The organism is Maribacter arenosus (genome assembly GCF_014610845.1).
Classification (GTDB): Bacteria; Bacteroidota; Bacteroidia; order Flavobacteriales; family Flavobacteriaceae; genus Maribacter_A; species Maribacter_A arenosus.
The window spans coordinates 403,701-633,749 of sequence record NZ_JABTCG010000004.1 but is presented as its reverse complement, the minus strand read 5'-3'; the positions used below and the strand labels follow the sequence as shown (position 1 = coordinate 633,749).

The following is a 230,049-nucleotide window of genomic DNA, read 5'->3' as shown; positions in this document are numbered from 1 at the left end:
AAAAAGTTGAAAACGAAGCAGGCTAAAAAACATAGCTTGCTTTTGTTTTTTTGAATGTGAAGTTTTCTTTTGTTGATTTTCAGCACGGAGTGCCAAGGAAAACCGAAGGTACTCCTGTCGCGATCACGAATAAATCAACAAAAAGTTGAAAACGAAGCAGGCTAAAAAACATAGCTTGCTTTTGTTTTTTTGAATGTGAAGTTTTCTTTTGTTGATTTTCAGCACGGAGTGCCAAGGAAAACCGAAGGTACTCCTGTCGCAATTACTTAACAAGGCAGGAAGTCACATGGTTTCGATTCTAGGCATTAACCATGTACCATTTAGAAGTAATCAAACAAGGCAACAACCCCATTGTAAGACATAAGGCATGAAAAAAAGAATGCCGCCAACAAACCAATATTTATCAGTATGTTGGTCTTATGCCCCTTCATGATTCCTTTGTTATTGATAAGTAACATGATGCCAATAATAACAATTGGTAGTACAAAAACGTTGAATACTTGTGACACGATCTGCATTTCAATAGGGTTAGCGCCAAATACCGGAACTATTAACGCGAAGAGGCAAGCTATTGCGGTAATGATCCTGAACTGTCGGGAATTCGTGTCCAACTCCCCGGATTGATAGTCAGCCAAAAGAATAGGCGCGATCAAAAGACAGGGGAAAATCGATGAAAGTCCCGCGCTCAATGTGCCGAAGAAGAATAACGTCAATGCGAATTTACCTGCTATGGGCTCTAAGGTATTCACCATATCCAACACTTCGGTAACGGGTAGTCCTTGGTGGAAAAGTGCTCCGCTGGCAACGGCCATTACCGAACCACTAATGATAAACACCAGGATTGCCGCTGTTATCGCATCTCTTTTTTGTTGCCCTCGGTTTTTTATCGTCCACCCCTTTCCTTGCACGAATAGTGGTCTCGATAAAAATGTAGCAGCTGCCATGGTAGTACCCACAAAAGCCGCTACCATCATTTGCCCACCTTCAACCTTGGGAATCGAAGGTACCAACCCTTGAACGACCTCCATTGGCAATGGATATACCATGAATAAGGAAACAATAAAGGAAAGTCCCATGATGGTTACAAAAATCACCAATATCTTTTCGAAAAAAGTATACTTACCTACCATTAAAAACGCATACATAGTTGCTATGACAACAATGGCAACGATGAGTACGGTCTCATATTTATATCCAACCACATTGGGAAAATAAATGGCAAAAATCTCGTAAATGATATTCGCAGATATACCAAGGATTCCCATTAAGGAATTCCATTGTCCAAAAGAAATCCCGATTATGATCAAAATAGCCAAGATATGTCCCCCCTTAATATGCCTTTTAAAGGCATATAGGGCCGTTTCACCAGTTATCAAGGCATAATTACCATATACATACATCAAGAGTCCCGAAAAAAGACAACTGATCAACAGCACCCACAATAACTGCATACCATAGGTACTCCCTGCCACGATCATTGAGGTAACACTACCTGTGCCAATTGTGTACCCTATGGCAAAAATTCCAGGACCAAAAGCCAAAATAATTGCTAGGAATTTTTTAAAGATTGATTTATTCTTTATTGATTTGTCCATAGCACTTATTTTAATTGGATTAGAGTTCCTGAAGTATCATTTGATATAATAATAAATTTGTAAAAAGCGAATCTTTGGTTAGGAATTGGTCAAGGTTGAAATAAGCTTCAAGGTTTCTTTTACCTTTTTTTCCAATCCTTTATAATCCTCATTAGCCAGTATTTCCTTACTTATGAGTTTAGAGCCCATACCTACACAGGTTACCCCTGCACTGAACCATCCTCTAAGATTCGATTCTTCGGTACTAACACCCCCCGTTGGCATTACGCTCGTCCAAGGTTGTGGCCCTTTGATCGCCTTTACGAAACCAGGGCCGTATAAATCCCCTGGAAACAATTTCACGATCTCACAGCCTAGTTCCTCTGCCCTATTGATTTCGGTTAGTGACCCGCAGCCCGGTGACCACAAAACTTTTCTTCGATTGCAGACCATGGCAATATCTTCCCTTAACGAGGGGGTCACGATAAAGTTGGCACCCATTTGCATGAACATGCTTGCGGCTCCAGCATCTGTAATGGATCCAACGCCCATGATCATTCCCGGCAATTCTTTTATGGCATATTTGTTCAATTCCAAGAATACCTCAAAGGCAAAATCACCACGTGCGGTGAACTCCATAAGCCTTGCCCCACCATCGTAACAGGCTTTTAATACTTTTTTTCCCAATGCAACATTGGGGTGATAAAATAGAGGAACCATTCCTGTTTCCTTCATGACCTGCGCTACTTCAATTCTTGAATATTGTGCCATAATTAGTTAAATTTAATTCCAATTTAATATTTTTTTAAAATCGTATTCTTCGGGCTTTTTCACATACTTTTTTGCCTCGATATAGTCAGGCTCTTTTAAATAAATCAGGTGATTGATGAATAGTTGTGCCATATCCGATTCTATATCGACCAGTCTTGGTTGCACTTTACCATTTTCATCTTCAAAATCTTTTAAGAATAAAGGAGTAATATCCCCCTTGGAATTTGCGCTAACAATACAACCTGTTATGCCTTCATCAAATAATTTTTTAACGCCTATACCTAACAAAGTGCACAGCGTTAAATCGAAAGCTATGGGATTGCAACATCTTAATTCATATCCAATTTCTACAGGTCTTGATTTAATATCCAATCCTAATTCTTTCAGTTTTACCTGTAAAAGATAGTTGAAAATATGTGATTTACTTACATTGCCCAGTTCAGGATGACCATGATCGTCATATGTAAAATTAATTCCTGAATTTTTGATTTCGTCTTCATCCATAAAATGAAAAACCCCTTCACTTACCAACGCCACGCCATATTCGATGCCGCGAATTTTACTTTTTATAATTGACGAAATGATCAATTTGATCAATTTATCAAACGTAATGTTTGTTTTATTGAACATTTCCGGGATGATCATCATAGGAAAATGACATGCCGATGCTATACCAAACGCCAAATGACCCGCAGATCGTCCCATCGCCGACATCACAAACCAATTGTGACTTGTTCTTGCATCTTCATACACCGTATTTCCAATACGCACCCCTTCATCTTTTGCGGTATGAAACCCGAACGTCGGATTTCTATCTGGCAAAGGCAAATCGTTATCTATGGTTTTGGGAACGTGTATGTGCGCAACATCCAGTTTTTGTTGGGTAAGATATTTTGTTAACCTACTTGCTGTTGAAGCTGTATCGTCACCACCTATGGTGACCAACAATTTTACGTTGTTATTTTTGAAAAAATCTGCCCTAAAATCGCTGTCTTTAGGTTTAAATCGACTCATTGTCAAAGTAGACCCACCACGACTGAAAATTCTGTCCGCTTTGTTGAAATTAAAGGATTTAACATCAGGATTATCTGAAAACAACCCTTTATATCCGTTATGAACGCCTAAAATTTTATACCCATCTTTAAGGAAGGTTTTTGCCAGCGTACTAATTACCGTATTGATCCCTGGAGCTGGTCCTCCACCACAAATAATCGCTATTGATTTTTTCATTTAAGTTTACGACAATGAACACCAGTCAATACCAACTGGTTTTGCTAATTTCCTGTACCAATTTAAATATAAGTGGTCTCCCTATCTTCACTATCAACTAAATGTGGTTAGTGATAGATATAAACTTTAGTCAACCTAGGGAGGCCATAGCATTCGCTTATATAATCCACATAACCGACCTAAATCCATATGAAGGAAAACTACCTTGCCACCCTTCCTGAGGCATCACCGCCCATTAGTTTTTCCACTTCGGGTACGGTAACCAAATTGGCATCCCCTTTTATCGTATGTTTCAGACAGGAGGCCGCAACGGCAAAATCCAAGGCATTTTGATCATCCTTGGGATACTTTAACAATCCGTAAATCAAGCCACCCATGAACGAATCACCCCCGCCTACGCGATCTACTATATCCGTGATCTGGTACTGACGGGTCTCGTACATTTTTTTACCATCGTACAAGACCCCTGCCCACGTATTGTGTGATGCCGATATCGACCCGCGAAGCGTGGTAATCACTTTTTTGGCCCTAGGGAATTTTTCCATCATCTGCTTACAAACCGATAAAAAGGCCTCTGCTTTTACATCATGTCCTTGGGTCTGCACACTAATGCCTTCTGGCTTTATCCCAAAGTGCATTTCAGCGTCTTCCTCATTGCCCAGGATAATATCGCAATACGAGGTGAGTTCGGTCATTATCGCCTCACGGTCACCTCCGTATTTCCATAGCTTGGCCCGATAATTCAAATCTGTGGATATGGTAATCCCTTTTTCACTTGCGGCCTTGACCGCCTCAAGGCATACGTCTGCCGCCCCTTGGGAAATAGCTGGGGTAATACCTGTCCAATGGAACCATTCGACCCCTTTGAACACTGCATCCCAATCGATCATCCCCGATTCTATTTCACTCATAGCGGAATGCGCCCTGTCATATACGACCTTACTACCTCTACTTACGGCTCCGGTCTCCAAAAAATAAATCCCTAAGCGGTCGCCACCATAAATGATCTTGTCGACCCCAACGCCACGTTTACGCATTTCCATCAAGGCACATTCCCCGATGTCATTTTTCGGCAAACGCGTTACGAAGTCTACAGGAACGCCATAGTTGGCCAAAGAAACGGCCACGTTGGATTCACCGCCACCATAGACTACATCAAAATTATTGGCTTGTGAAAATCTTAAAAATCCAGGAGGTGCCAATCTTAGCATTATCTCTCCGAAAGTCACTACTTTTTTCATCATATTCTTATTGAAAAATTTGTAAATTAACTGAAGGCCAGTCCTCCATTGATATCAACATTGTTTCCTGTGATGAAGGAAGACTCATCAGAAGCCAAATAAGATACTAGGTCAGCAACCTCTTCAGCCTTACCTTCTCTTCTTAATGGGGTTCCAGCAGCAACTTTGGACCGCACCTCATCCTTGGTGAAATCGTCATGGAATTTAGTAGCGATCATCCCTGGACATACGGCATTGATCCTAATTCCCTGCGGACCTAATTCTTTGGCCCAATTTCTTGTCAATGTCATAACTGCCCCTTTTGATGAAGCATAAATAACAGATCCAGGACCCCCACCATCGCGACCAGCTTGTGAAGCAAAGTTTACGATTGAAGCTCCTTTACCCATTAATGGTTTAAATGCTTGGGTCACGAACACTGTCCCTTTAAAGTTTACATCCATAACCAAGTTATAGAATTTTTCATCGATTTCTTCAATGGTTTTTCTTGCAAATAGACCTCCTGCACAGTTTACCAAAATATGGACTTTTTCTCCAAAAGCTGCTTTGGTCTTGGCTACCATATTGTCTATGTCCTTTTGTTTAGTTACGTCTCCGTAAACCGCTATGGCCTCACCTCCAACAGCTTTAATAGCTGCCATAGTTTGATCTTTGTCCGTATCACTATCAAAATAGTTCACAACGACTTTTGCTCCTTCTTTAGCTAATTTCACACAAACGGCACGCCCAATGTCGCGTCCGCCACCAGTGACGACAGCTATTTTACCTTTTAGCTTCATTTCTTACTATTTTAAAAAATTGTCTATTATATTCCTAAACCTTGACCGCCTGTAACCTGGATGGTCTCTGCTGTAATGAAAGAGGCATCTTTACTTGCCAAGAATGAAACAACCGATGCTACTTCTTCTGGTTGCCCTAATTTTCCAAGCAAAATATTGTTTTTCCATGAAGCAAAAACCTCTGGTTTTGTTGATTTGATTTGCTTATGGAAATCCGTATCGATAGTTCCAGGAGAAACAGCATTTACTCGAATCCCATATTCGGCAAGGTCTTTTGCCAATGCCCTGGTTATTGCATGTACCGCAGCTTTCGAAGTTCCGTAAACTCCTGCTCCGGGACCACCTGCATTCCAGCCAGCAATTGATGTGTAGTTGATTATAGAGGCGTTCTCTCCTTTTTTAAGAAATGGTATGGCGGCTCTTGAGGCAAAGAATACAGAATCTAGATTCAGTGCCATTACAAATCGATAAAAATCCGTTGTCATTTCTTCAAACCTAGACCTTCCGCCCAGGCCACCTGCATTATTAACAAGAACATCAATTTTTCCATACTTCTTTCCTATTTTCTGAATATTTGAAGTTACTTCTTCTTCCTTTGTAACGTCAAAACCATAATATTCGGCGGTAATACCTTTAGCGGCAAGTTCTTTTACCCTATTCGCTCCAGCCTCATCTTCAATACCATTTAAAACTACGGTGTACCCGTCTTTACCCAATCTTTTTGCTACTTGAAAACCAATACCACCAGTTGCTCCTGTTACAACTGCTACTTTACCTTTATTACTCATTTTATTTGATTTATTATTTTATTATTCCTTTATTTTTCTACGGATTCAATTTTTCTTGCGAAGTAATAAATGGCCCCAACCCCTAGTGGGACAAATATTCCAATTATAACAAAAATAGGTGTGTAAGAGTAATTGTCTACAATTACCGGAACCAAGAAGTTCATGATTATAACCGAGAATACACCTATCATTCCTCCTAAACCAGCTAATGACCCTACAGATTTTCCACTGAAAAAATCACTTGGCAGCGTTTGTACATTACTAATTGCAAATTGGAACCCGAACAATACAAAAAATACAATCGCCACAAATTTTTCGGCAGTATCTCCAATAAGTACAGTCGCAATTAATCCGGCAAGCATAATTACACCACCAATAAGAATAGTTGTTTTTCTACCTTTATCTATTGAATTTGTTTTAGCAATAATTTTACCTGAAACATACCCTCCGATGATACTTCCTAATGCCGCACCTACATAAGGTACCCATAAGAACATACCTACTTCTTTTACATTAAATCCATAAATATCAAATAGATATATGGGCATCCAAGTAACAAAAATCCACCAAATGGGTTCTAAGAAGAATCTACCGATTACAACCGCCCAAGACTCTTTAAATGAAAGAATTGCTTTTAAGCTTTTTCCTTTAGTATCTTCAGTTGCATTTTGATCGGCTAAACTTTGGCCTTCAAGAATATAATCTTGCTCTTCTTTTGTAATCCAAGGGTGTTTTTTTGGTCCCGCTTTGTTAATCAATAACCAAGGAATAATCCAAAGTATTCCAAAAGAACCTACGACCATAAATGTAATTCTCCACCCAAAGGCAACAAATAATGTTGCAATAAATGGTGGGGCAATTACGGATCCAATAGAAGCCCCTGCATTGAACAGCCCTTGAGCAATGGCGCGTTCTTTTATTGGAAACCATTCGGCATTACTTTTTACACCTCCTGGCCAGTTTCCAGCTTCAGATAAACCTAAAGTAGTTCTGAAAAAAGCAAGCGATAAAAATCCTCGAACTGTGGAGTGTAAAAAAGAGGATATACCCCAAACTCCGATACTGATGACATATCCAATTCTGGTTCCTACTTTGTCAAATAATTTTCCTGAAAATAATTGTCCTAGCGCATAGGCAACCATAAAAACATTGGATATTAACCCATAATGATACTTTGTTAACCCAAGCGATTGAGCTATTGAACCTTCAATATCTTCACCACCCCACATAATGGAAAGTGCACTCCTATCTATATAATTGATTACGGTGGCCAAAAATATCAGCCCAATAATCGCCCATCTTAATCCCTTGAATTTCATTTTATATTGTTTTGGCTAAAGAGGTTTTACTGAACAGTATTTATCAGGAACACTAATTCGATGAATAGCGGAAATAATATGTAAAGCTCTGACGACCCAATTAAAGAATACTAAAAAGTCCATGTTGGAAATCCTATGAAGTTTGGATACCAAGAAATTCTAAACAGTAATGATCTAAGTAATTGGTCTTCCCTCTTTTGTTTATAATTAATTAATGAAGATAAAAGCGTGCAATTTTATCCTCCGTGCACTATTGATTTACTATTCTATTCCATATTATAACAGTATTGATATAGCATTTTAAAATGAACCTTCATTCTTTCCTTAGCCAATTTAGGGTCTTGACTTTTAATGGCCTCATAAATAGCATTATGTTCTTGGATTCCCTTAAAAGCCCTATCCTCATCACATACATGGTATTTCTCAAAATTCGTGATAATTCCAGGGGTTATGATCAACATAAACGTATGTAAGCTACTATTTCCACCGGCTTTGGCTATGGATAAGTGAAATAACAAGTCTTCCTGGACCGCATCCTCACCTTTCATAACCTTGGCACTATAGGCATCTAGGGCATTTTTCATTTGAGCCAGATCCTCTTCCGTTCTTCGCAATGCAGCCAATCGGGCGGTTTTCAATTCCAATAATATCCTGGTCTCTACAAGGCACTTAAAATCAGGGGCTTCCAATTCGAGTATATCATTGAGCATCCCCTTCATGGCAACGGGCCCAATATCTGCGATGAACGTACCACTTTGTGGTTTGGACTTTAACAACCCATAGAATTCCAATCTTTGAATAGCTTCCCTTAGATTACTTCTACTTACCCCGAACTTTTCAGATAACATACGTTCGGAAGGCAGTTTATCGCCAGGTTCCAAATTTTTGTAATTAATAAGGTCCCTTATTTTTGATATAATCTCTTTCTGAAGTGTTTTGTTTTCTACTTTAGTGAGGGTTTCGAATTTCATAGTAACATTTAATCTAAATTGGTTAACCAGATTGGTTTGTTAAAAATAATGAATTAATTTAACTAAATCCTCGATTCATAACCTTCAATTATTCATACATGGTTAAATATTGTCTGGAGTTGTGCATTTTCACCAGCCCGTTTCCGGGCTGGTGAAATGCTATTCAAACTAACTCAAACAACTAACTTTTATAATTCTTGCCACCATTAATTAAATTCAATTATAATAATATTGTCCTAGTATCCAGGATTTTGGGTAATCACACCATCAGTTGCTAGTATTTCCGAGATGGGAATAGGAAACACATAATAATTACTATTCACCGTTTCTCCCATTTCCGCATCAACGGTTCCTGTCCTAATCAAATCGAACCATCTATGTCCTTCAAAGGCCAACTCCAATCTTCTCTCGTCTAGAATAGCCTGTCTAACCTCAGCTTGTGTGCTAATAGTTCCAGTTAAACTATTTAAACCTGCTCTCGTTCTTATAGGGTTTAATAATGGAAGTACCGTTGAAGCAGGGGCACCATTTTCATTCAATGTTTCTGCATATAACAGAATAATATCCGCCAATCTCATTTCTATCCAGTCGTGTTCAGCACCTAGACCTCCCTCTTTAGGAAATTTAATAGCTGTTGTTCCCTCATCAGTAAGTGTTACCGCTCTTCTTAAATCGGTGCCTCCACCATTGGCCTCACTAGCATCAAAAGCAGCAACTAAATCCGGATCTACTGGAAAATCGGATTTTGGATCATCTCCAACAAACCAATTCCAAAAATCAGTAGCGGGTGAATATTCATCCACTATAGAACTTGAGATTTGGGTTGAGAATATGATTTCAGAATTCTCAATCTCATTTGCCGCACCAAAGACCTCATCAAAGTTCTCTTTTAGTTCAACGCCTGCAGTGGCAGCCCCGTTGACAACAGCAGCTAAATAAGGTTGAGCACTGCTATAATCGCCCCTAGAAGCATATGCTTTCCCCAACAAGGCTTGGGCAGCAAGTTTAGATGCCCGTCCCCTTAGTATTTCAGAATTATCCAAAGCCGCTATTGCATCCTGCAAATCAGGAATTATTACGTCATTGTAAACATCAGCAACCGGTTGCCTTACTAAAATAGAAGTATCCGTTAAGCTCGGACTAGCCTCTAAATTAACAGTAACATCACCAAAAACCTGTACCAGTTTAAAATAAGACAAAGCCCTTAAAAATTTTGCCTCACCTACTTCAGTAGCATTAGTAGAATTTTCAATTACACTATTCGCACTTAGTATGGACTTGTACAAAGCTGAGTAGAAAGGGCCGAAAAATTGATCTTCCATGGCTGTTAAACCATTATCATATTCATCAAATTCAGTATATGGTGGTTCGAACATAAAAGCATTGTCAGCCCTAAATTCGCCCATTACTGCCATTGGTGTTACAGTGCCGAGCTGATAGAAATATGCTGCATTCAAAACCCCATCAAAATCTGTCAAAGAATCTGAATTGGCGATATTAGGTGGGAATTGATCCAAATCATTATCACATGCTGTTAGCAACAACATGGACACTACCACTAGATATATAGTTTTCATTTTTTTCATTATTTCTTAATTAAAAATTAACATTTAAACCAAGCGTAAAACTTCTAACGATCGGACTTGCTCCTAGTTGCGCCCCATACGTCGTAGGTCCTAAATAATCACTACCTGATGTCACTACACCTTCAGGGTTATAAGAGGTGTAATTATCCGCCATGATATACAATAGGTTAGTGGCTGCGGCATATAACCTAACAGAATTTATCCCCACTTTACTTGTCAATTCTGGATTAAGCGTATAACCAACTGTTAGGTTTCTTAACGCTATAAAAGAAGCATCTTGTACATAAGCGTCTGTTTGAAATCTATTGCCGATATAATACTCGCCATTATTATCGGCAATACCATCGTTATCGGCATCAAAACTATCCACCAATCTGCCACCAAATTCTGATCCAAAGTAATGAGGATCAATATTGTAAACCTCGGCTCCATGGGATCCTTGGAATTGGAAAGACAAATCAAAATCTTTATAACCGAAGTTATGTGACATACCCCAATAAAAATCAGGATTATTTGACCCTACTTTGACCAAATCGCCACCATCCTCAACACTTCTCGTATTGTCAATCACCCCATCGCCATTTTGGTCCACAACATAGGACTCACCTGTCCGGTTATTTGGATTTCTCGTCCCATCTTCCAAATAGATCATTTCAACATCCCCTATGGTTTCCAAAGCCCACATTTCACCAATTTCCCCTCCTACATAATTTCTAAACACAGGGCCTCTACCCGACGTGCCGTATATTGCTTGAGGTAATTCGCTAAGGCCCCCTAGTTCTTTGATCTCTGTATCCACTGTAGAAAAGTTAGCATTGAAACTCCAAGAGAAATCTTCGGTATATATTACCTTTGCATCTAATTGAAACTCCAAACCAGAACTTCGCACATCACCGGAATTAAGTACAATGGAAGTAGTGCCCAATACTTCAGAAACACTTTGATTAATCAAGATGTCTTGAATATCGGAGGTATAGTAATCAACACCCAATCTAAAACGATTGTTTACAAAACCTAAATCAATACCATAGTTGGTCTCTGTATTGGTTTGCCAAGTTAAATCTGGGTTTGCTACATTATTCGGGATAAGAAATCCTGTCCCGTATATTGTTGCTTGAGGCTCCAAAAGACTCAATGCATCATAAGACCCTAAAAAAGAAGTAGTTCCTAAAGACCCGGTACTAAACCTTAGTTTTAATTGGCTCAATGCCTTACTATCTGCTAAAAAAGATTCATTGTGCACATTCCATCCTAAAGAAAGCGCTGGGAATGTTTCATATCTTTTATTGGCCCCAAATCGGGAATCCCCGTCCCTTCTCGCTGAGACTGATACCAAAAAACGATCGTCGTAGGCATAGTTGATTCTTCCAAAAATACTCTCTCTGTTCCTAGTCTCGTCCCTTTCCGTTACTGTGATATCCGCAGGATTGAACAGGTTATAATTTTGAATAGCAGTATCCGGTACATTGGCACCATCTAAGGCCGTCCCTTTCAATGAGGTAGTTTGAAATTCAATTCCAGCTACCGCAGCGATATCATGCTTACCAATCACTTTTGCATAATTTAAAGTAGTTTCACTTACCACTGAAAATATTTTTAAATCTTCTTGATCCATGTAAGTTTGGGAAGTTCGTGCCCTTGAATCAAACCCAAGTAATCTATGTTCATAGAATCGGGTATCTTTAAGGTCACCTCCTAGAACAGTTTTTATATTTAACCCATCCAAGATGCTATATTGTAGATAGGAATTGACGTTTCCGAAAAACGTTCTTTCCCAACGCTCTGTGTTATCAAGCTTTGTCGCAGGGCCTGCATCACCAGATCCACCAATACCATTATTTGCCCTCCCGTAATGCCAGTCTTGTGCCGTCATACCTGGCTCTAATTCATAAATGCTATTTGCTTCAAAAGTCGAACCTCTATAGCCATCGTCAAACCCCGAAAGGCCCAAAGCCTGAGCTTCAGCATCCAATGCTTGCACGAATGCAATAGACTCATTTGTATGGTAAATAGGATGAACGCCATACGCTCTTAAAAGATCCCTCATGTCATGACCTAAGATATCCCTATGGGACGTAAATCCATTGAAACTTACTCCTGCCTTGAACTTTTCCCCCAATTTAGCATCGACATTCAAACGTGCGTTCAGTCTTTCAAAACCTTCAGTACGGATAACACCCTCCGCGTTTTGATACCCAATTGAAGCAAAGTAATTTACATCGTCAGTGCCTCCGCTCATACTAAAGTCGTGACTTGTCATATTACCACTTTTAAAAAGCCAATCTTCTGAACCAATGGCACCAGGTGAATTTTCATAAGCATTCAACCTATACTCTACAAAAGCCGGATCAATTTGGGAAAGGTCCCAATTACCAGCAGCAATCTCCTTTCTTGAAATAGCGGCCCATTCTGGCCCTGATTTAAGGATATTGTCACGGTACTTACTGGAAAAACTAGTGTAGGCATTATAACTAAAACTAGCTTTACCTGTCTTACCTTTTTTGGTGGTGACCAAAATAACACCATTGGCTCCCCTAGAACCATAAATAGCAGCCGAAGCAGCATCTTTCAAAACCTCTAAACTTTGGATATCATTTGGGTTCACCGTTGCCAAACTTCCTGAAATCGGAAATCCATCCACAACAATGAGTGGACTTGAATCCCCAGAAATGGAGGATGCTGCCCTAATTTGGATTTTTGGATCTGCACCAGGCGACCCATCTTGATTTTGAATCAAAACACCTGGCAACTTACCAGCCAATGCATCATCGACCCTTGCAGTCTGTACTGCTGCAACATCTTCACCACCTACTTGGGAAACAGCACCGGTTAAGTGCGATTTTTTACGCGTACCGTACCCAACAACCACAACTTCTTCAAGTTGTGCGGCATCTTCTGCCAAAACAACATTCAATTGCTCTTGGCCAGTAATCTCAATTATTTGGGTAACATAGCCCAAATAAGAAAATTGAAGCTCTTCGCCATTGGCAACTTCTAATTGAAACAACCCATCAAAGTCCGTTGCCGTACCTCGTGTTGTATTTAAAATAATAACGTTTACCCCAGGAATGGGAACATTCGCTTCATCAGTTACCGTACCGGACAACTGATATGCGTCTTGCGCAAACAAAGTAATATTGAATAACAATACTACGAATAGTGTTAATCTAGTTTTAAAATTCATTTGTGATTTAATTATGTTCATACTATTTAACTAATTAATACTCTTATCAAGTATTAATAAATGAGATGTTAAAATCTCGAATCCCCTTACCTTACTAGAGAACAATGTTTCTGAAGATGTCAATGAATTTTACTATTTTAGCAGAAAGCATGTTTATTGTAAAGTAGTACATGTTTTAAGTATTACTTCCCTCTGAAAAGAAGTGATCTTTTTTTAAAAGGATAGGCGTGCACCTGTCCTTTTTTTCGTTTTATAACTTTATTTTCATTGAATGTGGATTTTAGTTCGAGTTAGAGATTTTGGTTTTGTTAATACTGGTTTTCCAAACTGGTTAACCAAATTGGTTTTCCAAATATATGTTATTTTTTCGTTAAAAAAAGGATTTTTAAAATTTTAACATATTGCTCCATAAAATCTTCCCGGATAGGACTCGTAGATTTTTTTCCTATGACTGTTTATCTCCAAAATAAGATACCCCTCCGCCACCTAAGAAATCTTCTCTTACAGGACTAAATGTGTCAATTAGAATCCCTTCTTCCAAACAAACTGCACTATGTAATAGATTAGGTTCAATATAGACCCCGTCCCCTGCTTCTACTATTTGCTTTACTCCATCAATTTCAAACTCAAATTTACCTGAAACACAATAGGTAGCTTGCGTGTGAAAATGTTGATGTGGTGCTCCTAAAGCCCCTTTCTCAAATTTCACTTTTACCATCATGATTTGGTTATCGTAACCTAAGAACTTTCTTGATACTCCCCCACCAAGCTCTTCCCATTCCATTTCTTTTGTGATGATGTACTTTTCACTAAATCGTTTCATAATTTATAGTTTTTTGTTTTCTATTAATACATAAGAACCTTTCCAGGAATGCTCTTTGTCTTTTATTTTTAATTTATGTTCAGCTTCGTTATCATTATTTTCGTTTGAAATGATAAAGACATTTGATTTATCGTTTTTTGTATCAATCTGAATTGCCGTGTACTCTTTAGAATCGTGTACAACTTCAATATTCTTTATATTGCTATATGCATTCACAGCTACCTCGGAAACCGGACTATATGTTCCATGGGATTCTATTGTGGAAACAAACAAAGCGTCCTTTGCATTCTTTTTCCTTAAGATTAATGTTTGCTCATTACGCAGATTAAAGTCAGGGTCATTTGCTCCTATTCTACCAAAAATAACGTCATCCTTATTAGATGTAACAGCAGTATAGGTGTAAAACTTATTGTTTCGCAACCAGTTTAACTTAATATTTCCATCTTTAACAGTAGCTGAAGCCTCTTTATACAAATGCTGATACCCGTCAGATTTTCCCAAAATTTCCGGTACCTTCAATTTTAAATATTCAAAATTGGTTTGCATAATTTGCCCTAAGAAGTAAAATGGTAGATCATATTGATTTGAACCTTCAGATGCTACTCGCAAAATATCCAACACATAAGGATTATCATAATCTTCTTCTTTAATAGTCACCATCGTTCTATGAAGCTTCGTAACAGGATACGCATTTTCTTCTTTAGCACTGGCAACTTGTAGATTTTCATCATCTACACTAAAGACATATTTATTCGAATGATACTTGCTTCCAATATCATACTTTCCTTTAAAATGAGAGGTTTCATTTTGTACTAAAGCATTGTGGGCAATACTCTGTTTCGCCCAAGTCGTATTTTCTTTTAGATAATTTCCGCCTCCTTTTTGTTCAATATTCACGAAACGACCCATGCCGTAATCTTGAACCACCTCATTGCCATCTTCAAACAATGCAAAAGATAATTTATCATAATGTCCATGACTCAATCCGTGGGCTGTGTATTTAAAAACCAACTCCAAACCATCACTACGTATAATTCCAACGCCGCCTTCATCCCCATTAGCACCATCGGATAATTCAATCGAATTTTTAACGAAAGGCTTTTCCTTTCCTTCTTTGATACCGAGAGCTACTGCTAATCCTGCATCATCAAGAGTAACTTCATCTTGCTTCTTGGCTATACTTAATAATTCCGGATCATTACCTCCAAAATGGTAGCCTATATCAACAGTGGCTATTAAAGATGTATTGAAATACGACATTCCTTTTTGGGCATCGTTCAACAAAAAGAACTCGCCATCAGCATCCGATAAGTTCAATAATGCAGTAACACTTTTTATAAGCACACTATCTTTATATTCGAACACTTTTAGTTCGGGTTTTTTATTTTGAAGTGCTTGTGCAAAAATTAAAAACGGGTATGAAGCATACCGTTGATAATAAGGGCCTTCCGTAAAATACCCGTCAGGAGAAAAAGGCTCATTTACATTGGCGAAAAAACCAATTTCCTGACCATCTTTTCGAATATAACCACCGTCATTATCTTTTATATTTGGATCAAAATTGTCATCTTTAACACCATTTAAAGCCCTATCTAAAAGTTGATCATCATCCATAGCCAAAGCAATCATTCCAACAGCCACATTACCCCAAGTGGCATGGTTATGAACCCGGTTGAAAAATTGTGGGTTGTCTATTGAAATGTGATCCGCAAAAGGTCTAAATAAATCGGTCTCTAAAGTATTCCGCTCCTCTTCTGATAAATAATCATAAATACAGTCATAAGCTTGACTTGTATACACCAACCAATTTGAATCATTCAAACATTGCCAAAATAATTTACCCCTAGCGTATGACCGCGGTTTTGGATGTATCGGTAGTGAAGGATATTGTTTTGCATACTCAAAAAGCATGTCTTTTACAAATTTGGCATATTTCCCATCTTCGAGAATTTGATATAACACACCTGCTTTTTGCATTAAGGTATAATTCTTTTTGTGTGTCTCGTGAGAATATCCGCCTGAATAATCCTTGGGAACAGGAACATCAAAACCATTTTCAATCGCAGCATCAATCTCTTTCTGAGTGGCTGCCAAGGTTTTATCAAAAATTGGAATACTTCCTAAATTAGCCCTTATATCCTTAACGCCTTGTTTTGTCAAGATTAAACTTGGATGTGCACTTTTTATTTCGGATAGATCACCTGAATCATCTACTTTATCCTGGCATGAAAAAGTAATTGACAATACAAATACAATAAGAAATATCGATTTTATTTTATTCATCCCTACTAATTAGAAATTGCACCCAAATCCGATCCATCTGTTCCTTTTCCTTTTAATGGGGAATCGGCATTTAGTTCATACGTATCCGTATTCATAAAATTTGGATTCAAAGACCACTGGTTTTCCACGGTATATTTTTGGTCTCCGGTAACTGTAAGACCTTGGGAATTGTAAAAATTATTGTTTGAAATTTGCACGATCGGTTCCCCAACAACCAAGTGCATATTCAACGCTTTACTATCCTTGAATATATTATTCTTAATGCCGATTTCTTGTACGCCGTATAATGAAACCGAGGCATCGTACTTATTCCTTTTTCCTTGGCCCACATTATCTGCCACATTATGATCCATTTCTAAAAATGGCCCAAAGGTGCTTTCATCGGTACCTCCTCTATATAGCCTTAAAGCAGCACCTTGAATATCTGAAAACGTATTGTTTTTCATGATTAGATATTCAACATTATAAGCTCCAATATCATCTGTCTCTTTATCTAAGGCCGCTATATGTCCTGTAATGTTTTTGAATCTTGAATTTTGAATACTTATGGTATCGGCAAATGTGCCCTTGGCAACCCTTAACACATCAAAGGAATGGTTTACGATCAAGTCCTTAAACTCGCAGTTATCGATGAACAGTTTATAGTTTTCGATCATGGAGTTCTTACTCGTGCTGATTACGGAATTGCCTGCATAATCCGGCGATTTTGCTCCGTCGAATATTATATTATCCAAAGACAGGCTCCCCCCATTTTGAATTTCGAAAGCCATCATTCTTTCAAATAAAATAGTTGCTTTTTCACTTCCTGATGTTTTAAACGTAAGGGGATGGATAATTTTTGCAGTCTTGGTCAATAGATATTCCCCACCAGATTCAAGCTCCAAAATGTCCCCGGGTTTTGAATTCTTGGTAACATCGAATAGTGTATTAATTCCAGGTTCGACTTTCAAAGTTTCGCCAGAATTTAATGCGACCGTTTCATCATTTTTTGAATACCAATCAACGCCCGTGTTTTCTTTGGTTGCAATATTCGGACTTATTTCCACCTTAAATTTATCTGACACGGGAACCAAAAAGCCTTGTTCATTTTTAACTAATTCAAATTCAGACTTCACAAAGCCTTTTGTAATTCCTGTCTCAATATTTTTGCTTGTTATATTGTTTTCAAATTTAATTCCACTGATATCATCATAAACCGTAAACAAATTGCTTTTAGTTTCATGATAGAAGATGTTTTCCGATATCTCTGAAGTTGCAGGTGGCTGACTTCTTTCCGCATCGGCACCTGCACATAATTGAATATGGTCGCAATTGATAAACGTATTGTTGTTTACCTTGGAATCGATTACGGGCACATAACGGTTAGGTGGTGAATTAGGTACACCGTTCATCATTACAAAGGCACCTCTAAATCGATACCCCGTTAAACCAAAGTGGTAATTATTGATTACTGTTTGTTTTTCGTTGATGACACGTACACCTCCCGTACTAGGTTTACCGTTGCCAATAAACACATTACCATCTACCATAGTTTCGTTGCCATGACGCATGGTCAACGTTCCTGTACATTCAAAAAAGGTGTTGTATTTAAACGTGTTTTGACAAGATTTGTTTGATATTATTTCATGCTCGCCATTACATCTATCAAAGTAATTGGATGCTACCAAGGTGTTGGAATTTTCCAACGCATGGTGACTGGTGCCTATTCTTAAGGTTTCGCCTCCATTATTTCCATAGGTTGGCCGTAGCCCAAAATAGTTGTGTTCGATTATATGGTTATTCTCTCTACTGTCTTTGGTATCCAAACCAACAATCATGGTCACCCCTAAATTCTTTTTTCCGGAAATATGGTTATGGTCTATTCGATTGTTTTTTCCATAAATGGTTATCCAATAATCTTGCACTTGACGTTCAGGATTGTTATAATTATCGATAACACATTCGGTTAAACGACAATTATTGGCCATTTCATCTTTATTTTTTCTAAGAGAAATAACGGCATTGGTTGGTGTAAATCCGTTTTTGAAAACGAGGCCTTCCACAATTAAATGGTCCCCGGCAATTTGAAGGTTTGATGCCCCTTCTAAAGTTACCTTCCCTTTTTCCTCAACAGTTAATTTTATAGGGTTTTCTTCTGTTCCTTTTCCTTCAAAAACCAATTCGGCATCTTTCCAGACACCATTTGCCAGTTTAATGATATCTCCAGGTTCAGCGTTAGAAACTGCATCATTATATTCTGCAACACTCTTTACAAGTATTCCGTTTTTGGATTGTTCATTGCATGAAAAAAAATAAATTGAAAGAATACAAAATCCTATAAGAATTTTAAGTTTATTTTTCATATTAAAATTGGTTAACCAAATTGGTTTACCAAATATATGAATATTTGTAACACTAACAAATATTTATTTTAAAGTTAGACTTGAAAATCGTTCTTTACTTGGCATTTTGCCAGCTCCTACCGTTGCTTCTTTAAACCACACTTCTGCATAACACCCATTTGCATATTGTTTGGCAATATCCCCATCATAAGTTTCTGACCCAGTACTCCATACTATATTTTCTTCTGGGGATTTGCCATTGGTTTGATTGTAAGCACCTTGTTTGAAATACTGAATTTCACCTGCATAAGCATTTTCACGTTCAACACCATCACGGCCTATTGCTGCGTATAATGTCAATATTTGCTGAGGAATATCCTCTTTCTTCGAAAAATCGGATTTCAATAAATTCTTTGTGAATGTTTTGGTCTCATGACCTTCACTTTTAAAAGTGAGATACATGATGCCTTTATACACATTTATTTCATAACTGAATTCCTCCCCCAATGCAATACCGTCTTTTGGTTCCTCAGGGTAGGAAGTTGAATCCGATCCTACAACAGACATGTCATGACCCCAAACTGCTGTTGAATAATCCCATCTTTTTGAATTATCGCCTTCGGTATTGATTTCATAGTTCCAAAAGACAGACCCTTTTGTGTGTCCGGGAAATTTCTTGTAAAAGATTTTTATAGGTTCGTTTTCGTGCCCTTCGTCACTATGAATTTGCCCAACTACGACCGAGTAAGAAGCAGCAACCCTTGCATCACCAGAAGTTGAAACATGCATTACTTTTAATGTGCCGGTTAATTTACCCCCTGTTTCAGGAATCCAATGTTCTTTTTGACCTAATTCTGTTCGTGTGTTGCTTGACGTTCTAGAAGTAATTCCAGAATTAGGTGTTTTGTAAACCACCCAATTCGTTTTGCCGTCATTTTCAACATAAAAGAAATCCTTCTTTTCATAATTTACCAGGTCATCAGAACGCGTTCCATCTCCCAAAAGTATGTTCCATTCATCCATAAATGGAAGTACATCGCTCGGATACATCGTGGCTTTTGAATCTTCATTAGCGGGTTTCTTAGCTTTATCAAAGCAACTATTTATGACTAATGCAAGGCCAATCAGTAAAAGAGATCGGACCACTGATTTAAGAGTTTTATTACTCATTTTATTAGGGTTTTGTTTAATTCTTTTTGAAATGGAACATTCGGTAGCGTTCATTAAAAAACTACCTTCTTATTGCTCCCGAAGTATCCCCTTCCATTAAACTTAATACATTTTCCAATGACACTAAATTTACATCTCCGGGAACCGTATGTTTTAAGGCACAGGCAGCCGATGCAAAATCCAAGGCCTTTTCATCATCATAATGTAATAGCCCATATATGAGGCCAGCGGCAAAGGCATCTCCGGTACCCACACGGTCTATAATGTGGGTAATGTTCAGCATTTCAGCTTTGATATACGCTTCCCCGTTCCACATTTTACCTTGTATTTGGTGGTGGGAAGCACTTATGGGCCTTCTGGTTTTCTTGACTACTTTCTTGATATTTGGAAAAAGATTTATCAATTGTTTGGCCAAAGACTGGAATTTATCTTCTGGTTGTCCCAAACCGAACATTTCGCGAATACCTCGACTGCTGGTAATCACAACATCGCAATTTTGTACCAAATCGGGTATAACTTCCTGCATGGTTTTACCATATTTCCACATGTTGCTTCGCGAATTTATGTCGCCTGAAACCGTTATCCCCAATTTGTTCGCTGTTTTAATAGCATCTAGGCAACACATGGCGGCCCCTTCCGAAATGGCCGGGGTAATCCCTGTCCAATGGAACCAATCGGCGTCTTTGAGCACATCTTCCCAATTCACCATTGAAGGTTCGATTAAGGAGAAAGATGAGCCTTCCCTTTCGTAAACCACCTCACTTGGTCTATGCACCGCACCTTTTTCAAGAAAGTACTTACCCATCATGTCATCGCCATAAATAACGTGTTCGGTGCTTAACCAATGTTTACGTAAGAATTGTGTGGCCGCCTTGCCAAGGGCATTATCGGGAAAACGGGTCACGTGGGCGGCTTTCATACCCAAATAAGCGCATGAAATGGCTACATTCGCTTCGCCCCCACCATATACGAGTTCGAAGGAAGAAGCCTGTGCAAATTTCTCATAGCCCGGTGGGGACAAACGCATCATTACTTCACCAAAGGTTATCACTTTTTTTGCCATAATTTCTAATACATTAACTTAAGAGGAAGGTTTTCTTCAACTAGCAACTCCCCTGAGTTTTTTATGACATTACCGGAATGTGAATTATTTTTCGCTCCCCATAGTCGCGCCACAAGTTCCACTTGATTATCAATAAATTTGTTTCCTGAAAGGTCTACATTGATGATGCCGTAAGTGTTGAGTAAAATCCCATCCTCTTCCTTAGTGCCACACTCTGTGAAGGTACTGTTGGTCACTACCAAATTGCCTCCCACAGTAGATTCATCATACCCTCCTCTATAGTAATCAATTACATTTTTTTCAATGTTTTCGAACCAGCAGTTATCAACAAATATGTTTTCTGCATTGTATTCGCCACGACCATCGGTCTCTTCGGACAACTCTAATCCATTTGTGCAATTCTTAATAAGGGTTGATCGGAATTTAATATACTCGGAAAATGAATATTTATAAGCCTTCAACACATAATCGAAATCCGATATCTCACAATCCCTAACACTCATATTATATAGACTTGACATGTTGTTTTGTAAACTTGCAAAGGCATATTGGCTATTTGTCCCTTTCAGGTCAACGCCAATAAGGGTAAGCTGCCCCTTGGGATTCATTTCAAAGGCCGGGGTTTTTGCAGCACCAGTATAATTAATGATAACCTTCTTATTGGCATCAGCAGACTTTATGGTTAGCATCTTATCGATCTTCAATGGGGTATTCATCTCATATTTGTCAGCTGTCAGGAGAACCGTGTCGCCCCGATTTGCCCTTTGAACCGCCGTTTCCAATTCGGCCATGGAACCGACGGAATGGATTTTAGAACTAATTTCTTTAGTGGATTTCAGGGGATACCAATCCGGACCATATTGTGAGAGATCCATAAGGTTTGGCTTCTCTTCCGGTGCGTCAGAGATAGCACCAACCCTATTATTGTTCGCCCGGGGATTGCCGAACAAATCTTTTGTAATCTGGTCAAACTCGAAACCATGGTATAGTTCAAAATCCGGAAGGTCATTTGCTGGGATAAAAATATTTTCCTCTAGCTCTGAAAGTGAAAAATCTTCTTGCTTAAATGCTGAATCGTGTTCGAATGAGGCGCCTTGATTATTTATCACATTACTCTTAAAATCGATACCATCCAATAAATCGTGAGCGACTATGGGGCGCTTATCAGCTTCAGTATTGTAGATAAGGTTATTCGCTACAATAGTACGAATGGGTCTTTCCGATCTGATCTCAGAAGCAGGAAGAATATCTTTTTGATCTACATTAGAACCCACGCCAAATTGCCATGGCGAAGTACAATTGACCCAAGAGTTGTAGGCCACGACAACATCCGTAACCTGAATATACCTATTCAATGGTGATTTTGGAATACCGTTCATGAGGGCAAGAGGACTTCTGAACGTCTTTCCTTTTAGGTTATAAAAATAGTTGTTGGTTACCCAATGACCCGTACCGATCAATCTCACTCCCCCAATTTGTTCAGAACTCGTGTCTCCGATAAAATAATTGCCCTCTATGATGCAATAGTTTCCGTGTCTTGTTACCAATGAACCTTCACTCTTGTAAAAGACATTGTTCCTAAATTCATTGAAATTGGTTTTACTTGAAATAACTTCTACTTCCCCATTACAGCGATCAAAAAAATTGTTTGCTACTAGGGTATAGCTCGGCGCCATGGAGGTAAAACTATTACCGAGTTGAATGGTCTCAGCACTAGGCCCGCCTTTGGGAGGTCTTGGTCCAAAGTAGTTATTAGTGATCTTATGGTAGTTTTTTATGCTTTTATTTCCTGCCAGATCAACCCTCACGGTAGGCCCTCTATTGGACTTGCCCGCGATGTAGCAATGATCCAGCTCATTATGTCGCCCCTTAAACAGTACCCAGAGATCCGTCTGGTTTCTTTGGGCTTTATTGTAATCTACAATCACACAATTGGTAATCCGAGAATGGTTAGCGACGGTATCTTGGTTGATTGCAAATTCAATAACCGATTCGGAAGGAGACGAACCATTTGTGAAGTACAAACCATTGACTTGTAAATATTCACCTCCAAGTTTCAAATCAGATTTCCCTCCTATAATCACATTTCCAGCAGTTTCTGCCTTTAGGGTAATGGGTTGCTTCTCAGTACCGTAACCTACAAATCTAATTTGAACGTCTTTCCAAACTCCATTCGCTAACACAATGTCGTCACCAGCCTCTAGACTTTTCAAAGCTTCGTCCAATTCTTCGGGCGTGCTTACCATTCTAGTATTTCGATTGGTTTTATCTCCGCAGGCACTCAAAATAAATAACAAACAAAGTATGGTCACCATTCTCGTCATAATCGATTATATTTTTAAGGTGGAACCAAGAATTATAAATTGGTTTACCAGTTTGGTTTACCAAATATATGTATATTTGTTGGATTGCCAATAGTTTTACTAATATTCCGTCAATTAGGACAAATAAAAATGGTAAAAACATATATCTTGAATGTACTGAACTTTTTTCTACCTTTTTTGTTCGTAATGGTTCAGTACTCCTATGCACAAGGTTTTGACAAAATTGAGTTTAAAAACACCTACCCTTGGTGTATTGTCGCGTATGATTCTTTAGAGCGTTCCCCTAAAGAAAGAATCGCATTGTTAAAAGAAATTGGATTTAACAAATACGCCTATGATTGGCGAGACAAACATTTGGACGATACCTATGTAGAGCTTAAGCTGGCCACTGAAAATAATATAGAAATAGTTTCGGTTTGGCTGTGGCTCAATGCTAAAAGGGATTCCCTTAATTCCCTAAGCGATGCAAACCAACGAATTTTGGGTATTTTAGATAGCCTCAACCTCAAAACTACATTGTGGGTAAGTCTTAGTGAAAATTTCTTCGAGGACCTCGCCTACGAACAATCGCTATCAAAGGCTATTAAAATAGTTGATTTCATAGCTATAAAAGCGGCCGAACTTGATTGCAAGGTCGCATTATATAACCATAGTGGATGGTTTGGAAATCCATTCAACCAATTAGAGGTAATAAAAGCCCTGCCACAGCATGAATTGGGCATGGTCTATAATTTTCATCATGCGCATGGGAGTATTGAAGATATTCCTCAAATAGCGAATGCCATTACACCTTATTTAATAGCTGTAAATCTTAATGGTATGAAAAAGGATGGAGACAAAATCTTACCCATAGGTAAGGGAGATTATGAAAAAGAAATGATCAGGACATTTATAAAATCAGGATTTATGGGACCTTGGGGAATTTTGGGACATGTAGAAAACAAAGATGTAAAAAAGGTTTTGCTTGAAAATATTGATGGCCTAATTTCCTTGCAAGTCCAATGAAATGGCATTAATCATCAAAAAACTATAAAAAAAAGTAAAGTATATACTCAAATGAAAAAAACGGCACTTCGAACAAGACGAAATTTTATTAAGCAATCGACTATGGCCGGTTCGGCTCTTATTTTTCCAATAAAAAGTATTCCTAAAGGTTTATTTGGATTTGAAAATTCCATAAACAATGGGTTAAAAGTGCATTTGTTTTCCAAACATCTTCAATTTCTAGATTATAATGGGATGTCGGAAGCTACCTCAGAAATGGGTTTTGATGGTCTGGATCTTACAGTAAGACCTGAAGGCCATGTTTTACCCGAAAGGGTTGCAGAAGATTTGCCGAAAGCTGTTGAAGCGATGAAGAAATTCGGACTGCACCCACAAATGATGACTACCAATGTTGCCGATGCCAATGATCAAGCAAGTCGCACTGTTTTGGAAACGGCCAGTCAACAAGGATTGAAATATTACCGAACGGGATGGCTTACTTATCCTGAAGACAGGTCGATTGCAGAAAGTCAGTCTATATACGCCGAACAATTCAAAGACTTGGAAATGCTCAATAAAAACCATGGATTGATAGGATGCTATCAAAACCATGCGGGCAACCATGTTGGCGCCCCTATTTGGGATCTACTTCCCATCTTAAAGGCTACTAGAAATGAACATATGGGTTGTCAATATGACATTAGGCATGCCGTGGTAGAAGGTGGTAGTAGTTGGGAATTGGGTTTACGACAAATTCAACCTTTTATAAAAACCATCGTGATAAAAGACTTTAAATGGGGGACCATCAATGGTAAATGGAAGCCTATCAACACGCCCTTAGGAAAGGGCATGGTAGATTTTGATCGCTATTTTAGCTTACTAAAAAAATATAAGATCAATGTTCCTATTTCCCTTCATTTCGAGTATGAACTCGGTGGCGCTGAACATGGTGCCTCAAAAATTACCATGGATAAAAAAGCGGTTTTCGACCAAATGAAAACTGATTTAAAATTTCTCAAAGAAGCTTGGCAAAAAGCCCAGTAACCCATTAAAACTCGTTAATCAAGATGGCATCTACAACAACAAAAGACAAACTTAAAAGAGTAAGTACTGCAACAATTGCCACATGCCTATTTAAAAGAGGATTGAGGCATCAATTCATACAGGATGTAAAGCCCTTGAAATTGAATAAGCCTACCATGATCGGTGAAGCGTATACCCTAAGATATATTCCCGCTAGGGAAGACTTAAACCCGATAGAAGTATTTAAGGACCCCAAACATCTTCAAAGGATCGCCGTAGAAGAATGCCCCAAAGGGGCCGTCATGGTCATAGATAGCAGAAAAGATGCCCGGGCAGCATCGGCCGGTTCAATTTTAGCCACGCGTTTAATGGTAAAGGGCGCAGCCGGTATAATCACCGATGGTGGTTTTCGAGATTCTGCCGAAATTGCGGAATTAGCTCTACCATCCTACCATAATCGCCCTTCTGCACCTACCAATTTAACCCTCCATCAAGCGATTTCAATCAACGAACCCATTGGGTGCGGAGATGTGGCCGTTTTCCCTGGGGACATTATAGTGGGTGATGATGATGGTGTCATAGTTATACCAGCACACATAGCGGATGAAGTGGCCGACGAATGCTTACAAATGACCTTGTTTGAAGATTTCGTCATGCATAAAGTTAAAGATGGACAATCGATAATCGGACTTTATCCATTGGTCGATGAAAAAATGAGCGTGGAGTTCGAAGAATGGAAAAAAACGAAACAAGAAAGGCAATAAAATACTGAAGATAGTACTGAAATTGTTATAAAGGCTATGCGCATATAATTTCACCCTTTTTTATAAATGGATTCAAGGAATAAAAGTCGGCAAATTGGTTCGGATGTGTTCTAGACAAGTGGGTCCAAATCCAAATCCTGACATAAGTCATAAAATACCTTAACTGATAATCTTAATTTTATCGCTTCAATTAAAGTGATACAAAACCATTTCAATGGATTCGAAGTTGGCAAGCGAAGAGGCATACATACATTCCGGTGTCGTTTCAAAAAAGAGCGGTAGTTCTCTTATTGTCTCTTTGGATGAGAATGTGCATTGTGAGTCCTGTCGTGCCAAAGGTACTTGTGGCATCTCCGATTCAGGTTCAAAAGAAGTGGTAATATCCAATCCAACCGATTCCTTTGCCTTGAACGAACATGTTAATGTGATTTTAAAGAAAGGTCTTGGTTTAAAAGCTGTATTCTGGGCTTATATTTTTCCTTTTCTACTCGTGGTCTTGACTTTAATAATCGCTTCGGCATTTTTGGTAGAATGGATGGCAGGGGTATTATCCCTTTTGATATTGATCCCGTATTACCTTTTGCTGTATATGCTGAGGAATGACTTTAAAAAAACCTTTAAAATTTCCATTGTAAAAATTTAACTTATAATGAATGAATCCATATTAAATAGTGTTCTCTTACTAGTTTCCTTAGGGGCCGTAACAGCCTTGGTGCTGTATGTGGTCTCTAAAAAATTCTATGTTTATGAGGATCCTTTGATCGCCGAAGTGGAAGGACTATTGCCTGCGGCGAATTGTGCCGGATGCGGTTCCCCCGGTTGTAAATCCTTTGCAGAAAAATTGGTGACTACCGATGATATATCGAACTTATTTTGCCCGGTAGGAGGCAATGAGGTTATGAAAATGGTTGCAGAGGTCTTAGGAAAGGAAGTGGCAGAAAAAGACCCAACAGTCGCGGTGGTACGATGTCAGGGATCTTGTGAGGTACGGCCGAAAACGACCGAGTACCAAGGACCAAAATCCTGTGCGATCTCTTCCATGATCTATAGCGGGGAAACCGATTGCCAATATGGCTGTTTGGGCGATGGGGATTGTGTTACAGCATGTAAGTTCGATGCCATGTTTATGGATGAGACCACGGGCCTACCCGTGGTCATAACGGACAAATGTACATCGTGCGGCATGTGCGTCGAAGCATGTCCCCGTGATATTATTGAAATGCGGCCAAAGAACAAGAGGGACCTGAAGGTTTTTGTCGGTTGTTTGAACGAGGAAAAAGGAGGTATTGCAAAAAAAGCATGTGCCGTTGCATGTATAGGATGCTCAAAATGTGAGGAGGTTTGTCCAAAAGACGCTATCACCATGGTCAATAACTTGGCCTATATCGATCCAGAGTACTGCACCTTATGTAGAAAATGTGTTCCTGTTTGCCCCACCCATTCTATCATCGAAACCAATTTTCCCCCTCCAAAAGTCAAGAAAGTAGAAGCTGATAAAGTAGGTGAAGTTACATCGGTAAATCTTGTGAAAGATGCTTAAAACATTCCCAAAAGGAGGTATACATCCCCCAGAAAATAAACTGACCTCATCAAAAAAGATCAAACGGTTACCGGTGCCCAAGGTCGTTTATGTGCCCATTGCACAGCATATCGGTATTCCCGCCGAAATTATTGTAGATAGAAAAGATAAGGTTGAAATAGGACAGGTAATCGCCAAATCAGGTGGATTTGTCTCTTCCAATATCCACTCCCCGGTAGCAGGTACCGTCACGAAATTGGATATGGTCATCGATAGCAGTGGTTATAAAAAACAATGTATCGTTATTCGTACCGATGTAAAAAATGAGTCGAATTTTCAGGATATCGAATATCCCCTTAAAAAAGAGATAAGCCTTGAACCCATCGAAATCTTAAAACGCATTTCAGACTTCGGAATCGTTGGATTGGGAGGGGCTACATTTCCTTCCCATGTTAAACTGAATGTCAAAGAGGGAATTAAAATCGATTGTCTTATCATTAACGGGGTTGAATGTGAACCATATTTAACAGCGGACCACAGATTGATGCTCGAAAAGGCTGAAGAAATCATAGTAGGAATAAAAATCCTGATGAGCGCCCTTCATGTGAACAAAGCCGTTATCGGAATTGAAAATAACAAGAGGGATGCCGTTGAACTCTTTAAGCACTTAACGGCCAATGAAAAGGAAATCCAAGTTGCAGCCCTACAGGTAAAATATCCACAAGGTGGGGAAAAGCAATTGATAAGGGCTATTTTGAAACGGGAGGTCCCAAAAAATGGTCTACCCTTGGATGTTGGGGTGATCGTACATAACGTCGGTACTATTTTCGCCATTTATCAAGCCATACAGCATAACCAACCATTGATCGAACGAGTAGTTACGGTAACCGGTAAAAAACTTGGAGACCCTTCTAATTTTTGGGTAAAAATAGGGACTCCTATCAATGACTTGATCGAGGAGGTGGGCGGTATGCCAGAAGGCACACGGAAAATAGTGAACGGCGGCCCAATGATGGGTAAGGCGATAAAAAATACAGATGTTCCGGTCACCAAAGGCACATCGGGTATTCTAATCATAAATGAGGATGAAGCCAGCAGGGGTGAAGCTAAGAATTGTATACGCTGTGGCGAATGTGTCGACGTTTGTCCCATGGGATTGGAGCCCCACTTGTTAATGAATCTAACTGAAAAAGGAATGTATGAAAAAGCAGGACAAGAGGATATCATGACCTGTATCGAATGTGGTTCCTGCAGTTACGTCTGCCCTTCCCACAGGCCATTATTGGATTATATCCGATTTGGAAAAAATATCACCAAAAAACTAGCATCTTCTAAAAATTAAGTATGGATAGCCCCCAAATTGTTATCTCCGCCTCCCCCCACGTACATTCCGATAGAACTTCCAAGAGAATAATGTATGATGTGGTCATTGCACTGATACCTGCATTTTTGGTGTCTTTGTATGTATTTGGCTATAATGCTTTGATAGCGACGTCGGTCGCCATTTTTTCATGTTTGTTGTTTGAGTATCTGATCCAAAAATATCTCATGAAGACCGAGGTGACCATTACGGATGGGTCCGCCCTTTTAACCGGAATCCTACTGGCATTCAACATCCCTGCCGGTCTCCCAATTTGGATGATCATCGTTGGTAGTTTGGTCGCAATAGGAATCGCAAAGCTCTCTTTCGGTGGTCTCGGATTCAACGTGTTCAACCCAGCGTTGGTAGGACGGGTGTTCTTATTGGTTTGTTTTCCCGTACAAATGACCCTCTGGCCAACCGCGGTAGAAAACAACACATCTTTAGCAGACGCCGTATCCGGGGCAACTACGTTGGGGATTATCAAGGATGGTTTACAATTTGGCGAAACAATGACCGAAATAAGCGCCAAGATTCCTTCGAGTGTCAATATGCTATTGGGGATTACAGGGGGTTCTATTGGCGAAATGTCCGCCCTCGCCCTTATTCTTGGCGGGCTCTACCTCATTATCCGAAAGGTTATTTCCTGGCATATACCTGTAATGATATTGGTCACTATAGGCTTAATGACAGGCATTTTCTGGTTTATCGACCCGGAACACTATGCGAATCCGATAATTCATCTTTTATCTGGGGGTGCCATTTTGGGTGCATTTTATATGGCGACCGATCTGGTCACTAGTCCTATGACAAAAAAGGGAATGGTGATTTTTGCCATTGGTATCGGAGCTATAACGGTTGTAATCCGGTTGTTCGGGGCCTATCCTGAAGGAATCTCATTTGCCATATTAATTATGAATGCCTTTGTTCCTTTGATAAACAACTACTTTAAACCACGCAGGTTCGGTTCAAAAATAAAAGCCAAAATAACATAGGAATGAGCCAGAAGAAATCAACATTTTTGAACATGGCCCTAGCCCTCATTGTAATAACCATAGTGGCCGGATTCTCATTGGGATTTGTGAACGACCTTACCTTGGAACCCAAGGCAAAGGCCAAATTGGCCAAAAAAGTCAACGCCCTTAAGATGGTTTTACCGGTTTTTGATAACGACCTGGTCTCGGAAATGGTCCGAATTAAATCTGAAGTTGTAAAAGACAGTATAGAGATTTACCCTGCCTATCTTAACGGGAAATTCGTAGGAGCGGCGGTCATCGGAGCCTCTGAAAAAGGATTCAGCGGATTAGTAAAAATCATGGTCGGTTTTAAACCTGATGGAAATATTCAGGATATTGTTGTCTTGGAGCAAAAAGAGACCCCTGGTCTAGGCACCAAAATGAAAGAGGAAAAGTTCTTGGGACAATTCAGGGATAAAAACCCTTCCAGTTTCGATTTAAAAGTGACCAAGGATGGTGGTGAAGTGGATGCATTGACAGGCGCCACGATAAGCACCCGGGCCTTTACCGAAGCTGCCCAAAGCGCCTATAATGAATATGTAGAAATAAAGGAATCTCTAACCAAAGCCAATAAGTAGGAAAAATGTCCAAAACCATAAATCAAAAGGAAAATTTCTTAAAAGGCATTGTTAAGGAAAACCCGGTCTTTGTAATGCTCTTGGGTATGTGCCCCACTTTAGGGGTTACCTCATCCGCGTTCAACGGATTGGGCATGGGCATTGCCACCTTGTTTGTTTTATTGATGTCGAACACCGTTGTATCCTTAGTTAAATCACAAATACCGAGCAAGGTGAGGATCCCGGCCTTTATTATCATCATCGCTTCCTTTGTGACCATTGTGGAAATGGTGTTAGAGGCCTTTATCCCATTTCTTTATGAGCAACTCGGAATCTTCATACCATTGATCGTGGTCAACTGTTTGATCTTGGGAAGGGCCGAAGCCTTTGCCTCAAAAAACAATTTGAAATCCTCGGTTTTGGATGCCTTAGGCATGGGCATTGGTTTTGTAATTGCATTGACCGTATTGGGCGCTGCACGTGAAATCCTTGGTAATGGAAGTATCTTCGATTTTAAGTTCATTCCCGAGGACGCCAATACCTTTATTCTTTTCATTTTACCTCCAGGCGCATTCATAGCCTTGGCCTATCTCGCGATTCTGTTTAATAAACTAACCGTTAAAACAGCTTAAAATGGACTATATCGTAATACTCATTGCCGCTGTATTCGTCAATAATATTGTACTTGCACAATTCTTGGGAATCTGTCCCTTTTTGGGCGTTTCGAACAAAATATCGACCTCGATCGGTATGTCAGGGGCCGTAATGTTCGTGATGACCATTGCTACTACGGCGACTTATTTATTGCATAACTATATTTTATTGCCTGCCGGATTGGATTACTTACGTACCATTACCTTCATTTTGGTCATTGCGGCATTGGTGCAAATGGTTGAAATCATCCTCAAAAAAGTAAGTCCCCCCTTATACCAAGCCCTAGGGGTCTTCCTCCCTTTGATTACCACGAATTGTGCCGTTCTTGGTGTAGCCATTTTGGCTTTGGGACTTGAAGACAGCAGTCTTTTAAAGGCCGTTTTCTTTGCCTTCTCCCATTCACTTGGTTTTGGTTTGGCGCTAATAGTTTTCGCCAGTATCCGTGAATATTTAGAGCTCGCCAATATACCCGAGGGCATGAAAGGAGTTCCAATCAATCTATTGGTCGCCGGTCTATTGTCATTGGCCTTTCTAGGGTTTACCGGTTTGGTCTAATTTCTTATGTGAAATACATTTTGTCGCATAAAAAATTGGAATTTTCAATCGTCGATTTTAGTTGTCTCCCTTGGTCTAAAATTGCCATTCGAATAATTAGAAAACCATCTTGAATTTGAACAGGTCCAAAGTATATTTTCACCTTTAATTACCCTATATTTATCTCTTATTGCGTGTTCGTGCAATCGATAACGCAATCGACATTTAATTTGGCCCGAATATATTTTTTCATTGAAAAGAAATAAATGAGTAAAAAAACCACCATTTATGATATCGCGAAGGCATTGAACATCACCGCCGCTACAGTGTCAAGGGCGCTTAATGACAATCCAAGAATTAGTTCGGATACAAAAAAATTGGTGCTTGAGACCGCGAAGAAATTAAACTATAAACAGAATAGACTGGCCTTGGCCTTAAAGAGTGGCAAAAGTAAAAACGTCGGCGTGGTATTGCCCATTATCAACAGAAATTTTTTCTCGAATGTTATCCGTGGCGTCGAAGAGGAGTTGAATCCCATGGGGTATAATGTTATTATTTGTCAAACCCATGATGATGAAAAGAAAGAAGCGGATGTTATACAAAACCTATTGAATGCCCAAGTGGATGGTATCATAATGTCCATTGCCAGGCATACCAAGAACACGGGACATTTCGAACAGGTTCTTAAGAAAAATGTACCCTTAATATTCTTTGACCGTAAAGTGGATATCAAAGGGGCCAGTTCCGTAACCTTGGATGATTATCGTGGGGCATATGAAGCTACCCAACATCTGATCGATCAAGGGTGTGCCAAAATAGCCCATTTTACTGTAGATCGTTCTTTGGAGATATACAAAAATAGATTTGAGGGGTACAAGCAAGCCTTGTTGGATAGCGACATTGGTTTTAACGAAAAGTATCTATTAGGGCTTGAAAGTAAAATAGAGGCAGGTAAGGAAGCAGCCAAAAAATTAATGGAACTTGCCGATCCACCAAATGCCCTGTTCTCGGCAAGTGACCTTGCAGCATTGGGGGCCATACAATATCTTAAGGAAATTGGCTTATGTATACCCGAAGATTTTTGTGTGGTAGGCTTCAGCAATGAACCCTTTACCCAGTTTATGGAATTACCGATTAGTTCGGTAGATCAATCACCCATGTTAATGGGAAGAACTGCAGCAAAAGTTTTTTTGGAACAAATTGATTCTGATACCGTTAAGACTAAAAAGCGAATCGTGCTTGCACCTAGTCTTAAAATACGCAAATCCTCATCCAGATCCAATCCTACCTTATAATGAAACCCCTCGTTTCCAAGGAATAAAATCATCTTGTCCCAATTGGTCTGCTTTGGACATAACCTCACCACTTGCCACCTTGATTACATAGTCCATAATCTCTTCGCCCATTTCCAGTATGGACTTTTCACCGCGTATCACAGCACCGGTATCAATATCGATAATATCCGGCATACGTTCTGCCAAAATCGTATTGCTCGAAACTTTTAATACAGGAGCTATCGGGTTTCCGGTAGGTGTGCCCAAACCTGTTGTAAATAACACAATATTAGCTCCAGAACCCACCAAACCCGTGGTACTTTCAACATCATTGCCAGGGGTGCATAACAAATTAAGACCAGGTTTTGTAACATATTCGGCATAGTCCAATACAGCTTCAACGGGCGAAGTACCTCCCTTTTTAGCTGCCCCGGCAGATTTCATCGCATCGGTAATCAAGCCATCTTTAATATTCCCTGGAGACGGATTCATATCAAAACCAGAACCGACATTTTCTGCGGATTTTTCATAATCCTTCATTAACTGCATAAATCGTTGACCATCGACATCATTCACACATCTATTCACCAGCTCTTGTTCAACACCACACAGCTCGGGAAACTCTGAGAGAATTGGAGAACCGCCTATGGCAGCCAATATATCGGATGCATAGCCCAGGGCTGGGTTGGCCGATATGCCCGAAAATCCATCCGAACCGCCACACTCCAATCCCATTTTCAATTTTGAGAGCGGTGCTGGTTTGCGTTCTATTTCATTCGCCTTCTTAATGGCCTCAAACGATTCTTTAATGATGGTGTTCAACATATGGTCTACCGTACCCAATTGTTGTTGTTCATAGATGAGTACCGGTTTCTCCAAATTATCATCAATATTCGATAATGCCTTTTTAAAGATATCGACCTGTAAGTTTTGACACCCTAAGCTCAAGACCGTTGCCCCTGCGACATTGGGGTTTTTCACGTATCCTGCCAATAATTTTGCCAAGGTCTCCGAATCTTGACGAATTCCGCCACAACCCCCTTGATGGGTGATGAATTTAACCTCGATATTCTCCAAACTTCGGGAGGAATGGTTCTCATTTTCTATATCAACCTGGCTTGTATTCCCACTGATGAGATTTCGGAGTAGTTGTTGTTGTTTGCTTACTTTACCTATGGAAAGCTCTTTTTCGAAAATATCCTTAAGTACCTCTATATTTCTATTTTCACAAAACACCAACGGGAAGAACAACCATACATTTGCCGTACCTACTTGACCATCGGGTCGATGATACCCCATAAAAGTCCTGTCTTTCCATTTTTCAATGGAAGGAGGGGTCCATGAAACATTCGCAGTTTTTTCACTTACAGGATTTATCTGATGTTTTACATTTTCCGTGGTCAATAATCCCCCTCTGTGAATTGTTGTAACGGCCTTTCCTACCAGTACGCCATACATATAGATTTTGTCATCTGGTTGTAAATCGACGAGTGCTATTTTGTGTTTTGCCTTGGTATGTGACAATACAACAAGTTCCTCCCCTTCGAATTGCAATTTATCCCCTTGTGCTAAATCAACAAGGGCCACAACAACGTTGTCTTCCTTTTGAATTCTTATCAACTTTTGCATAAAATGGCTATTTATTCTTAAATGTAGTAAAACCTTCTTTTATTCCTTTTTCATCTATACTCCGCAATGCCTTGGAAATTTCATCTTTAAGACCCGTAATTTGTGTAAGGTCTTCTCCCCAATATTCCACTTTCGATAAAACAGCCCCGCTTATTTGGGCATAATTCTTTAACTGCCAGATGCTAGCCATATCGTTAACGATTTCAGCATCATCGTTAACGGGCAATGCCTGTTCATTATAACTACCCTTATAAAAACGGATTAAACAGGCAAAGGCAAAAACCATGTGCATAGGTAAACAGTTCTTTCTTTTTACAAACTCCAAAAGGCTTGGTAAAACCCGGACTTTGAACTTTGAAATAGAGTTTAAGGCAATACTAGATAATTGATGTATTATAAAAGGATTTCTAAATCGGTCGAACACGGCTTCAGCGAATGCTTCCAATTCAGCCCTGTCCATATCCAAGGTCGGGATTATTTCATCATATACCAAAGTGCGGATAAACGGTCCGGTAAAAACTTCATCAACACTTTCCTTTACGGTTTTGTTACCATACAAGATGGAAAAGGGTACCATGGCCGTGTGCGCCCCATTCAATATACGAACCTTCCTAGTCCGGAACGGTTGCATATCTTTCACAATTTTGACATCAAGATCCGTTTTATGAAAGGGCAACTTTTCCTTCAGTCTTTCATCTCCTTCAATAACCCACAAAAAAAAGGTTTCGGCACTTACGATCAAATTGTCCTTATACTCCAATTGGGCATTGTAAGTTTCTATTTGATCACTGGGATAACCAGGGACAATTCTGTCAACCAAGGTATTATGGAATGTGCAAGCAATCAAAAGCCAGTCTTTAAACCCGTCCTCCAACTTCCATTGGGCTATGTAATCGAGTATAATCTTTCGTAAGGTATCTGAATTGTAATTGATCAATTCACAAGGAATTATGGTAAGACCCTTGTCGCCAGCACCCTTGAAATGGGTATAACGCTTATATAGTAATACCGTAAGTTTAGCAGGAAACGAACTCGGAGGTTGCATATCAGGGGTGTCGGTTTCGACATATGCAATGCCGGCTTCCGTGGTATTCGATATGATAAATTGTAATTGCCCCTCCTTTGCCAATTCAAGATATTGGTAAAAATCCGTATAGGGATTTATGCCCTTCACAATATTGGTATTAAGTTCTTTACTTTCTACTTCCTTACCGTCCTTTATTCCTTTGGTAAATAGGGTATAAAGCCCATCTTGATCATTTAACATGGAGACCATCCCTTTGTCGATAGGCTGTACAACAGCTATACCCCCATTGAAATCCACTTCTTGGTTCAACTTTTGAATTGCGGGTTCTATAAAGGCCCGTAAAAAATTACCTTCACCAAACTGAATTATTTTTATGGGTCGGGTTTTCGATAAATTGGTGACTTTTCTATTTAGTAGTTGCACGGATTATATTTTTATAAAATAAATATTATAGATCAAATAAACTTGGCAACCACAAACTCAGTTGTGGAAAATAAGTCACCAAGAAGAGGGCAATCATCATTGCAATGAACAATGGTAAAAGAGGTTTGAATACTTTCTCTATGGTCGTTTTGGCAATACCGACACCCACAAAAAGCACGGAACCTACGGGAGGTGTACACAGCCCAATACAAAGATTAAGCACCATAATGATTCCAAAATGAACGGGGTCTAAACCCAATTTTGTGACTACCGGTAAAAATATCGGTGTAAAAATCAATACGGCGGGAGTCATATCCATAAAAATACCTACGAATAATAGCAATAAATTGATAATCAATAAAATAACAATCTTATTGTCGCTCAAGCTCAACAATCCCGTGCTTATATCTTGTGGAATATTCTCATAGGAGAGTGCCCAGGACATACACATCGACGCTCCGATTAATAGCATTACTATAGCTGTGGTCGATGCTGAATCCAATAAAATCTGGGGTAGTTTTTCAAAGGTAATCTCCTTATATACGAAGCCCAAGATCAAGCTATACAAAACAGCTATTGCAGAGGCTTCGGTTGCCGTAAATATACCGGTAACAATACCGCCGATAACCACCACTAGCATAAGCAAACTTGGCAAGGCATCGACGAACGTTTTGAACATCTCTTTTAAACTACTTCGTTTTCCTATTTTATACTTTTTCTTTTTGGCCCAAACCGAAGCTACGATCATCAAGAACAAACCGGTTAAAATACCAGGAATATAACCCGCCAAAAACAAGGCTGCGATAGATGCACCCCCACTTGCCAAGGAGTATACTATTAAAACGTTGCTTGGGGGTATGACCAAGCCTGTAGTGGCAGAGGTAATATTTACCGCAGCACCAAACTCGCGGGAATACCCTTCTTTTTCCATTTCCGGACCGAGAATACTCCCCATTGCGGAAGCCGAAGCCATGGCCGATCCCGCAATTGCGCCCATCAGCATGGCAGCGATCACATTGATCAATGCAAGCCCCCCAGGGAGGGATCCTACCAAGGTTTTCGCATAGGCTATAAGTCGATGTGCAATGCCTCCCTTGTTCATTAATTCACCAGAAAGTATAAAGAATGGTATGGCCAGCAACGCAAAACTATCGAGACCGGTCGCCATACGTTGTGATACTGTAGTAAAAGCCGGTATTGCAGGAATACTTACCAACATCGTCAATAGGGAAGAAATAGCAATGCTCCAAGCAACCGGGGTTCCCATCGCCAATAGGCATATGAAACTTATGATCAATACTAAAATAGGTATATTTTCCATCATGATCTAAGGTTTAAAAGATCCGATACTTTATAGTAAATGATCAAAAGACCACTTATTGGGATAATCAAGTACACCACTGCCAAAGGTATTTGCAGCGCCGGGGATTGTTGCCCCAAAATATGGGAGATATAAACCAATCGAGAACCCCCTACGATGAATGCGAAAAACACGAAAAGTATTATAATTACCGTTACTATGGTCTTTAACTTTTTTTGTGTTCTGACAGGGGCTCGTGAAGGCAGAATATCAATGGCTACATGCATATTCTTACCAGAGACGAAGGCGGCTCCCAAAATCCCTATCCATATCATGAGATACCGGGCCAATTCATCGGTAAACGAACTTGGGTTACCTGTAACATATCTTGTAAAAACCTGCCAGAGTACATTTATGACCATAATAGACATGATGACCACCAAAGTTCTTCCTAGAATTTTATCGATCCGTTTTCGTAATGCCATTTTAATTGGTTTCTTTTATTTGTTGGATTAAGGGGTAGATTTCCTTATCATCCTTATAATCCTCATAAATACCTGAGACTTTTGATGCAAAAAGCGTCTTGTCGGGCCGTATGATCGTGACCCCAGCCTTTTCAACTTCGCGTAAGGCCTCAGCTTCAGCCTCTGCCCAAAGTCTCCTTTGATATTTCACCGATTCTTTGACCGATTCTGAAAGCCATTCCTTTTCTTGATTTGAAAGTTTATTCCAAATATAGGTGCCCATGAGTAAAACATCAGGTAAAACGGTATGTTCATCAAGTGAATAATATTTACAAACCTCATAATGCCTAGAAAGATAAAAACTAGGTGGGTTGTTTTCGGCCCCATCTACCACCCCTTGTTGTAAGGAGGTATAAAGTTCGCCCCATGAAATGGGGGTTGGTGAACCACCCAATTCCTGCACCATTCTTACGGCAGTAACACTTTCCATGACCCTTATTTTTTGTCCATAAAGGTCTTCCGGAGTATTAATGGGTTTATTCATGGTATAAAAACTACGGCTTCCAGCATCATAATAGCCAAGTCCCTTAAGCCAATATTTTTCACCTTCATTTAATAGGGATTGTCCTATAGGGCCATCCAATACATTAAAGGAATGTTCCCTATCCCGAAAGAGGAATGGCAGCCCCAAAACCTTCATTTTTGGAGCGAAATTCTCCAGGACACCTACAGATACCTTGGTCATATCCAAACTACCTATTTGAAGAAGTTCTAAACATTCACGCTCGGTACCCAATTGTTGACTGGGATAAATCTCCAATTTCAACTTACCACCCGATCTTTGCGACAAATCTTCCCCCATTTTCAACATGGCCTTGTGTACAGAGTGGCTAACATCCAAGCCATGCCCCAATCGTAAGGTCCTTATCGTATTTTCCGAGCCACATGCTTGGATGAGAAGAAAAAGAGATAAAGTGATAAGTTTCCCAAAGGTTTTCATATCCTAATTATTTCTGATTTTTTCATTTGAGTTTAATGGGTTGATTTGTGGTCTTAAAAATGAAAATAATCTTTGGCATTTTGATAGGAGATATCCTGTACCAGTTTTCCTATCCAGGGTAGATCATTAGGTAATTCCCCACGTTGTATTTCGTCCCCAAAAAGATTACATAACACCCGCCTGAAATATTCATGCCGTGGAAAAGACAAAAAACTCCTTGAATCTGTGAGCATACCAATAAAACAGCTAATGAGTCCCATGTTTGAAAGCGCATTCAATTGTTTGGTCATCCCATCTTTTTGATCCAAAAACCACCAACCTGAACCAAATTGCACCTTTCCCTTTATACTGCCATCATTGAAATTACCAATCATGCTGGCAAAAACTTCATTATCCGACGGATTCAAATTGTAAATGATGGTCTTCACCAATTTATCCTTACGCTCCAATGCATTTAAAAAGGCGGATAATTGTTGGGCTTGCGGATAATCCCCTATCGAATCCCACCCTGTATCAGGGCCAAGTAGGCTATGCATACGGGCATTGTTGTTTCTTAATGCCCCTAAATGGAATTGTTGTACCCAGCGATATTCGTGATACGTCTCTGACAAGAAAAGCAACAGCGCACTTTGAAATTTTGAAGCTTCGCTATTTGTGAGCTCCTGTCCAGCTCTTTTCTTTAAAAAAATGGACTGTACTTCTGCCTCTGTATAGAGTTCATAATACATCCGATCCAAACCGTGGTCACAAAGTTTGCAGCCATTTTGGTCAAAAAAGGAAATTCTACTTTTTAGGGCATCACATAGCTCATGGAACGTATTGATCTCGATGTCTGCTGCTTTCCCTAAGGTATCGATATAGGCATTATAGCCCTTATTTGAGATGAGAATGGCCTTATCTGGTCTAAAGGCGGTACTTACCTTGATATTAAAGCCACTATTTGCCAAAGTCTGGTGGTATTCCAAACTATCTATTGGATCTTCCGTCGTACAAACAACCTCGGCATTGACTTTACGAAGTAAATTTTGGCAACTATATTCTGGAGAACTCAATTTTTCCGATGTTTCCCAATATATCCTTTCTGCCGATCTTTCATTCAATAAATCATATATATCAAAATACCGTGCTAATTCCAAATGTGTCCAGTGGTACAATGGATTTCGCATGGTAAAAGGCACCGTCTTCGCCCAATACATGAATTTTTCCTTATCGGACCCATCACCAGTGATGAATTTTTCATCGACACCCATAGTACGCATGGCCCGCCATTTGTAATGATCACCATTGATCCATATCCTGGTCATATTACCGTAAATCCTGTCCTCAGCAATCTCTTGTGGAGGCAAGTGATTATGGTAATCGATTATAGGTTGGTCTTTTGCATAATTATGATATAATTCCCTTGCATATTTGTTTTCCAACAAAAAATCATCATGTATAAATATTCCGGTTGTAGTCATATTGATTTCCTTATTATTCATTAGCCGGTTTTCCAATTGTGGCCAGTATTCCGCCATCAACGTAAATGATTTGACCATTTACGAAATCACTGGCTTTGGAGGATAAGAAAACTGCAGCACCCGCAAGATCCTCTGGATTTCCCCAACGTGCCGCTGGCGTACGTTGAATAATGAATTCATTGAACGGATGGCCATCGACCCTAATGGGAGCTGTTTGCGAGGTTGCAAAGTATCCCGGCCCTATGCCGTTTACCTGTATATTGTATTTGGCCCATTCAGTTGCCAAATTTTTAGTCAACATTTTCAATCCTCCTTTCGCAGCTGCGTACGCAGAAACTGTATTCCTACCTAATTCGCTCATCATGGAACATATATTGATAATTTTACCTCCACCCCTTTTGATCATACGGTTCCCGATCAATTGGGACATGATAAACGCCCCTACCAAATCAACTTCAATGACCCTTCTGAAATCATCAATGGGCATGGTCGACGCTGGTTCCCGTTTGATAATACCGGCATTATTCACCAAGATATCTATTTCGCCACATTCGTCAACGATTTTTTTCACGATTTCTGCAGCCAATTTTTCGTCGGTGATATCGAATAAGTATCCGGAAACCTCGAATCCCTTGTTATTATAATAAGCTAGGGCGTCCTCCATTTTGTTTTTAGTGGTCCCGGTAATTACGATGGCTGCACCTGCATGGGCCAACCCCTCTGCCATAGCCATTCCCAAACCATGAGTACCCCCTGTTATCATGGCTCTTTTTCCTTTTAAGTCAAATAAATTTTCCATAATATAACGATTATCTTAACTCGTGGTTTACCATTGTTTTCAAAATATATGTAATCGATTACATAAATATAATGGATTTAATACGACTGCCAAGATATTCAGGACTAAATCTTTCTGGATTTTTCATTAATTCAAGAAACTAGATAAGTGTTATTCACGGTTGGAATTCTGAGTATGCACAACAATATCTACCATTTATTTTATTTGCTTGCTATTTCTTCTACCAAAATTAAGGAAATCAAATATTCAGCCATTGATTAAAGCTGCCTTAGTTTTGTCAAGGCCTCTGATTTAGAATTCACGTTTAGTTTTAAATATATATTCTGAATATGGAAGTTTATGGTACTTGTCGTCACAAATAACTTTTCTGCGATGATTTTGTAGGTTGCCCCACGACACAAATAGTCAATGATTTGATTCTCTCTTTCAGAGAAATATTCGTAGGACTTTCCTTGAAAATTTGAAACAACCTTTTTGATGATATCGTTACTCATGGCCGCCCCCTCGTATTTAATCGAATTCAAGGCATTATTCAGACGTTTGTTGCTCAATGGTTTGGTTAGAAAGCCATTGGCCCCATTTTTAAACGCCTTTTTAACAAGTTCAAAGTCCGATTGATTACTGATCATAATGATTTTTACATTCGGGTCCTTTTTACGATATACGCGTATGGCACCTATACCATCACGATCCGGTAAGGTGATTTCCGAAACAACAATGTCGGGTAGGGTATTATCATAGTCCAATAAGGCTTCCTTTACCGATTCATAGAGTCCGCATAAGCAATAATCCCTATAGGTTTCAAAATAAAAACGGTATCCATCGTGAAGTTGTCGATTGCTATCCACAATGATAATCTTTAATATATTTGAATTCATAACGTGGGGTATTTTCATTACATATATTTCAGTTTTCTAGATTCAGATTACTATTGAATTATTCATGCACTGGGAATTGCTATGCTTTGAAAAATCATACAACTAGGGTTAGAGCTTATTCCTAATGATTATAAATCATCAAGGAAAAACACCACTATGGAAAGTTGTTAGTACGACTTAAGAGGGAAACCTAGACGAATCCCTAAAAGCAATTCGAACTAATATGTTTCCTAACAGTAAATTTTGCGGTTACCGTGCTCCCTTTTATTCAGAAAGCTTGGATATTGAGAAGAAGTTACATCACTGTCTTTTAAACGAAAATCTTTAAATGATGTGTGATGTTGAAGAATTCTTGTACGTAACACAAATATGTGTTTGATACTTTTTGGGGAGTGTAGGTTTGTTTCCATTTCGTGGGGGGATTTGGAGGTTAATACTGGTCGATTTGTTATACAATGATAGAGAAAATTGAAATACACCCCTACTATTTGTGCGTATTTTCGTTCAAATGCACACGCATTGAATCCCCATTTACCCTAAAGCCCTTATACCATAGTAATTAAAAAGTACAGTATTTTGTGTATTGGACGACTAGTGTGCGAATGTCCGCCATTAAATAAGGAAAAGGAGGGGGTAAAAAACTATCCCCCCGGATACCCCTCCTTTTAGTAACCCAATCAGAAAAATTTATTAATTAAGAATCTCTTTACTTTAGGTGTTGTTTGATTATAGATGTGGCTACTTTAAATCGACACTAATCAGAATACAAATTGGCGGCCGTTGCTGACGGATTGTCTACCTGCATGATCCATTTCTCGTCTCGATACTCCCCTTTAAGGTTAGAAACTACGGCTGTTTCAGCATCCTTCTTAAAATCGAAATCAGCCAAATAAACGTAATGAAGCCCATTCGCCTTATTATAGAATTGTTTTGCATTCAATCCTTGATGCTTCAGATTATCCATAAAGGCATTCAAATATCTTTTGTTCTTATATACATTGACAATAACATAGTAACCCGTTTTTACACCGATTATATCGGACTGGTTCAACACCTTGATGGGCAATTTCACATACTTTTTATGTTCCAAATCATTCAATGGCTCTTGTGCCTCAAATTCATCGTCGTTGGCAACCAAGATAGTTCGACTCTCATTTCTAAACTCCTTGATATTTTCCTTGATATTATTCTTCAGATCATTTCGCAATACACGCACTATGGTTTCAAAACGTTGTTCAAATTCTTTTGTACGTACCTGCTCTACGGAATCTTGCCTTAAAATAAGTTCATCTAAAATAAGCCGGTTTTGGTATGCAAGATCATTATTAGGTTCGATATTCCCATTAATCTCAGGTTGGACCTGGACTTTATTCTTTTTCCCCTTTTTTTCTTCCCTGAGCGCAAGAATCTGTTCTTCATAATTTCGAACAATACGATCGATCTTTTCATCCTCAGAAGTACCATACCCTCCATTGGAATCATTAGTATCCTTAAAGGTGTATGCCAATGATAGTTCATGGTTAAATCCAAGATCGGCATCTTGTTGCTTAATATCCTTTTCCATTAAATACCCTATAGACATCTTTTTACTAAGATTGAAACCAAGACCCATCGATAGGCCATAGGTGTCGTCTAAGGTGGTCTGCAACCAACCATAGTTTGGTAAATCTAGGAGCACGGAGCCTAGATAGGATAAAGAATTATCACTATTCCTTCCTACCTGTAGCAACGGCATTAATCTGGCATTTTTGAACAACCCCATATTCGCCCCGAAAGAATGGGTATATTGCAACGAAGCCTTTATACTCTTATCATCTAATTGCGTCAAAAACTCATTGGTGGTTTGGTTAAACTTGAACAATTCCTCTGCATACAACCCAAAATCAAAACTTCCTACTGATAGGGTAACACCTGGTTGTATGGCAATTTTGCTCTCTTTGTTCGCTTCAAGAACTTCTGGATCATTCTCATTGGTTATAACACGGTTTTTATCAAGTCCCTCATTATAATAAGAAACATTTGTTCCAAAAGTCAATTTGCTCTTGGCGCCCAACTTTACGGCGGTGGCATAGTTGGCATTAAAACCAAACTCTTGAACAACCCCTTCCCATTGGCTATATATACCAATACCCAAGGCTGTATTTTCATTAAGGCGATTGCTAAATCCTAAGAAATAGTTCTGACTGTTATCTTCGAAAGTGGCATACTGATTCCTATGCAAGATATTTAGATACGACTTGTTTTCCCTTACCAATGAAAATGTTGGATTGATTAGAAATCTGTTGAAAAACAGTTGATTATGATAGGCGCTTCTGGAACTTAGGCCCGAACTTTCGTTTTGTGCAAATGAGGTAAAAACAGAAAAAAACATGTAAAATACCATCAGTAAGCTTAATTTATTTGTTATTGTAGTATTGTAGCTCATTTTAGTACGGTTTATTGTTAGACTATCGTGCAATCCTTTGTAAGTGTTATTGCCATCTTTACATTCATAAAATCATTACGGCAGATTGCTAGATAAAAACTATGATACTGATCTATAACTATTTCAAGATCTTATGGGTTCACGCTCCTGTTCAAAATTAATAGCATGGTTTATTCCGGATAATCTTTACTGTAAGTTTATTCATCTTCAAAGGCTGATGAGGAATAATCAATTTTTGAATCCTTATTCAGCAACTCTAAAACGTTGTACGCCGTTTTTTCTTCTGAGATATCAGCTTTTAAGTGATTATATGAAAATGCCACTTGCTGTAGATCGGCAGGATCCTTTCCTCGATTCGAAATGACATAGGCCATTCCCATTTGGGGCATAAAACGAATTGAAAAATCATCTTCCTCGCTATTCAGGGTGTCCCCTAAATTAATTGCCAAGCCGACCCGCTTATCATTTACTTGCACCATATAAACGTCAAGACCACCTAAGCCCTTTCTTCCATCGGATGCAAAAAATAGGGTATTGGTTCCTACGATATTGGGATACAGATCGTTTTTCTTGGAATTTACCTTTTCACCTAGATTCTGGGCCCTACCAATAGTGCCATCGCTTTGAATATTGGAGACATAAATATCGTATTTGCCATAGGTGCCTGGCATGTCCGAGGCAAAAAATAAACGCTTGCCATCAAAGGATATCGCTGGATGACGTGCAGAGTAATATTTAGGGCACAAAGCCAACTCTTTAATGCTTTGCCATTTACCATCTTTTTTTTCTGCCCGGTAGATTTTATATACCAGCTCTTTTTTTGAGAATATCCCTATGGGGGGTTTTGCATAAAAAGGCTTACTAAAAAATGCTGTTTTTCCATCTGCAGTCACAGTGATTGGAACCTTATATGCCTTTTGATCATTTAATATTTCGGTATCCAAAATATTATGATTACCTGTAAGCAATTGTTGCTCTAAAATTGATTGGGGCTGCAAATGGGCGTCCAGTGGTCGGTATTTTACTGGTGAGGGACTTTTTCCTTGGGTAATTCCATAATCCGACTTAATAGTCTCGAGCCAATCTACCTCTTCCACTGAAGCCACAGTTCCATTTTCGGATATCATCAGCACAGCATATTCGTATCGCTTATTGAAACCTGGACTTAAGGCGTCACTTTCACTTACCTCCTTTAATTTATCATACCAGAATAGGGCAGTGTCATACTTCTTCTGTAGAAAATTCGCATTTCCTAAATCTTCGAAAATCTCCTTCTCCCCGTATCCTAATTTCTTAAGCTCCAGGTAATCCCCGACCCGATTATCTTTTTCGTGCGTATCGGTCGACTTGTAAAAAGATGTCTTATTCTGTTGTGCGGTTAAAGAATAACAAAAAAATGTAATAATTAGGCCAAAGGCCACGTTGTGGGGTATAGCATTTTTCATAAGTATAAGATATTGGGTTCTAATGGCATCAAAGTTCAATAATAGTTCTGAACTTTGTACTAGCAAAAATTCATAGGTTTTGAATTAATTTGCTCTAAAAGGCATCAGTTGACGTATTTTTTACCTGTTATAGCCATTATTTTTGGATATCACAAAAGTTCTTTTCCCTGATTCCCGCCTTGCCATAATCTACAATAACTTACTTTTCAACAATCATTTTAGGTTGACTTCACCTGCTAAATCACCTCAACCATCCTATTGAATCAGATAAGATCGACTTTTTATAACACCCTTAAAATTCCCTCGCCACTTGCCTCGATGTTCCCAAACCATCAATACCCAATTCTACCACATCTCCCGGTTTGAGATAGCGTGGGGGATTAAACCCCAACCCTACACCGAAAGGCGTGCCCGTTGAAATGATATCCCCGGGCAATAAAGTCATAAATTGACTTATATAACTTATAGATTCAGGAATATTGAAGACAAAATCAGAGGTATTACTATTCTGTAGCATTTTGTCATTGACCTTTAGCCAAAGATTCAGGTTATGAGGATTTTTTACCTCATCCTTTGTGGCAATAAATGGTCCCAAAGGGGCGAATGTATCGCAGCTTTTTCCCTTGACCCATTGGCCTTCCCGTTCCAGTTGGAATTCCCTTTCGCTATAATCGTTATGCAAGACATATCCAGCCACATGATCCATTGCTTCGTCCTTTGTCACATAAGCGGCTTTTTTGCCGATGACCACAGCCAATTCTACTTCCCAATCGGTTTTTGTACTGCCTTTAGGAATAATCAAATCGTCGTCCGGCCCTACAATTGCAGATGTAGCCTTAAAGAACAACACAGGTTCTTTTGGCAATTGCATACCACTTTCAGCGGCATGCTTGGCATAATTCAAGCCGATACAAATAATTTTGGAAGGTCTGCATAAGGGGGGTCCCAAACGGGTCGCATTGGGAACTATTGGACAGTCAGCTTCATTAGAAACCAACCATTTCCGTAAATCAGCAATACCCGCTCCTCCAAAAAAATGTTCATCATAGTCTTGTCCGAAAGCAGAGACGTCCAGCCTTGTACCATTATCCAGTTGTATCCCCGGTTTCTCTTTTCCTACCGCTCCAAATCGTATTAATTTCATACGTGTCTTCCCAATAATTTAATTACCATTCAATTTAACAAACCCACCATCAATGGGGAATTCTGTACCTGTAATGAAAGAAGCCTCATCGGAACATAAATATAGGGCCAAATTAGCCACCTCTTCGGGCTTGCCCATTCGCCCAATAGGTTGGGTCGCAGATAGTTTCCTATACATTTCATCCTCTCTCCCAGGATAGTTGGCTTTTAAATATCCAGCTACTAAAGGGGTATGTATCCTTGCTGGGGAGATGCTATTGCAGCGCACCCCATAGGTGATATAATCCTTGGCCACCGAATACATCATGGTGAGTGCGGCCCCTTTTGACATAGAATAGGCAAATCGATCATTAATTCCTACTGAGGAGGCTATGGATGTCATATTAAGAATAACCCCACCCTTTTTTTTCATGTGGGGAATTACCGCATAGATACAATTGTAAATGCCCTTTACATTTACTTCATAGACCTTGTCCAAATCCACTTCAGTAGTATTCTCCACATTCCCAATATGGGCAATCCCAGCATTATTCACAAGTATGTTTAACTCAAAATCCTTTGCAATGCCGTTCACCACATGAAGTACTTCTGAATGTTTGGCAACATTGCATTTATGGGCAAAAGCCTTTCCCCCGACTTCAATGATTTCATTTGAACATTCTTGAGCCGTATCGACATTCAGCTCTAAAATATGTACGGTTGCCCCCTGCGTTGCAAGAGTTTGTGAGATGGCTTTACCGATACCACTGCCCCCGCCTGTAATTATCGCCGTTTTTCCAGAAAGATCAAATTTCATTGTATTGATTCATTTTTATTGTTCAAGAAATTTTACAAAACCAGGGCTGCTCCATTGCTGATGGCCATCTTTCGAATACCCAACCATAAATAACTTGAAGTTAGTTAATTCTTGTGTAATCGCCTTAGCTCCTTCAAAACCCAAAACACTGAAGGCTGATGCATAGGCATCGGCCATGGCCCCATTCTCAGCAATTGTGGTTACTTGAATACTGTTGGTTAAAGCCATACCTGTCTTAGGGTTTATAATATGTGAATGTCTAATCCCATCAATTTCAATAGACTGGAATAAATCTCCCGAAGTGGCAACAGATTGATTCTTAAGTTTTATCTTTTGCCTAATTTCTTTTCCTTTTTTATTGTAATAGGAAAAAGCCAAAATCCAATATTCCCTATTCGGCGGGGGATTGCTAACGCTAATATCACCACCCATATCGACCAATGCTGAAAAGATTCCATTCTTTTCCATAACTTCCAAAACTTCATCTGCCGTATAACCTTTGCCAATGCCACCTAAATCCAATTGCATTCCATGTTTTGAAAGACGCACAGTGTTCTTTTTTGGGAATTTGATATACTGATAGCCTACACTTTGTTTTACACTATCCAATTCGGCCTTATCCGGGAGCTCATTTCTCTTTCTTGCTTCTCGCCAAAGTCGGATCAAAGGACCCACAGTAACATCAAAAGCACCTTTGGTTTTTTTTGATATCCTATTGGCTTCCATCAGGATACTGTAGAGATCCTCGCTAACTACCACGTCCTGTCCGACTTGTTTACACAAATTATTAAGCTCGCTATTCTCAAGGTAATCGCTGAGTTTAGAATTTAAAACATCGATTCTTTTAAAAGCCAAATGTGCAACAGAATCTGCCTTTTGTTTATCCGAAGCATAGAAAACCAATCGAATTTGAGTTCCCATTTGCTGGTAGTCATACTCAAATCTTGTTTGCGAATACGTAGTTAAAAAAGAGAATAAAAAAATGAGGGGGAGAGTGATTTTTCCCAATCCATACGTATAACAAAAGATATGATGACCACGGGCTATCACTTTATTTCGTAAAAATCAAATCGAAATTAACAACAACATCGTCACCTACCACAATAGAACCGAACATAGCCGTCGGAGGTTCCATGTTATAATCTTGTAACGTGATTTTATGATCGCCTGCTATTTGGATCTTACCTTCGAATATCTTTATGGTTGCATCAATAACAACATCTTTCCCTACACCAGCGATAGTCAATTTTCCTTGAATACTTTGATTGTCACCTTCTGAAAAAGCAACATCCTTGGCTATGAAAATGATTTTGGGGTGTTCATCCTTTTTTAAGGCATTGTGGGTTTTCTTATCCATGGTCGCTCCCCTAGTACTGACAATACTAGCTACATCAACCTCAAATGAAATCGTTGTAAAAACATGATCATCCAAAATCAATGAACCTTGATAGGTATTGGCGGTAACCGTCCAATCGTGCAAAGTGGAAGTACCATCGACCGATAATGTACTTTCATTGGTTAACGTGAAGTTTTCTTGGGCAACTACCGAGATGGAAGCAAACATTGCCAACAGTAAAAACATTGTATCTTTCATGCTATTGAATTTTTTGATTATCCTTCATCAAGGACCATTTGCCAGAATTTTTTCTGATCCTCCGGGTTTGGTTGCTCCTTGGGACTCACTAATCGCATACCCACAAAATTAGAATCGGTAAACCACCAAAAACTTTTCGGTATCTGTGGGTCTCGTTTTTGTAAATTACTACTAGATGCCCTTCGGGCGGCAGACCTCAAATCCTTTGCATTATCATCCCAGGAACCTCCCCGGATAACCCGCGGGTGGATTACTCGAGGCACAACCCATGGATTGTCTTCTTCCATGGTAACATAGGCATCAGGTTTATATTGATCCAAGGTCCATTCGGCAACATTACCATGCATATCATACAATCCCCATTTATTTGGGGATTTTGTCCCAACTTTAGCATACTTGCCATTCGAATTTTTGTAAAAAACGGCATATTGCTCCAATTGTTCAATTGAATCACCGAACTCGTATGAAGTCTTGGATCCTGCCCTGGCCGCATATTCCCATTCGGCCTCTGTGGGCAATCTGTAGAAACGTCCGGTTATTTCGCTAAGCCATTTACAAAAAACCAAAGCCGAGTAGGTCGACATACTCACCGCGGGAAAATCTTCCTTACCCATACCATAGGAAGGATCTTCATAAGGTGGACTAGGCCTTGTTATGGCATCTATGGCATTGCGTTTATCCATTTCCAAATCTTCGAAAAGTTCTTGGTTCTGCTTAAAGAAAAGTTCAAAAGTGTTCCAAGTTACTTCATATTTGCCCATCCAAAAGGCATCAATGGCAACCTTCTTTTGAGGCCCCTCATTATCTTTTCTGTTCGTCTCATTTGCCGGACTTCCCATAATGAATTCACCTTCAGGAACTAAAACCATTTCAAATGATTCATCCGTCATCGGTATGGTTTCGGTATATACCTCGCTTATTTTTTTGGTAACGGGCACTTCTGTGGTAGCGACCGAGGATTTACAAGAGATAATAAAAAAGGGAATACTTAAAATTGCAAAGGGTAAGTAACGATATTTGGGAAGTTTGCTGTGTTCGAAGGTCATTGATTAAATTTTAATAAAATTATTAAAATTTAATTTCTAAACGTAATAAACACGGTATCAATTTCTAATCATTTTGTTGAAAATGCCCAATGGTACAATCGACTTGATCATTATTAAAATAAATGCAACTAATTGAGAAAATTAGTGCATTTCTAGGACTTCCTTATTTACTGTTCCAAGCCGTTTGCTTCAAATGCCATGAGTACATTCTTCTCGAATGTGGGGGTGATTTCTATAGGGTTGCAACAAACCTCACAATCCTCGACATAGGTTTGTACTGGTATGGAAGTGTCCAGTAACATGGATATTTCTTCCCAGCAGTATGGACATTGGAAAAAATGTTCGTACATGGTTTAAAGTTCCACATTCAATAACTGACCTGTAAGTTGCAACAATTGCAGTTCTGCCAATTTGGCCTCATATTTGGCCAAATTCTTATTGGTCTGGGCATTCAATAAATTTATCTGGGCCTGTCTAAACTCTATAGATGTTATTCTACCCAATTGAAACTGCTCCTTTGAGCGTTCAAAATTGTTTTGGTTGGTGATAACGTTTTGTTCTTGAATGGTATAAATGACCAGTTTATTTTCATAGATGGCCATAGCATTCTGAATATCGCGATCAACTTCAAGTTCTATTTGTTTTTTTAACAACTCTTGATTCTCAAAGGCTATTTTAGCGTTCTTTACCCTAACCGTGGTTCCTCCTCCATCAAATAAATTCCAGGTAAGGCTGGCTCCTAAACCTAAATTATAGTTATTGTTGTTGGTTCCCGGGAAAAACGCCGAAGCGGCGCTTTGGTTCAAATTCCAACCATAAGATCCATTTAAACCGACTTTGGGCAAATAACCTGACTTCTGTACCTTGATATCATAGGCATTTATTGCAAGACCTTTTTCGGTTTGCAATAGGGCGACGTTATTTAGTTTTGCTTGTTCAACAAATTCCTCCAATTTAATTTTTGGAATAAAGCTAACCAAGGTATCAACGGTGTATAAGGCATCTAAACTCTGGTTCAACAATACATTAAGATCGCGCTTTGTATTCGAGAGTTGTTGTCTGGCATTCAAAGTACTGATACTGTCATTAGTAATGTCTACTTGGGCATTTAATATATCGAGTTTGGTGCTTTGCCCGTATTCAAAGGCGTATTGTGCACGTCGATACCGATCTCTTGAAATGTCAAGGGCTTGTTTAAGTACATTTTCATTTTCAGTAAGTCTGGCTATTTCATAGTAAACACTGAATAATTGCAATAAGGTGTTTTCTATGGTTTCCCTTGCCTGTAATTCAGACAACTGATATTGCTCTTTTAACCTTTTATAGTTGTACAAGCGACCTAAACCATCAAATAAGGTATAATTCGCGCTTAGTACCGAGGAATACCGTTGTGCCTCTGCCTGATTAATTTCCAAATCCCCTCTTGGGCTACCGTCTTCGTTGAACTGTCCAGGAAATTCAATAACGGAATCGTCCCTACTGTAATTGGCGTTCGCACTACCTGTGAGAGTGGGCAAATAACCCGAATTCAATACATTTTTATTGTTTTTGGCAACCTCAACATCATTTTTAGCCACATTTATGCCATAATTATGTTCCAAGGCAAGTGCAATTGCATCCTCTTTGGTCAACACCTTATCTTGGGCCCGCACACCTATTCCGAACAGCCCAATTACACCTATTATAACAACTAACTTAGCCCTTATAATGGACCATTGTTCTTCTCGAGGGTTCCTGTTAATGTGTTCTAATTCCATACACCTCATAAAACACTTATTGATTATCAGTATTTAATATTTCGTGACCTTGCGAAAGATCTCCGCTTAAATAGGCTTCTTCCTTCTGTTCTTTAATGGCCCTCTCAACCTCTTCCTTGGTTACTTTATGACCAGTCTTAAGCCATTTTGTACGCACTTTGATCTTGTTGCTAAATGAGAGGAACAAAGGCAGCATCAATAAGGTCAGTATTGTCGCAAAAGCAATCCCATACGCAATGGAAATCGCCATAGGTTTCAAAAATTGGGCTTGTCTACTCTTTTCCAATAGCAAAGGTGCAAGACCAGCAATGGTTGTAATAGACGTTAAGAAAATAGCTCTAAATCTTGATTTTCCCGCTTCAATGAGGGCATCATCGAACTTCATGCCCTGTCTCAGATTACCGTTGAATTTACCTATGAGCACCAAACCATCATTGACCATGATCCCTATCAAAGCAATCACTCCCAACATCGATAGAATATTGATGGGGAAACCGTGGATATAATGCCCCCAACCCACTGCTGTAATGCTGAAAGGAACCAGCAGAATCAACATTAAAGGTTGACTGAAACTACGAAAGGTAAATGCAATGGTTATATAAATTAAGAGTAAAACAGTGATGCCTACACTTTTCAATGACTTCAACATTTTGCCTGCTTCCCTATTCTGACCCTCATAAGACGGGGTTACAGACGGATATTTGGATTGTATTTCTGGCATTATATCATTTTGTATTTCGGCCATGATATCCGTTGCACTTGTGGTATTCTCATCTTTGAGGTCTGCTGAAATCTGGATTTCACGCCTACCCTCTAACCTATTTATGGCCACATCGCCCCTCTCTATCGTATAATTGGCGATTTCCTTTAACGGAACCCGATTACCCGATGGGGTCTGGATCCGCATTTCATCCAAATCGGAAATTGAGGATCGGTTTTCACGGTCATAACGTACCCAAACCCGAATTTCATCCTGACCGCGTTGAAAACGCTGCGCTTGGGTACCAAAGAAACCAGCCCTAACCTGATTCATAACTGCACTAAGATCCAATCCCAATAAATAAGCATTATCCTTAAGTTCCAGACGTATTTCCTTGATCCCGGCCGGATCATTGTCCGCCACATCCTTTAAGGCTGAATTTTCAACCATAGCGGCCTTTAGTTCATCTTTGGCGGCCTTCAAATCCTCAATATTATTTCCCAAAAGCGATACTGATACCGGACTACCCCCGAAATTACCGCCTGAACCATAAATTAAACTTTCAACACCTATCACTGGTCCTACCAATTCCCTAAGACGACTGGTTACCATATCCGATCTAATCGCATCAGGACGTTCTTCACCTGGCAATAAGTTTAAAGTTAATGTGGCCGCGGATGAACCTGGACCTAAATTTCTAATAACATTCTCAAAAAGTTCTTTATCGGTACCTTTCAAATATTTTTCGGTTAATTCTTTATTTACAATTTCCGCCTTTTCCTCAATTAATGATATTATGGAATCTGTTACTTTCTCATTGGTGCCGTTGGGCATCAATAATTCAACCTGTACCCTATCACTTGCAATTCTAGGAAAGAAGGTGGTTTGAATAATTCCACCGCCTATTGACCCTAAAGTCAAAATCAAAAGCATCGCGAATATTCCAAACGAAAGCATCTTATATTGCATGGCAAACTTGAGGGTAGGGCTATACATTTTATCCCTCATCCATTTCATAAATCGATCTCCCGATTGGTTGATTATGCGCAGTTTTGCAAAGGCTTTTGCAATTCCGGTTTTTTCCTTTTTATCTATGGGCTGAAGGGCTTTTGAATGTGCCAAATGAGCAGGCAGTATAATCAGCGCTTCTATTAAAGAAACCGCAAGGGTCAATATTACGATAACAGAAACCTCCCCAAAAAACTCCCCTATTCTACCGTCTAAAAACAGGAATATAGAGAATGCCAAAATCGTGGTAATAATTGCTGAAACAATAGGCGGAATCACTTCCATAGTACCATCTATTGCCGCTTGTATAGGTGACTTTCCTTTTTCGTAGTGCTGGTATATATTCTCGGCTATCACGATACCGTCATCGACCAGAATACCTATAACAATGATCATTCCGAACAGGGACAGTACATTTATAGTTACATTAAAAAAGCCGGCAAAGACGAACATTCCCAAAAAGGAAATCGGTAATCCAAAAGCCACCCAAAACGCTAATCTTGTGTTCAAAAAGAGGGAAAGGAAAAGTAAAACCAAAATCATACCCAAAATGGCATTCTCAGTCAATAGTTCTGTTCTTTGGGTCAAGGTTTTGGATTGGTCACTAACCACATTTAATTGAACATTATTGTATTTTTGATTAAAATCCGCTACATAATCCTTAACCTTTTGGGCAGAGTCAATCAAATCCTCTGTATTGGTACTGGTAATCGTGGTACTGACCGACATGTTCCCATTAAAGTAGGAAGCATTTGGTGTTTCGGAAAACCGGTCACGTATTATGGCCACATCCTTAAGACGTACCGTTTGCCCATTTGGGTCTGCTTTTACAATAATATTTGAGAGTTCTTTTCCATAATATGATCTATTATTGGCCCTAATCAAATATTCCTCCGCATCCGTTTTAATATTGCCACCGGTCACGAGTATATTGGCATTACCTACAGCTTGGGAAACCTCATTGAAGGTTAAATCGTATGCCAAAAGGCTGTTTTCGTTTACCGCGATTTCTATTTCTTCCTGGGGGTATCCCGACATCGTAATCTGCGAAATTCCATCTATCGCCCTAATATCATTCTCTATTTGTCTACCTATCTGCTTCAAAGTGGCCAGCGGTATTTGCTCACCGCTGATGGCGAAGCTAATGGTTTGCCGTATCGCTTCTAACTTTGATACAATCAACGGTTCCATCCCAGTTGGGAACGTGGGTACCCTGTCAACGGCATTTTTTACCTGTAACAGCATAAAATCGATATCGCGGCCTTTTTCGATTTCTACATTGATATTACCACTGTTTTCCCTTGAGGTTGAAGTAACCCTATCAACGCCTTCCAATCCTTTAAGATTATCCTCGATTTTTAACACAATACCTTCTTCGACCTCTTGTGGTGAGGCGCCAGGATAAGTAATGCTAATAAAAATATTCTTGGAATCGGTAAGTGGAAAAAATGAAGACTTTAATGAAAGTGCTCCTAAAATACCAAAAATAAAAAATGCGAAAATGAATACATTTACTGCAACATGATACTTTATGAAATATGAGATAACATTCCTCATTCGTTGGTTGATTTAAGTGAATCATCCATCCCATCCCCTTTATATTGCTTAATAAGCATCCCCGCATAAGCTCCCATTACAGGTTTACTTAAGATCGTTACCCCATTGGGAACTTCTTTTAATACCACTGTTTTATTAGAAAAATAAACCGGATCAACATCGATTAAATCTAAAAGAGAGTCGCGAACAACAAATATTTGATTATTTTCCATCAGTAAATTTCTATCAATTTCAATGGCATTGGTTTCTTCCTTGGCATTGAGATTGGCTTCCAAATACATTCCCTCCCTTAGGGCACTGTCCTTTACCTCTATATAGGCTTTTATGGTTTGGGTAGCCTGATCCACACTCCCATTGATCCGTATGACTTTACCCATATAATTCTTGGTTTTATCTAGATTGGAAAGTGCAACCTGCTCCCCTACTACCAGCAAATCGCTGAATTCTTTACTAATTGAGACTTCCAATTCGTAGCTATCGGTATTGATGAATTCCCCTAATTTTTGACCTGATCGGATCAACGTGCCCTCGGTGACCAAAGCCTCGGTCAGTACCCCGTTGAATGGGGCTGAAATTCTATATTTCGAAAGTCGCTGCTCCATATTCTTTACATTGTAATAGGTAGTCAGGATTCCCCTCCCAGTGATAAAGAATTTTTCTTGTTCAGAGGTCATTTCCGGGAATTCCGGGGTGGTTTCACCCATATCAAAACCGTTAAGATAGGTTTGCCATTTCGGGAATATATCAGGATAATCCAATCGCAGATCTGGCATTATCGAAGTAAGTTGATTGTAAAGATTACTTTTTGCCGATTGCACATTTGCGGCATATTCCGAGGCATCAATGCGTATGATAGTCTCACCCTTTCCATACTTTTGCCCTGGTCGAAAAAGTTTGGTGCCGCTACGAAAAACCCCTTGTACTTCGGCATAAAGCTCTAGGCGGTTTTTTGCCTTTAAATTACCATTTGCCGGAACCACAATGGAAACATTGCCATTTTGTGCTTTTTGCGTAAATACGGTCTTAACCACTTTTTCGGCCTTGGGTCGTGCATTGTTCTTACTATTAATAATCATTCTTGCAACAAAAACAGATGCCACAATAATCAGAACACCCAAAATACTTAATATTGTTTTTCTCATGCGGTTTGGCTATAGTCCTACTTTTTCCTGTTGTAAATTAAATTGTACTTTTTTCAATATTCCGATCAATTGTTTTTTTTCTGCTTCGCTGATATTTTTTTCCATCGTACACATAAGCTTTTTCAAAACAATTTTTGATTGTTTGAAAACCGCCCTACCCTCATCGGTCAAAAAAACTTGATTGATCCGTTTGTCTACTTTATCCTGTTTTCTAAGGATATATTTCTTTTTTTCCATTTTTGAAAGTAATCGTGCCAAAGATGATTTATCCCTAGAAGTTAAAAAGGCCAGGTCATTTTGATTAAGGCCATCACCTTCATTCTCATGCAACATTTTAAGGGTAATCACTTGTTCTTTGGACATGTCCAAACCAAATTGGTTTAGTAGGTCATGCAAATAATAATCAACAATTTTTGAAGTCTTACCCACCCATGGGGCTATAGAGTTCTCAAAATCAATATGAACCTCCTCTGATTTCATTCGGCGAATCTAGCGAAATCCACATTAGTTGCATATGCAACTAATGTTAAAATTATCACAATATTAACTATTGAAAACTAGTGCTGTGACCTATTTGTTAAATAAAAAGGGATGCTTTTGCATCCCTTTTAACCAAACTAACTAAAACTATGAATCACTAACTAATCCTCAACATCTTCGAACTTTGTGTCTGCCATCCTAGTTTTGCTAAAGTTAATATCTTTGAATTCCATTTGGGTATCATCCTTATCATAATCAAATACCAACATACCTTTTGTTTCCATCATCCCTAAATTCTCAAAGGAATTGAAGTTGTTATTCTGTATTTGGAATATTTCTAAGCTGGCCAACTGTGAAAATTCCTTAGGGATTTCACCTCTTAATTGATTATTGGCCAAGACCAGTTCCTTCAATTCTGTTAAGTTGCCCATTTCATTTGGTATTCTACCATCCAATCCGTTCTCGAAAAGCCCAAGACTTTCCAATTTAGTCAAATCGCCCAATGATTTGGGAATGGTCCCTTTTAAATTATTGCTCGAGAGGTTCAGGATCTTCAGATTTTTAAGCCCGCCCAATGCTTCAGGAATACTTCCTGATATGAAATTATTGAAAATGGATAGTTCTTCCAGTTTGGCCATCATGCCAATGGTATTGGGCAAAGGACCTTTAAATCGGTTCATTTCAAGTTTTAAAACCTTGAGTTCCTTCAATAGACCCAAACCCGTAGGCAGCTTTCCAGAAATTGCATTAAATGCCAAATTCAATTTTCGAAGGTGTACAAGTTTACCGATACTCATGGGCAATGTCCCGGTCAAATTGTTATGGAATAAATTAATCTCCACAACCTGATTATTGACTACCTTGACCCCATGCCAGGTATCAGAAGGAGCATTCATATCCCAAGTGACTTTCCAAGCTGCTCCGTTCGTACTATAATAGAAGTCTAGCAAGGCTTGCTTTTCATCCTTGGAGACTTCTGCAGTGACCGCATTACTACTAAACAAAACACTTATTATAACCAAACAAAGAATCCTTTTCATAATGCAAATAATTAGGGGTTAACAAAATTCACTTCTTTTAACCTAAGAATTACCCTACAAAAATAAGACAAGCAAAGGTCTAAAAGCAATTTTTATCGTTAAACGACTGCATTATGTTGTGAAGGTTCATTTATTTGTGGTGTAGGAAATATCTGTAGACGAATTTTAACGGTTTTTAGGCATGTTTTTCGAGATCGATCGTAATTTGAGTCCATTTTTCCATTAAATCTTCCAGGTTCTTTTTCTTCCTTTGGTAGGAATCGAAAAAATTGGGTTTCGCTATGGTGGCATCATAGTTCATCAATAAATCATGGTCTATTTCCTTTATTTCCTTTTCCAGAGAGGAAATCTTACTTTCCAGAGCACTTAATCTATTCTTCATCGATTTTAGTTTCTTTTGATCTTGAAATGAATTCGATGCCTTTTCGGTCTTGCTTTTCTTGGTAGTACTGTTTTTACTTTTTTCTATGGCCCTAAAATCGTCCACTTTTCGTTGATCCAGATAAAAGTCTATATCGCCCAAATACTCTTTGATCTTTCGGTCTCTAAAATCATAGACCTTATTGGTTAATCCCTGTAGGAAATCCCTATCGTGTGAAACAAGTATCAAAGTACCCTCGAAACTCTGTAAAGCCTTTTTCAATACGTTCTTTGATTGAATATCAAGGTGATTGGTAGGCTCGTCCATAACCAATACATTAAAGGGCTGTAAAAGCATTTTTGCCAATGCAAGCCTATTGCGTTCGCCTCCGGAAAGTACTTTTACGTACTTGTCTACCTCTTCACCCCGAAATAGAAAAGAACCAAGAATATCGCGTACCTTACTTCTATTGGTCTCATTGGCAGCATCGATCATGGTATCCAAAACTGTTTTTCTACCGTCGAGATATTCTGCCTGATTTTGTGCAAAGTAGCCTATCTGTACATTATGGCCCAACTTACACTGACCGTCATATTCCAACTCCCCAACAATTATCTTGGCCAAGGTAGACTTGCCCTGTCCATTTTGACCTACAAATGCAGTCTTACTATCCCTTTCGATGAGTAAATCAATATTCTGAAGTACGAGATTATCACCATACTTTTTGGATACGTTATCTATCTCAGCGACCACTTTACCCGGGGTGATTGAAATAGGAAATCGTAAATTCATTACGGTGTTATCATCTTGATCGACCTCGATCCTTTCCATCTTGTCCAACTTCTTGATAAGGGATTGTGCCATAGACGCCTTGGTCGACTTTGCTCGGAATTTCTCGATTAAGCGTTCCGCCTGTTGTATTTCCTTATCTTGGTTTTTCTGGGCATTGAGCTGTTGTTCCTTTATCTCTTCCCTTAGTTTCAGAAATTCGGAATAGGGTTTGTTGTAATCGTATATCCTTCCTAGGGATATCTCAATAGTCCTGTTGGTTACATTGTCTAAAAACATCTTATCATGGGATACGATTACCACGGCTCCGGCGTAGTTGGTCAAAAACTGTTCTAACCATATGATCGATTCGATGTCCAAGTGATTCGTAGGTTCATCGAGCAATAAGACATCATTGTTTTGAAGTAATAATTTTGCCAATTCGATTCGCATGCGCCACCCTCCGGAAAAGGTCTCGGTTTTCATATCAAAATCATCTCGCTTAAAACCAAGTCCCTGTAATATTTTTTCTGTCTCCCCTTGGTAGTTATACCCGCCAATAATCTCGTAATGATGGGTAAAATCATTAAGGTCAACCATTAATTGATGATATGTGTCACTCTCATAATCCGTACGTTCGGCGAGCTGCTGGTTGACATCATCGAGTTTTAGCTCCAAAGCCTTTATCTCCTCAAAAGCATGGTAGGCTTCCTCCAAAACCGTTCTCCCTTGTTTAAAATCTATATCCTGCCTTAGAAAGCCAATGTTCAAGTTTTTTTCGGTTGCAATGGTTCCCGAATCTACGGGCATGTCTCTCGACAATAGTTTTAAAAGTGTGGACTTGCCTGCACCATTTTTACCAATAAGGCCAACCCGGTCACCTGCATTTAGTCTAAATGAGATTTCCTCGAACAAATATTCGCCCCCAAATGAGACTGAAAGATTATGGATGTTTAGCATAAATTGTGACCTAGGTTACTTTGGAAAATCGCGTAAAACCGTATTTTCGCGAAAACTTTTGCAAATGTTAAAAAAAGGAAACAAACTCTACAGCATTTTAACAGGAACTTGCCCTAAATGCCATAGTGAAAGTATGTATTTGGATAAAAACCCGTATAAATTGGGGAAATTGTTCAAAATGCATGATCGTTGTACCACTTGCAATACAAAATACAAGATCGAACCTTCTTTTTTTTATGGTGCCATGTACGTCAGTTATGGCGTGGGTATAGCTTTTGCCGTTGCTGCTTTTGTAATCTCTTATTTGTTCGTAGGAACTTCCTTGGTCAACACTTTTGTTTCCATTGTAACAACCTTAATCGTTTTTTTGCCCGTAATCATACGATTATCCAGAAATATTTGGATCAACTTTTTCATTCATTACGATCCCAATGTGGTCAAGATAAACTAGCAATGTATCTTTTTAAAAACCTGTTGACATGTGTTTCCTGTGGAATTGGCTCTCCATGTTCAATAAAATTGTAGAGTTGTCTTGATACAGTTGGCGCTATCAAAACCCCTCGCGATCCAAAACCGTTTAGCACATACATATGTCCGTATTTTGGATGGGGTCCGACCAATGGCCTCCTATCGGCCACTGTAGGCCGAATTCCCGCTACATGATCCACGATTTCATAATCACATTTTAAAAACGTCCGCAACTTTTTCAATAAATCCTTTTTGGCCTTTTCTGTGGGACTATTGGACTTATCTGTTCTTTCATAAGTAGCCCCGACCCGATAAAGGTCATCTCCCATAGGAATTATGAACACCGATGATTTTATGACCATATCGGCTTTTATATCAGGGGCTTTTATCGTTAAGAGTTCACCCTTGGTGCCGTTTAAAGGAAGATAGTTGAAGTACGGATTCGATTTTAACCCATAACCCGTGGCAAAAACAATTCTCCTAGCTTTTATGGATTTATATTCAATATGTTCTTTATGGACATCCAATAGGTTAAAATCAAAAGTTTCCTTCAATAGAATTCCTTTTTCCAATAGGGTCGATTGGTATACCCCAATCATAGCATTTACATCTATTCTTCCCGCATGCAATACTTGTCCAAAACCAAAAGGTGCATCAATGGCGTTATTTTTATTTTCAATAATAGTGGTGTCTATAAATTGATCGAGTCTCTTATTGTCCGCAGCTTCAAACCAGAGATTTTGCTCTTCTATAGAGGCAAATCTTCTTAAGATCGGAATCTTATAATGCAACTGCATTCCCAATTTTGTTTCTAGATTCGTATAAAAGGGAATCGCAGTTTCAAGTTGAACATCGGCATTCCAAGCTAAGGTAAAACGTTTGAGTACAACGGGATTATATAAGCCTCCTGCGACCAATGACGAAGTTTGGGATTCATCCGAAATAACCTTGAAATCCTTCTTATGAACCTGTAACTGTTCGGAAAATGAAATACCTGCCAATCCTAGGCCAACTACAATATAATCTATCATTTCGTAAAATTATGCAATCTATTAAGGTTCGCAATCTTAATACAAACAAAAAACCCTGACGAAATCGTCAGGGTTTTCATTTTAAATATTGAATTGGAATAAACTAGTGTTAATAGGCCCACATATCTTGCTCCCTATCCCGGATGTCTTCTTTGATCCGATTTGCCTCCAGCAGCTGGAAAAGGGCGTTGTCCGCAATATAATCGTTGACCTTGCGGTCGCCATGAACATTATCCTCACGATAGATAACCCCATTGAACCTTCGGGCATTCAACAACATATCAAAAGATATGGGTTGTGCCGAGTTGCGTTGGTTAAAAACTTTGGCATCATGCAATATCTGCCTGGCACCCGGGTACCACACCCAGAAAAGTTCAACCTTTGCATCTGCAGGATCCATAGATTCATCATCGATAAAGTTAACATCGGGAGCAACGGGGGCTATACCCAACAAACGGTATTTTAATTCCCCTTGACGCTTGTCAAAATACCAAATACCCTTAATGCGATACTCTTCTATATCTGCGGCAGTCAAATCCCGCTGGTTGACAAATTCAAGGGATAATTGTTCCCCAGCGTTTATCTGTTCGTATCCCATATCGGTAGTATCAACTTTTCGTAATGTAGCGGTCAAATCACTGAACTTTCGTTTCTCGGTGAAATAGGAATCTACATACACATCCTCTAATTTCCCATTTTTGATGTTCTTAATAAGAACATCGTACAAGGATCTTCTATCGGCACCAATATCCACGGTATCAATAGGGTAATATAGAGGGAAGTTGACGCGCTCGTCCAGATCAATGGTCTCCCATACGGTTTTGGACCATAGGATATCCCTATCATCTACATAACCATACTCTAAAGGAGCATCATTGTCCAAGGCTTTTTGAGCTTCTGTCCTAACACCAATCTCTTGTGGCTTCTTAGCATTTAAAATATTTGCTTGGGCCATGATTGATGCGGGCAGTAGACTAACAGCTCCGATTAATAAAACATTCTTCCAATTCATGTTTATTTCAATTTTAAAAATTACCAGGTCACATTAATGCAACCTGGCATTCAATTGTTATTAGTTCGTGATCTCCACAACAACCGGAGACACCTTTTTAAGTTTATAACTCTTGTTATTTGTAATGTATGCGTTCACATCAAATATCTGAACTGCATCACCACGTTTGGCTCTGTTTAAAGCTGAAATAGCCCTTGAGTCAAGCTTGCTACCATTAACACTTACGGTAGGTTGACCAGGTACTTTGAATTTGAATCCACTTACCTTAAGATTCAAATCAAAATCAAAGTCTTCCAATAAAGCTCCAACCGTAGCAATCTCCAAGTTCTTTCTTGGCATTTTTGTGCTACCGGTTTCACCTCTAATAGAACCTGCAGGTCTTGGTATATCCTTAATCCTGAATTCGGATCTGGAAGATACGGTCTGGCCATCAGGCAACTTCCCTGACGCGGTAATCGTAACTGTTCTTCCTTTACCTGGATTCATTATATACTTACTACCTTCTCTCTTGGAAAGACCAGGAGCGGAAGCACTAACTTTGTTGTTGGGTATACCTGGTATCGATATTGACATTGGGTTGGCAACACCACGATAAACCACATTCATCTTATCAGCTGCGATCAAAGCGGCATTAGGTTTCGAGATTGTTGCGAATGTAGATGATACAGGAACTTCTGTTCGTTCACCATCTTGCATAAATACCAAGTTACCTTCAATTTTATGATCACCAGGAGCACCAGCGCTTACCAATAATTTTACTTGGCCTTCTTTGATCTCATAATCCGAACCTTCATTCAATTTTCTACCGTCTAAAGTCAAATTAACCTCGTTTGGTCTAGTAGTGGCATCTTTACGACCCAGTACAACAGCTCCTGAAAACTTTTCGCCGGCATAGAAAGCAGACTTTTCCTGTTCCAACAATGTAGTATAATTGGTCATCGATACCTCAGTACTCAACTGACCCTGTAACATAGCTTTTAAAGCATCTTGTTCAGTTGCCTTGACATCGGCTTGTAATTGGGTTATCTTGGTCAAGGAAGCCACTAAAGGAAATCCTTCAAAATGATAGTTTAACCAGTCCAATTTATTGCCATCCCTATTCTCGACCTTACCATTGGCATCACCGGTCTCAAACCTGGTATTCAAAGAAGCTTTGACTTCCTCTAAATCTTTCGGCAAAACTGCGGCAACCTGTGTACGATAATCATTGATTCTTTTCATGAACTCCTTTCCCTCAGCACTAAGATTGTCACCTTGAAAAAATCGTTGATCAAGAAAATCCGTTTTGTCCATAACCTGATAGTCTTTTGGATCATCAACATCTTCGGTCATTTCCTTTTTGAGATTTTCTAAGTAATCATAATAGTCTTGGGACATTTGTTTTATTTTCCGGGCATCTTCCAACAATGGTCCAAATTTTTCATTGTTTTCTGATGCTTTGGTTTCCAAACCGTTTAAGAACGCTAAATTGTTCTCCGTGGTTTTTACGTTAGAAGCCTCTAACTTTTCGTTCAATAGACCGAAAGCGGATAGAACTTCTTTACTCATATTTAACGCCAGCATTGCGATGAAGATCAAATACATAAGATTGATCATCTTCTGACGTGGTGATAGCTTTCCTCCTGCCATGTTTTCTAATTAGATATTATTGATTAATTGATTTGGGTTTATACTAATGTTCTAATTAGTTTCTATTCATTGCACTCAACATGCCACCATAAACACCGTTTAGGGAAGAAAGGTTTGTAGCCAAAGATTCCATTTGATCTTTAAGTGCACTTGCATTTTGAACTACTTCTTCATTAACCGAAGCTTGTCTGCTTGCACTTTCTAACTGAACTTTATATAAACTGTTCAAAGATTCCATTTGAGCGGCTGCCTGTACCATTTCATCAGAATATTTCTTGGTAGATTGCATGGCATCCACTGTAGGGGCGATACCTTTTGCTGCACCTTCGAAATTTTTAATACTGGAACCAAGGCTTTCCATAAGACTTGCATCAATACCTGCCTCTTCCAATAGGTTATCCAATTTTTTGGACAACGAAGTTTCTGTCTCTTTGATCTCAGCAGCTTCATTTTTTCTGTTACCGCCCATACCGCCGGCTAATTCTGGGTAAACCAAAGACCAGTCGTACTCATCATCTACTGGTTCAAATGCACTAATGGCAAAAATAAGAGCTTCGGTAATAAGACCAACTGCCAGTAATAGTCCACCTGTTAAAGGACCAAATTCCCAGTGAAGGATCTTGAACAATGCACCGATAATAACGACCGATGCCCCAAGCCCGTAGGCCATGTTGAATAATTTTTTTGTTGATTTTGACTGTGCCATAATTTTAAATTTAATTTTAGTTATGTTAATAATAAGTATTTGGTTAAAGTTTGATTTTTTTTCCCGATAACCTTCGGGATGTATTTATGATTAATCGTATTATAAAATTTATTGTGTTGAATCTTCTTCACCCATATAATCCTGTACGGTTCTAAACCCAACATAACTTCGGGCGGAATCTGCATATTCATAGTCCCTTGTACTCACCTGTAGGAAATAAGCAACATCTTTCCATGAACCTCCTCTAATCACTTTTCTTTCATTGCTACCATCACCACCGTTGGGGTTCATGGTAGATACGTATTCATAAGAACTTGGGTCGTAGCTCGAGTTTGTCCATTCAGAGACATTCCCCGCCATGTTATATAAATTGAAATCGTTGGGCTCGTAAGACTTGGCTTCTACAGTATACAAGGCCTGGTCTGCCGCATAGTCACCACGTTGTGGTTTAAAATTGGCCATAAAACAACCTGTGTCACTGATGACATAAGGGCCACCCCAAGGATATGTACCCCCTTCGATGCCACCTCTTGCGGCATACTCCCATTCTGCTTCGGTAGGCAATCTGAATTTATTCACAAATTGTTTGCCTCTGCTTTTTTGATCATCGTTCTTGTACTTGGTTCTCCAATTACAGAAGGCTTGTGCCTGTTTCCATGAGATACCAACTACAGGATAATCGCTATAAGCATCATGCCAGAAATAATCGTTATGCATAGGCTCATTGTAAGAATATTCAAAATCCCTGATCCAAACGGTTGTATCTGGATAGATCTCTAATTCCTCGTGTTTGATGAAATCTTTTCTACTACCGGTTCTTGATCGAGCGGCCGCTTCAATATCCATCCAACTATATTTATATTTTAATGAAGTAACTTCGAAAGTTCTTTGACCATTATAAGATTCCTCCTCTGGAATATATAAAGAGTCCATTACTTCTGTATAATACTCGTCGGGATACTCGGAAGTATCCCAAATCAAATCTTGGTCTTTGTTCAAGGCTCGACCCTCGTATCCTGTTTCGCCCATGCCCGCATAGTTGTCTAACATATACTTGTCGTAAACCGAGGCTCTTGTAGTATCTGCGTCTTTAAACGCAAATTCACCTATACCACCATCTTCGGGCCCTAATCCTAATTCATCTGCCAATATGGCCAACTTTGTTCTTGTGATCGAATCTTTTACCCATTCAACGAATTGACGGTATTCACTATTCGTGATCTCGGTGTCATCCATATAAAAGGATCGTACGGTAACGGTCTTGGTTGGTGCATTGAGAACTTTGGCCTGGTCTTCCTCGCTCTTACCCATGATAAAAGATCCACGTGGGATTAATTCCATACCATAAGGTTTTTCCGGGTACCATTTTTTGCCTTGAACGCCGGTTAGCTCTCCTTTTGTTTTGGACCCACAACTGGTGAGTAAAAAAACAAATGCTATAGATGATAACAATAGCTTCTTCATACTTTAGGTTAAATTTCGATTAAGGTTATAAATGCAAACACAATTATTATTCTACTCTCTAAAACTACGTTTTGAGTAAATTATTGTATGCAGTACGATTATCGACTATTTTTTTTCAATCAGTTAAAGCCTTTTCGATAAGCCTTAAACCACCTTTCGGGAATATTCTGATTACAAGCATCCAAATAGTCCTTTTCGGTGCAAGGTAATAACGCCGCAGTGTCGGCTTTAGTATGTGAAGTCAAAATTGAAGGTACCTCTACCCACCATCTTTCGGTAAGATGGCTCTTATAATAGACCAAATGCTCGGTATCGGTTGGCACGGTATACTTTGTGAAATCATCTGTTTTTGAATAGGGGGATTCTTTTATCCTAAAATTGACCCCTTCAATGAAGTACCAGATAATATGTGCCAAGAGTTGAGCCGATTGGTCAATATTCTCCATTTCATAGATTCCAAAAACACTCACCTTATCACTAAGGCCAGCGTATCTCGAAATGGCACAGATTTCCCGTCCATCAAAACCGTTGGGGGAAAAGTTTGGAGAAATCCCAATTTCACTGGCTTTTATGGCTCGAGCGTCTAAGCTTACCATATGCGCATTTCGCAAAACAGGTTCTGCCAATGAAATATCATTTATTAATTCACCCAACCTATAGGCATCGAAAAACAGACGCTCCATAAGATCAATTTCTTCCTGTGCAATAAAATAACTCTGATAGCCCAGGTTCGAGAAATTATAAAGATTATTGGGTTTATCGGTGATGATCTTACTCATATAGGAGTGGGATGATATGAGCTCATCTTCCATCCCAAAATCAAAGCGACTATCTATTGTGACTAAATTGACCATATCCCGTATACCGTCAAAAGCGCGGTAAGCTGGATAGGTGATGTCCTGGGTCGCTCCTAATATAATCGGAATGATGTTTTCTTCTAGTAATCCTGCCACTATTTCCTTGACCACGAAATAGGTGTCATCAACTGTTTCCCCTTCTTCGATATCACCCATATCAACAATGGTGGAATTCCAATTGCCAAGCAATAACTTGTACAGTTGTATTCGAATTGAGGAAACATCCAATTTTTCAGGTTTCTTTTCAAATGCATTTCTAGATTCCCTGACCCCTAGAAGGGCAATGGTCGCATTGGCCAAAACCGGCAGACCATCGTTTTTGGTGTGGGCATATATATGTTTACCGAGGGCCTGAGGGGGTAATAATTCGGAATGGGCCAAAACCCTATCTTCTACAGGAACCAAAAAATCGTACGCCATTCTTATTTTTTAGCTTTAGGTTTAGCTTTTGCCTTTGGTTTTTTCTTTGGGGATTTCTTCTCTATTAATGCCTTTGCTTCTTCCAAGGTCATTTTTCCGGCATCAACGGTTTTAGCCAACTCTACTTTAGTTCTCCCTTTTATAATTGTATGTCGTCCCCATCTGGCCTTTTCAATACGGATTCCTTCTTCTGGCCATACTTGGACAATCTTATCGATTTCCTTCTGTTTTTTGGCCTCTATCAACTCCTCGATAGCTGCTTGGTCCAGGTTGTCGTAATCATATTTCTTGTTCACGTTTATGAATATACCGTCCCATTTGATAAAGGGTCCAAATCGTCCAACTCCTTTTATCACATCCTTACCTTCATACTTCGCAATAGGCGCATCGGCTTTCTGTTTTTCCTTTATCAATTCTATGGCCCGCTCCAAAGAAACATCCATAGCGCTTTCCCCTTTGGACAACGAAACGAACTTTTTGCCAAATTTTACATAAGGCCCAAATCTACCTACGTTAGCCTCGATTTCCTCACCTTCAAATTGCCCTAATTTCCTAGGGAGTTTAAAAAGGTCCATGGCCTCTTCAAAGGTTATCGTATTCAAGGATTGGTCGGGCGATAAACTAGCAAACTGTGGCTTTTCCTCATCGTCAACAGTACCTATCTGTACCATTGGACCAAATCTGCCCAATCGTACCGCAACCTGTTTGCCGGTCTTTGGATCCTTGCCCAATATCCTTTCACCACTTGCGCGATCGGCATTTTCCTCAACATGCAAGACCATAGGATGAAAGTCCGCATAAAAATCTTTCATCACTTTTTGCCAATCCTCATCGCCTTCTGCAATCTCATCAAAATCTTCTTCAACCTTGGCCGTGAAGTTATAGTCCAAAATATTTGAAAAATGATCGACCAGAAAATCGGTGACGATCATTCCAATATCTGTGGGCACCATCTTGCCTTTATCCGAACCTACGGTTTCTTTTAAGTGTTTTTCCTTGACATTCCCAGCCTGTAGTATAAATTGGGTATATTTTCTATCGACTCCCTCAACCGTACCTTTTTCCACATAACCTCTATTCTGAATCGTTGAGATAGTCGGCGCATATGTAGAGGGTCTGCCTATGCCCAGCTCCTCCAATTTTTTAACCAAGGAGGCTTCCGTAAATCGATATGGTGGTCTTGAGAAACGCTCAGTAGCCGTTATGAAATTGTTATGGAGTACATCTCCCACCTTCATTGGAGGCAACATGCCTTCTTGTTCTTCGGACATATCCTCATCATCAAGCCCTTCCATATAAACCTTTAGAAAGCCATCGAATTTGATTACCTCACCATTAGCCAAGAATTCATACGTATGGGAACTGGCTTTGATCTTGACATTGGTCCGTTCCAATTGGGCATCGCTCATCTGTGAGGCAATGGTTCTTTTCCAGATCAAATCGTAGAGTTTGGACTGGTCTCGCTCCAAGGAAGGGGATTGCATTGTCATATCCGTTGGGCGAATCGCCTCATGGGCTTCTTGCGCCCCTTTGGATTTTCCCTTGAAATTACGAACGGTACTATATTTTTTGCCATAATTATCTATAATGGCATCTTTTGTGGCATTAATGGCTTCACTTGAAAGGTTAACACTATCCGTTCTCATATAGGTAATGAGTCCGGCCTCATATAACCGCTGTGCCACTTGCATGGTCCTGGCTACCGAAAAATACAATTTGCGGGAAGCTTCTTGCTGTAACGTCGAGGTGGTAAATGGTGCTGATGGGGATTTTTTCGCGGGTTTCTTATCCAAGTTCCCGATTGAAAACCCAGCACCTATATTTTTCCTTAAAAAAGCTTCAGCTTCCTCCTTGGTCGTAAAGCTCGTATCTAACTTTGCCGTGAACACACCACCACTTTCCGTTTTAAATTCGGCCGAAACCCTAAACGAGGCTATTGGGGTAAATGCATCGATTTCACGTTCTCGCTCCACGATCAATCGTACCGCAACGGACTGTACCCTACCGGCAGAGAGTCCTGGTTTGATTTTTTTCCAAAGTACTGGCGACAACTCATACCCTACCAAACGATCTAACACCCTTCTTGCCTGTTGGGCATTAACCAAATCGTAGTTTATTTCACGGGGATTTTCTATGGCCTTCTGAATAGCCGATTTAGTAATCGAATTAAAGACGATTCTTTTTGTCTTTGTCTTATCCAATCCTAGGGTCTCGGAAAGATGCCATGAAATTGCTTCCCCTTCCCGATCCTCATCACTGGCCAACCAAATGGTCTCCGCTTTATTTGCCAGGTCCTTAAGCTTTTTTACAAGTGCTTTTTTCTCTTTATCGACAATATATTTGGGTTTGAAACCATTGTCTACATCAACACCTAGTTCTTTTGAAGGTAAATCGGCAATATGGCCAAAACTGGATTCTACCTTGAAATCCTTACCTAAAAATTTCTCTATGGTTTTTGCCTTAGCGGGTGACTCAACAATTACTAAATTCTTTGCCATTCATCAGTTTTTCAAGTCACAAAAGTAGTTGATTTTTTTAATTACCGATTATACCATAATATATATGTATAAAAAACACCTTTTAAAATAAGGTGCTTTTTGTGGCCGTAACCAGTAACGATTTATTAAGTTTATTATGGATACCCTATTGATATCGTTGGTATTACCAAAGCCTTTATTGACTCAGACAATCCATACAATCCTCAATAGTTTCAAAGGGAACTACGCCCCCACATCCTCCCCATATGAATTCCTTGCATCTTTGTTCTTCCTTGTCGTAGAAATATCTTAGAATGGCCGCTTCGCAATCACCTGGATCCGGTTCTAAAGCACATCTCCCACTTAGGGAATCATCATTATCCGTGCATGAGTAAAAATTCATGGCAAGCAAACAAATAATCAAATGGTTTCGATTGCACATTACCACCTAATCCAATTCCAAAGTGCTCAACAGCTTGATTTCATTGTCCAAGTACTCATATTGATATAGGACATCCTCGCCTACCATAAGCAATGAATTTTCCAAAGGAATAACATCAAAAGTATTGATGTTCTTAAAATGATTCAGGGCTACTAACTCCTCAACATTGGTTTTATCATATACCTTTAAACCGGAATCACCATCACAAACGAACAGTTTTTCGTCTTTTACCCCGAGGCCATAAGGGCCATCCATCGGATAACTTATGGTCAATTCCGGATTCGCGATATCCGAGATATCCACTATGAACAAACCACTCTCGGTCGCACCACACCAATTACCACCTCTCAGTGTCACGAAGGCATAGTCCCCATCGACCACGACGGGGTCACAGGCAGTACCATGTTGAAATTCGGATACGAATGTCGGTGTAGCTGGAGATGAGATGTCATAAATATACATGCCCCGCATACTTCCTAAAAAAAGGTATTGGTCCTTACTGAAAATAGTCTCGATGTCAAAACCTGCGTAAACATCTTCCAGATCTTTAGGATCCTCCAAATTCTGAATATTGAAAATATTTATATTATGACTATCAACGGCATATAAATATTCCCCGACAATCTTAAAGCGGGCCAAAGACCCTCCTTGGCCAACAGATGCATCATTGGCGGCTTCAGCCAAGGCAAAGATTTCACCGTCCCTTGTAAATCTTTCCTCATATTCCGATATAAGCCTGCGTTCGGTGACCGTCTCCCAACCCAGTAATATTTCATTGTCATAATCAACGCCTTCATATTCATAAAAATCAGCATTGGCCGGCCAGACGATATTGTCCCTCAACACATTATCCAAACGGTTTACGATTTTAATATTGGTAACATCGGAAATATCGAGAACTACCAAATCCATTAGGCTATCGGCATATAAATAATCATCCTTTATTGAGATATCCACATTGCCCGCAATCTTAATAAACGAAATCTTAATTGGGGCATTCGGATTACTATTATCGATTACGTGGACACCCCTGTATTTGTCATTTACAAAAATGTAATCTTGGTACGCATAGATTTTACCAGACTCTTTAATAGGTAATGGGGCGATGATATCCACGCCATTCTTAAACTCGGCCTTACTTATGGTCAAAGGCCTGGCCACCAAATAATCGGCATATTTACCATCGTCTGATTTTTCACAGGAAACCAAGCCCAATGATGCTACGAACAGAAGTAATAACAAATTCTTTTTCATAATTTTTTTTTATGGGGTTATACCATTAAGATGCACGCACCTCATTAGCGTTGCGTTAAAAAAATCAGGGATGAATCTAATCACGGTTCAGAAGAAAATCCAACTGCATCCTTGTACATAAAATAAACCGGTATTTTAGCCAACATAGCCGTGAAAAATACCCCAATAAAGCAAAGCAATATGCCCAATTCCGTCACCAATCCCATGATAACTATAAGGCCAAAAATCACCAACCAATTTTTATTGCCCAATGAAAAACTGGATTTCACTATCTCCTTAGCCGATAATTCCTGATCAAAGGCCAAAAAAGCCGGTATCAAGGAAATGGGCACTACCAAGTAAAAAATCCCTAATCCACATGCCAATAACCCTAGCACCATTAATCCCAAAATCATTAACGAAAGTAAAAACGCTTTCGATGCATATTTCTTATTGAAATAATGAAAATAATCGTCTGACTTGGATAGGTTCAAATCTTTGTTCCTACAAATTCGTAAGAATGCCGCATTGAGTAGAAGACTTACGGTCATAACCCCTAAAAACACCAAGGGTATCAAAATCACCATAGGTATCACAATCTCTGGAGGAACCTCTTCGCTTTTCAACATTTTAGGGTCGGTCACCCCAGCAATAAGTAGGGGTATGTAAATTAGAACATAAAAAGGAATAATGGTCAAAAAGGTCAAAATGACAATAATAAAGCCTTGTAACCATACTTGTTTGAATAAATCTATGGATTTACTGAAAATTGATCCAAAATCTAATGGATTACTGTTTTCTATACGATTCGATAATGCTTTGAAGTTCATTGTTCCCTTGATTTTATGGCCGTAAAATTAACGTCCTATTCCCTAAAATAGTACTAAAATATACTGTCAACTTGTCATTAAATTGGAATAAGCACTATCTTTGCTGCCCCCTTTCCCAAGTTAGGGGTCTATATATGGAGAAAATCATTGATGAATCGATCCAGGGCAAAACTCTTTCCCTGGAAAAAGACAATAAAAATAAACGCAACCTCTACATAGAGAGTTATGGATGCGCCATGAATTTTTCCGATAGTGAAATCGTAGCATCTATATTGGCCACTGAAGGCTTTAATACCACACATGAATTAGAGGATGCCGATCTGGTTTTGGTAAACACCTGTTCTATTCGTGAAAAGGCTGAGACGACGGTACGTAAACGCCTCGAAAAATACAACGCCATAAAAAAGAAAAGGCCACATATGAAAGTCGGGGTCCTTGGCTGTATGGCAGAACGCTTAAAAAGCAAACTACTCGAAGAAGAAAAAATTGTGGATATGGTCGTCGGCCCTGATGCCTACAAGGACTTGCCCAATCTTATCCAAGAGGTAGATGAAGGTCGTGAAGCCGTTAATGTTGTATTGTCGAAAGAAGAAACCTATGGTGACATATCACCTGTGCGTTTAAATAGTAATGGGGTAAGTGCATTCGTGTCAATAACAAGGGGTTGTGACAATATGTGCACGTTTTGTGTGGTACCTTTTACAAGAGGGCGAGAACGAAGTCGGGATCCTCAATCGATTATAGATGAGGTAAACGACCTATGGGATAAGGGATTTAAGGAGGTTACGCTGCTCGGACAGAATGTCGATAGTTATCTGTGGTATGGTGGAGGGCTAAAAAAAGATTTTGACAAGGCCACCAAAATGCAAATTGCCACAGCGATCGATTTTGCGGACCTTTTGGATATGGTAGCCCGGGCAGAACCTAAAATGCGAATTCGATTTTCAACTTCGAACCCTCAGGATATGAGTTTGGAGGTGATCAAAACGATGGCAAAACACGATAATATCTGTAAACATATCCATTTGCCGGTCCAGAGTGGAAGCAATCGCATCTTAAAAGCCATGAATCGGCTGCATACCATTGAGGAGTATTTTATACTCATAGACAATATCAAAAAAATAATTCCTGATTGTGCCTTTTCACATGATATGATCTCCGGCTTTCCGACAGAGACCGAAGAAGACCATAGGGCTACTTTGGCTGTGCTCGATTATGTCAAGTATGATTATGGGTATATGTTCGCTTATTCAGAGCGTCCAGGAACCATGGCTGCTCGGAAAATGAAAGACGATGTGCCCATCGAGGTAAAACAGCGTCGGCTAACGGAAATTATTGCCTTACAACGCGAGCATTGTATGTTGCGAACAAGGGAACATGTGGGTAAGGTTGAAGAAATCTTGATCGAAGGCAGCTCAAAAAAGGATGATTCCATGTGGATGGGTCGTAATTCCCAAAATGTAGTCGCGGTTTTCCCAAAAGCATCCTATAAGTTGGGCGATTTTGTCAATGTAAGGATACATGACTGCACCTCTGCCACTTTGATTGGCGAGGGGGTAGGATTAAGCCACACAAATTAAATTATACTTGAAGTCACAAAATAACATGGAAGGTGTACAAGCAATAAAACAGCGTTTTGAAATCATTGGGAATGACCCTAAGCTCAACCGGGCTTTGGAGAAGGCAGTTCAAGTTGCCCCAACCGATATTTCTGTCCTGGTCACAGGGGAAAGTGGAGTCGGTAAAGAATCAATACCTAAGATAATCCATTCGCTTTCCCATCGAAAACATGCTAAATATATTGCCGTAAACTGCGGAGCAATCCCAGAGGGTACCATTGATAGTGAGCTTTTTGGGCACGAAAAAGGATCGTTTACAGGGGCAACCTCAACCCGTAGTGGTTATTTTGAAGTTGCGGATGGTGGTACGATTTTTTTGGATGAAGTCGGGGAACTGCCCTTGACAACACAGGTACGTCTTTTAAGGGTGCTCGAAAATGGTGAGTTTTTGAAAGTGGGTTCCTCCCAGGTTCAAAAGACCGACGTTCGTATTGTCGCGGCCACCAACATGAATATGATCGAAGCCATAAAAAAGGAAAAATTCAGGGAAGACCTTTATTATAGGCTTAGTACTGTCGAAATCAACATACCACCACTTCGTGAACGCAAGGAAGATATCCATTTATTGTTCAGGAAATTCGCCTCTGATTTCGGACAGAAGTATAAAATGCCCACAATACGTCTACAGGACAATGCCGTTCAATTGCTACTTAAATACCGATGGCCGGGCAATATTAGACAATTAAGGAATATAGCTGAACAGATATCGGTATTGGAAGAGGAGCGAAACATCTCTGCCACCACTTTGAACAGCTACCTGCCCGCTACTGGAGGCACGAATTTGCCTGCTGTAATCGGACAAAGTAAAAGGGATAGCGATTTTAGCAACGAACGTGAAATTCTCTATAAGGTGCTGTTCGATATGAAAAGTGACCTTACCGACTTGAAAAAATTGACCTTGGAATTATTGAAGAATAAAGATACCCGAAAAGTGCAGGAAGAGAATGAAGGGCTTATCCAAAAAATCTATGGCACCAATGAGGAAGAATACGAAGAGGAAGAAAACGAAACCATGGAGGTATTGCAACTTCCCGAACCCCCGATAGAACAAAATGGCTATGAACCGACACAAGGGGATAAGTACCATTTTGCAGAGGAAATAGAAGAGGAAGAAACCCTATCTTTACAGGAAAAGGAAGTGGAGTTGATTAAAAAATCATTGGAAAGGAACCGAGGCAAAAGAAAAGCCGCCGCCGCTGAACTTGGTATTTCGGAACGTACACTTTACCGTAAAATAAAACAATACGATCTTTGAACATGAAGCGCTTAAGTAAAGCATTGTTGGTTGTGGCCATTTTTTCCACTTTTGTGGGTTGTGGTATCTATAATTTTACCGGTGGTGATGTTGGTACCGCCACCACATTTCAGGTGAATTACTTTCAGAACTATGCGACCCAAAGTCCGGGTTCTACCTTTGAACCTGGAATGGACCGTGACTTCACCTTAGCACTTCAGGATAGGATCTTGAACCAAACAAGTTTGGATCTCGTTAATACTAACAATGCCGATTTATTGTATGAAGGGGAAATTGTGGAATATCGCATCTCCCCAATGAGTGCCACAGCACAGCAAACTGCCGCACAGAATCGATTGTCTATAGGGGTTAATGTTCGCTTCTATAACAAAACAAAAGAAGATGCCGATTTTGAAAAACGATTTTCTTTTTTTTATGATTACGATGGTGATGCACAATTATCATCTGTTAAATCGGAAGCCCATGAGGTGATCTTTGAACGAATTACCCAGGATATTTTCAATGAATCACTAGCAGATTGGTAAAAAAGCTAAGAAAAAAGAGTACAATGATCAGTAATCTTATATTTGAACTTTTAGTTGATCTTTGAATTTCAACTGTAATAATTGGAAGTTACGATTTAAAAGATTCCAACCTTTAACAATATATGAACGTACAGGATTTTACCTATTTATTACAAAACCCTGACAAGGTCGTTAACCCAATACAGACCAAACAATTGGAGGATGTATTAGAGGAATACCCCTATTTTCAAACTGCTAGGGCACTTCATTTAAAAGGCCTTAGAAATCTTAATAGTTTTAAATACAATAACGCACTCAAGAAAACAGCTGCCTATACCACAGATCGTGATGTTCTGTTCGACTTTATTACTTCCAAGGATTTCTTACAGAATACGATTGCCGATACCATTTCGGGAAAGACCCTACGCTCTAATAAAGTGGAAAAAGCCCAGGAAGAAAAAATATCAGATACGGAAGAACCCGTTGTTATGATAGATGATTCACAGGACAGACCCCTTCCGCAAGACCTTTCTGATGCCGATCATATTCTTGATCCACAACTTTTTATATCAAAAGATCCCGAAATTGACAAAGCCCTAAAGGCTGAAAGAAAAAAAGCGGAAAAAGAGCTTGAAATCGGCCAACCACTCCCTTTTACGAAGCAAGAGAAACATTCTTTTAGTGAATGGCTGCAATTGGCTTCTTCAAAAAAAATTGAGCGCAATCAAGGGCAAGCTGTAAAAAATGAATCTCAGGAGGAGGAAGTTGATTTCCCGCTGGAAAAAGAAGTCATTAAGAAGAAAAAGTTTGAACTAATCGATCGGTTCATTGAAAACAACCCGAAAATTGCCCCTGCCTCTTCGACCACCAAAAGAATCAATATTAAAGAGTCCATAAAATTGGACAAAAATGAATTGATGACCGAGACGCTGGCAAAGGTATATCTGGAACAGAAAAAGTATAAAAAAGCCATCCAGGCATACAAAATTTTAAGTTTGAAATATCCAGAAAAAAGTGGTTTCTTTGCAGACCGAATTAAAGCGGTAGAAAAAATTCAACAAGAAAATACATAGTACGAATGAGCACATTTACAATATTCTTGGTTCTTATCATCGCAGTTTGCTTCCTATTGGTGTTGGTGATCATGGTTCAAAACCCTAAAGGGGGCGGATTGTCGTCTTCTTTCGGTGGTGGGGGCAGCCAGGTTGTTGGTGGTGTTAAAAAAACCGGTGATTTTTTAGATAAAAGTACTTGGACACTGGCCACATTGTTGATAGTGTTGATCTTAGCATCCAATATTGCCCTTAAGGGAAATTTCGGTGATGCGGATTCAAAGTTGCTACAAGGCGATGATATTGAAGAAACCGTTCCAGAAACGGTTCCTGAAGAGGTGCCTGCACCTATATCAAATACCAATAGCGCCACAGATAGTCTATAATTTATTTTTCTGCTATATAAAAGCACAAATGCCAGCCTGAATGACAAGCTGGCATTTTTGCTTTACATTATGTCAGGTTTTAAGAAATGGCATAATTTCTGCCCAATACAACCAGTAATATAAAAATCAATTTAAAATTATAAATATGGCTAAAGTTAAGATTAAACCATTGGCAGACCGAGTTCTAATTGAACCAATGGCAGCAGAAACCAAAACCGCATCTGGTATTTACATTCCTGATACCGCTAAAGAAAAACCTCAAAAAGGAAAAGTAATTGCTGTAGGCCCAGGAACAAAGGATGAGCAGATTACCGTAAAGATTGGTGATACCGTTCTTTATGGAAAATATGCTGGTACCGAGTTGAAATTGGAAGGCAAGGATTACTTGATGATGAGGGAAAGTGACATTTTAGCAATAATCTAAACTAATAGTACCATTCCTGTGCAAATGGGAATCCAAAAAATTATTAATTAAACAATTAATCAGATTCCTGCGCAAGCGGGAATGACAAAATTAAATAGTATGGCAAAAGATATAAAATTTGATATTGAAGCACGTGATGGGCTTCGAAGAGGTGTTGATGCCTTGGCCAATGCGGTGAAGGTAACCTTAGGACCCAAAGGTAGAAATGTGATTATCAGCAAATCTTTCGGTGCTCCCATTGTAACCAAGGATGGGGTTACCGTGGCTAAAGAAATTGAATTGGAAGATGCATTGGAAAACATGGGTGCACAAATGGTCAAAGAAGTAGCTTCCAAGACCAATGACCTTGCAGGTGACGGTACCACCACGGCAACAGTTCTTGCCCAGGCCATTGTTAAAGAAGGATTGAAGAATGTTGCTGCCGGTGCAAATCCAATGGATTTGAAACGGGGAATCGATAAAGCGGTAGAAGCCATAATCGCCGACTTAACGAAACAATCTAAAAAAGTAGGTGATTCATCAGAAAAAATAAAACAAGTTGCCTCAATTTCATCGAATAACGATGAGTCTATAGGTGAATTGATTGCCCAGGCCTTCGGAAAGGTCGGCAAAGAAGGTGTCATCACTGTTGAAGAATCAAAGGGTACGGATACCTATGTAGATATCGTAGAAGGTATGCAATTTGATAGGGGATATCTTTCTCCCTATTTTGTTACCGATTCAGAAAAAATGATCGCGGATTTAGAAAACCCATACATTCTTTTATTCGACAAGAAAATCTCCTCAATGAAGGATCTTCTTCCTGTATTGGAGCCGGTTGCACAATCAGGAAAACCGCTTTTGATCATTGCAGAAGATGTTGATGGCGAAGCCTTGGCCACCTTGGTTGTAAACAAACTTAGAGGTTCCTTAAAAATTGCCGCGGTAAAAGCCCCAGGGTTTGGCGATAGAAGAAAAGCTATGTTAGAGGATATTGCTATCTTGACTAAAGGCACGGTAATTTCTGAAGAAAGAGGTTTCTCCTTGGATAATACCACCTTGGATATGTTAGGTACCTGTGAGAAAGTTACCATAGATAAAGACAACACTACTATTGTCAATGGAGGTGGGGTTGCTAAAGACATAAAAACAAGGGTAAATCAAATAAAATCTCAAATTGAGACTACAACTTCGGACTATGACAAGGAAAAATTGCAAGAACGCCTGGCCAAATTGGCAGGTGGGGTAGCAGTTCTTTATGTTGGTGCTGCCTCTGAGGTTGAAATGAAAGAGAAAAAAGATAGGGTTGATGATGCATTACATGCAACTAGAGCTGCCGTAGAAGAAGGTATCGTAGCTGGTGGAGGTGTTGCTTTAGTTCGTGCCAAAGCTACCCTATCAAAAATTAAAGCTGAAAATGCCGATGAGGAAACCGGTCTACAGATAGTAGCCAGAGCTATTGAATCCCCACTGAGGACCATTGTTGAAAATGCAGGTGGAGAGGGTTCTGTTGTGGTAGCAAAAGTACACGACGGCAAAGGTGACTTCGGTTACGATGCAAAATCAGAGAAATATGTTGAAATGTTCAAGGCAGGAATCATAGACCCTACTAAAGTAACAAGGATTGCATTGGAAAATGCTGCTTCTGTTGCGGGTATGATCTTGACTACCGAATGTGCCTTGACCGATATTAAGGAAGATGCCCCAGCCATGCCACCAATGGGAGGCGGTGGAATGCCTGGAATGATGTAGTGCGTTTGACATAATTTCGGGATATCATATGAAAAGCCTCACTTCAAGAAACCAAGTGAGGCTTTTCCTTTACCTTTTTTATAAATAAAAAACCATCTTTTTAAAAAGATGGTTTCATTGTTCGATGTACTAGGCTTATCCTATAAACCCAGAATCATTTACTTCTTTTTTGGAGCGGCTTTTATTGCAACCTTTTTCACAGCTTTGGCTGATGGTTTTGCAACAGGTTTCCCTACCGGTTTCTTTTGTGCCATTTATTTAAAATTTAAATCATAGGCTAATTTATCCTGTATTTTGATCGATAGTATATCCGTTGGGAAAAAATTAACCAAAATCCAAATTAACATGAATTACATGGTTGACTATCCTTAGTTTCAACCTTGCAAATCAATGCTCATCACTATCATCAGCGTCATCATCCCGGTACTTACAACAAGGATGTATAGCCTCATAGGCCTCATGCGTGGCTTTGAGTTCTTTCGTATCATGACCAACAGCTACCAAAGCTGATTTTATTTTCATGGGGTCTGTTTTTCGCTCATCAATAATCAATGAAAGTTCGTGAGAGGGAATATCCCATAAGGCATATTTGACACCTTTAACACCCAATGCCGCCTTTTCAATACGGGCTTTGCACATCTCACATTTACCATCGACCTCAAAAGAAATCTTTTTGTTCTTTTCTTGGGCGAAGACCATTGTCGTAATAAGCAAAAGGGCTACTCCTAAAATCGTTCTTTTCATTTCTTTTCTATTTAGTTGTTATAAATTAATTCTAAATCCGCCATAAAACATTCTTCCCATAATCGGTGCATACACGATACTGGTATCAAAATGTACGCCAAAAGGATCATCAGCGGCCAAAACAGGATTTTCCTGTGTAATATCACTTAAATTCTCTCCCCCTACATAAACCTCAAAATTTTTATTGAAAACTTTGGTGATTTGGGCATTCATTAAACTATAAGGATTAACATAGGCATCCAATTGATAATCCATTGGATTTATTGAGGTGTTTGGCAATCGTTGTTCCCCTAAGGTATGCAGGGTATAATCAAAACGCCATTGGGAGCCATCTTCCTTAGCCGTTGTTTCATAACCCAAGTTTACGAAAAAACGGTGTTTGGCCTGCAAGGGCTTCTGCAAACGACCGGCTTTATAATCGGTCTGCACAGCGTAATATTTGTACGCGGTTCGCAAATCCAAATTTTTTAAGACCTCGTAATTCACTTCCAATTGAAAACTATTCGCCTCACTTTTTCCTACTAAATTATAAAATGAAATTTCTCTAGGGTTTTCCCAATCTACTACGATCTGGTTTTTGAAATCCGTCCGATAATAATCCACCGACACATTACCCTTACGTTCGAACAAATTGAAACCTTGTAAAAAACTGACCCCATAATTCCACGCATCTTCAGGATCCAATCCATATACAGTACCTCCTTCATCCTCTAAACGTATCTGCCTGGAAGAACCGAATAATTGCTGGTTTTCCGCATAGATATTTGCAGCCCGTTTGCCTCGACCGAACGAACCCCTTAAACTTGCTTTTTCCCAAGGGGTATACCGCAAGTGAAATCTTGGCGTAATAAAGGTTCCCAATCGATTATGAGTATCTATACGTAGACCAGCCGTAAGATTCAATTTCTCCAAATTATCAAAACTATATTCAAAAAAGGCCCCTACGGAATTGTCGTCCCTATCAAAATTCTGGGAATTGACCAATTCATCATAAACGTCATAGGCCAATGTTGCCCCGGTTTTAAATTTGTTCTGGGTATCCCCTATTATGGAATTGAAAATTATGTTGGAATACATGCTTTTATGGGTGATGTCATAGCGGTTGAATCCAAAATATGAATCCTGTTTGTGATGGCTGTAGGAGGCCTGAAACCCAAAGCTCTGAAAAGGCAATTCAGGAAAAACATAGCCTAATTTTAAGGAAGAATCAAAACGGCGCGTATTGATTTCGCTACCCCATACCTGCGTTGTAAACTTATGTATGGAAGGATCAAAATCAGTCTGTCCTACTTGTTTTTCATCATTTAGAAACCTTATATTGATAAAACTGACCCATCCGGTTCGGGGGTTCTGGTATTGCCATCGGTTCATAATATTAATCTGATTCGCCAGTGGTGCATCCAAGAATCCATCTTTATTTTTATCTTCCTTACGATCCCTGCGGTTGGCATGTACATACAAACCTGAACTCCAGGTGTCGGACAACTTTCGATTCAAGTGGGTATTGAGTTCCAATCTACCATTTAAATTCGCGTAGCCATTTATAAAAATAGGCTTATCTGTAAAGGGCTTTACAAGTTCGGTGTTAATCTGTCCTGATATACTTTCGTACCCATTGACCACACTACCCGCCCCCTTTGTTATCTGGATACTCTCTACCCATGTACCAGGAGTGAATGTAAGCCCAAAGGCCTGGGAGGCACCACGAACCATAGGGATATTTTCTTGGGTAATCATAAGATACGGACTCGTTAGCCCCAGCATTTGTATCTGCTTGGTCCCGGTTAGGGCATCCGAAAAATTCACGTCAATTGCCGGATTTGTTTCAAAACTTTCTGATAGATTACAACAAGCCGCTTTTAACAATTCAGCGCTATTGACCACAACCACGTTCTGTGCACTGAAATACGTTTTCTGCATCGCATCACGTTCTTGGGAAACCACAACCTCATCCAAAGTGTTTGAGGGCTGCAACCTATGTAAGACCTTTTGCGGAGCCCTAATGGTCAATGTATCCGATTCGAAACCTACATAACTGATAATCAATTGGTCATATTTCTCAGAAAATGGAATGGTAAAAGTCCCATCCTCCTTGGTAATAGTTCCTAATTGGGAATCCATCCAATAGACACTTGCGCCTGCAAGACCTTGCCGTTCGTCTGTGGAATCAGCTTGCATTACCATGCCCTCGACCTTTTCCTGGGAAATCGATATCAATGGAAGCAAGCTTATATAAAGCAGTATTTTATATTTTATCATGATTTTATTTGATTTAATTCAAATTTTCGATTTAACCGAAAACATTATTCATTTCCCAAAAAACATGTTTCGGGAAATACAATCAAAAAACTAAATCAAATTAAGAAAACCTGGTCAAGCACATAAATATCCTTGACCAATAGAGGAGGTGGATACTGCTCATTTGGAACCACTTGTTCCTTTAATCCAATGAACAAATCAATATAGGAACTCGTGAAGGTAACAAGGAACAATTGCTGCTCAAGATCCAAATCATTAATTGCTAATTTCAGGTCATCCTGACCATCGATAACTATAATTTCATTGCTACAACATGAATTCTCCGATTCATTTGATCTATTTGAATCCATATTCATGGCCATACCACAATCCTGAGCAGATGAAAAGAAGGCTATATCTATTAAGTGCCCCATGCAAAAATGTTTTTCAACTTTCCATGAGGTCGTCGATGCCAAAAGCAACAATACCATTGAAATAGATGCTATTTTGTGGGCCAGTTCTTTCACAATTGTAAAAATACAATTATTTGCATTGGGCCGATTTCCCAGGTCCATAATTAACGAAATTTAAGTCTTAAAATTGCTACATGAATTCATTGTAAGAATTAAAATCGTAATTTAATATCTTAGCCAAAAAAACGATGTTAAGCGACCTACAGCCAAAAATCAACGCACTACTTTCGGATCAGACAAAAAAAAAAGAGGAGCTATTACAAGGCATATGTGAATTATTGAAAGAAAATGTCCGCTATTATGATTGGGTAGGATTTTATTTTCATAATGGCGATAAGGATGAATTGATACTTGGCCCCTATGCGGGTGCGCCCACTGACCATACAATAATTCCCTTTGGTAAAGGTATTTGCGGCCAAGTGGCATTGAGCAATCAAAACTTCGTTGTGCCCGATGTACAAGCACAAGATAATTACATTGCGTGCAGCCTTAATGTAAAAGCGGAAATCGTTGTGCCTATATTTATCAATGGTAAAAACATTGGTCAAATCGATATCGATTCCAATACGGCGGACCCTTTTACGAAAGAGGATGAAAAACTACTGGAATATGTCACTGCCCAGGTGGCTAAATTCATTTGAATACACAGAAACCATATCACCGAATGATTAAGAGGCCATATTCAGGTAAACCATGACCGGGACTATGTCAGAAAGTAATCCATGAAACACATACGTAAGGTGTTTTAAAGTCCTCGAATTGACCAGAGGTGCAACGGTTGAACAATTTTGGTTAAAACTTTAGTTCTTTTGTTGATAACCTGCGTCGTTTATTAATCCCAAAAAAATTACTTTTGTTTGCTACTAAACATAATTCCAGCAACCTATAATGAGCACCAAAAAAGCCACCTCAGCACTAATTTCCGTATTTCATAAAGATGGTCTTGAACCTATCGTTAAAAAATTCAATGAACTTGGTATTACTATCTATTCTACAGGTGGTACTGAAAAATTCATTAAGGATTTGGGCATTGATGTTGTGCCCGTTGAAGAGGTGACCAGTTATCCTTCTATCCTAGGAGGAAGGGTAAAAACCCTACATCCCAAAGTTTTTGGAGGAATTCTGAACCGTCAGGACCATGAGGGTGATGTGGCCCAGCTGGAAGAATTTGAAATTCCCCAACTGGATATTGTCATTGTAGACCTCTATCCTTTTGAAAAAACCGTCGCAAGTGGAGCTTCCGAGCAGGATATCATTGAAAAAATAGATATAGGTGGCATTTCCTTGATCCGTGCCGCTGCAAAGAATTATAAAGATGTGCTTTGTGTTTCTTCCATGGAAGATTATCGTGAGGTATTAGACATCATTTCTTCGGGGAATGGAAGCACCACATTGCAAGAGCGTAGAAAATTTGCTACCAAAGCCTTTAATGTTTCCTCCCATTACGATTCGGCAATTTTCAACTATTTCAATCAAAAACACAAAGAACCGGTATTAAAAATCAGTGAGACCAAAGGGCAGATTTTACGTTACGGCGAAAACCCGCATCAAAAAGGGTTCTTCTTTGGCGATTTTGATGCCATGTTCACAAAACTACATGGCAAAGAGCTTTCATACAACAACCTACTCGATGTTGATGCAGCAGTTAACTTGATGAACGAATTCCGCAAAGAGGACCCTACCTTCGCTATTTTAAAACATAACAATGCCTGTGGACTGGCCACGCGAAAGACCATTCACCAGGCCTATGTAGACGCCCTTGCCGGCGACCCCGTATCTGCCTTTGGAGGAATATTGATCAGCAATGTTGAAATTGACAAACCCACAGCGAAAGAAATCCATACACTTTTCTGTGAAGTGGTCATTGCTCCAAGCTATTCTGATGAGGCCTTGGAAATTCTAAAAGGAAAGAAAAACAGAATCATATTGATTCAAAAGGAAGTTGATTTACCTGAAACCATTGTAAGAACATGTTTGAATGGTATTTTGGTCCAAGACAAAGACCATAAAACCGATACGGTGGCCGATTTGAACTATGTGACCGGAAAAGAACCTTCTTCCAAGGAACTGGAAGATCTGATTTTTGCTTCTAAATTGTGTAAACACACAAAAAGTAACACCATTGTATTGGCCAAAAACAAGCAATTATGTGCAAGCGGCACAGGACAGACCTCACGCGTAGATGCCCTGAACCAAGCAATTCACAAAGCAAAATCATTCCAATTCGACCTTAATGGGGCTGTTATGGCAAGTGATGCGTTTTTCCCTTTCCCTGATTGTGTGGAAATTGCGCATAAAAGTGGCATTACATGCGTTATACAGCCAGGAGGTTCTATAAAGGACCAACTGAGTATCGATTATTGTAATGAAAATAATATTGCGATGGTAATGACGGGCACACGTCATTTTAAGCATTAATTTTACTACTTTTGTCGACGAAATGCACCTTTTGATTTACAACCTAATAACATAAAATGGGATTTTTTGATTTCTTGACCGAGGAAATTGCTATTGACTTAGGTACGGCAAATACCCTCATCATTCACGATGGCAAGGTCGTTGTTGACAGTCCGTCTATTGTTGCCAGAGATCGTATTTCTGGTAAAATCATTGCAGTTGGTAAGGAAGCCAGCATGATGCAAGGAAAAACACATGAAAACATAAAAACCATTAGACCCTTGAAAGATGGGGTTATTGCGGATTTTGATGCATCAGAAAAGATGATCAATATGTTCATCAAGAACATTCCCGCCCTAAAGAAAAAATGGTTTCCACCAGCATTACGAATGGTTATATGCATTCCTTCAGGAATTACCGAAGTTGAGATGCGAGCTGTTAAGGAATCGGCCGAACGTGTAAATGGCAAGGAGGTTTATTTGATCCATGAGCCTATGGCCGCTGCAATTGGTATTGGCCTTGATATTATGCAGCCCAAAGGGAACATGATCGTTGATATTGGGGGTGGTACCACTGAAATCGCTGTTATAGCCCTTGGTGGAATCGTTTGCGACAAGTCAGTAAAAATTGCAGGGGATGTATTCACCAACGACATTATCTATTACATGCGGACCCAGCACAACCTTTATGTGGGGGAAACGACGGCAGAAGCTATAAAAATTGAAATAGGTTCGGCGACTGAAGACCTTCAAACACCTCCGGATGATAAATCCGTACAAGGACGTGACCTTCTTACAGGTAAACCTAAGCAGGTACAGATATCGTACAGGGAAATTGCCAAAGCATTGGACAAATCAATCCTAAGGGTCGAGGATGCCGTTATGGAAACCTTATCGCAAACCCCTCCGGAATTGGCTGCCGACATATATAATACGGGTATCTACCTTGCTGGGGGAGGCTCTATGTTGCGAGGGTTGGATCGTAGGCTTTCACAAAAAACGGATTTACCAGTGTACATCGCAGAAGATCCATTGCGAGCGGTTGTTAGGGGAACCGGTATCGCGTTGAAGAATTTAGAACGCTACAAGAACATTTTAATCAAATAAAGTCCTCATAAGAACAAAATAGTTTCCGTAGGTACGTTGGAGGTTTTTTAAAATATAAAAAATACCTTTATCGGCTTCACAAAATAAAAAGTGAATGCAGCAGATAATAAACTTTATAATTCGATATAAGAATTTTTTGCTTTATATCTTATTGTTGATTATCTCTTTGGCGTTCACCGTTCAATCCCATTCATTCCATCAATCACGGTTCTTTAATTCTTCGAATTGGATAACGGGGAATATCTTTGGCATATCCCAAGGCATAACTACGTATTTCGACCTAGATGACGAAAATGAAAGATTGCTCAAGGAAAACGAAAGACTACACAATAGATTACTTAATATTGAAGCCGATTCCCTCATAAAAATGGATACGACCAATATAGGTTATACGGTTGTTTCAGGACAGGTAATAAAGAATAGCTATGCCAATAATAGAAATTACATTACCATAAATCGTGGCAAAAAAGATAGTGTAAGTCAGGATATGGGTGTCATTACAGATTTAGGCATATTGGGAATCGTTGAAAATACATCCAACAAATTTGCCACAGTACAAAGCATCCTTAACACAAAATCGAATATCAATGCAAAACTTAAAAATACGAATCATTTCGGTTCCTTGATTTGGGATGCCAAAGCCTATAATGTGGTCCAATTGATAGACATTCCCCGTTTGGTACCTTTAAATGTGGGAGATACCATTGTAACAGGAGCCATGAGCAGTATCTTTCCTGAGAATATTCCTATAGGAACCATTAGAAAGTTCGATTTGGACATTGCTAAGAGTTTTTATCGCATAGATGTAGATCTATTCAACGATATGACCAATATTAAGAATGTATATATCATTAATAATTTAAATCGGGAGGAAATCTTAGAGTTGGAAAAAACCACAGCTAATGAATAAGGGTCTTTTCATAAATATAATCCGCTTTGTATTGCTGGTGCTTGTTCAAGTATTGGTTTTCAATAGGTTGAATTTCTTTGGATATATCAACCCTATGGTCTATATTTTGTTTCTGTACTGGTACCCTATCAAAGAAAATAGGCCCGCGTTTTTAGGATTAAGCTTCCTACTTGGGCTTTCAATCGACTTTTTTTCAGATACCATGGCCCTGCATGCTGCCGCTACCGTAACAATCGCCTATTTGAGACCGGCCATAATGCGATTTGTATTTGGTATTAATTATGAATTTCAAAGTTTTAAGTTAAGTAATAGTACTAAGGCACAACAATTTACATTTTTGGCGTTATTAATATTGGTACACCATTCGGTCTACTTTTCACTGGAGTTTTTCAGTGTTGCCAATTTGTTGTTAATTGTGAAAAAAGTATTGGCCATTGGCCTTGCCTCGCTAATTTTGTGTTTATTGTTCGGATCGTTGTTTAGTGTTAACAAAGAATAACGTGTATATTGGTATTTAGATCACCTTGTAAGAACATTAAGCGAAGGTGGGTGAACAATTAACTATTGAATATTTAATGAATCAAGGATTGATTTCCTAAAGTCAAAAATCATCTTCAATGAAGAAGGTTCTTTTATCATCGATTATCCTGATTATAGGAATAACGTTTATCGGCAGGCTCTCTTACTTGCAGATATTCAGTTTTTCCCCCGACCAGGTATTGGAAGATCCAGCGATAAAAGCTATTTATGACTACCCTGAAAGAGGTTATATTTATGATCGTAATGGCAAATTATTGGTGGGTAATGATCCGGCTTATGATGTAATGGTCATCCCTAGGGAGGTTAAGCCATTAGATACTTTGGAGTTCTGCAACCTAATAGGTATGGATAAGGAAGTTTTTATCTATAAACTTAAAAAAGCGAAGGTATATTCTCCACGATTACCCTCTGTATTAGTGCCCCAACTTTCAAAAGAAGACTACGCAAAGCTTCAAGAAAAAATGCGCCATTTTGAAGGTTTTTATATCCAAAAAAGATCATTACGTTATTACGATACTAAAAGTGCGGCAAACGTCCTTGGCTATATCAGTGAGGTCAATGAGCGGGATTTGGCCGAAAATCCGTATTATGTTCAAGGAGAGCTTAAGGGTAGAACAGGAGTTGAAAAAACCTATGAGGACACCTTAAGGGGAAAAAAAGGAGTGCAGTACATTCAAAAAGACAGATTCAATAGGGACATTGGTCCTTATAAAGACGGTGCCTTGGACACACCACCTGAACAAGGAAAGGAAATCAGTATTACCATAGACAAGGATCTTCAGGAGTACGGTGAATTGCTCATGCATGGCAAACGTGGTGGCATCGTCGCCATTGAACCTTCCACTGGTGAATTATTGTCCATGATTTCTGGGCCAACTTATGACCCTTCTCTGCTCGTAGGTCGAAAACGATCCAAGAACTATACTGTACTTTATAATGATTCCATCGCAAATCCGACATGGGATCGTTCTCTTTTAGCCGAGCCATCCCCAGGCTCCCCATTTAAGACACTTAATGCATTGATTGCCTTACAAGAGGGCGTTATCACACCCGAAACCAAAATGAAATGCTATAATGGTTTTTATGTAGGTAGAACCAAACGCGGATGTCACTGCGGAGGAGGAGTCCGTGATTTGAATGTGGGCATTTACAAGTCGTGTAATGCCTATTTTGCAGGAACTTTCAGAAAAATATACGATAAATTCGAAACTATGGATGAGGCCATGGATGTTTGGGAAAAACACATGCGAAGTTTTGGCCTCGGGGGTTACTTGGGATCTGACTTACATACGGGAAGACCTGGTCGCATACCTTCCAAGGAATATTATGACAAATGGTATGGAGACAACCGATGGAGTTCCTCATTCATTATTTCAAATTCAATCGGGCAAGGGGAAGTCGCGGTAACTCCAATACAATTGGCCAATATGACGGCGGCCATTGCAAATCGTGGTCATTATTTTACACCGCATATTCTTAAGAAGGTCAATGGCAAGGAAATTACGATTCCAGAATTCACAGAATTGAAACAAACGACCATAGATCGCAAGCATTTTGAACCCGTAATACAAGGTATGGCCGAAGTATATCGTCGTGGCACTGCAAGATGGGTGCAGATTCCCGGCATTGAAATCGCTGGTAAAACCGGGACTGTGGAAAATTTCACTGTAATAGACAGTGTTAAAACCCAATTGACCGACCATTCTATTTTTGTGGCGTTCGCTCCTGTGAACAAACCTAAAATAGCGATAGCCGTCTATATTGAAAACGGGTATTATGGATCACGCTATGCCGGACATATTGCGTCTTTAATGATTGAAAAATATATCAAAGGTAAAATTACACGGAAAGATCTGGAAAAAAGGATGTTAGAGAAAACCTTGGATCATGAATACGCAAAACCCTATAGCGGTGAGGAATTCAAGATAAACGAGTATGTCTGGTAAAAGTCTCTTTAAACGCATAGATTGGCTTACCATTTTCATTTACATCGCTTTAGTGGTCATAGGCTGGGTAAACATTTATTCAAGTACCTTTACCGATACCGACCCATCCATCTTCAATTTTTCTTCCTTGCATGGAAAACAATTGTTCTTTTTTGGAGTAAGTATTCTCGCCATTATCCTAATTATGGCTCTTGAGGCCAACTTCTATGAACGGTTCTCAAGCTTATTGTATGTGATTGCCATAGTCTTGTTATTGGGCTTATTTGTCTTTGGTAAGACTATCGCCGGTGCAACCTCATGGTATAATTTAGGATTTTTTAACCTACAGCCTTCCGAATTTGCGAAAGTCGCTACTGCCCTGGCCTTAGCAAAATTCCTAAGCGATATTCAAACAGACATCAAAAGACGAAAGGACCAACTCTTTGCCCTGGGTATCATATTATTGCCGGCAATTTTGATCGTTCCCCAACCCGATCCGGGTAGTGCCCTGGTTTTTTTCGCGCTCTTGTTTGTGATATTCCGTGAAGGTCTTCCGCTATCTTATTTGGTCATTGGGATATTGACCATAGTCGTATTTATTGCAACTTTGATGTTTGGCACTATATGGGTCGCGATTATTTTAGGCCTGCTTATCGTCATTTTCTTTCTGCTAAAGAAAAAGACTTTTAAGGTCCCTGTTTTTCCTGTGATATCGATTGTAGTGGCAACCATATTGTTTTCACTATCCGTTGATTTAGTCTTTAACAATGTTTTTGAACAAAGGCACAGAGATCGTTTTAGTCTATGGTTACGTCTTGAAAAAGATCCGCAAAAACTAGAACAAATACGAAAGACCATTGGGTACAATACCTATCAATCTGAAAAGGCGATAGAATCTGGTGGTTTTTTTGGAAAAGGGTTTCTGGAAGGCACACGGACCAAAGGTGATTTTGTACCTGAACAACACACAGATTATATTTTTAGTACCGTCGGTGAAGAATGGGGATTCGTAGGTACAGCAACCGTAATTCTTCTTTTCACCTTTTTGTTTTTAAGATTGGTTTTCTTGGCCGAAAGGCAAAAGAATCCATTTTCGCGTATGTATGGATACGGTGTAATTTCTATCCTTTTCATCCATTACTTTATCAACATAGGCATGGTAATCGGTGTTTTACCTACCATTGGTATACCTCTACCATTTTTTAGTTATGGGGGCTCAGGTCTGCTCTTTTTTACCATCTTACTATTTGTTTTTCTCAAGCTAGATTCGAACAGATTGAAAGAAGGGTTCTAAAACTTCCATCCGGCCAAGGTAGATACACTCTCCAATTTGGCTTCTTCCAAATCCGGTAATTCATTAAAAAAATCCAGACCAGTTACCTGCTCAACTCGGTCTACAGGCACAACGAAATTTTGTAAAGGCTCTGCACTTTCTTCATTACGCATTAAAAAAGCGATGACCTCGAGGTTTTTTTGGTTCCCCTTCGCAATAATTTTATAAAAATAATTGGGCACATCAACATCTTCTTCACCAATTTCTTCAAGGTCATTGTCCAAAACGCCCCCAGTAACCACATAGAGGTCCCCATAACGTTTTGCCCATCGCCTAACTTGGATTTCCAACCGATTCCAAATCCCGGCATTGAATTCCCGATTTTGTGGGCTAATATTGCTGGTATAGAAAGTTTCATTATATGCATATTCAGAGAAACGGCGATCCCCTGCAGGGCATAAGTGTCCTCGGTCAAAACCAGACCCTTTATAATTGCGCCAATCCGCAGATTTGGTTTTCACCTTAGGGTCCTCAATAAAATATGGTCGTTTTCGATCATCAAAGGTCAAATGGCTCTTTTTTAGCCTATACGCCACCCATTCAGCCTGTTCAAAGGGCTCGTTATAGGATAGCATAAAATGATCATGGATTACAATGTCACCTGTAGATGAACTGGGCAATAGATAAGAGGGTATGGTGGATTCAAATCCATCGTCACTCTTCGAAGTATAGGTATCAGGAGTATAAAAGTTTTCGAACCACCAAAAGCCAATAATACACAGTACTAATAAAACAGTATATAGGATTCTATTTTTTTTCCTTTTGTCCACTGGCCAAAAATAGTTTAATTTAGGTTTAAATCATATTGTGGGGTTTGTAAGTTCTTTACTCTTAGAAGGTCTAAAAAGGGATTTTTAGATTTAATGCATTACGATAGTTTACCGAGCTTAAATCAATTCAATAAAAAGGAAAGAAAACAAACATGCTAACTTGGAAAGATGTCATTAATTATACGGTAAAAGGCAACCTAAAGCCCTCTCGAAGGGTTGAAAAAACCGATGCGCAATGGCGCGATTTGTTAAGTCCTGAACAATTTAGGATTACTCGGGAAAAAGGCACCGAGGCACCGCATTCAGGTGCACTTTGTAGTGTTCACGAAGCAGGCCAATATAACTGCATATGTTGTGACACCTCGCTTTTTGATTCTACAATAAAATTTGAATCCGGTTCTGGCTGGCCTAGCTTTACACAGCCGGTTACAGCAAATGCGATCAAATACAAAAAAGACGGTAGCTATGGTATGATTCGGGTCGAGGTTTTATGCAACACCTGTGATGCCCATTTGGGACACGTCTTTCCTGATGGACCGGAACCAAGTGGATTACGGTATTGTATTAATTCAGAATCATTGAAATTGGAAACTTCGAAGGAAATAGGAAAATAGAATACATTATGGTGATAACCATCTATAATTCACCTCTTAGGGTTTTGGTTTTTTTTGATATATTGAAGCTGTTATTATTGAGACCAAGGTTTTAATAGGCGGCTCCTTGCGATTACCTTCGATAAGCAAATTGTTCATTATCGAAATCTAGTGCTTATCATTATGATTATTCCCGAATATTGTCCTCAGAATTATGGCATAAAATTTTAAGGGAATCCCGAGGTCTGTTCCAGAACAAAAAAGTATCTTTGGAAGATTATTTTTTTTTACTGAATAGTAATAGTGAAATATTACCTTATTCCAAGCAAATAACCTAGTTTGGTAGGATGCGCATGTGTAAGGGCCTAGGCAGATCTAAACGACCTGCCTTTATTATGCCTGCAAATGCGCTTTCGTTTGATGACAGGCATTGCTGATTAACAAAATAACTTAAACCAATTAAACCATGGGTAAAACATCAACAACAAAAATCAATATTTATTTTATAACCATAGTGATCACCCTTGGGGGATTGTTGTTTGGTTATGATACAGGCGTAATCAATGGTACGCAATTCTACTTTTCAAAATATTTTGAACTTACTGGAGCCCTAAAAGGTTTTATTGTAAGTAGCGCCCTATTGGGAGCCTTGGCTGGTGCAGCCTCAGCAGGTATTATAAGTAAGGCCATAGGTCGAAAAAATTCCTTGATCATTGCCGCCATCCTTTTTACAATTTCAGCATGGGGGTCAGGTTTACCTAGTATGTTGCCAGAATCAACCACTTTATTGGTCATTTTTAGGCTTATTGGTGGGGTTGCCATTGGTATTGCATCAATGAACGCTCCGATGTATATCGCTGAGATTGCACCTGCAAAAAATAGGGGAATACTAGTAACGTTTTATCAATTGGCCGTGGTAATCGGCTTCTTCGTAGTTTTCTTGGTCACCTATTTTATAGGGTCAGATCTAAGTGAGAGTGAGAATATCGCTTTTGGATGGCGAAATATGTTCTGGTCAGAATTGGTGCCAGCCGGTCTTTTCTTGGTCTTGTTGTTCTTTGTACCCAAGAGTCCACGTTGGCTTATGATCAAGGGAAGAGAAGATGAAGCTGCAAATATATTGATTAGAATACATGGTGAGGAAATTGCAGCTAAGGAAATTAAGGAAATAAGGGACAATATTAAAGCGGAAAGCACGAAGAAAAAAGCCTCGATATTCAACAAAACCATGCTTCCGATTGTAATTATAGGTACGGTATTATCTGTATTGCAACAATTTACGGGAATAAATGCGGTACTATATTACGGTGCCGATATTTTTGAGCAAGCCCTTGGTTTTGGACAAGATGATGTTCTCTTGCAACAAATCTTGCTGGCAACGGTAAACTTGTTATTCACGTTTATAGCGATGTTCACGGTTGACAAATTGGGTAGAAAACCTCTATTGATCATTGGTGGTTTTGGAATGCTAGTTGGATTTTTACTGATGGGCTTTACACTGTATTTTAGCGATTATGCAGGTGTAAATTCAGCCGGATTACCAACCATTTCAACTACTGAAGGTATCATTAGTCTCATCGGAATCCTCATTTTCATCGGTTCGTTTGCCATGTCAATGGGTCCTATTGTATGGGTACTTTTATCTGAAATATTCCCTAATAAGATAAGAAGTGCGGCGATGGCAGTCGCAGTTGCCGCTCAGTGGCTGGCAAATTATTTTGTCTCTCAAACCTTTCCAATGGTGGTTGAGAGTGATGCCAATAGATTGATTATGGATGGAGGTACTTGGAACAATGCCCTACCCTATTTTCTATTCTCGGTCTTTATTGTGATTATCATCTTATTTGTGTACAAATATATCCCTGAAACCAAAGGGAAGACCTTGGAGGAAATGGAAGCCTTGTTCGAAAGGAAATAAAGATCCTTAGAACGAATACTTTCCGATGCTTGGATAATGAACGATGAAGTGCCCCGCATTTTGCAATGCGGGGCACTTTTCTTTTTAGGCCGATTGGGTACTTATAGTCTATTTTACATGGGGCTGTCAAATGCACGACCGTATTTTCATATACTATTTAGCCACCAAACGGGTCTAAAAATTACCTTGATGTCCGCTTTCCCGAAGTTTTGATATTATACAGATACAATTAATAAACCCTGCCTTTAAGGGGCAGGGTTCATTCATGTTTTATGTACAAAGGTGCTATCCCTTTAAACTAGCTAATTTAGCTTGCTTTAGATTGTTGATTTTAAGGTCCTGCAACACATTGACAGCCTCTTCAATATAGACATCCTTGGCCAGATTTTTATGCCATCGATCTCTTTTTTCCCTTAAATCCATATCTTGTGTAAACAATTCCTCCTCATACTTCAACGACTTGAAAGTCAATTTGGAATCATATTCCGTCATTGATTTGAAATAATCTGATTTGGTCTTGTCTTTCTTCTCTTCCGATTTATAAATGTTATAATTTAGAGAAATAACATTCTCGTCCTGCTCTTCTTTGATCCATTTGGCATTTTCTTCGATTAATTTTATTTGATTGTTCTCTGCCATTCGTTTTTTACTATTTGCGATGGTTTGCTCGTAATCGATATAACCATCCCAAATCTTATACTCTGCTGGGGAAATCTTATCCCATTTCAATGGGTTCGACTGATCTCGTTCCCCCAAATCGATATAACTGTATTTATCGGGAACCACAACATCACTTTTAACCCCTTCCAATTGAGTAGAGCCACCATTGATCCTATAAAACTTCTGGGTGGTCAGTTTAATGGCTCCCAAATCACCATGTTCATTACTCCGAACAATATTGTCTAATGGGATTACATTTTGTACGGTTCCCTTACCAAAGGTTTGTTTACTTCCGATTACAATAGCGCGTTTATAATCTTGCATAGCGGCAGCCAAAATTTCCGAAGCCGAGGCTGAAAGCTCATTGACCAGAATTACAAGTGGACCATCCCACTGAATACGCTCATCCTTATCATCATAAACATCTTTTCCTTTTCCATTAGATCGTACTTGTACAATTGGACCATCTTTTATGAACAGTCCGGCCATTTCAACCACTGTTTTTAATGATCCTCCACCGTTATCACGAAGATCTAGAATTAAACCTTCGGCACCTTCCTGTTTTAATCGTTCAACCTCCTTGGCAACATCGGTTGCCGCATTTCGTTCTGAATAATCATTAAAATCGACATAGAATTTAGGTAGGTTAATCAGTCCGAATTTTTGGTCCCCTTTAATGATATTAGCCGATTTGGCATATGATTCCTCCAGTTCTACAACGTCCCTGGTCAAAGAGATAACCTCGATTGAGCCATCGACTTTTCTGACCGTTAAATCGACTACGGTACCTTCTGGCCCTTTGATCAATTTAATAGCGTCATCCAATCGCATACCAACAATATCTATAGGGTCTTCCCCATCTTGGCCAACTCTGATAATCTCATCCCCAACTTCCAATCGTTGGTCCCTCCAAACCGGTCCCCCGGAAATAATCTCAACAATCTTGGCCCCTTCGGGTTTCTTTTGTAAGCGTGCACCAATGCCCTCGAACTTACCAGACATACTTACATCGAACTTCTCCTTGTCATCAGGTGCAAAATAAAATGTATGTGGGTCAAATTCGTCTACAATGGTATTGATATACTGTACAAACCAATCCTTTCGTTCCAAATCGTCAATGAAATCGAAAAATTCGTCTAAGGTTTTCTTGGTGCTTTCCCTAGCCGCCTTTTCAGCTTCTTCTGGTGTTAATGCCTTAATGACTTCTTCATCTACAGTTTCGGGAACTTCTATGTTCGTAATAACTTGGTCATTCTTCATTTCCCTTTTAACCTTAGGCGACTTAACAGATTGTGTCAGCTTGGAGTCATAGGTGCCCAAGGTAGCGTACTTCAATTGTTTTCTCCATCGTTCTTTAAGTTCGGTTTTTGATCTCGCAAATGGTTCCTCCTCATATTTAATGCTTATGCTTTCATCCAAAGAATAATCAAATGGGTCCTCCAATACCTCCTTATATATATTCTTCGCATCGTTCATTCGTTCCATGAGGCGATCGTAGACCACATTGAAAAAGGTGATATCGGTATTATTGATTTGGTCATCGATTTGAAATTTATATTTTTCAAACTCCATGATATCACTCTCTAAGAAATATCTTTTGGTGGGATCGAGAACATCTATAAAATCCTCAAATACTTGCACTGAAAAATCATCATCGATAGACTTGGGTTCGTAGTGGCCTCTTTCCAAAACATAAGTAATCAGGTCTAACAATAATTTATCCTTGTCATCATTCTCAAAAGACTGTTTGGTAAAACTGCAAGATGCGACCGCAACAAGCATTACAATTAGGGCATAGGCTAGATTCCTTTTCATATAATATTCTTTGCTATTTAATACTAATCCTTTCTAATTAATAATCCTGGATTCCCTATTGTCTTGACAAAGGGTATATCCAATTCCCTAATATACAGAAAAAACCGTGCCAGCACTCAAGCCTCGGGCATTAAATTTTTGTTAAACGCCATTGGGGAACATCTGTTTTTTTAAACGTATTTTTGCCCAATAAAGTATATTTTATGGAAAAACCACTGATCTTGGTTACCAATGATGACGGAATTACAGCTCCAGGACTTAGGGCCTTGATTCGTTTTATGTCCGAAATTGGGAAGGTCGTAGTGGTGGCACCTGACAGTCCGCAATCCGGGATGGGCCATGCAATTACCGTTGACAATACTTTATATTCTTCGAAAGTCGATATAGATCTTACCGATGGTGCTTTTGAGGAATACAGTTGTAGTGGTACTCCTGCAGATTGTGTTAAACTGGCGCTTCAAGAAATATTGGATCGAAGGCCGGATATTTGTATTAGTGGTATCAATCATGGGTCCAACGCATCGATAAATGTCATCTATTCTGGGACTATGAGCGCTGCCATAGAAGCTGGTATTGAAGGCGTGCCTGCGATTGGTTTCTCGTTATGCGACTATGCCTGGGATGCTAATTTCGAAATAGCCGGTGAGGCCATTGAAAGTATCGTAAGTGAAGCACTAAAAAACAAGCTGCCCAAAGGGGTGGTGCTTAACGTGAACATCCCTAAAATAGAAAATGGATTGCCTAAAGGGATAAAAATATGTAGGCAAGCCCGAGCGAATTGGAAGGAGAAATTCGATAAACGTACAAATCCCAGAGGAAAGGAGTACTATTGGCTGACCGGTGAATTTGAGCTTTTGGACAAAGGAGAGGATACAGATGAATGGGCCCTCGCCAATGGCTATGTTTCCGTCGTACCCACCCAATTTGATCTAACGGCACACCATGCCATACAAGAACTTAATACTTGGGATTTGTAATGGTAACAAATCATTGAAAAACATCTTGAAAATTGAACTTAGAAATTGAAACTCGACCCATGAATACAAAAAAAGAACTTATCATTGGATTTATTGTTGGCGTTATCGCAAATACCATCGGCACTTTGGCCTATATCTTATTATTCTCGGATTTTGGCATTGCAGATACCTTTGAAGCTGCCATACAGCATGGACATGTGGGAAGTTTGCTTGCACTTGGGGCAATTTTGAATTTAGTGGTCTTTTTTGGATTTTTGAAAATACGAAGAGATCAACGGGCAAAAGGGGTTTTAATCGCCACGCTTCTTACTGCACTGGTGATTCTATATTATAAGGTGTTTTGAAATGAAATACTACATTATCGCAGGGGAAGCATCCGGGGACCTTCATGGGGCCAACTTGATCAAAGCGTTGAAACAAAATGATTCGGATGCCCAGATCAGATGCTGGGGTGGTGATCTTATGCAGGCAGCAGGAGGTACATTGGCGAAACACTATAAAGAAATGGCCTTTATGGGTTTTCTTGAAGTGATCATGAACCTAGGAAGTATTTTTAAAAATATTAAATTCTGCAAGAAAGATATTAGCGCTTATCATCCGGATGTTATCATATTTATTGATTTTTCCGGCTTTAACCTAAGAATCGCCGAATGGGCCAAAGCGAGAAACTACAAGACCAATTATTATATATCTCCGCAAATTTGGGCTTCCCGGGAAAGCCGTATCCATAGGATAAAGAAGAATATCGATGCTATGTACGTCATTCTTCCTTTTGAAAAGTCATTCTACGAAAAAAAACATGGCTTTCCTGTACATTTTGTGGGCCATCCGTTAATCGACGCCATCGAGAATCGGGGTGATTTCGACGAGAAGATTTTTAGGATAGAAAACAATTTGGATAACGGAAAACCGATTATTGCCCTCTTACCAGGTAGCCGTAAACAAGAAGTGAAAAAAATGCTAAAGATTATGTTATCCGTAACGGGGTACTTTCCCGAATACCATTTTGTCATTGGCGGGGCCCCGAGTATGGATTATGGGTTTTATGCCCCATTTTTAAAGGATTCCAATGTTGGTTTTTTAGCGAATAGAACCTATGGGCTTTTGAGCATCGCCCACGCAGCGTTGGTCACTAGTGGCACAGCCACTCTGGAAACCGCACTTTTCAAAGTTCCCCAAGTGGTTTGTTACAAGGCCAGTTGGTTGTCTTATCAAATCGCAAAACGCATTATTACTTTGGAGTATATTTCTTTAGTGAACCTTGTCATGGAAAAGGAAGTGGTCAAAGAATTGATCCAGAACGACCTGAACAGCAAAAACTTAAGAAACGAGCTCGCTAAAATATTAAAAGGCACTAGTCGTGAAAATCAACTAAAAGCCTATGAACTACTTGAAAAAAAGCTGGGAGGCAAAGGTGCGAGCGCCAAAACTGCAGAGCTAATTGTAGAAAATGTTTAAATTTGATATCCAAAGGCCATTTGCGAACTTTGGATGAAAAGAACATACCCATTTATTATTCTCCTTATTTTTTTAGGCGGTTGTATTGCCAAAAAGAAAACTACATATGCCAAAGAGCGTAAAATTACCGTTGAAGCCTCACCGGAGAATCAAAGCTCTGAAGAAAGTTATGAGGGGACCGATGGCCTGGATGCCCATTCATCGCCATCGAAAGTCAATGACATTATCAATACAGCCCTAACATACTCTGGAGTACGATATAAATATGGAGGCACGACAAAAAAAGGTATGGACTGCTCCGGGCTTTTGTATGTTGCTTTTAAAGAAAATGACGTTGCATTTCCAAGGGTTTCGTCCGCAATGGCCAACCAAGGAAAGCGCATACATGTGAACCAGGTTGAAAAAGGTGACCTCCTATTTTTTAAAACCTCACGTAGAGGCAAAAAAATAAATCATGTCGGCTTAGTGGTCGCAGTCGAAAATGACGAAATAAAATTCATACATGCTTCAACTTCGAGGGGGGTCATCGTTTCGTCACTGAGGGAGGGTTATTGGAATTATTCTTTTGTTAAAGCAACCCGCGTTCTATAAATGAAGCTGCTGGAATTCATTCCTATAAAGCTAACACTACTTTTGGTATTGGGAATCCTTACAGGGTACTTTATAAATACCGGGATTCGACTTCCTTTTATGCTTACTTTAGTTTCGTTATCGATTCTTGGTATTCTCCTTTTTAAACAAAAAAAAGCCATTGGCGTGACTTTCGGAATCATCGCCGCATGCACGACAATATTCCTTGGCATACTGATTTTTACCTTGGCCCAACCTAAAAATGCAACGGACCATTATTCCCATATCACATCAAAAGGGTCAGAGACCTGGAAATTGAAAATCACTGAAGTTTTAAAACCTACGTCATTCTCGCATCGCTTTATCGCGGAAGTAATGCATTATCAAACCAAAAAAGCCTCTGGAAGAATCATATTGAATCTGGCCATTGACCCGATCTATGGAAAATTTAATGTTGATGACGAACTGATTGTACTTGCGGATAAAGTAGACATCAAACCTCCATTAAATCCTCACCAATTTGACTACAAAAATTATTTGGAACAACAAGGAGTCTACCATCAAATATATTTGAATAGGCATAATTTCCTTAGATATGACCATCCGGTAAGAACCCTCAATGGTTATACCGCCCATTTAAGGGATAAAATCAGTGCCCAATTAGCGCAAGCTAATTTCGGGGAGGACGAGTTCGGAATAATCCAGGCCTTGTTTCTGGGCCAAAGGGATGACATAACAGAAGAAACATATACCGCTTTTAAAAAAGCTGGGGCTGTTCATATCCTCGCGATATCTGGCCTACATATCGGTATTATCCTCTTATTTTTGGAATTTCTTTTGCGTCCGATGGAACTACTACCCAAAGGAAAGGTCCTAAAACTTATTGCAATTGTATTCTTACTATGGGGGTTTGCCGTTTTGGCCGGATTATCGGCTTCAGTAGTTCGGGCCGTAACCATGTTCAGTTTTGTGGCTTATGCCCTATACTTAAATAGGCCTAGTAATACGTTCAATATCCTGGCTTTATCCATGTTCTTCATCTTGCTTGTAATCGATCCTATGCTTTTGTTCAACGTTGGGTTCCAAATGAGTTACGCTGCTGTTTTTGCCATTGTTTGGATTTATCCCCTTTTGCAGAAATTCTATAATCCAAAACCATGGGTGGTTAAAAAAGTATGGCAATTGCTTTCAGTAAGTATTGCCGCACAAGTCGGGGTCCTACCGATTAGTTTATACTATTTTCATCAATTTCCCGGACTGTTCTTTGTGTCGAATTTATTGATTGTCCCCTTTTTAGGGCTAATACTCGGAATGGGTATCATCGTTATCGTACTAGTGTTAATGAATCTGGCTCCTGATAGTCTGATTGGTCTTTACAATTCAGTAATCGGTCTTATGAATACGCTCATCGATTGGGTAGCACAACAAGAAATCTTTATTTTTCAAAATATTCCTTTCGATTCCATTCAAATGGTTTTGACCTATACCTTTATGATTGCATTGATTTGGATGATTCATACCTTCACTTTCAAAAGATTGGTTTCGGTACTGCTCTGTATTATTTGTCTTCAAATTTGGTCGTTGTACAAACAAGACAGCACCCAAAACAAAGAACAACTATGGATTGCCCATCAAACCAAGAATTCAATTTTAATGCACCAATCCGGAGCACATCTTACGATATACACTCCTGATAGTGCTTCATCAACAAGGATTATTTCTGATTATAGTATAAAGGAGAATATTCATACCACAACGTACCAACCCCTTGCAAATGCTTTTAGCTTGAACCATAGTAGATTGATCATTATTGATAGTTCGAGCGTGTTTCTTGAATCGGATGAGTATCCTGATTTTGTGTTATTGACCCAATCCCCAAAACTTAATCTTGAACGACTCATAGACTCATTACACCCAGGGGTATTGATCGCTGATGGCAGTAATTATCGTAGTTATATAAAACGCTGGGCAGTGACCTGCGACCACAAAAAGATTCCCTTTCACTATACGGGCGAACAGGGAGCCTTTGTCCTGAAACTCGAATAAGATGTTTAGGCTAGCGCACCCCGTGCATTAATTTTTTTAACACAGGATTTAGCAATAACGCGATTATTCCGATAATTATTGGAACGAAGGTGAAAATTAAGAAAAATGTAGAAATATCATATTTTGCTGTAATATCATCGATCATAGCACCCATTTTTCCAGATGTTTTATTCCCAATTGCCAATGCCAAATACCAAACACCGAACATAAAAGCGATCATTCTTGGAGGTACCAATTTACTAACATAAGATAGACCTACAGGAGAAACACAAAGCTCTCCTAAGGTATGGAATAAATATGCGAAAATTAACCAAACCATACTTATAGAGGCTGTCTTTGCTCCTTGTGGTATTCCAGCAGATCCGAATGCCAAAAATGCAAAACCGATACCCAAGAAAAATAAACCAATGGCATATTTATGTGCTGGTTTAGGATTGTATTTGCTTTCCCACCATTTTGAGAATAAAGGTGCAAATGCAATTATGAATAATGAGTTTAAAATAAGAAACCATGTTGCTGGTATTTGAATTTCATTATCCTTTTTCTGTACGATAGTTGCATTAATTTTATTAGTCACAGATTTAGATTGTTCATCTGTTAAATATTTATAATTGACACCTTTTTTATCTATATCAATAATTGAAATTTTATCATTAGCAACAAAATCTGTTGAAGATCTGATAACAGTTGTATTTGTTCCGAGAACCGCTCCTTGAGGTAATTCTACATTAGCAATTAATGCAATCTTTTTAGCTCCTTCCTCTTCCGATAATTGATACACGGGGTAGTTTATCTCATAAGAATAGGTGTTAAAGTTGTTATTTATTTTCCAAATAACTATGGCCCAAATCAGAACAAAACTGATTCCAAGTATCATATTCGAAACTAAATACTTTTTGAAAGTTTGTTTGAAAAATAAAAATAACACCCAAGTTATAATTGCTATAGGAACTACAGTAATTACGACATCTACAATATTGAAGATCAAGGCTGAATCTCCAGATAATATTCTATTGGTATAATCCTTAGCAAAAATACTCATGGAACCTCCAGCCTGTTCAAATGAAGCCCAAAAAAAGATGATAAAAAATGCAAAAACAACCACAGCAAACATTTTGTCCCTGGTTATTTTGCTATATCTAACTATTCGTGACCCTAATAAATAAACGAATAAAATAAGGGTAATTAATATGGAATGTCCTGAATAATCAGTATCACCAAACTTTAAAACATTATAATTAATGATCTTTGATAGCGGATCATTAATTATCCATATCAATCCGGAAACCGCAACAAAGAAAATTAATATTTTATCTACTTGAGTAAAGGGATTTAACTTATCTTCAATTTTAGTATGATCATCGGTTTCAATGGTTTTATCTTCCTTATTTGGCTTGTTACCTTTATCTCCAAATATGCCCTGAGCTAAAGTAAACTGTAATAAACCCAACAGCATAAAAATTCCGGCCAATCCAAAGCCCCAACTCCATCCAAGAATCTCTCCCAGATAGCCACAAAGCATAATACCTAAAAAAGCCCCAGCATTAACGCCCATGTAAAAAATGGTATAAGCACCATCTTTTTTTTCTGGAAATTCTTCATAAAGAATTGATATGAATGAGCTCATGTTAGGTTTAAAAAAACCTGTTCCAACTACCAATAAAAATAATCCTAAATATAGAAAGAAAGGAATATTCTCTATCGCCATACTTGCATGACCAAAGGTCATTATTAAAGCACCAATGATGATCGCTTTTCTATTCCCTAAATATTTATCGGCAAGGGTCCCACCTATAATTGGTGTTAAATAAAGTAAAGCAAGATAGGTTCCATATAGGGCCAAAGCATTTTCACGAGGCCAATCCCACCCACCAATTCCAAATGAACTTACCAAAAACAGAACCAATAAGGCACGCATTCCGTAAAAAGAAAAACGTTCCCACATTTCTGTAAAGAAAAGCACAAAAAGTCCGGCAGGATGACCTAGAACCTGGGTTTTAAAGAATTCATTGGAAGATCCTTTCATGGCCGATCAATTTCCATTTGCCTTGGCCTCTCTTGGTCGAATGACCATTTTGTCATATACGGCCAAAGCTAAAATCGTAACTACACCAATACCCACAATGACATACCAAATTTTATTTGGATTATAATTATCCCATAACATTCTGGTCATTTCCCACTTTTCCATATTCAATTTTTGAGCAGCTAAATCATAATACTGGTTTTTACTAAAATCAGTAGTAACTTCAGGCATTTTAATTCCTCTAGATGTCATTTCATTTTGTAAAAGACTTAATTTATCAGACCAAGCCTCGTAAAGATTCCCTGAAACAAAGGCAGTAAAAAAGTTACCTGCTGCAACAGGAAGAAAATAGGTGCCTTGGTATAGTGCCTCTTTACCCCTTGGAGAAATTAGCGCAATAAAGGATGAAAATGTTGGATTAGTTGCCATTTCACCAATTGCAAAGATGACTGTACCTATTACCGTAAACCAAACATTTTGAGTATAGAATGTAATACCAATACCAATAGTTGCAATTATAAACCCCCGTATCATAGCACTTACATGTCTAATTTTTAACACGAAGTATGATACAAATATTTGCAGGAACACAATCATAAGTGCATCGATTTGAGTAAACCACTCAGGTTTTACTTGCCCCCCATCACTAATTAAATTACCTAACCATGGCCAAAAATCTGTAACTGCATTACTAACTTTAGAAGAATCTACCCAATCTTCAATAAAATTTGGTAACGTATTGAATAATTGATTGAATAATGTCCAAAAACCAACCATAATAATAAGTAATACGGTTAGTTTGACGTCTTTTACTGCTTCCCATATCTTTTTTAAGGAATTTAAAATAGCCTCACTTACGGATTCTTTAGAGATTTGTCTGTAAGGTTCTTTAAAGAAAAATATTACAATCAATAAGTTGATAAAGATAACGACAGCTGCTTGAATAAAAATAAGCTTCCATCCATAAGTACTTCGCAAACCAGAAGACATGGCAGGACCAATAAATCCACCAATATTAACCATCATGTAAAATATTCCGAAACCAAGGGTTCCATTGGATTTATCAGTCGATTTAGTGATAATGGCTGAAGCCACTGGTTTAAACATGGCAGCACCAAGAGCGACAAAAAGGAAAACAAAAAATACACTCCAATAACTTGAAACTGTGCCCATCAAATAATAACCGACAATAAGCATTGAATACGCTATAATTAGCGAAAGTTTGTAGCCTATTTTATCTGCTATTACACCTGTAAACAAAGGCAATAAATATAAAATAGCAGGAATAAATCCCATTAGTTGCCCTTTTTCAGTATGTGAAAACCCCAATCCACCCGTGTCTGTAGATCCTACCAAATAGATTGCCAATAACGTAAAAATCCCATACCATGCCCATCGTTCCATAAGTTCCATAACACTGGCAACCCAAAACGTTTTATTGAAGGATCCTAAAGTTTTTACGAATGATCTTTTTTCTGTACCCATTATTTAAGTTTATTAATGAAAAAGCCCAAGTCATGCAACTTGAGCTTTTTTTATTTATTATGTATTTACCATATTACCATGAGGTATTGTACTAATGTGCTTGGTTATTCAACACCATGCATAAGTTTTTTAAGTGGCTTGTTAAAAATAGCAATCAATAATGCAATTCCCAGAAGTACTATACCGATAGTAGCAAAAATTGAAGTGTATTTATCTAAGCCTTCAGATACTGTTAAAGCAACTTCACCATCATGCCCTCCGGTTAATGCTGCAATTTTACCCCCAAGATAATTGGCTATTGCAAAACTTAAAAACCATGCTCCCATAGCGGTACCGGCAATGTTCTTTGGAGCTAATTTTGTTACCATGGACAAGCCAATTGGTGATAAAAACAACTCACCTGTCGTATGTAATAGATATAAGAAAAGTAACGTTAAAAGCGGTACTTGAAATGACTCGTTGACAAACTGTAACCCAACTTGGGTAACTAAAAATCCTAAGCCCAATTGAAAGATCCCTAAAGCAAATTTCATTGGAAGACTCGGGTTCTTACCTATAGCCGATAATTTCACCCACATGACTGAAAAGATTGACCCGAAAACAATGATGAAGAACGGATTAAAGAACTGCGTCATAGAAGCAGGCATTTCCCAGCCTAAAATACTTCGATCCACATTCCTGTCGGCAAACAATGTCAAAGATGTTCCTGCCTGTTCAAAACAAGCCCAGAAGGTAATGTTGATTATCATGAAAATCAATAAGGCTATCATTCGGTCTCTCCAGATAGATACTTTTTCTAAGTTATCTGCATCTTTTCCTGCTTTAATCAGGGAAAAAGAAATGAATATAAACAACCCTAATAGAAGATAATCCAACCAACTGTTGTTGGTAATAAGCCAATAACTAATTGGAATAATCAGCAGTGAGAGTATCCCAACAATTTGAGCTTTATTTAAACCGGCAAATCCTTTTTTCCTTCCTTCTTCTGTTATTCCCAAACCAGGTGCAAGAGCATAATTTTTTCTTCCCGTCCAGAAAATTATCAATCCCATTAGCATCCCAAATCCAGCGAGACCAAATCCATATTTAAAACCATAGGTTTCTCCAACATAGGCCACAACTGTAGTAGCCAATAAGGCTCCGATATTAATACCGATATAAAAAATGGTGAATCCGGAATCCCGCCTTGGATCATTGTCATCATATAATTTCCCTACAATAGTAGAGATATTCGCTTTAAAATAACCATTACCAACAATCAATGCCCCCATCCCAATCATTAAAAATTGTTCTGTACCGCCAAGAATCAAAAACTCACCAAGAGACATTAGGATTGCACCAAGAAGTACTGCATTTCTATAACCAAGGTATTTATCGGCTAATTTACCACCTATTATTGGTGCTGCATAAATTAGTCCTGTATAGGCCCCATAAATCAGTGCTGCATCGGCATCTCCTTTCATTAAGGACTTTACCAGATATAATGTCAAAAGGACTCGCATTCCGTAGTAACAAAATCGTTCCCACATTTCTGAAAAAAACAGGGTCATCAGACCCTTTGGATGCCCTTGTATTGATGTTTTTTTATCGCTCATAATGAAAAAATAAGTTAGTTAATTGTTAGTTGTTTTTGCTAATTCCAATTGCTATTTTTTTAACCCCTTGGCTTGTTCTATATTATTACGTTTTAATCCTTTTCTGTACGTTTTTTTGGACTCTCCTTTTTTGCTCCAATTTGCTTTGTAATCGCTTCCTTCTGAAAGTTACTTACGTCAGTATCAGTTTTCGAATTTGAAGTTGAAATTTTTGTCGATTCCTTAACTAAACTAGATTTATTCGCAGTAACAGTGCTATTAAATTTAGTTGACGAAGATGTATTGGCATACATACTTTTATTTTTATCACCTAAATGTTGATGAATGAAATTCGTCATTTTATTAAATAAATGAATGCGGGTATTTCCCCCACTTATCCCATGATTCTTATCAGGATATATGGCCCAATCGAACTGTTTGTTGGCTTGTATCAGTGCCTCTATCATTCGCATGGTGTTTTGTACATGAACGTTGTCATCGCCTGAACCATGAGCCAACAGGTAGTTTCCTTTTAGCATTCCAGCATAGTTGAAAGGGGAATTATCATCATAACCGCTTGCGTTCTCCTGAGGTGTCTGCATATAACGTTCAGTATAAATAGTATCATAAAACCGCCATGAAGTTACTGGAGCCACGGCGATCGCAGTCTCAAAGACATCATTACCCTTTAAGATACAATTGGTCGACATGAAACCCCCATAGCTCCAACCCCAAATACCGGTTCGGTGTGCATCGATATAAGGCAGTTCGCTTAATTTTTTGGCGGCCGAAATTTGATCTTCTACCTCATATTTCCCCAATTCCTTATGAGTGATTTTTTTAAAGTCCCTTCCTTTAAAACCGGTTCCCCTACCATCAATACAAGCAATGATATACCCTTCGGAAGCTAACATAAAATGCCAATAATCATTTGTGCCTGCCCAACTATTGGCAACCGATTGGGAACCCGGGCCACTGTATTGAAACAACAGTAAAGGATATTGTTTTGAGCTATCGAAGTCAGATGGTTTGATCATGTACATGTTCAGTTCATTACCATTGACGGCCATTGTAGAAAATTCTTTAGGCGATATATCATATTCCTTCAGCTTTTCAACAAGTGCCCTATTGTCCTTTATGTCCTTTAATTTCATTCCTGTTAGTGCTTGGTGCAAGGTATACCGATAGGGTGCTGTGGCGCTGGAATAGGAATTTATAAAATAGGTGAAATTTGCACTGAAATCAGCGGTATTGGTGCCATTTTCGTTGGCCAACCCCTTTTTCCGTTTTCCATTACTTTCTATGCTATAAACCCCTCTATTAATTGAACCATTTTCCGTGGATTGGTAATAGATCCTATCCTCGTTTTGGTCATATCCATAGTAATCGGTCACCTCCCAATTTCCTTTGGTGATTTGGTTCATCAACTTGCCATTGGAGCTGTAAAGGTATAAATGATTATACCCGTCCCTTTCACTAGTCCATATAAAACTATCATCAGCCAAAAAGGTAAGATGATCATGGATAGCGACATACGCCTTATCACTCTCTTCCAATAGCAGTTTTGCAGTATTATTATCTGCGTTGACGGCATATAATTTCAGATGATCCTGATGTCGATTCAGGGTTGTTGCACTTAAATAATCTGGATGGTTCATCCATTTAATCCGAGGAATATAGTCGGGGTCATCCAAAGCTATTTTAGAGGTATTCCCAGAATCCATATCATACAGATGTAGTTCAACCAAGGCATTGTTTTCCCCTGCTTTAGGGTATTTGAAAACTTGTTGTTTTTGATAAAGGTCGGTGCCGTAGACATCCATAGAAAATTCGGGAACGTCGGTCTCATCAAAACGCAAAAAGGCAATTTTAGTGCCGTTAGAGTTCCATTCAAATGCCCTTACAAATGCAAATTCCTCTTCGTAGACCCAATCGGTGATCCCATTGATCACTTTATTCTTCTCACCATCCTTGGTAAGTTGTGTCGTAATGCCGCTATCGATGTTAAAAATATATAGGTTATTGTCCAAAGCATAGGCAACTTGACTCCCATTTGGGGAAAATAACGGTTCTTGGATCTTCTTTTCCGAAACCTTTATGATCGATTTGGAGGCGATATCATAGACATAAAAAATACCCATTGTGGAATGTCTATAGATAGATTCCAATTCAGTGGCCAAAAGAACCTTGTTCTCATCCCCACTAAAGGTATATGAGCTGAAAGAAGGTATTTTATCGCTATCGGCAGAATTAACGACCGATCCTACCATTTCCAAGGTCTTATAATCATATATGTCAATACTTGCCGACTTCTTATATCTGTCAACGTTCAACAAGGTATACTGTTCCCCGTTTTTCATGGACCGAAGCTCGTCCATACCACTTGTCCTGAAGCCTCCCCTATAGATCTCTTCAACGGTGATTTTCTTCCCTTGCCCAAATGTGAAGGCCAAAAAACCAAATGAAAGGAGGAGGAACAAACGGCTTTTTATCATGTTTTTTGTTAAATCTGTTTAAATTCAGTCAAGTTTAGTGATTATTTTACAATTAATTAAACTTTAACGACAAAAAGCAACGGGGCCTTGAGGGATCTTTGCCTACCTGCGAATATCGGCGTAATCACTATCTTTGCTGCCACAAACCAAATATGTCATGATCGATCCTATTTTGGGCTTCTCCAAATTATCAAAACAAGAAAAAATAGACTGGGTGGCCGAGCAATATACCCAGAACCCTGCCCAAACCAAGAAATTATTGAAGCGGTACTGGAATATAGAAAGTAAGGTGCAAAAATTACACGATGAATTCATAGAAAATACGATAACGAATTACTATTTACCTTTGGGAATAGCCCCAAATTATCTGATCAATGGCAAATTGTATGCCATCCCCATGGCCATTGAAGAGAGCTCGGTGGTTGCCGCAGCCAGCAAGGCAGCAAAGTTCTGGTTTGATCGTGGTGGATTCAAAGCTGAAGTCATTGGGACCGAAAAAATTGGTCAGGTACATTTTATGTACGATGGAGACCCCGATCATCTGGAAAATTTCTTTCGAGAAGTGAAACCTAAACTTTTTGAAGATGCCAAACCATTGACTACGAACATGGAAAAAAGGGGAGGTGGCGTAACCCAGATAGAACTTCGCAATAAAACATCACAACTCGAGGGCTATTACCAATTACATTGCACATTTGAGACCTTGGATGCCATGGGTGCCAATTTTATCAATTCCTGTTTAGAGCAATTTGCCGATACCTTTAAAAGAGAGGCACAAGAACATATTCTTTTTACTAAAAAGGAAAAACAGATTGAGGTCGTCATGAGCATTCTGTCCAATTACGTCCCAAATTGTTTGGTCAGGGCAGAAGTTTCGTGCCCTATAGAGGAATTAAAATTAAACGAGCAAATAACTCCAGAAGAATGTGCCAAGAAAATGATAAGGGCAATACATATAGCCGATGTTGAACCTCATAGGGCGGTTACCCATAACAAAGGTATAATGAACGGTATAGATGCCGTAGTCCTGGCCACCGGAAATGACTTTAGGGCTGTTGAAGCCGGAGTGCATGCCTTTGCCGCCAAGGACGGGCATTATAAAAGTCTCACCCATGCCAGTATTGATAATGGGGTATTTAAGTTTTGGATAGAAATACCCTTGGCCCTGGGCACTGTAGGTGGTTTAACAACCTTACATCCCTTGGTAGGATTAGCCTTGGAAATACTTCATAAACCTACGGCTGAAGAACTCATGAAGATTGTGGCCGTCGCCGGATTGGCACAAAACTTCGCAGCCGTAAGTTCGCTCGTCACTACCGGTATACAGGAGGGCCATATGAAAATGCATTTATTGAATATACTCAACCAACTAGGGGCTACAGATCAAGAAAAAACCGTAATAGTGGACCATTTTAAGAGCCACACCGTTACCCATAGCGCCGTGGTAGCAATATTCAACAAATTAAGGGGTAAGTGATGAAACAAGAATTCTATAGTAATGGGAAATTATTGCTTACGGGTGAATATGCCGTCCTTGATGGGGCAAAAGCCTTGGCCTTACCTACGACATTCGGTCAAGTTTTAACCGTGGAGCCTACCAAGACCAATACCCTTACTTGGAAAAGTTTGGATAGGGAAGGAAATATCTGGTTTGAGATGGCTATAGATTTAGGGTCCATGAACCTAGATGCTTTGATCAATACCGAAATCGCAAGAACGGCACTTAAAATACTCATTGAGGCCCAACGATTAAATGCTGATTTTTTAAAGAATGGAAGAGGCTGCAATATAACTGCCCAATTGACATTTCCCAAAGATTGGGGACTAGGTTCATCATCGACACTAATCAGCAATATTGCACAATGGGCTAAAATAGATCCTTATAAATTATTGCAAAACACTTTTGGGGGAAGTGGTTACGACATTGCCTGCGCAATACACAACACCCCGATAACCTATCAACTTAACAACGGCATTCCTATGGTGGAAGCCGTAGTATTCGACCCCACATTCAAGAACGAACTGTTTTTTGTTCATCTCAATAAAAAACAAAACAGTAGGGATGGTATTATGCAATACAGAAAACAGACGTTCAATAAAAAAGAGTTAGTCAGTGTTATCGGGAATATAACCACTAAAATAATGTCATGTTCCGATCTCGGCACTTTCGAAAGCCTATTAAATCTTCACGAATCGGTTATTTCTAATACTTTGGGTGTACCAACAATAAAAGAGCAACTTTTTTCCGATTACCCAAGGGCCATCAAAAGCCTGGGCGCATGGGGAGGTGATTTCATTTTGGCCATTGGGGATGAATCATCGATGGCCTATTTTCGACAAGGGGGCTACGAAACGATTATCCCTTACACCGAGATGATTTTAAAAAAAAAGTCCTAACAAAAATGTTAGGACTTTTTTAAACCATTACTTTTTTAGTAAAATAAGGATCTATTATCCTCTATTTTCGATGCTTTCTTTAAGGCATTGTATACTGTATTGTTTACGTTGCCAGCATTCGATGTTTTAATCGAATTTGCGAATGTGCTGTAGTTATCCAATTTTGGAGCCTCCTGTTTATTGGTCACAGTAATAAGGTAAACGCCGGTTTCGCCTATAAGAAAATCGGAGGTATCCCCGACATTCATTGCAAAAGCAGTTCCTACGACCTTAGGCTCCCTTCCTGCACCAGGAATGGTCGGAGCTTTAACACTCAAAGCAGAGGCATTGGAAACGGAAACACTATTGTCTTTTGCAACCTCTTCCATCGACTTACCCTTGTTGGCAGTGATCAATTTTTCCGCTTTTCTTTCTTTCCTTAAAATCGGAAGTACGGTTGTAGATGCATCCTCAACGGTTTTCAACCCTTCTTCATATTTGCCGGTCATCTGGGCAATAACATAACCATTGTTCACATTGAACCTTTTTATCTCACCCACCTTCGTTTCTTCATTAAAGGCCCATTGCACGATTCCCCTCTGTGAACCTAAACCTGGTAAATTTTCATCCATAGCCATGATCTTATTCACAGGGCGTACTTCATAATCACTTTCCTTGGCCAAGTCTGGAAATGCCTTTTCCCCTGAAATAGCATCCATCTCAAACTTGGTCGCATCTTGGAACAAGTTATTTACAGTCGTTTCAGAGGGTTCAATTTCCCGGGCCAAAGTGGCTATGCGATATATCTCTTGCTTGTCATCGATCTTAATCACATGAAAACCGAATTCGGTTTCTACTAGTCCAATTGTTCCTACATTATTACCAAAGACAAAATCATTAAAATCGGCAACCATGGCACCTTCCTGAAAATATCCCAAATCCCCACCGTTCGGTGCAGAAGGACCATCTGAATTATCACGGGCCAATTGCACAAATACAGCGTCCTCTTTTCTAGCCTCTGCCAAAAGCTCTTTGGCCTTAGCCTCGGCCTCCTCTTTAGTTCTGGTAATGTTTTCTCCTGCCCTCTCGGCCCCTTTCCATGAAATCAAAATATGGCTGGCCTTCGCAGTTCCGTTTATCTTTTTATCGACCATTTTAGAAACCTTAAAATAATTTCCGTCGCGGTAGGGTCCAAAGAGTTCCCCCACTTTAAGCGTTACCAAGGTGTCGGCAAAACTAGAAGGCAAATCTTTCTTCGCCTTGTAAATGGTATCATATTTCATGTCTGATCTGCGATCAAGAAAATCAGCTAGGTCTGTGGCATTCCTAAATCCTGGAATGGTATCCATTCGATCGGTTTGTTCCCTATATTCAATGGTATCGTCCAATAATTTAAGGGTTTCTTCCTTTATGGCATTCTCATCGGCAGCAGACGCTTTTTCCTCAAAATAGACATATTGGATGTCACGGGCTTTCTCTTGTTTAAACTCGTCTTTATGCTTATTGATATATGACTGTATTTCACTTTTGCTAATGCTAATAGTGCTATCGGGTATTGCAGTATAAGGTACCCGTACATATTTGATATCTATCTTATCATTAGCCAATTTATAATCCAATTCCCCTTCTTTCAACGTTGCACCGACTCCGGCCTTAACCAAATTAAAGTACGTCTGTTGCTTTGCATTTTGAATAATGGATTGCTCATCTTGCAACCATAGATTATATTGAGAAGGACTGTTGACTTTTAAGTCTGCAATAAAATCACGAAACTTGTTTTCATCAAAAATCCCATCTTCATTCATAAATTGTGGATTTTGATTATAAGCAGGAATAGTTTTGATATAGTTCATGATCTGATCTCTTTCTATATCGATTCCCAAATCCTCAAATTGCTGTCCTAAAATCGAATTTCTGACTTCTTGGTCCCATACTTGGTTTACCACCATCATAGATGAAGCGGAAGGACCAAATCTGTTCGAGGCAACTTCAACTTTTCGTCGAAACTCGTCTATTGGGATTTCATTGCCGTTGACTTCAGCGACTGAAGAACCAACCTTACCTCCGGCAAAGCTACTATTTGTAAATACGCCTGATATGACAAACGCAAAAAGTGCTAAACCTATGATTAAAATCAATATGGTCGTTCTCTTTCTTATATTCTCTAAAATCGCCATTATATGGTATGTTTAAAATCAGTTTGCGAAATTACCATTTTCTTTTGAATTATTAAAAAGTAAATCGGTCCTAAAATAAGGTTATAAAGGGTTTATTCGTCTTCTAATACAACAAGTTTTACCAAATCGATTTTTGTGCTTGAAACTTCCAAAATCGTGAAAAGGTAATTCCCGATTCTTATTTCGGATTCCTTTTCGGGTATTTCGCCCATTTCATTAACGAGTAGTCCTCCCAAAGTTTCATATTCATCCGTTTCAGGTAGTTGTATTTTGTAGGTTTCATTAATATAATCCACTTCCAAGCGGGCCGAAAATTTGTAATTTTTTTCATCTATTTGCTCTTCGATCAAATCGGTAGAGTCATGCTCATCCTCAATTTCCCCAAACAATTCCTCAACGATATCCTCCACGGTCATTAAACCTGACGTACCACCATATTCATCCAATACGACTGCGATACTTTTCCGTTTTTTGGTCAATACATTCAAAATATCATGAATGAGCATGGTCTCTGGAACGAATTCTACAGGCCTTAGGATGCTTTTAATGGTTTTAGGTTTTTTAAACAATTCGTATGAATGTACATAACCAATTACATTATCGATAGTATCCTTATAGACCAATATTTTGGAATAGCCAGTATCGGAAAACAATTTTGTGAGGTTCTTTGTATTCTCGTGCAGTTCAACAGCGGTAATTTCGGTCCTTGGCACCATTACCTCACGCGCCTTTACCAATGTAAACTCTAGGGCATTTTGAAAAATCTGTATTTCGGAGTCGACCGTATCCTCTTCCTCAACAGACCCCATTTGCTCGGAAATGTAATCGCCAAGCTCTACCTTGCTAAAGGCAAGTTGTGTTTCATCACCATCGGTCCTGAAAAAGGTCCTAAGGATGAAGTCGGAAACCTTGATAATAAACTCGGAAATAATTGAAAAAACCAGGTAGAAGAAATAAGCGGGCAAAGCCAAGATCTTTAGAAGACTATTGGCATATATCTGGAATAAGACCTTTGGAAGGAATTCTGCAGTGATCAAAATAACCAATGTAGATATCATCGTTTGGGTCAACAAACTAAAATCGGTCAAAATAAGGTCCAGAAAACCACTATTTACGGGTAACATTCCCGTAAACCAATTCATCAAAAGTTCACCCATGAACAATCCATAGATGACCAAAGCAATATTGTTGCCAATAAGCATAGTCGCGATGAATTTTGATGGCCTTTTAGTTAGGCGCGTCAACACCTTCGCTAAAAAGTCATTTTGCTTTTTTTCTATTTCGATATGGATTTTATTCGCCGAAATAAAAGCTATCTCCATACCTGAAAAAAAGGCTGAAAATACCAAGGAGAATATGATTATGATTATGGATGTATCCACGATTACTTTTGGTTATCCTTTTTTCTTTGTTCGAATTTTTTCCTATAGTTTCTTCTAAAAGCGAACATTGCTATAGAAACCACGGCAAAGAATATAAAAATATAGGTGCCTTCACGGTTTACATTCCAATCTGTAAATATCCTGTAAAGCGAAAAAATGGCAACTGCCAGGTAAAGATACTCTGTATATCTTAAAATCTTAATCATTGATTTTTTCTTTAATGGTCATTAGACCAAAGGTTTTATGTGCATATAAATAACTAAAGTCCTTATTAAAATCCATACCCTCCCCGTCCATAATAGTGCCTTCCTCGGGATTGGTATATTTAAATTTGTTTTCGGTAAAGGCCCATTCATTTGTCTGATCATAGTACAATTGAGGAGTCTCCAGTTTTTTGCCATCGTGTGTCTCCAAAATTACATTCCCTTGCAAATCTATGAGTCCTGTCGATGAATACCGAATACAATAATCCGCGGTAATTGTATTTTTATTATTATTCTCATCATAGATATCTACAACAATCCCTTCAGGAAAGGTGCGATAAGGAAATTCGAGATTCTCGTAATCCTTCATAGCAGGCCCAGACAATACCGATATTACCCTTGTCGTATCCACGGCCTCGTTGGCCATTTGATTTTTAGTTTCTGTATACGTAAATGTAAAATTTCCGGCGACACCTTGGGGAAAAACCAATGGTAAGGCTTCCTCACCCACCCTTTTATAATTATCCGCACATGAAAAAAAAAGCATTGCCCCGGAAAACACCAGGGCAATGCCATATAGATAATTTCGAAAAGGTCGTTTCATTCTACAAATTAGGTACCTTAACACTACCACCGACCCAGCAATTGAATGATACGGTTTTACCGGCCATTCCAGAATTGAAGATATCTGTTTTTGATGGTGCCTTGGCAGAGTAACTTGCAGCTGATTGATTGGCCCTACCACTCAATGAGGGGTCGACCCTACCAGCCTTTCTTGCCATTTCCGCAGCTTTCCAGTAAATTGCCCTTTTCTCAAAAGGTGTTTCCCCACAATCATTAGCACTTGTTGCATACAAATTGGCAATTAACAAATATGCCTTACCATTTGATGGGTTGGCATCAATTGCTTTTTGGGCATAGTTTCTTGCAGTTGACTTACTACCTCTTCTAAAAACCGTAGCAACTTTATAGGCGATATTCGATTTTTTCCTGGCATTGGTTTCCAATTCCAAGGCTTTGTTGAAATCCGCTACCGCACCATTACTATCACCAGCTTTTAATTTTAAATTGCCTCCATAAACATAAGCATCGGCGGATGGATCCAAGGCCATCTGTGCTTCGAATAATTTTTTGAACATGGGGTCATCGGTACATTCTTTGTCGAACATTCTACCAACCGCTCTTTTCACCCAATTGATGTCACCCTTTTTAGCGTCGAAACTTTTTTGATATAATGGCACCAAATTAGCACAGTCTGCCAAATCACCTAATTTAGAATCTATACTACCTGCAATCTTTCCAAAGGATTCTGAATTAGTCGTTGCTGCCTTCAATTGTTTTTTCTCTTTTGAAGTCAATGTCCCATCTTCTTCCTTGGGTAAAAGTTTTGAAATCCTATCCGTTAAAAGAACATTCTCATCTTCGATTTTTTCCGTAACATCATCATATACATCAAAAACCTCTTGCAGGTCCTTGCTGCCATCTTTGTGCAAATCGACCAAACTTGAGAAATAAAGGTATAGCGCCTTTGGGTTCTTAAAGTTGGATTTATCTTCGTGAAAAGCTTTGCTCAATTCACTGAAAATATCATCATTGGAAATCATTTTATTGTCATACTTCAGCAAAACCTTATCTATGATCACAGGGGCCAAAGATGCCTTTTTGGGGAAATACTTACGGCTATTATCATACAATGCCAATAAATCCTGAATATTGCCATCTTTCTCAGCCCCCGAGGATTTTTCAACTCGATCTTTTAAAATCCGCTCGCCATAGGCGAAATTGGCCCAGTTGATATCAGGACAATTGTCGTAAACCATTTTCCATGGGGTATATGCAGCTTCATAATTCTTAACTTTGGCATGTTCAACGTAAATAGAAAGATTAGTCATGCACTCTTGATTTTGAGCCTGCGCATTACTTACTCCAATGCACCCTAAAAGCATTATCGCTGTGAAGTAAAGTTTCGTTTTCATAATATTTATTTTAGATGTGGTTAATGTACAAATTTTTCTTAATTAATTCGTCGCTTACGGAACCAAATATCGTTAAAGGAAAGACCCACGTTGACTTTAAAGTAGTTCTCCTCTATCAAATTATCATATTTTGTGCCTTTTCTACCCACCTCAAAACCAAGGTTAAGGTTAGAAAAACTTCCGCGCATTGGCAAACCAAATCCAAAAGTTATGCCAAAGTTATTTATCTCACGATTATTTAGGAGCATCCCTGTTTTATCCAAACGTAATCCAGCCCTGTAGGTCACCCTTTTGTGATATCCCGAAAATGCGGAATAATCAGGTATAAAAAATCCCCCAAATGCAAATGAGCTTGCGTCTTTATACTCCAAATTAACAGCCTCGATAAAATCATTCGAAAAAGAGCCCATTTCTTGAAAACTGTACTCCGCCCCTAAAAACCATTTCCTTTCTTCCCCAAAACCGATCCCTAATGTTGTTGTGGTCGGAATTTTCAATTCGGTGTTCCTCAAGTTCAAGGCATCTAAATTTACATCTATGATTTCTATATTCTGACCTGTACTTGCTGAAAAAGAACCGATTTCTTTAGTATTTTTAGATACGAGGTTTGCCTGGGTATTAACCCGTAATGAAGCAAACAATCGATATTTATCATTGATCGTAGGGGTATAGTCCAGGGCATAATTAAAATCCATTCCGTTTACTTTCGAAATTCTATTGTCCAATGTACCGAACTGTACATTCTCGACACTCTGAATTCGATTGTTCTCCAAAGTTCCAAAATTAAAACCCGCGGTCACGCCTAAACTTAAGTCCTTTATTAATTCATACCCAGCAGAAAAATACACTTTGTTTAATCCGCCCTCTCCATAAAATCGATTGGTTACCGTAGCACCATTATCATTAACGCTTTCAGAAAGCATATTATAGCCCACGGAAGAATAAGGCATGATTCCAAATCCTATTCCCAACCCTTTTTTTAGAGCCATACCTACTGAAATATACTCGAGGTTAGTAATATGGTTACTTTGACTCTCGATATTATTCTTAAAACTTAACCTTTTGTGCGATATTCCTGCTGTATAGGTGGTATTTCCGAAATCTTCACCGTATTGGATACCCATTTTGCTGTATGCTGCAGGATTTTTAAGGTTAACATGTATGCTATCGCCATACATCCCAATGCCACCCATCATTTGGTTTTCCATTGTTCCCTTTGATTGTAATTCGCCGATACCAAAATAAGAGTATGGGGAAACAGAACCATTTTGAGCATATAGTCCCGTTGACGCAATGCATACTAATGCAATTACAATTTTTTTGATCATTTAAAGCTTATTGTAGTCCAGCAAATAATTTAATCCTTCAAGTAGAAAATTGGAAAGCGCAAATATGGTATTTTTTAATCGTTTAGACAAAAATAGGGTATCACCGCCTGTTAAAATAACTGTTAAATCTTTGAATTCAGACCTATATTGATCGATTATACCATCCAATTCTGCACAAACCCCATTGACAACGCCACTATGGATACTGGATTCCGTCGTATTTCCGATTAACTTATCCGGGGCCTGTAGGGACAAAAGCGGCAGTTTTGAAGTAAATTGTTTAAGGGCGTTGTATCGCATTTGAAGCCCAGGGGATATGGCCCCTCCCAAATATTCCCCTTTCTCTGTAATCAGATCATAGGTAATACAGGTTCCCGCATCGATGACCAGGGTGTTTTTATGTGCGGTATAATAATATGCCGCAGTAGCAAGCGCTATGCGATCTACCCCCAATGTTTTGGGCGTGGCATAGCGGTTTATAAATGGTGTTTTGGTATGCTGATTTAGAACATGCACTTTGAAAAAAACGGTCAAGGCATCAATATCATTCTCGTCAAGGGAAACAACTGAAGATACTATGGCCCAATCGATTTGGGGATATTTATGATATATTTCTTTTGCCTTTTCAATCAAATCAACAACCGCTGAACTACTATTATAAACTATGGACCCATTTTTGAAAACGGCAAGCTTCACATGTGTATTACCAGCATCAATGATAAGATTCATGACGCAAAGATCTACAATTGAAAAAAAACAATCACCTTTTTTTTTGATTTTGTTTGTATATCCTAAATTTGAAATTATATTTGCACCCTCCTAAGCCATACCTGTTACAGGGCTTTGATGGGCAAGTAAGATACTATTGTAAAGCTTGTTTATTTTGAAATATTGGTGCCTTAGCTCAGTTGGTAGAGCAATGGACTGAAAATCCATGTGTCCCTGGTTCGATTCCTGGAGGCACCACTTAGAAAACCGCAACAGGATTTGTTGTGGTTTTTTTTGTTTAAGTACACTTTTTCATTCTTTCTAAATCATCAACTGTAATCTGGTAAATCGATTTTATTTCGGGAAATCGACCGGAGATATATTGAAATGCACATAGGCCCCACCCTTAAAATCATACAAACCATTTCGTTAGAGTCCATGATCAATTTACCCCGAGTTGAGAAAAGGTATCCGATCTTCGTAAGTTTCCCGATACCTGACCGACCAAAAACCGGTTACCCAAAGATCCTTTTTATTTCGTTGCCTTGAAGGAATCCGATGCTATGCTATTCATAAAAAGCGAATTACCGATAGCAGGTAAACGTCATTTATTTGCCATGTTAAATAAACAAAACATCGATATTATAGTATCTTTACGATTAGCATTTTTTTGAACATGAAAACCATTTTCCCATTCTGCATGCTACTTTTTCTAACCTTTTCCGGGCAAGCCCAAAAGAAAATAGACAGGACTCTAAGACTGTTGAATAACGAATCGGTACCATATATCCAAGTGTCCGAAGCTAGTTCCAAAGACAACCTTCTTTACTTGGATGCCCGTAAAAAGGCAGAGTATGAGGTAAGCCACTTAAAAGATGCCATTTGGGTAGGTTACGACGAATTTGACCCCCAACGACTAATGGAATTTGTAAGGGATACTTCTACCACGATCGTCGTTTATTGCTCCGTTGGGGTTCGTTCCGAGGATATAGGTGAAAAACTTCAGGCTTTGGGATACACGAATGTTTATAACTTATATGGTGGTATTTTCAAATGGAAGAATTCAGGTTTAGCCGTTTTTGATACTGTAGGCAAGGAAACCAATAGAGTACATGCCTATAATAGGCTTTGGGGTAAATTGTTGACCAAAGGTGAAAAGGTTTACAACTAAGCAAGTCCGAGTCTATGAGCATAATTTTATCTAACTCTCAAAAAAAAGACGCTAAGGCCATTCACTTCCATTTGGTCAATTCAAAAGAGCTCTTGATCATATTTACTAGAAATCCAGTTCTGGGAAAGTGCAAAACACGGTTGGCGGCCAAGGTGGGGAACCAAGTAGCCTTGGATATCTATAAATTTTTGCTGAATCACACTGCCAGCATTACGAAAGAGCTCAAGGTGCACAAACAAGTATATTATTCAGATGGGATTTGGGAGGATGATATTTGGGATAACCTTATTTTTGACAAACATTTGCAACAAGGTGCAGATTTAGGTGAACGAATGTCAAATGCCTTTCTACATGGTTTTGAACAGGGATTCGAGAAAATCATTATCATCGGAAGTGATATGTTTGATTTGAGCAAAAATGACTTGGAGGATGCCTTTAGTGCCCTAGACCATCATGATTATGTTATAGGTCCGGCTCATGATGGCGGCTATTATCTTTTAGGCATGAAGTCCCACACTGTTACTGTATTCCAAAATAAAGATTGGGGAAAAGACAGTGTGTTTAAAGAAACCATGCTAAATCTCAAAAATAAAAAAGTGTTCCAGTTGGAAACCAGGAATGATATAGACCGTTTCGAAGATCTAAAAAATAACAAAGCTTTTCAACCCTATTTAAAGAATATATGAGATTATCTGAACAACAGTTAGAAGAATCGACAGCTTATCTAAAGGAAAAAGGGTTCGATAATCCTGAAATCGGTATTGTTCTTGGCACTGGCTTGGGGCAGTTAGTAAAAGCCATCGAAGACCCCATTACAGCACATTACAACCACATTCCTTATTTTCCACTGGCAACCGTAGAATTCCATTCAGGGAAGCTTATTTATGGCACCATTGAAGGCAAGAAAACCGTTATCATGGAAGGTCGTTTTCATTTGTATGAAGGTTATGATTTTGTCGATGTCACTTATCCCATTAGGATTATGCACAGACTAGGGGTAGGGAAGCTTTTTGTTTCAAATGCCGCCGGGGCGATTAATCTAGACTATAAAAAAGGGGATATCATGTTGATTGAAGACCATATCAACCTTCAAGGCGGATCACCATTGGCATTTGGCAATGTAGCTGAATTCGGTAATCGATTTGTGGATATGAGTGAGCCTTACGACCTAGCGATGCGTCTGAAATTGATCAACATTGCAGAGCGTGAGAACATAAATCTACAAAAAGGGGTTTATGCAGCCGTGGTCGGGCCTCAATTGGAAACCAAGGCAGAATATAGAATGTTGAAAATAATTGGTGCCGATGCCGTGGGTATGAGTACCGTTCCCGAAGCAATTGTTGCCAACCACCTACAACTACCTATTGTCGCAGTTTCTGTATTGACTGATGAATGTGACCCCGATAACCTAGAACCTGTAGACATTCAGGAGATTATAAAAATCGCCAATGAAACAGAGCCCAAGATGATAAAACTATTTACAGAATTAATAAAAGAACTATGAGCTATTTAGAAGCTACTAATGATTTGTATAAAGAAGCTGCGTTAACCCCTGAGGTTGGTCTGTGTTGCACTACCAATCCCATTTGGCAATTCCCGGGACTGTCCATCCCCAAGATCATGCAAGAAATGAACTATGGGTGCGGGAGTACGGTCTCGGCCCAGGATCTGGTGAACAACCCCAAAGTGCTCTACGTAGGTGTGGGTGGCGGCATGGAACTATTGCAGTTTTCCTATTTCTCCAGACAAGAAGGAGGTGTTACGGGTGTAGATGTGGTAGACGAAATGTTGGAAGCGTCAAGACAGAATTTCAAGATAGCTGAAGTAGAAAACGATTGGTTTCGAAGTGAGTATGTAAATCTTATCAAAGGCGATGCCCTAAACTTGCCCATCGAGGATGAGAGTATTGACGTGGCGGCCCAAAACTGCCTTTTTAATATATTCAAGGCCGAGGACCTAAAGAAGGCGATCAGCGAAATGTACCGTGTCTTAAAACCTTATGGACGTTTAGTGATGAGCGACCCTATCTGCGAGCAGCCAATGAACGATGAATTGCGCAATGATGATAGACTGAGAGCCCTTTGTCTAAGTGGTAGCATCCCCATGAAAGACTATATAAAAGCATTGACCGATGCAGGTTTTGGGACCATTGAGATTAGGGCGCGTAAGTCATACCGTGTTCTGTCGCCCAATCATTACCCCACCGATGAATTGATTCATATCGAATCTATTGAAATCGCTGCCATCAAAGACCCTATGCCAGTAGATGGCCCCTGTATTTTTACAGGTAAAACAGCAATTTACTACGGAGATGCTGACTATTTTGATGACAATGAAGGACATGTTTTAATGCAAAACCAACCTTTGGCCATATGTGATAAAACTGCCGCTGTATTGGCAAAAAAAGGGGAATCCATCCATATTAGCGAAAGTACCTGGCATTATAATGGTGGAGGTTGTTGTTGATTTTTGTAAGGTATGATAGCATCCTTTTACTAAAGAAACATACTTGTTGCTAATATAAGACCATGCTTAAACTTAAATCTATCTTTTGTATAGCTATGCCTTTTTTCTTATTATCGAATTGTTTTGGCCAAAAACCAACCCATGATAATATCGAAAAAGGGGTTGAAACCATTGACCATACGTCATGGGACCATTTGCTAAAAAAGTATGTCGACAACCATGGCAATGTCGATTACAAAGAATTTAAACAAGATCGTCAACGTCTTGACGACTACCTTGTTTATCTGGCCGAAAATCCCATTGCGGACACTGCTTCAGCGGAAGAACAATTAGCGTTCTATATCAATCTGTATAATGCAGGGACCGTGCAATTGATTTTGGATCACTACCCGTTGAAGAGTATAAAGGATATTTTCAGGCCCTGGGGCAAAGATCGGATTAAGATTGGAAGTGAAACTTATTCCCTTGGTGAAATAGAGCATGATATACTTCGGAATATGGATGAGCCTCGTATTCATTTTGCCATCAATTGCGCATCCTATTCTTGCCCTAGACTATTGAATGAAGCCTTTTCGGCCTCGAAAATTGAGAAACAATTGGAAAAGGCCACTTCCCAATTCATAAATGATCCGTCAAAAAATAATATTAAGCGTAATGCCGTTGCATTATCTAAAATATTCAAATGGTACAATGACGATTTTACCAATAAAAATTCATTGATCGATTTTGTGAACAAATATGCCGATATTGAAATTTTACAGGATGTGGATATCGATTATTTAACCTATGATTGGGGATTGAATGAAAAAAGATAATGCGACAATCAGTATTATAATTCCGACTCTCAATGAGGAAAATCAAATTGGGACACTTATAGACTACCTTAGAAAAAATAGTTCTGAGAGGAATATTTCCGAGATTTTGGTTATTGATGGGGGCAGTCAAGACCTTACCGTTTCAATTGCCGAAAATGTCGGGGCAACAGTACTTCAAACCAGGAAAGGAAGGGCCCGACAAATGAACTTTGGGGCCCATTTGGCCATTGGGGATATTCTCTATTTTCTTCATGCCGATACTTTTCCTCCCAAAGACTTTGACAACCATATCATCACGGCGATCTCAGACAACCATGAATCGGGGTGCTTTCAAATGCGCTTTGATAGTGATAATTGGATACTTCGTTTCTTTGCTTGGTTCACTAAATACAATCATAAAATTTGCAGGGGAGGTGACCAATCCCTTTTTATCACTAAAGAACTATTTACCAAAACCAAAGGCTTCAATGAGGATTATATGATATTTGAAGACAATGAGTTTATTGGTCGTTTATACCGAAAAACCGATTTTAAGATACTTCCGCACCATGTTAAAACCTCAGCCCGAAAGTATAGGGAGCATGGCGTTATACGGCTACAATATCATTTTGGGATCATTCACCTAAAAAGCTATTTGGGTGCAGGACCGGAACAACTCTACGATTATTATAAAAGAAAAATTGTCCTTTAACGAATAGGTCCGATTTCACCTTCCTCAAAATCCGATATAACGCCCTCGCTTATCCATTTGGCCAAAGCTTGACGGTTATCGGGCTCCAATATTCTTTTTTGGTCTTTTTTGTTTTTGATATTCCCTATCTCGATAAAGGTCATTGCCGGATGGGTTTTTTTTACGAGATAAAGTGAGGTCCTATCTACGAAAGTACCCGAATAGGTACGGTTAGGTTGGTACTTCCTGTACTTTTTGGCAAACGTTGAGTGGATGTTCTCTGCCAGTTTTTTTCCGTTCTTACTTTCTGCATGATGGTAGAAAAAAACATCGATATTCTGACCCTTACTACGACTATCAACATGGGTTACAATGAGTCGTTGGAATTGGCCGCTATGTTTTTTGTGAAGTTCGTTTACAATATCTACCCGTTGTTTTAACCGGGCAACCTGATTTAACGGAATCGTCTTGTCTGGAAAGGCAACCTCATCCTTATCCATTTCCAAAATGCGATCATCGCGAATGCCATCATCCTCATCCCGAATTATGACATATACCAAAGCACCATGGGCGATGAGTTCCCTAGCTAATCGTAACGTAATATCATAGGCATATTCATCTTCAGAAATATAGACATTTCCGAATTTGGTCATCGCTCCGGGATCCGGTCCCCCATGTCCAGAGATCAAATAATAGACAGTACCCTTTAATTTTGAGCTTTTTGTCGTGACTTCGGCATATTTATTCCCAAAAATGGGATATGATATTGCATTTTCCGATTTGGGTTTTGCTTCTTTTAAATCCTCAACCACAGGAATTGAGTCGGTACTTGGCATAAAATAGGTACGCCCCTCATAGAGATGAATACTGTCACGAAGATTTTCATGGTTCAAGGCAATAAAATCATCAAAAGTCTCATAAGGGTCTACTCCTTGTTTTCGCAAAAGGGAGTACACGCCATCACCTTTCTCCGCGGTGACGGAAATATATGGACTTTGCCCGCTGGCAATAACCGCCATGAAAAGCATTGCCCAGATAACACTATTTTTAATTTTCATTTCACCTTTTTTACTAATTATCTCCAAACTCGGTATTGGAATAATCCGACAGAATTCCGTTGGTAATTAGGTTGGCTATATTATTTTTATTTCCGTTGACCTTTAAGGTTTTATCGTCACTAACAGAATTTGAACCCATAACAATAAAAGTAATAGGAGGTAAACTATTTTTGGCAAACGCAATGTCCTCGAAATCTGTGAACATCTTGGAATAATCGTTCAAAGCTTCACGTTTGACAGTATTCTTACTAAAAACCCTTAACATGTTGTCTGCGAATCTTTTGCTTTCCCTGCTTTCCGCATAATGATACACCGCAATATCGGTCCTAGTGTTTGAAGTTATTCCACCATTATCGATGACCACGAACCTCTGATAATCACCATTATGTCTTAAATATTTTTTATTCACTATGCCTACATAATCTATTAAATCCAGGGAATCTTTCAGACTGCTGTCTAACAGATATACCCTTGCACCGCTTTGAAGCAATTTTCTTGCCATTGATACAGTTATACCATTATCTACATTATTCGAAATCACTTTCTTATTTCCACTAGTATGCTCCATCAAATAATATACCGTATTGGCCAAGGAGCTGTCCTTTAGCTTCAAGGATGCCAATTCCCTTTCAAAGATCGGTCGTTCTCCTCCATCGCTTACGCTAATGATTAATCCCCTATTTTTGAATGAGTCAGGAGCATTTGGAATACGATAGGTTTCCCCAACCACCAAATCGCTACCATTCATTAATTTATCTTGGTTCAATTCAAGAAAGGCCTCATAGTATTTTGCGATTTCGATGCCCTCGTTCCTTAAGATTGAGAAAATGCCGTCCCCGTTCTGAGCAACAACCGTTTTTAGGGCTTCCTGCGAAATGGCTCCTTGGCAAGAGATTATGGTTAGGGTGATTAGTAGTATATTCTTTGTAAAGCTCAATTGGAAAGTATTTTCGCAAAGTTTATCAAAAATACTTACAAATTCCAAATACAATATACTTGTAAGATTAATTAAAAAGTACCAATGGTACATTATTCGTGAAGATCTAGGCGAATAGAATATATGCCGAATAAATCGCAAAATCAAACCTGGTCTTTAAAAATAGGCTGTTGGTTCTTGTCAGACTTTGGCTTCGGAATAAGTCAATTCATTTCATTTTATAGAAATCCCGAATAACCAGCTGTGCGGGTTTATTTTGGGGGGTAAACCTATTGTCCTTTCCGCCACCCGCTTTTTCATGGTTTATGAACCATTTCCAGACATAACCGCCGGCAAACCAATCTTCTTTCCAGAATTCCTCAAAAATTGCTTTTTTGGCATTTACTTGTCCGTCCAAGTTTACTTTATCCTCATTTCTATCTACTAACCAAGGCTTTTTAGCGGTATAGTCCATACTGCGATACCCATATTCCGTAAATAAAATGGGCTTGCCTTTTTCAATGGAAAAGCCCATCATTTTTTCCTTATGTTTTTGCCAACCGTTTTTTAATTGCTCAACTGAAGGGGTACGCTCGTCTGATAATGGAAAATAAGCATCAATTCCAATATAATCCAAATGCTCCCAAAAAGTGGTTCTTGGATATTCATCCCAATTTGCAGCGTAGGTTAATTTACCTTTGTATACTTCTTTGATTTTTACAATGAGTTTTTTCCAGAATTCAGGTCTGTTTTTTACAAATTGTTCCAATTCCGTGCCGATACATAAAATAGAAACTTTGGTGTCCTGGGCTAAACCGGCATAGGCCAGCATAAATTTTTCATACGAATTTTCCAAGGTCTGCCAGTCTTCCTCGGATTGCATCTTTAAGGTTCCGGTAAATTCGCCCCGCCAAATCCAGATTTGGGGTTTGAGCATTACCTGAACACCATTTTTATGCAACATTTCAATATACTGTTTGGCACCACTTTTTGTTTCCCCATACCATTGTCGTTCGGTATCGAAGATGATATCGGGAGAATTGATCTCCCGAATAAAACCAAAAGGCATTACCGCAGCATGATTGGCATTGACCTTCAGAATCTCATCGACATGTTGTTGCCCAACCTTCTCACGTGAGGCCACAAAGCTGACCCCATTGATTTTTTCCTTGACCTGACTCGTACAGGAAAACTGCAATAAACATAAAATCAACAATCCTAAATGCCTCATTCTTCAAAGATTATAATTTAAATGTACAGCATTTCATACTAATTCGCTAAAAATTTAGATGTCTAGCCGCTTAAAACTCCAACCCAATATATTGTTCATAAATATAATGTACTCAAGGAACGTTTGGTTTTGATACAGCTCTTAATTTCAGCAATAACAATCAGCTTGAAAATTAAGTTCCTATATTTAGTTACGACTTATTGTAAGACAACCGACAAAAATCATATGGAACACATCGTTATTATAGGCAATGGTATCTCTGGGGTTACTGCGGCCAGGCATATTAGAAAGCTTTCCAATAAACGAATTACCATCATCTCAGCAGAAGCGGACTATTTCTTTTCACGTACCGCCCTGATGTATGTATATATGGGCCATATGAAATTTGAACATACCCAACCCTACGAAAAATGGTTTTGGAAAAAGAACAGGATCGAACTTGTGAATGCATATGTAGAACGAATACAGCCCAAAGACAAAAAGTTACAATTAAAAGGAGGTGAAGACATTGCTTATGATGAGCTAATCATCGCAACAGGGTCTCAACCCAACAAATTTGGATGGCCAGGCCAGGATCTGAAGGGCGTGCAAGGACTATATTCCAAACAGGATTTAGACGGAGTTGAAAAATACGCCCCGAACAACAAGGTTTGTAATCGAGCTGTAATCGTTGGTGGTGGGTTGATAGGAATTGAATTGGCTGAAATGCTTCTAAGCAGGGATATTCCAGTCACCTTTTTAGTAAGGGAGGATAGTTTTTGGAACGGCGTGTTACCATCCGGTGAATCCGAAATGATCAATGAACACATACGCGAACACCATATCGATCTGCGATTATCGACCAATTTGGCTGAAATCATCCCTGATGAAGATGGAAGGGCAAAAGCTGTCAAAACAGACAAAGGCGATACCATAGCCTGCAATTTTGTAGGACTAACTGCGGGTGTTTCCCCGAATATCGAATTTTTAAAAGATAGCGGTATCGCTACCGGCCGAGGGGTGATGGTCAATCGATATCTTGAAACAAACATTGATAATATCTATGCGATTGGCGACTGTGCCGAACAAAAAGAGGCCATCGGAAATAGAAGACCCATTGAGGCGGTTTGGTACACAGGACGAATGATGGGGGAAACTATCGCCCAAACCCTCTGTGGGAACAAAACCGAATATAAACCGGGGCACTGGTTCAATTCTGCAAAATTTTTGGATGTGGAATACCAAACCTACGGATGGGTATTCAGTGAAAAATCTAAAAAAGAGGTTGAAAAACACTTTCACTGGCGCCATCCTAAAGAAAAAATATGCATTACGGTCGCCTATCATGGCGACACCCGTAAATTCTTGGGCATCAACACCTTTGGAATACGCATGCGTCATGACATTTTTGACCGATGGCTTACTGAAGAACGTGGGGTGGATTTTGTAATGGCCTATTTGAAGGATGCCAATTTTGACCCTGAATTCTATGCTACTTACGAAGCGGATATTTTAGCGGAATACAATAAAGTCATGGGAACAGCAATAACATTGCAAAACAAAAGTTGGAATCGAATTTTTAAAACGGCCTAAGTCCCTATGAAAACAATAAAAAATATAGGCCTCGTACTCTTTTTGATAGGTTTGGCAATATTTACCGCATTACCGGTCTTAGGCACCTTTGATCTCTCCCCGAAGGACCTTGATGATTTTATCAATCATAAAGGGATTAAAAGTGAAGTGTATATTTCGGATTTACGGCAAAATGTTGTGGGTAAATCTTTCGATGGAATGCCTGCATTCGCTCCGAAAGTGACTAGTGCCCTGGAGCAGGCCAATGCGCAACATCGAAATAACAGGGAATACGAAAAAGTAGTCTATGCCAAACCCCATGATATGGCCGCTGAACTTGGCAAGATAGCAGGAAGCGGTTTTATCGTGAACCATAAAGGACTCGTATGGTTTTTAACCTTTGGATTGGGTATTTTAGGCGCGCTACTATTTATTGTACCCAATGTGGTCTTATTAGGCAAGAAAGGTATTAAGAATAATGGCATTTATCACGAAAATGCCACGAATAGGGGTTGGATAGCTTGGTTGGTCTTTATCTTCCTGACCTCTTTTTACCTCATCCTATATTTTCGACCCGAATATGCGGTAAATTGGACTTTTCTCGTTGACCCTATTAGTGAAAGCCTAAGTGGTAATCCAGCAGGTCAATGGTTTGTATACGGATTCATGTACTGCGTGGTTATGGTGGTTATGGCCATACGTATGTACATAAAGTACCGCCACAATATGTACCAGATGATTCGTACAACCTCTGTGCTTTTCTTTCAGATCGTATTTGCTTTTTTGATTCCCGAAATAATGGTACGCCTTCAAATGCCCTACTATGATTTTAAAAATGCCTTTCCACTCGATTATGATTTTTTCTTTAGCTGGAATATCAAAGAGCTTATGGCCAGTGGCAGCATTGGATTGTTTATTCTTATATGGGGTATCGTATTAACCTTGGTCATCGTTCCTGTAATGGTATACTTCTTTGGAAAGCGATGGTATTGTTCCTGGGTTTGTGGTTGTGGTGGTCTTGCTGAAACGTTGGGTGACCCTTATCGACAACATTCGAGCAAGTCGCTTTTTTCATGGCAGGTTGAGCGTTGGCTCGTACACGGGGTCTTACTTTTCGCCATAGTGATGACGGGGATGACGCTGTACAGCTTTTTTACAGAATCGGCAACCATTTTGGGCATCAAAACACAAAGTGTACAGAATACATATAGTCTATTGATCGGTGCTATTTTCGCAGGTGTTATCGGCACAGGGTTATATCCGATCTTTGGCAATAGGGTATGGTGTCGTTTTGGTTGTCCTTTGGCCGCTTATTTAGGCTTTGTACAAAGATTCAAATCACGTTTTCGAATTACGACCAATGGCGGACAATGCATCTCTTGTGGCAATTGCTCTACCTATTGTGAACAAGGAATAGATGTAAGGGCCTATGCCCAAAAAGGGGAGAATATCGTTCGTTCAAGCTGCGTAGGCTGTGGTATTTGTTCGGCTGTTTGCCCACGTGGGGTACTGAAGTTGGAAAACGGGCCTGAAAAAGGTCGGATCAATCCAACTCAAGTTTTGTTGGGTAATGATGTGGATTTAATGGACTTGATGAATAAATAATCGCATACAAAGAAGTCAAAACGATTTTTGAATCCAAGTTTGCGCATGCTCTTGATAGACTTTTTATATAGAAAATACGTCCCACTTCCAGTACCTGATTTATATTTATATTTTTGCCACGAATCGGTATTTTCCCTTACCAAAGAATATGACCAATATAAAAGTTATTATCCCGGCCCATAATGAAGCAGATTCCATAGCCCAGGTAATCCATGAAATACCGAAGACGGTTTCAGAAATTGTGGTGGTCAATAATAATTCGACCGATGATACCGCCATAACTGCCAAAAAAGCGGGCGCTACTGTTTTAAATGAAACCAAAATGGGATATGGCTATGCCTGTCTTTGTGGTATGGAATATGTGGCCAAACAATCCGATCGGCCTGATATTATCGTATTTATCGATGGGGACTATTCGGACTATCCGAAGGAACTGACAAAATTAGTACAACCTATTATTGAACAAAATATTGATTTTGTCATAGGGGCCCGGGTAAAAGACAAGCGGGAAGCTGGTAGTATGACGCCCCAACAAATTTTCGGGAATTGGCTGGCGACCTTCTTGATGAAGTTGTTCTTTGGGGCAACATTTACTGACTTAGGACCCTTTAGAGCAATAAAATATGAAAAGTTGTTAGCCTTGGAGATGGAGGACAAAACATATGGTTGGACAGTGGAAATGCAACTAAAAGCCCTTAAAGAGAAGTTGACATATATCGAAGTACCAGTACGTTACAAAAAAAGAATTGGTATTTCAAAGGTGTCCGGTACGATAAAAGGTAGTATATTTGCGGGCATAAAAATTCTAGGTTGGATTTTTAAATACAGTATCAAATAATATGGGTCTAATAATATCTTATTTAATCATTGGCATTTATAGTATTGCATTGTTGTTGATCTTTTTTTACAGTCTAGCACAATTGAACCTCTTGGTCAATTACTTGGGCAATAAAAGGCAGAATCAAACAGCTCCTAAATTCAATTTGCTAGACCCAAAGGAAATTCCCTACGTAACCATTCAACTGCCAGTGTACAACGAGGAGTATGTGATGGAGCGTTTGTTGGAAAATATCGCAAAAATCGAATACCCAAAAAGCAAACTTGAAATCCAAGTTCTGGATGATTCCACAGATGAAACGGTATTAGAAACTGCCGAAAGGATCAAGGCGCTACAAGACAGCGGGTTGGATATTCAGCATATACGTCGGGAAAACCGCCAAGGTTTTAAAGCAGGCGCTTTAAAAGAGGGCTTGTTGACGGCAAAAGGCGATTTCATTGCCATTTTCGATGCCGACTTTTTGCCAGATTCCGATTGGTTGAAAAAAACGGTTATCTATTTCAAAGATGAGGAAATCGGGGTAGTACAGACGCGTTGGGGCCATATAAATCGCGATTATTCCACATTGACGAAAATTCAGGCTTTTGCCTTGGATGCGCATTTTACTTTAGAACAAGTTGGCAGGAATTCTAAAGGCCATTTTATCAATTTTAACGGTACCGCCGGTATTTGGCGCAAGGAATGTATCCTGGATGCCGGGAACTGGGAAGGTGACACCCTAACTGAAGATCTTGATTTAAGCTATAGGGCACAGTTGAAAAATTGGAAATTCAAATATTTGGAGGATGTTGAAACACCTGCGGAATTACCAGTTGTGATCAGTGCTGCCAGATCCCAACAATTTCGATGGAACAAAGGAGGTGCCGAGAACTTCAGAAAATCCGTTTGGAGTGTCTTAAGTGCAAAGAACATTTCATTAAAGACAAAATTTCATGGGGTGATGCATTTATTGAACAGTTCAATGTTCTTATGTGTTTTTATCGTCTCTTTCTTAAGTATTCCAGCAATGTATATCAAGGCAATATATCCTCAGTTCGATTGGGTGTTCAGTGTGTTGAGTTTCTTTGTTCTAAGTACTATAATACTTTTTATTTGTTATTGGTTCACCTATAAGAGTATTCAAGGCAGCAGTTTTGACAATTTTGTGGATTATATCAAAATCTTTTTTACATTTTTCTCCGTTGCCTTAGGATTCTCATTACATAATTCCATTGCTGTCCTAGAAGGGCATATGGGTAAACGAAGTGAATTTGTTAGAACCCCTAAATTCAACCTTAATAGTATAACCGATAGTTGGAAAGGCAATAAATACCTTGCCAAAAAACTCTCGCCTAACATGATCTTGGAATTCGCATTAATGCTCTATTTCATGTTCGGAATGTATAGCGCGGTTCCCTTGAACGATTTTGGTTTGTTCCCATTCCATTTAATGTTGTTCTTAGGTTTCGGTTTCGTATTCTTTAAATCGCTTACTGCTAGGGCTTAGTCCAATAAATCCATCCCGTATTAGGTAGTAATGGGAATAGTGATTTTAATTGCTCTTTTTTTCGGTTATTTGTAATATCCTAATTTCAAATACCAATGCCCCAACAAATCATTACATATTGGAAACTGCATAAGATTCCGATACTGTTGGTAATTTTGAGTTCGGTATTTTACTTCGTATTTGCATATCATTTAGAACGTACCGATTTCATTAAGTTGATCACGCTATTTGCGGCACTATTTTTCCTCTGCTATAAACTTATCCAATTTGAGAAATGGAACTTCAAATTTCTTTTAGTAATTGGCATTCTTTTCCGCTTGATTTTCCTATTTACCGAACCAAATCTCTCCCAGGACTATTACCGTTTTATCTGGGATGGTGAATTGGTCCGAAATTTTATCAATCCATATCTCTATGTCCCCAATTCTTTCATGGAAAATCAGGATATTGTCATTGCCAACGCCCAGGAGCTTCATCGAGGAATGAGTGAATTAAGTACAAAACACTTTAGTAATTACCCTCCGCTGAATCAATTGATATTTGGGCTGTCCGCCTTGTTAGGTGGAAAAAGCATTTTGGGATCCCTCGTCGTAATGCGAACGATCATTGTACTTTCCGATATTGGCATTTTTTACTTTGGGCGTAAATTACTTAAAAATCTCAACCTCTCACCCCACCTTATTTTTTGGTATTTCTTAAACCCTCTCATTATTGTCGAACTTTGTGGCAACCTTCATTTTGAAGGTGTAATGCTCTTCTTTTTTGTGACATCGCTATATCTATTATCTATAAATAAATGGCAATTGGCCGCGGTAATTTATGCCCTTTCCATATCAATTAAATTGATGCCATTGATTTTCCTACCGCTATTCTTAAAACACTTGGGCGTTAAGAAGAGTATGGTTTTTTACCTATTGGTCATAATTGTGACGGTTTTACTTTTAATACCTTTTTGGTCTCCCGAATTTATTTCGAATTATTCCCAAACCGTTGGGCTTTGGTTCTCTAACTTCGAGTTCAATGCGGGCTTTTACAATATCATAAAGGATATTGCGATTCGGTTTGAGGTGAAACCTTGGGAATTGATCAAAACGTACGGTAAGACTATACCATATACCGTTGTATTAATAGTAATTCTATTGACCTTCGTTAGGAAAAACCAGAGTCTCTCTGTCATGATCTCCTCTATGCTCTGGATTCTTACCTTCTATTACCTTTTGGCAACAACCGTTCATCCTTGGTATATTGTATTCTTGGTTTTACTGACCATTTTTACCAAATATAGATTCTCCTTGGTTTGGTCATTTGTGATCATTCTAAGTTATTATGCGTATTCGCAAACCGATTTTAAGGAGCATTTAGGGATTCTTTCAATTGAATATATTATTGTATATGGATTTTTATTTTTCGAAATTTTCAGGCTTTACGCTCAAAAGTTGCTATTTCGCAAAAATTAAAGTCTAGATGATCCCTTTTCATTTTTATTTGTACTTTTGACCTCTAATGAAGAACGAAACACATTTTACTACAGCTATTTGGGCACTTGGCCCAAATCGTTCTTTCACACCTACACGTCGTCGCCCGTAAGGGTGCATTCTATTATGGAAATAGGTGAGTCCATTTCCGCAAAATACCAAAGAAGATTATTTTCAATTTATAGTACTAAAAACAAGTAACAATGGAAATTGTTATTGCGAACGAATCCCATTTTAAATACGCGGAGATCATCTGTGATACCATTGACGAATCAGCCAAGGTTCGGGGAACCGGTATTGCTAAAAGAACGCCCGAATATATTCTCAAAAAATTAGAGAATGGTAATGCTGTCATCGCTTTGGACGATGGTAAATTTGCGGGTTTCTGTTATATTGAGGTTTGGGGGCATGATAAGTTCGTGGCAAATTCGGGCTTGATCGTACATCCAGATTATAGAAATCAAGGTCTAGCCAAAAAAATAAAAAAAGCCATTTTTGAGCTTTCAACCAAAAAATTCCCGACGGCAAAGATTTTTGGTATTACAACAGGATTGGCTGTAATGAAAATAAATTACGAGTTAGGTTACCAGCCCGTAACATTTTCAGAGCTAACAGATGACCCGCAGTTCTGGAAAGGTTGCCAAACCTGTAAAAACTTCGATATTCTTACACGTACCGAACAGAAGATGTGCCTGTGTACCGGTATGTTATATGACCCTGCCAAAAAACAAAAACCCACAGGGAAAGAGAAAGTGAACAGCAAGGCTTTCCAAAGATTAAAAAGTATAAAGGAGCAATTATTCCTTAAGAAAAATAATGGAAAAAAATAGGTTTCCTAACGACGGAAATATAAAATAATCAATAATGGAAAAATTAGTTTTAGCGTATAGTGGAGGACTCGATACTTCTTATTGCGCAAAGTACCTTTCAAAGGAAGAAGGATATGAAGTGCATGCGGTAAGCGTAAATACCGGTGGATTTTCCGATGAAGAAATTACAAACATAAAAACGAAGGCATTGGCATTGGGGGCCTGCTCCTACACTTCGATAGATGCGGTACAGACCTTTTATGAAAAGGTGGTTAAATTTTTGATTTTTGGCAACGTGCTAAAAAATAACACCTACCCTCTATCCGTTAGTGCCGAACGTATAGTACAAGCCCTTGAGATTGTAAGCCATGCCAAGAAAATAGGGGCCAAATACATTGCCCATGGTAGTACTGGGGCGGGAAACGATCAGGTTCGTTTCGATATGATCTTTCAAATCATCGCACCGGATATTGAAATAATAACCCCGATCAGAGATGATAAACTCTCCCGGGAATTTGAAATTGGATATCTCCAAAAAAATGGGGTCGACTATCCTTGGGAAAAGGCCAAGTATTCTATCAACAAAGGTCTATGGGGCACATCAGTTGGAGGGGCGGAGACCCTCACCTCGAATTTACCTTTACCCGATAGTGCCTATCCCAGTCAATTGGAGGAAAAAAAACCTTCTGAGGTTACCTTGACCTTTGAAAAAGGGGAATTGGTGGCCATTGATGGGAAAAAAGACAAGCCTGTGGCCAATATTGAAAAATTAGAGGCAATGGCCTCGAAATATGCAATTGGTAGGGATATCCACGTTGGGGATACCATTATTGGGATAAAAGGTAGGGTTGGTTTTGAGGCCCCCGCAGCCCTCATTATTATTAAAGCCCATCATTTATTGGAAAAACATACGCTGAGTAAATGGCAGCAGTATCAAAAAGAACAAATGGGGAACTTCTATGGCATGTTGCTGCACGAAGGCAATTATCTTGATGAGGTAATGCGGAATATCGAAGCTTTCTTGACCGACACCCAAAAGAACGTTTCTGGCGATGTGTACGTGAGCCTGTACCCCTTCCAATTTAGATTGAATGGAATATCATCTGAACACGATTTGATGAATGCATCCTTCGGTAGTTATGGTGAAATGCATAAGGGATGGACAGCCGATGAGGCCAAAGGATTCATCAAAATAATGTCGAATCCAGGAAAAATATATAATCACGTAAATCACGATTATGATTAGGGCAGGGATTATTGGAGGTTCTGGATATACGGGTGGCGAATTGATCCGAATCTTATTGAACCACCCCAATGTGGAAATTGATTTTGTTTATAGCACAACAAGGGCCGGTACCCGGGTCACCGCGACTCATCCTGATCTATTGGGTGTAACGGAATTGCAATTTACCGGTGAGGTGAACTTGGAAGTAGATGTGGTCTTTCTTTGCTTGGGACATGGCAATTCGACCAAATTCCTTAACAATAATCAATTTTCAGAAGCTACAGGAATCATCGATTTAAGCAATGATTTTAGATTGAAAAAGGATGCTGACCATAATGGGAAGGAATTTGTATATGGCCTCCCGGAATTGAACAAAAAGAGAATAACATCCGCTAGATATATAGCGAATCCCGGTTGCTTTGCCACGGCAATCGAATTGGCACTTTTGCCATTGGCCAATGCCCATTTATTACATTCACAGGTACACGTGAATGCCGTAACAGGGAGCACGGGAGCAGGTGTGAGTCCATCTGCGACCACCCATTTTAGTTGGCGAAATGGCAATGTTTCCTGGTACAAGCCCTTTACCCATCAGCATTTGGGCGAAATCAATGAGAGCGTAAAAACTCTTCAGGCGAATTCGGGAGAAATACTATTCTTGCCCATGCGCGGTAATTTTACCAGGGGTATTTTAGCAACGGCTTACACTAATTTTAAGGGTACAATAGAAGATGCCCTACAATTGTACCAAGATTTTTATTCGGAAGCAGAATTTACACAGATAGCCACAGAGCCCATCAATCTGAAACAAGTTGTCAATACAAATCAATGCCATATCCATTTGCACAAACATGACGAGGTTCTATTGATTACCTCGGCCATTGACAATTTATTAAAGGGGGCCTCAGGTCAAGCCATTCAGAATATGAACCTGATGTTCGGGTTTAAGGAAAATGAAGGGTTGCGATTAAAAGCCGGTGTTTATTAAAAATACGAACTAGAAAAAGTGAAATGAAGGCGTTAAGCCCTTAGTAAATAGAGATCATGAAAATAGCCATTATAGGAGCTGGGAATTTAGGAATATCCATTGCAAAGGGAATCTTGCAAAGCAATGGGGCCACAAAAATGTACCTGACAAAAAGAAATACCACAGATATCCAACATTTTGAAAAATACGGCAATGTTACGGTTACCCCCGACAACAAGGAAGCTGTTAAAAATTCGGATATCTTGATTTTTGCAGTTCAGCCTCTGCACATCGCGGAATTATTGAAAGATCTTAAAGCCCTGCTCACAGAAAAACATGTGATCATCTCAACCATTACCGGTTATAGTATTGAACAGATGGAAAGCATTTTGGGGAAAGATCACAATATCATTCGAAGTATGCCCAATACGGCAATCTCGGTTGGTAAATCCATGACCTGCATTTGTTCGAATGAAAAAGGCAAGAAACGTGTAGCATTGGCCAAGGCTATCTTTAATCGAATGGGGCATTCCATGGAAATCCCAGAAGTGCAAATGCAAGCCGCAACGGTTATCTGTGCCAGTGGTATCGCTTTTTGGATGCGTTTGATCAGGGCCACAACCCAAGGCGCCATTCAATTGGGTTTTGATGCCAAGGAAGCACAAGAACTGGCCATGTACACCTGTGATGGGGCTGCAGAACTCTTGATTGCATCTGGACAGCATCCCGAGGAAGAAATAGATAAGGTGACCACCCCCATGGGTTGCACCATACAAGGACTGAATGAAATGGAACACCAAGGGTTGAGTTCATCACTCATTCAGGGCATTGTTGCTTCGTTCGAAAAAATAAGTGAGTTTAAAAAAACAAACCAATGAAATTATTCGACGTCTACCCCCTATATGATGTGACCCCCATTTCTGCAAAGGGTATAGTGGTCACCGATGACAAAGGACAGGAATACCTCGATTTTTATGGGGGCCATGCTGTAATATCCATTGGACATTCACATCCCCATTATATTAAACGACTTAAAGACCAGTTGGATAATATCGGGTTTTACAGCAATGCCGTACAAAATCCGTTACAAGTGAAATTGGCAACAAAGCTCGGTAAGCTTTCCCATTGTGATGACTATAATCTGTTCCTATGCAATACTGGGGCCGAAGCCAATGAAAATGCCTTGAAATTGGCCTCTTTCCAAACGGGAAAGTCAAGGGTCATTGCCTTTAAAAACAGCTTTCATGGAAGAACCTCGGCCGCTGTGGCAACAACCGATAATGAAAAAATAAATGCCCCTTTAAACAAGCAGCAAAAAGTTACCTTTTTACCGTTCGATAATATCACCGCTTTTAAAATTGAAATTGAAAAAGGGGATGTCTGTGCCGTGATTATTGAATCCATTCAAGGCGTGGGTGGTCTGGACGAACCGACCACTGAATTCTACCAACAAATTTCGAAAATCTGTAAGGAAAACAAGGTTGTCCTAATTGCCGATGAAGTACAGTCAGGTTTTGGTCGAAGTGGTAAATTCTTTGCCTTTCAGCACCATAACATACAACCCGATATTATCACCATCGCCAAAGGAATGGGGAACGGTTTTCCCGTAGCAGGTGTTTTAATCCATGAAAAGATCAAAGCATCCTATGGTCTGTTGGGTACTACCTTTGGGGGTAATCATCTTGCTTGTGTGGCTACCCTAGCCGTGCTTGAAGTTATGGAAAATGAAAACCTCATGGAAAATGTAAATCAGTTAGGCGCCTATTTCATGGAGAAGGCCAAAGAAATCACCCAAGTAAAAAGAACCAAAGGAAAGGGATTGATGCTGGGACTGGAATTCGATTTTGAAGTTGCCGAACTACGCAAGAAATTGATTTACGAACACCATTTATTTACAGGTGGGGCCAGCAACAAACATATATTACGCATTCTTCCTGCCTTGAATATTACCAAAGCCCAAATGGATGTGTTTTTCGATAAATTGAAAATTGCCTTATCATGAGTACACCCTTGAATATCAAGCATCGAAATGCAGTACTGAAGTCCATGATAAAATGGTTGAAAGAGGACAAAGTCGCCCTTTTAGATGCCAATAAAAAGGATATGGAAAGTTACCTGGGCGACGACATTGCCATGTACGATCGTCTTAAGGTCGATGACGCCAAAATAAACGGTATGATCCGGTCCCTCCAGGAATTAGAACAACAAAAGGACCCATTGAACATTGAGCGATTTCATTTTGAACATGAAAATGGAATGTTGGTCAGTAACAGAACGGCCCCTTTTGGTACCGTGCTGATCATTTACGAATCCCGACCAGATGTCACAGTCGAAGCAGCAGGAATCGCTTTTAAATCGGGCAATAAGATACTATTGAAAGGAGGCAAGGAATCTTTGAACAGCAACTTGGTCCTGGTAGAAATGTGGCATAAAGCTTTATCAGAAAACCAGGTTTCAACGGCATGGGTCGAATATTTAGAATATGACCGGAATGAAACCCAAGATTTTTTGGAAAATCCGACCCAGAAATTAGATCTGATCGTACCTCGGGGAGGCGAAAAACTGATTGCCTTTGTAAAGCAACATGCAACATGCCCCGTAATCGTAAGTGGTAGGGGCAATAATTTTGTGTTTGTTGATGTTGATGCCGATCAACAAATGGCCATGGACATTATCATCAACGCAAAGACGACTAAAATATCGGCATGCAATGCTTTGGACAAGGTGCTGATCCATGATCGGTTAAAAAACAAATCCGATTTTATTGGGAACCTGATCTCGAAATTATTGGAAAGTAATGTGACTATTTGGGTTGATGATCATTTGGAAGGTTTTGAAAACACTACCAAAATCAAAAATGACGCCATTTGGTACGAAGAATTTTTGGATTATAAGATTCTATTAGGTGCGGTAAACCATTTGGAAGAAGCCATCGGGAAAATAAATACCTATGGCGGTGGTCATTCTGCAGCCATAATAACGAAAAATGAAGCTGCCGCCAATGAGTTTATGAACCGAGTGGATACTGCAGCCGTCTACCATAATGCATCGACCCGATTTACAGATGGAGGCCAATTTGGCTTGGGGGGTGAATTGGCCATAAGTACGGATAAATTGCACCAGAGGGGCCCAATTGGTTTACAACATTTGGTAACCAATAAATGGTATATAAAGGGAAATGGACAAGTTCGCTACTAAAGTTTTACAAGGTGTGTGAAAACTGTTAGGTCTTAAAGGACAACAATAATGACTAAAAAAAGAATTTTATTAAAAATTGGTAGCAATACCTTGACCAAGGAAACCAATCAGATTTCCAGGGGTAAAATCGAGGATATTGCCAGACAAATTGCGACCCTGAAAGATGATTACGAATTCATTATTGTGAGTTCCGGGGCCATTGCCGCTGCGAAACAATTTGTGAAATTAGAACATCATGGAGCCGAAATCAATGTAAAGCAAGCGCTCGCGGCCATAGGGCAACCTCATTTAATGCGTATCTACCAAGAGAATTTCAGGGAATTGGGGCTGCTCACCTCCCAATGTCTACTCTCCTATTCCGATTTTGAAAATGTAGATGCCAAGGCTAATATCAAAAACACCATCAATGTTTTGGTGGCCAATAATTTCATCCCTATTATCAATGAGAATGACACTGTAGCGACAGATGAGATCCAATTTGGTGATAATGATAAATTGGCAGCCCTTACCGCTGCTTTATTGCAAGTAGACCTATTGGTTATCGCTACGAATACAGATGGTATCTATACCAAGGAATCCCTTGCTGTGAATACCCCTAAAACGATTGAATCGGTCATAGGAACCCAAAGTTTACAACAAGAAATCAGCACTTTAAAGTCTTCCCATGGCACAGGGGGTATGCAATCTAAAATAGAAGCCGCTACCATTGCCCAATCTGCAGGGATTGAAACTTGGATCGTGAATGGTCTGAGGGATAATTTTATCACAGACGCAATAAAGGGTATTAGCAAGCATACCAAAATTAAACATTGAAAATTCATCCATGAAGCACTTCCTCTCTATTAATGATATCGACTCACTACCGAATTGGGTGAATGAGGCCCGATCACTGAAAAAGAATCCTCATAATCATAAAGCCCTGGGTGCTGAGAAGACCATCGGACTTCTTTTCTTTAATAACAGTTTAAGAACCCGATTAAGCACCCAAAAGGCGGCCATGAACTTAGGAATGGAAGTCATGGTCATGAACTTCGGCAACGAAGGTTGGGCATTGGAATATGCCGATGGTACCATCATGGACCAAGGTGCTTCCGAACATATCAAAGAAGCAGCCCAGGTGGTTTCCCAATATTGCGACATTATAGGAATAAGGGCCTTTGCCTCATTAAATGACAAAGCGAAGGATGAAGCGGAAGTGGTACTTAACGGGTTTAAAAAATACGCCACCGTACCAATCGTGAATATGGAAAGTTCGGTAGGCCATCCGTTACAAGCTTTTACAGATGCAATTACCTTAGCTGAAAATACGTCCAAGGTGAATCCGAAAGTGGTACTGTCATGGGCTCCCCATCCAAAAGCCTTGCCCCATGCGGTCGCCAATTCGTTTATTCAAATGATGCAAATGCAGGAAGTCGATTTTGTTATTACACACCCTAAGGGGTATGAGTTGGACCCCAATATAACCAAGGGTGTACGAGTAGAATATAATCAAAGGAAAGCATGCGAAAATGCTGATTTCATATACGTAAAAAATTGGAGCAGCTATTCCAATTACGGTATGGTTTTAAACCAAGACCCCCAATGGATGATTACCAAGGCAAAATTGGGAAATGCCAAATTCATGCATTGCTTGCCCGTACGTAGAAATGTGATTGTTGAAGATGAAGTACTGGATAGTGACCAATCTTTGGTGATAGAACAAGCCAACAACAGGACCTTTGCAGCACAATTGGTTCTGAAAAAGATGTTAGAAAATTTAAAATGAAAGAAATCCTGTCCATAGTAAAAATTGGAGGTAATGTCATCGAAAATGCAGATGAACTTGACCAATTTCTGTTGAATTTCTCTCAACTGGAAGGGCCTAAGATCTTAGTCCATGGGGGTGGAAAATTGGCTACCAAGTTAGCCTCGAGATTGGGAATCGAATCGCAATTGGCCAATGGAAGACGCATTACCGATGCTAAAAGCCTCGAGATCATAACCATGGTATATGGTGGACTCTCCAATAAGAATATCGTTGCAAAATTACAGGCTTTGGATACCAATGCTTTAGGACTTAGTGGAGCGGACGGCAATGCCATTCAAGCCCATAAAAGACCTGTAAAGAATATTGATTTTGGATTTGTCGGCGATATTGACGGTATAAATTCAAAACTTTTAGATACCTTACTACAAGCTGGAATCACCCCGGTATTCTGTGCAATATCACATGATGGCAAAGGACAGCTCTTAAATACCAATGCAGATACTATTGCCTCTGAAATAGCCATTGGAATGAGTTCGATCTATGATACCACCTTATACTATTGCTTTGAGAAGAAAGGTGTTTTAATGGATGTGGAAGATGGTGAGTCGGTTATACAATATATCAATACAAAAACGTACTCCGATTTATTGGAAAAAGAGGTCATTGCGGATGGTATGCTACCAAAAATGGAAAATTGTTTTCATGCACTCCAGAATAATGTTGGCAAAGTATGTATCGGTGATATTTCTATGCTCCAACCCAATGCGAAACTCTTTACGACCCTCACTTTATGAAAATAAATCAAGAAACCCTTACCAAAAAAGCCGTCGATTTATTGAAGGAACTAATTTCTATCCCGTCATTTTCCGGGGAAGAGCACCATACGGCAGATGCCATTGAAAATTGGTTCAAGTCATTTGATATTCCGTTCCAACGAGAAAACAACAATGTATTTGCCAAGAACAAACATTGGGACAAAGCCAAGCCAACTTTACTTTTAAACTCCCACCATGATACGGTACAACCGAACAAAGCCTATACCCGGAATCCTTTTGAACCGCAGGTCGATGATGGCAAACTATATGGTCTAGGCAGTAATGATGCCGGTGGTGCCTTGGTATCCTTGTTGGCGACATTCACCCATTTCTATGATTCTGAAAACCTGAGTCACAATCTATTGATTGCCGCCACGGCAGAAGAAGAGAGTGCCGGTCCCAAAAGTCTTAGGGGATTACTCCCCAGTTTGCCGAAAATAGATGTTGCCATTGTCGGGGAACCTACCCTTATGAATTTGGCCATAGCCGAAAAAGGATTGTTGGTTTTTGATGCTGTTGTAAAGGGCACGCCTTCGCATGCCGCCCATCCGAACGATAACAATTCGATCTACAACACCATTAAGGTATTGGAATGGTTTAAAAATTATAAATTCAAAAATGTTTCAAAAGCCTTAGGTGAAGTAAAACTTACAGTAACACAGATCAATGCGGGAGATCAACATAATGTGGTTCCTTCGCATACCGATCTGGTTATAGACGTCAGAGTCAATGATTGTTACAGCAATAAGGAAATAGCCGATATATTGAAAGCCGAAGCGCCCTGCGAATTACAGGAACGTTCCCTAAGATTGAATTCTTCCGCTATCGATATTAACCATCCACTCGTACAGTCAGGTGTTAAGTTAGGTCGTAAAACCTATGGTTCACCTACCCTATCAGATCAGGCCGCACTTACATGTCAATCGATGAAAATAGGACCAGGTGATAGCACCCGTTCCCATTCAGCGGATGAGTATATTTACATTCACGAAATAGAAGAAGGGATTGATTTGTATATTAAAATATTAAACGGGTTTTTGGTGATATAAAAAACCATTGGGTATCCAAGGTTTTACAAAAGATGGCTAAAGTACCTTTATAAATATAGATTACTGCTATGGCAGGAATGACAAAAACGAAGAATTATGAAACTCTGGGACAAAGGATTCAGCACCGACCAAAAAATAGACCATTTTACCGTAGGTAATGATCGGGAATTGGATCTACAATTGGTTAAATATGATGTTATCGCCTCGAAAGCCCATGCCAAAATGCTGGGTAAAATCGGCTTATTGACCAAGGAGGAGACCACGGCGTTGATCAATGCATTGAACGATATATCCAACACCATCGAAAAGAATTCATTTACCATTGAAGATTCTTTTGAGGACATGCATTCTAAAATCGAGTTTTTACTCATTGAGAAATTAGGAGATACCGGAAAAAAGATACACACGGCACGTTCAAGAAATGACCAAGTATTGGTGGCCATGCATCTATATTTGAAAAATGAATTGCTGGAGATCAAAAGTGGGACACTTACACTTTTTGATCTGCTCATGGATTTGGCAGAAGAACATAAAGAGGTGCTATTACCAGGGTACACCCACTTACAGATTGCCATGCCTTCCTCATTCGGACTATGGTTTTCGGCCTACGCAGAAAGTATGATCGATGATCTATACTTTATCGACGCCGCTTATAAGGTGGCTGACCAAAATCCATTGGGTAGTGCTGCAGGTTATGGAAGTTCCTTTCCCATCGACAGGGAATTTTCTACAAAGGAAATGGGCTTTGAGACCCTAAAATACAATGTCGTAGCCGCACAAATGAGCCGTGGTAAGGTTGAAAAAGCAACTGCTTTTGGTATGGCCAGTATTGGTGCTACCCTATCCAAAATGGCTATGGACATCTGCCTTTATATGAGCCAGAATTTCGATTTCATCTCCTTTCCCGATGAATTGACCACCGGCAGCAGTATTATGCCCCATAAGAAGAATCCGGATGTATTCGAATTGGTCCGTGCCAAATGCAACAAACTTCAGGCCGTACCAACCCAGTTGACGATGATCACCAACAACCTGCCCAGTGGGTACCATAGAGACCTACAATTGGTTAAGGAAGTCATTGTTCCCGCCATTCAAGACATGAAGGCTTGTCTGGAAATCCTCACTTTCAGTTTAAAGGAAATCCGTGTGAACAAGAACATTCTTGAAGATCCCAAATACGATTACCTGTTTAGCGTAGACACTTTGAATGAATTGGTTCAAAATGGTATGCCATTCCGTGATGCCTATAAAAAAATGGGAATGGAAATCAATGCGGGTACCTTCACTCCCAAACGCGATATTCAGCATACCCACGAGGGAAGTTTGGGCAATTTATGTTTAAAGGAGATTCGTGGTAAGATGAAGAAACTTATTTAATCATCCCCAAGTTGATCACTTCTTGATCGGTCAAATATCGCCAATGACCTCGTGGTAGATCCTTCTTGGTCAATCCGGCGTAGGCAACGCGGTCTATTTTAACAACCTCATATTCCAAATGTTCAAAAAGACGTTCAACGATTCTATGCTTTGAACTATAGATCTCAATCCCGACTTCGTGCTTGGGTGCGTTATCAATAAAACTTATGTCCTGTACACGTACAGGTTTTTCATCCAAAATTATCCCCTCTTGTATTTTCTTTAGATCGGCGCTACGAAGCTCCCGGTTCAATACCACATGATAAATTTTACGAAGTCCATTTTTAGGACTTTTCAATCGCCTGGTCATCTCGCTATCATTGGTGAATAATAAAAGGCCAGTGGCCTCTTTACCCATCTTATCTATAGGCAACAATGTTGATTTTGAAGCACTAGAAATTAAACCGTTCACATTGCGTTTTCCACTCTCATCACGAATCGTAGTCGAAAAATCCTTAGGCTTGTTCAACAATACATATTCCTTCTTTTCAGGATTCAGCAAACGCCCATCGAACTTTATAACATCGGTTTTTTTAACCTTATATCCCATTTCGGTGATGGGCTTCCCATTAACGGTAATATTCCCTGCAGCGATATAGATATCGGCATCCCTTCGCGAGCACACACCCGAATTGGCTACATATTTATTTAAACGTATCAGATTGGGATCCGCTTGCTTTTGGGGCTCACTTTTCCCCCTAATAGGTGCATTGCCCCTAGCGTAACTCTTCTTTCTAAATGTGCCTCCTTGTCGCCCTGATGCCTTGCTGCCCTTATTTGAATCTGACCTACCCATATCCTTCCAATTTTTGCAAAGGTAACTAAATGAATTTCGGACTTCATAGGAATAACCTATAAATATTGGCAGTACACTTTTTTCCTTACCCCTGGGATTGCTTATTCCTTATAAAATACGATTCAATACAAGGTCGACATTGATCAATAAAATACTAAAAACTCCGAGTACAATAATCAATTTTAGGATATTGTGCAGCCAGACATAATGAAACTTTGTTCTCGATTTCCACAGGAGGACAAGAAAAATGCCCAAAAGTGCGATACAGGCGATGAAATAGAGGTACATATAACCAACATCGAAATAATTAATAAGCAATAATGAGGGTATAAGGGTCGTTGCTATCAATACCGTAATACCTATTTTGGAAATTTTAGCACCATACAAAATGGGGATTGTCTTATAATTCTGGGCTATGTCCCCGGCAATATTCTCTAAATCCTTGATCATTTCCCGAGCTAGGATCAATAGGAAAAGGAAAAGGGCATGAACAAATATGACCGTGTCAAAGTTTTTGTAATAAACAAAAACTGCAAAAAATGGAGCTATGGCCAAGGTAGCTGAAACAAAATTACCAAGAAATGGTACTTTTTTCAGTTTGTGGGAATAAAACCATATTCCAAAAATATAGGCCGAAAAGAAAAAAACCGCCCTAAATGAAACATAACTTGCAAAAAACGCGGCCAGAAAATTCATGGTGAAATAAGCTGAAAGCTTTGTCTGTTGCCCCACAAGGCGGTCTAGCATACTTTTCCTGGGTTTATTGATCAGGTCCTTTTCGGAATCATAAAAGCTATTAATGATGTAACCTCCTGCAATGACCAAGGTTGATGAGAGTACGATGCAAAAAAGATTGAGATCGAAAACCACTTTCCGCAATGGTAAATCAGGGGCTAGAATATAAATGGAAGCCAAATATTGGGCGAGGGCAATTACCAAGATATTATAACCCCGCACAATAGAGAACAGGCTCAACATCTTAAGTAGTAAGAGCTTGTTTTTTCTGCTCAGCATTTGAGGGATCTTAGAAGTTGTAAACTACTTCCAATTTGTAATCCTTGAGTATATTTTTGGCTTTGTCAATATCTTGGGTAAACCCTAAGATATAACCACCGCCCCCAGAGCCACAAAGTTTTAAATAGTAGTCATTCGTATCGATACCTTGTTTCCATAATTTATGGAATTTCGCAGGGATCATGGGTTTGAAGTTATCCAAAACCACATGGGACAACTCTTTTAAGTTCCCAAAAAGGGATTTCATGTTTCCATTGATAAAATCCTCAACGCAGGCATCGGTATGTTTAATAAACTGGTTTTTCAACATTTGCCGAAAACCTTCCTGCTTCATTTTTTCCATAAACAAGTGTACCATAGGTGCCGTCTCCCCGGTTGCGCCACTATCCAATAAAAACACTGCTCCTTTACCCTCTTTGTTTTGGGAAGGAATACTGGTAGATTCTATATTATCCTGGGAATTGATAAGGATCGGCAAGCTTAAATAACTGTTCAACGGATCCAAACCAGAGGATTTACCATGAAAGAAAGATTCCATCTTCCCGAAAACAGCTTTTAAATGCAATAGTTTTTCACGGGTTAAATTCTCTAAAACGGTAATTTTATCCTGGGCATATTTATCATAGACCGCGGCCACCAAAGCACCACTACTACCTACTCCGTATCCTTGTGGAATTGAACTGTCAAAATACATCCCTCCATCCACATCGTTCTTTAATTTTTTAAAGTCAAAAGAGACCAATTCCGAATCGTTGGCCGCAAGTTCTTCTAAATAATAAACAAAGTTCTTTAAATACCCATTTGACTTAAGCGCCTCGTCCGATAAATTTCCATCTTTTTTCAAAGCGCCCTTAAAAAAATTATAAGGTATGGAAAGTCCTTTGGAATCCTTAATGATCCCATACTCCCCAAAAAGTAGGATTTTAGAATAAAACAATGGTCCTTTCATAGCAATTTTAAAGTATTAACCTCAAAGACGTAAAAACTACGCAATGCTCATTTAAGTTTTAGTTCAATTTGTCACTCATTACAAGGATGTGAATTTAACATCACAACTTGTTTTTGTTCAATTAAATAATTATAAAGATAAACAAAATATTCAATCCTATCAAAAACTCTTCTACCTAACCCTGTAGGTGCTACCTATCAAACGTCACTTTATCCCTATAAATTATACCTATGAAGGTATTAATCTTTTAGCTCCGAAACCAATTCTGTCGCAAATATACTGTCCGTTTTCGCAATATGCAACCAACTCATCCTTAATAAATTGGAATACTTTTTCTTTCTCATCTTCAGGATACAGGATATGTACGTTCGCGCCGGCATCCAAGGTGAAGCAAAGATGGGTATTAGAAGTGTCGCGAAATTCCCAAATCTTTTGAATTATGCTCAGCGTATTCGGTTTCATCAAAATATAATAAGGCATACTGGTCATCATCATGGCATGCAAGGTCAATGCCTCACTTTCAACAATCTGAATAAACTCCTTTAAGTTTCCTGTGGCGAATACATCGATAAGTTTTGAAATATGATCATGGGCTTGTATAAAACGCCGTTCCGCAAAAGGATGACCATGCATAAGATCATGGCCCACCGTGCTACTGACCTGCTTTTGACCTTTATCAACCAAAAGAATAGTATCATGATATTTATGGAATACATCATGTACAGTAAAGGGATATTTGATGGCGAATAGGTCTGAGCTACCCGGAATATCCTTATGGCTCCCCCATTGTATCAAGTCACCTTCGATGCTTCGACATGCACTGCCGGAACCTAAACGGGCCAAAAATGAGGCTTTTCTTAAAAAGAACTCATGGGTGATCGTTGGGTCCAATTCTTTTTCGACATGCATAAGTCCCAACGCCAAAGCCGCCATGCTGCTTGCCGATGAAGCTATGCCACTACTATGGGGGAATGAATTCGAGGTTTCGATCGTTAAATGATACTCCCTTAAAAAAGGAAGATAGGTATCAATACGCTTAAAAAAAGACTCGATTTTAGGTTTAAAATCTTGTTTGGGTTTTCCTTCGAACAACAACTCAAAAGAGAATCCAATTCTTTTTTCCTTTAACCTTGAATAGGTTAATGAAGTTGTCGTGGAACAGGCATCCAACGTAAAACTAATGGATGGATTTGCAGGAATCTGATTTTCTTTCTTACCCCAATATTTTACCAAAGCAATATTACTTGGAGCTTTATAGGTCACCTTCCCTTCCTCTGCGATTCGGGTATATTTTGAGGGAAGGAATTCAGAGTGCGTCATTATACTGAAATTTATGCAAAGATAGTTTTTATGTAGATCGTACACCACCAATAGATTTAATCCTTATTTTAGAGGATAATAATCAACCCAGTGAAAAAAAAATTAACCTATATTGCCCTTGCGGTGGGTGTTTGTCTGGTCGTTGGATTTTTATCCGGTTTTGCCACCCAGAGTTCGGTAAATGATTGGTATCTGACTTTGAACAAACCCGATTTCAACCCTCCTAATTGGGTATTTGCCCCCGTATGGACAGTGCTATACATAATGATGGGCGTGGCTGCCGGGCTTGTCTGGGCCAAAGGTTTCCATCATTTATGGGTAAAGACCGCCTTGTACCATTTTGCTTTTCAATTGCTATTGAATGCTACGTGGAGTATTGTATTCTTTGGCTTTAGAGAACCTTTTTGGGGTCTTGTCGTCATTATAACCTTACTCATTCTAATTGTCTTGACCTTTCGTTGGTTCAGGATCGTGAGCAAAATTGCGGCCTGGTTACTTGTCCCTTATTTTTTGTGGGTATGTTTTGCAACAGTTTTGAATTACAACATATGGGAACTGAACTAATCCGACGATAAATCCAACAATTTCAATAGGGTCTTAGGGTTACGTGTTGTTGCTTCGACTTGAAGTTTGCGCTCAATAAGGTTGTTATCGCATTTTGCCTTACCAGCACCTAAAGCACATTTTAAATAAACACATTTCGGTGTAATTACGAGTTCTTCGTTCTCAAATTTAAGAGCGGATAAGGCCTTTATCTTTTCAGCTTTGGGTTCAGTTTTCAGCAATACAAAATAGACCTTATTTTCATCGATGTCCTTTGGGTCAGTAAAAGGATTATTGGCCATAATACCCTCTATTTCGCTTCTCTGCTTCACAATGACAGGAATTTCAAAACCATACTGGTCCAAAATAGTATTGGATATTATATTTTCTAGTTTGGTCGGTAGTTGAACGGCGCTTTTAAAAACTATATTCCCACTTTGAATATAGGTTAAAACATCTTGGAATCCCACATCTTCCAATAGGCTTCGCAAGTCGGCCATCTTTATTATCTTATGGCCACTTACATTAATACCTCTTAAAAAAGCGATATAGATCATTTTTCCTTCGTCAGTTCTGTTGCGATAGCCTGGGCGGCAATATAGCTGCTTGTCCAGGCATTTTGAAAATTAAACCCACCAGTAATCGCATCCACATTGATAATTTCCCCAGCAAAATAAAGGTTTTTATGGATTTTGCTTTCATAGGTCTTGAAATTGATTTCCTTAAGGTCAAGGCCGCCTGCGGTAACGAATTCATCTTTAAAGGTGCTTTTGCCTTCCACCAAAAATCTTCCATTTGTCAATTGAGCGGAAAGGTTTTGTAATTGCTCCTTAGTAACATCTGCCCACCTTTCATCTTTGGCAATTCCCGAAGCCTTGACCAAATTCGTCCAAAGTCGTCTTGGGATTTCAACGACTTTGGTCCGTAGCACCGTTTTCTTGGCTTCCACCTCCTTAACTTCCATCAACAAAGCTAATACGGAGCTTTGATGGTACTCAGGAAGCCAATTGACACGAATAGGAAAACGATAATTATAGTCGTGCAAGGTGAGGGCACCCCAAGCGGAAAGTCTTAATATAACCGGACCACTTAGTCCCCAATGCGTAACGAGCAATGGGCCCTCGGCGCTATAAAGGGTTTTCTCCTTTCCCTTACTTTTAAGATTGAGAGTAATCTCTGGCCTATAGGTATGTTTTGGAAGTACCTCAACCCTGGCTGGTGTACTTACACCTTGTATCCCCTTAATTCGTTCGTCGGTAATGTTAAAGGTAAATAGTGATGGTACTGGTGGTACAATTGTATGTCCAAGGTTTTCCAAAAGTTTCCAGACTTTCGGATTGCTGCCGGCCGCAACCAACACCTTTTTGCAGAAATAATGGTTTTTTACTGTGGTTATTTTCCATTTAGTACCGGAATCTTCCTCTGGCATCGCTTCAATGGCAACTACAGAACTCTGTCTGAAGACCTGAATTCCCAATCGCACTATCTCATTTAAGAAAAAATCTACAATGGTTTGGGAAGAGTTCGATACGGGAAACACCCTGCCATCGTCTTCAACTTTTAGAGGAACTCCCCTATCGATGAAGAATTGCATAGTGTCTTGCGTGCCATGGGTATACAATGGCCCTAACAACTCTTTGGCACCTCGGGGGTAATTGCGTGTCAATGCACTTGGATCAGTTTCGCTGTTGGTTACATTGCAACGTCCTCCACCAGAAATCCTCACCTTCTTAAGAACCTCTTTACCCCTTTCCAAAATCGCAATCTCAAGGTCAGGATTTATTTCGGCCAAATGGACCGCAGCGTAGAAACCAGCTGCCCCACCTCCAATAATGATTACATCGAACATCAATTGATTCTTTCAGGGTAGTTGGTTATGATACCATCCACAGCCCATGATTTGGCCATTTCGATATCGGTCGGTTCATCAATCGTCCATGGATAGATTTTAAACCCTGCCCCCTTTATTTTATGAACCTTCTCCTTATCCAGTTTTACAAAATCGGGGTTAATGGCCACGGCATTGAGTTCTTGGGCAATGGGCAGACTTTCGAGAGGTTCGTCTTCGGTCAAAATGGCAATGGGTATATCGGCATTGAGCTTTCTCATCGTACGTAATTCATCCCATTTAAAACTTGAAATAAGAAAGTCAACTTTTGACCATCCGTTTTGATTAATATACCTCCTTACAATTGAGTCGACATCAGTTGCTGTGCCTGCCCCTTTCAATTCTATATTCAACGTGACCTTTTTATCGATAAGGTTAAGTACCTCGACCAAAAGTGGAATTGCATGCCCCCCTTCGACATTCACGTTCCTTAATTGCTGATAATCAAATTCCTCTATTTTACCCGTAGTGTCGGTCAATCTATCAAGATATACGTCATGGAAAACAACAATTTCACCACTTTTGATTTTAAACACATCGATTTCAATCATATCAACGCCAAGATCCATAGCTTTTTGCACAGAGGCTAAGGTGTTTTCAGTTTCGTGACCCATCGCACCACGATGACCAATGACCAAAGGTTTTTTATCCATAATGCAGTTTTGAACCAAAACTAAAGATAAGAGTAGTAATAAGTATATGGTATGTTTTCTCATTTCTTGTTTAATGAAAACAAATATAATTGTGAATTCGCTCGACTTGTGTTGTAGGTATGAACTTCAATTGATCCAACTTTTAATCAAGTTCCAATTTAAATATGAAAGACTCCAAGGATTTTATCTTGACATCCATTTTCCCCAAACCATCTTCTACGATAAGTTTTAATTCCTTATTTGAGGTCAATTGGTCCCTCATAAGGTAAACCCCATCCTTGAGCAACCACATTGAAATAAGATCTTCCGGAATTTTTAATTCAAATCCGTATGTATCATTGGCATCAAAATTAGAGACGATTACCAACTTTTCTTTGGCCGACCACCGCGCATATGACAATACCCTATGATTATAGTTCTCGGTGTGCTCTCGATTATAATAATGGATATCCTTATAATTGCCCATTAAGGCTTCGCTGCCTATGGTAAAATTCAACAAGGTCTTATAAAAATTCCGAAGTGCCTTTTCCTCGTTAGACAATTGTCCGCCATCGAATTTTTTGTCGTTCACCCAGCGCTGATGGTGGGGCACCCCGATATAGTCAAAAATAGAAGTTCGGGAAGGTTGTCCAAACCCTGCGTTTTCCTTTCCGGGTTCGCCTACTTCTTGACCAAAATAGATCATGGTAGGGGACGTGCTAATCGTTGCAGAAACCACCATGGCCGGTTTACCTCTTTGGGCATCGCCAGCAAAATCAGGGCTTGCAATACGTTGCTCATCATGGTTCTCAAGAAAATGGAGCATATGATGCTCAATATCGCTTAAATTCTTTTTTACGACAGGGATATGGTCAGTCCACCCATGACCCTGCATAATATGTTTTAAAGAATCGTACATCTCCACTTTGTCGTAGAGATAATCCATTTTACCCTTGAAGATATAATCCCGATACAATCCAGGATTATAAACCTCAGCCAAAAGAAATGCTTCCGGATTGCTCATTTTAATATGTGAATTCATATAGCTCCAGAATTCCACAGGAACCATCTCGGCCATATCGAAACGGAAGCCATCAACACCCTTTGCTATCCAGTACAAGGCGATATCCTTGAATTTGACCCAAGAACTAGGCACCGATTTGGTGGACCAAAACTCATAATGCTCAGGATACTTCTTAAACTCGAAGCCTTCCGGGAGCCTATCAAAATCATATGACCCATCTGGTCGCACCCCATAATTTATCTTTACGGTCTCATACCAATCATTCATATCGGGTTGTGCCATTCGAGACCCATTGCCTGTCCATTTTGCAGGGTCTTCCATGAACTTGCCATCCGCCAAAACATGATCTTCGCCACCCAAAGGCAAATAACCATTACGCCATTCGGGGACTTTGAAAGTCTGGGAAGGAATGTAATAGAAATTATTATCCCTCTTATACTCATTTGTTTTATCGTCTGAAGCCCCAAATGGTTCGTGACCTTCCGGAGTGGATCCACCTTCATAATTTCGGGCAACATGATTCGGAACAATATCGATCAGTACCTTGAGACCTGTCCGGTGTGTCCGGGAGATCAAATCCTTGAACTCGGCCAACCTATTCTTTGGGTCCTCGGCCAAATCAGGATTTACATTATAATAATCCTTAACCGCATACGGTGACCCTGCCCTTCCTTTAACAATATCAGGGTCATCATTGGAAATGCCATAGACGCTATAATCAGTGATGACATCATGATGGGGCACCCCTGTATACCAAATATAGGTTACGCCGAGATCCTTAATTTCCTTAAGGGCCTTATCTGAAAAATCAGAAAACTTACCCACGCCATTCTCTTCTAGGGTCCCCCAGGGTTTATTGGTCGTATTCGTATTGCCAAAAAGGCGGGTGAAGACCTGAAAGACAACTTCTTTTCTCGCTTTGATCCGGGATTCCATTGGGTTATTTTCTTTTTGTTTCGTACACGCTTGAATCATCGAAATTATAAGCAATATCACTATGATTCTAAAACCGTTCATTTAAGCTGAAATTTCTTCATTTGGATTCAACTCCAGCCGTTTACCGTTTAGGCGTATTGACATTTGTTCCCTGCCTTCCAGATTAAATAGGGTATCGGTAGCCGTAACGGTCACTTTTAGTATTCTATTCCTAAAGTTTATCTTGAAGGAATAGGATTTCCAATTTTTAGGAATTCTAGGGGTAAATGATAATTTATCATCAATAACCCGTAACCCACCAAAACCTTCAACGATACTCATCCAAGTCCCTGCCATCGATGTTATATGAAGGCCTTCCTCCACTTCCTTATTATAATCATCAAGATCTAGTCTTGATGTTCTTAGGTAGAACCGATACGCCTGGTCCATACGGTCCAATTTGGCCGCCTGTATGCTATGTACACAAGGCGAGAGCGATGATTCATGAACAGTGAAGGGTTCATAAAAATCGAAATGTTTCTGCAGATCCTCCAAGGGGAAATGATCTTCGAAGAAATAAAAACATTGGAGTACATCGGCCTGCTTAATATATGGAGACCTTAAAATACGGTCCCAGCTCCATTTCTGATTTATGGGTCGGTCCAATTTATCCAAATGCTCTACCGTAATCAGTTCTTTATCCAAAAAGCCATCTTGTTGTAGATAAACTCCATACTTTTCAGAATAGGGGAAGTACATATTTTTGGCAACTCCTTTCCATTTATCGGTTTCGTTCGAGGTTAACTGGGTATGGCCGATGATACGTTGATAGTCATCAGGATATCCATCCTTTACCTTTTGCAACTGTTCCAAGGTGTATTCAATACACCATTTGGCCAAATAATTCGTATACCAATTGTTGTTCACATTGTTCTCATACTCATTTGGGCCTGTTACCCCTAGGATGACATACTTGTTCTTGGCCTCTGAATAATTGGCCCTTTGATACCAAAAACGGGCGATTCCGATCAAGACTTCAAGCCCCATTTCCGGAATGTAAGAGTAATCCCCAGTAAAACGGTAGTAATTAAAAATCGCAAATGCAATGGCCCCATTTCTATGGATTTCCTCAAAGGTGATCTCCCATTCATTATGGCATTCCTCCCCGTTCATCGTAACCATGGGATAAAGGGCTGCACCGTTCTTAAAACCTAATTTCCGGGCATTCTCTATGGCTTTCTCTAAATGTGCATAGCGATACTTCAATAAATTCCTCGCCACTTTTTGGTCTTTTGTTGCCATATAAAAAGGGATGCAATAAGCCTCGGTATCCCAATAGGTGCTTCCGCCGTATTTCTCCCCTGTAAATCCCTTCGGACCTATATTTAATCTGGAATCGGTACCCAAATAGGTTTGATTCAACTGGAATATATTGAAACGGATTCCTTGTTGGGCCTTTATATCCCCGTCGATAGTAATATCGCTCATTTGCCAAATGGATGCCCAAGCTTTTTTCTGTTTTTCCAACAAAACATCAAAACCTAATTCAAGGGCTTGGTCTAATACGCTATCGGCAGCTTCTACCAAAGAACCTGTTTTATGGTATCGGGATACGGTATAGCCACCGAACTTGTGTAAGGATATAGGTTCACCTTGCTTTACCTTTTGGGTATAGGTATGGCCCACCCAGGTATCTTTCTTGCTAAGCCCGGGAGCAACATTCAATTTTTTCCCTGCATGATATAATTCCGCATGCATGAAGGTGCAAGTCTTAAAATTCGTCTTCATGGTATGCGCTTCGATATAGGCCCTACTGCCTTTTGAATCAACTGCAGTGGTATTCCAGAATTTGTCGTCCCAATTGCTATCCTCATTGGTAATGCCACTATCGAGGTAAGGGATGAAAGTGACTTCGGCATCTTGATCCAATAAGGTAATATTGTAATCGATGGCCCCTAGTTCATTTAGATCAAGGCTTAAAAATCGGGTTATTTCAACTTGTACTTTTATCGAATTGGGTAAGGTCGCCTTGAACTTACGTTTATACCACCCTTCTTTCATATTCAATTCCCGACGAAAATCGGTCACTGAGGAACAGGTAAATAAATCTAGCGGTTCGTTATTGATTAGCACATCAATACCTATCCAGTTAGGTGCGTTCAACACCTTGGCAAAATATTCGGGATACCCGTTTTTCCACCAACCTACTCGTGTTTTATCGGGATAATAGACCCCTGCGATATAACTGCCTTGAAAAGTAGGTCCGGTATACCGTTCCTCAAAGTTGGCGCGTTGCCCCATCGCCCCATTTCCCAAACTGAAAAGGCTTTCTGATGATTTTACTGTTTCTTGGTCATAACCTTCTTCGATAATCGACCAAACGTCCGCTTTTATATATTCTTGATTCATTTAGTGTTCATTAGATTTTCAAAAAAACTCAAATCGATTTCGGTGAAATCTTTAAAATTATAATCCGCACCTGACAAAACACGGGCATCACCAATACCTATACTCGTCATTTCCGCATTGTTTGCGGCTTCTATGCCAGCAACCGCATCTTCAAAAACAACACAATCCTTTGCTCTTACTCCTAATTTACGAGCTGCAATCAGAAAAACCTCAGGATCTGGTTTTGCTTTGGTAACACTATTACCATCTACGATTGCGTCAAAATACGGCAAAAGTCCCACTTTTTCCAGAATGGGTTTGGCGTTCTTACTTGCAGAACCCAACGCTATCGGAACTTCCTTAGATTTTAAATATTTCAAAACCTTAGTGACATCCGGTAATATTTCCGAAGCGTCCATGTTTTCGATATATCTAAGATAATCTTCATTTTTCTCGACCATCCAAGCATCGAATTGTTCTTGTGTGGCCTTTACCTTGCCAATATCCAATAAAATTTCGAGACAACGTTTTCGGCTTACCCCTTTGAACAGTTCGTTTTGCTCATCGGTAAAATCAAAACCCAATTCATTGGCGAGTTTCTTCCATGCCAAATAATGGTATTTGGCAGTGTCTACAATAACGCCGTCCAAATCGAAAATAAATCCAATTTTGTTCATTAATTCTTCATTATGTTAATTGATTGTTGAGCCTCGTTCGATGATATTGGACCGTATGATCTCTGTATGGTAGGTTTCCTCTTCTTCCTCCCCCAAATCGTCCTCAATTTTCCCGATCAGCATTTTGGCGGCTATCTCACCCATTCGAAAACCATGTTGCGCTATTGAGGTAAGTCCCGGATTGGCATATTTTGATAAAATACCGTCTGTAAAGCCAATAAACGATATCTCTTCAGGTACCTTTATGCCCTTTTGTTGCACAAGGTTCATACAGTGTATGGCGAATATCTCATTGACGCATAAAACGGCGTCAACCTCCTGCGTACTAAAAAACATATTGATGGCGCTTTCGTCCAATGCCATAAAGGGTAATTTTAAAATAAGATCTTCATCTAAGGGCAATCCAAATTGTAGAAGGGCTTGCCGATACCCTGCTTCTCGATCCCGACTCACGCTAAAGTAATCCTCGGTTGTGATCAGTGCAATTTTTTTTCTACCATTGTCAATAAATTTCTTAACCCCTAGAAACGCGGCCTCCTGATCATTGATCATAACCTTGTCGCATTCAATTTCATCGGTTACGCGATCGAATAATACAAGTGGGATACCTTGATCCAATATTTCCCTTAAATGATCGAACTCATTCTTTTTTTGGGTTTCGGCAGACAAGGCCAGTATAAAGCCATCGACACTGCCATTTGCCAGCATCTCCATATTTATAATCTCTTTTTCCAGGGATTCATCGGAAACACAGGCAATTATATTATAGCCATGTTCCTGGGAGTAATGCTCTATTCCCCTAAAAACCGTAGTGAAAAAATAATGTACGATATCAGGAATGATTACCCCAATATTTTTGGTACGCCTGTTTTTAAGGCTTATGGCCAGGTTATTTGGCCTGTAGTGGTACAATTTCGCGAAAGCCTTGATTTTTTGTTTGGTATCCTCACTTATTTCCGCGCTGTCTTTCAAGGCTTTTGATACGGTAGATATCGAAACTTCCAACTCACGCGCAATCTGTTTTAAGGTAATCTTCCTTTTCATAACCTAGTTCTCACATCTTGTTTCTTCCACTGAATACGAAGGTAATATTCCTTCATTGAATGTTAAGACATTTTGGCAAAAATAAAGGTACTTCATAATAAAAATATAAAGTTTATATTTGTAGACCATTTCCACATCCCCACTTTTTTCATTTAGATTTTATGAAAAAACCATTTTAACAAGCATTCAATTATCAGTATCCTAAATTTGGGAAGTTATCAACACGAAACCGTTTTCGTAGTATTTAACACCTTATAATATGGGACATTAACAAAATTTTATATATTTTTAACCCTTGAATAAAATTAACTCAAACTTAAATCAAGTCTTTATGAAGATTACTTTGTTAAGAAGCTTCCTGCTTGTCGGGGCATTTATTTGCTTTGGATGGGCACAGGCTCAAGAGGTATCTGGAACTGTTTCAGATGCCAATGGTCCCTTACCAGGGGCAAGTGTTGTCGAAAAAGGGACAACGAATGGAACACAAACCGATTTTGATGGTAATTTTACCATCACCGTTGGAGAAAATGCCACTTTGGTTATCAGTTATATTGGCTACAGTACAACTGAGATTCCGGTAGGCGGACAAACAAATATTACAGTTACCTTAGCGGAAGACGCTCAGGCCTTGGATGAAGTGGTCATCGTGGGGTATGGTTCTTCCACTAAAAAGGAGATTACCTCCGCAGTTACCGTTGTTGGTGAGGAAGAATTCAACCAAGGTACGGTAAATGATGCCTCCCAATTGCTACAAGGTAAGGTAGCGGGTTTAAGTATCTACAATAAAGGGGGCAACCCGAATGAAGATGCCGTTATCCGTTTAAGGGGTATTTCTACCGTAGGTGCGAACTCCGAACCCTTAGTGGTTATCGATGGGGTCGTTGGGGCTTCGTTGAACAACGTGGATCCTAACGATATCGCAAGTGTCAACGTACTTAAAGATGGTTCGGCGGCTGCGATTTACGGAACAAGGGGTTCATCTGGGGTTATTCTAGTTACTACCAAACGAGGTACTTCAGGCAAAACCAGTGTCGACTATAATGGTTCTTTGGCGTTATCTACGATAGCTAACAATGTAGATGTGATGTCGCCAGACGAATTTGCTGCTGCAGGTGGTGTCGATTTGGGCTCACGTACGGATTGGTTGGATCTGGTAACCATGGATGCTTCTACCAAAATAAATAACGTGGCCATTTCCGGTGGGGATGAGAACACGAACTACCGTATTTCCGGAAACTTCAGAGATGCTCAAGGTATATTGAAGAACTCCGGTTTTAAACAATACAATACCCGGGCCAGTGTTACCACCTATACCTTTAATGACAAATTGAAAATCGATTTTAATATGTCATATACCAAAAGAAAGAGCAGGTACGGATTTAACGAAGCATTGCGATATGCGTTGTTGTATAACCCAACAGCTCCCGTATATGGTGTTGATTCTCCTTTCCAATTTGATTCCCCGACCTTCGGTGGGTATTTTGAGACCTTGGGATTGTTTGATAGTTTCAACCCGGTATCCATAATACAGCAGAATTCGAACAACGGTGATAAAAGCGAATTTACCTATAGCGCGAATTTCAATTACAAGATCATGGACAATTGGGATTTGAACGCTTTGGTTTCGCAACAGACGAGCAAGTTAACCAATAAGGAATACTATAGGACTACCTCTTTATGGAGAGGGAATGCCACCAGCCCTAACCGTAAAGGTTTGGCCCGACTGTACAATGAAGACACAGATTTTAAATTGTTCGAATTGTATTCTACCTATAAAGCAAGCATAGGTGCAGCCGATTTAACCTTTACCGGAGGTTACTCCTGGCAACAGAACAATCGATATGACTACTTTTTGTCCTTGGGCGATTTCCCGAATGACAACATTGATTATATCAATGCGTTGGAATGGTCCCAGGATTTGGAAAATGCCGGTTTTATCGATGCGAACAGTGGTGCATCTCCAGACGATCGCATTATAGCCTTCTTTGGTAGGGCTAGTGCCACCTTTGACAATGCCATTTTCTTTAATGCCTCAGTTCGACGTGAGGGTTCTACCAAGTTTGGTAAGGACAATCAATGGGCCACCTTCCCTGCAGTAGGTATCGGGGCCGACTTGAACCATTATTTGGAATTGAACAATGTGGACCTATTGAAAGTTCGTGTAGGGTATGGGGTAACAGGTGCTTTGCCTAGTTCAAATGGGCTCTCTCGATCTTTATATGAACCAGCAGATGGTAAGTTAAGTAGTAACCAACTTACTGATGCCAATCCTGACTTGAAATGGGAGGAAAAAGCCGAAACCAACTTTGGTCTTGAATTCGCCTCCGGTAGATTGGGTGCCACACTTGACATCTATACCAGAAATATAAGCGATTTTATACTGGAACGGGATGTAGACGTAACTATATTCCCTACTGGACGACGATGGGAAAATGCTGGGGAAATGAAATCTTCAGGTTTTGAATTGGCCGTAAACTATGATGTGGTCAAATCCGAAGATTTGAACTACAATACCGGTATTGTATTGTCACGAAACAAGACAACGTTAGAGAAATACACCATTCCCCAAGAAATGAGAGGTTCTTTAGGAGCGCCTGGTCAGAACGATACGGATATGATCCTTGTTAGGGAAGGTGAGGAAATCGGCCAGATTTGGGGGCCCGTCTTTACCGGTGAAGTGGTAGATGGCAGTCAAGTACTGGAAGATCTTAACGGAGACGGTCAACTTCTGACTGCACAGAATAATGCATTAGATCCTGATGGGGACTTTGCCGTATTGGGTAAAGGTACCCCTGATTTTGAATTAGGATGGACCAACCGACTCACCTATAAAAGGTGGGATTTAAATGCGTTCTTCAGAGGAGCTTTTGGTCATAGTTTGATCAATACATACCGTGCCTTCTACGAGCCACGTGTAGGTAGCCAGGGTTCATACAACTTTGTGAATACCGAATTCGCCGATCCTGCCATCACGAATGCAAAGTTCAGCTCACTATATGTTGAAAAAGCCGATTTCGTTAAATTGGACAACCTGTCTATAGGATATACGTTCGACCTTGGGGAGAATAAATACATAAAAGGCGTACGGGTAACCGCAAGTGGACAGAACTTGTTTACCATTACCAATTATACAGGGTCTGATCCTGAACCTGCATTACAGGATAGAGGTTCGGAAGCGGATAATGCAGGTTTTACCACCACCGATTCCCCTGACCCACTTATTCCCGGTATAGACCGAAGAAGCAATTATTTTTCGGCCACCACGTTCACGCTGGGACTAAACATAAACTTTTAAAAAAATAAGCAATGAAAAAAAATATATTTAAACTACTCATGATGTGCAGCGGGGTCTTTTTGGCTTCCTGTACCGATTTGGAAGAAGATCTGATCGGGGAGATCGATCAGGCCGTAAGTATCGATGAACCAAGCACTAATTTTGCAGGCGGTGGTAACGGAGGTAATGACGCCTTGAGCGTGGCCTTTAGCCAATTGCGTGACGCGGGAAGTGCCAACCACGGCGGTTACTGGTCCGTACAATCCGTTTCAACGGATGAAATGGCCGTAACCCAAAAAGGGGGGGACTGGTACGATGGTGGTATTTGGATCGATATGCACCGCCATACTTTTGGTCCATCCAATGGCCCGATTGAAGGCACTTGGAATCAGCAATATACAGCTATTGCAGCCTGTAACGATTTATTGGCCACTTCCTTGGATGCCAACCAGACTGCACAGGTCAAGGTCTTACGGGCTTTGTTCTATTTTAGGTTATTGGATCTTTATGGTAGGGTAAAATTGATTACCGCAACAGGTACCGATGCACCCCAATCAACAAGACAGCAAGTGTTCAACTTTGTTGAAACCGAGTTGTTAACCGCTTTGGGCATACCTGCAGTAACCGGTGCTATGGACTTGTCAGCAAGTCCACTTGGTGTTGAGGTCAATCCATATCGGGTTAACCAATATGCAGCATTAGGGTTATTGGCTAAATTATATTTGAATGCCGAAGTTTATACAGGTACGCCTAGATACTTGGAGGCTGCCAATGCGGCTTCCTATGTGATCGATAATTCCGGTTATGTACTTTGTGGAGTTGGTTGTAGTGTACCTAACCCTGGAAAAAGACCAGCTGTTGATACTGATCCAGAAACCTTGGAAGGCTATGCAGCCGTTTTTGCACCGAACAATCAAGATAACCCGGAAATTATTTGGTCAGTTGCCTATGATGGGGTAACTGGAGGCGGAATGAATTTCCATGTAATGTCCTTACACTATTCAAGTCAGTTCACTTGGAATTTTGTAGATCAACCATGGAACGGATATTCGGCTCTTGAGGATTTTTACAATTCGTATGACAATGCCGATGCGAGAAAAGAGGCCAGTTTTATTGTAGGTCCACAATTTGATTATAATGGATCGGCCATTTTGGATTACGCCGCTACCGACGGACAATTGGAATTGAATTACACACCTGAAATTAATGAGTTAGAGCCCAATGCCTCAAGAAAAGGTGGGGCCCGTTTAGGTAAATTCAGCCATCGTCTTTTCCAAAGATCTGAAATGGACAATGATATGCCGATTATCCGTTTGGGTGAAATGTACTTGATTCGTGCCGAAGGATTGGCAAGGGCAGCAGGCGATTGGTCATTGGCCGGTCCTGATGTGAATACTATTCGCGCCAGAGCAGGTCTTGGTGCCATGCCTACTTTAGATGCCGATTCTTTCTTGGCAGAACGCGGACGTGAAATGTTCATGGAAGCGACTAGAAGACAAGATTTGATTCGTTTTGGTAAATTTGATGACCCATGGTGGGAAAAAACAAATAATGATGCCTATAAATCATTGTTCCCGATTCCACAGCCTCAAATTGATGCTGCGAACGGTACTTTAACACAAAATCCTGGGTACTAAACCATATACATTTTGAAAAAAGGGTTACTTTTGGTAACCCTTTTTTAATTTAGGTAAACCGCATGAAAGCTTATATTTTATTGATTGTAAGCCTAGTCATTATCTCTTCATGTAATCGGGAAATAAAGAACGAGACAGCCCGTAACAAAACCACCTTATTTGAACTTAAGGAAGACTGTGGAGTCGATTTTCAGAACCACCTTACATACACCGAGGATTTCAATCCCTACACGTATCGCAATTTTTACAATGGGGGGGGTATCGCCATTGGGGACGTTAATAATGATGGACTTCTAGACCTTTACTTTACTGGTAATATTGTAGACAATCGCTTGTATTTGAACAAGGGCAATTGGCAGTTCGAAGACATAACTGATAAAGCCGGGGTGGCCTGTTCAAATATTTGGTCTTCCGGGGCAACCTTCGTAGACATCAACTATGATGGGTATATTGATCTTTACGTCTGTAAATCAGGGAAACCTGAAGGTGAGAACCGGCATAATGAGCTTTTTATCAATAATGGTGATTTAACGTTTACCGAAAAATCCAAGGAATATGGTTTAGACATCACGGGCTTGTCGGTACAAGCGGCATTTTTCGATTATGACAAGGATGGCGATCTGGATTGCTACCTTCTTAATAATTCGATACGCTCGGTAGGGGCTTATGATTTGATCAAGGATCAACGGAATATACCTAGTGAAAGTGGGAACAAATTTTTAAAAAATGAAAACGATAAATTTATTGACTTCTCCTCTGAAGTCGGCATATATACCAGTAATATAGGTTTTGGTCTTGGTATAACACTGAGTGATTTCAACGACGATTCGTGGCCCGATCTATTCATCTCCAATGATTTTTTTGAGCGCGACTATCTCTATATCAACAATCAAAAAGGTGGTTTCGAAGAAACTGCCGAAAATACAATTTCCTCATTTTCAATGGGATCTATGGGTGCCGATGCGGCAGATCTGGACAACGACCTTAGGCCCGACCTAATGGTAACCGAAATGTTGCCCACCAACATAGAACGCCAACGTACCAAGGCGCTCTATGAATCCTGGGACAAATACAGCCTCGGGGTCAGACAAGGGTATGCACATCAGTTCCCAAGGAACGTATTGCAACGTAATATGGGTGAGAACGGGTTTTTGGAAATCGGCCGTTTTTCTGGCATATACGCCACGGAATGGAGCTGGGCCTCTCTGATTTTTGATATGGACAATGATGGCCTACGCGATATTTTTATCAGCAACGGAATATTTAAAGACCTATTAGATCGGGATTATCTAACCTATATGGCCAATGAGGAAAAGGTCAGGAATATGATGAAGACCCAAGATGAGGTTATCATGAAACTCATAGATCTTATGCCTTCCCAAGCGATACCCAATGTCGCCTATAAGAACAAAGGGGAATTCAACTTTGAAAACAAAACAACCGATTTTGGCTTAGCCACACCGAGTTTTAGTAACGGAAGTGCCTACGGTGACCTCGATAATGATGGCGACCTCGATTTGGTAGTGAACAATGTAAATATGCCTTCCTTCATTTATGAGAACAAAACCGATACGCTAAAGCAAAAGAGTTTGTTCGTCAAATTTACTTCAACTTCAAAAAATACGCAGGCTATTGGTACCAAAGCAACCATATTCTATGGTGATAGTCAGACTGCCATGGCGGAGAATTATACAAGTAGGGGGTTTCAAAGTTCCGTTAGCGATGGCATCCATTTTGGTTTAGGTACCACCGATGTGATCGATAGCTTGATTATTGTATGGCCCAATGGAGCCATTTCCAAGGAACAAAACCTATCTGCCAATCAGACCTATACGTTTGGTGAACCAGAGAAATCAGGTACAGTTTCGTTGAAAAACAACCGCAAAATTTCAAATATGGTTTTTCAGGAATTAGCGCCCTTATTTCATTTTAAACACAAAGAAAACACCTATGTGGATTTTAATCGTGAACGCCTCTTGCCCTATATGTCGAACAATGAAGGTCCGGCTTTGGCGGTTGGGGATGTGAATAATGATGGCTTCAAGGATGTTTATGTGGGCGGAGCCAAAAACCAATCAGGAAGCCTTTTTATGTCCGGAGACAATGGGTATAATGAGGTGAGAATTCCCTTTGAGGCTGATTCGAGATCCGAGGATACCGATGCGCTATTTTTTGACAGTGACAATGATGGGGACCTCGACCTTTATGTTTGTAGTGGCGGAAAGGCATTCTCAAAATACGATGCCTTGTTAAATGATCGGCTATACATAAATAACCATGGTGTTTTTTCAAAGGCGGAAGAACCATTGCCCTTTTCGGCGCCATTAAGTTCAGCAACTGTGGCCGCGTCCGACTTCGACAAGGATGGGGATGTGGATCTATTTGTTGGTGGCCGATTCGATCCCGAACTCTATGGAACTGCCGTTTCTAGTTATTTACTTTTAAATAAAGGCGAAAACCGTTTTGAAATAGCGGACCAAAAGGAACTTATCGACTTAGGTATGGTTACCGATGCCACATGGGGTGATATCAATGGGGATGGATGGCAAGATTTGATCGTGTTGGGTGAATGGATGCCTATAAAGATTTTCATCAACAAACTAGGAACCTTGTTCGACGAAACAGCATCCTTTGATCTTGACAATACAAACGGTATGTGGTCTTCCTTGATCGTATCAGACCTGGACAATGATGGGGATTTGGATATTCTCGGGGGCAACATAGGAAAAAACACTTATTATAAGTCAGGCCTTCGAATGTACCTAAAGGATTTTGATGGTAACGGATTTGCCGAACAGATCATTTGCCATAACATCGATGGTAAATATTATCCCATAGTTGATCGGGACGAACTCATTTCACAACTACCGGCTCTAAAAAACAAATTCCTCTATTTTAAAGATTATGCAACCGCAACAATAGAAGATCTTTTTACAAAGGATGAACTCATGGATGCCAAGGTTTTGGATGTGGATTTGGTAGAGACCACCTTGTTCATAAATACAAATGGAAAGTTTATCAAGCATCACCTTCCCTCTGAGGTGCAATATTCGAATATTTCGGCAATTGAAATTTTAGATGCCGACCATGACGGGGTAAAAGATTTTATTTTGGGCGGCAATCAATATCTCATAAAACCACAATTCGGAAGACAGGATGCCTCTAAGGGATGGTTGGTCTTAGGCCAATTGGACCAGGCGCAAAAATATAGTACTAAAAACGTTAAAAGTCTTGGAATTCAAGGCCAGATTCGGAACTTTGCCCTACTTCCTTTTAAGAATAAAACGATTCTGCTAACAGCAATAAACAATGAAGAAATCATATTTCGTGAAATACAATAAATTACACTTACTTTTCCTTTTAACAGTGTTAACTATAACGATTATCTCCTGCGAATCGGAATATACCAAAACGGTAAAAAGAGAAGCCGAAAAAGGGATATCGAATGATAATATGATTTTAGGGATGTCCTTTGGGGATACCAAGCAATCCTTTTTTGATAAATGCTGGCAATTGAACAATAAGGGATTGGTTACCCAAGGCCCGAACAATAGGTCGGTTCAATATTTGCTTAGCTCCAACGATGAGGACCAAAACCTTACCGCGATAAACATGCTATTTTATGGCGATTTCAATGAAAATAATATCATGACCGGTATGGACCTGGAGTTTTCTTATAAGGCTTGGGCGCCCTGGAATGAAAATCTTACCAGTAAGCAGCTTCTCCCTGCAATAAAGGATACCTTGATGAATTGGTTTCCAGGGAACAGTTTTATCCCTGTCAAATCCAGTAAATTAAATAAGGAAACCCATGTAAAGGTAGATGGTAACCGACAAATTGTAGTTTATCACAAAGACACGAAAGACGTTGTTGTAAAAATCGAAGATCTGAAATACAAATACCCTGAAAAATTCAAATAAACTATATGTTCAAAAATAATTATCCCATAATCCTCTCGATACTAATTAGCATCCTGATTTCCTCATGTACAGGCAAAGATGCCGAACATAAAGATTCTATCGCCTTATTTGAATTATTGGATAGTACCGAGACCGGTGTAAATTTTGTCAACGACCTGAATTACAACCATGATTTCAATGTGTATAAGTACCGCAATTTTTATAACGGAGGAGGGGTAGCGCTGGGCGACATCAATAATGATGGACTTGTCGATATCTATTTTTCGTCAAATTTAAAATCGAATCGACTTTACCTCAACAAAGGAGGCTTCAAATTTGAGGATATTACCGACAAAGCCAAAGTAGGAGGTACCAAAGCTTGGTCTACAGGAGTTACTATGGCCGATATCAATGCCGATGGCTATTTGGATATTTATGTCTGTAATTCCGGGGATATTGCAGGTGACAATAAACAGAACGAATTGTTCATCAATAATGGCCCTGACGATACGGGCCAGGTAACATTCACAGAGGCCGCAGAAAAATATGGTCTTGATGATCAGGGATTTTCAACACATGCCTCATTTTTTGATTATGATAAAGATGGTGATCTTGACGTTTACTTATTGAACAATTCCTACCGATCCATAGGTAGCTTCAATTTACAGCGTAATGAACGATTTGAACGTGACGTCCTAGGAGGTGACAAGTTATTACGAAATGATGGGGAATCCTTTGTTGATGTCAGTGAAGAAGCCGGCATATATGGCAGTGTAATAGGTTTCGGCCTAGGGGTTACCGTAGGTGACCTCAATAACGACGACTGGGAAGATATTTATGTCTCTAACGACTTTTTTGAACGCGATTATATCTACATCAATCAAAAAGATGGCACCTTTAAAGAGACCTTGACCGAACAAATCCAATCTTTAAGCGGTGCATCGATGGGAGCCGATGTGGCCGATATCAACAATGATGGACAAATCGACCTTTTCGTTACAGAAATGCTGCCATCTGAGTATGATAGGTTGAAAACCGTGACCACGTTTGAGGATTGGAACAAATACCAACATAATCTCAAGAATGGCTATTACCATCAATTCACTAGGAATATGTTGCAATTGAACAATGGCAATTCCACCTTTAGTGAAATAGGTAGGTTTAGCGGTGTCGAAGCTTCTGATTGGAGTTGGGGCGCCCTGTTTTTCGACATGGATAATGATGGCCTCAAGGATCTATTTATTGCCAATGGTATTTATAAGGATTTAACCAATCAGGATTACCTACAATACGTTTCAAGCGATGCGGCCATTCAATCGATTGTTTCGGGCAATCAAGTCGATTACGATAAATTGATAGCTATCATTCCTTCGAACAAAGTTCGCAACCACGCCTACAAGAATATGGGGGACCTAAAATTCGAACGCAATTGGAATTCTGGTCTGGATACACCTAGTTTCTCAAACGGTTCGGCCTATGGTGATCTGGATAATGATGGGGATTATGACTTGGTAGTGAATAATGTGAATATGTCTTCTTTTGTCTATCGCAATAATGCCGATTCAAACTTGAACCACAATTATCTCAAATTAGTGCTTCATGGCCAAGGTAAGAATACCTACGCCATAGGCGCCAAAATAAAAGTAGAGACCAAGGAACAATCATTATATCAAGAGCAACAACCTATTCGAGGCTTTCAATCGAGTATGGATCTTCGACCCAATTTTGGACTTTCAAACAATGATTCCGTGAATGTGCAAGTGCTATGGCCATCTGGTAAAATCACCCGTATTGAAAACGTAAAAGCGAACCAAACCCTAGAGCTCAAAGAAATCGACGGTGTTGAATTTATCAAAATCCCGGAATCAGCACCACCAGTCCAGTTTACCAGAAGCAAATTAAATATTCCTTTCAAGCATATTGAAAATCGATTCGTTGATTTTGATCGGGATCGTTTATTGCCACATATGCTCAGTACCGAAGGTCCAAAAATATCCGTAGCGGATATAAACAACGATGGCTGGGAAGATCTTTTTATCGGAGGCTCAAAAGGCCATCCTTCAACCCTATTGTTAGGCAAGGAAGAGGGTTTTATTGAAAGTTCAATCCCAGACTTTCAAAAAAATAGCAACTCCGAGGATGGTGGCAGCCTATTTTTTGATGCAGATAATGATGGCGACCAAGATCTGTATGTTTGTAGTGGCGGTGTTGAATTCTCCCAATTTTCAAGTTATTTGAAAGACCGATTATATTTTAATGATGGGCAAGGTAATTTTTCACTTTCCCCACAACAATTACCCTCGGCTACCGGAAATCATAGCACCTCTACCGTACTTGCGGAAGATATCGATGGCGATGGGGATTTGGACCTCTTCGTAGGTGAGCGAAGCGTTCCAACACAATATGGAATGCCTGGATCCGGTTTTATTCTACAAAATGATGGCCAAGGTAATTTCACAGATATTACAGCCAAAGTAGCCCCTGAACTTCAAGATTTGGGAATGATCACCGATGCAAGGTTTGAAAATCTCGATGCTGATGGTAAGAAGGAATTGATTGTAGTGGGCGAATTTATGGGCATAGAAATTTTCCGGAACGAGAACGGTAGATTTGTCAAGGTCACCAATGCCGCCTTGGCCGATCTAAAAGGTTGGTGGAGAGTAGTACATCCTGTGGACCTTGATAATGATGGAGACCTGGATTTGGTCTTAGGAAACCACGGTGAGAATTCCCGCTTTCGGGCTAGCGTCGAACGACCTATCAGTCTTTATGTCAAGGATTTTGACCAAAATGGATTTATTGACCCCATTATGACCTTTACGGCCGAAAATGGGAAACAATATCCATACAATCTAAGACATAATCTGATTGAACAACTTAAAGACCTTAAAAAGAAATACCCCGATTTCAATTCATTTAAAGATGCCGGTATCAAGGATATGTTTACGGAAACGGAATTAGAGGGAGCACAAAAATTACAGGCGACTACACTTTCCTCCATGATACTCATCAATGAAGGGAATCTTAATTTTAAACCGGTAAAACTTCCCATAGAGGCACAGTTCACCCCCATTTATGCCATAGGTTCCGGGGATTTTGATCAAGACGGGGATATGGATCTGGTCATGGGTGGTAACCTCTATAATACTAAACCCGAGGTAGGGCGTTACGATGCTTCTTTTGGTATATATCTGGAAAACATCGACGGTTCAAATTTTAAATATCGCAATGGGGGCGCCGGTTTTTCACTTTTAGGTGAAATACGCGATATAAAAATAAGTAAGCAGGGATTGATTGTTTCCAGGAACAATGATTCACTGGCAATCTTTAACTACAAAAGTCAATGAGATATTTAAAAGAATTAGTACTACTGTTGGTCATTTCATTGACAGCTTGTTCGGAAAAAAAAGACATTTCGATCGAAAAAGCAGCTATCTATTTTGATTCGATCTCCCCAGAAAAAAGTGGATTGGATTTTTCGAATACCCTGCATCCTAAAGATAATTTGAATATCATTGAGTATCTCTACTACTACAATGGTGGTGGGGTTGCCGTTGGTGATATTAATAATGATGGGTTAGATGATGTATATTTCACTGCGAACCAATCTCCCGACAGGCTCTATTTGAATCTTGGAGACCTAAAGTTCAAGGACATCACCGAATCGGCCGGTATAGCTATAGACTCCACTTGGTCTTCCGGGGTAACTATGGAAGATGTAAACAACGATGGTCTTCTGGACATATATGTCTCCAAAGTTGGGAATTACAAAGGATTAAAAGCGCATAACCTACTTTATCTCAATAAAGGTGATGAGACCTTTGAAGAAGTTTCAAAAGGTGTTGGTCTAGCTTTTTCAGGATTTTCGACACAAGCCGCATTTTTAGACTATGACAAGGATGGCGATATGGACATGTATCTTATGAACTGCTCAATACATACGCCAAGGAGTTATGGCAGGGTAGACAAAAGAAAGGATCAGGATTCGTTGGCTGGCGATCGCTTTTTTGAAAATAAATTGGAAGAAGGTACACTTTCGTTTGTCGATGTCACTGAGGCATCCGGCATCTACAGTAGTCCTTTAGGCTATGGTTTGGCCTTGGTTACCTCGGACATCAATCAAGACGGATATTTAGATCTTTATGTCGGCAATGATTTTCATGAAAATGATTACCTCTATATCAATCAAGGAGATAAAACTTTTAAGGAAGTAGGTTCGGAGTGGTTCAACCATACCACCCGCTTTACGATGGGGGCCGATATCGGTGATTTGAACAATGATGGCCTTCAAGATGTGTTCACCTTGGATATGATGCCCTTTAACCACGAGGTATTTTTGAAATCAGGAGGTGAGGATTCTGATAAGGTAAGCCTTATCAAGGAAAATTTCGGATATGGCTTACAATATGCCCGTAATAATTTTCAGCTCAACACTGGCCATGGCACTTTTTCTGACATTGCCCCAATGACCAATACCCATGCCACCGATTGGAGCTGGTCGGTATTGATCGAGGATTATGATAATGACGGGCTGAATGACCTTTATATTACCAATGGTATTTATAAAAGACCTAACGACCTAGACTACATCAATTATCTCAGCAACACCAATTTCAGCGATTATAACCAAAATCAGGCTAATGAAATCGAAAAAAAATTAATTGAACAAATGCCTACCCTCAAACTCTCGAATATTATTTTCAGGAACAAGGGGGATTTTGAATTTGACAGATTGACCACCGAAGCCGGTTTAGAGCCCTCCTTTTCAAATGGGTCTGCATATAGCGATTTGGACCTTGATGGGGATTTGGATGTTGTAGTGAATAATATCAATCAGAAGGCATTTCTTTTGGAAAATAAAAGTATCGTTGACCCTCAGCATAACTTCATTGCTTTTAATCTCGAAGATCATCCTAGAAGTACCACGGGCTCTAAAATAATGGTATATGCCAAAGACCAAGTTATGGTAAAGGAATTGACAGTTACCCGGGGATTTCAATCGGCTTCAACGCGAAAGTTGCATTTTGGTCTAGGAGGAGTTTCGAAAATAGATTCCATCTTGGTCATTTGGCCCGATAACACCTTTCAGACCCAAAAAGACTTGGCCGTCAATAAATTTCATAAGATTTCCAAAAAAACAGATTTACCATCATATGCGTATTCAATTACCACTGCATCCAATAAGTTGTCCAAATTTGGATATAGGCACACAGAAAACAGCTATTTGGACTATGAGCGGGAAAGCTTGATCCCTGAAAAACTATCTGTTGAAGGCCCTGCTGTCGTAACAGGTGATTTTAATGGGGATGACCTTATCGATATTTTTATTGGTGGTGCCAAATACCAGTCCGCAGCCCTCTACCTTAAAGATAAAAATGGGGATTACCAACTTAAAAAAACCGAACCTTTCGAAAAGGATCAGGTCTTTGAGGATGTAGATGCCGAAGTATTCGATCTTGAAAATGATGGTGACCTTGACCTTTATGTGATAAGTGGTGGTAATGACCTTATGGAAGGAAATCCAAATCTGGAAGATCGGGTATATCTCAATGACGGCCAAGGGAATTTTGAACGGTTGAATGCGGTATTGCCTATGACGAATGGTGGCAGTATATCTTCAGGGGACTTCAATTCAGATGGATTTGCCGATCTGTTCATTGGTAGCCGGTCCATGCCCGGGGTTTATGGATTACCCCCAACGAGTATGATCTTAAAAAACACTTCAAAAGGTAATTTTGAAGCTATTGCTAGTGAAAGATATGGAATGGTTACCGATAGCCAATGGTCAGACATCAATAATGATGGGCAACTCGATTTGATCATAGTTGGTGATTGGATGCCGGTTACCCTTATGATCAATACCGGTAATAACCATTTTGAGGACCAAACCGAAAAATACGGACTCCATAAGACCAATGGGATGTGGAATACCATCATTATCGAAGATTTGGATGGGAATGGCTTTAAGGATATAATTGCGGGCAATGCAGGCCTTAATTTAAAATGGAAAGCTTCTAAAGAAAAACCTATAAAACTCTATATTGATGATTTTGATGGGAATGGCCAGCCCGATCCCCTGATTTTCTATGACTTCTTTGATCATTATGTCCCATTTGCCTCCAAAGACAACCTAATGGGTCAATTGCCTTATTTAAAAAAACGGTTTTTAAGTTATTCCGATTTTTCCAAAATAAAGGGCATTGAAGATCTGACCGGCAGGTCTGAACAGGACATTCCCGTATTGGCTGAAATTCACGAATTACGTTCCATGGTGTATTTAAATGATGGATTTTCATTTAAGGGGATTGCATTGCCAAAGGAGGCGCAGATGAGTAGTATTGAGGATATTCTTTTGGATATGGAGGGCACTCAAAGGCAATTGTACTTTGTTGGTAATTATATGGATTATGTAAATGAATTAGGCCGAAGCGATGCCAATCCCGGGGGCGTTCTAACCGATTTTAATGGAACGGACTTTAAAGGGTACCATTCTTTGGGCTTGCCCAAGGATTTAAGTGCTCGAAAATTAATTAAACTGGGGGATAAAAAGTTTTTGGTGATTGCCAACAATGATGATGCCCTAGTAATCGATTTACAATGAACCGGCAAATGGGTTTTTCACTAGCCTAAATATCCTCTAATATGACCATTACCAAACCTTTTTAGTCCAATGGAATATTCCCAGTCTTATGCCAAAAAATAAAATAAATCGGTTACTTTAGCCCAGTTTCGTAGTTTATAAACATATCCTAACTACCAACCACTATCAACATGACAGCAGCCTTCGGATTTTGGGATTATTTTATTTTCATTACGTACGCCTTTTTAATCTTGGGTGTTGGCTTATGGGTGTCAAGGGATAAGAAAGGGCATCAAAAAAATGCGGAAGATTATTTTCTAGCCAGTAAATCCCTACCCTGGTGGGCAATCGGGGCCTCATTGATTGCTGCCAATATTTCCGCCGAGCAGTTCATAGGCATGTCCGGTTCTGGTTTTGCTTCTGGTTTGGCCATAGCCTCTTATGAATGGATGGGGGCACTCACCTTGATCATTGTCGGTAAATATTTCCTTCCTATTTTTATTGAAAAAGGGTTATATACCATCCCAGAGTTCGTCGAAAAAAGATTTTCCACCAATTTAAAAACTATTTTGGCCGTCTTTTGGATAGGACTTTATGTCTTTGTAAATCTAGCCTCGGTACTCTATCTGGGAGCCTTGGCACTCGAAACGATTATGGGTATTCCCATGCTCTATGGAGTGATCGGTCTTGCGTTGTTCGCAGCGGCATATTCTCTTTATGGAGGGCTTTCGGCCGTTGCCTGGACCGATGTTATACAGGTGGTCTTTTTAATTCTTGGTGGCTTGGTCACCACTTATTTGGCCCTCAATACGGTTTCAGGAGGGGAAGGTATTATCGCCGGTTTTAAAAAGGTTTATGAGACCGCCCCGGATCGATTTGTTATGATTTTGGATGAATCCCATCCAGAGTACAGGAATTTACCTGGAATTGCAGTTCTAGTAGGAGGCCTTTGGGTAGCCAACCTTTATTATTGGGGATTTAATCAATATATCATACAACGAACCCTTGCTGCCAAATCATTGAAAGAAGCTCAGAAAGGAATATTATTGGCCGCTTTCTTAAAATTGATACTCCCAGTGATTGTGGTCGTTCCAGGAATCGCCGCCTATGTCATCATTAACGACCCTGAGGTCATGGCCAGCCTTGGTGAGGTAGGCCTGAAAAACCTTCCTTCCCTTGAACAAGCGGACAAGGCCTATCCATGGTTACTGCAATTTTTACCCACAGGCTTAAAAGGTATTGCATTTGCTGCGTTGGCCGCCGCCATTGTATCGTCTTTGGCCTCGATGCTTAACTCCACTTCGACTATTTTTACCATGGATATATATCGTCAATATATTAACAAAAATGCCAGCGACAAAGCGACCGTGACCACAGGAAGGATTTCCGCTGGAGTTGCCTTGGTGATTGCAGGTATTATGGCGCCATTATTAGGGGGTATCGATCAGGCCTTTCAATTTATACAAGAGTATACCGGCGTTGTAAGTCCAGGTATTTTAGCTGTCTTCTTATTGGGGCTTTTTTGGAAAAAAACCACCAACAAAGGGGCCATCATAGGCGCTTTGGTATCCATACCCATTGCCATGTATTTTAAAATAGCTCCCAAAGGATGGTCGACAAGTCCGCTATTCGTCGATGTACCCTTTATGGATCAAATGGGATATACGCTTATTTTGACCATGATCGTCATCATAGTGGTAAGTCTTCTTCAGCTGAAAGGAAAAGATGACCAAAAAGGCATCCCATTAACCAAGGCATTGTTCAAAACCAATGCGGTGTTCAACATTGGTTCCTTTGCGGTAATGCTGATTTTAGTAGTCTTGTACAGCCTATTCTGGAAATAATAAGAAATATAGAATTTGTATTGGCCTTTTTGTGTCCTTACCAATCTATCCTTATTGTTTCAAAACATATTTATGTTAATAATTTTGTGCCTCTGGGAATTCTTACAGGAGGTGTTGAATAAAAATATTAACACTTTCTTTTAATCCAGTCCCTTTGGTTTTTTTAAATTGCCAACCTATTCCTGAACACTTTTATATTGGTAGGCATGTTATTGGAAATTATATATAAAATGAAGAAAATCATATCCTCACTATGCGTGATCATACTACTTTCGTCTTGCGGTGATAAAACGATAGAAGAACCTTTGGTGATAAGTCCCGAAGAACTGCACGCATCGGTTGACAAGGTCACTGAAATCATGATACATGATATTTTCTCGCCCCCGGTGGCCAGCAGGGTCTTTGTGTATCCCAATATAGCCGCCTATGAGATCGTTGCATTAAACAACGATGATTACCTATCCTTGGCAGGGCAGGTACATGGACTTACGGCCATACCTGAACCAGATGCTTCCCGGCCCATAAACTATCAACTGGCAGCCCTTGTGGCCCATATGGAGTTGAGTAAGAAATTGATTTTTTCAGAAAATAAATTAGAGGCATTCAGGGATAGTCTTTACGGACGATGGGATAGTAAAAACCACACTTTATTCAATGCCTCGAAAGACTATGGGTTAAAAGTGGCCGAACATATCGGTAATTGGATGAAAGAGGATAATTATAACCAGACCCGGACGATGCCGAAATATACTGTAGACACGTATGATCCAGGAAGATGGCAACCAACACCCCCAGCCTATATGGATGGTATTGAACCCCACTGGGACAAAATACGGCCATTTGTCATAGATTCCGCCAATCAATTTAAACCCGCTCCTCCTCCAGACTTCTCCTTAGACGAGAACTCTGATTTCTATAAGGAGCTGAAAGAGGTTTATGATATAAGCAACGACATCACAAAAAAAGGCGATGATTCGGAAGAAATTAAGATTGCCCAATTTTGGGACTGCAATCCATATGTTTCTGTTAGCAGGGGGCATTTAATGTTCGCTACAAAAAAAATAAGCCCTGGTGCACATTGGATCGGTATTGCCCAAGTAGCTAGTAAAAAATCTAAAAGTGATTTTGACAAAACCGTATATGGGCTTACCAAAACGTCAATTGCCATAGCGGATGCCTTTATCAGTTGTTGGGCAGAAAAATATAGAAGTAACCTGATTCGTCCGGAAACATTGATCAATCAACATATCGATGAAGATTGGCTGCCCGTTCTACAGACCCCTCCCTTTCCTGAATATACAAGCGGACATAGTGTGGTCTCGGGTGCAGCAGCCATAGCATTGACCGATGTTTTTGGGGACAATTTCTCTTTTGATGATGACGTTGAAGTCCCTTACGGTCTGCCTGTCAGAAGCTTTAATTCGTTTAATGAGGCGGCCCAAGAAGCAGCTATTAGCCGGGTCTATGGTGGAATACATTATCGGTCAGCAGTTGAAGTGGGCATCACCCAAGGTCGAAATCTCGGTAATTTTATTATTCAAAATGTAAAAATGACCAAGAACAAGGACTTGGTTTCGAACCAAACGGAATGAAAAATTTTGCGGTAGTCATACTCACATTCTTTTTACTTTCATCATGTTCAAATTTTGGCCAACTATCCTATGTCACCAAACTTCCAAAAAAGTTGGACGAAAACTCCGGAATCGTATACTATGCCGATTCAACAGCATGGTTCATTGAGGACAATGGCAACCCTGACGAATTATACCAAGTTGACTTTAAGGGCAACCTATTAAAAGAAATAAAAGTAAAAAATGCCAAAAATGGTGATTGGGAGGATTTGACCAAGGATGAAAATGGCAACCTATATATTGGGGATTTCGGAAATAATGTGAACGATAGAAAAAACCTGGTTATCTATAAGGTTCCTAACCCTCAAAATGATTTGGGTAACAAGATAGAAGCCGAACAAATCCGATTCAACTACCCTGAGCAAAAAGAGTTTCCTCCTGGGAGGGAAAAGTTATTTTACGATGCAGAAGCTTTTTTTTATCATTCCGAATTCCTGTACATCATTACAAAGAATAGGGCCAATCCGTTTCCCGGAAATGCCTTGCTCTACAAAGTACCCGCCCAAAAAGGGGAATTTAATGCCGAATTCATTGGAAACATCAAGACTTGTGGGGATTGGGAAACCTGTCAGATCACATCCGCCGACATATCCCCCGACGGTAAGACCATCGTACTTTTAAGTTATGGAAAACTATGGGTCATTGAAAATTTCACATTCGATGATTTTACAAAAGGGAAAATGAAAGAAATAGATCTAGGAGTACGTACGCAATTGGAATCTGTTTGTTTTTTGGATGAAAACACCTTATTGCTTTCTGATGAGAAACGTGCGAATACGGGAGGCAATCTCTATTCCTTAAAAATACCAAAGTAATACTATTTTATCCTTATAGGAGATACTAACAGCACCGTATAAACCTTTATTTATAATATCTCAATATAGGATGTTAAAATCCGAAGCCCATTCCAAAAGTAAAACGGAGTCCATCCACACTATCAAATAAAGCGAAGTTCAACGACATCAAATCGGCCGCATTTAAGAAAAAGCCGCCGCCATAGGAAGTGTGCCATGTATCGGAATCCATTTCCGGTGTCCAAACCCGACCATAATCATAACCCCCATAAATACCCATGTTAACTGGCAAAAATCCTGTTTTCACCCGTTTAAAACTATACCTTAAATCCGTGTTTTGGTAAAACGATTTTTTGCCTGAAAACCGTTGGTTCCTATAACCACGCAAACCATCCAATCCACCAATGCTAGCAGCTTGGTAAAATTCGTAACCATCGCCTAAATTAAAATGTGCCTTCCATTTTGTCCCAAGCACCAATTTACCGCTGGGCACCAACTGATAATCAAAAGACAAACTAGGAATGATATAACCATAGTTTTGTTTCCCATCACCCATATTGGTTTTATAGCCAATATGTAAAGAGGTAGCCATGCCCATTGTGGGGTAGGCTATGTTATCGCTATTTGAAAAGGAATATGCGATATCGGCTCCAATAAAACTTTTTTGATTCTCTTCACCACTGGCCACATAGAAAGTATTGATAAACCTTGCATCCGTTTCTTCGACCTCAACGCTTTCAAAATTCAATCCTATTCGCAATCTTGCCCCCAGATCACCGCGCCAAATCAGAGAAGGGTTCAGTGTTATCGTCTGCAGTTTTACACGGTTGTAATCCTTGCCCAAAGTAGCATCTAAATTTTCGGTTTCATTGCCCCAGCCAAAGAAATTAATGCTGTAATTAGGGCTTGTAAATCGTGTATCCAAGAGAAAATTGGCTTTACCAACAGCTCCGGAAAACTCGCCCCTATATCCTAAATCAAATCCATTGGTTGCAAAGTAATAAGCAGCAGCTATGGTATGTTGGCTTGTGAATGGATGCTGACGGAACCCATTAAAGGTGTATACATCAGTAAACCCGATTTTAAATCCGTCATCGGGATTAGATCCTATAGAAGGTATTATCTGATTGGAACTCGACTTATATTTTATGGGTTGATACGTATTGGTCTCATACTCATTGGATAACCGTAATTTCGCGGATGAAAGCTTTTTAACCGTGTTCTTTTTTGCTTTTTGGTCATAAATGAATACGCCTTTGCTATTTTGCACATCGTATATATCATTATTTTGGCCTCCCAACAATCGCAATCTTATTTGTCCCTTTTTTCCTTGCACCTCAAATTGGTCATCATCATCTAAGCCATAAATCCAAATCTCTTTGGTAATTTTGGGGTCAAAGGTCTTTTTGAAAAATTCATCGGCCTTATCCCCTTTTTTTATTCGCTGCCCAACAACTTGGAGGTCACCATTCGACATTTGGGAAATGGAGAAGAAATCATCTTTATCGGTACCGGTTACTATGGCATATTTATTAAGTAGCCTATAATATTCCTTTGCGGTTTTTTGTAGATCATCCTTTCGCATTAATAACACCTTTTTAATATTCGCCATAGTCTCATCACGAACCTCTTCTGGCAAAGCCTTGAAGGCCTCATCTATTACCGCTTCGGTTATATTATTTTGAATGGCTAAGGCCTGTTGCTGCCATTGATCCCAAGTGGTCTCAGTCAAAAGAGTCATATCGAGAGCATAGGTCCTTGGGGATCCGTTAAATCCTTTTATACTTCGTATTTCCTCGTTAAAGCCTTCCAATAACGTGAGTCCTGGAATAATCCGTGTAAGGATATCCATTAAGGGGCCATCGCCCATAATCGAAAACACCTGGTCTCTATCTCTCGGTACTGGTCTATAAATAATCTTTCCCTTTTCAATATCTTCGAACTGGGCCCAACGCCATTGGTCGGTATGCCGATCCCAATCCCCAATCATCATATCGAACAAACGCGCTTTGATATAAGCTTCCTGATCTACTTTATATTTTTCGTCCTTTCTAAGTTTTGTAAGCATGTCATCCGTACTATCCATGGTATTCGAATAACCAAAACTTTTTTGATTTCCATGTCCACTATCGGTGCGTTCTTCAATCATATAGAGTTCATCCCCAAACTCATCATCAAAGCCCAAAAGCGCGTTCTGTTTGGGAATGTAATAAAGTTTCGGATTTGTATGGTAAATACCTACGGCATCTGACATGGTTCCAACGGTCAAGGCAGCGTATGGATGGGATCCGGTATAAAAATCTTCCAATAGGTTTTCGGTATAGGTATCCTTAAATTCACCGACAATATATTGCTCTTTAAAAGCCATGGCTTGCAAATATATCTCGGCACTCTTCCTGAGGGCCCGCATTACAAATTCCCTACCTTCACTGTCGACCAACCTCAGTGACCTAGATTGGTGTCCTCCCCCTTTACGAACTACCTTTAGGCCCCCTAACAGCGTATCTAGATCTACGGTTAATGCACTTACTTTTTTTGCGTAAATATCTCGGTACCTATCGCCCCATATGGTTTTGAAAAATTTGCTTTTATCAACCTCTTCATCGGTATAGACCGAAGCTTTTACCTCCGCTGGAAACGTTTTGGGGTATTCTATTGACGAGATGTCTTTTTGCCCAGACAACACCTTGGTGGTAAAAATAAACTCTTCTTCCCCATTAGCTCCAATACCATAAAATCTAATCCTTGAGGAACCATCGGTATAGACCTCTAAAATGGCATAGCCCATTCTACCTGAAGAGAATTTACTCCCGTTAATTAATCTGGTGGCACCTTCCTTGGCCCCCGCGCCACTAACGATTTGAGGTGTATTATCTTCGACGATGTATTGAAGCGTATGCTCGTGCCCAGAAGCCAAAATCACTTTCTCAGAGTTTTGTGCCAGTGTAACGATTCGTTTTCTTAATTCGCGATACTTCTTATTGTTCAAGTCTTCGGGCGAAGCTCCCGTTGTTTTGCGTAAAACATTGATCAAACTGCCAATGATGGGTAATGGCAATTTACGACCAGTTGGGTACAATTGTCTTTTCATGGAGAACTGTCCGCCATGTTGACCATAACTGAACATTGGATGGTGTAAGGCGATGAGGGTGGTCTTATCTGTATTCTTTTTTATCAACCCTTCCAACTCCTCAAAAAACTTTTCCCTATCCTTTATTTCGCAATCATCGTTTATCGTAGGGTTTTTGTCCCAATTGGCAAGGTACCATTTAGTATCAATGGCAATGACCACAACATGATCATTAATTTCTATTTTTTGTAGGGCACAACCATTTTTTGGAAAGAATACCTTCTTACTATCAAGATTCTTTTCAATAAACTTTTGTTGTCTTTCCAAGCCTAAAATACCTTCATTATACCAATCATGATTACCTGGAATAAAAATGGGATTCCCCTTAAAATTCCCAAGAGTATTCAACTGGGCCATAATATTATTCTTGGCCTCCAAATAGGCGGCTGTAGAATCTTTCTTATCCGGCATCCCTGCAGGGTAGATATTGTCACCCAAGAATATGGCCGTACTATTTTCTTTTGCTTGATCCAGTCTTTTCTTAAAGGCCTTTAAAGCTTGGTTCATTTCACCCATGGGTGACTTTCCGGCATCCCCTATCAAATAAAAAGTATGGGAAACTGATTTTGTTGTGGGTATATCCTTACTAGCAGTTTCATCTGCATATTTGGACTTGTACGTAGCGCAACTGCTAGTTAAAAACAATAATAATAAAATCAGTAAGTAATATTCGCGCATATGGAATCAAGTAAAATCTAAATTTTGTAATTTGGTGTATATGTAAAACATTATATATGTCGGAAATAATAGAGAAAACTAAATCTTTTGTTACTGAATTACTGTCCCAATCATTGGACAATAAATATTTATACCATAATCTGACACATACCCGACGTGTAGTTAAAAGTACTAAAGAAATCCTAGATTCCCTTCACCTTGAAGTCCAGGAGAGTGAGCCTTTGATTTTAGCGGCTTGGTTGCATGATACCGGCTATACCCAAGGAAGTACCGACCATGAGGAAAAGAGTGTCTCAATTGCCAAGGAATTCCTTTCAAAAGAAGGGTACGACAAGAAGCGAACCCAAGAAGTCCTTGACCTTATTCTGGCCACAAAAAGATACCATAAGCCTACAAACTTAAAGGAAGAAATTCTTCGGGATGCCGATGCCTCCCATTTCGCCCAAAACAGTTATATGGAAACCTGTGAATTATTGCGGGAGGAACTCGCACTATTGAACATTGCCAAATATTCACAGAAAGATTGGTTAAGGACCAATATCAAAATGTTTGAAGTAGAACATGATTATAAGACCGAATACGCCAAAGAACACTGGCAACCTGGGAAGGATAAAAACCTAAAAAAACTTAAAAAAGAGTATAAATCGATAAAGACCATTACTAAAAAAGAAGCCCTTAAAGCGAAATATAAAAGTGAAAGTCCAGATCGTGGTATTCAAACCCTATTTAGGGTGACTTTAAGGAACCATTTGACCTTGAGTGATATTGCCGATACCAAAGCGAATATTCTACTATCGGTCAATGCCATCATTATTTCCTTGGCGTTATCGAACCTTATTCCCAAACTCGACAACCCTTCTAATCAATATTTGATCGTGCCCACGATCATTTTTGTCATCTTCGCGGTAGTATCTATGATTCTGGCGGTATTGGCTACAAGACCTAATGTTACCAGTGGTGAATTCACCAAGGAAGATGTAAAGAACAAAAAAGTGAACCTCTTGTTCTTTGGAAATTTCCATAAAATGAAATTATCGGAATACGAATGGGCCATCAATGAACTCGTAAAAGATAAGGATTATATCTACTCGAGCTTAACCAAGGATTTGTATTACTTAGGATTGGTCTTGAACCGAAAATACAAGATATTGCGATGGACCTACACCATTTTTATTATAGGTACCGTTCTTTCGGTCATAGCCTTTGCTGTCGCTTTTCAAATGTATGGCCTGCACAAATAAATAATAAGGATTAAGCGTTTAGCTCCTCCATTAAATCATCGTAAGTAAAAGTTTTTTGGGGTTCCTCATCTTTTTTGTAAAGTATTTCAGCCCGAATTGCTTTAAGCCCGGTGACACCTTGTAATCCCTCCAATTCAACGATTTCAATATTATTTGTAAAATAACCTTTTGATTTTAGAAAGCTGATATACCTAAGATATTCCAATTCTTCCTTCTTTTGTGAATATACGATGGAAAGTTTTCCCGTTTGGGTCAAACGTTCATTGGTACCTTTGATAAAGGATTTATCGATGCGTTTTTTAATCACCTCATAGCGGGCATTATAGGTCCCGTCTACATCAAACCGTTTTTCGTCCATACGGAAACGTATGGATAATGAAGTACTATAAACCAATAAAAGCGAAGCCACATCCAAGGCAATGGGTAATCTTGATTTTAGCCCGTAGTGGGCATTTTCCATCTCGCACATTACCTGCAATTGCCATAATCGCAGATTGTTCAAATACAAGGTATTGAAAGGCAATGCACCAGCAATAGATTGGCCTATATACATGTTATGTTCAACCCCATCGGTTTTATAACGCTCAAAATAATGTGGGAACATCGCTTGGGCATCTTCCTGTTTCTTATCGATGACCGCCGCTAGCTTTTTGTTAATGGCCATTACGCTGTCATCATAATTTCTACGATGGTTGTAATGCGATTCGGTTGTGCTATCAATCATCTCCTCATAGGCCATAATCATCTTTTTTAGACGCCCATCTAAACTTTTTAAGTGTTCAAAAACCGGTAGAACTTCTTCCTTTACAAAATCAAATATCGCCTGTTCGCTATTGGTGTTCAAGGTTTCTTCGATTTCTTCAAGTAGATTGTTTACCCGGAAAGCCAACTCTTCATATATGGGTAATTCTTGCTTTTCCAAAGCCATTGTGATTATCTTACGGATGGTCGATAGTTGAACAATGAGATCCTTTTGTATGGCTGAATTCCTAGCCTTTGAAGAATCCTTGATGTCTATTTGCCCATATAAGGGGTGTACATCCTTGAATACTATTTCATTAAAGGAAGCCTGTTTCCCATCCAATCCATCCCCAATAAAACGTTTCGCCTCTTCTTTGAATTTCCAATAAACCGATGAATGTACCGTGGTACATTCATTTTGGATTATAGCATCTATTAAATTTGCCTCTTCAGCTGCTGAACGCAATACGGCAGAAACGATATACGGCATTATATGCTCCAGTTTTTGGGCATTTACACTGTTTAAGGCATTCACCTTTGTGGAAACCAACTCCAAAATACCCAAAAGTTTTCCATCTGTGGAAATTGGTGCGAAAATGGCACTTTTAATCCCCTGCTTCTTTAGGCCTTTATAGGGTGGTTGCCCTTCACATAAATTATAAAACTTCTCCACATTCGCAATCGCAAAATAATGGTGTTGATCCAGTAATTTGCTATACGAACGTGGGCAAAGGGTCTCGTTACAGGATTCCATTTCCTTATCCTGAAGTAGGTAACTTGCCATTTCTTTTCCATGTACCCTTTCAAACTTGTCCTTGTCAGAATTATAGGTCACAAAACCTACCTTGATATCCTTAATATTAAAGAAAGACCTGAAAACATCTTGCAGATTCGTGATAAAACTGTCACTTGACCTTTTATCATTGGAAATAAGGCTCGATTTAATCTCTGATATGGCATGTTCGGTTGTGGCGTCGAACATATTCGATATTACAAATCCTTTGGCGATAAAACTTGCGGGAGGGATTTTTTCTTTCCAAACTTCGATATCATCAAAATTCTCGAGCAACTCATCTACATCTTCTTGAGTCAAATCCTTAGCCTTATCGGTAGGGATCAATTCCATGAAATCGGCATTATAAAGAATGCGATAATGCTTCATTACCCCATTTTCATCAGGGATATCGTAAAAAAGTGGACGTTTAAAATCCAGATTGAAACCATAATAAAAACTTAGGATTATGGTACAACCCATAATATAGGTAAGGTCATCTGTGCCTCCCCGTACCTTCAACTCGAAATCATCACCAGCGGCTGCAAGTATTCTCTTAAACCGCTCTGAAGCATTGAAAATAACATCATAATAAGGTAAGGAACCAACTTTGATCTCGTTGTTGGTTAATACTTCGGAGAACGAATCCTGCAAAATGATATTAATAACGCCCTCATGCTTTTTTAGTAGGGTAAGGTCTTTAAAACCATCCCTTAGCTCTGGATAAGGTGCTTGGGCCTCCAAGACATATTTCGCTTTTTGGGCAACAAACTTATCTTCACTTTTGGCCATGCGATCATAAACTTCCAGCACTTTATGAAAGCTTATCAGGCGGTCTAAGGGAAATTCATCTTGGTAATGTTGTTCCATACGCAGGCTTTAGTCTCTATTGAACCTATAAAATTACAAAATACTTCAAAACTTTTTATCATCCCCTATCCTTGGTATTCCCTGTTTTTTAAAGATATTTATAGAAATTTTGGATATGTCGTCGAATTTCAGGTTATCAAGAGCATATGAGAATGCCAAAGTGGTTGCATTTGACGATAGTTCAAAGTTTATCCTATTTAGCGATTGCCATAGGGGCGATAATAGTTTTGCCGATGATTTCGCCAACAATAGAAATATATATTTCCATGCTTTAAAGCACTATTACAACAACGGTTTCGAATATTGCGAGATCGGTGATGGGGATGAGCTATGGGAGAACCGATCCTTTGAACCCATTTTTGAAGCGCATAAAAATGTTTTTCAATTGCTTCGACAATTCCATCTTGAAAATCGATTGCACATGCTATGGGGTAACCATGATATGGTCTACAAAGACGAAGCTTATGTCAAAAAACATCTTTCAAGTTACTTTGAGCCCATAGACAATAAGGATAAAGAACTTTTTGAGGGAATTACCTATCATGAAGGCCTGATCTTAAAGCATAAAGACACCCAACAAGAACTCTTTTTAACCCATGGGCACCAGGCCGATTGGTGGAATTATACATTCTGGCGTTGGGGCCGTTTTCTGGTTCGCGTTTTATGGCAACCCCTCCAGGTTTGGGGAATTGCGGACCCTACGAGTCCGGCAAAGAACTATAAAGAATTGATAAAGGTCGAAAGGCGAATTAAAAAGTGGATTCTAAACAACGAGTTGATTATCACCATTGTGGGTCACACCCACAGACCCCGCTTTCCAGAGCCGGGTGATATTCCTTTTTTCAATGATGGTAGCTGTGTACATCCACGTAGCATTACGGGGATTGAAATAGAAAATGGAACCATCTCCCTTATTAAATGGCAAATTGCCACCAAGGATGATGGCACTTTGCAAATTGTACGAATACTGCTGGAAGGGCCTCAAAAATTAATCGAGTATAAAAAAGCTGTCGACCATTGACACTTCCAACAGGTCCGTATTGTTTAGGGGGAACTTTTAATAATTTATTTCTTACTGACTTGCCAATTTAAAGTTTACAGGAATGCTGTAAGGAACGGTAACCGCTCTACCCCGCTGCATTCCAGGGGTCATTTTTGGCAAGGAAGCTACGATTCTTGCGGCTTCTTTTTCCAATCCTGGGTCTGGACCCCGGGTTCTAATACCATCTATAAGCCCTTTGGAGTTTATGGCAAATTGCACAAATACCCTACCTTGAATACCCATTTCTGCGGCTATTTGCGGATATCTGAACTCCTTTATAATATGATCCTGTATTTTTTGTTGGAAACATGCCTTGCGTTCTGCATTTCCCTTTGCGCTTTCACAACCAGGAAAAATTGGTACATTTTCGATAATCGCAAAAGGCACTGAAATCTCTTCCTCTTCTTCTCCAACCTCAACATCATCGACCTCAACAACCTCTTCGATGATTTGTTCTTGGCTAGATTCGGTGCTCTCGATGACTGTCTCCTCGATTTCCGCGGCATCCTCGACGATTTCTATTATCTCAGGTGCTGATGGAGGTGGTGGTGGTGGTGGGGTTTTGATCTGTTCTGTAATGGGCACATCTTCTTTCAGATCCTCAACTACATTCATCATTTCCACAATCTTATCCTGTTTAGGATAGGATTTATATTCCAAAGCCCTCCAGGTAAGAAAAAGGACAAGGGTTAAGCCAATGACGAAGTAGAGGCCACTATTTCGATTTAAATCTGCACTTGGGTTCTTCTTGACTTGCATGACGTTAGTATTATAAATTACTCAAAAGTACGTTTGATTGCTAGGTTTAAATATGATATTTATCAGTTTTAGGCTCTATATTTTTTAAATTCATAATCTAAATCGATTTTATTAAGGATGCCTAAATTCATGATGGGATAATAGGGTGGGAAGCCAGCCCTTTGTAATTGGTCAATAGTATTAGGTTACCTAAGGAAATGCTACAAAACAAACAAACAACGATATAATTAAGAATATCAGGTACCCGAATCAATTCGATTAATTATGAATCATGAATACAGTCATAACAATCGAATAGGTAAGTAACACTTGGCTTGCTGTATTGGCAACCGCCACCTTATACCAGTAAAACAATAGCGGGCACAAAGGCCCGCCATTATTCAATCTAACAAAAATCATAATAAATTTACCTGCCTTCTACATCGAAGCAAGTAACGCTTCATCAAAATCAATACCTTCAATAGGTTTTAGTTGTTCCTGCTCGGAATCCCATTCGATACGTCTTCCCAATTTATAGGAAAGTCCCGCCATATGCGATGAAATTGCTTCTTCAAAACCTTCTTGTATTCCACAACTCACCTTGCCCCCATTACGCGCACTACTTAACCATTCGCGCATATGCAGGAATGTTGAATCTACACGGGCACCGTTAATATACGTCCACATTAAACCCTTATCGGCAAAGTACTGGGATGTGGCCGAGGCAACTCCATCTGGGGTTGAAGCTCCAGGATTGTACTGGTATATGGGTACTCCAGGATTCATTTTTTTGGCTTCGATCATATCGGTATAGCGTGTTGAACCGCCATCGGGCCATATTGTCAATTGGTTCCCCAATTCAAGGGTTCCATCATGACCCATTAATATGGTTGGGCGGTTAAAACCGTTGCCCAAGGTAGCACTATAGACAAAGGTCATCCCTTTTTCCTTTCCTTTGGGCTGACTGCTTCCGGTATTAAAATTGGGGTACTCCATATTCACTTGCAAAACATCGGGTACATTGCGTCCATCCCTGTGGGTATAAATACCGCCAGAAGCCATTACCGAATCGGGGATCCCCATATTCAAGACACAGTTTAAACGGTCGTAATCATGGGATAGCAGATCACCTGAAAGTCCGGAACCATAAGACCACCATTTTCGCCATCTAAAGAAATGGTTTTTATTGAAAGGCACTTTGGGTGCCGAACCTAAGAACATATCCCAATCTATGGTTTGAGGGCTCGCATCGGGGTGAATATCATACATCCAGGCCCCATTATCGTCATTTCTATTGGTATTGGTCTGTATCAGGGACACATGGCCAATCGTCCCTTTTTGAATAATATCCTTGGCCGTTTGAAAACTCAAGGTCTGTCGGTGTTGGTGCCCTAACTGAAAAACAGCTTTTGAATTTCGGGCCGCTTCCCGTAAACGATAGGTTTCCTCCACAGTATGTGTCATTGGCTTTTCAAGATACACATGAATATTGTTTTCTAAGGCATCGATGGCCATTGGGGCATGCCAATGATCCGGTGTCGCAATGACCACCGCATCGACCTTACCCGAACGATTCATCTCCTGAAAAGTTCTAAAGCGCTCCATTTTGTTATCGGGAGTGTTGAAAGAATTTAATGCCTTGTTCGCCTGATAATCGAATATGTCGCAGATCCCTGCTAATTGTACATTGAGCTTGTCTTGAGCCTCAAAATCGGCCAAGGCGGTATGCTTGGGATCTTCCTCAGCGGCCAAACGCATTTCCTCTTTCCATTCGTTGGTGGCAAAACCTAAGGCACGGCAGAGCTGTTCACCTCGAATACCAAAACCTATGATGCCTATGCGTATCGGGTTGCCCCCAATACCGGGAACGGCCGATGGTAAAGAAGGTTGTATGTTCAATTGTTCCAAAATAGCGGAACGTTCCTTTTTCTCGGCTACGGTATTGGCGGCCCCCGCCCACCAAACGGCTCCCATAAGGGGTATACCACCTAAACCTTTTAATGCATCTCTTCTTGTAAATTTCATTTGTGGATTATTATTGCTTTAAGGGTGAAAGGTATTTCAACATGTGACCTTTTCGTTTCAACTTGTCATTGGAAAAGGTCCCATTTCATCTATTTTATTTTGTATGGGTCATTACTTCTTTCTTGCTGAATATGCGTTGAAGCCCAAAATAACGAGAAGTAGGCATTTGATAGATGACCACACAAGCAACAAGTTCGATTAAGTTTTTGTTTACAAACCAGTAGCTACCCTCTACATTGAGTTGGTCAACCCAAGGAAAGGAAGGGTGTGCCAAGTAATACAAGGCCAGTAATAAGGCCCCGACAATGGCGCCCCACTTTTCAAAAATGCCCAACAATAAGGTTAGTCCTACGAAAACCAAAGCGATCTTATTGCCCCAGTCGGCCATACCGATCATTGAATCGTTGGTCATCCAAATAAAAAAGGGACGGAAAGGGCCTTGGGCCGAAGCAAGATACCCGTAGGAAGTCCAGTCGGGATTGTATAGCTTAATGATGCCTTCATAGAGAAAATGCCAGCCAATAAATAGCCGTAGTAGTACCATACTATTGACCAAACATTTTTCATTTCTAATTGCTACCATATCCAAATGTTCTTTTAGATTATAATTTTGGTTGGACCCTAATGGGAAATAAAATCTTAAAAATATCGAAATTACCGCAGCATACCACTAATTAATATGATTTTTATCAGGTTTGAAACAGGTCTGGAAATAAAAAACCCCTCCGTTTGGAAGGGTCCTATGATATAGCTTTGGGGATATTACCATTTTCCCATGAGCACACGTAACCCTGAACGAACCAAATGGGACTCGCCATTGGTTTCTAAAAAAGTCTTCCAGGCTTTGTCATTGGCCGCATTTTGGGCATCAGTCCGTAGAATACTGGCGCCTCCCATAGCACCTTTAAAATCCTTGAACCCATTAAGCACCCAACGATTTTCTCCATCGGAAGATACTCCAGCCGTAATATTGCCCATCATATTTAGCATACCACCGGGCGTATTTTCATTCATATATTTAGTAAATGCTTTGTCCCAGGCATCACCGTCCTCCGCATGAACTATATAATACTTCTGTATAGGGTAGTTTTGGTTTAGGTCACCTGTGTGTGCCTTGCGAGTTCCCATGCGTGCACTAAAGCCCGATTTAATTTGTTGGTTCAATTTAACCAAGTACAATTCCCAGGTATCACCACCATCATTCGCGTACATATTACCCAAGGCATCTAATGACCCTGAAAAACCGATGACATGGGTAAAGTTATTACCAGGATCATTAAAATGGTTTTCGTATAATGTGACGGTTACACCCTCTGTTTTATGGGTCGAAAAATAGTCATTAGTCAATTTATAAAATGCATCCACATTTTGTGGTTCTACCACTACTTGGTAATTGGTCCAATAACTCTCTTGTGCGTTGAGTGCGCAGGCAATACATACGAGTACGCCAAAAAATACTTTTTTCATTGTTGTTGATTTAAGATTAGATATAAAGTTTAGAATTCAAAGCATCGAAGTATGATTGGCAAGACCCCTCCTATTACCTTGTATTTCTTATTCCCTATAATTTACCTTATACCGATCAATTTAAATCGTAGCGAAGGATAAAGCCCTGTTATTTCTGTCCCAAAGCGGGTAAAAATTGTCCTAATAAATTCCGTTGTGTTTTTAAATTTGATAGTGGTTTGCCTAAAATCGTTATTTTAGCGTTAATTCAATGTTACACTAAACCATGAAAAAAGTTTCCCTATTGGCCCTTATGGCCCTATTGTTTATTTCTTGTTGGAAGGATAAAAGCCCAGAGGACCTGATTCGTTTAAAAGAACAGTTTAAATCACAGGTAAAGTCTTTTGAGAAAAAGAAAGAGAATGCGAATAAGAATGTAAACAAAGGGTTGGAAACACTCAATGCCCTTAAAAGTGCCCTGGAAGACACCAAGAACGAGGATAAGGAATTTGCCAAGGTCTATGGAGATTGGGAACGGGTAAACAAACGTGTCGAAAACCTGAATAAAGAATATGAAGATCTGAAGGAAAAGGCCGCTAACCTTTTTACGGCCATGGAAACCCAAACCAATAGTCTTAGCGATGAAACGGCAAAAAAAACGTTGTCAAAGGCCATCAATAAGGCCCGCACGAAATATAATGGTACTTTGGCCAATACGTCAAAAGCCATCGATAAATTAAAATTGTTGCATGGCGATGCCGTAGAAGTCGTGAAGGCCTTAGAGGTAGCTGCCGCCCTGAATTCGTTCGACAACATCAACGACCAAATGAAGAGCATCGAAGGCCGGGTCGATGGTATTATGCAAGAACTGAATATAGCTGTTGTCGAAAGTAAAAAACTATATGAAAAGAAGATTACTGAATTGGGCAGTTAAAGACTTTTGGTCATTTCTTGGAATGTAAGAAACAGTATGCTTTTTATCACCCTCTTGTATAACGGGTTCTTAAAACGATCACGCATATTACCAAACGTAACACCAAGAGCAAAATACCAAGATTCGAGGTGTACTTCAAAACTCTTGGGTATTAAAAACAACCATGTATTCCAAGGACCATTAAATGCTAAAGGTAAGACCTACGTTGATCGTTGAGGAACGATCATTTTGTAGATCGGATGAAAAACCGGTATAGAAGTAATTATACAGAGCGGTAAGACCAATATGATTGGTTAAAGGTAATTCGGCCTTGAATTGACCCAGGACCCTATGGTTTTCAAGATCACGGTAAAGGGGCTGGAAATAAAGGGTAGCAATAAGGTCTAGATGTGCCTTTTCAAATGATTGGGTCAATGACAGGTAACTACTGTTCCTATGATTGTAAAACCATTGATCGATTCCGTTTAACTTTTCTATCTCGTACATGTACGAATTTCCGAAATAGGCTTTGGTTCTTTCTTTGTTGATGAGTTTAAAGCGAATGCCCGCACCAATGAGATTTCGGCTGATTATGGTCAATTGGGTATTGTTCTGGTTCTGTAAGAAGGCCTCCAATCGGAAGAAATCGGATAATTCTTGATTATACCGTGCATGGAGAAACCAAGAATTTTGAACATCCTTTTCATCTGTACGCACCAAATCGTAATTCCATACCAAAAAATAGATTTTGTTCAAATCCTTCGATTTAATTTGGGTCGTGATATTCGACCCAAACTTCAGTACGTAGGCCTCGTTCGTATCGGTATAATTAAAAAGAATATCACTTTTTAGAACAAAACGGACGGAATCGGTTTGCATGCGCTTCGCTTCGATATTCACCAATTGTGCATACGATGCAAAATGAAAAAAAAGGAAAATGGGTAATGTTAGTATACTTCGGAATTTCATAGATCTTAATATCTCCCTGCAAAGATATTCAAATCAAGGTAGCATCACTTAGGTAATTAAGAACATAGCTAGGTTCTGGTTGGGTCTTATAGACCTGTCATTGTTCTTAGGCAATAAAAAATGATGCGTGTTATTTTCTTCTTTGGCAGCCCTATCATCTATTAAGCCAATTTAGCTTTGTTTCTTTTTGTTGTAAAAGACAACGCTTTTTTTATTTTGGAATTTTTGAACTTGTACAAACGGGCAACGCTGTTCTCATTGGCAGTGGAGGCAACGATTGTCATTTCAACAGTTTCTACCTTAATATCAGACTTAGTATCCTGGGCTTGGGCCGTTACTCCGATCGTAAGAACAAATAGTAAAGTAAAGATTGTTTTCATGACTTGCGTTTTTATATAATAAAAACGCAGCAGAGCGTATCCCCAAGGGTTGTAAAACGTTCAAAAACCCTTATTTTTCGATAACTGACAGAAATCGGGATAAAGTGTAAAAAATGCTCGATAAACGAAACAAATACCAAGAACACCTTACCGAAAGTATGTGCATTTTATCGGAGTAAAACTTAGCCGACTAGCTTGCGAAGATCCATTTTATTTACGAAATATCTATGCCCCGATCAAAAGGTTCAAGGTTTCGCGTATTTTATCGCTGCTCCAATCCGTAGCACCTTGTTCCTTGATTACCACCTTGCCTGTTTTATCAATAACATAATTGGTGGGTATGGTGCGCTCCAACAAGGCGGCCGGCGTTTCCATTTGGGGTAGTACCACCGGAAGGGTGAACTGTTTTTTATTTAAAAACTTCCGAATAACATCGGGATTCTCATTGGTGATCAACACAAAATCGACCATTTGCCCATAATCGGTATACAATTCTTGAATGCTTGGCAGTTCAGCCCGACATGGGGGACACCACGTAGCCCAATAACTTATAAATGTCACTTTTCCCTTTCCTATTTCCACATCGGCCGGGGTACCATCCAAGGCAATCAATCGATATGTAAAGGGTTCCAATTGGGTTTGTTGGTCTTCGTCCAATGCCGAAGGTGAAAATAAGGCGACCCGTATCTTGCTTATACCCTCTTGAATGGGCATCCGGGTCTGTGGAACAATCATCAAAATGATGAAGATCGAAAAGAATATAGTACTTAGACTGGGCTTTTTCATTTTCATAGGATTAAATATAATGCTAGGTTACACAATGATCAAGGACACGCATGTCCAGGATTATGTCGTTGCAATACCTTATAACTTAACAGGGGTTAAAGATAAGCAACTTCGTTCCCTTGCAAATTCAAGTTTCAGAACGTAGGGGACAATCCACAACTTAGATAAGGATATGTTTCTTCAATGGAATACCGGGATTAGAAACAGCCCACTTACCAACTAAAAAAGTGTTCTATGTTATCTTATTATAATTTATGATATCTTTGATATTACACGTTTTAAATACCAAAAACACATGAATTCAAAAGTACTTTGGCTATGTTTAACGGCTATCGCCATGACTTCAACCATCAAAGCACAGGATTACCCGACTACCCCACCAGAAGTATCACCCATGCCTATGAAACCCGAAATGACTGAGATTTGGGAGCCCGAGGTACCAGTAGTGACCCCTGCCAAGGTGTTGGGAGATGCACCCTCCGATGCTATTATCTTATTTGATGGTTCCAACTTGGACCAGTGGGTAAGTAAAAACGATCCCGACCAACCTGCCCCGTGGAAAATCGTTGACAACGATCATATGGAAGTAGTACCCGGTTCTGGTTTTATACAGACTAAAATGAAATTTGGGGACTGCCAATTGCATTTAGAATTCAGTGCACCGGATAAAGTGGAAAGTGTTGGCCAAGGTAGAGGCAATAGCGGGGTATTCTTTCAAGATCGCTATGAACTTCAGATTTTGGATTCTTATAACAGCCGTACATACCGAAATGGGCAGGCAGGGAGTATTTACAAAGATCATGCTCCTTTGGTCAATGCCATGCGAAGTCCATTGGAATGGAACACCTATGATGTTATCTATACTGCACCACGTTTTAAAGCAGATGGACGATTGGATTACCCGGCCCGAATTACGGTAATGCATAATGGAGTGGTGGTCCAAAATAATGTTACTATCAATGGCTTAACAAGTTATATAGGTTTGCACATGTATCCTGATGCCCATGGCGATGATGTGATTTCCTTGCAAGACCATGGCAACAAGACCCAGTTCCGGAATATCTGGATACGAAAATTATAGTGCACTTATTGTAAGGATATAGGAATTTGACTTAGCCTTACAAACGATTAGTCATCAGATTCAACTATCTTGTTTCATAACGATATAATAACTATAAAAAATCAAAGCATGAAAACAGTACAAGCCTATGCTGCCCAGGAACAAGGTGGAAAATTAATACCATTCACTTATGAACTTCCTGAATTAGGGAGCGAAGAGGTAGATATCAAAATCCATTATTGTGGCATTTGCCACTCAGACCTGAGTATGCTCAACAATGAATGGGGCATGACACAATATCCCCTTGTTCCCGGTCATGAAATTGTTGGGGAAATTATTGCGGTCGGCAGTGAAGTAAAAAATCTGGAACCAGGAAATTTAGTGGGATTAGGCTGGAATTCCGCTTCCTGTATGCATTGTCATCAATGTATGAATGGTAGTCATCATTTGTGCAATACCGTAGAAGGAACCATCGTTGGGCGCCATGGAGGTTTTGCCGATAAGGTTAGGGGTCACTGGTCATGGGCCATTCCATTACCAGAAGGCATTGACCTTAAAAAAGCCGGGCCTTTACTTTGTGGGGGCATTACTGTTTTTAATCCCATTATATTGGCGGGAGTAAAGGCCACGGACCGAGTGGGTGTCATCGGTATTGGGGGCTTGGGTCATATGGCCTTAAAATTCCTGAACAAATGGGGCTGTGAAGTGATTGCTTTCAGTTCTAACCCTGATAAGAAAGAACAGATACTGGCGATGGGTGCGACCAAGGTCATAAATTCCAGGGATCCGAAAGAATTGGAAAGTATTGCTGGTAGTTTAGATTTTATCCTGAACACTACCAACGTAACGTTAGACTGGAATTCATATTTAACCACACTTGGTCCACAAGGTAAATTCCATACGGTTGGGGCGGTATTGGAACCCATGGCTATACCTGCCTTCTCGCTCATCATGGGGGAAAAAACGGTTGGTGGAAGTCCCTTGGGAAGTCCGGCCTTAACGCGAACCATGTTGGAATTCTGTGTGCGCCACAATATATATCCTATGGTAGAGGAATTTCCGTTGGCAGAGGTAAATAAGGCTATGGAACATTTGGAAAAAGGGAAAGCACGATATCGTATTGTTTTAAAGGTTTCATAATCGATCATTAATGGATCTGATTGAAAATTGGACTTCAATAAGGAGGCATTTTAGCCAGAGTTTTGGTTCAAGCCTGCATGTTTCGATAGCATCTGTCGATGAGGATAACACACCAACAGTAACCCCGGTAGGCACGGTATTCCTGAACAAGGACCGGACAGGTTTTTATTTCGAAAAATTCGTTTCCACCTTGCCCAGACATGCAAAAAGAAACAATTCCATTTGCATCCTCGCCGTGAACAGCAGTAAACTTTTTTGGCTGAAATCGCTCTTTCAGGGTCGATTTGACAGATATCCCGCCTTTAGATTATGGGGCACCTTAGGTAAAAGAAGGGACGCCACCGAAACGGAACTCCGCGCCTTGAAAAAAAGATTAAAAAGTACACGAAGCCTTAAGGGGCATCGCTATTTATGGGGTGATATGACCGTAGTTAGGGAAATCAACTTTCATAAAGGCGAAAAAATCAACATAGGGAAAATGACCGAAACACTCTAAGTGGCCACTGTTCATATTCTTGGTATAAAACCAAAAGGGGCAACAAAAGATAGGGAATTACAACGCCTATTTTAATAGGCGGAAAACCTTAAAACCTTATATTTGGTTGAGCCATATGCATTATCACAGCATACCAATAGAAATACGAAATGACCCTTATGAAAAACTCAAATACCGTTCTTAGAATTCCTTTACTTATTTTTATCTTTTTAATAGGTCAAACAGGTATGACACAAATACAATCCACCGATACCTATGAGGCTTTTTTGCGGTTATTCAAGGAGTGGCGTGCTTTTGAGGCACCCCCGCTTCGAGAAGGAGCCCCGGATTATACGATGACCACTTTTGAAAATCGGTGGCCAACGTTTAAAAAACTTCAGTCTAAATTGCTCGCAATGGACATCACGGGATGGACGGTGGCAGAACAGGTCGATTGGAACCTTGTGAAGGCCGAAATGAACGGGTACGACTTTAACCATCGTATACTTCGTCCTTGGGCCAGGGATCCTGCCTTTTACAAATCACTCTGGATGGCTCGTAGCGATGTGCCTGCACATGAAGGCCCTACGCACCATACCACAACCGAAATATGGACCTATGACTTCCCATTGAGTAAGTCTGAAAAAATAAGATTATTGGGTGACCTCAAAGTCATTCCGCCTTTGAACGAACAAGCAAAATTAAACTTGAACGGAAATGCCAAAGAGCTCTGGATTGCGGGTATTCGTGAAATCGAATTCCAGAGTGAAAACCTTAAAAAAATACTGGATTGGCCCGATATTAAAAATAATAAAGAGTTGACAACTGCTGTAAAGTCCGCTCTCATATCTACCGATAGTTTGATTGCTTGGCTGGAAAAAGAAAGTGGAACAAAAACGGGACCTTCAGGCATAGGTAAGGAAAACTATACTTGGTACTTGCAAAATGTACATTTGGTCCCATTGACCTGGGACAATGAGGTAATGATTTTAAAACGTGAGCTCGCAAGAGCCTGGTCTTCCTTAAAATTGGAGGAACATAGAAATAGAAACCTGCCTGAACTCATGGATGCCAGCTCACCAGAGATGTACACTGAGATGGCCGAAAAATCGGCCCAAAGCCTGCTTACTTTCTTGGACAAAGGGGAAATGGTGACCGTTAAGGATTATTTTGCCCCAGCCCTCGAGCCTCATTTGGGGCAATACATCCCTAAGGAAAAACGGAATTTTTTCTGGATAGTTGCCCACTATGACCAACGCCCTTTGTATTCCCATTTTTACCATTGGTTTGAATTAGCACGTATGGATAGTGAGCCTCATAAGAGTGAGATTCGCCGTGGGCCTTTGCTCTACAATATTTTTGATTCCCGAAATGAAGGTACAGCTACAGCTGTAGAAGAAATGTTTATGCATGCTGGATTGTATGAGGACAACCCTCGGGCGAGGGAATTGGTCTATATCATGATCGCCCAGCGCGCAGCTAGAGGTTTGGGTTCCCTTTATGCCCACGCCAATGAAATGACCATGGAAGAGGCAGGGGGCATTCATTCAGAATATACCCCAAGAGGATGGATGAAAACCGAGAAGGAATTACTACTTTTTGAACAGCATCTGTATTTGCGCCAACCTGGATATGGAAGCAGTTACATTACAGGAAAATATCTACTGGAAAGTGCGATGGCCGATTATGCCAAATTCAAGGAATCGAAAAAAGAACCATTTTTAATGAAAGATTTTTTCGATCGGTTGAATGCCATAGGCAACATTCCCATATCAATGGGACATTGGGAAATGACGGGCAATACCGATCACTTACTAAAGGGAATGAAATAATGCCAAATATTTTCCTGATGACTATGAAGTCAACAAAACCTAAATATTCCGTGAATTTGAACAGAAAATGGGTAGGAGGGCGTTTTACCAAAACTGGGACCATTTAATCTGATGCCCTTACCGGTGGGTATCAAACCATGATAAGGCAGCACTTCATTATAGGCACATTGCCTTAGTGGTTGAATTGGAACCGTCCCATTAAGCTTCAACGATTGTCCGTAATAACCAATAAAACCTTGGCTTGGGATAAACCAATGCCAAGGTTTTATTTTATATAAATAACAAATTTTAATCCACGATAGGTGGTGCACCTGCATTCTGCAATAATTTTTCAACTCTGGGAACATCGGTATCCAAGAATTTTCTCAACTTAACCTCAAAGCCAGCATATTGTTGTTTCGCCAATTCAAGACTTTCCATCTGCATTTTAGTTGGTCCGTAGGAATTACCGAAAAATCCGCGTCGGGCGATCATCAAACGATCGCTAACTGTTGGGTCGTCTTTCTCTCCCACTTCGGCCTTTGCTGAATTTCCAGACAAAGCCACTTTTAGACTATTCATGGTTTCTTGTAATTTCACCACTTCATTTTCCAAAGATCCCGGTGTAGCATTGACATAATTCAAGGCCTTATCAAAAGCCTTTACTTTTTTACTGGCTTTTTCAAAATCATGTTCATCGACATCAACTTTTGTTGCAAATGATAAAAGTTCATTTTTAAAGGCTTCTATTTTATCGGCATTCGGGTTTTTCAGAACATTCGTGCGAATGCGTTCTACCATGAACGTTTGGGGAGTTCCCAATTGTATAATATTCCCGTCTAACGATTTGTATAATGTAACGGTATAGTTCCCGGGATCAACCGCAGCGGCTCTTCTAAACCACCGATTTTCACTTTCCTTTTCCGTTGTCAGCGTCGTTTTCAAGGATTCGGTCAAATCCCAGGAAACCTGCTGAAAGCCTTTTTTAAGCGGACCAGTAACGCGCGCCACTACTTTATCATCTGCATTTTTTACGACCAAAACGGCTATGGGCTTGCTTTGGTTTTTTTCATTTTCCAAGGCCTCCCATCCTGGGAAAGGAATATCCTTTTTATCTTTTTTCAGTTTTTTCTCGCTTTCCTTCCTGCTATCGGCAATCGTCTTGTCAACATCGGCCAGGTAATAGTTGAAAACCGCCCCATAGGGTGGGTTATCCGCCGTAAAGAAATCCCCCCCCTGACTACTGCTACCTCCTCTAACTTGGGTGTATTGCAATGCTTTTCGGGGTTTAAAAAGTACGGCTTTACTACGTAACATCTCCTCGGAAACATCGCGCAAGGGACTATAATCGTCAAAAATATAGAAGCCCCGTCCAAAGGAAGCCCCGATAAGATCGTTTTCCCGTTTTTGGATGGCCAAATCCCTAAATGAAATCGTAGGGATCCCGTTCGAAAATTTGATCCATTTCGCCCCTTGGTTAAAAGATACATAGATGCCATATTCGGTCGCCAGGAACAAAAGGTCCTTGTCTACATGGTCCTGTACCAATCGCCATGTCAACGTGCCCTTTGGTAAGCCATTGTTAATGGGAGTCCATGTTTTACCACCGTTCACTGTTTTATACACATAAGGATTGTAATCCCCGAACTTATGGTTGTCTAAAGCCACATAGGCAATATTGGTATTGTGCAAATCGGCCTTGATATCATTTACAAAGGCCGTACTTGGCACACCGGGCAGTGAATTTACATCCACTTGGGTCCAGTTACCGCCGCCATTGCTCGTATATTGAATATAGCCATCATCGGTTCCGGCAAAAATGATATTTTCATCAATAGGCGATTCAGAAAGTGATGTTATGGTATTATAGGTAGACATGGCATAGACATCCCATACGGCATCCCAACTCTGCTTTTTGCCCATGATAGGTAAGGTAAGGCGTTCTTGATTTTTTGTTAGGTCACTTGAGATGGGGATCCAACTATCACCCCTATCATCAGAGCGCCACACCCTCTGAGAGGCAAAATAGAGGCGTTTTGGATCATGGTTACTTACGAGAATAGGTGAATCCCAGTTATTACGCTCATAATCTTCCCCAGGTTTCGAATATGGTTTAATGAATACCGCTTCCCCAGTGGTTCGATCAATTCGATGTAGATTTCCTTGTTGTGACTGTGCGTAAACAATATCGGGATTTCCGGGTGTAGTGGCGGGCTGATGGCCATCGCCCCCTAAAAGAACAAACCAATCTTGGTTTGCAATGCCGATGGTATTAAAGGTTCTTGAGGGGCCCCCTTCGGAATTGTTATCTTGGGTGCCCCCAAAAACATTGTAGAAAGGTTCGGCATCATCAACCGCTACTTTGTAAAACTGGGTAACAGGCAGGTTACTGACATATTTCCAAGTTTCAGAATGGTCGAAACTCTCATAGATTCCTCCGTCAGAACCCATCAGTAGATAATTTGGGTCATTTTCCTTGAACGCCAAGGAATGGTTATCTCCATGCTTTTGTTCCTCTTTCATCCCTACAAAGGTTTTGCCCCCATCCTCGGAAATCAAGGCATTGTTGTTCATGAGATAAATACGGTCGAAAACATGGGGCGAAGCGATCAATTCTTGGTAATAGTGAGGTCCTGTCCCCCCAGAAACGGTATCCGACATTTTTGTCCAACTTCCCCCTTGATCGGTAGAGCGATAGACTGCACCCGTTCTTCGTTCCAACTCAATGGCAGCATAGAGAACATCGGGTTGCATGGGTGAAATAGCCAATCCAATTTTACCCATATCGCCTTTGGGAAGTCCTGTTTCCAGTTTGTTCCAGGTCTCACCCCCATCAGTACTTTTATAAAGCGCCGTTCCCGGACCACCTCCCATATAAGCCGCGACATTTCTATGTCGTTGCCATGATGCGGCATACAAAATATCCGGATTCCTCGGATCGATAACCAAATCGGTCACGCCTGTCCACTCATCAATTTTTAAGGGTTGGCTCCAGGTTATGCCCCCGTCTGTTGTTTTGTATAGACCCCTGTCCCCTCCTGAGCTCCATAAAGGCCCTTGGGAAGCTATCCAAACAATATCGGAATGTTCTGGGTGAACTATTATTTTTGAAATATGCTCGGAATTTTTCAATCCCATATTTTTCCACGAATCCCCTCCATCCATACTTTTATAGACTCCGTGTCCGACACCGATATGTCGACCGCCATTGTTCTCTCCAGTACCCAACCAGATAATGCCACTGTTATTTGAATCGATGGTCACACAACCCGTCGCATAGAACGATTCCTTATCGGTCAATGGTTTCCAAGTAGTACCTGCGTTGATGGTTTTCCAGAGTCCTCCGGAAGATACAGCGGCATACCAAACATTTTCATTGGCCGGATCTATTGCAATATCAGAAAGTCGACCCGACATAAAGGCGGGGCCAATACTTCTGAATTTTAGTCCTTCAAAGGTCTTTTCATCCCAAACAGATTCTTTTTTATCCTGTGAGAAGCCAAAAAAACTCCCCAAAACAAAACAGATTCCAAAAGTAAGCAGTGTAATTTTTCTCATTTTCCAAGTATAATTAATAGTTGTTCTTATAAATACTAAAAAGTCCATTCCAACGGCACATTTTAAAATTAATTCCCATTAAAATCACAAAATCAAATTAGCTTACAAGGTACTGAAAACTTCAGTATTCTCTTTAACGTAAACCAATTTATTGCATTGAAAAAGTTCCCCTTAAGTTATGTTAAACCCTTGGTGCAATAATAAACTTTTAGGACCACTGACAATTTTAAACTATTAGTATAACATTTAATATGAAAAAATTTGTGACAGAATCTATCGGTACCTTATAGTTGATATGGTTATTCCATGTCGCTCCGATTGTTGGGGCATTGTTGGCTGGAATGGTTTACATGTTATTATCCCCTGAAAAAGTTTAAAAAATTGGGACTTTCAATAGCCCCTCTTTTTATACAATTTGGTATATTTAAAAATTCGCTTTTTATAAACGCCACCTTATGCCATTATTCATTGTAATTATTGGAATAATACTACTCTTCATCCTTATTGCCCAATTTAAACTCAACGCCTTTATTTCCTTTATCATTGTTTCCCTAGTTGTCGGTGTCGCTGAAGGAATGGACTTCCTTAACGTATTGGATTCCATTCAAAAGGGGGTAGGAAAGACCTTGGGAGGCTTGATCATGATCCTGGGATTTGGGGCCATGCTCGGTAAATTGGTGGCGGATAGTGGTGCTGCCCAACGTATTACTACAAAATTGGTGGATAAATTCGGTAAGAAAAACATTCAATGGGCCGTGGTCCTCACGGGTTTTATTGTAGGTATTCCCATGTTCTATACCGTCGGTTTTGTAATTCTTATTCCCCTGGTTTTTACCGTCGCTGCTGCCACCGGACTGCCCTTGATCTACGTGGGGCTGCCTATGTTGGCATCCCTTTCCGTTACCCATGGATATTTACCCCCACATCCGGCACCGACGGGAATAGCAGTCATGTTCAATGCAGATATCGGCAAAACCCTTTTGTATGGTTTGGTCGTAGCGGTGCCAGCTATTGTCATCGCCGGACCTTTATTCTCAAGAACGATCAAGAACATAAAGGCAACTCCCTTAAAGGAATTTGTGAACCCCAGGGTCCTTACTGAGGACGAAATGCCCGGTATTACAATCAGTATCGTCACAGCACTTTTTCCGGTTATTCTTATAGGTATTAATGCCCTGACCAATGTATTCTTGCCCGAGGAAAATATCATGTCAAAAATTACTTCGGTCATAGGTGATCCTGTCATAGCCATGCTGCTTTCCGTACTCTTGGCGATTTTTACCTTAGGGTTAAACCGTGGTCGTACCATGACAGAGGTCATGGATTCGGTTTCCCATGCGGTGGCCGGTATTACTATGGTATTATTGATTATTGCTGGCGCCGGGGGACTAAAGGAAGTTTTAATCGACAGTGGCGTAAGTGATTATATCGGTAATCTATTGAAAGGCTCAACCATTTCACCATTGATCTTGGCCTGGTTGATTGCTACTGTCATTCGTGTCTGTGTAGGTTCCGCAACTGTAGCGGGCCTAACGGCAGCCGGCATTGCATTACCTCTTTTGTCAACCTCCGGAGTAAGCCCTGAACTGATGGTCTTAGCCATAGGTTCAGGAAGTTTAATGCTTTCCCATGTGAATGACGGAGGGTTTTGGTTGTATAAAGAGTATTTTAACCTATCGGTCAAAGATACCTTACGTACATGGACGGTTATGGAAACTATGGTAGGCATAATCGGTCTTTTGGGAGTGCTTGTTTTGGATATATTCATTTAAAAGATAACACATGGAAAATTTACCTTCAGAAAGAATAAAGGCCTTGGGATTACAACTGCCCCCTGCCCCACCCCCAGCTGGACTCTATAAACCAGTCTTGGTGGTCGACAATTTCCTATACGTTTCGGGCCAAGGGCCCATGAAGGCCGATGGTTCCCTCATGGTAGGCCGGGTCGGTGAGGACCTGAATTTGGGACAGGGTAAATTGGCCGCTGAACAAGTGGGCCTAACCATGCTTTCGACCATTATCACCCATTTTGGTTCTGTTGATAAGATAAAACGGATTGTCAAGGTTTTAGGGATGGTGAACTCCACTCCCGATTTTGGACAACAGCCCTTGGTCATCAATGGTTTTAGTGAACTCATGGCCGATGTTTTCGGAAATGATAACGGGGTCGGGGTACGCAGTGCCGTAGGCATGATGCTCCCAGGTAATATTCCCGTAGAGATAGAGGCAGTGTTCGAATTACATAAATAACAACTATGCAAGCCCCAAAATGGTATATCATACATGATACTTCAGATGTTATTTCCCCCTCTTTATTGGTTTATCCGAATAGGATAAAAAAGAATATCGAGCGTATGGTCAAGATTGCCGGTGATCCGGCGATTTTACGACCACATATTAAAACGCATAAAATGGCCGAAATTGTGAAAATGCAAATGGAAATGGGCATTCATAAATTCAAATGTGCCACCGTTGCCGAAGCCGAATTATTGGCTCAATGTGGTGCCCAGGATATTCTATTGGCCATGCAAATGGTCGGCGCGAATATGCGTCGATTTTTTAGATTGATGGCAACTTACCCCAAATCTAAATTCTCGACCCTGGTAGATAACCTTAAAACCTTGGAGGCCCTAAGCGATTTGGCTAGATCGAAAAACGCCAAAATACAGCTTTGGATAGATATCGACAACGGTATGAAACGTACGGGGATACCCGCGGGGAGGAATGCGGAGGACCTGTACAGGAACATGGCCATCAATACTAATATTAAGGCCAGAGGTTTCCATACGTACGATGGTCATATACACCATTCCGATATCAATAAACGCCAAAAAGCCTGCGATACAGCCCTTGAACCCGTTCTGGAATTAAAGCAGAAAATGGAAAAAAAGGGTTTGGGGCCTATTGAAATGGTCGTTGGGGGAAGCCCATCTTTTCCCATACATTCCAAAAGACCTAATACCGAAGTATCCCCGGGCACAACATTACTTTGGGATGAGCGTTATGGCAACCTATTCCCTGAAATGGGTTTTTTGCATGCGGCCATTTTAATGACCCGTATCATTAGTAAACCTGGTAAAAACCGGTTATGCTTCGATTTGGGCCACAAATCAATAGCTCCTGAAATGGATTTCCCGCGAATGAGAATACTAGGATTGGAACATAGCTTACAAATTGGGCAGAGCGAGGAACATCTAGTTGTTGAATGTGAAAATGCCCATGACCACGAAGTAGGGGATGTGTTTTATGCGATCCCCATGCATATTTGCCCAACGGTAGCAAAATATGACAGTGTCTTAACCGTTGAGGACCACAAGATAACTGGAACTTGGAAAGTGGCCGCCAGAAACCATAAAATCATAATCTGATATGTTCGTATTCGATGCCCACTTAGATCTTGCCATGAACGCCATGGAATGGAATAGGGACCTGACTTGGTCTGTAGAGGCCATTCGCACGAGTGAGATAGGCATGTCCGATAAACCCGATCGAAATAGAAATACCGTTTCCTTACAAGCGATGCGCCGTGGAAATGTTGGACTATGTGTCGCTACCCAAATCGCAAGGCATACTAAAAAGGGTAATCCCCTTCCAGGGTGGAAATCACCCCATCAAGCATGGGCACAGACCCAAGGACAATTAGCTTGGTACAAGGCCATGGAGGATGTTGGCGAAATGGTACAAATACGGAATCTTGTTCAACTAAAGGCCCATTTGAAACTCTGGGGAAATAAGGAAGGGAAAAAGCCTATAGGTTATATTTTAAGTTTGGAAGGTGCCGACTCCATTGTTACAGTGGGACATTTAGAAAAATCATACGAACAGGGTTTGCGGGCCATTGGACCTGCACATTATGGCCCTGGAACCTATGCACAAGGAACCAATGGTGAAGGGGGTATCGGGATAAAAGGAAAAGCTCTTTTAAAGGAAATCGAGCGTTTGGGATTGATATTGGATGCCACGCACTTGAACGACGAAAGTTTTTGGGAAACTCTGAAAATATATAACGGACCTATTTGGGCCAGCCACAACAACTGCCGGGCCCTTGTGGACCATAATAGGCAATTTTCCGATGAACAGATCAAGGAACTAATTGATAGAAAAGCTGTAGTAGGAATGGCCTTGGACGCATGGATGATGGCCCCAAATTGGATCAGGGGTATGTCAACCCCACGAGGACTTGGGGTTACCTTGCATGCAATGATCGATAATATCGACCATATCTGCCAATTGGCCGGAAACGCAAATCATGTGGGCATAGGAACCGATTTGGATGGTGGTTTTGGAACCGAACAGTGCCCTTATGACCTTGATACTATTGCCGATTTACAAAAAGTTCCCAAAATGCTTCAGCAAAGAGGATATTCTCCTGAAGATATTGAGAACATTATGCATAAAAATTTCATTAGGTTCCTGGAAAGAACCTGGAATTGAATTTTGGATATTGAAAATCTAACGTTAGCTGATAATCTTTTCGCGCCTCATGAAGGTATCCAAACTATCAGCAATGTCGAAACACCTGCTGAAACGTGTAGATTCATTACAGAATCTGGATTCGTCTTTATGCGCATTGCATTCAAAACCGGATAGATGCACTTCCGTAAAATTCTCATTGATCTCCTTACATTTCTCGTAAAGACTACTAATAGAATCCTCGAAATCGGATTCAATACCATTTTCAGCAAGAAATCCCCTTAAATAATTTGAAATAGCAGTTTGTGCGTTGCTACATACCAATTGTGCAACCACATCTTCTTCAGGCCTGCATAATTCATCGTTGGCTTCTTTTAATTTCTGTATAGCTTCTTCATACAGTTTTTTGGCTCTATCTTCCATAATAAATATGATTTTATGGTTGAACTACTCAACTTTGTCCCATACATCCTAGACCTAAATGATCCAGAATGTATGGTTTCAAAAAACAAAGTCAACTATTAAAGTACTTCTACTTTTTAAGATAAATTACATATCCCTGTAAATTTCCAATTTTTCCCATCTAGAGTCAACTTCCTCTTGTGCTTGTTTAAGAAGTTGCGCTCCTAATTCAGCATTATCCTTAACGACCCTAGAGAAACGGGTTTCCTTATACATAAAGTCCTCAAGAGGTGCAGCTGGTGCTTTAGAGTCCAATTTAAACTTCTTACCTTTTGGTTTCGAAGGATCGAATCTAAATAATGGCCAATATCCTGTTTCCACCGCTTTTTCTTGATGAAGGGCCCCATCCCTCAAATTGTAACCATGGTCACCACAATGTGAATAAGCAATGATCAATGAAGGCCCGTCATAAGCTTCTGCCTCTTCAATCGCTTTAAGTGTTTGCAAATCCTTGGCTCCAATAGCTACTTGGGCAACATATACATTTTCATAAGAAACAGCCTGTAACGCCAAACTCTTCTTACTGGTACGCTTACCGGAGACAGCGAATTTAGCACTTGCGCCTAAGGGTGTCGCTTTAGACATTTGTCCACCCGTATTCGAGTAAATCTCTGTATCCAACACCATAATGTTGATATTTTCCCCAGATGCCAATACGTGGTCAACACCACCAAAACCAATATCATAGGCCCAACCATCACCACCAAGTATCCACACGGATTTCTTACGTAAATATTCGGTTAGTTGTGATAGTTTTTTAGCTTCTGGTTTATCTATTGAAGCTAATATAGGTTTAAGCTTATCAAGATTGGCGAAGTTTTCTTCTTTCTGAGCTTCCGTTTTTTCCGGGTTGTTCAAAATAGCTTCTACCAATTCTTTTCCTACTTCTTTTTCCAATCCTTTTAATAGGTTAGTCGCAATTTCTTGTTTTTTAGAAAGTGCCAATTTCATACCAAGACCATATTCGGCATTGTCTTCAAATAATGAATTTGCCCAAGCCGGTCCTCTACCAAATTTATTGGTTTTATAAGGTGTTGTTGGTAAATTGCCCCCATAAATAGATGAACAACCTGTTGCATTGGCAATCAAAATACTGTCTCCGTATAATTGGGTCAATAATTTGATATATGGTGTCTCACCACAACCTTGGCAGGCCCCAGAGAACTCGAATAACGGTTCAAGGAATTGAGAACCTTTTACGTTGGTTATCTGTAATTCCGTTCTGTTATAATCTGGTAGTTCTATAAAGTAATCCCAGTTTGGATCCTCAACGGTCTCAACCTCAAGTTTATTATGCATGTTGATGGCCTTGAAGTTGGGGTCTTCTTTACTAATTGCAGGGCAAACAGCGACACAAAGATCACAACCGGTACAATCTTGTGGGGATACTTGCAACACATAGGATTCTTCCTTGTCATTAAACGGTCTTCCTTTTGCAGGAACCGATTTTAATGTTGATGGGGCTCCTACCATTTCTTCATTGGAAACCACTTTGGCCCTAATGGCGGCATGTGGGCAAATTACCACGCACTTATTACATTGTGTACATATGTCTTCACCATCCCATACCGGGACCTTATTGGCAATACCGCGTTTTTCAAACTGGGTAGTACCTGTTGGGAAAGTCCCATCAACGGGGAAAGCACTCACTGGGAGTTCATCTCCTTTTCCTGCCAATATTTTTCCTAATACCTCTTTTACAAATGGATCGGCATCCCCTGTCATCATTGGCTTAAATTCAGCATCACTGGTAATCTGTTTAGGATAATCCACTTTTTGGAGATTTTCCAATGATTTATCAACTGCCTTGAAATTCATTTTAACGATCTTTTCCCCTTTATGGGAATATGATTTTACAATGGCATCCTTGATTTTCTTAATCGCTTCTTCCTTAGGAAGTACTCCGGAAATTGCAAAGAAGCACGTTTGTAAGACGGTATTGGTACGCTTGCCCAAATTGGCTTCTTGAGCCACTTTGGTGGCGTCAATCACGAAAAATTCCACATCATTTTCAACAATCTCTTCCTGCATTTTTTTAGGAAGTATTTCCCAAACATCATTTTTAGCAAAAGGCGAGTTCAATAAGAAAGTACCACCCTTTTTAATGTTCTTCAGGATATCATATTTTTCAATGAAATTAAACTTATGACATGCTATAAAGTCTGCTTTATGAATTAAATAGGTAGAATATATGGGAGCAGGACCAAATCGCAAATGCGAAACTGTTTGGGAACCTGCTTTTTTGGAATCATAAACAAAATAACCTTGTACATAGTTATCCGTAGTTTCTCCAATAATCTTTATGGAATTCTTGTTAGCGCCTACCGTACCATCAGATCCTAATCCATAAAACATACAGTTAAAAGTAGTTTTGACGGTCTGTAATCTTTCCCCAATTTCCAGACTTCTAAAAGAGACATCATCATTGATACCAACGGTAAAGTGGTTCAACGGCTTTTTCTTATCCAGCTCGTCATAAACCGCTTTAACCATGGCAGGATCAAATTCTTTGGATGATAATCCGTAGCGTCCTCCGATAATTTGCGGCATGGTTCTTTCGCTTTCCATGAAAGCCGTTACCACATCTTGGTAAAGAGGCTCCCCAACGCTACCTGGTTCTTTTGTCCTATCCAAAACCGCAACTTTCTGAACGGTTTTTGGTAAGGCATCGACAAAATGGTTTATTGAGAATGGTCTGAACAGGCGGACAATAATTGCCCCGACTTTTTCGCCATTTTTAACCATGGTATCAACAGCTTCCATAACGGGACCTTGTCCTGAACCCATAATTACGATAACTTTTTCAGCTTCAGGATGACCTACATAATAGAACAAACTATATTTTCTTCCTGTGTGTTTGTAAAATTCTTCCATTGTCTTTTCAACAATCCCAGGAACCTTATCATAATAAAGGTTGGCCGCTTCCCTTGCTTGGAAAAATACATCCGGATTTTGGGAAGTACCTCTAATTACAGGGTTGTCTGGATCCAATGATCTTTTCTTATGAGCCATTATTTCATCTTCTGGCATCATGTCTTTTATAATGTCATCAGAAATACCATCGATTTTGGAAATCTCATGGGAGGTTCTAAATCCATCAAAAATATTCATGAAAGGTATTCTTGATTTTAAGGTCGCTACTTGGGAAATTAACGCAAAATCTTGAGCTTCCTGTACAGAACCGCCAAACAACATGGAGAATCCCGTTTGTCTTGCTGCCATAACATCAGAATGATCACCAAAAATGGATAATGCATGGGTTGCTATTGTTCTTGCCGCAACATGAATAACCGATGGCAATAACTCTCCCGCCATTTTGTACATGTTAGGAATCATTAACAATAAACCTTGGGAAGCTGTAAATGTAGTGGTTAAAGCACCGGCCTGAAGCGAGCCATGAACGGCTCCAGCAGCACCACCTTCACTTTGCATTTCAACTATCCTGGGAACATTGTCCCATATGTTCTTCTGTCCTTTGGAACTATACACATCAACATGCTCGCCCATGGGCGAAGCAGGGGTAATCGGATAAATGGCACAAACTTCATTGGTTTTGTGTGCCACTCTGGCAACGGCTTCATTAGCGTCACAAATTAACTTTTTGGATTTTTTTTCCATGATGATTTTCGCTTGTTTTAGATACCTATGCAAATTGGGAAAAAGAACCCTAACACGATTAACAGTAACGTATTGCCGAGGTATCGGTTTTAAATTTGCATAAAATTAAGTAGAGTTGAACGGGCAGACTATGACATTTGTCAGGTATTCATCGTTCTAAAATCGAATTAATGGCAGCAATGAAAATAAAGTAAAAATCAGTGGTTTTTAAAATGCCATCATAGGAGAAGCCCACCTTTTGATAAGGTATAAAAATACCCCTTCATAGATGAGGAAAAAGGAAAAAGATCTGAATTCTTGTAAAAAGAAAGAGAGGGGTATCTACAATGATTGAAAATACCCCGTTTTTAAATGATTATGGTAGAACGCTTTGTATTATTCCCCGTGTAACCAAGCTTTTTTAGCTAGTAAGGTCTCTTCGGACTCTACATGGTTCTCATCAGGAACACAACAGTCAACAGGACATACTGCAGCGCATTGTGGTTCATCATGGAATCCTTTACACTCGGTACACTTGTCTGTAACAATAAAATAGAATTCATCTGAAACAGGGTCATTTTCCGCATCAGCGTCAACTTCCCTACCGTCAAGTGTTGTTACCATACCGCTTAAAGCGGTTTCATCGGAATAGGACCATTCTTGGTCTGGTTCATAAATCGCATTGTTGGGACATTCAGAAACACAAGCATCACAATTTATGCATTCATCTGTTATTATTATAGCCATTTTGCTTAATTTTATTTAGAGAACGAAATTAATGTAATGTACATTACCTTTAAATGATAAATGTCATATTTCGAAACCTAAGGTAGATTTATTTTAGCGCCTAAATTTACCAAAATAATTAGTATAATTCATATAAAAATAAAATCAATCCATATGATTGCAGCCACAGAGAAGAAAAAGCAAGAAGTTTTAGAAGCCGTAGTCATCCGTTTTGTCGGTGATTCTGGAGACGGCATGCAATTGACAGGTACCCAGTTCTCTGATACTTCAGCTATGTTTGGCAATGATGTTGCCACATTTCCAAATTATCCAGCGGAAATTAGGGCACCCCAAGGAAGTTTATATGGTGTTTCAGGATTCCAAGTACATATAGGTAGTGTTGAAATCAGCACACCGGGTGACAATGTCGATCTATTGGTGGCCATGAACCCCGCTGGTTTAAAAACCAATCTACATGCCCTAAAGCCAGGCCACACTGTAATTGTCGACACGGATTCCTTTACCAAAAAGAATTTGGAAAAAGCCCTTTACGAAACTAATCCTTTAGAAGATGGGAGTCTGGAAAACTATAGGGTCATTGAGGTGGCCATGAGTTCTTTGACCAAAGAGACCTTAAAGGATGTTGAAGGGTTAGACAATAAAAGCATAACCCGAAGCAAGAATATGTTCGCCTTGGGTATGGTCTACTGGATGTATGATCGTTCGACAGAGTATACCGTCGACTTTTTCAACAAAAAATTCAAGAACAAACCTGAAATTATCGAGGCCAACACCAAAGTATTGAACGCTGGCTTCTATTTTGCAGAAACTTTGGAGTTGATTCCTAATGCCTATACCATTGCACCGGCTAAAATGGCACCGGGCACTTATAGAATCCTGATGGGGAACCAAGCCACGGCTTGGGGCTTTTTGGCCGCTGCAGAGAAATCAGGATTGGAATTGTTCTTGGGGTCATACCCCATTACACCTGCCTCCGATATATTACATGAATTGGTGAAACATAAACACTTTGGGGTTAAAACATTGCAGGCCGAAGATGAAATTGCAGGCATAAGCTCTGCTATCGGAGCTGCATTTGCCGGTGATTTGGCCATAACCACAACATCAGGTCCTGGGTTGGCCTTAAAAGGTGAAGCCCTCGGATTGGCCATGATGATCGAATTGCCATTGGTCATAGTAGATGTACAACGTGGTGGACCTTCTACTGGATTACCTACAAAAACAGAACAATCAGATCTTTTGCAGGCCATGTACGGTAGAAATGGCGAAAGCCCGATCATAGTCATCGCCGCCAGCACCCCTGCCAATTGTTTCGAGTATGCCTATATAGCGGCAAAATTGACTTTGGAGCATATGACACCCGTACTCTTGTTGACCGATGGGTATATCGCCAATGGATCGGCACCATGGAAAATAAAATCCGTAGCCAGCATGCCCGAAATAAAGAATACAATTGTCAAAGAGGCGAAAGCAGATTGGCATCCATATGATCGCGATAAGGATAGTTTAGCAAGAAATTGGGCTATTCCCGGCTCCCCGGGCTTGGAGCATAGGGTCGGGGGATTGGAAAAAGACCGAATTTCGGGCAATGTGTCGTACGTACCCGAAAATCACGAATACATGACGAAAATAAGGGCCGAAAAAGTAAAAAGGGTACAAAACTATATCCCGGAAATTATACCTGAATTTACCTCGGAAGGTGATTTATTGGTTATTGGATGGGGCGGCACCTATGGTAGTTTGCATTCCGCGGTTAAGGAATTAAATGATGAAGGATATGATACTATCGGATTCGCACATTTTAATTACATTAACCCCTTACCGAAAAATACCGAAGAAGTACTTAAAAAGTTCAAGAAAATCATTGTCTGTGAATTGAACAGCGGTCAATTCGTCAAGGTATTGAAAATCAATTATGACGGATACGATTTTCTACAATTCAATAAAATTCAAGGACTGCCTTTCGCGAACAATGAATTGGTAGAAAAGTTTAAATCTTTAGTGAAATAAATATGGAAGCAGCAGTAAAAGAGTATACATACAAGGATTTTGCAAGTGATCAAGAAGTCAGATGGTGTCCAGGATGTGACGACTATGTAATTCTTCGATCGATGCAAAAGGCACTTCCCGAAATGGGTGTCAAAAAAGAAGATGTAGTATTTATTTCAGGGATAGGGTGTTCCTCTAGATTTCCGTATTATATGGATACCTACGGTATGCACAGTATTCATGGCAGGGCTCCGGCCATAGCGTCTGGTGTAAAACTGGCCAATCCCAACTTAAGCGTTTGGGTCATTACGGGTGATGGGGACTCCATGGCCATTGGCGGCAATCATTTTATTCATGTGCTGCGTAGAAATATCAACCTGAACATTGTACTGTTCAATAATGAAATATATGGTCTTACAAAAGGCCAATTTTCCCCTACTTCCTTGGTGGGTCAAAAGACGAAGTCTTCTCCCTATGGAAATACACAACCCCCCTTCTCGGCAGGTGAGTTGGCTATAGGGGCAAAAGCTCGATTTTTCGGAAGAATATCAGGGAATACCCCAAAGGAAATGACACAGATCTTCATCGATGCCGAAAAGTTCAAAGGCACCTCGCTCATCGAAGTCTTGCAAAATTGCCCTATCTTTAATGATGGGGCCTATGACAAGTATACTGACAAAGCCGTTCGTGAAGACCGAATGCTTTTCGTTGAAGATGGTAAACCTATGATATTCGGCAAGGAACGTAACAAAGGTTTGGTGCTTAACGGATTGAAATTGGAAGTTGTCACCTTGGGCGAAAACGGAATTACCGAAGAAGATATATTGGTACACAATGCCAAGGAAGAAGACCCGACCTTACATCAAATGTTGGTACGTTTGGAATTTCCAATGGTCACCGGTATTATCAGAAGTTTTGATGACGTTACCTTGGAAGAAAGGGAGGACGCTCTTACGGCCCAGGTAAAAGCAGATTCGAATTTCAAGAAAACCGATGATTTGTTTTTTTCAGGGGATATTTATAATGTATTTTAATATTTAAGCAGATAGAAATAAAAATATGGGTTCTGAAGCTATTATTGTATTTTTAATTGCTGGAATTGTTTTGGTGGCGGGAGCTAACTTTTTGTCCAATTTAATTTCCCATAAATCCGACAACCCGCAAAAAAGGGAACCCTATGAAAGTGGAATGACGACCATTGGGCCCACATGGGTGCAATTCAAGGTCGGCTACTATTTATTTGCCATTCTATTTTTGATATTTGATGTTGAAGTGGCCTTTCTTATACCGTGGGCAGTGGTTTTTAAGGATTTTGGGGCCATAGCCTTTATCGAGGTTCTCATCTTTCTAGTGATTTTAGGATTGGGGTTAATGTATGCATGGAAGAAAGGAGCTTTAAAATGGGAATAGACAAACCTGAAATACCAGATGATTTTCCTGGAAAAGTTATTCCGGCAGGGAACGGTGCCAATGTTATCGTGACCTCTTTGGATAAGATCATCAATTGGGGACGTTCCAATTCACTTTGGTCCTTATATTTTGGAACGAGTTGTTGTGCTATAGAAATGATGCAGACCGGGGCAGCAAGGCATGATTATTCCAGATTTGGTTTCGAAGTTGCACGGCCCTCTCCAAGACAGGCCGATTTAATAATTATTGCCGGCACCATTGTCAATAAAATGGCACCGGTTCTACGTCGTTTGTACGATCAAATGGCAGAGCCTAGATATGTGATTGCGATGGGGGCATGCGCCATTTCAGGAGGACCATTTTTTTATAATACGTATTCAGTAGTAAAAGGGGCAGACCATGTTATTCCTGTGGATGTTTATGTCCCAGGGTGTCCTCCTCGACCAGAAGCCTTATTGGAAGGCATGTTAATGCTACAAGATAAAATAAGAACTGAGAGTTTAAAGCAAAAAAAGAACCCTATTGATGGGTTCGATGAAGGACTCTAAACCAACTGATATGACCAACCAAAAATTACAGGAATTAATCGGTAGCTGGTTTCCAAATCCAGAGGCAAAATCGATTCCAGATGTAATCGTAGAGGATGTCATTGAAGAAGGTTCGGACAAAAAACCAACGGCTGAAACGATAATTAACCCAAGTCTTTTGGAATTTAGTGAAGAAGGTTCCCAATTCCTGAACATTTTTGTTCAACCCGAACAGCTTCATACCTTAATGTCCGAGTTAAAAAAGAATAAAGAAACATATTTCGATTATCTTTTCTGTCTGTCAGGGGTGGATTGGGGCACTGAATTAGGAGTAGTATATCATTTGGAATCAACCACCTTCAGACATACCGTGGTTGTAAAAGTCAAAACCGCCGATAGGGAGAATCCGACATTCGATTCTGTTTACGATATATGGGCCACGGCTGAATTCCATGAACGGGAGGTATTTGATTTTTTTGGGATAAAATTCAATAATCACCCGAATCTAAAACGGCTTTTTCTTACCGAGGAATGGGAAGGATTCCCTTTAAGAAAGGATTATGTAGATGAAATAAATATGGTTATCAAATAAATGACCATGGATACAACCACCATAGAAACCAACTTTAGATCTGAGGAATATTTCATTAATATGGGGCCTCAGCATCCTGCGACCCATGGGGTTCTACGTCTTTTGTTGACCATAGATGGTGAAATCATAAAGAAAGTAGAGCCTGATCTGGGTTACATTCATCGTTCTATTGAAAAAATGTGTGAACGCGATACTTATCAGCAAATCGTTCACCTTACCGATCGTATGGATTATCTCTCTTCGAACATTAATAACGAGGCAGTCTGTCTAACCGTTGAAAATGCCCTCGAATTGGAAGTCCCAGACCGCGTAAAAGTGATTAGAACTATCATTGGAGAACTAACGAGGATTTCTTCCCACTGTTTATGGTGGGGGGTAATGGGAATGGACGTCGGTGCGTTGACCACCTATTTTTATGGATTTAGGGATCGGGAATTGATAAACGATATTTTTGAGGAAACCTGTGGTGCCCGTTTAACGATGAACTATAACGTTCCTGGAGGTTTAATGTTCGATATCCATCCGAATTTTGTTAAACGTACAAAAGATTTCATAGCTCACTTTAAAACCAAACTCCCCGAATACGATAAGTTATTGACCCATAATGTCATTTTTCAAAAAAGGACAAAAGGGATTGGTATATTGACAAAGGAAGATGCGATTTCTTTTGGAGCCTCCGGACCTGTTGGCCGAGCTTCAGGCTATTCTTGTGACGTACGGAAACACCATCCGTATAGTGCCTTGGACAAAGTGAAGTTCCAAGAAGCGCTCAAAACCGAGGGGGATACCTATGCACGTTATTTGGTACGGATTCAGGAAATGTGGGAATCATTATCAATCATAGAACAACTCATAGATAACATTCCCGAAGGTGAATACCGTGTGGCCACCAATGCAGTTATAAAATTACCCAAGGGAGAATTTTACCAAAGAGTGGAAACAGCAAGGGGTGAATTAGGGGTTTATATAATCAGTGATGGTGTAAAAAGTCCGTATCGTTTAAAATTCCGCTCCCCTGGATTTTCAAATTTATCGTTACTAAATCATATCGCAGTAGGGGGTAAAATAGGGGATTTGGTAGCCACCATGGCAACATTGGATCTTGTAATCCCTGACATTGACAGATAATACAATGATAAGAGCATTAAGTATAACAAGAAGTATCCACGATTGGCTTTACAGTTCAATGTCCGAAAATATGGCCTATTTTATTGAAATGGTCTTGATTGCAATCGTCTATCTCGCCATCTTTGCCGTAGCTGGATTGTTTTTGGTTTTAATAGAAAGAAGGGTTGCTGCTTGGTTCCAGTTGCGTATAGGCCCCAATAGAGTTGGATTTCAAGGATTATTACAAACCATGGCCGATGCTTTGAAATTACTTTCAAAAGAACTTACAGGAACAGAAAAAGCCGATAAGTTCCTATATAATTTAGCGCCTTATTTTGTAATCATCACTGCACTGATGGCCTTAGCTGTTATTCCATTCACCCAAGATTTTCAGGCTTTTGACATTAACATTGGAATACTTTTCCTTATCGCTATTTCTTCAATTGGAGTCATAGGTATTCTTTTAGGCGGATGGAGTAGTAATAACAAATTTGCATTGATAGGTGCGATGCGTAGTGGTGTTCAGACCATCAGTTATGAGCTATCTATCGGGTTATCCTTGCTCACAATGATTTTGATTACTGGCTCACTTCAACTTTCCGAAATTGTTGAAGTTCAGAAAAGTGGATGGTTGATCGTACAAGGACATATCCCAGCGATTATCGCCTTTATGATCTATATGATTGCTGGTACGGCCGAAACAAACAGGGCGCCATTTGATATGGCGGAAGCCGAATCGGAATTGGGTGCTGGTTTCCATACCGAATACTCAGGAATGAAGTTCGCCTATTTCTTTTTGGCCGAATTTATAAATATGTTCATCATTGCGGCCATAGCAACCACAGTATTTTTTGGAGCGTGGTTATCACCTTTTGGCATCACCGAGTCAATCCCAATTTTAGGTGTATTCTGGTTTTTAGCCAAAGCAATGGTGCTCGTATTCTTAATGATGTGGTTCAGGTGGACGTTCCCCAGATTGCGTGTGGATCAACTATTGACGTTGGAATGGAAATACCTGCTCCCGCTTAACCTTATGAATATTGTAATAATGGCCTTGATTGTTTGGCTAAACCTAACAATCCAATTTTAAGCCTATGAGTTATTTTTCAGACATATACAAAGGCATAAAAACACTCCTAACAGGAATGAGTGTTACAGGAAAATACTTTCTTACTTCAAGAAAAGGGGCTATTACACAGCAATACCCTGATAATAGGGCCACATTGAAAATGTTCGACCGTTTTCGAGGAGAGGTCATCATGCCCCATGATGAAGAAAACAGGCACCGTTGTACAGGTTGTCAAAAATGTGAAATTGCGTGTCCAAACGGCACCATAGAAATCATATGGGATAGGGGTATTGATGAGGAGACTGGGAAAAAGAAAAAAAAGATAGACAAATTCGTTTATCATCTCAGTATGTGCACCATGTGTGGACTTTGTATTGATGTCTGCCCTACGGATGCTATTGAATGGGGACAAAATTTCGAAAATTCGGTTTATGATCGTACCGCATTAACTAGAGTTTTAAACAAACCCGGTTCCAAACTGATGCCAGGAGTAGAAGATTAAAAGCATGGAAAGAATAATTTTTTACAGTATTGCACTGATTATGGTTGTTTTTGCAATCGCTTCGGTAACCAGTCGTAAAATGTTACGCTCGGTGATTTATCTGTTATTTGTACTCTGTGGGGTTGCTGGAATCTACTTCCTGATTGACTATAATTTTTTAGCGGCCATTCAATTGACCGTCTATGCAGGCGGCATTATTGTTTTGATCATTTTTTCGGTGTTGTTGGTCCACCATATAGAGATGCAATTGGAAATAGCCAAACTATCCAGACAGATACTCACTGCAGTTGCCTGTATGGTAGGATTAGGCATATTCTTGACGACCATTTATTCCCATGAATTCAATGTTGTGGAAAATTCAAGAACAACTACAACAGCTGATATAGGCTCCAAACTATTGAGTTATGAGGCAGGAGGGTTCATTCTGCCTTTTGAAGTAATCAGTGTTCTTCTGCTGGCGGCAATGATAGGTGCCATCATTATTGCCAAAGGAGCCAAATTAACCGGTAAAAATGATAAAGCCTTATGATTCCAGGAATCAGCATTTACGAAATCCTTACGATAACATCCATTTTGTTTTTCATAGGTGTATATGGATTTATCACCCGAAAAAATTTGATATCAATTTTGATTTCGGTTGAATTGATTTTGAATGCCTCGGTTATCAATTTCGTTATCATCAACAAATATCTATATCCAGATATGTTGCAAGGCGTATTGTTTTCGCTTTTCATTATTGCCGTGGCAGCAGCTGAAACGGCATTGGCAGTTTCAATCATTATCGGTCTTTACAGACAGATAAGTTCTGTTGAGGTCAAGGATGTAGAAACTATGAAATACTAAATTCTTAAAATATGAACTTTAGTTATATCATTCTAATTCCTTTGATTCCTTTAGTGGTTTTTCTACTATTGGGAATATTCAATCAGAGAATAAAACCTGCGGTATCTGGTTATGTGGGAGTATTAGGATTATTGACCTCAACCCTATTGTCTTTTTATACCGCTTATCAGTATTTCTTTGTTTATGGCAAAGCAAATGGGGTATATCAAACTTTTGTGGAAAAAACGGTTTGGATGAATTTCACGGAGACGTTAGCCATTGACATGGGCGTCCTGGTTGATCCCATTTCGGTGATGATGCTCATCGTGGTTTCCATAGTTTCCTTAATGGTGCACATCTACAGCAGAGGCTACATGAAAGGGGATGACGGTTATACTAAATTTTTTGCCTTTCTCTCCTTGTTTTCCTTTTCAATGTACGGTCTGGTTTTAGCAACGAACCTCTTCCAAATCTATATTTTCTGGGAATTGGTGGGTGTATCCTCCTATTTATTGATCGGTTACTACTACACAAAACCATCAGCCGTTTCCGCGGCCAAAAAAGCATTTATTGTGACGCGGTTTGCTGACTTGGGGTTTTTAATAGGAATACTAATTGTTGGCTATTATACAGGAACTTATGATTTTGAGATGTTGAACAATCCCGAAGGAAATGCTATTCTTAACTGGGCATCGACTTCATTTATGGGATTATCTGTATTGACATGGGCATTGATACTCATATTTATTGGTGGAGCTGGTAAATCGGCGATGTTCCCTTTGCATATTTGGTTACCAGATGCCATGGAAGGGCCCACCCCCGTTTCTGCCTTGATCCATGCCGCTACCATGGTGGTCGCCGGTGTATTTTTGGTTGCCCGATTGTTCCCCATGTACTACTTTGTAGAAAACGGATTTGCCCTGAATATTGTTGCCTATGTTGGTGCATTCTCGGCCTTATTTGCGGCTATAATAGCCGTTACCCAAACTGATATTAAACGGGTGTTGGCTTTTTCTACCATGTCCCAATTGGGGTATATGATGCTTGCCTTGGGTGTTTCTGGTTATGACGGCCATGAGGGTCTGGGTTATATGGCTTCGATGTTCCATTTATTTGCCCATGCCATGTTCAAGGCCTTGTTATTCCTATGTGCCGGTTCGGTTATACATGCGGTACATAGTAATTACCTGAAAGATATGGGCGGCTTAAGAAAGTACATGCCTATCACCAATATTACCTTTTTAATTGCTGCCCTGGCGATTGCAGGAGTTCCTCCCTTCGCAGGATTTTTTAGTAAGGATGAAATCTTGGTTGCCGCTTTTGAGCATAACAAACTCATCTATTTTGTAGGAGTGTTCGTCGCTGGTCTTACCGCTTTCTATATGTTCAGGATTTACTTTGGAATATTCTGGGGCAAGGAAACCAAGTATGAACATAAACCACATGAATCCCCAATTTCAATGACTTTTCCTTTAATGGTTTTGGCATTATTAAGTATTGTTGGTGGATTCATTCCCTTCAGCAAATTTGTCACAGCTGACAAAGCAGGTTTCGAAGCCCATTTGAACTATCCACTAGCGGCAGTAGCGGTTGGTGTTGGTTTATTAGGAATTGGTCTTGCTTGGGCTTTCTACAAAAATGAAAATAATCTCGCAGATAAAATGGTCAACTTTTTCGGTCCGTTTTACAAATGGACCAGTGATAAATTCTATTTCGATGAGATTTATCTATTTATAACCAAGAAAATTTTATTCAACCGGGTATCGGCACCTATAGCAAAATTCGATAAGAAATATGTTGATGGCACAATGGTGGGGATTGGCAATAAAACAGTTTGGACCTCAGAAAAGATAAAAAGTTTGCAATCTGGTAAAGTACAGGATTACGCATTCGCATTTATAGCCGGGGTCGTGGTACTAGTATTGGTTTTTATTTATATGTGGACGAACTAAACGATTAAGATGGATATACTAACTCTTTTTATCATTGTACCCATATTAACCATACTTGCCTTGGTTTTCACCAAAGGGTTGAAACAGGCGCGTATCGTTTCGTTGATTGGCAGTCTTGTACAATTTGGTATGGCCATTAATCTTGTTTTCGCTTATTTTAAGGAGCGTGCAGTGAATAGTGACATAATGGTCTTTACCAAAGATGTGGTATGGTTCAAAGAATTCAATATTCACTACAATATTGGTGTAGACGGCATTTCTGTAGCACTCCTATTATTGACGGCAATAGTCGTATTGGCAGGCGTATTCATTTCTTGGAAGATGAATGATCTACCTAAGGAGTTTTTTGTTTCTCTAATCGTACTTTCCATCGGGGTTTATGGATTCTTTATTTCCCTCGATCTGTTTACTATGTTCGTTTTCTTTGAGATCGCTGTAATTCCCATGTATTTATTAATTGGCATTTGGGGAACAGGACCAAAGGAATATTCCGCGATGAAATTGACTTTGATGTTGATGGGTGCGTCAGCGGTACTTTTGGTGGGTATTTTAGGCATCTATTTCAATTCAAATGCCGATGGCGGTGCTTTGACCTTCAATATCTTGGAGATTTCCAAAGTGAGCATTCCCATTGAGGCCCAAAAACTATTTTTCCCCTTAACATTTATTGGGTTTGCGGTCATAGGGGCTTTGTTTCCTTTCCATACTTGGTCTCCCGATGGTCACGCTTCCGCTCCAACTGCAGTTTCAATGCTCCATGCCGGGGTATTGATGAAATTAGGAGGCTATGGGGTATTCCGTGTGGCCATGTTCTTATTGCCCGAAGGCGCAATGCATTGGTCATGGTTCTTTATAATATTGGCAACTATTGGGGTAATTTACGGGGCCTTTGCCGCTATTAAACAAACCGATTTAAAGTACATAAACGCATATTCCTCGGTAAGTCATTTGGGTATGGTTTTATTCGCGCTTTTAATGCTCAATAAAACATCCTGGAACGGGGCCATTTTACAATCGCTTTCCCACGGATTTATGACGGCACTTTTCTTTGCCTTGATCGGGATGATCTATGAAAGAACCCATACAAGGGATGTTACCGAATTAGGAGGGCTACTTAAAGTAATTCCATTTATCTCGGCCATATATGTAATAGCCGGTTTGGCCTCATTAGGCCTTCCAGGTTTTAGCGGGTTCGTCGCGGAAATGAACATTTTCGTAGGTGCCTTCGAACATGAAGACATGTTCTACAGGGTAGCAACGATTATTTCTGTTTCAGCCATCGTGGTTACAGCTGTTTATATACTGCGCGTGGTGGGTATAATGCTCATGGGACCCGTAAAAAACAATGCCTTCTTAACCCTTGAAAAAGTAACATGGTATGAAAAATTAGGCATAATGTTATTGTTGATTCCCATTGTAGGGATGGGTGTTGCCCCACTTTGGTTAAGCGATATGATATTGGAAAGTTTACATCCTTTTATACAAGGGGTTTTATAAAATAAGGAATATGGAATTAAGTAGCTTTTTATCGATGCGTCACGAAATACTGCTTTTAGCAATAACCTTATTAGTGCTGATCGGTGAGATTTTTATTCCAGAGAACAAAAAGCACAGTATCGTACACATGGCCATCTTTTTATTCGGAATCCACACAATTACAGGGTTTTTACCTACGGTGGAGACTAGCCTATTTGGCGGTATGTTCAGAACAAATGGAATGATTCATTTCTTTAAGAACGTTTTAAATATTGGTGTGTTTATCCTTTTATTACAATCTGCTGATTGGTTGCAAGAAAAAGTTATGGTCCAAAATAAGGGTACGGAATTTTTTATACTCCTGTTTTCTTCCTTGTTGGGAATGTATTTTATGATTTCATCAGGTGATTTTTTGATGTTCTATTTGGGATTGGAATTATCGACCCTTCCAGTTGCCGCCTTGGCCGCTTATGAGACGACCAATAGAAAATCTAGTGAGGCGGGTATCAAATTAATTCTATCCTCGGCCTTGGCATCAGGGGTTTCATTATTCGGTATCTCGATGCTATATGCCACTTCAGGATCTATTTATTTCAATGATATTATCGAAATGATCACTTCTACAGATTTGACTATCCTAGGAATGATATTGTTCTTTGCCGGATTGGCCTTTAAAATTTCATTGGTTCCGTTCCATTTTTGGACGGCCGATGTATATGAAGGGGCACCCATTAGTATAGCATCCTATTTATCGGTCATTTCAAAAGGGGCAGCAGTCTTTATACTGATGATTTTATTATTTACCGTTATGAAACCTTTGATGCATGTTTGGGAAAATATGATTTACGTTATTGCTGTCCTGACCATGTTCATTGGTAATTTATTTGCATTGAGACAACAGAACATGAAACGATTTTTGGCTTTTTCATCAATTGCACAAGCCGGTTTTATTTTGTTGGGCTTAATTGCAGGCAACCAATTAGGAACGGCCACCATTGTTTACTTTGTATTGATCTATATTTTCTCGAATCTAGCAGCGTTTGGTGTGGTTCAAGCCATTTCATTACAAACGGGCAAGGAGAACATCAAAGATTACGAAGGTTTGTACCGCACTAATCCCAACCTGAGTTTAGTCATGATGTTGGCCTTGTTCTCCTTAGCGGGCATACCCCCTGTGGCAGGGTTCTTTGGCAAGTTCTTTCTATTTACCGCAGCGGCCAGTGAGGGGTATTATTTATTGGTATTCCTAGCTGTAGTAAACGTAACAATATCCCTATACTACTACTTAATCGTGGTACGCGCCATGTTCCTGAGAAAGAGCGATAATCCAATTCCCTTTTTCAAGAACAAAGTGTATATGCGCCTTGGTTTGTTGATTACCGTAATTGGCATATTGGTTCTTGGACTGTATAGTCCGCTATACGATTATATTTATAACCTTAGTGGAATTTTTAATTAGAAGTCATGGCACTCGAAGGAAAACATTCATTTGGTAGTATCGAAGATACCCGGGTAACTTTTGTTGAAAAGAAAGTTGACGAAAATCGCAAGGATTTTTTAAAAAAGTTATTGGAGCACAATGGTTTCGAAGTCATCGTACAAGAGGAAAAAAGACCTTCGGAAGAGGAGCCTCAATTATATACTGTTGCCGTTACAGATATGGTTTTCAACCCCACGATATGGGTTTTTCAACGTAGGCTAAAGACTTTTGATGGTCGAAAGGTGACCCAGGATTATTGGAACCAAATGACCAAGGATACCCATCCGCAATATTGGAATAACGGCTAGCACCTATTTTAGATTGATTTTAATTATCTTGGTAGGGTACTATTTTTAAATTTTTCAACGTTTTATTGGTAACTAGCTGAATCAAAGGCAATAAAACCGCTTTGGATGCGCAATATCCCGATATTCTTTTTTACTTGCTTTTCCCTTATTTTAGTTATTGGATATAGCCAAGATATCGATGGCCCTAATTCAAAGCATGAACGTTGGGAATATGTATTGGAGGACACAGGGGATGTACTTCAGATTGCGCTTCCGGTATCCGCTGGAATTATGACATTGATTCATAAGGATTATCAGGGCACTAAAAAATTAGCATTCTCCTATGGTACTACATTAGCCATAACCTATTCATTAAAATATTTGACCGATAAACAAAGGCCTGAAGGGAGGAACCATTTTGATTCATTCCCTTCTGGTCATACCTCATCTGCATTTTCTGGGGCTTCTTTTATTCAACGTAGATATGGCTGGAAGTATGGAACTCCAGCCTATATCTTGGCAACTTTGGTGGCAATTAGTAGGACTGAAGCTCCGGATGGATACCACGATGGTTGGGATGTTCTGGCGGGAGCAGCAATTGGGATAGGTAGCACTTATATTTTCACCAAACCTTATTTTAAGGAGCATATGGATGTTAGGTTTTCCACCGGAAAAAACACTTATGTCCTATCTTTTACCTACAGGTTCTAAGAGAATAATCCTGTGGCTTGATTACTTTTCGGGCTATTATTAAGTATCTTTGGAACTTGAAAAAATATAGGTATATTTTGGTTTGTTTTGAAATTGAAATCAAAAGGGTAAATCAAATCTTTTACCATGAGTTTCCCTCGCTATCCAAGTACCAACACTTATGAAGGTTTTTTTTCGTTTCCTACCCATTTTAGTTTTATTGATACTTCATATTTCCTGTAAAGAGGATAAAAAATCCGAATATGTAGATATACCTTCGGTAAATCTTAATGAAATATTCACATCGACCGATCAAATTCCAGATGCAAATTTTTTAGGTGATCAAGCCTGTAAAAAATGCCATGAGACCGAGTATAAGAACTGGGAAGGTTCCCATCACGACAAGGCTATGCAATTGGCCAACAGAAAAACCATATTGGCAGGGTTCAAAGGGGAAAAATTCATAAGCCAGGGCGTAACATCAATATTCTATACCAAAGAGGAGGAGTTCTTTGTCAATACGGAAGGTCCGGATGGGAAAAACCATGATTATAAGATTATTTATACCTTCGGAATTACGCCTTTACAGCAATACATCGTTAAATTTCCCGATGGAAGGTACCAATGCCTAAGAACGGCTTGGGATACCGAGAAAAACAAATGGTTTGATCTATACCCCGATTTCAAGGTAGTACATTCAGAATGGTTGCATTGGTCTAGAGGTGGGTTGAATTGGAATACGATGTGCTCTGATTGCCACTCCACAAATGTCAGGAAAAACTATGATCCAGAAACTAGGGGGTATGACACGAAATACGCACTGATCAATGTGAGTTGTGAAGCTTGTCACGGCCCTGGCAAACAACATGTTGATGAAGCCACCCGGTTGGGTACAGCTTACAAAGCATCCGGAACCATGCAAATGACCTTGAATACCGAACCAAAAGAATTGGTCGATCAATGTGCTAGATGTCATATGCGACGGGAACAGATTTCCGAACTTTTCAATTTTGAAGGTACGATGCTAGACCATTATTTTCCACAATTGATTACCGATAGGCTCTATTTCATTGACGGGCAGATCTTGGATGAAGATTATGTGTATGGCTCATTTGTACAAAGTAAAATGTATCAGAACAATGTTACTTGTTCTAACTGCCATAATCCGCATTCATTAGAACTAAAATTTCAAGGCAATACCTTGTGTGCCCAATGTCATATTCCCGAAGTATATGATACTCCAAAACACCATTTTCATGAAGTTGGTTCAGAAGCGGGCCAATGTATAAATTGCCATATGACCGGTCGCTATTATATGGGCAATGATTTTAGAAGGGACCATAGCTTTCGAATTCCAAGGCCAGATCTAAGCTTAAAATATGGTACCCCAAATGCCTGCTCCGAATGCCATAAGGACAAGAGTGACGAATGGGTATGGCAAGCCTTTAAGGAAAACCACGGGGTACCTGACAACCAGCACTTTTCAGAACTCTTGGCTCCTGGCCTTAATGGTGACCCTAATGGAAAGGAATCGTTGTTGAAATTGATCAGGGATACTATTCACCCCGAAATTGCCCGAGCGTCAGCCGTAGGTGGACTTCAATATTACATCGATGCCAATGACATAGCCAAATTAATGCCCTTTTTAGATGATTCCTCTCCTTTGGTCAAAGCTGCTACACTAGATGTCTTAGGTAATATCAATACTTCGGATTATTCAACATACTTGCTTCCCCTTTTAAAGGATGACAAACGATCGGTTAGGGTAAAAGCCTTTTACGCTTTGGGAGGAATGGATGAAGGTAAAATCCCAACCCAGTATAAGGAAGTGTACGATAAGGTAGAAAAAGAATTTTTTGCCTATTTGAATGCAACATCTGATTTTGCTGGAGGATTGGCCAGAAAGGCAAGTTACTACCTTAAAAAGGGTGACCTTGAAAAGGCCATAGGAAATTATGAAAAAGGGCTGGAAATAGATGATATGAACAACATCATCAGGACTAGCTTGGCCAATCTATATTACAGAACTGGTGCCTTGGACAAGGCGGAGGACGCCTTTAAGACCATCATAGAACAAGAGCCCGGGTACGGCCCAACATACTACTCTTTGGCATTATTATTAGCAGAGGAAGGAAGAAGCAAAGAGGCTATTGCCCAGCTGGAAAAAGCCATTGAACATATGCCAGAAAATATACGGGCGTATTACAATCTAAGCTTGCTGTATGACAATGCCAACGAACGGGTAAAAGCCAAAAACACATTGTTGAAAGGACTTAGCATATCACCTACCAATGAAGATCTTTTGTATACCTTGGCCTTTTTGTATTCAAAATATGGTGAAAAACAAAAGGCCAGGGAAATTGGGGAACAACTTGTGCAAATGCATCCGAACAATGGGAATTATGCAACATTTCTTCAACAAATAAAAGTCACAAACTAGTGCTGAACTACATATTGCTTTTGATAATGAATTGGACACGTTGTCGATATAGGAAAAAGTTCAAATGGACGATTCGTTATTCAATCAAAACTTTACCGTTTGCAATTGATAATATTACAACTGAATTCTCCAAAAACATCATATTTATTCGGCTTTGATTAAATAACCCTAATCGTTGGCATATAATCTAATCAATAATCATACAGGTTATTTTTGGGTCATCTCTCCCTTAAAATATTACTTTTCAATACGTTATGCACCCTCTTGACAAAAATCAATGTCAAGAATGATTCAAATCATTTCCTTTGTTTTTCTTAACCTCTAGTTTTGTTTTTATAAATTGTTTTATAGCATCAAATATTTAATTAAAAAACTAATTATGTCTCGTATACATGAATATGGAACTTTGTGCAAACTGCCGAAAAATTTATTGGTGTTCATCTTATTCTTATGTGGGGGCTTACTTTTAAGTAGTTGTAATGAGGAAGGACGAGGATTTGCATTGCCAGCAGGGGATATTGAAGAAGGAAAATCGACCTATAAGAGGTTATCCTGCAATGAATGTCATAGTATTTCAGATATCGAGTGGCAAGGAGGAAGTGATTCTCTAAAAATATATCTCGGCGGTGAAATATCTACTCAGAAAACCTACGGAGATCTAGTCACTTCAATTATCAATCCTTCTCACAAAATCGCACAGCGTTACAAACAAGAAACTTCGACTGAAGAAGGGCTTTCAAAGATGAAGAATTACAATGAAATTATGACTGTTCAGGAACTGGTTGATCTAGTTTCTTTTCTTCAATCGGAATATAAAGTAATAATACCAAGGACGGAGTACTATAATTATTATTATTGATTAGTAGTTTAGAAGTGCATAAAAGGTTCGGGGGGAACTTAAATATAGTAATCACCATACTCCTTATAGTGGTAGGATAACCAAACATGCATATTCGCCAAAAAATTTACACTGGCTAATTTTCGACCTTTTCAGACCAAAACGACCCATTATAACAGAACCTATGAAAAGCGGTAGTCCATCGTGACAATAATCAGGACTAAAAAGTTCAAATAAACGATCTTTACTTTAGTTCATTCCTATGAGGAACCATGATTCAAATCATCAAGTAAATCTTTATTTTATTGCACTCATCCCGCACCAAGAACTTAGAGAGCAAATAAAAGCTTTTAAAGAAGAAATAAAAGAGCGGTTTAATGCAACCCATGCCTTAAGGTCACCAGCGCATATTACCCTGCAAATGCCATTTAAAAGAAGTAAGAAAGACGAGCCTTACTTA

General features: G+C 39.7%; 187 protein-coding genes and 1 tRNA gene (1 of these 188 cut by a window edge). 97 read left to right on the top strand and 91 right to left on the bottom strand.

Annotation, left to right across the window (positions count from 1 at the left end; all coding sequences use genetic code 11):
• Positions 1-320 precede the first annotated feature (320 nt).
• The 16 genes from HPE63_RS13690 to HPE63_RS13615 all read right to left on the bottom strand — a co-directional run bounded on the left by HPE63_RS13690 (position 321) and on the right by HPE63_RS13615 (position 23,427).
• A complete protein-coding gene (locus tag HPE63_RS13690; RefSeq protein WP_188314827.1) occupies positions 321-1,595 on the bottom strand; it encodes an Nramp family divalent metal transporter in 1,275 nt (424 codons plus the stop codon).
• Positions 1,596-1,673: 78 nt separating this feature from the next.
• On the bottom strand, positions 1,674-2,345 hold the full coding sequence (locus tag HPE63_RS13685) for a bifunctional 4-hydroxy-2-oxoglutarate aldolase/2-dehydro-3-deoxy-phosphogluconate aldolase (RefSeq protein ID WP_188314826.1): 672 nt from the start codon (positions 2,343-2,345) through the stop codon (positions 1,674-1,676).
• A 12-nt stretch (positions 2,346-2,357) separates the two neighbouring features.
• Positions 2,358-3,575: a 6-phosphofructokinase gene (locus HPE63_RS13680; protein WP_188314825.1), complete on the bottom strand. Its 1,218-nt coding sequence runs from the start codon at positions 3,573-3,575 to the stop codon at positions 2,358-2,360.
• A 200-nt stretch (positions 3,576-3,775) separates the two neighbouring features.
• Positions 3,776-4,816, bottom strand: a complete 1,041-nt coding sequence (locus tag HPE63_RS13675; RefSeq protein ID WP_188314863.1) for a sugar kinase — start codon at positions 4,814-4,816, stop codon at positions 3,776-3,778.
• 26 nt (positions 4,817-4,842) lie between these two features.
• Positions 4,843-5,595, bottom strand: a complete 753-nt coding sequence (locus tag HPE63_RS13670) for an SDR family NAD(P)-dependent oxidoreductase (RefSeq protein ID WP_188314824.1) — start codon at positions 5,593-5,595, stop codon at positions 4,843-4,845.
• A gap of 26 nt (positions 5,596-5,621) precedes the next feature.
• The gene (locus HPE63_RS13665) at positions 5,622-6,383 is read right to left on the bottom strand and encodes an SDR family NAD(P)-dependent oxidoreductase (protein ID WP_188314823.1); all 762 of its coding nucleotides are present in this window, start codon (positions 6,381-6,383) and stop codon (positions 5,622-5,624) included.
• 29 nt (positions 6,384-6,412) lie between these two features.
• Entirely contained in the window at positions 6,413-7,702 is a 1,290-nt protein-coding gene (locus HPE63_RS13660) for an MFS transporter (RefSeq protein WP_188314822.1), read from the bottom strand.
• Positions 7,703-7,968: 266 nt separating this feature from the next.
• Positions 7,969-8,673 carry a FadR/GntR family transcriptional regulator gene (locus HPE63_RS13655; RefSeq protein ID WP_188314821.1) on the bottom strand — a complete coding sequence of 235 codons (705 nt, stop codon included), beginning with the start codon at positions 8,671-8,673 and terminating at the stop codon, positions 7,969-7,971.
• Between the two features lie 236 nt (positions 8,674-8,909).
• Positions 8,910-10,250 (bottom strand): RagB/SusD family nutrient uptake outer membrane protein, encoded by a 1,341-nt coding sequence (locus HPE63_RS13650; protein ID WP_188314820.1) that lies wholly within the window; start codon positions 10,248-10,250, stop codon positions 8,910-8,912.
• Between the two features lie 19 nt (positions 10,251-10,269).
• Entirely contained in the window at positions 10,270-13,464 is a 3,195-nt protein-coding gene (locus tag HPE63_RS13645) for a SusC/RagA family TonB-linked outer membrane protein (protein WP_223198155.1), read from the bottom strand.
• A 424-nt stretch (positions 13,465-13,888) separates the two neighbouring features.
• Positions 13,889-14,266: a cupin domain-containing protein gene (locus tag HPE63_RS13640; RefSeq protein WP_188314819.1), complete on the bottom strand. Its 378-nt coding sequence runs from the start codon at positions 14,264-14,266 to the stop codon at positions 13,889-13,891.
• Positions 14,267-14,269: 3 nt separating this feature from the next.
• Positions 14,270-16,549 (bottom strand): alginate lyase family protein, encoded by a 2,280-nt coding sequence (locus HPE63_RS13635; protein ID WP_188314818.1) that lies wholly within the window; start codon positions 16,547-16,549, stop codon positions 14,270-14,272.
• Positions 16,550-16,554: 5 nt separating this feature from the next.
• Positions 16,555-18,891 (bottom strand): chondroitinase-B domain-containing protein, encoded by a 2,337-nt coding sequence (locus tag HPE63_RS13630; RefSeq protein WP_188314817.1) that lies wholly within the window; start codon positions 18,889-18,891, stop codon positions 16,555-16,557.
• Positions 18,892-18,954: 63 nt separating this feature from the next.
• Positions 18,955-20,040 (bottom strand): polysaccharide lyase family 7 protein, encoded by a 1,086-nt coding sequence (locus HPE63_RS13625; protein ID WP_188314816.1) that lies wholly within the window; start codon positions 20,038-20,040, stop codon positions 18,955-18,957.
• A gap of 61 nt (positions 20,041-20,101) precedes the next feature.
• Positions 20,102-21,103 (bottom strand): sugar kinase, encoded by a 1,002-nt coding sequence (locus HPE63_RS13620; RefSeq protein ID WP_188314815.1) that lies wholly within the window; start codon positions 21,101-21,103, stop codon positions 20,102-20,104.
• 5 nt (positions 21,104-21,108) lie between these two features.
• Positions 21,109-23,427, bottom strand: a complete 2,319-nt coding sequence (locus HPE63_RS13615; RefSeq protein ID WP_188314814.1) for a chondroitinase-B domain-containing protein — start codon at positions 23,425-23,427, stop codon at positions 21,109-21,111.
• A gap of 129 nt (positions 23,428-23,556) precedes the next feature.
• On the opposite strand from HPE63_RS13615, the gene HPE63_RS13610 reads away from it, so the two are divergent.
• The 11 genes from HPE63_RS13610 to HPE63_RS13560 all read left to right on the top strand — a co-directional run bounded on the left by HPE63_RS13610 (position 23,557) and on the right by HPE63_RS13560 (position 33,133).
• The gene (locus HPE63_RS13610) at positions 23,557-24,432 is read left to right on the top strand and encodes a sugar phosphate isomerase/epimerase family protein (RefSeq protein ID WP_188314813.1); all 876 of its coding nucleotides are present in this window, start codon (positions 23,557-23,559) and stop codon (positions 24,430-24,432) included.
• Positions 24,433-24,483: 51 nt separating this feature from the next.
• Entirely contained in the window at positions 24,484-25,455 is a 972-nt protein-coding gene (locus HPE63_RS13605) for a sugar phosphate isomerase/epimerase family protein (protein ID WP_188314812.1), read from the top strand.
• Positions 25,456-25,478: 23 nt separating this feature from the next.
• On the top strand, positions 25,479-26,198 hold the full coding sequence (locus HPE63_RS13600; protein ID WP_188314811.1) for a ribonuclease activity regulator RraA: 720 nt from the start codon (positions 25,479-25,481) through the stop codon (positions 26,196-26,198).
• Between the two features lie 214 nt (positions 26,199-26,412).
• Positions 26,413-26,841, top strand: a complete 429-nt coding sequence (locus HPE63_RS13595; RefSeq protein WP_188314810.1) for a SoxR reducing system RseC family protein — start codon at positions 26,413-26,415, stop codon at positions 26,839-26,841.
• A gap of 6 nt (positions 26,842-26,847) precedes the next feature.
• Positions 26,848-27,738, top strand: a complete 891-nt coding sequence (locus HPE63_RS13590) for a Fe-S cluster domain-containing protein (RefSeq protein ID WP_188314809.1) — start codon at positions 26,848-26,850, stop codon at positions 27,736-27,738.
• Positions 27,731-29,059, top strand: a complete 1,329-nt coding sequence (gene rsxC / locus HPE63_RS13585) for an electron transport complex subunit RsxC (RefSeq protein ID WP_188314808.1) — start codon at positions 27,731-27,733, stop codon at positions 29,057-29,059. Before HPE63_RS13590 ends, rsxC begins: the two co-directional genes overlap by 8 nt.
• A 2-nt stretch (positions 29,060-29,061) precedes the next feature.
• On the top strand, positions 29,062-30,072 hold the full coding sequence (locus HPE63_RS13580; RefSeq protein WP_188314807.1) for an RnfABCDGE type electron transport complex subunit D: 1,011 nt from the start codon (positions 29,062-29,064) through the stop codon (positions 30,070-30,072).
• A 2-nt stretch (positions 30,073-30,074) separates the two neighbouring features.
• Positions 30,075-30,671: an RnfABCDGE type electron transport complex subunit G gene (locus tag HPE63_RS13575; protein ID WP_188314806.1), complete on the top strand. Its 597-nt coding sequence runs from the start codon at positions 30,075-30,077 to the stop codon at positions 30,669-30,671.
• Positions 30,672-30,676: 5 nt separating this feature from the next.
• A complete protein-coding gene (locus HPE63_RS13570; protein WP_188314805.1) occupies positions 30,677-31,282 on the top strand; it encodes an RnfABCDGE type electron transport complex subunit E in 606 nt (201 codons plus the stop codon).
• Position 31,283: 1 nt separating this feature from the next.
• The gene (locus HPE63_RS13565) at positions 31,284-31,859 is read left to right on the top strand and encodes an electron transport complex protein RnfA (protein WP_188314804.1); all 576 of its coding nucleotides are present in this window, start codon (positions 31,284-31,286) and stop codon (positions 31,857-31,859) included.
• A 245-nt stretch (positions 31,860-32,104) separates the two neighbouring features.
• Positions 32,105-33,133, top strand: a complete 1,029-nt coding sequence (locus HPE63_RS13560) for a LacI family DNA-binding transcriptional regulator (protein ID WP_188314803.1) — start codon at positions 32,105-32,107, stop codon at positions 33,131-33,133.
• Here the strand turns inward: HPE63_RS13560 and HPE63_RS13555 are convergent.
• From HPE63_RS13555 to HPE63_RS13450, 22 genes are all read right to left on the bottom strand, one after another.
• The gene (locus HPE63_RS13555; RefSeq protein ID WP_188314802.1) at positions 33,128-34,741 is read right to left on the bottom strand and encodes a UxaA family hydrolase; all 1,614 of its coding nucleotides are present in this window, start codon (positions 34,739-34,741) and stop codon (positions 33,128-33,130) included. The genes HPE63_RS13560 and HPE63_RS13555 overlap by 6 nt on opposite strands.
• A gap of 7 nt (positions 34,742-34,748) precedes the next feature.
• Positions 34,749-36,191 carry a tagaturonate reductase gene (locus HPE63_RS13550; protein ID WP_188314801.1) on the bottom strand — a complete coding sequence of 481 codons (1,443 nt, stop codon included), beginning with the start codon at positions 36,189-36,191 and terminating at the stop codon, positions 34,749-34,751.
• Positions 36,192-36,216: 25 nt separating this feature from the next.
• Positions 36,217-37,512 (bottom strand): TRAP transporter large permease, encoded by a 1,296-nt coding sequence (locus tag HPE63_RS13545; RefSeq protein WP_188314861.1) that lies wholly within the window; start codon positions 37,510-37,512, stop codon positions 36,217-36,219.
• On the bottom strand, positions 37,512-37,976 hold the full coding sequence (locus HPE63_RS13540; RefSeq protein WP_188314800.1) for a TRAP transporter small permease: 465 nt from the start codon (positions 37,974-37,976) through the stop codon (positions 37,512-37,514). Before HPE63_RS13540 ends, HPE63_RS13545 begins: the two co-directional genes overlap by 1 nt.
• Before the next feature lies 1 nt (position 37,977).
• The gene (locus HPE63_RS13535; RefSeq protein WP_188314799.1) at positions 37,978-38,955 is read right to left on the bottom strand and encodes a TRAP transporter substrate-binding protein; all 978 of its coding nucleotides are present in this window, start codon (positions 38,953-38,955) and stop codon (positions 37,978-37,980) included.
• A gap of 53 nt (positions 38,956-39,008) precedes the next feature.
• Positions 39,009-40,436, bottom strand: a complete 1,428-nt coding sequence (uxaC, locus tag HPE63_RS13530; RefSeq protein ID WP_394355022.1) for a glucuronate isomerase — start codon at positions 40,434-40,436, stop codon at positions 39,009-39,011.
• On the bottom strand, positions 40,429-41,214 hold the full coding sequence (locus HPE63_RS13525) for a gluconate 5-dehydrogenase (RefSeq protein WP_188314798.1): 786 nt from the start codon (positions 41,212-41,214) through the stop codon (positions 40,429-40,431). The genes uxaC and HPE63_RS13525 overlap by 8 nt, the downstream gene beginning before the upstream one ends.
• A gap of 257 nt (positions 41,215-41,471) precedes the next feature.
• Complete coding sequence (locus tag HPE63_RS13520) at positions 41,472-42,092, bottom strand: response regulator transcription factor (RefSeq protein WP_188314797.1); 621 nt, start codon at positions 42,090-42,092, stop codon at positions 41,472-41,474.
• 754 nt (positions 42,093-42,846) lie between these two features.
• Complete coding sequence (locus HPE63_RS13515) at positions 42,847-44,517, bottom strand: PorP/SprF family type IX secretion system membrane protein (RefSeq protein WP_188314796.1); 1,671 nt, start codon at positions 44,515-44,517, stop codon at positions 42,847-42,849.
• 197 nt (positions 44,518-44,714) lie between these two features.
• On the bottom strand, positions 44,715-45,962 hold the full coding sequence (locus HPE63_RS13510) for a TolB-like translocation protein (protein ID WP_188314795.1): 1,248 nt from the start codon (positions 45,960-45,962) through the stop codon (positions 44,715-44,717).
• A 292-nt stretch (positions 45,963-46,254) separates the two neighbouring features.
• A complete protein-coding gene (locus HPE63_RS13505; protein WP_188314794.1) occupies positions 46,255-47,106 on the bottom strand; it encodes a fumarylacetoacetate hydrolase family protein in 852 nt (283 codons plus the stop codon).
• A gap of 18 nt (positions 47,107-47,124) precedes the next feature.
• On the bottom strand, positions 47,125-47,901 hold the full coding sequence (locus HPE63_RS13500; RefSeq protein ID WP_188314793.1) for an SDR family NAD(P)-dependent oxidoreductase: 777 nt from the start codon (positions 47,899-47,901) through the stop codon (positions 47,125-47,127).
• Positions 47,902-47,916: 15 nt separating this feature from the next.
• Positions 47,917-48,822: an FAD:protein FMN transferase gene (locus tag HPE63_RS13495; protein ID WP_188314792.1), complete on the bottom strand. Its 906-nt coding sequence runs from the start codon at positions 48,820-48,822 to the stop codon at positions 47,917-47,919.
• A 130-nt stretch (positions 48,823-48,952) separates the two neighbouring features.
• Entirely contained in the window at positions 48,953-49,495 is a 543-nt protein-coding gene (locus tag HPE63_RS13490) for a YceI family protein (RefSeq protein ID WP_188314791.1), read from the bottom strand.
• A 17-nt stretch (positions 49,496-49,512) separates the two neighbouring features.
• Entirely contained in the window at positions 49,513-50,541 is a 1,029-nt protein-coding gene (locus HPE63_RS13485) for a formylglycine-generating enzyme family protein (protein ID WP_188314790.1), read from the bottom strand.
• Positions 50,542-50,708: 167 nt separating this feature from the next.
• Positions 50,709-50,891, bottom strand: a complete 183-nt coding sequence (locus tag HPE63_RS13480) for a CPXCG motif-containing cysteine-rich protein (protein ID WP_188314789.1) — start codon at positions 50,889-50,891, stop codon at positions 50,709-50,711.
• 3 nt (positions 50,892-50,894) lie between these two features.
• Complete coding sequence (locus HPE63_RS13475; protein ID WP_188314859.1) at positions 50,895-52,298, bottom strand: TolC family protein; 1,404 nt, start codon at positions 52,296-52,298, stop codon at positions 50,895-50,897.
• Between the two features lie 16 nt (positions 52,299-52,314).
• Positions 52,315-55,563: an efflux RND transporter permease subunit gene (locus HPE63_RS13470; RefSeq protein WP_188314788.1), complete on the bottom strand. Its 3,249-nt coding sequence runs from the start codon at positions 55,561-55,563 to the stop codon at positions 52,315-52,317.
• Positions 55,560-56,705, bottom strand: a complete 1,146-nt coding sequence (locus HPE63_RS13465) for an efflux RND transporter periplasmic adaptor subunit (RefSeq protein WP_188314787.1) — start codon at positions 56,703-56,705, stop codon at positions 55,560-55,562. The genes HPE63_RS13470 and HPE63_RS13465 overlap by 4 nt, the downstream gene beginning before the upstream one ends.
• A gap of 9 nt (positions 56,706-56,714) precedes the next feature.
• Positions 56,715-57,185: a MarR family winged helix-turn-helix transcriptional regulator gene (locus HPE63_RS13460; RefSeq protein WP_188314786.1), complete on the bottom strand. Its 471-nt coding sequence runs from the start codon at positions 57,183-57,185 to the stop codon at positions 56,715-56,717.
• Between the two features lie 161 nt (positions 57,186-57,346).
• Complete coding sequence (locus tag HPE63_RS13455) at positions 57,347-58,225, bottom strand: leucine-rich repeat domain-containing protein (RefSeq protein ID WP_188314785.1); 879 nt, start codon at positions 58,223-58,225, stop codon at positions 57,347-57,349.
• Positions 58,226-58,400: 175 nt separating this feature from the next.
• Positions 58,401-60,314: an ABC-F family ATP-binding cassette domain-containing protein gene (locus HPE63_RS13450; protein ID WP_188314784.1), complete on the bottom strand. Its 1,914-nt coding sequence runs from the start codon at positions 60,312-60,314 to the stop codon at positions 58,401-58,403.
• Positions 60,315-60,378: 64 nt separating this feature from the next.
• Here HPE63_RS13450 and HPE63_RS13445 point away from each other — a divergent pair, with 64 nt between their 5' ends.
• Complete coding sequence (locus HPE63_RS13445; RefSeq protein ID WP_188314783.1) at positions 60,379-60,765, top strand: DUF983 domain-containing protein; 387 nt, start codon at positions 60,379-60,381, stop codon at positions 60,763-60,765.
• On the opposite strand, the gene HPE63_RS13440 is transcribed toward HPE63_RS13445, so the two are convergent.
• The 10 genes from HPE63_RS13440 to HPE63_RS13395 form a co-directional block, all read right to left on the bottom strand.
• Positions 60,752-61,813 carry an NAD(P)/FAD-dependent oxidoreductase gene (locus HPE63_RS13440; RefSeq protein ID WP_188314782.1) on the bottom strand — a complete coding sequence of 354 codons (1,062 nt, stop codon included), beginning with the start codon at positions 61,811-61,813 and terminating at the stop codon, positions 60,752-60,754. The genes HPE63_RS13445 and HPE63_RS13440 overlap by 14 nt on opposite strands.
• A 109-nt stretch (positions 61,814-61,922) precedes the next feature.
• A complete protein-coding gene (gene porN, locus HPE63_RS13435; protein WP_188314781.1) occupies positions 61,923-62,825 on the bottom strand; it encodes a type IX secretion system ring subunit PorN/GldN in 903 nt (300 codons plus the stop codon).
• A gap of 60 nt (positions 62,826-62,885) precedes the next feature.
• Complete coding sequence (gene porM, locus HPE63_RS13430; protein WP_188314780.1) at positions 62,886-64,454, bottom strand: type IX secretion system motor protein PorM/GldM; 1,569 nt, start codon at positions 64,452-64,454, stop codon at positions 62,886-62,888.
• Positions 64,455-64,509: 55 nt separating this feature from the next.
• A complete protein-coding gene (gene porL, locus HPE63_RS13425; RefSeq protein ID WP_188314779.1) occupies positions 64,510-65,160 on the bottom strand; it encodes a type IX secretion system motor protein PorL/GldL in 651 nt (216 codons plus the stop codon).
• Between the two features lie 108 nt (positions 65,161-65,268).
• A complete protein-coding gene (gene porK, locus HPE63_RS13420; protein WP_188314778.1) occupies positions 65,269-66,624 on the bottom strand; it encodes a T9SS ring complex lipoprotein PorK/GldK in 1,356 nt (451 codons plus the stop codon).
• 119 nt (positions 66,625-66,743) lie between these two features.
• A complete protein-coding gene (locus tag HPE63_RS13415) occupies positions 66,744-67,901 on the bottom strand; it encodes a formimidoylglutamase (RefSeq protein WP_188314777.1) in 1,158 nt (385 codons plus the stop codon).
• Between the two features lie 2 nt (positions 67,902-67,903).
• Positions 67,904-70,399 (bottom strand): type I DNA topoisomerase, encoded by a 2,496-nt coding sequence (topA, locus tag HPE63_RS13410; protein WP_188314776.1) that lies wholly within the window; start codon positions 70,397-70,399, stop codon positions 67,904-67,906.
• Between the two features lie 175 nt (positions 70,400-70,574).
• Positions 70,575-70,781: a BPTI/Kunitz domain-containing protein gene (locus tag HPE63_RS13405; RefSeq protein ID WP_223198153.1), complete on the bottom strand. Its 207-nt coding sequence runs from the start codon at positions 70,779-70,781 to the stop codon at positions 70,575-70,577.
• A 45-nt stretch (positions 70,782-70,826) separates the two neighbouring features.
• Positions 70,827-72,074, bottom strand: coding sequence for an LVIVD repeat-containing protein (locus tag HPE63_RS13400; RefSeq protein ID WP_188314774.1), 1,248 nt, complete (start codon positions 72,072-72,074; stop codon positions 70,827-70,829).
• Positions 72,075-72,154: 80 nt separating this feature from the next.
• Positions 72,155-72,883 (bottom strand): hypothetical protein, encoded by a 729-nt coding sequence (locus HPE63_RS13395; RefSeq protein WP_188314773.1) that lies wholly within the window; start codon positions 72,881-72,883, stop codon positions 72,155-72,157.
• A 134-nt stretch (positions 72,884-73,017) separates the two neighbouring features.
• Here HPE63_RS13395 and miaB point away from each other — a divergent pair, with 134 nt between their 5' ends.
• From miaB to groL, 7 genes are all read left to right on the top strand, one after another.
• Positions 73,018-74,463 (top strand): tRNA (N6-isopentenyl adenosine(37)-C2)-methylthiotransferase MiaB, encoded by a 1,446-nt coding sequence (miaB, locus tag HPE63_RS13390; RefSeq protein ID WP_188314772.1) that lies wholly within the window; start codon positions 73,018-73,020, stop codon positions 74,461-74,463.
• Between the two features lie 25 nt (positions 74,464-74,488).
• Entirely contained in the window at positions 74,489-75,757 is a 1,269-nt protein-coding gene (locus HPE63_RS13385) for a sigma-54 interaction domain-containing protein (protein WP_188314858.1), read from the top strand.
• A gap of 2 nt (positions 75,758-75,759) precedes the next feature.
• Positions 75,760-76,281, top strand: a complete 522-nt coding sequence (locus tag HPE63_RS13380; RefSeq protein ID WP_188314771.1) for an LptE family protein — start codon at positions 75,760-75,762, stop codon at positions 76,279-76,281.
• A 122-nt stretch (positions 76,282-76,403) separates the two neighbouring features.
• The gene (locus HPE63_RS13375; RefSeq protein WP_188314770.1) at positions 76,404-77,333 is read left to right on the top strand and encodes a hypothetical protein; all 930 of its coding nucleotides are present in this window, start codon (positions 76,404-76,406) and stop codon (positions 77,331-77,333) included.
• Between the two features lie 5 nt (positions 77,334-77,338).
• Positions 77,339-77,698, top strand: a complete 360-nt coding sequence (gene secG, locus HPE63_RS13370) for a preprotein translocase subunit SecG (protein WP_188314769.1) — start codon at positions 77,339-77,341, stop codon at positions 77,696-77,698.
• A gap of 145 nt (positions 77,699-77,843) precedes the next feature.
• Positions 77,844-78,122 (top strand): co-chaperone GroES, encoded by a 279-nt coding sequence (locus HPE63_RS13365; protein WP_188314768.1) that lies wholly within the window; start codon positions 77,844-77,846, stop codon positions 78,120-78,122.
• A 99-nt stretch (positions 78,123-78,221) separates the two neighbouring features.
• Entirely contained in the window at positions 78,222-79,853 is a 1,632-nt protein-coding gene (groL, locus tag HPE63_RS13360; protein ID WP_188314767.1) for a chaperonin GroEL, read from the top strand.
• 387 nt (positions 79,854-80,240) lie between these two features.
• On the opposite strand, the gene HPE63_RS13355 is transcribed toward groL, so the two are convergent.
• From HPE63_RS13355 to HPE63_RS13345, 3 genes are all read right to left on the bottom strand, one after another.
• The gene (locus HPE63_RS13355) at positions 80,241-80,597 is read right to left on the bottom strand and encodes a heavy-metal-associated domain-containing protein (protein ID WP_188314766.1); all 357 of its coding nucleotides are present in this window, start codon (positions 80,595-80,597) and stop codon (positions 80,241-80,243) included.
• An 18-nt stretch (positions 80,598-80,615) separates the two neighbouring features.
• Entirely contained in the window at positions 80,616-82,856 is a 2,241-nt protein-coding gene (locus tag HPE63_RS13350) for a TonB-dependent receptor (RefSeq protein ID WP_188314765.1), read from the bottom strand.
• Between the two features lie 95 nt (positions 82,857-82,951).
• Positions 82,952-83,410, bottom strand: a complete 459-nt coding sequence (locus HPE63_RS13345) for an HYC_CC_PP family protein (protein WP_223198152.1) — start codon at positions 83,408-83,410, stop codon at positions 82,952-82,954.
• A gap of 86 nt (positions 83,411-83,496) precedes the next feature.
• Here HPE63_RS13345 and HPE63_RS13340 point away from each other — a divergent pair, with 86 nt between their 5' ends.
• The 7 genes from HPE63_RS13340 to rodA all read left to right on the top strand — a co-directional run bounded on the left by HPE63_RS13340 (position 83,497) and on the right by rodA (position 91,480).
• Positions 83,497-83,949 (top strand): GAF domain-containing protein, encoded by a 453-nt coding sequence (locus HPE63_RS13340; protein WP_188314764.1) that lies wholly within the window; start codon positions 83,497-83,499, stop codon positions 83,947-83,949.
• 247 nt (positions 83,950-84,196) lie between these two features.
• A complete protein-coding gene (gene purH / locus HPE63_RS13335) occupies positions 84,197-85,726 on the top strand; it encodes a bifunctional phosphoribosylaminoimidazolecarboxamide formyltransferase/IMP cyclohydrolase (RefSeq protein WP_223198151.1) in 1,530 nt (509 codons plus the stop codon).
• A 56-nt stretch (positions 85,727-85,782) separates the two neighbouring features.
• Entirely contained in the window at positions 85,783-86,811 is a 1,029-nt protein-coding gene (locus HPE63_RS13330) for a rod shape-determining protein (RefSeq protein WP_188314763.1), read from the top strand.
• 94 nt (positions 86,812-86,905) lie between these two features.
• Positions 86,906-87,721: a rod shape-determining protein MreC gene (gene mreC, locus HPE63_RS13325; RefSeq protein ID WP_188314762.1), complete on the top strand. Its 816-nt coding sequence runs from the start codon at positions 86,906-86,908 to the stop codon at positions 87,719-87,721.
• Positions 87,714-88,220, top strand: coding sequence for a rod shape-determining protein MreD (locus HPE63_RS13320; protein ID WP_188314761.1), 507 nt, complete (start codon positions 87,714-87,716; stop codon positions 88,218-88,220). Before mreC ends, HPE63_RS13320 begins: the two co-directional genes overlap by 8 nt.
• A gap of 118 nt (positions 88,221-88,338) precedes the next feature.
• Positions 88,339-90,207, top strand: a complete 1,869-nt coding sequence (locus tag HPE63_RS13315) for a peptidoglycan D,D-transpeptidase FtsI family protein (RefSeq protein ID WP_188314760.1) — start codon at positions 88,339-88,341, stop codon at positions 90,205-90,207.
• A complete protein-coding gene (rodA, locus tag HPE63_RS13310; RefSeq protein ID WP_188314759.1) occupies positions 90,197-91,480 on the top strand; it encodes a rod shape-determining protein RodA in 1,284 nt (427 codons plus the stop codon). The genes HPE63_RS13315 and rodA overlap by 11 nt, the downstream gene beginning before the upstream one ends.
• On the opposite strand, the gene HPE63_RS13305 is transcribed toward rodA, so the two are convergent.
• On the bottom strand, positions 91,477-92,289 hold the full coding sequence (locus HPE63_RS13305) for a DNA/RNA non-specific endonuclease (protein ID WP_188314758.1): 813 nt from the start codon (positions 92,287-92,289) through the stop codon (positions 91,477-91,479). The genes rodA and HPE63_RS13305 overlap by 4 nt on opposite strands.
• Positions 92,290-92,441: 152 nt before the next feature.
• On the opposite strand from HPE63_RS13305, the gene msrB reads away from it, so the two are divergent.
• Positions 92,442-92,903 (top strand): peptide-methionine (R)-S-oxide reductase MsrB, encoded by a 462-nt coding sequence (msrB, locus tag HPE63_RS13300; protein WP_188314757.1) that lies wholly within the window; start codon positions 92,442-92,444, stop codon positions 92,901-92,903.
• 445 nt (positions 92,904-93,348) lie between these two features.
• A complete protein-coding gene (locus tag HPE63_RS13295) occupies positions 93,349-94,800 on the top strand; it encodes a sugar porter family MFS transporter (protein ID WP_188314756.1) in 1,452 nt (483 codons plus the stop codon).
• Positions 94,801-95,085: 285 nt separating this feature from the next.
• On the opposite strand, the gene HPE63_RS13290 is transcribed toward HPE63_RS13295, so the two are convergent.
• Complete coding sequence (locus HPE63_RS13290; RefSeq protein ID WP_188314755.1) at positions 95,086-97,275, bottom strand: carboxy terminal-processing peptidase; 2,190 nt, start codon at positions 97,273-97,275, stop codon at positions 95,086-95,088.
• A gap of 203 nt (positions 97,276-97,478) precedes the next feature.
• Between HPE63_RS13290 and surE the strand changes: the two genes are divergently transcribed.
• The 5 genes from surE to HPE63_RS13265 are packed head-to-tail and all read left to right on the top strand — an operon-like array spanning position 97,479 to position 102,326.
• Complete coding sequence (gene surE / locus HPE63_RS13285) at positions 97,479-98,252, top strand: 5'/3'-nucleotidase SurE (RefSeq protein WP_188314754.1); 774 nt, start codon at positions 97,479-97,481, stop codon at positions 98,250-98,252.
• A 59-nt stretch (positions 98,253-98,311) separates the two neighbouring features.
• Positions 98,312-98,596, top strand: a complete 285-nt coding sequence (locus tag HPE63_RS13280) for a hypothetical protein (RefSeq protein WP_188314753.1) — start codon at positions 98,312-98,314, stop codon at positions 98,594-98,596.
• Between the two features lies 1 nt (position 98,597).
• Positions 98,598-99,710 carry a lipid-A-disaccharide synthase gene (gene lpxB, locus HPE63_RS13275; protein WP_188314752.1) on the top strand — a complete coding sequence of 371 codons (1,113 nt, stop codon included), beginning with the start codon at positions 98,598-98,600 and terminating at the stop codon, positions 99,708-99,710.
• 33 nt (positions 99,711-99,743) lie between these two features.
• Complete coding sequence (locus tag HPE63_RS13270; protein ID WP_188314751.1) at positions 99,744-100,301, top strand: C40 family peptidase; 558 nt, start codon at positions 99,744-99,746, stop codon at positions 100,299-100,301.
• Complete coding sequence (locus tag HPE63_RS13265; RefSeq protein WP_188314750.1) at positions 100,302-102,326, top strand: ComEC/Rec2 family competence protein; 2,025 nt, start codon at positions 100,302-100,304, stop codon at positions 102,324-102,326.
• 10 nt (positions 102,327-102,336) lie between these two features.
• Here the strand turns inward: HPE63_RS13265 and HPE63_RS13260 are convergent, their stop codons facing one another.
• The 4 genes from HPE63_RS13260 to HPE63_RS13245 all read right to left on the bottom strand — a co-directional run bounded on the left by HPE63_RS13260 (position 102,337) and on the right by HPE63_RS13245 (position 109,906).
• On the bottom strand, positions 102,337-104,352 hold the full coding sequence (locus HPE63_RS13260) for a peptide MFS transporter (protein WP_188314749.1): 2,016 nt from the start codon (positions 104,350-104,352) through the stop codon (positions 102,337-102,339).
• Positions 104,353-104,358: 6 nt separating this feature from the next.
• Positions 104,359-105,837, bottom strand: a complete 1,479-nt coding sequence (locus tag HPE63_RS13255) for an MFS transporter (RefSeq protein WP_188314748.1) — start codon at positions 105,835-105,837, stop codon at positions 104,359-104,361.
• 104 nt (positions 105,838-105,941) lie between these two features.
• A complete protein-coding gene (locus HPE63_RS13250; RefSeq protein WP_188314747.1) occupies positions 105,942-107,432 on the bottom strand; it encodes a peptide MFS transporter in 1,491 nt (496 codons plus the stop codon).
• Positions 107,433-107,524: 92 nt separating this feature from the next.
• Positions 107,525-109,906: a S9 family peptidase gene (locus HPE63_RS13245; RefSeq protein WP_188314746.1), complete on the bottom strand. Its 2,382-nt coding sequence runs from the start codon at positions 109,904-109,906 to the stop codon at positions 107,525-107,527.
• 157 nt (positions 109,907-110,063) lie between these two features.
• On the opposite strand from HPE63_RS13245, the gene HPE63_RS13240 reads away from it, so the two are divergent.
• Both HPE63_RS13240 and HPE63_RS13235 read left to right on the top strand, forming a co-directional pair.
• Complete coding sequence (locus HPE63_RS13240; RefSeq protein WP_188314745.1) at positions 110,064-111,383, top strand: hydroxymethylglutaryl-CoA reductase, degradative; 1,320 nt, start codon at positions 110,064-110,066, stop codon at positions 111,381-111,383.
• On the top strand, positions 111,383-112,303 hold the full coding sequence (locus tag HPE63_RS13235; RefSeq protein ID WP_188314744.1) for a GYDIA family GHMP kinase: 921 nt from the start codon (positions 111,383-111,385) through the stop codon (positions 112,301-112,303). Before HPE63_RS13240 ends, HPE63_RS13235 begins: the two co-directional genes overlap by 1 nt.
• Positions 112,304-112,338: 35 nt before the next feature.
• Here the strand turns inward: HPE63_RS13235 and HPE63_RS13230 are convergent, their stop codons facing one another.
• The 7 genes from HPE63_RS13230 to HPE63_RS13200 all read right to left on the bottom strand — a co-directional run bounded on the left by HPE63_RS13230 (position 112,339) and on the right by HPE63_RS13200 (position 120,077).
• Entirely contained in the window at positions 112,339-114,459 is a 2,121-nt protein-coding gene (locus HPE63_RS13230; RefSeq protein WP_188314743.1) for a peptidylprolyl isomerase, read from the bottom strand.
• A gap of 92 nt (positions 114,460-114,551) precedes the next feature.
• Complete coding sequence (locus HPE63_RS13225; protein ID WP_188314742.1) at positions 114,552-115,841, bottom strand: hemolysin family protein; 1,290 nt, start codon at positions 115,839-115,841, stop codon at positions 114,552-114,554.
• Between the two features lie 2 nt (positions 115,842-115,843).
• Complete coding sequence (locus HPE63_RS13220; RefSeq protein WP_188314741.1) at positions 115,844-116,047, bottom strand: hypothetical protein; 204 nt, start codon at positions 116,045-116,047, stop codon at positions 115,844-115,846.
• Positions 116,040-116,648 carry an LPS export ABC transporter periplasmic protein LptC gene (gene lptC, locus HPE63_RS13215; protein WP_188314740.1) on the bottom strand — a complete coding sequence of 203 codons (609 nt, stop codon included), beginning with the start codon at positions 116,646-116,648 and terminating at the stop codon, positions 116,040-116,042. Before lptC ends, HPE63_RS13220 begins: the two co-directional genes overlap by 8 nt.
• A 1-nt stretch (position 116,649) precedes the next feature.
• Positions 116,650-118,020 carry a tetratricopeptide repeat protein gene (locus tag HPE63_RS13210; RefSeq protein WP_188314739.1) on the bottom strand — a complete coding sequence of 457 codons (1,371 nt, stop codon included), beginning with the start codon at positions 118,018-118,020 and terminating at the stop codon, positions 116,650-116,652.
• Between the two features lie 38 nt (positions 118,021-118,058).
• Positions 118,059-119,348, bottom strand: coding sequence for a hypothetical protein (locus tag HPE63_RS13205; RefSeq protein WP_188314738.1), 1,290 nt, complete (start codon positions 119,346-119,348; stop codon positions 118,059-118,061).
• Positions 119,349-120,077: a type III pantothenate kinase gene (locus tag HPE63_RS13200; protein WP_188314737.1), complete on the bottom strand. Its 729-nt coding sequence runs from the start codon at positions 120,075-120,077 to the stop codon at positions 119,349-119,351.
• 164 nt (positions 120,078-120,241) lie between these two features.
• Between HPE63_RS13200 and HPE63_RS13195 the strand changes: the two genes are divergently transcribed.
• From HPE63_RS13195 to HPE63_RS13165, 7 genes are all read left to right on the top strand, one after another.
• Positions 120,242-120,314, top strand: a tRNA-Phe gene (locus tag HPE63_RS13195).
• Positions 120,315-120,732: 418 nt separating this feature from the next.
• A complete protein-coding gene (locus HPE63_RS13190) occupies positions 120,733-121,227 on the top strand; it encodes a rhodanese-like domain-containing protein (RefSeq protein ID WP_188314736.1) in 495 nt (164 codons plus the stop codon).
• 14 nt (positions 121,228-121,241) lie between these two features.
• On the top strand, positions 121,242-121,913 hold the full coding sequence (locus HPE63_RS13185; protein ID WP_188314735.1) for a TIGR04282 family arsenosugar biosynthesis glycosyltransferase: 672 nt from the start codon (positions 121,242-121,244) through the stop codon (positions 121,911-121,913).
• The gene (locus HPE63_RS13180; protein WP_188314734.1) at positions 121,910-122,731 is read left to right on the top strand and encodes a purine-nucleoside phosphorylase; all 822 of its coding nucleotides are present in this window, start codon (positions 121,910-121,912) and stop codon (positions 122,729-122,731) included. The genes HPE63_RS13185 and HPE63_RS13180 overlap by 4 nt, the downstream gene beginning before the upstream one ends.
• Positions 122,728-123,693 (top strand): arsenosugar biosynthesis arsenite methyltransferase ArsM, encoded by a 966-nt coding sequence (arsM, locus tag HPE63_RS13175; protein ID WP_188314733.1) that lies wholly within the window; start codon positions 122,728-122,730, stop codon positions 123,691-123,693. Before HPE63_RS13180 ends, arsM begins: the two co-directional genes overlap by 4 nt.
• A gap of 62 nt (positions 123,694-123,755) precedes the next feature.
• Positions 123,756-124,508 carry a DUF547 domain-containing protein gene (locus HPE63_RS13170; RefSeq protein WP_188314732.1) on the top strand — a complete coding sequence of 251 codons (753 nt, stop codon included), beginning with the start codon at positions 123,756-123,758 and terminating at the stop codon, positions 124,506-124,508.
• Positions 124,495-125,199, top strand: a complete 705-nt coding sequence (locus tag HPE63_RS13165) for a TIGR04283 family arsenosugar biosynthesis glycosyltransferase (protein WP_188314731.1) — start codon at positions 124,495-124,497, stop codon at positions 125,197-125,199. The genes HPE63_RS13170 and HPE63_RS13165 overlap by 14 nt, the downstream gene beginning before the upstream one ends.
• On the opposite strand, the gene HPE63_RS13160 is transcribed toward HPE63_RS13165, so the two are convergent.
• From HPE63_RS13160 to HPE63_RS13150, 3 genes are all read right to left on the bottom strand, one after another.
• A complete protein-coding gene (locus HPE63_RS13160) occupies positions 125,196-126,236 on the bottom strand; it encodes an N-acetylmuramoyl-L-alanine amidase family protein (protein ID WP_188314730.1) in 1,041 nt (346 codons plus the stop codon). The genes HPE63_RS13165 and HPE63_RS13160 overlap by 4 nt on opposite strands.
• Positions 126,237-126,249: 13 nt before the next feature.
• Positions 126,250-127,173 (bottom strand): N-acetylmuramoyl-L-alanine amidase, encoded by a 924-nt coding sequence (locus HPE63_RS13155; RefSeq protein WP_188314729.1) that lies wholly within the window; start codon positions 127,171-127,173, stop codon positions 126,250-126,252.
• A gap of 208 nt (positions 127,174-127,381) precedes the next feature.
• Positions 127,382-128,383, bottom strand: a complete 1,002-nt coding sequence (locus HPE63_RS13150) for a glycoside hydrolase family 113 (protein WP_188314728.1) — start codon at positions 128,381-128,383, stop codon at positions 127,382-127,384.
• Between the two features lie 225 nt (positions 128,384-128,608).
• Between HPE63_RS13150 and HPE63_RS13145 the strand changes: the two genes are divergently transcribed.
• The 16 genes from HPE63_RS13145 (at position 128,609) to argH (ending at position 146,525) form a co-directional block, all read left to right on the top strand.
• Complete coding sequence (locus HPE63_RS13145; protein WP_188314727.1) at positions 128,609-129,955, top strand: NAD(P)/FAD-dependent oxidoreductase; 1,347 nt, start codon at positions 128,609-128,611, stop codon at positions 129,953-129,955.
• A gap of 6 nt (positions 129,956-129,961) precedes the next feature.
• Positions 129,962-131,539 carry a 4Fe-4S binding protein gene (locus HPE63_RS13140; RefSeq protein ID WP_188314726.1) on the top strand — a complete coding sequence of 526 codons (1,578 nt, stop codon included), beginning with the start codon at positions 129,962-129,964 and terminating at the stop codon, positions 131,537-131,539.
• A 148-nt stretch (positions 131,540-131,687) separates the two neighbouring features.
• The gene (locus HPE63_RS13135) at positions 131,688-132,377 is read left to right on the top strand and encodes a glycosyltransferase family 2 protein (protein WP_188314725.1); all 690 of its coding nucleotides are present in this window, start codon (positions 131,688-131,690) and stop codon (positions 132,375-132,377) included.
• Between the two features lies 1 nt (position 132,378).
• Positions 132,379-133,863, top strand: coding sequence for a cellulose synthase family protein (locus tag HPE63_RS13130; RefSeq protein ID WP_188314724.1), 1,485 nt, complete (start codon positions 132,379-132,381; stop codon positions 133,861-133,863).
• Between the two features lie 95 nt (positions 133,864-133,958).
• Positions 133,959-135,320 (top strand): glycosyltransferase family 58 protein, encoded by a 1,362-nt coding sequence (locus HPE63_RS13125; protein ID WP_188314723.1) that lies wholly within the window; start codon positions 133,959-133,961, stop codon positions 135,318-135,320.
• Positions 135,321-135,541: 221 nt separating this feature from the next.
• Positions 135,542-136,168: a GNAT family N-acetyltransferase gene (locus HPE63_RS13120; RefSeq protein ID WP_188314722.1), complete on the top strand. Its 627-nt coding sequence runs from the start codon at positions 135,542-135,544 to the stop codon at positions 136,166-136,168.
• Between the two features lie 34 nt (positions 136,169-136,202).
• Complete coding sequence (gene argG / locus HPE63_RS13115; RefSeq protein WP_188314721.1) at positions 136,203-137,393, top strand: argininosuccinate synthase; 1,191 nt, start codon at positions 136,203-136,205, stop codon at positions 137,391-137,393.
• Entirely contained in the window at positions 137,386-138,360 is a 975-nt protein-coding gene (gene argC, locus HPE63_RS13110) for an N-acetyl-gamma-glutamyl-phosphate reductase (RefSeq protein ID WP_188314720.1), read from the top strand. Before argG ends, argC begins: the two co-directional genes overlap by 8 nt.
• Positions 138,361-138,416: 56 nt before the next feature.
• On the top strand, positions 138,417-139,217 hold the full coding sequence (gene proC, locus HPE63_RS13105; protein ID WP_188314719.1) for a pyrroline-5-carboxylate reductase: 801 nt from the start codon (positions 138,417-138,419) through the stop codon (positions 139,215-139,217).
• The gene (locus tag HPE63_RS13100) at positions 139,214-140,341 is read left to right on the top strand and encodes an aspartate aminotransferase family protein (protein ID WP_188314718.1); all 1,128 of its coding nucleotides are present in this window, start codon (positions 139,214-139,216) and stop codon (positions 140,339-140,341) included. Before proC ends, HPE63_RS13100 begins: the two co-directional genes overlap by 4 nt.
• Positions 140,338-141,537 carry a glutamate-5-semialdehyde dehydrogenase gene (locus HPE63_RS13095; RefSeq protein WP_188314717.1) on the top strand — a complete coding sequence of 400 codons (1,200 nt, stop codon included), beginning with the start codon at positions 140,338-140,340 and terminating at the stop codon, positions 141,535-141,537. Before HPE63_RS13100 ends, HPE63_RS13095 begins: the two co-directional genes overlap by 4 nt.
• Before the next feature lie 48 nt (positions 141,538-141,585).
• Positions 141,586-142,350: a glutamate 5-kinase gene (gene proB, locus HPE63_RS13090; protein WP_188314716.1), complete on the top strand. Its 765-nt coding sequence runs from the start codon at positions 141,586-141,588 to the stop codon at positions 142,348-142,350.
• 10 nt (positions 142,351-142,360) lie between these two features.
• On the top strand, positions 142,361-143,302 hold the full coding sequence (locus HPE63_RS13085; RefSeq protein ID WP_188314715.1) for a Rossmann-fold NAD(P)-binding domain-containing protein: 942 nt from the start codon (positions 142,361-142,363) through the stop codon (positions 143,300-143,302).
• Positions 143,299-144,078 carry an acetylglutamate kinase gene (gene argB / locus HPE63_RS13080; protein WP_188314714.1) on the top strand — a complete coding sequence of 260 codons (780 nt, stop codon included), beginning with the start codon at positions 143,299-143,301 and terminating at the stop codon, positions 144,076-144,078. The genes HPE63_RS13085 and argB overlap by 4 nt, the downstream gene beginning before the upstream one ends.
• Positions 144,075-145,148, top strand: a complete 1,074-nt coding sequence (locus HPE63_RS13075; protein WP_188314713.1) for a M20 family metallo-hydrolase — start codon at positions 144,075-144,077, stop codon at positions 145,146-145,148. The genes argB and HPE63_RS13075 overlap by 4 nt, the downstream gene beginning before the upstream one ends.
• 96 nt (positions 145,149-145,244) lie before the next feature.
• A complete protein-coding gene (gene argH / locus HPE63_RS13070; RefSeq protein WP_188314712.1) occupies positions 145,245-146,525 on the top strand; it encodes an argininosuccinate lyase in 1,281 nt (426 codons plus the stop codon).
• Here argH and HPE63_RS13065 read toward each other — a convergent pair.
• The 4 genes from HPE63_RS13065 to HPE63_RS13050 form a co-directional block, all read right to left on the bottom strand.
• A complete protein-coding gene (locus HPE63_RS13065; protein ID WP_188314711.1) occupies positions 146,518-147,360 on the bottom strand; it encodes a pseudouridine synthase in 843 nt (280 codons plus the stop codon). The two genes, argH and HPE63_RS13065, sit on opposite strands and share 8 nt — an antisense overlap.
• Positions 147,361-147,468: 108 nt before the next feature.
• The gene (locus HPE63_RS13060; protein ID WP_188314710.1) at positions 147,469-148,374 is read right to left on the bottom strand and encodes a geranylgeranylglycerol-phosphate geranylgeranyltransferase; all 906 of its coding nucleotides are present in this window, start codon (positions 148,372-148,374) and stop codon (positions 147,469-147,471) included.
• A gap of 10 nt (positions 148,375-148,384) precedes the next feature.
• Complete coding sequence (locus tag HPE63_RS13055; protein WP_188314709.1) at positions 148,385-149,323, bottom strand: mevalonate kinase family protein; 939 nt, start codon at positions 149,321-149,323, stop codon at positions 148,385-148,387.
• Between the two features lie 228 nt (positions 149,324-149,551).
• Entirely contained in the window at positions 149,552-150,643 is a 1,092-nt protein-coding gene (locus HPE63_RS13050; RefSeq protein ID WP_188314708.1) for a diphosphomevalonate/mevalonate 3,5-bisphosphate decarboxylase family protein, read from the bottom strand.
• 90 nt (positions 150,644-150,733) lie between these two features.
• Between HPE63_RS13050 and HPE63_RS13045 the strand changes: the two genes are divergently transcribed.
• The gene (locus HPE63_RS13045; protein ID WP_188314707.1) at positions 150,734-151,207 is read left to right on the top strand and encodes a TspO/MBR family protein; all 474 of its coding nucleotides are present in this window, start codon (positions 150,734-150,736) and stop codon (positions 151,205-151,207) included.
• On the opposite strand, the gene HPE63_RS13040 is transcribed toward HPE63_RS13045, so the two are convergent.
• The 7 genes from HPE63_RS13040 to HPE63_RS13010 form a co-directional block, all read right to left on the bottom strand.
• Positions 151,204-151,743 (bottom strand): DUF1697 domain-containing protein, encoded by a 540-nt coding sequence (locus HPE63_RS13040; RefSeq protein ID WP_188314706.1) that lies wholly within the window; start codon positions 151,741-151,743, stop codon positions 151,204-151,206. The two genes, HPE63_RS13045 and HPE63_RS13040, sit on opposite strands and share 4 nt — an antisense overlap.
• Positions 151,740-153,035: a BaiN/RdsA family NAD(P)/FAD-dependent oxidoreductase gene (locus tag HPE63_RS13035; RefSeq protein WP_188314705.1), complete on the bottom strand. Its 1,296-nt coding sequence runs from the start codon at positions 153,033-153,035 to the stop codon at positions 151,740-151,742. Before HPE63_RS13035 ends, HPE63_RS13040 begins: the two co-directional genes overlap by 4 nt.
• A complete protein-coding gene (locus HPE63_RS13030) occupies positions 153,035-153,727 on the bottom strand; it encodes a glycerophosphodiester phosphodiesterase (RefSeq protein WP_223198150.1) in 693 nt (230 codons plus the stop codon). Before HPE63_RS13030 ends, HPE63_RS13035 begins: the two co-directional genes overlap by 1 nt.
• 142 nt (positions 153,728-153,869) lie before the next feature.
• Positions 153,870-155,666, bottom strand: a complete 1,797-nt coding sequence (locus tag HPE63_RS13025) for an alpha-amylase family protein (protein ID WP_394355021.1) — start codon at positions 155,664-155,666, stop codon at positions 153,870-153,872.
• A gap of 81 nt (positions 155,667-155,747) precedes the next feature.
• On the bottom strand, positions 155,748-158,054 hold the full coding sequence (locus tag HPE63_RS13020) for a glycoside hydrolase family 65 protein (protein ID WP_188314702.1): 2,307 nt from the start codon (positions 158,052-158,054) through the stop codon (positions 155,748-155,750).
• The gene (gene pgmB / locus HPE63_RS13015) at positions 158,051-158,710 is read right to left on the bottom strand and encodes a beta-phosphoglucomutase (RefSeq protein ID WP_188314701.1); all 660 of its coding nucleotides are present in this window, start codon (positions 158,708-158,710) and stop codon (positions 158,051-158,053) included. Before pgmB ends, HPE63_RS13020 begins: the two co-directional genes overlap by 4 nt.
• 15 nt (positions 158,711-158,725) lie before the next feature.
• On the bottom strand, positions 158,726-159,754 hold the full coding sequence (locus HPE63_RS13010; RefSeq protein WP_188314700.1) for a LacI family DNA-binding transcriptional regulator: 1,029 nt from the start codon (positions 159,752-159,754) through the stop codon (positions 158,726-158,728).
• A 331-nt stretch (positions 159,755-160,085) separates the two neighbouring features.
• Between HPE63_RS13010 and HPE63_RS13005 the strand changes: the two genes are divergently transcribed.
• The 9 genes from HPE63_RS13005 to HPE63_RS12965 all read left to right on the top strand — a co-directional run bounded on the left by HPE63_RS13005 (position 160,086) and on the right by HPE63_RS12965 (position 179,435).
• Entirely contained in the window at positions 160,086-163,049 is a 2,964-nt protein-coding gene (locus HPE63_RS13005) for a TonB-dependent receptor domain-containing protein (RefSeq protein WP_188314699.1), read from the top strand.
• Positions 163,050-163,060: 11 nt separating this feature from the next.
• Entirely contained in the window at positions 163,061-164,665 is a 1,605-nt protein-coding gene (locus tag HPE63_RS13000) for a RagB/SusD family nutrient uptake outer membrane protein (protein WP_188314698.1), read from the top strand.
• A 62-nt stretch (positions 164,666-164,727) separates the two neighbouring features.
• The gene (locus HPE63_RS12995) at positions 164,728-168,006 is read left to right on the top strand and encodes a VCBS repeat-containing protein (RefSeq protein ID WP_188314697.1); all 3,279 of its coding nucleotides are present in this window, start codon (positions 164,728-164,730) and stop codon (positions 168,004-168,006) included.
• The gene (locus HPE63_RS12990) at positions 167,975-168,586 is read left to right on the top strand and encodes a hypothetical protein (protein ID WP_223198149.1); all 612 of its coding nucleotides are present in this window, start codon (positions 167,975-167,977) and stop codon (positions 168,584-168,586) included. Before HPE63_RS12995 ends, HPE63_RS12990 begins: the two co-directional genes overlap by 32 nt.
• 5 nt (positions 168,587-168,591) lie before the next feature.
• Complete coding sequence (locus HPE63_RS12985; protein WP_188314696.1) at positions 168,592-171,912, top strand: VCBS repeat-containing protein; 3,321 nt, start codon at positions 168,592-168,594, stop codon at positions 171,910-171,912.
• Complete coding sequence (locus HPE63_RS12980; protein WP_188314695.1) at positions 171,909-175,166, top strand: VCBS repeat-containing protein; 3,258 nt, start codon at positions 171,909-171,911, stop codon at positions 175,164-175,166. Before HPE63_RS12985 ends, HPE63_RS12980 begins: the two co-directional genes overlap by 4 nt.
• Before the next feature lie 170 nt (positions 175,167-175,336).
• Positions 175,337-176,989 (top strand): sodium/sugar symporter, encoded by a 1,653-nt coding sequence (locus HPE63_RS12975; protein WP_188314694.1) that lies wholly within the window; start codon positions 175,337-175,339, stop codon positions 176,987-176,989.
• A 230-nt stretch (positions 176,990-177,219) separates the two neighbouring features.
• On the top strand, positions 177,220-178,581 hold the full coding sequence (locus HPE63_RS12970; protein WP_188314693.1) for a vanadium-dependent haloperoxidase: 1,362 nt from the start codon (positions 177,220-177,222) through the stop codon (positions 178,579-178,581).
• Positions 178,578-179,435 (top strand): hypothetical protein, encoded by an 858-nt coding sequence (locus HPE63_RS12965; protein ID WP_188314692.1) that lies wholly within the window; start codon positions 178,578-178,580, stop codon positions 179,433-179,435. Before HPE63_RS12970 ends, HPE63_RS12965 begins: the two co-directional genes overlap by 4 nt.
• 73 nt (positions 179,436-179,508) lie before the next feature.
• On the opposite strand, the gene HPE63_RS12960 is transcribed toward HPE63_RS12965, so the two are convergent.
• Positions 179,509-183,222 (bottom strand): metallophosphoesterase, encoded by a 3,714-nt coding sequence (locus HPE63_RS12960; protein WP_188314691.1) that lies wholly within the window; start codon positions 183,220-183,222, stop codon positions 179,509-179,511.
• A 56-nt stretch (positions 183,223-183,278) separates the two neighbouring features.
• Between HPE63_RS12960 and HPE63_RS12955 the strand changes: the two genes are divergently transcribed.
• The gene (locus HPE63_RS12955; protein WP_188314690.1) at positions 183,279-184,463 is read left to right on the top strand and encodes a Pycsar system effector family protein; all 1,185 of its coding nucleotides are present in this window, start codon (positions 183,279-183,281) and stop codon (positions 184,461-184,463) included.
• A gap of 10 nt (positions 184,464-184,473) precedes the next feature.
• Here the strand turns inward: HPE63_RS12955 and HPE63_RS12950 are convergent, their stop codons facing one another.
• Positions 184,474-186,846 (bottom strand): GAF domain-containing protein, encoded by a 2,373-nt coding sequence (locus HPE63_RS12950; protein ID WP_188314689.1) that lies wholly within the window; start codon positions 186,844-186,846, stop codon positions 184,474-184,476.
• A 115-nt stretch (positions 186,847-186,961) separates the two neighbouring features.
• Here HPE63_RS12950 and HPE63_RS12945 point away from each other — a divergent pair, with 115 nt between their 5' ends.
• Positions 186,962-187,867 (top strand): metallophosphoesterase family protein, encoded by a 906-nt coding sequence (locus HPE63_RS12945; RefSeq protein WP_188314688.1) that lies wholly within the window; start codon positions 186,962-186,964, stop codon positions 187,865-187,867.
• A 51-nt stretch (positions 187,868-187,918) separates the two neighbouring features.
• On the opposite strand, the gene HPE63_RS12940 is transcribed toward HPE63_RS12945, so the two are convergent.
• From HPE63_RS12940 to HPE63_RS12925, 4 genes are all read right to left on the bottom strand, one after another.
• Entirely contained in the window at positions 187,919-188,647 is a 729-nt protein-coding gene (locus HPE63_RS12940; protein ID WP_188314687.1) for an energy transducer TonB, read from the bottom strand.
• Between the two features lie 417 nt (positions 188,648-189,064).
• A complete protein-coding gene (locus HPE63_RS12935; RefSeq protein ID WP_188314686.1) occupies positions 189,065-190,651 on the bottom strand; it encodes a Gfo/Idh/MocA family protein in 1,587 nt (528 codons plus the stop codon).
• A 94-nt stretch (positions 190,652-190,745) separates the two neighbouring features.
• Positions 190,746-191,234 (bottom strand): DoxX family membrane protein, encoded by a 489-nt coding sequence (locus tag HPE63_RS12930; protein WP_188314685.1) that lies wholly within the window; start codon positions 191,232-191,234, stop codon positions 190,746-190,748.
• A gap of 179 nt (positions 191,235-191,413) precedes the next feature.
• A complete protein-coding gene (locus tag HPE63_RS12925) occupies positions 191,414-192,118 on the bottom strand; it encodes a hypothetical protein (RefSeq protein WP_188314684.1) in 705 nt (234 codons plus the stop codon).
• 265 nt (positions 192,119-192,383) lie between these two features.
• Between HPE63_RS12925 and HPE63_RS12920 the strand changes: the two genes are divergently transcribed.
• Positions 192,384-193,031 (top strand): hypothetical protein, encoded by a 648-nt coding sequence (locus tag HPE63_RS12920; RefSeq protein WP_188314683.1) that lies wholly within the window; start codon positions 192,384-192,386, stop codon positions 193,029-193,031.
• Between the two features lie 180 nt (positions 193,032-193,211).
• Here the strand turns inward: HPE63_RS12920 and HPE63_RS12915 are convergent, their stop codons facing one another.
• The 3 genes from HPE63_RS12915 to HPE63_RS12905 form a co-directional block, all read right to left on the bottom strand.
• The gene (locus HPE63_RS12915) at positions 193,212-193,979 is read right to left on the bottom strand and encodes a DUF481 domain-containing protein (protein WP_188314682.1); all 768 of its coding nucleotides are present in this window, start codon (positions 193,977-193,979) and stop codon (positions 193,212-193,214) included.
• Between the two features lie 161 nt (positions 193,980-194,140).
• The gene (locus tag HPE63_RS12910) at positions 194,141-194,359 is read right to left on the bottom strand and encodes a hypothetical protein (RefSeq protein WP_188314681.1); all 219 of its coding nucleotides are present in this window, start codon (positions 194,357-194,359) and stop codon (positions 194,141-194,143) included.
• A 225-nt stretch (positions 194,360-194,584) separates the two neighbouring features.
• Entirely contained in the window at positions 194,585-195,145 is a 561-nt protein-coding gene (locus HPE63_RS12905) for a TlpA family protein disulfide reductase (protein ID WP_188314680.1), read from the bottom strand.
• 295 nt (positions 195,146-195,440) lie between these two features.
• Here HPE63_RS12905 and HPE63_RS12900 point away from each other — a divergent pair, with 295 nt between their 5' ends.
• The 4 genes from HPE63_RS12900 (at position 195,441) to HPE63_RS12885 (ending at position 199,652) form a co-directional block, all read left to right on the top strand.
• Entirely contained in the window at positions 195,441-196,226 is a 786-nt protein-coding gene (locus HPE63_RS12900; protein WP_188314679.1) for a 3-keto-disaccharide hydrolase, read from the top strand.
• A 108-nt stretch (positions 196,227-196,334) separates the two neighbouring features.
• The gene (gene ahr / locus HPE63_RS12895; RefSeq protein WP_188314678.1) at positions 196,335-197,345 is read left to right on the top strand and encodes an NADPH-dependent aldehyde reductase Ahr; all 1,011 of its coding nucleotides are present in this window, start codon (positions 196,335-196,337) and stop codon (positions 197,343-197,345) included.
• 10 nt (positions 197,346-197,355) lie between these two features.
• Positions 197,356-197,841, top strand: a complete 486-nt coding sequence (locus HPE63_RS12890; RefSeq protein ID WP_188314677.1) for a pyridoxamine 5'-phosphate oxidase family protein — start codon at positions 197,356-197,358, stop codon at positions 197,839-197,841.
• Between the two features lie 158 nt (positions 197,842-197,999).
• Positions 198,000-199,652 carry a hypothetical protein gene (locus tag HPE63_RS12885; RefSeq protein WP_188314676.1) on the top strand — a complete coding sequence of 551 codons (1,653 nt, stop codon included), beginning with the start codon at positions 198,000-198,002 and terminating at the stop codon, positions 199,650-199,652.
• Between the two features lie 288 nt (positions 199,653-199,940).
• On the opposite strand, the gene HPE63_RS12880 is transcribed toward HPE63_RS12885, so the two are convergent.
• A complete protein-coding gene (locus tag HPE63_RS12880) occupies positions 199,941-203,189 on the bottom strand; it encodes a sialidase family protein (RefSeq protein ID WP_188314675.1) in 3,249 nt (1,082 codons plus the stop codon).
• Between the two features lie 455 nt (positions 203,190-203,644).
• Between HPE63_RS12880 and HPE63_RS12875 the strand changes: the two genes are divergently transcribed.
• The 4 genes from HPE63_RS12875 to HPE63_RS12860 are packed head-to-tail and all read left to right on the top strand — an operon-like array spanning position 203,645 to position 207,623.
• Entirely contained in the window at positions 203,645-204,961 is a 1,317-nt protein-coding gene (locus HPE63_RS12875; protein WP_188314674.1) for a gluconate:H+ symporter, read from the top strand.
• A gap of 10 nt (positions 204,962-204,971) precedes the next feature.
• Positions 204,972-205,439: a RidA family protein gene (locus HPE63_RS12870; protein ID WP_188314673.1), complete on the top strand. Its 468-nt coding sequence runs from the start codon at positions 204,972-204,974 to the stop codon at positions 205,437-205,439.
• A 5-nt stretch (positions 205,440-205,444) separates the two neighbouring features.
• Positions 205,445-206,557 (top strand): D-TA family PLP-dependent enzyme, encoded by a 1,113-nt coding sequence (locus HPE63_RS12865; RefSeq protein ID WP_188314672.1) that lies wholly within the window; start codon positions 205,445-205,447, stop codon positions 206,555-206,557.
• A gap of 1 nt (position 206,558) precedes the next feature.
• Positions 206,559-207,623: a dipeptidase gene (locus HPE63_RS12860; protein ID WP_188314671.1), complete on the top strand. Its 1,065-nt coding sequence runs from the start codon at positions 206,559-206,561 to the stop codon at positions 207,621-207,623.
• A gap of 24 nt (positions 207,624-207,647) precedes the next feature.
• Here HPE63_RS12860 and HPE63_RS12855 read toward each other — a convergent pair whose 3' ends face one another.
• From HPE63_RS12855 to HPE63_RS12845, 3 genes are all read right to left on the bottom strand, one after another.
• Positions 207,648-208,025, bottom strand: a complete 378-nt coding sequence (locus tag HPE63_RS12855) for a HEPN domain-containing protein (protein ID WP_188314670.1) — start codon at positions 208,023-208,025, stop codon at positions 207,648-207,650.
• 126 nt (positions 208,026-208,151) lie between these two features.
• The gene (gene nifJ / locus HPE63_RS12850) at positions 208,152-211,682 is read right to left on the bottom strand and encodes a pyruvate:ferredoxin (flavodoxin) oxidoreductase (RefSeq protein WP_188314669.1); all 3,531 of its coding nucleotides are present in this window, start codon (positions 211,680-211,682) and stop codon (positions 208,152-208,154) included.
• Positions 211,683-212,057: 375 nt separating this feature from the next.
• Positions 212,058-212,408 (bottom strand): 4Fe-4S binding protein, encoded by a 351-nt coding sequence (locus HPE63_RS12845; RefSeq protein WP_188314668.1) that lies wholly within the window; start codon positions 212,406-212,408, stop codon positions 212,058-212,060.
• Between the two features lie 153 nt (positions 212,409-212,561).
• On the opposite strand from HPE63_RS12845, the gene HPE63_RS12840 reads away from it, so the two are divergent.
• The 18 genes from HPE63_RS12840 to HPE63_RS12760 all read left to right on the top strand — a co-directional run.
• Positions 212,562-214,418 carry a 2-oxoacid:acceptor oxidoreductase subunit alpha gene (locus HPE63_RS12840; RefSeq protein ID WP_188314667.1) on the top strand — a complete coding sequence of 619 codons (1,857 nt, stop codon included), beginning with the start codon at positions 212,562-212,564 and terminating at the stop codon, positions 214,416-214,418.
• Positions 214,419-214,420: 2 nt separating this feature from the next.
• Positions 214,421-215,431 (top strand): 2-oxoacid:ferredoxin oxidoreductase subunit beta, encoded by a 1,011-nt coding sequence (locus HPE63_RS12835; protein WP_188314666.1) that lies wholly within the window; start codon positions 214,421-214,423, stop codon positions 215,429-215,431.
• 25 nt (positions 215,432-215,456) lie between these two features.
• The gene (locus tag HPE63_RS12830) at positions 215,457-215,807 is read left to right on the top strand and encodes an NADH-quinone oxidoreductase subunit A (RefSeq protein ID WP_188314665.1); all 351 of its coding nucleotides are present in this window, start codon (positions 215,457-215,459) and stop codon (positions 215,805-215,807) included.
• Positions 215,798-216,355, top strand: a complete 558-nt coding sequence (locus HPE63_RS12825) for an NADH-quinone oxidoreductase subunit B (protein ID WP_188314664.1) — start codon at positions 215,798-215,800, stop codon at positions 216,353-216,355. The genes HPE63_RS12830 and HPE63_RS12825 overlap by 10 nt, the downstream gene beginning before the upstream one ends.
• Positions 216,356-216,365: 10 nt before the next feature.
• Entirely contained in the window at positions 216,366-216,926 is a 561-nt protein-coding gene (locus tag HPE63_RS18520; RefSeq protein WP_223198148.1) for an NADH-quinone oxidoreductase subunit C, read from the top strand.
• A 6-nt stretch (positions 216,927-216,932) separates the two neighbouring features.
• The gene (locus tag HPE63_RS12820) at positions 216,933-218,054 is read left to right on the top strand and encodes an NADH-quinone oxidoreductase subunit D (protein ID WP_223198147.1); all 1,122 of its coding nucleotides are present in this window, start codon (positions 216,933-216,935) and stop codon (positions 218,052-218,054) included.
• Positions 218,055-218,058: 4 nt separating this feature from the next.
• On the top strand, positions 218,059-219,123 hold the full coding sequence (nuoH, locus tag HPE63_RS12815) for an NADH-quinone oxidoreductase subunit NuoH (RefSeq protein ID WP_188314663.1): 1,065 nt from the start codon (positions 218,059-218,061) through the stop codon (positions 219,121-219,123).
• 4 nt (positions 219,124-219,127) lie between these two features.
• Positions 219,128-219,604, top strand: coding sequence for a 4Fe-4S binding protein (locus tag HPE63_RS12810; protein ID WP_188314662.1), 477 nt, complete (start codon positions 219,128-219,130; stop codon positions 219,602-219,604).
• Between the two features lie 4 nt (positions 219,605-219,608).
• Complete coding sequence (locus HPE63_RS12805) at positions 219,609-220,133, top strand: NADH-quinone oxidoreductase subunit J family protein (protein ID WP_188314661.1); 525 nt, start codon at positions 219,609-219,611, stop codon at positions 220,131-220,133.
• Entirely contained in the window at positions 220,130-220,447 is a 318-nt protein-coding gene (gene nuoK, locus HPE63_RS12800) for an NADH-quinone oxidoreductase subunit NuoK (RefSeq protein ID WP_188314660.1), read from the top strand. Before HPE63_RS12805 ends, nuoK begins: the two co-directional genes overlap by 4 nt.
• 11 nt (positions 220,448-220,458) lie before the next feature.
• Entirely contained in the window at positions 220,459-222,378 is a 1,920-nt protein-coding gene (gene nuoL / locus HPE63_RS12795; protein WP_188314659.1) for an NADH-quinone oxidoreductase subunit L, read from the top strand.
• A 9-nt stretch (positions 222,379-222,387) separates the two neighbouring features.
• On the top strand, positions 222,388-223,875 hold the full coding sequence (locus HPE63_RS12790; protein ID WP_188314658.1) for a complex I subunit 4 family protein: 1,488 nt from the start codon (positions 222,388-222,390) through the stop codon (positions 223,873-223,875).
• Between the two features lie 10 nt (positions 223,876-223,885).
• Positions 223,886-225,313, top strand: a complete 1,428-nt coding sequence (locus HPE63_RS12785) for an NADH-quinone oxidoreductase subunit N (RefSeq protein WP_188314657.1) — start codon at positions 223,886-223,888, stop codon at positions 225,311-225,313.
• Between the two features lie 5 nt (positions 225,314-225,318).
• A complete protein-coding gene (locus HPE63_RS12780) occupies positions 225,319-225,642 on the top strand; it encodes a hypothetical protein (RefSeq protein ID WP_188314656.1) in 324 nt (107 codons plus the stop codon).
• A 105-nt stretch (positions 225,643-225,747) separates the two neighbouring features.
• Positions 225,748-226,332, top strand: coding sequence for a phosphatase PAP2 family protein (locus tag HPE63_RS12775; RefSeq protein ID WP_223198146.1), 585 nt, complete (start codon positions 225,748-225,750; stop codon positions 226,330-226,332).
• 160 nt (positions 226,333-226,492) lie between these two features.
• Positions 226,493-228,751, top strand: a complete 2,259-nt coding sequence (locus HPE63_RS12770; RefSeq protein WP_188314655.1) for a tetratricopeptide repeat protein — start codon at positions 226,493-226,495, stop codon at positions 228,749-228,751.
• 379 nt (positions 228,752-229,130) lie between these two features.
• The gene (locus tag HPE63_RS12765) at positions 229,131-229,610 is read left to right on the top strand and encodes a c-type cytochrome (RefSeq protein ID WP_188314654.1); all 480 of its coding nucleotides are present in this window, start codon (positions 229,131-229,133) and stop codon (positions 229,608-229,610) included.
• 241 nt (positions 229,611-229,851) lie between these two features.
• Positions 229,852-230,049 carry the beginning of a 2'-5' RNA ligase family protein gene (locus tag HPE63_RS12760; protein WP_188314653.1) on the top strand. Its footprint extends 369 nt past the window's final position, so 198 of the gene's 567 nt are visible here — the first part of the coding sequence; its start codon is at positions 229,852-229,854; its stop codon lies beyond the right edge, outside the window.

What these genes read in the sequence shown, in the direction of transcription:
- HPE63_RS13690 (WP_188314827.1), bottom strand. Translation starts at nt 1,595, where the DNA reads ATGGACAAATCAATAAAGAATAAATCAATCTTTAAAAAATTCCTAGCA.
- HPE63_RS13685 (WP_188314826.1), bottom strand. Translation starts at nt 2,345, where the DNA reads ATGGCACAATATTCAAGAATTGAAGTAGCGCAGGTCATGAAGGAAACA.
- HPE63_RS13680 (WP_188314825.1), bottom strand. Translation starts at nt 3,575, where the DNA reads ATGAAAAAATCAATAGCGATTATTTGTGGTGGAGGACCAGCTCCAGGG.
- HPE63_RS13675 (WP_188314863.1), bottom strand. Translation starts at nt 4,816, where the DNA reads ATGAAAAAAGTAGTGACTTTCGGAGAGATAATGCTAAGATTGGCACCT.
- HPE63_RS13670 (WP_188314824.1), bottom strand. Translation starts at nt 5,595, where the DNA reads ATGAAGCTAAAAGGTAAAATAGCTGTCGTCACTGGTGGCGGACGCGAC.
- HPE63_RS13665 (WP_188314823.1), bottom strand. Translation starts at nt 6,383, where the DNA reads ATGAGTAATAAAGGTAAAGTAGCAGTTGTAACAGGAGCAACTGGTGGT.
- HPE63_RS13660 (WP_188314822.1), bottom strand. Translation starts at nt 7,702, where the DNA reads ATGAAATTCAAGGGATTAAGATGGGCGATTATTGGGCTGATATTTTTG.
- HPE63_RS13655 (WP_188314821.1), bottom strand. Translation starts at nt 8,673, where the DNA reads ATGAAATTCGAAACCCTCACTAAAGTAGAAAACAAAACACTTCAGAAA.
- HPE63_RS13650 (WP_188314820.1), bottom strand. Translation starts at nt 10,250, where the DNA reads ATGAAAACTATATATCTAGTGGTAGTGTCCATGTTGTTGCTAACAGCA.
- HPE63_RS13645 (WP_223198155.1), bottom strand. Translation starts at nt 13,464, where the DNA reads ATGAACATAATTAAATCACAAATGAATTTTAAAACTAGATTAACACTA.
- HPE63_RS13640 (WP_188314819.1), bottom strand. Translation starts at nt 14,266, where the DNA reads ATGAAACGATTTAGTGAAAAGTACATCATCACAAAAGAAATGGAATGG.
- HPE63_RS13635 (WP_188314818.1), bottom strand. Translation starts at nt 16,549, where the DNA reads ATGAATAAAATAAAATCGATATTTCTTATTGTATTTGTATTGTCAATT.
- HPE63_RS13630 (WP_188314817.1), bottom strand. Translation starts at nt 18,891, where the DNA reads ATGAAAAATAAACTTAAAATTCTTATAGGATTTTGTATTCTTTCAATT.
- HPE63_RS13625 (WP_188314816.1), bottom strand. Translation starts at nt 20,040, where the DNA reads ATGAGTAATAAAACTCTTAAATCAGTGGTCCGATCTCTTTTACTGATT.
- HPE63_RS13620 (WP_188314815.1), bottom strand. Translation starts at nt 21,103, where the DNA reads ATGGCAAAAAAAGTGATAACCTTTGGTGAAGTAATGATGCGTTTGTCC.
- HPE63_RS13615 (WP_188314814.1), bottom strand. Translation starts at nt 23,427, where the DNA reads ATGACGAGAATGGTGACCATACTTTGTTTGTTATTTATTTTGAGTGCC.
- HPE63_RS13610 (WP_188314813.1), top strand. Translation starts at nt 23,557, where the DNA reads ATGGTAAAAACATATATCTTGAATGTACTGAACTTTTTTCTACCTTTT.
- HPE63_RS13605 (WP_188314812.1), top strand. Translation starts at nt 24,484, where the DNA reads ATGAAAAAAACGGCACTTCGAACAAGACGAAATTTTATTAAGCAATCG.
- HPE63_RS13600 (WP_188314811.1), top strand. Translation starts at nt 25,479, where the DNA reads ATGGCATCTACAACAACAAAAGACAAACTTAAAAGAGTAAGTACTGCA.
- HPE63_RS13595 (WP_188314810.1), top strand. Translation starts at nt 26,413, where the DNA reads ATGGATTCGAAGTTGGCAAGCGAAGAGGCATACATACATTCCGGTGTC.
- HPE63_RS13590 (WP_188314809.1), top strand. Translation starts at nt 26,848, where the DNA reads ATGAATGAATCCATATTAAATAGTGTTCTCTTACTAGTTTCCTTAGGG.
- rsxC (WP_188314808.1), top strand. Translation starts at nt 27,731, where the DNA reads ATGCTTAAAACATTCCCAAAAGGAGGTATACATCCCCCAGAAAATAAA.
- HPE63_RS13580 (WP_188314807.1), top strand. Translation starts at nt 29,062, where the DNA reads ATGGATAGCCCCCAAATTGTTATCTCCGCCTCCCCCCACGTACATTCC.
- HPE63_RS13575 (WP_188314806.1), top strand. Translation starts at nt 30,075, where the DNA reads ATGAGCCAGAAGAAATCAACATTTTTGAACATGGCCCTAGCCCTCATT.
- HPE63_RS13570 (WP_188314805.1), top strand. Translation starts at nt 30,677, where the DNA reads ATGTCCAAAACCATAAATCAAAAGGAAAATTTCTTAAAAGGCATTGTT.
- HPE63_RS13565 (WP_188314804.1), top strand. Translation starts at nt 31,284, where the DNA reads ATGGACTATATCGTAATACTCATTGCCGCTGTATTCGTCAATAATATT.
- HPE63_RS13560 (WP_188314803.1), top strand. Translation starts at nt 32,105, where the DNA reads ATGAGTAAAAAAACCACCATTTATGATATCGCGAAGGCATTGAACATC.
- HPE63_RS13555 (WP_188314802.1), bottom strand. Translation starts at nt 34,741, where the DNA reads ATGCAAAAGTTGATAAGAATTCAAAAGGAAGACAACGTTGTTGTGGCC.
- HPE63_RS13545 (WP_188314861.1), bottom strand. Translation starts at nt 37,512, where the DNA reads ATGGAAAATATACCTATTTTAGTATTGATCATAAGTTTCATATGCCTA.
- HPE63_RS13540 (WP_188314800.1), bottom strand. Translation starts at nt 37,976, where the DNA reads ATGGCATTACGAAAACGGATCGATAAAATTCTAGGAAGAACTTTGGTG.
- HPE63_RS13535 (WP_188314799.1), bottom strand. Translation starts at nt 38,955, where the DNA reads ATGAAAACCTTTGGGAAACTTATCACTTTATCTCTTTTTCTTCTCATC.
- uxaC (WP_394355022.1), bottom strand. Translation starts at nt 40,436, where the DNA reads ATGAATAATAAGGAAATCAATATGACTACAACCGGAATATTTATACAT.
- HPE63_RS13525 (WP_188314798.1), bottom strand. Translation starts at nt 41,214, where the DNA reads ATGGAAAATTTATTTGACTTAAAAGGAAAAAGAGCCATGATAACAGGG.
- HPE63_RS13520 (WP_188314797.1), bottom strand. Translation starts at nt 42,092, where the DNA reads ATGAATTCAAATATATTAAAGATTATCATTGTGGATAGCAATCGACAA.
- HPE63_RS13515 (WP_188314796.1), bottom strand. Translation starts at nt 44,517, where the DNA reads ATGAGCTACAATACTACAATAACAAATAAATTAAGCTTACTGATGGTA.
- HPE63_RS13510 (WP_188314795.1), bottom strand. Translation starts at nt 45,962, where the DNA reads ATGAAAAATGCTATACCCCACAACGTGGCCTTTGGCCTAATTATTACA.
- HPE63_RS13505 (WP_188314794.1), bottom strand. Translation starts at nt 47,106, where the DNA reads ATGAAATTAATACGATTTGGAGCGGTAGGAAAAGAGAAACCGGGGATA.
- HPE63_RS13500 (WP_188314793.1), bottom strand. Translation starts at nt 47,901, where the DNA reads ATGAAATTTGATCTTTCTGGAAAAACGGCGATAATTACAGGCGGGGGC.
- HPE63_RS13495 (WP_188314792.1), bottom strand. Translation starts at nt 48,822, where the DNA reads ATGGGAACTCAAATTCGATTGGTTTTCTATGCTTCGGATAAACAAAAG.
- HPE63_RS13490 (WP_188314791.1), bottom strand. Translation starts at nt 49,495, where the DNA reads ATGAAAGATACAATGTTTTTACTGTTGGCAATGTTTGCTTCCATCTCG.
- HPE63_RS13485 (WP_188314790.1), bottom strand. Translation starts at nt 50,541, where the DNA reads ATGACCTTCGAACACAGCAAACTTCCCAAATATCGTTACTTACCCTTT.
- HPE63_RS13480 (WP_188314789.1), bottom strand. Translation starts at nt 50,891, where the DNA reads ATGTACGAACATTTTTTCCAATGTCCATACTGCTGGGAAGAAATATCC.
- HPE63_RS13475 (WP_188314859.1), bottom strand. Translation starts at nt 52,298, where the DNA reads ATGGAATTAGAACACATTAACAGGAACCCTCGAGAAGAACAATGGTCC.
- HPE63_RS13470 (WP_188314788.1), bottom strand. Translation starts at nt 55,563, where the DNA reads ATGAGGAATGTTATCTCATATTTCATAAAGTATCATGTTGCAGTAAAT.
- HPE63_RS13465 (WP_188314787.1), bottom strand. Translation starts at nt 56,705, where the DNA reads ATGAGAAAAACAATATTAAGTATTTTGGGTGTTCTGATTATTGTGGCA.
- HPE63_RS13460 (WP_188314786.1), bottom strand. Translation starts at nt 57,185, where the DNA reads ATGAAATCAGAGGAGGTTCATATTGATTTTGAGAACTCTATAGCCCCA.
- HPE63_RS13455 (WP_188314785.1), bottom strand. Translation starts at nt 58,225, where the DNA reads ATGAAAAGGATTCTTTGTTTGGTTATAATAAGTGTTTTGTTTAGTAGT.
- HPE63_RS13450 (WP_188314784.1), bottom strand. Translation starts at nt 60,314, where the DNA reads ATGCTAAACATCCATAATCTTTCAGTCTCATTTGGGGGCGAATATTTG.
- HPE63_RS13445 (WP_188314783.1), top strand. Translation starts at nt 60,379, where the DNA reads ATGTTAAAAAAAGGAAACAAACTCTACAGCATTTTAACAGGAACTTGC.
- HPE63_RS13440 (WP_188314782.1), bottom strand. Translation starts at nt 61,813, where the DNA reads ATGATAGATTATATTGTAGTTGGCCTAGGATTGGCAGGTATTTCATTT.
- porN (WP_188314781.1), bottom strand. Translation starts at nt 62,825, where the DNA reads ATGAATTGGAAGAATGTTTTATTAATCGGAGCTGTTAGTCTACTGCCC.
- porM (WP_188314780.1), bottom strand. Translation starts at nt 64,454, where the DNA reads ATGGCAGGAGGAAAGCTATCACCACGTCAGAAGATGATCAATCTTATG.
- porL (WP_188314779.1), bottom strand. Translation starts at nt 65,160, where the DNA reads ATGGCACAGTCAAAATCAACAAAAAAATTATTCAACATGGCCTACGGG.
- porK (WP_188314778.1), bottom strand. Translation starts at nt 66,624, where the DNA reads ATGAAGAAGCTATTGTTATCATCTATAGCATTTGTTTTTTTACTCACC.
- HPE63_RS13415 (WP_188314777.1), bottom strand. Translation starts at nt 67,901, where the DNA reads ATGGCGTACGATTTTTTGGTTCCTGTAGAAGATAGGGTTTTGGCCCAT.
- topA (WP_188314776.1), bottom strand. Translation starts at nt 70,399, where the DNA reads ATGGCAAAGAATTTAGTAATTGTTGAGTCACCCGCTAAGGCAAAAACC.
- HPE63_RS13405 (WP_223198153.1), bottom strand. Translation starts at nt 70,781, where the DNA reads ATGAATTTTTACTCATGCACGGATAATGATGATTCCCTAAGTGGGAGA.
- HPE63_RS13400 (WP_188314774.1), bottom strand. Translation starts at nt 72,074, where the DNA reads ATGAAAAAGAATTTGTTATTACTTCTGTTCGTAGCATCATTGGGCTTG.
- HPE63_RS13395 (WP_188314773.1), bottom strand. Translation starts at nt 72,883, where the DNA reads ATGAACTTCAAAGCATTATCGAATCGTATAGAAAACAGTAATCCATTA.
- miaB (WP_188314772.1), top strand. Translation starts at nt 73,018, where the DNA reads ATGGAGAAAATCATTGATGAATCGATCCAGGGCAAAACTCTTTCCCTG.
- HPE63_RS13385 (WP_188314858.1), top strand. Translation starts at nt 74,489, where the DNA reads ATGGAAGGTGTACAAGCAATAAAACAGCGTTTTGAAATCATTGGGAAT.
- HPE63_RS13380 (WP_188314771.1), top strand. Translation starts at nt 75,760, where the DNA reads ATGAAGCGCTTAAGTAAAGCATTGTTGGTTGTGGCCATTTTTTCCACT.
- HPE63_RS13375 (WP_188314770.1), top strand. Translation starts at nt 76,404, where the DNA reads ATGAACGTACAGGATTTTACCTATTTATTACAAAACCCTGACAAGGTC.
- secG (WP_188314769.1), top strand. Translation starts at nt 77,339, where the DNA reads ATGAGCACATTTACAATATTCTTGGTTCTTATCATCGCAGTTTGCTTC.
- HPE63_RS13365 (WP_188314768.1), top strand. Translation starts at nt 77,844, where the DNA reads ATGGCTAAAGTTAAGATTAAACCATTGGCAGACCGAGTTCTAATTGAA.
- groL (WP_188314767.1), top strand. Translation starts at nt 78,222, where the DNA reads ATGGCAAAAGATATAAAATTTGATATTGAAGCACGTGATGGGCTTCGA.
- HPE63_RS13355 (WP_188314766.1), bottom strand. Translation starts at nt 80,597, where the DNA reads ATGAAAAGAACGATTTTAGGAGTAGCCCTTTTGCTTATTACGACAATG.
- HPE63_RS13350 (WP_188314765.1), bottom strand. Translation starts at nt 82,856, where the DNA reads ATGATAAAATATAAAATACTGCTTTATATAAGCTTGCTTCCATTGATA.
- HPE63_RS13345 (WP_223198152.1), bottom strand. Translation starts at nt 83,410, where the DNA reads ATGGACCTGGGAAATCGGCCCAATGCAAATAATTGTATTTTTACAATT.
- HPE63_RS13340 (WP_188314764.1), top strand. Translation starts at nt 83,497, where the DNA reads ATGTTAAGCGACCTACAGCCAAAAATCAACGCACTACTTTCGGATCAG.
- purH (WP_223198151.1), top strand. Translation starts at nt 84,197, where the DNA reads ATGAGCACCAAAAAAGCCACCTCAGCACTAATTTCCGTATTTCATAAA.
- HPE63_RS13330 (WP_188314763.1), top strand. Translation starts at nt 85,783, where the DNA reads ATGGGATTTTTTGATTTCTTGACCGAGGAAATTGCTATTGACTTAGGT.
- mreC (WP_188314762.1), top strand. Translation starts at nt 86,906, where the DNA reads ATGCAGCAGATAATAAACTTTATAATTCGATATAAGAATTTTTTGCTT.
- HPE63_RS13320 (WP_188314761.1), top strand. Translation starts at nt 87,714, where the DNA reads ATGAATAAGGGTCTTTTCATAAATATAATCCGCTTTGTATTGCTGGTG.
- HPE63_RS13315 (WP_188314760.1), top strand. Translation starts at nt 88,339, where the DNA reads ATGAAGAAGGTTCTTTTATCATCGATTATCCTGATTATAGGAATAACG.
- rodA (WP_188314759.1), top strand. Translation starts at nt 90,197, where the DNA reads ATGTCTGGTAAAAGTCTCTTTAAACGCATAGATTGGCTTACCATTTTC.
- msrB (WP_188314757.1), top strand. Translation starts at nt 92,442, where the DNA reads ATGCTAACTTGGAAAGATGTCATTAATTATACGGTAAAAGGCAACCTA.
- HPE63_RS13295 (WP_188314756.1), top strand. Translation starts at nt 93,349, where the DNA reads ATGGGTAAAACATCAACAACAAAAATCAATATTTATTTTATAACCATA.
- HPE63_RS13290 (WP_188314755.1), bottom strand. Translation starts at nt 97,275, where the DNA reads ATGAAAAGGAATCTAGCCTATGCCCTAATTGTAATGCTTGTTGCGGTC.
- surE (WP_188314754.1), top strand. Translation starts at nt 97,479, where the DNA reads ATGGAAAAACCACTGATCTTGGTTACCAATGATGACGGAATTACAGCT.
- HPE63_RS13280 (WP_188314753.1), top strand. Translation starts at nt 98,312, where the DNA reads ATGAATACAAAAAAAGAACTTATCATTGGATTTATTGTTGGCGTTATC.
- lpxB (WP_188314752.1), top strand. Translation starts at nt 98,598, where the DNA reads ATGAAATACTACATTATCGCAGGGGAAGCATCCGGGGACCTTCATGGG.
- HPE63_RS13270 (WP_188314751.1), top strand. Translation starts at nt 99,744, where the DNA reads ATGAAAAGAACATACCCATTTATTATTCTCCTTATTTTTTTAGGCGGT.
- HPE63_RS13265 (WP_188314750.1), top strand. Translation starts at nt 100,302, where the DNA reads ATGAAGCTGCTGGAATTCATTCCTATAAAGCTAACACTACTTTTGGTA.
- HPE63_RS13260 (WP_188314749.1), bottom strand. Translation starts at nt 104,352, where the DNA reads ATGAAAGGATCTTCCAATGAATTCTTTAAAACCCAGGTTCTAGGTCAT.
- HPE63_RS13255 (WP_188314748.1), bottom strand. Translation starts at nt 105,837, where the DNA reads ATGGGTACAGAAAAAAGATCATTCGTAAAAACTTTAGGATCCTTCAAT.
- HPE63_RS13250 (WP_188314747.1), bottom strand. Translation starts at nt 107,432, where the DNA reads ATGAGCGATAAAAAAACATCAATACAAGGGCATCCAAAGGGTCTGATG.
- HPE63_RS13245 (WP_188314746.1), bottom strand. Translation starts at nt 109,906, where the DNA reads ATGATAAAAAGCCGTTTGTTCCTCCTCCTTTCATTTGGTTTTTTGGCC.
- HPE63_RS13240 (WP_188314745.1), top strand. Translation starts at nt 110,064, where the DNA reads ATGATCGATCCTATTTTGGGCTTCTCCAAATTATCAAAACAAGAAAAA.
- HPE63_RS13235 (WP_188314744.1), top strand. Translation starts at nt 111,383, where the DNA reads ATGAAACAAGAATTCTATAGTAATGGGAAATTATTGCTTACGGGTGAA.
- HPE63_RS13230 (WP_188314743.1), bottom strand. Translation starts at nt 114,459, where the DNA reads ATGGCGATTTTAGAGAATATAAGAAAGAGAACGACCATATTGATTTTA.
- HPE63_RS13220 (WP_188314741.1), bottom strand. Translation starts at nt 116,047, where the DNA reads ATGATTAAGATTTTAAGATATACAGAGTATCTTTACCTGGCAGTTGCC.
- lptC (WP_188314740.1), bottom strand. Translation starts at nt 116,648, where the DNA reads ATGAAACGACCTTTTCGAAATTATCTATATGGCATTGCCCTGGTGTTT.
- HPE63_RS13210 (WP_188314739.1), bottom strand. Translation starts at nt 118,020, where the DNA reads ATGAAAACGAAACTTTACTTCACAGCGATAATGCTTTTAGGGTGCATT.
- HPE63_RS13205 (WP_188314738.1), bottom strand. Translation starts at nt 119,348, where the DNA reads ATGATCAAAAAAATTGTAATTGCATTAGTATGCATTGCGTCAACGGGA.
- HPE63_RS13200 (WP_188314737.1), bottom strand. Translation starts at nt 120,077, where the DNA reads ATGAATCTTATCATTGATGCTGGTAATACACATGTGAAGCTTGCCGTT.
- HPE63_RS13190 (WP_188314736.1), top strand. Translation starts at nt 120,733, where the DNA reads ATGAAAACCATTTTCCCATTCTGCATGCTACTTTTTCTAACCTTTTCC.
- HPE63_RS13185 (WP_188314735.1), top strand. Translation starts at nt 121,242, where the DNA reads ATGAGCATAATTTTATCTAACTCTCAAAAAAAAGACGCTAAGGCCATT.
- HPE63_RS13180 (WP_188314734.1), top strand. Translation starts at nt 121,910, where the DNA reads ATGAGATTATCTGAACAACAGTTAGAAGAATCGACAGCTTATCTAAAG.
- arsM (WP_188314733.1), top strand. Translation starts at nt 122,728, where the DNA reads ATGAGCTATTTAGAAGCTACTAATGATTTGTATAAAGAAGCTGCGTTA.
- HPE63_RS13170 (WP_188314732.1), top strand. Translation starts at nt 123,756, where the DNA reads ATGCTTAAACTTAAATCTATCTTTTGTATAGCTATGCCTTTTTTCTTA.
- HPE63_RS13165 (WP_188314731.1), top strand. Translation starts at nt 124,495, where the DNA reads ATGAAAAAAGATAATGCGACAATCAGTATTATAATTCCGACTCTCAAT.
- HPE63_RS13160 (WP_188314730.1), bottom strand. Translation starts at nt 126,236, where the DNA reads ATGAAAATTAAAAATAGTGTTATCTGGGCAATGCTTTTCATGGCGGTT.
- HPE63_RS13150 (WP_188314728.1), bottom strand. Translation starts at nt 128,383, where the DNA reads ATGAGGCATTTAGGATTGTTGATTTTATGTTTATTGCAGTTTTCCTGT.
- HPE63_RS13145 (WP_188314727.1), top strand. Translation starts at nt 128,609, where the DNA reads ATGGAACACATCGTTATTATAGGCAATGGTATCTCTGGGGTTACTGCG.
- HPE63_RS13140 (WP_188314726.1), top strand. Translation starts at nt 129,962, where the DNA reads ATGAAAACAATAAAAAATATAGGCCTCGTACTCTTTTTGATAGGTTTG.
- HPE63_RS13135 (WP_188314725.1), top strand. Translation starts at nt 131,688, where the DNA reads ATGACCAATATAAAAGTTATTATCCCGGCCCATAATGAAGCAGATTCC.
- HPE63_RS13130 (WP_188314724.1), top strand. Translation starts at nt 132,379, where the DNA reads ATGGGTCTAATAATATCTTATTTAATCATTGGCATTTATAGTATTGCA.
- HPE63_RS13125 (WP_188314723.1), top strand. Translation starts at nt 133,959, where the DNA reads ATGCCCCAACAAATCATTACATATTGGAAACTGCATAAGATTCCGATA.
- HPE63_RS13120 (WP_188314722.1), top strand. Translation starts at nt 135,542, where the DNA reads ATGGAAATTGTTATTGCGAACGAATCCCATTTTAAATACGCGGAGATC.
- argG (WP_188314721.1), top strand. Translation starts at nt 136,203, where the DNA reads ATGGAAAAATTAGTTTTAGCGTATAGTGGAGGACTCGATACTTCTTAT.
- argC (WP_188314720.1), top strand. Translation starts at nt 137,386, where the DNA reads ATGATTAGGGCAGGGATTATTGGAGGTTCTGGATATACGGGTGGCGAA.
- proC (WP_188314719.1), top strand. Translation starts at nt 138,417, where the DNA reads ATGAAAATAGCCATTATAGGAGCTGGGAATTTAGGAATATCCATTGCA.
- HPE63_RS13100 (WP_188314718.1), top strand. Translation starts at nt 139,214, where the DNA reads ATGAAATTATTCGACGTCTACCCCCTATATGATGTGACCCCCATTTCT.
- HPE63_RS13095 (WP_188314717.1), top strand. Translation starts at nt 140,338, where the DNA reads ATGAGTACACCCTTGAATATCAAGCATCGAAATGCAGTACTGAAGTCC.
- proB (WP_188314716.1), top strand. Translation starts at nt 141,586, where the DNA reads ATGACTAAAAAAAGAATTTTATTAAAAATTGGTAGCAATACCTTGACC.
- HPE63_RS13085 (WP_188314715.1), top strand. Translation starts at nt 142,361, where the DNA reads ATGAAGCACTTCCTCTCTATTAATGATATCGACTCACTACCGAATTGG.
- argB (WP_188314714.1), top strand. Translation starts at nt 143,299, where the DNA reads ATGAAAGAAATCCTGTCCATAGTAAAAATTGGAGGTAATGTCATCGAA.
- HPE63_RS13075 (WP_188314713.1), top strand. Translation starts at nt 144,075, where the DNA reads ATGAAAATAAATCAAGAAACCCTTACCAAAAAAGCCGTCGATTTATTG.
- argH (WP_188314712.1), top strand. Translation starts at nt 145,245, where the DNA reads ATGAAACTCTGGGACAAAGGATTCAGCACCGACCAAAAAATAGACCAT.
- HPE63_RS13065 (WP_188314711.1), bottom strand. Translation starts at nt 147,360, where the DNA reads ATGGGTAGGTCAGATTCAAATAAGGGCAGCAAGGCATCAGGGCGACAA.
- HPE63_RS13060 (WP_188314710.1), bottom strand. Translation starts at nt 148,374, where the DNA reads ATGCTGAGCAGAAAAAACAAGCTCTTACTACTTAAGATGTTGAGCCTG.
- HPE63_RS13055 (WP_188314709.1), bottom strand. Translation starts at nt 149,323, where the DNA reads ATGAAAGGACCATTGTTTTATTCTAAAATCCTACTTTTTGGGGAGTAT.
- HPE63_RS13050 (WP_188314708.1), bottom strand. Translation starts at nt 150,643, where the DNA reads ATGACGCACTCTGAATTCCTTCCCTCAAAATATACCCGAATCGCAGAG.
- HPE63_RS13040 (WP_188314706.1), bottom strand. Translation starts at nt 151,743, where the DNA reads ATGATCTATATCGCTTTTTTAAGAGGTATTAATGTAAGTGGCCATAAG.
- HPE63_RS13035 (WP_188314705.1), bottom strand. Translation starts at nt 153,035, where the DNA reads ATGTTCGATGTAATCATTATTGGAGGTGGGGCAGCTGGTTTCTACGCT.
- HPE63_RS13030 (WP_223198150.1), bottom strand. Translation starts at nt 153,727, where the DNA reads ATGGATAAAAAACCTTTGGTCATTGGTCATCGTGGTGCGATGGGTCAC.
- HPE63_RS13025 (WP_394355021.1), bottom strand. Translation starts at nt 155,666, where the DNA reads ATGGAATCCCGGATCAAAGCGAGAAAAGAAGTTGTCTTTCAGGTCTTC.
- HPE63_RS13020 (WP_188314702.1), bottom strand. Translation starts at nt 158,054, where the DNA reads ATGAATCAAGAATATATAAAAGCGGACGTTTGGTCGATTATCGAAGAA.
- pgmB (WP_188314701.1), bottom strand. Translation starts at nt 158,710, where the DNA reads ATGAACAAAATTGGATTTATTTTCGATTTGGACGGCGTTATTGTAGAC.
- HPE63_RS13010 (WP_188314700.1), bottom strand. Translation starts at nt 159,754, where the DNA reads ATGAAAAGGAAGATTACCTTAAAACAGATTGCGCGTGAGTTGGAAGTT.
- HPE63_RS13005 (WP_188314699.1), top strand. Translation starts at nt 160,086, where the DNA reads ATGAAGATTACTTTGTTAAGAAGCTTCCTGCTTGTCGGGGCATTTATT.
- HPE63_RS13000 (WP_188314698.1), top strand. Translation starts at nt 163,061, where the DNA reads ATGAAAAAAAATATATTTAAACTACTCATGATGTGCAGCGGGGTCTTT.
- HPE63_RS12995 (WP_188314697.1), top strand. Translation starts at nt 164,728, where the DNA reads ATGAAAGCTTATATTTTATTGATTGTAAGCCTAGTCATTATCTCTTCA.
- HPE63_RS12990 (WP_223198149.1), top strand. Translation starts at nt 167,975, where the DNA reads ATGAAGAAATCATATTTCGTGAAATACAATAAATTACACTTACTTTTC.
- HPE63_RS12985 (WP_188314696.1), top strand. Translation starts at nt 168,592, where the DNA reads ATGTTCAAAAATAATTATCCCATAATCCTCTCGATACTAATTAGCATC.
- HPE63_RS12980 (WP_188314695.1), top strand. Translation starts at nt 171,909, where the DNA reads ATGAGATATTTAAAAGAATTAGTACTACTGTTGGTCATTTCATTGACA.
- HPE63_RS12975 (WP_188314694.1), top strand. Translation starts at nt 175,337, where the DNA reads ATGACAGCAGCCTTCGGATTTTGGGATTATTTTATTTTCATTACGTAC.
- HPE63_RS12970 (WP_188314693.1), top strand. Translation starts at nt 177,220, where the DNA reads ATGAAGAAAATCATATCCTCACTATGCGTGATCATACTACTTTCGTCT.
- HPE63_RS12965 (WP_188314692.1), top strand. Translation starts at nt 178,578, where the DNA reads ATGAAAAATTTTGCGGTAGTCATACTCACATTCTTTTTACTTTCATCA.
- HPE63_RS12960 (WP_188314691.1), bottom strand. Translation starts at nt 183,222, where the DNA reads ATGCGCGAATATTACTTACTGATTTTATTATTATTGTTTTTAACTAGC.
- HPE63_RS12955 (WP_188314690.1), top strand. Translation starts at nt 183,279, where the DNA reads ATGTCGGAAATAATAGAGAAAACTAAATCTTTTGTTACTGAATTACTG.
- HPE63_RS12950 (WP_188314689.1), bottom strand. Translation starts at nt 186,846, where the DNA reads ATGGAACAACATTACCAAGATGAATTTCCCTTAGACCGCCTGATAAGC.
- HPE63_RS12945 (WP_188314688.1), top strand. Translation starts at nt 186,962, where the DNA reads ATGTCGTCGAATTTCAGGTTATCAAGAGCATATGAGAATGCCAAAGTG.
- HPE63_RS12940 (WP_188314687.1), bottom strand. Translation starts at nt 188,647, where the DNA reads ATGCAAGTCAAGAAGAACCCAAGTGCAGATTTAAATCGAAATAGTGGC.
- HPE63_RS12935 (WP_188314686.1), bottom strand. Translation starts at nt 190,651, where the DNA reads ATGAAATTTACAAGAAGAGATGCATTAAAAGGTTTAGGTGGTATACCC.
- HPE63_RS12930 (WP_188314685.1), bottom strand. Translation starts at nt 191,234, where the DNA reads ATGGTAGCAATTAGAAATGAAAAATGTTTGGTCAATAGTATGGTACTA.
- HPE63_RS12925 (WP_188314684.1), bottom strand. Translation starts at nt 192,118, where the DNA reads ATGAAAAAAGTATTTTTTGGCGTACTCGTATGTATTGCCTGCGCACTC.
- HPE63_RS12920 (WP_188314683.1), top strand. Translation starts at nt 192,384, where the DNA reads ATGAAAAAAGTTTCCCTATTGGCCCTTATGGCCCTATTGTTTATTTCT.
- HPE63_RS12915 (WP_188314682.1), bottom strand. Translation starts at nt 193,979, where the DNA reads ATGAAATTCCGAAGTATACTAACATTACCCATTTTCCTTTTTTTTCAT.
- HPE63_RS12910 (WP_188314681.1), bottom strand. Translation starts at nt 194,359, where the DNA reads ATGAAAACAATCTTTACTTTACTATTTGTTCTTACGATCGGAGTAACG.
- HPE63_RS12905 (WP_188314680.1), bottom strand. Translation starts at nt 195,145, where the DNA reads ATGAAAAAGCCCAGTCTAAGTACTATATTCTTTTCGATCTTCATCATT.
- HPE63_RS12900 (WP_188314679.1), top strand. Translation starts at nt 195,441, where the DNA reads ATGAATTCAAAAGTACTTTGGCTATGTTTAACGGCTATCGCCATGACT.
- ahr (WP_188314678.1), top strand. Translation starts at nt 196,335, where the DNA reads ATGAAAACAGTACAAGCCTATGCTGCCCAGGAACAAGGTGGAAAATTA.
- HPE63_RS12890 (WP_188314677.1), top strand. Translation starts at nt 197,356, where the DNA reads ATGGATCTGATTGAAAATTGGACTTCAATAAGGAGGCATTTTAGCCAG.
- HPE63_RS12885 (WP_188314676.1), top strand. Translation starts at nt 198,000, where the DNA reads ATGAAAAACTCAAATACCGTTCTTAGAATTCCTTTACTTATTTTTATC.
- HPE63_RS12880 (WP_188314675.1), bottom strand. Translation starts at nt 203,189, where the DNA reads ATGAGAAAAATTACACTGCTTACTTTTGGAATCTGTTTTGTTTTGGGG.
- HPE63_RS12875 (WP_188314674.1), top strand. Translation starts at nt 203,645, where the DNA reads ATGCCATTATTCATTGTAATTATTGGAATAATACTACTCTTCATCCTT.
- HPE63_RS12870 (WP_188314673.1), top strand. Translation starts at nt 204,972, where the DNA reads ATGGAAAATTTACCTTCAGAAAGAATAAAGGCCTTGGGATTACAACTG.
- HPE63_RS12865 (WP_188314672.1), top strand. Translation starts at nt 205,445, where the DNA reads ATGCAAGCCCCAAAATGGTATATCATACATGATACTTCAGATGTTATT.
- HPE63_RS12860 (WP_188314671.1), top strand. Translation starts at nt 206,559, where the DNA reads ATGTTCGTATTCGATGCCCACTTAGATCTTGCCATGAACGCCATGGAA.
- HPE63_RS12855 (WP_188314670.1), bottom strand. Translation starts at nt 208,025, where the DNA reads ATGGAAGATAGAGCCAAAAAACTGTATGAAGAAGCTATACAGAAATTA.
- nifJ (WP_188314669.1), bottom strand. Translation starts at nt 211,682, where the DNA reads ATGGAAAAAAAATCCAAAAAGTTAATTTGTGACGCTAATGAAGCCGTT.
- HPE63_RS12845 (WP_188314668.1), bottom strand. Translation starts at nt 212,408, where the DNA reads ATGGCTATAATAATAACAGATGAATGCATAAATTGTGATGCTTGTGTT.
- HPE63_RS12840 (WP_188314667.1), top strand. Translation starts at nt 212,562, where the DNA reads ATGATTGCAGCCACAGAGAAGAAAAAGCAAGAAGTTTTAGAAGCCGTA.
- HPE63_RS12835 (WP_188314666.1), top strand. Translation starts at nt 214,421, where the DNA reads ATGGAAGCAGCAGTAAAAGAGTATACATACAAGGATTTTGCAAGTGAT.
- HPE63_RS12830 (WP_188314665.1), top strand. Translation starts at nt 215,457, where the DNA reads ATGGGTTCTGAAGCTATTATTGTATTTTTAATTGCTGGAATTGTTTTG.
- HPE63_RS12825 (WP_188314664.1), top strand. Translation starts at nt 215,798, where the DNA reads ATGGGAATAGACAAACCTGAAATACCAGATGATTTTCCTGGAAAAGTT.
- HPE63_RS18520 (WP_223198148.1), top strand. Translation starts at nt 216,366, where the DNA reads ATGACCAACCAAAAATTACAGGAATTAATCGGTAGCTGGTTTCCAAAT.
- HPE63_RS12820 (WP_223198147.1), top strand. Translation starts at nt 216,933, where the DNA reads ATGGATACAACCACCATAGAAACCAACTTTAGATCTGAGGAATATTTC.
- nuoH (WP_188314663.1), top strand. Translation starts at nt 218,059, where the DNA reads ATGATAAGAGCATTAAGTATAACAAGAAGTATCCACGATTGGCTTTAC.
- HPE63_RS12810 (WP_188314662.1), top strand. Translation starts at nt 219,128, where the DNA reads ATGAGTTATTTTTCAGACATATACAAAGGCATAAAAACACTCCTAACA.
- HPE63_RS12805 (WP_188314661.1), top strand. Translation starts at nt 219,609, where the DNA reads ATGGAAAGAATAATTTTTTACAGTATTGCACTGATTATGGTTGTTTTT.
- nuoK (WP_188314660.1), top strand. Translation starts at nt 220,130, where the DNA reads ATGATTCCAGGAATCAGCATTTACGAAATCCTTACGATAACATCCATT.
- nuoL (WP_188314659.1), top strand. Translation starts at nt 220,459, where the DNA reads ATGAACTTTAGTTATATCATTCTAATTCCTTTGATTCCTTTAGTGGTT.
- HPE63_RS12790 (WP_188314658.1), top strand. Translation starts at nt 222,388, where the DNA reads ATGGATATACTAACTCTTTTTATCATTGTACCCATATTAACCATACTT.
- HPE63_RS12785 (WP_188314657.1), top strand. Translation starts at nt 223,886, where the DNA reads ATGGAATTAAGTAGCTTTTTATCGATGCGTCACGAAATACTGCTTTTA.
- HPE63_RS12780 (WP_188314656.1), top strand. Translation starts at nt 225,319, where the DNA reads ATGGCACTCGAAGGAAAACATTCATTTGGTAGTATCGAAGATACCCGG.
- HPE63_RS12775 (WP_223198146.1), top strand. Translation starts at nt 225,748, where the DNA reads ATGCGCAATATCCCGATATTCTTTTTTACTTGCTTTTCCCTTATTTTA.
- HPE63_RS12770 (WP_188314655.1), top strand. Translation starts at nt 226,493, where the DNA reads ATGAAGGTTTTTTTTCGTTTCCTACCCATTTTAGTTTTATTGATACTT.
- HPE63_RS12765 (WP_188314654.1), top strand. Translation starts at nt 229,131, where the DNA reads ATGTCTCGTATACATGAATATGGAACTTTGTGCAAACTGCCGAAAAAT.